Here is a 230686-nt window from a genome sequence, read left to right on the forward strand (position 1 = left end):
TCACATCATCTACAGTAACTAGGTTTCTAAAAACGATTTGTATCTAAAACTAAAGCAAAGACCCATATCCTCTTATTAAATTAATCCAAATAAATGCATGATCGGAAAGACGAACAACAGACTATCGAATCGGTCTAAGATTCCCCCATGCCCTGGTAAAATATTGCCAGAATCTTTTACATCATAGTGTCGTTTGATCGATGATTCGACTAGATCACCAAACTGACCAACAATCGATAACAGGATCGTTAACAACAACATGACAAATAGTCCATGGCCAAACAATTCAGTCGACGGATAGAGTAAAAAGTACAGAATAGCAACTACTAAAGCACTCCCAATACCGCCTAATGCGCCTTCAATGGTTTTGTTCGGTGAGACATCTGGACTTAATTTATGCTTTCCATATTTTCGTCCGACCATATAGGCACCGATGTCGGTTGCCCAAACAATGAACAGACCAAACAGCAAAACAGGTAGTCCTTCTGTCCGCGCATTGACAAAATTCTGGAAGCCCATCCCAACATATAAACTCACGATTACTGGAAAGCCAGCTTCATCTATCGTATACGTATTTTTGGAAATGACTGCGGTGCCTAATAAGATCATCACAATCAGATAAAACAACATAAATGTATCCGTGCCTTCTGATAAAAAGAAAAACCAACGTTCTTTAGGTAATACCAAAACAACTGCGCCAATCGCTGCTAATATTCCTTCAAAACTTAATAATGTCAATCCTTTCATCCTAAACAACTCATATACTCCGATAACAGCTAATAGAGCTGCTACTAATTCAACAGCCAGGCCCCCTAGCCAAAGAATCGGAATAAATAACGCCAATGCTACGACAGCAGTGATCACTCGTTGTCTCATGACTGATCTCCTTCTTTCTCCTTGTTTTTCACACCACCAAAACGACGATCTCTATTTTGAAATGAAGCAATCGCCTCTTCTAGATGTGCTCCATCAAAATCAGGCCATAATGCTTTGGTAAAGTACAATTCACTATAGGCAAGTTGCCAAAGTAAAAAGTTGCTGATTCTTTCTTCTCCGCTTGTCCGAATGACAAGTTCAGGATCTCGAAGTTCAGTTGGTAAAAAACCCGTCATGAGATGTTCAGCAATCAGTGTATCATCGATCTCTTCAATTGATTTTTCTCCATTTTTGACTTCAGTAGCAATTGCTTTGACAGCCGTCACGATTTCCGCTCTACTTCCGTAGTTCAAAGCAAAGTTGAGTACCATCCCTGTATTGTCTTTTGTTTGTTCGATCGCACGTTTCACTGCATCCTGTGTATGTTCAGGTAATAGATCTTCATACCCCATCACATGGACCTTCACATTTTCCTTGATCAGCTCCGGTACAAATGTGTCAAAGAAGTCAACGGGAAGTTGCATCAAAAAGCTTACTTCATCCTTGGGTCTTTTCCAATTTTCTGTGGAGAACGCATAAAGAGTCAATACTTTGACGCCTAATCTGGAAGCTTGTTTCGTTACCTTTTTTACTGTTTCCATACCTTCTTTATGTCCAGCCACACGAGGCAATCGTCGGTTTTGTGCCCATCGCCCATTGCCATCCATAATAATTGCTATGTGTTGCGGAATTGGGCCATCACTATTGAAACGAAGCTCACTTTTTTCTTGAATATATTTGTTTTTTTGCGGAAAAAAACGTAACATTCTTTTTCCTCCTATACTAAAAAATTACCACTATCTCTGCTATTATAGCAATATATATAGTCATTTCCTACGGTCTAGCGTTTTTTTTTCTTTTTTTCACTAAGATTTTTCATTTTTTTAACTTTTGATTGCTATTAGTAAAATAAAGAAGCCACTTCTTTTATCAAAGCTTCTCTTTTTTACACTTCCTATTAAGTAGTGCCAGAACTTCAAAAAGAAAGCTGGTTCCTCTCGTTAACAGCTTTCACTATTGGCGAGATGAACCAGCTTTTTCTACTCTCTGATCGATACACTGATCAAGAGATTCTTAGTTAAAAAAACATCGATTGATTTTTAAATAACGCTTAAACTTCTAATAGTTCTTTTTCTTTTTCAGCAGCGATTTTATCTACTTCTTTGATACTATTGTCAGTCAAGGTCTGTACTTCTTTTTCTAGACCACGTAGATCATCTTCTGTGATGTCTCCATTTTTTTGTTGTTTTTTATATTCATCAATTGCGTCACGGCGAATATTACGTACAGCGATTTTCGCATTTTCTGCTTCTTTTTTTACGTCTTTCGCTAATTCTTTACGACGTTCTTCTGTTAATTGTGGAATCACTAAACGGATCACATTCCCATCATTTGTTGGGCTGATACCGATATCACTTGTCATGATTGCTTTTTCTACATCTTGAAGAATACTTTTATCAAATGGTGTGATCATCAAAATACGTGCTTCTGGAATTTGGATAGAAGCCATTTGGTTTAGTGGTGTAGGTACTCCGTAATAATTTACAGTGATACGGTCCAATAAGCTTGCATTGGCACGTCCTGCACGGATCTGTCCTAATTCACGTTGTAGATTTTGTGCTGCTTTATGCATTTTTTCTTTTGCTTCTGTCATAATTGCATCTGCCATTTTTATTTCCCCCTAACTGTAGTTCCGATATTTTCACCTAAGATAGCGCGTCGGATATTTCCATGTTCATTCAAATTAAAGACAAGTAGCGGAATATCATTGTCCATGCTCAATGAGCTGGCAGTTGAATCCATCACTTGCAATCCTTTTGAGATAACTTCTAAATGAGTCAATTCTTCAAATTTAACTGCGTTGGCATCCACTTTTGGATCAGCTGAATAAACACCGTCAACATTGTTTTTAGCCATTAAAATAACGTCAGCTCCAATTTCAGCTGCTCGTAGTGCTGCTGTAGTATCTGTTGAAAAGTAAGGATTCCCTGTGCCACCTGCAAAAATGACGATCCGTCCCTTTTCTAAATGACGTTCTGCTTTTCTGCGGATATAAGGTTCCGCGATCTGGCGCATTTCGATTGAAGTTTGTACACGCGTTGGTACACCAACATTTTCTAACGTGTCTTGTAATGCTAAGGCATTCATCACCGTTGCCAGCATACCCATGTAATCTGCTTGAGCACGTTCCATCCCCATTTGGGCACCGATTTGTCCGCGCCAAATATTACCGCCCCCAACAACGATTGCCATTTCAACGCCTAGTTCGTGCACCTCTTTGATTTCTTGGATAATTTCTTTGATGACTGGTGGTTTAATACCAAACCCTTCATCTCCAGCCAAAGCTTCTCCACTTAATTTTAAGACTACACGCTGATATTTCGGTGTGACCATGTTCATTCCTCCAATATTTTCTATTGCTATTTTACCATATCCAGATAATTTAGCCACTAAAGTCGAGCATTTTCTTTCTATGCCTAAAAAAAAGAGCTGTGACATACGTCGCTGCTCCTTGTTAAATTTCAGCTAAGCGTTGTTTCTAAACATCAGCTTCCAAAAACGATTCTTGAAAAGCTTTGATGTTTAGAGAACAGACGCTAAATAACTCTTGCGAATTATTTTTTCACTTGACTCATTACTTCTTCTACAAAGTTGTCTTCGCGTTTTTCGATACCTTCGCCGACTTCGAAACGTACGAATGTTTTCACAGTAGCACCTTTAGATGCAACATATTTTTCAACAGTCATATCAGGATCTTTAACGAAAGATTGGTCAACCAATGCGATTTCAGCTTTGAATTTCTTCAAGCGGCCTTCAACCATTTTTTCAACGATTTTTGCAGGTTTGCCTTCGTTAAGTGCTTGTTCAGTAAGAACAGTTTTTTCATGTTCTAATTCTTCTTCTGGGATTTGAGTTTCGTTTACGTAACGAGGGTTGATAGCTGCTACGTGCATTGCTACATCTCTGGCAACAGTTTCGTCAGTTGTACCTTCCAAAACAGTTAATACAGCGATACGTCCGCCCATGTGTAAGTAGCCACCGAATGCTGCATTGTCATCTTTTTCAACAACTTCGAAACGACGGAAGCTGATTTTTTCACCGATAACTTGCGTTGCTTCGATCAAATCAGATTCGATTGTTCCTTTTTCTGTTTTGATTTTCATAGCTGCATCCATGTCTGCAGGTTTGTTTTCTGCAACAAGTTCAGCGATTTCTTTTACTAAATCTTGGAACATTTCATTTTTAGAAACAAAGTCAGTTTCTGAGTTTACTTCAACGATTGCAGCAGTGTTACCTTTTACTGCTACTGAAGCTAAACCTTCTGCTGCGATACGGTCATTTTTCTTCGCTGCTTTAGCCATTCCTTTTTCACGTAAAAGATCAACTGCTTTTTCCATGTCGCCTTCTACTTCAACTAATGCTCTTTTCGCATCCATCATACCTACGCCTGTCATTTCGCGTAGTTCTTTTACCATTTTAGCTGTTACGTCTGCCATTTTTTGTATCCTCCTGTATTTTCTTTTTAAAAAAGCTGTTTCAAAGGAGAGTGAGGCTTGTCGCCTAGCCTTTGAAACAGCTCCATCATTTAAGAATTATTCTGCTGAAGAATTGTCGCCTTCAACAACGTCAACGATTTCTTCGATTGATGTTGCAGTGTTTTCTGCTACAAAATCTTCTTCAACTACTTGATCTTCACCTTGGTTTCCTTCGATGAATGCATCAGCCATTTTTGAAGTGATCAATTTAACGGCACGGATTGCATCGTCATTTGAAGGGATAACTACGTCGATTTCATCTGGATCGCAGTTTGTATCAACCATAGCTACGATAGGGATATTCAATTTATGCGCTTCTTGAACAGCGATACGTTCTTTACGAGGGTCAACGATGTACATTACATCTGGGATTCTTGGCATATCAGCGATACCGCCTAAGAATTTTTCAAGACGTTCACGTTGTTTGTTCAAACCAGCCACTTCTTTTTTAGGTAGAACTTCAAAAGTTCCGTCTTCTTCCATTGCATTGATTTGTTTCAAACGGCTGATACGTTTTTGGATTGTATCCCAGTTAGTCAATGTTCCACCTAACCAACGATGGTTAACGTAGTATTGTCCAGCACGTGTTGCTTCATCTTTGATTGCTTCTTGTGCTTGTTTTTTAGTACCTACAAATAAAGCTACGCCGCCTTCTTCTGCAACGTTTTTCATGTAGTCGTAAGCTGCATCTACTAACTTAACTGTTTTTTGTAAGTCGATGATGTAAATTCCGTTTCTTTCTGTGAAGATATATTTCTTCATTTTTGGGTTCCAGCGACGAGTTTGGTGACCAAAGTGTACGCCAGCTTCTAGTAATTGTTTCATTGAAATTACTGCCATTTTTTGTTTCCTCCGATTTGGTTTTATTTTCCCTCTTCTTGTCTTCTACCTCGCTGACAAACTTTTGCAAGCACCTATCAACGATCCAACGAGAATGTGGATTTATTGATGCAGTTCAGCATCCTCAAGTATTATACAAACAACTGACTTGCTCCGCAATACTTAATAAGGATTTTCTGCTCAACATTCAGTATTTTACCTGATATACTGTTAAATATCAAGAAAAATCTCATTCTTTATTTATAACTTTTAATCTTCCTGTTTTAAAATGATAGCGCAACCATAAAAGAAGCCTTATTTACTAGAGTTATCTCATAAAACAAATTATTATTGGGAAATTCTTTTGTTTTTTGATATGATACATGTGAAATCTTTCGTAAAGGAGAAAGAATATGCGTAAAGCTGAGCGACATTTATTGATTAAACAGGTGATCGATGAATTTACGATCCGTACACAAGAAGAATTGTTAACAAAATTGAGTGACTACGGTGTTAATGCTACTCAAGCAACGATTTCTCGCGATATCCGTGATTTAAAAATCGTCAAAGCCCCTGACGAGAATGGCATTTCACGCTTTGTGTTCTTTCAGGGAAAAGAAGGATCAGAAGCAAAAAACGAGGATGAAAAACGGCTGATCCAAATGATCGAAGATATTGTTTTAAAAGTGGAACGCGTCCACTTTTTGACAATCGTTCATACTTTACCGGACAACGCACCCCTTTTCGCTGCTGTGTTGGATGAAATCAAACCACCTCACATCGTTAGTACAATTGCCGGGTTCGATACTACGATCATCATTTCTCAAAACGAAGCGGATGCACAATTAGTTGAAGACTTTTTACATCATCCAAAAGATGCATCTATTTTTTAGTTCGGTAAGGGCTTATTGTATTTAGACTCTATACTTTTTGAGGCTGGGACAGAAGTGTTTCTTACTTTTGTCCCACGCTCTTTTCTCTCCAATTTCTCAAACCTAACCGACTTTTGTCTAAATCTCTGTCCAAATTATTCTAAGATCTCATATTACCAACATCGTTTGACAATGATCCTGTATTTAGGGTGTCCGTTCTCCCCTTGTTTACCTCATTCAAAAAGAGCCGTCTATCACAAACTCGAGGGTTGCGATGGACGGCTTTTTTGGGCTATTCCAAACAAAAACATTCGATTCACTCATCTGTTCTTCTGATGAGTTTTGCTACTTTCTAATGGAATCGTGCCTTTTTACATTTTATCTGGCGCATGTAGACCAAGTAAGCGTAAATCTTCTTTCAACAGCACTGATACGGCATATACAAGAGCTAAACGAGATTCTTTTTGATCATCCTCCGCCAAGATTTTTGTATGTGCGTAATATTTATTGAAGGCTTGTGCTAATTTGATTGCATGTTTTGCAATGATTGAAGGTTCATATTTTTCACCAGCTGATAGTACTGTTTCTGGATATTTTTGGATCAGCTTCACTACTTCCCAGCTGTTTTCATCATCTAATGCATATGTGTGTTCTTCTGATGGTTTAAATCCTGCTTTTTCCATCAAGCTGATGGCACGAGCATGTGTATATTGTACATATGGGCCAGTTTCACCTTCAAAACGAACAACTTCTTCAAGATTGAAGTCAAAGGTATTTAAACGATCATTTTTTAAATCATGGAAAATAACCGCGCCTACCCCAACTTGTTTAGCTACAACATCTTTATTTGCCAGATCAGGATTTTTCTCACTGATTTGTTCTTTTGCTGATTGAATTGCTTCATTAAGCACTTCTTCCAATAAAACGATCTTTCCTTTACGCGTTGATAATTTCTTACCACCTTGAGTGATCAATCCAAATGGAATATGATGCATATCATCTGACCAGTCAAATCCTAATTCTTTCAAGACAGCTTTTAATTGTTTGAAATGGTAACTTTGTTCATTCCCAACAACGTATAGAGATTGCTTGAAATCATACGTACGTTTACGATAAAGAGCAGCTGCCAAATCACGAGTGATGTATAGCGTTGCACCATCTGATTTTTTGATCAGTGCTGGATTCAAATCGTATTCTGAAAGGTCAACAATTTCCGCACCTTTATCTTCGTTCAATAAATGTTTTTCTTCTAAAAGTTCAACGATTTCATCCATCTTATCATTGTAGAACGCTTCTCCATTCAATGAATCAAAGCGAACTTCTAACAAGTCATAGATTTTGTTGAACTCTTTCATTGACTCATCGCGGAACCATTGCCATAGTTCGATTGCTTCTTTGTCACCTTCTTCTAAACGTTTGAACCAAGAACGCGCTTCGTCATTCAATTCTGGTTCTGTTTCTGCTACTTCATGGAATTGGACATACAAACGTAATAATTCATTGATTGGTTCAGATTTTACTGCTTCTTCTGATCCCCATTTTTTATAGGCAACGATCAATTTACCAAACTGTGTGCCCCAGTCACCTAGGTGATTGATACGGATTGGTTGATACCCTAATTTTTCCATAATAAATCCAATGGAATTCCCGATAACAGTAGAACGCAAATGTCCCATAGAAATTGGTTTTGCGATATTTGGTGAAGACATGTCGATCGGCACACTTCCATTATTGCCGATCGTACTATCTCCGTAATGTTCTTTTTCTTTTACGACAGAAGCTAAAACATCTTTACTGATCACGGCTTTGTTCATAAAAAAATTCAAGTATGGGCCCACAACTTCGATTTTTTCAAAATTAGTTGAATCTATTTTTTCGGCTAAATCTGCTGCAATTTGCTGTGGTGCCTTTCGATAGATTTTTGCTAATGAGAAAGCAGGAAATGCCACATCTCCATGATCCGCAGATTTTGGATTTTCCAATAGTTTCTCTACTTCTTCGAGTGTTAAATCTTCTTTAACGACATCATAAACGGCTTTTGCAACCACATCTTTATTATTCATTTGACTTCCTCCTATTGATACTTGGTTTACTAAAAACAAAAAAATCTCTAGTAATTATACATGTATAATTACTAGAGACGAGTTATCCCGCGGTACCACTCCAATTGTCCTATTCTTTAGGACCAACTTTATCTGTTAACGGCAGATGACCGTCTGTCTCAGACAGAGTTCTCCAAGTGCGCTTCATTGTATTTTCTTCGTTTGGCTTCCACCAGTTCCAAACTCGCTTTGATCAGATCTATACAATTACTCTCTTGTTCAGCAAACTGTAACTTATTAAACTTAACATGAATTATAACAGATAAAAAAATTAATGGCTAGGATTTCTTATAAAAAAATGTCCAGAAGGCCTAAAGGAGAATAAATTCCGACTGGACATTTTTTAGCAAGGTAAATGTTCTAAGGAGTCTCAATTGCTCTTACGCAGTTTATTTGTCTGCTACAATGATCGTTCCTTCTTCAGATGCTAGAAGATTTTCAATGTTCTCTAGTGAAGTAATGATAGCCTTTCCATCTGGTTTTGCTTCAACAAATGCAATGGCTGCTTCAACTTTAGGCAACATACTTCCTGGTGCAAATTGATTTTCATCAATATATTGTTTTATTTCTGATACTGTAACAGTTTCCAATTTCTTTTGATCTGGTTTTTGATAATTTACATAGACATTATCGACACCTGTCAAAACAATCAATAGATCTGCATCAATGATCTCCGCTAACTTTTCAGAGGCAAAATCTTTATCGATGACTGCTTCTCTTCCTTCAAGACCAGTGGCTGTTTCTACCACTGGGATACCTCCGCCACCAACAGAAACAGTGATGACACCTTGTTCAACCAGTGCTTTGATAACTCGAGCTTCTTTGATTGAGATTGGTTTAGGGGAAGCAACCACTTTTCTCCATCCACGGCCTGCATCTTCTTTAAAGGTAGCAGCTGAGTCTGATTCCATTTGTCCTTTTGCTTCTTCTTCTGTAAAGAATGGTCCAACAGGCTTCGATGGATTTTTGAAGGATGGGTCATTTTCATCAACGATTACTTGAGTGACTAAAGAAACAACATCCTTATCTATATTTTTTTCTTTGAGAACTTCCCCCATAGCATTTTGCAACCAATAGCCGATAGAACCTTCCGTCATTGCGACACAGGTATCTAAAGGCATTGCTGGAGTTTTTTCTGAATCTGCAGCTTGCTGTTGGATCAATAAATTCCCAACTTGAGGTCCGTTCCCATGTGAGATGATCAGTTCATCTCCTTGTTCAATGAATTTCACTAAATATTTTGCTGTTTCCTTCAGCGCATCTTGTTGTGCTTTTGCGCTAGCATCAGTAGATAAAATTGCGTTGCCTCCTAATGCGACAACTACTTTACGATTGGCCATATTTCGTCTTCCTTTCTTCAGATAATTCTGAATTTTTCCGATGACAAAACAAGCCAGCAATTTGCTACAATGAGGAAAGCTGACTCGTTTTATCGATGAGATGAATGTGGTTAAACGTTAGACACGGGGGATGAACAAGTTTCCAAGCGTTGCTGCCATGATTGCTTTGATCGAATGCATACGATTTTCTGCTTGATCAAATTGGCGAGCATATTTACTGCGGAATACTTCGTCCGTTACTTCCATTTCAGTAATACCAAAACGTTCTTTCATTTGTTCACCGTAAACTGTGTTTGTATCGTGGAATGCTGGTAAGCAGTGTAAGAAAATCAAACGGTCTGTGTTATGTGTTTTTTCAATCATTTCCATGTTGATTTGATAAGGTTTCAATAATTTGATTCTTTCTTCAAATTTATCTTCTTCACCCATTGATACCCAAACATCTGAGTAAAGGACATCTGCTCCGTCCACACCTTTGTCGACGTCATCAGTGATCATTAATTTTGCACCAGATTTAGCAGCAAATCCTTCGGCCATCTTCACGATTTCTTCTTCTGGTTGTAAGTCTTTAGGTGCGACAATACGCATATTTGTTCCTAAAATAGCACCAGTTACAAGCAATGAATTAGCCATGTTGTTACGGCCGTCTCCACAGTAAGCCACTGTAATACCTTCAACAGTTCCAAAGTTTTCTTGGATAGTCAAGAAGTCAGCGATCATTTGCGTTGGGTGCCATTCATCTGTTAAACCATTCCATACAGGTACGCCTGAGAATTCAGCAAGTTCTTCAACCATTTTTTGGCTAAAGCCACGGAATTCAATACCGTCAAACATTCGGCCTAATACTTTGGCAGTATCTTCAGTTGATTCTTTTTTACCTAATTGGATGTCGTTTGCTCCAAGATATTCAGGATGTGCACCTAGATCGATTGCTGCAGTAGTAAATGCTGAACGTGTACGAGTAGAAGTTTTTTCGAATAGAAGAGCAATATTTTTCCCTTCTAAGTAGTGATGAGGAATCCCGCGTTTTTTCAAATCTTTTAAGTGTTCAGAAAAATCGATCAAATACTGTAATTCTTCTTTTGTAAAATCTTTTTCTGCTAATAAACTTCTTCCTTGAAATACTGATTCTTTCATAACTAACATTCTCCTTTAGGTTGTTTTATTTAGTTTTTAAAGAGGAAACCCAGCGACAGCTGACAGTTAGACTGCCACCGGGAAACAAACTATTTCAAATCTTCACGTACTAATGGTTGGCTCATGCAGCGAGGACCGCCACGGCCACGTGACAATTCACTTGAATTGATTTCCAACACTTTGATACCATAGCTGCGTAACAATTCGTTAGAAACATAGTTACGGTTGTAAGTCACCACAACTCCAGGAGCGATTGCTAACGTATTTGAGCCGTCGTTCCATTGTTCGCGAGGAGCAACGATGGCATCGCCATTTCCGGTTGGGATCAAGACTAGATCGTCTAAACCTAACGCTTCTTTCATTGTCGCATGAAGATCATCTGAGTGACTGATTTTAATGTCATCACCTGCAGACTCAATCGTAAAGACATCGATTTTTCCTTCTTTGCTTTGGATCGCTGGATGAATCGTGAATTTATCGTGATCAACCATTGTAAATACCGTATCCAAATGCATCATTGCGCGGTTATTTGGAATCTTGATAGCCAATACTTTTTCAAATCCTGAATTTTTTTCGAATAAGTGACGTGCTAATTTTTCTAGCGCTTTGGCACTGGTACGTTGAGAAATCCCGACTGCGACTACTTTATCGCTTAGGATCAATTCATCGCCACCTTCGATATGATCTGGGTTTTCACGATCTAACCAAACTTCTACCCCTTTGTTAGCGAAACGAGGATGATGTTTCAAAATATATTCTGTAAACATCGATTCGCGTCGGCGAGCTTCAAATGTCATTTTGTTGACAGTCATCCCACTCCCCATTGATGCGGAAGGGTCGCGAGTGAAGTAAAGGTTTGGCATTGGATCCATATAAAACGGATAATCGTCATCTGCTGATAAGTCGTATAAACTATTTGAACGGACTTCGATATCTTTAGTACGTACCCCAGCCATGATTTTATCTACCATTTCTTGTGTTTCCATTGATAGAAGGAACTCATGAAGACCGTCTCTTACAGCAGCCGATGCAATGTGTGATTCATCTAGCATTTTGTTCAAGAATTGCTCTTTCACATTACCTGCATCGATTGCTTCTGCTGCTAATTTTTCCAGATACAAAGTTTCGACGCCTTCATTCTGCAATGTTTTTGCAAAATTATCATGTTCTTCTTGTGCGATTGGTAGATAGGGAATATCATCGAACAACAAACGGTCCATGATGTCTGGTGTTAAATTTTCCACTTCTTGTCCAGGTCGTTTCAATAAAACTGTCTTTAACTTTCCTATCTCAGAGAAAACGTGAATAGGTTTTTCCATGTTGTGTTGCCTCCTTCGTTTTGATTACATACTTAGAATACAGCCCTTTTGTAATCTCTTTCATAATTTCATCTCATCTTAAACGAGAGTTTTTTCACATTATTAAAGGATAATTAAATAATTAAACGTTTTTACATTTTTTATCAACTTTTCTCTCTTTATTTATACTGAAATCACTATCAAAAAAATATTTATTCATAAAAAAATATTTTTTGAATAAGCTAAAAAATACTTCTTTTCCAATCATGTTAGCGATTACTTTATTAGTGATTATTGTTTTTTATACAGAATAAACAGGTGAAAAATGACATTATTCAAATCGAATGTATAATTTTTACATAATAACAAAAAAATTTTTTTATAAAGAAAAAAACAGAAATTTTTATCCAAAGTAATAACTTTACTTTTTTCGAAAAAAAAGCCACAATATTAATAGTTAAAAGTAAGGAGCGGAAATTTTATGCGGGTAAATAGAATTGATTTTCACTTTTCAAAACTACGGTATCAACCTGATTTTGAAAACTTTACTGATGATGAATTTGAGCAGATAAAAGAACATGCAATCCTTCGTTCTTATAAAAAGGGACAAATCCTCTTTGATGAAGGAGACGAACGCCAACGCCTCTATATTCTTACAGAAGGTCTGGTTCGTTTAGAACGCTATGATGAAAGCGCCACGTATTATTATTATGACTATGTTGCTGCAAACAACCTCTTTCCTATGTCTGGAATTTTTGAAGAAAGCACTTATACCTATACAGCACAAGCAATGACTGACATCAAGACATTCTCCTTTCCAGTTTCTTTTTACGAAAAAATTGCTAAAAAAAATTCAAAATATCTGATTTATATGATCCATAAATTATCTAAAGTTGTTGAGATGCATGAACTTCGGATTCAAATCGGGTTAACTTCTAGCGCATTCGACAGAGTGAAACAAAACTTATTTGTTTTAAAAGAAGAGCTAGGTGTTCCTACAGAAGATGGACATATCCATATTCCTTACCCTATTACTTTAAAAGAACTAGCTGTAAATAGTGGTACGACAAGAGAAACGGCAGGACAAGTAATCAAGCAATTAAAGGATTCAGGATTACTGGATTATGAAAAGAAACGATTTACTTTTTGCAAAGCGGCGGTCACGCCTGCATTAAGAGAATAAATATAAAAATGAGGTCGAGACAAAAGTCGTTTCGGTTTGAGAAATTGGAGAAAAAAACGAGCATGGGACAAAAGTAAGAAACACTTTTGTCCCATGCTTTAAAAACGAATAAACGGCGGGAACAGAAGCAACTCCTTCTTAAATAAGCCTAATAAATTAGAAATTTTTTTATTAGGTATGCTATTATTCTAGATAAGGATATATTCCTTATTGGTCGTTAGAGGCCGTGTATGAGTATTCATACGGACTTGAATGTCGTACCATCGAATAGAGACAGTTCAAGAGCTTGTTGATGCAGGCGACGAGCGCAACCTTATGCTTTTTGGGCGAAGGTTGCGTTTTTAGTTTATAGTAATAGTCCACCAGATGATTGGACCCCGCCGCTTGTTGTCGAATCATGTTCATCATAATAAAATACAAATTTTTTCGGGCCTTCGGATTTCCATGTTTATTCATGTGTTCTTTGGCTGTATATTTCCCAGATTGATATCTTCTGGTATCAACACCGACGAAAGCGTTCAATTACTTATGAGAAGGAAAACGCCGAATATCCCCTAATTCACCAATAATGAGCCCTGCAGAAAGTTCACCAATTCCAGGGATACTTTGATAAAAATCAAATTCTATTGTTTGTTTCGCAATTTCAACTAGCTGTTTGGCGAGTTGTTCTTTTGTTACAAGCAATTGTTGGGCATAATACACGACTTTTTGAACAGAAATACTTTGTCCAGATTCTGCTGGATAAGAATTTTGCGCAAGTGAAAGTAAGTTTTGTACTTTAACCAAGGCTTTTTGATCGGAGATTTTTTTATCCGTATTTTTCTTTAGCACATTTTTTACCTTGGTTTGGCTTAAGTGTGCCAAGTAATCAGGGTGGGGGAAAGTTCGACAAGGTTTAAGGCGAGTTTTGATAACCTGTTTGTGAAAAGTGTTTCCAATTCTGGAAAAGTCAATTGTAAAGCGGTATGCAGGTTCATTCTCGTGCGTTTCATGTCCCTTTCAATTTGTTGATAAAAGCGTGCAAAATCGCGTGTTTGTTTATAGACTTCTATTTGAGATTGTGTTTGTTTCCGCAAAAATTGACCGTGTGTTTGTGCCAGTCGATGGGCATCTCGTTTATCCGTTTTGACTGAACGTAAGTCAATATTCAGTTGTCTTTTCGCTTCTAAAGGATTTAATAAACAATAGGCGAAATGATTCTTTTGGCAAAAAGTTTCAATGACTCTTGAATAAACCCCCGTTGCTTCAAAAACGATTTGTGGTCGTTCTGGAAAGAGCATAAATTTCTTGAAAAAGTGCATTGAAATATGTGTTATCGTGAAGAATTTCTTGTTCAAAAAGACAAGTATTTTCATGATAAATAACGACATAACTTTTTCTCATTGAGATATCTAAAGCAAGTACATACATAATTTTCATTTCCTAAGAAGTATTGAAAGGTTCTTCACTGCTTCATTTCGTTCCTAATTTCCTTTACACGGGCTCGAAGCCCCAACATACTTAAACCAGGTTTTAAAATGACAGTGAAGGAGACCGTTTTTTGTTTAGGACTCGTAGTCCAAGAGACTGTGGTCGGTCTTTCTTTCACAACCAACTATACGCTTAAAAGAGTATTAGAGGGAAATTTCATCCGTCGATGAATTTACCCTCTAATCTTAGTATGTTTTTTTTGAAATTTCCGAAAAACCTGACTTTTGGACGCCATTTATTCGAGGGGCTGTAGCAAAACTGAATTTTAGATTTGTCCCATATCCATTTTTTACCTCAACCATTCAATGTATCGACTACTTCATTTTTTGAAGAAATAATCGATTACTTGGTTCACCTTACTTACTGCAGTCAAACTGAAATAGATCAAAAATCCCATACTGACTTGGAAAAGGTTTGTAAGTAATGTAGGTGGCATGTAGGTAGATACTATTCTTGTTCCCACCATCATGATCACAGCAGAAGAAAAAAATAAACCAACCTTCCTTAGGTTTGAAGCAACCATCTGTACCAAATGATGTGCAATTAATTTTTCACTTAACTATTGTACTTTTTTTACCATAGATTCCTACTAAGCTAAAGGCCTTAATTGTGCTAAACATCCCATATTCAGATAAGGAAGTAGGTAATTTGGATTTTCTTGGATTGATCGATTCCACTCAGAGTTTACAATAATGAGAATGATGCCTATCGTTCGAAGACCATACAGAAGCTAATCTATGTATTAGAGAATCCTCATATCTAATTCACTATCATTTCACGATTAAAACCGCGGGCTTTCTCGTTCAGAAGTTCTGTAAATCGACCATTTTATCCTCCGTTCATCAATAATAATAGTAATAATCGTATTCACTGCTTTTTTTCACACCGTTATAAACGATACCTAATATATTGGCTTTTGCGATGGCTAAAAGTTTTTTTGCTTTCAGTAGATCTTTTTTGATCGTTTTTCGCTCACGAACGACTAGCACTACCCCATCTGTTTTGGCTGATAATATTTGGGCATCAGTTACCGAGGCTACAGGTGGCGTATCAAAAATAATCAAGTCATATTGCTTTTTTAGCTCCGCAATGATATCCATCATGCGGTTAGAATCCAACATTTCTGAAGGATTTGGTGGTTTAGGTCCACTTGTCATCACCCATAAATTGTCGATCATCGTTTCAACAACACATTCCTGAATATTCTTTTCTTTGGAGCCTAATAAATTAGTTAATCCATTAATATTTGGCAAATGAAATGTTAAAGCAACACTAGGTCTTCTTAAATCCGCATCCACTAGTAAGACTTTCTTTCCACTATTCGCAAAAACTACCGCTAGATTTGCTGAGGTTGTCGACTTCCCTTCACCTGGACCTGATGAAGTAACTATCAATGTTTTCAACTCTTGATCAATTGAAGTAAATTGGATATTTGAGCGTATCGCTCGGTATTGCTCAGGAATCGTAGCCGTTTGATCTGCTACACTGATTAGTGAAACAGGCATAATCATGTTTTTCTTTTTCATCCAAACGCTCCTTAGACTTGATTTTATTGTATTCGACTCTCTTTTTTTCTTTATTTTCTGTTGTTCTATTTGTTACCTTAACAGCTCGTCCTTTATCAAGTTCTTTACTATTCATTTCGTTGACTGTACCCAAAATAGGAAGTGCAAGTGTTTCTGTAATAAAACGTTCATCTTTGACTGTTTTATCAAGAATTTCCAGTAAAAATACAATTCCTATCCCTAATGCTAGACCAAACAAACCTCCAATAACCGTGTTTAATTTTTTATTAGGCGAAACTGGCATCGCATTACTTTGCGCCTGTGAGGTGACTGTTACTCTACTTACATCCAAAACTTCTGTCGCTTTTTCTTTGAAGATCGTTGCAAGAATATTGGAAATAGCAGCTGATTTTTCCGGGTCATCAGTCGTTACCTTTATTTGAAACATCTGAGAATCTGCTGACTGGATGACATTTATCATCTCTGACAGTTCACCTTTTGTCACCTGATAAGTTCTCCCAGATAATAATTTTTCATTTACTGCATTCAGGACGATATCTCCCAAAATCATATCTTTATATGTATTGATCAACAGTACATTCGCATGTACATCTGATTGAAGATTCACAACTGTACTATTATTTTTTGATTGAACGATCAATTCAGTTGAGGCGCTGAATTTAGGTGTAATAAAAAAGTGAGTGACTGACAATGCCACTGCCAATCCTACTACTGTAGTCAGGATGATTAACAATAATCGCTTCTTCAATAAGATGAACATTTCTCCCAAGCTGACCATTTCTTCCATTCTTTCGCCACCTTTTCTACTTAATTTTTGCTGGTTATTGTTTTTCGTCTGGTATATTCACTCCCCCAAAAGCAAATGATACTAATGAATAATATAACTCCTCCCCATTTGATGAACATCAAAATAAAATGATTCACATATGTCGTAAGAAAAAGATAAAGCGTTTTCGAAGAAATCCCTATTCTTTCAACGATTTGGTTTACATATAAAATAAGAGGAAGTGTCACTAACATTAAACTTGAACTACAAAGAATGTATGCTAAATAACGTAATACTCGATGCCAAAAACGTCTATTCAGAGAAAGGATGGACGCAAACAAACTGAAAGATACCGTCAAAGAAAACACAATGAGTAAATCGATCATTTTTTTATAAGCAAGCAATTTCTTCCCATATATATTGAGCGAACGTATTTCAATAGCTTGTTGTACAGCAGTCACAGCTGATGTTTGTAGTGTCTCTATCGTTAATTGGACTGGTCCATCAAGTGGATAATTCTTATTTTTTGCATAATCCACAATTTTTTCTTTCACTGTTTGTTGGACTACGCTTGATCCTTTTATTTGAAAAACTGAATCTGAATACAAACTATGAATATAGCTCATGATGTTCTCTTCGACCTGTTTTTCTGTTACTACACTACTCAATACATTTTCTGGGATATTGCTTCCTCTTCCAAGGTCACTTATCGTATGATTAATCTCAGCCGTTACTATTTCAACATAATTTGACGATGCAACAGTATTTTCCATAAATAGTTGATTACATAATGTCATTCTAATAATTGTCAAAGTACACGTAAAATACACACTAAGAGAGCAGACAAACGCTACGATCATTCTTGCTACTTTTCGCCATTTTTTTTTGCTCATTTTCTATTTTTCCAAAAATAAATTATCCACTTTTATTCTAAATATTCTGAATAACGAAATACAATTTCCAAAACGTTTAGATCATCTATGTAATAATTAACTTCGGCGACTCCTCCTTACGCTCTAATCTAACTTGAGAAAAAGCATACCTAAAATTGGGATATTTTTACCCAGATAATCATTGATATTCTTGAATCAATGGACCTTGGACCAGATCAGCAAAAACGAATAGTCGTTGATCTGTTAGCCCAATACTATCGATGGGATAGCAAGTATAAAGGATCAATTTAGGTTGCTCTTTTTGTGTCAATAATAATTTGATTTCTTCAGCATTTTTATCAAGCACGGCTATTTTATAAATCTGATAACTATAATCGCCATAACTTGCTATTATTTGGATTACATCCCTTTTTTTTATTGCGATCAATTTACCAAATTCATCTGCATTATGCCCAGCAATTAGAGTAGTCCCCAATTCACCTGGATAGACCGAACCCATATATTGTCCAGCACCTTGACGTAGTATTTCTGCTGAATCTCCGTAATACAAAGGCACATCTAGACTTACCGAGTCTGCTACTACTCTTCCATATCGATAACCAGCTCGAGGATAAACAATTTGACTGGAAAAAATTGTTTGTTCATTTGTTTCGATCGTTTGCCTGTCTAATTCAGGCAATGTCTGCTCATTTTTTTCAAATTTTGGAAGCTCAGACAGAAGAAATAGTTGTAACGAAGACGAAGTAAAATGGATGACAGGTCGCCCTACGATATATACGAGAGAATAGCCACACAATAAGAAAAGGATTGGGATCACTATCATCCCCCCGATCCTTTTCAATTTTTTTTGGTTTCTATGCAAGCTTCACTTTCTTACCGATTATGAACGCTCCTGTTGCGGTCAATAGCAATAAGCCAATTGCAAGAAAACTAGATATATGTACTTCACCCGTTTGTTTGATTGGCTGTTCCGAACTAAAAACAGCTGAAGTCGTACCGTCTGGATTTTGAGTGCCTAATTCGACATGCCCCTCATTCCAACTTAGAACAACCAAACCCAACACGTCTGCTGATTCTGTGATAAGTCGCTGAAGTTCTACGACAGAATCTCTCGGAATGCGCTTAATTAATTCATCCAAAGAATGAACATTAGACAAGTCGGTATCTAAATTTTTGATCAACGATTTTGCTTGCCGAATATTATTGATCACAACCAGTGCTTGCGATTCCGCTAAATCATTTTGCTTTAAATAATTTTCTATTTGTGTGATGTATGTTTCAGGAACTTGAAATTCATTTCCTTGGACTTCAAGTTTCTGAGTTAATTCATCCAAAATCAATTGCTCTTTTACCGAAATAGCCCCAGCAGCAGCTACAGAACTCGTAAAAAAGAAACTTAGTAACACTACTAATACATACTTTCCAACATTTTTCATTTTAATTGGACCTCCTTTTTTTTAATTTGAAAGGCTTATACCCTCGAAATAAAAATAACATATATAAGCATCTCTACAATTTTATATTAGCATATACCTTACTTTAAGACAATTGGATAAATAACGAATTAAAAAATAACAAATGCAATAAAATAGCTATACATACAAAAAATAAAAATATAAAATGAATTCCAACTATTTTTAATAAATCACAACATAAATATTATCAAGTATTATAAAAATAACAACGCTTACCTAAAAAACGAAAAAAATAATCGAATTATTTACATAAAAAAAGCGAAAGAATCTCATAAAAGACTAAAACTTATCTTCCCTTTAGTTTATCTGTTATTTATATTTTATGTACGTAAATATCAGAAATTTTTATTCCGATTTTTTGATTTTATTACTTCTTCATTTTTTCTAAAAAACTAATTATTCATATGAATGCTAAGCTCACCTTATTCCATCGTGATAAAAAATATTTTGACTAACTATTTCCTTGACCCTCTCAAAGAGAACTAGATTATGAGCACGTTAATTGTAAATAGCCTGAAAAACGTGGCGGATCAACCATCACTAAACCCCTTATAGAAATCAAGTTCGTTGAATGAGGTAGAACATAAAAAAAGTATGTGGGACAAATCTAAAAATCAGTTTCGCTACAGACTCTCGAATAAACAGCGTTCCAAAGTCAGTTTTTTTCGGAAATTTCAAAAAAAAAAAAAAAAAACGTAGGACAAAAGTAAAAAACACTTTTGTCTCGTTCTTTAAAAATGAATAAACGGTGGGAGCAGAAGCAACTCCTTCGGAAATAAACACTTCTCTCCCAGCCTCTTTTCTCTCCAATTTCTCAAACCGAAACGACTTTTGTCTCGACCTCTTTTTAGTTAACATCCATTTTTTGAACAGTAAAGCCTTAATAGATACATTCTAATTCAATATCAAACTAGGGTCTGCATTCAATCGATAGTCTGCAAAATGTTTCTTTTGTAATTCGACATGTGCAGCTGCTCCGATCATTGCTGCATTATCCCCACAAAGTCTTAATGGCGGGATACATAATTCTATCTCTGGTAAGGTTTCAGTTAGCGTTTGTTCAAGTGTTTCTCGTAATCCCTGATTAGCAGCTACTCCTCCAGCGACGATTAGTTGCTTCACAGAGTACTCTTGACAGGCTCGAATCGTTTTGTTTACCAAAACGTCGATCACACTTGCCTGAAAACTGGCAGCTAAATCATTTTTATCAAGTTTTTCACCACGTTGTTCTGCATTGTGCACAAGATTGATAAATGCGGTTTTTAGCCCACTAAAACTGAAATCATAGTTATTTTCATGGATCATTGCTCGTGGAAAGTGATACGCATCTTGACCTTGGTGGGCTAGTTGATCGATTTCCTTGCCGCTTGGATAACTCAAGCCTAAGACACGACCTACTTTATCATACGCTTCACCAGCTGCATCGTCTCTCGTTTCTCCAATAATTTCATAGTCGCCATCTTCTTGCATGTAAACTAGTTCTGTATGCCCACCACTGACAAGTAACGCAAGTAATGGAAATTTAAACCGTTTTTCGAACCGAGCAGCATAGATATGACCTGCCATATGGTTGACAGGGATCAACGGCAAATGATTTGCCCAAGCAAATGCCTTAGCAGCAGAAATCCCAATCAATAATGAACCGACTAGACCTGGCCCATATGTAACTGCTACAGCACTTAACTCTTCAACTGTGACTTGCGCTTCTGTCATTGCTTCTTCAATACATAAAGTGATCTGCTCTACATGATGACGGCTTGCAACTTCAGGTACGACACCGCCAAACCGCTTATGGCTGTTTATTTGTGAGGCAACAATATTCGATAAGATCTCGTTTCCGTTCCTTACGATTGCTACGCTCGTTTCATCACAACTTGATTCAACTGCGAGAATCAATTCTTCATTCATTTTATCGTCTCCGTTTTTAACTTTGTACTCATAATAATCGCATCTTCTACTGGATTGTGGTAATAAGATTTTCGTTTACCTAACATCCGAAACTTCTCTGATTCATAAAGTTTACGGGCGGGTGTATTGGATAGTCGTACTTCTAAAAAGACTGTATACGTGCCCGCTTTTTTCTCTTCAGCCAATAAAAATCTTAACAGAGTTCGCGCACAACCTCTATGTTGCATCGCTTTTGCCACTGCGATATTTGTGATTTCCGTCTCATCCATTACGCTAGAATAACTTAGAAACCCTTGAATTGTCGAATGTTCGACTAATATACAATAATCAGTATGTGGCTGAAGGATATCTGCTAAAAATTGACTCTTCGTCCAAGGCGACCCATATTCATAAGCTTCTTCGCAAAGGGTCCACAAACATTCCGCCAACTCTTCTGGTTTAAACTTATTTTTTTTATAAATCACTAGTTTCACTCATTTTCTAAAAATTTTACCATGTCTAAAGCGTCTTCGTTCGTTTGAGTATAGTAGCCTTTTCTTACTTTACGTGATTGGAACCCTAATTTTCGATAGAGTCTTTGCGCATCCTGATTACTGATCCTGACTTCTAAAGAAAGAGTCTCACAGCGATTCATTATAGCAAAATCTTCTATTTCGTCAATCAGTTTCGTTCCAAGATTTTTTCGTTGATAAGTTGGGGTAACAGCAATATTCGTGATATGGCAATCAAACCCAAAGATTCTTGCACCAATAAAGCCTATAAGTTCGTTTCCCTGAAACACTCCCAGATATAGATTTAAAAAAGGCGATTTCATTTCTGATAAAAAAGCACTTTTTGTCCAAGGCAGCTCTCCGTCATATACAGCACGTTCAACCGCTAATAAATCTTTCACATCGTTCGGATTCAATTCTTTGAACTGATAGGCTTGTCCTTTTATTTCTACAGTTTTCGTTGAGAAACTCTTTTTTTCGTAGAACAAACTTCTGGCATATGCTTTAAATTTTTTCAACATAACTTTCTTCTCCAGGACTATGAGTCTCTAACCATTTTTCTTCTGCTTCCACTTTCTTTAAGTAGCGCGGTAAAAAGTTTTGGACATCTTCAACTGGATCATCAGCGGCACCCATTTTAGCTATAGTTGCTCCATTAGGTATGTTCCATTCCGCAAGTCGATTGATTGTTGCTTCTGGTAAGTTTTCTGCAATCTCTGCAGAGAACTTTTGGCAGTCTTCCCCGACAAACAAAATAGATTCACTCGATCCTTTTAAATGGTCAAGCAGCTCTGCTAACGAGATATGTGTATCTGCTAACACTGTTTCAAGATCCCCATTCTTTTGACGATAGATTGCGCTATAGACATTTTTTCTTCTTGCGTCGAAAATAGGCACGATAAGCCCTTCAATTCCAATACAATTTGTTGCAATAGCCTTCAAACTTGATACGCCGACTAATTCTTTCTTTAATGTATATGCTAATGTCTTAGCTGTAGTCACACCAATCCGCAAGCCTGTGTAGGAGCCAGGTCCTGCCGAAACAACGATCCGATCAACTGTATCAGGTGTCAATTGGATTGCTGAAAACAATTGATCAATAGTTGGCATCAAGCTGATACTGTGATTCTTTTTTACATTGATTTGTACCTGACCCAAAATGTGATTATCATCGATCACTCCAACTGCTAAAGTTTGATTGGCTGTATCTATTCCTAATGTAATCATTTATTTATTCCTTTCTACTCACTACTGTCGTTTTATATTGTAGCATACTTCTAGCAAAGAAAAGAAAAAAGAATTTCAGCAAAAAAAGAAAAAAAGTTGTAACAAACACACAACTTTTTTCTTTTTTATACTTATTCTATTACTTACTGATTGGGTTCGTCGAGCTTCGCAAGATGAGATCCGTTCCGACAATTATCTTTCTTGAAACAGGAGATTTTTCATTCATCCCTTGAACCAGTGTTTCAACTGCAAGCTCTCCCATCCATTCTGTATAGACCTTCACCGTTGAAAGTGGCGGAGAAACATATTTCGCTACACTGATATCATTAAAACCGATCAGCGAAATATCTTGTGGAACTCTATAATTTTTTTCCGTAATAGCTTTTAATGCACCGATTGCTAATGCATCATTTGCCGCAAACAGCGCAGTTGGAACTTTCTGATGATTTTCTAGATGTTCCTTCATCACTTGGTACCCGGACTCTACGGAAAAATCTGCTTCGATAATTGTCCCCTGTAATCCCTCTGCAGCGATAAGCTGTTTGAATGCACTGCTCCTCGGATCACTGACTCTTTGGTGGCTCTTTTTTGTATACTCTTTGCCAGCAAGCATCGTGATCTCCCTTGCCCCTTGATTTTTGAAATAATCAATGATCTTTTTGATACTTGAAGAGAAATCAACGATCAAAGAATTGATACCATAATTGGTCCCATCTGAATCCACTAAGAGAAGGTTCGCTTGTGATTTTTTCAATTCCACTAATTGATGCGTATCGAACTTACCTAAAGCAATTGTTCCATCTGCTGGCTTCTCACTTACCGAATCCCACGTTTCTTTTAGTAACGCAATATTCAACTCTTCCGCTTTCTTCTCAATCCCCAGACGGATCGCAAGATAATACAGATCTTCTAATTCTTCCTGATCATTGTACCATTGGATAAGACGCACAGTTTGTTTGATTGCAGAACCATTTCTGAGATGCTTCGTATAATTCAAACTTTCTGCAACCTCAAAAATTTTTTTCTTTGTCTCTAAAGCAACTGACAGCTCGCTATCATAGTTAAGAACTCTCGAAACGGTAGCAGGAGAAACACCTGCCAACCGAGCAATATCTTTAATTGTTGCCACTGTCTCTCCCTCCTATCCGTTTTCCATCCATTTTCTTATAACCCTGCAGTAAAGCGTTCAAAAGCAGCTTGTCCTTCTTCATCACGTTTGAAAACACCCGCATCTTCTAACACACGTGCAAAAACTTTCCCTACTGCTTCAAAGACAATATTGTCCACTGATTTTTCAGTCAATTCTGGGTGTTCAGCTTTAAGCTGATCTGCCCATTCCACATGATAATCCGCAATATGATGGTCTTTTCCTAATAGATAATTTTTAACCTCTGCTAATTCTTTTTTTAAGCGTGGCGGTAAAACTGCTAGCCCCATGACTTCGATTAAGCCAATGTTTTCTTTCTTGATATGTTGGATATCCCGATGTGGATGGAAGATCCCTTCTGGATGTTCTGCTGACGTATTATTATCACGTAACACTAAATCAAGTTCATAATAGTCATCCCGTTTTCTAGCTATCGGTGTAATCGTATGGTGTGGTGTTCCATCTGGAGAAAATGCATTGACTTCTACTGCTGGATCAGAATAGTTCTTCCATTTTCCCAACACGCTTGTAGCCGCTTCGACTAATACATGTCGATCTGTCGCTTGTAAACGGATCACAGACATCGGCCACTTGACGATTCCAGCAATTACTTGCGGATAGTCAGATAATTTGATCAATTTTTCTATTGGCGCTTTTGCCATTGGAAATTCATGACGTCCTGCTTGATAGTGATCATGAGATAAGATTGATCCCCCTACGATCGGTAAATCAGCGTTTGAACCAACAAAATAGTGTGGCAAGACTTCCGTAATCTTCAGTAAACGAGCGAAAGCCTCCTTCGTGATTCTCATTGGCCGATGTTCTTCTGAAAGAATGATCGAATGCTCATTGTAGTAAGCATAAGGTGAGTATTGAAATCCCCAGCTTTCGCCATCCAAATTCATACGAATGATCCGATGATTCGTCCGCGCTGGATAATTCAAGCGCCCCTTGTATCCTTCATTTTCCATACACAGCATACATTTAGGGTAATCAACTTTCGCAGCTTGTCTTTCAGCTGCAATTTGTTTGGGATCTTTCTCAGGTTTCGATAAATTGATCGTGATTTCCAGCTCCCCATAATCGGATGGGTAGGTATATTGGATATTTTTTGCGATAGCTCGGGTCTTGATGTAGTCATTTCGCTTGCTCAAATCAAAGAAATAGTTCGTTGCCTCTTCAGGGTCGTTGGCATAATGTTGCGCAAAAAATGCATTGACTACAGAAGGTGGAGGAGTCAAAAAGTCCATCAGTTGTGCTTCGAAAATTTCTTTTTCCGCTGTTAAGTCAGAAACTATCCCATTTTTTTGTGCTTGCTCGACTAAACGATCCAATAAATCCACTGAATCCTCATTGACGGAACGCACTTGGTACACATCCATTGCCTCTTCACCGATCATACCGTTGATCCTGTTTTGCAGATAGATCCGGTCCATCTCCATCCATCCACCCGCTTCGATCGCTAACGTAGTAAAATCGCAAATCGTTTGACTGATTGTCATCTTTTCTCTACTCCTCATAACCATTAGGGTGGCTGACATGCCATTCCCAAGCAGTTTTAATAATTTCTTTCACGTCTGTAAATTTCGGCTGCCAACCTAAAATCGCTTGTGCTTTTGCACTTGAAGCGACTAATCGACTTGGGTCGCCTGCTCGTCGAGGAGCAATCTTCGCTGGAATTTCTTTTCCTGTCACTTCTCGAGCTGCTTCAAGCATCTCTTGCACTGAATAGCCTTGATTACTTCCTAGATTGAAGAAGTTGCTTTCATTACCGGCTTTTAGATATTCTAAAGCTAAGATGTGTGCGGCAATCAGGTCTTCTACTTGTACATAATCTCTGACGCATGTCCCATCTGGTGTATCATAGTCATCCCCATAAATAGCTAATGCTTCACGTTGCCCTAACGCTACTTGCAAGATGATTGGAACTAAATGGGTTTCTGGTGTATGATCTTCTCCTATAGAGGCATCCGATTTAGCACCAGCCACATTGAAGTAGCGTAAAGCGACATACCGCATTCCATAGGCATTATCACACCACTTCATCATTTTTTCCATCATCAGTTTGCTTTCACCATAAGGATTTTTCGGATTCGTTGGGGTAATTTCTGTAATCGGGAATTCTTTTGGCTCGCCATAGGTTGCAGCAGTCGAAGAGAATACGATATTTTTGACATCAAATTCATGCATGACTTCCAATAACACTTGCATACCATAGACATTATTGTTGAAATATTTTAACGGTTTTTCGACTGACTCACCTACTAATGAACTAGCAGCAAAATGAAGAACTCCTTCGATCGTTTCTTTTTCAAAAACAGATTTCAAAAAAGTTTTGTCTCGAATATCGCCTTCATAAAAACGTGCATCTGGATGGACCGCTGCTTTGTGACCAGTCAATAAATTATCCACCACGATTACTTCATAGCCTTTATTGATTAATTGATCCACAGCATGGGAACCAATATAACCTGCACCACCTAAAACTAAAATTGACATATGCCCACTCCTTTTTTCTCTTTTTAATCAAACATTTACTTCTTGAAGAGCGTGGGACAAAAGTAAGAAACACTTTTGTCTCATTTTTTAAAAACGAATAAACGGTGGGAGCAGAAACAACTCCTTCTTAAATCAGCCGAAATTCACAAAAATTTGAAAAACAATTTTCGTGAATTTCTTCTTATTTCTCGGAGTTAAACACTTCTGTCCCAGCCTCTTGTAAAATGCTTTCTTTTTTATTTAGTAAATTTATAATAAAACATTTAGTAAATTTTTTCAACCGTTAATTGCAAAGGTTTTCAGTTTTTAGACCTCAGACTGGTCTTTTTTTCCATTTTGTTCCATAATAGAGGTAACAACTAATAAACGAGGTGTTTGAGATGAAAAAATTTGTATCAGGTATTTTAGTAGGTAGTCTGGCAACAGCTGCTGCAGTTGCTGGCTTAGTCGCTTCAGTCAAAAAAACAGTCATTGATCCAATCGATGAGAAGGAAGCAATGATCGAAGAAAATCGAAAAAAAGCAATGCGTAAACGTGTTTCTCGCTAATTTTGCTTCAAAAAAAGACCTAAGAGACGCCCTTTCTTAAAAGAGTCGTACTTTTAGGTCTTTTTTCTATATCCTTTTACTCTGCAACATATGTTGTGCGATTCGGTCGATTTGTCTTAAATTCCAAGGATCAGTGTAAGGTCTTGAAACGGCAGCCGTCAACCAATCTACGCCTTCAACTGGGATACCGATACAATAAACCGTCTCCTCTATCTTTCCTTTTTGGTTCACAACTTGGTTTGTTCCTCGAATGACATCAACTGCATTTGTATGGTACTGTTTTTTCTGGTCTTGATAAGTATATGAACGAATAAGCTGATTATTTCTTAGACTCTTTAAAGCTGGGTTTTCTGTGTAAAGGAGGTCATTTTTAGGTACACGTGCTTCAATCAAAAATCTACTTTTGACCGTTACTCCTTTATAATCTACAGAAAAACAACCTTCTGACATACGGATATCAATAGGGGGCTCGACCAAATGAAAAATCCCGGCATCAATCAGAGCAGCTAGTTCTCTTGTTCGAATTGCTGGTGGGCCAATCGTAAGAAACGCATTCAGATGAGTGAACCAACCCCATAACAATTCTTCATATTCTTTTACTGTAAAAATTTCCCATTCGATCGCTTGCCGTATCGGATCACGCCAATCTTTCAATGCATCGAATGTCGACGCAATCGCACCTGTACAGTTTCCCTTTAAAGCTTCATTGATCTGATATGCAATAAACTGTCTGCTTGCTGGTATAAAATCTTGACTAGGACTCAATGGGTCAGCAAAGAAATCCCATGACCAGTGATAAGACATTAGCTCAGGGTACTTTTGTTGCCACAGCTCTTCTTTATCAGAAAGAAAGTCTTGCTCAAATAAGGCACTTGAAATCTCTAGCTGATATTCTTCAATGATTTTTTTGTAATAAAACAATTCTGTATCCATTTTCAATAATTCAAAAAATAAGGTTCCTGTCAATTTCTTCGAATGATACAGCTTTGACAGATTTTCTCTTGTGAGCAATCTTGGTAAAGCTATAGCACCTCCCTGTTTTTGATTCTTTCCCCTAGGAAAATAAGAAAGTCCTTTTCTCGAACCGCAATAGACAACTGGTTCCAACCCAGAAGGATGATAAATCAATTTTTCCCCTTTATCTTCAAAATAACCGCCACGGCCAATTGTAAACAGCCCTACGTAGTCGAAACAACTTAATCCTAATCCTTTCAAAATGACATTTTCTTTTGGTGGGATCGATTGAACAGGGACGTCTGCCGGATTTGCAGGGGGCTGATAGAATAAGTTCTCTTTCTTTGCGTGATCATAAAGTGTCTTCGCTTCCCCAGTCAGTTCATTTTCCCAATGTCCTGTAGCCAAAACTAATTGATCTACCATAAATACTTGTTTGTCCGTCTCCAGTTGATACTGCTGCTCTTTTTTTTGGATTTCAGTAACTAGCCCTTTGACCAAAGTCAGATTTTTTGGGTATGCTTCATTTAATTGTGTATAAAACCAGTGTTGATAAAGTCCGTAAAAGCAACGGGAGCATTGTTCATCCTTTTTTAACTCCCTTGATTCCTTGATAAAATCAGCTTTCATTGGTATATTTTGCTGTTCAATGAATTCAACTGCGTTTGTCTTACTCCATTGATAAAGATTGGGACCAGGCGAAATAACCCCTCCGCTTGATAACGTTTCATCAGTAAAAAGTGTCACTTGTTGAGATACAGAATTCATTAGTAACTCAGAAGGTTGATCAAGTCGCCAGACTCTGCCACCCGGTCCTACTGGATCAAATAGAATAAGTTCAAGCGCTTGCTCATTTACCCCATTGCGCAACAATCGTTCAGCCATGCTCAATCCTCTTGGCCCACCGCCTACAATGCCAATTTTCATCCACCGATACTCCTTTCGAGATATTCTTTCAATACGACCGCTTGATTTTGTTTTTCATCCTTTGCACCATAGACTAGCGTCACTACCGGATAAGTTTCAAGAAGCAACTTTAACCGGGTAATTGCTATCCGTTTTTCTTCCTCTTTTGTCAATTCCTCACTATATCGTTTAGAAAATTCTGCAAAACGCTTTGGATCATGTCCAAAAAACTTTCTTAATTCTGTACTCGGTGCAACTTCTTTGAGCCACAAATCAAGGTGTGCTTTTTCTTTCGATATTCCTCGAGGCCATATGCGATCAACTAAAACCCGAACCCCATCATTTTCTTCTCTTTCTTGATAAATTCTCTTTAATTTAATCATTGACTCCACATTCCTCTTCTATTTCGATCATAGCATAAATGATTCAAATAATAGTCGATTTTGTCCAATCCTACAAAAACTGATCATAAAGAAAAAGTCTAAGAATCTTGAAAATATAAAAAATATTTTCAGATACTCAGACTTTTTTTAGGATATTTACTGATTCCTTCAAGTATTGAAGAAATGTTACACTCTTTTACTTTTTACTTTACCTGACCAACCATCATATCCACCTTTTAAGATATAGATATCTTTGTAGCCAGCTTTTCTTAGTTTATTTGCTGTACGTATGCTTAAACTTTTCTTTTGATCATAAATGTACACTGGTTGGTCTTTACGAATCGATCCTAGTGAATCTTTCAAAACTGTATAAGGAATGTTTCTTGCGCCTAGGATGTGTCCCGCATCAAAAACATCTTTTTCACGAACATCAATGACTTGTGCTTTTCGCATGTTTTCTCGGAATTCTTCTTCTTCCAGTGTTTTCGCAGAACGTTTTGCCATTACTCGCAAATAGACTTCCCAAAATACGATTGCAAGAATAATTAGTAGCAATACGATGTTAATAACCCATAAAACCATGTAATTCCTCCACTTTGTTAAGCATACTTCAAGGCCAATGAAGCAGCACCGATCACACCGGCTTCATTTCCTAATTCCGCTAATTTGATTTTTGTTGATTCTCTTACTTGTGGGAATGTGAATTGATTGAAATATTTTTCGACACGGCTGCGTAAAAATTCACCTGCAGCTGAAACACCCCCACCTAGAACGATGCTTGAAGGGTTCATCGTATTCCCTAGATTGCCGCAAGCCAAACCTAAATAGAAGCATACGCGTTCTACAACTATCAAACCAAAAGGATCATTGCCTTCTGCCAATTCAAAGATGTCTTTACTTGTCACTTCTTCACCATCATCAAGCATCTTTTTAAGTGTTGAGTCACCAGCGTATTCTTCGGCTAAGAAGCGTGCTAAACGAACCACACCAGTTGCGCTTGAGACCGTTTCAAGACAGCCACGTTTACCGCAAGTACACTCAAAACCTTCTGGATCAACTGTAATATGGCCAATTTCGCCCCCAGCACCAGCAACACCATGGATCAAGTTGCCAGCAGCTATGATACCTCCGCCCACACCGGTTCCTAGCGTAACGAAGATAACGTCTGGGTCATTTTCCCCAGCGCCTTTCCATCGTTCACCTAAAGCTGCTACATTGGCATCATTGTCGATTGCAAATTTGATTCCTGTACCTTCTTCAATTTGCTTTCTTACGTATTGAAGTTCAGTCCAGTTTAAATTGTAGGCACCAATGACTGTCCCAGCATCGCTGTCGACACTACCAGGTGTCCCCATACCGATCCCAATAAAATTTTCAGCTTTCATGTTGTATAAATTCAAACGATGATTGATTGATTCAACAATCTCAGGAATGATGTGCGTGCCATCATCCAAAATATTGGTATCGATACTCCACTTTTGTTGAATTTCTCCTTCCGGTGTTAAAATTGCAAATTTTGCTGTTGTACCACCTAAATCAATCCCAATAATTTTTTTGTCCATTACAAGTTTCCTTTCTTTCGGCTTTCTTCTACTCGGTGCTCTCTTTTCAGTATATGCCACGCTGTCATGTATGTATCATGATCGATCAACCGATTATCATAAAGATTCCTCAATTCGATCGTCATCAACTCAATATCATAGATACGTGACCCCACATAGACAAAGATGCCAAACCTTTTGAACAGTTGCTGCACATCATACAAGCTCTCCATCTCTAAGCACTTCCTTCATATTATACAAGTAATCCATATTTTTTTAAACCCAATAAAACACATATTATTAAAAGAAATCCAAAAACGAGAAGTGAAAGTATTCGCTGATGGATCGAGTAATCAGTCATTTTTTTTGGTAAACCTAAGCAATTCCCTAAAAGCAAACCACCAATGATTCCTCCCACATGTCCCCAGATATCCACCGATGTATCCATGAGACCAAAAACAAAGCTCATCGCAATAAACAGCATATAATGACGAATCATTTGTCTTACCTGATAATCATTTTTGAAATGAAAACCTAATATGAATAATGCGCCAAACAATCCAAATAATGAGGTACTTGCCCCACCAGAAAGAACGCCGGCTTGATTAAACGCAAAGCTAGCTGCATTCCCCATAATTCCGCTGAATAGGTAGATTATAAAAAAGCGCCAATGCCCATAGAGCGTTTCAATTTGTTCACCCATAAAATAGAGAATCAATGAATTCATGGCAAAATGCATCAGACCAAAATGGATAAAGATAGGTGTGATGAATCGCCACCATTCATTCATATAAACGACGAATGGTCCATACATTCCCATAGATGCAGCAATATTATTTGATGGGATGAATTCCATCGCTAAGAATACGATTGTCTGGATTGCCAAGAAAAAGTAAGTGATGATCGGCCTTCTTAACCAAGCCTTTAATTTTATCTGTTGTTGATAATTCATGAAATCCTCCTTTTAAACATCCGTAAATAGTTGTTGGATTCTTTTGTCAAAACTTTCAGGGAGCCATTCGTTATTGATAAGCTCATGGAAAACAAGGCTGCACGTAGCATTGGGGTAATTTTGCAAATATCGATCATAATATCCTCCGCCAAAACCGATGCGATACCCACATTCATGAAAAATGATCCCCGGGACAATCAGCAAGTCAATTTCATCGGGCGAATAATACCGATCAGAAATTGGTTCAAACACACCAAAACTTGATTTTTCAAATGTTGTCTCTTGATCAACCTGATAAAAGGCCATTTGACGTTTAGGTAGTGTTTTCGGAACAACGATGCTTTTCCCTGCACTTTGAGCTGATTCAATAAGCGGTTGGGTTGCAATTTCAAAGCCATTCGCTATTGTTAGCCCAATAGTTCTTGCCCTTTGCCACTTGCTGCTTTCATACAATTTTTGATAGAGCTTTCGTTCTTTTGCTTCTTTCTCGCCACTCTCGGCTATCCTTTGCAGTTGTTGTATACCAAATTTCCGTAGGTCTTCTTTTGTACGTTCCAAAAAGGTCACCCTTCCTCTTGTTAAAATGGTAGCGGAAAATGCTCAAAATAGCAATTTAACTTTTCGAATAAATTCAGTTTCTTTAAAAAGAAGAGCATGTGGGACAAATATAAAAATCAGGTTTGCTACAGACTCTAGAATAAACGGCGTCCAAAAGTCATTTTTTCCGGAAATTTCAAAAAAGATGCTGGGACAGAAGTGTTTAACTCCGAGAAATAAGAAGAAATTCACAAAATTTGAAAAGTCTTTTCTTAGTCCTTAGAATTAAACATTTTTGTACTAGACTCTTCTTAAAGCTAGGTCAACTTAGAATCTGTTTTTGTTTGGAAAAGAGTAAATACAAGAAATAAGGTGCGCCAATGATGGCAATCAAGATTCCAGTAGGGATTTCTCCGCTTGGTAGAATGATTCGAGCAATACTATCAGCGCTATTGACAAAAAGTGCGCCAAATAATCCACTTAAAAGAAATGACCATTGATTTTCTCGTCGCACGATTAGTTTTGCTGCATGGGGTGCAAGTAAACCGACAAAAGAAAGACTGCCAGCGACAGCAACACTTCCACAAGCTAAAGCGACAGCTAGTAATAAAAGGATCTGCTGACTTCTTGTTACATTCAAGCCTAGACTACGTGCTCTTTCTTGCCCTATGGATAATAGTCCGATCCGGCCACTGAAAAATACCGTAAGAATGAGTATAACAGTCACCCAAGGGATCAATACCCATACATATGGCCAACTTGCTCCCCAAATCGAACCTGCTAGCCAAGAATTAACAAATCCATAGCTTTCTTTTGACAACTTGATCGTACACAATAACATCAAAACAGATAACCCTGCATTCACAGCGATACCTGCCAGTAAAATGCGGTTCATGCCAAGCAGTCCATTCCGCTTATGGGCAACGGCATATACTAAGAACACCGCAAAAGCGCCTCCCGAAAAAGCAACCAATAACAATAAAAACGGGGAAGAGTCATTTGCATAGAATCCTAGATACAGCATCACAAAAAATCCCGCACCCGCGTTTATTCCTAATAAACTAGAGTCCGCTAACTCATTTCTAGTCACTCCTTGTAGTAAATAACCGGACACCCCAAGGCTCAAACCCGCAACAAGACTAATCAATAAGCGAGGCAGCCGAAATTCAGACACCACCAAAGAATGGAGAGCTTGCCCTTTTCCTACCATCAAGTCAAAAATCTGATCTAGAGAAATAAATGGTGTGCCAATCATCAGACTAGCCAGTGAAGTAATGACAAGTAAAAAAAACAATAAAAAGATAGCATATTGGATCTTTTTCATGCATGTTCCCTCCTAACTTGAAACAATAAGAACGGAACACCAATCAATGCAACCACTAAACCAAAAGGAGTTTCAAAGGGTGGATTGATCATTCGCGCCACATAATCCGCAAACATCACGAATCCCCCACCTAATAAGAAGGATGCAGGTAAGACATACCGATAATCCGAACCAACTAAGCCTCGAACCACTGGAGGCACCATCAAGCCGATAAATGATACTGGACCTACCAGTGAGACTGCAATGGCTGCTAAAACAGCTACTAATAAAAATACGACGGTCCTAGTCCGCTTAGGATGTCCTCCAAGAGCCAAAGCGTGTGTCTCGCTTAGATTTACTAAAGAAACAGATTTACCTAGTACAAATGAACAACCAACCGCCACTATATAAACAGGCGCAATCACTTTTAGTTGCTGCCAAGTTATGTTTGCAGCTCCTCCAACAAACCAAAAAGCCAAATCTTGTTGAAGATCAAACAATTGGGTCAATGCTTGACTAATAGCAGTAAAAAAGGAACTAATTGCCACGCCAATTAAAATAAGCTGAATGGGATTCATCCCCACCCTAGAAAGACTCAAACAAAAAAATACAAGTAACGTAACTAGGAACGACCCTAATAACGAAATCAAGAACACACCAAATGCTGATGTTTTTGGCAAAAAAATAAAACTGACTGCCATTGCTAGCGATGCCCCCGAATTGATACCAAGTAATCCTGAGTCCGCTAAATTATTCCTAGTCACCCCTTGCATCAACGCACCACTAAGTGCAAAGCAGCTTCCCACCAAAAAAGAACCTAAGACTCTAGGGAGCCGAATCGTTCGTATGATCTGTTGTGTTTGAACACTAGCATCAAACTGAAAAATTGCCCGCCACAAATTGGAGAAGCCGATAGACACTGCACCATTTGATAAAGAAATCACAAAAATAATGAAGATGGCTACTATAAACAATACAAGCGTAAAAACTTTTCTTTTCTGTTTCACTTTTCTCCCTCCTTACGACTAGTCATCAAATCGTAAGATAGAAAGACAGGTTTATTCGTCTCTGGAAGTTGGACGATCTGTGCATCAATTTCAAAGATTTCACGCATCCATTCTTTTGTGACTACTTCTGTTGGCGTTCCTTGCACCACCAATTTTCCATCCTTCATCCCAATCAAACAGTCTGAAAAACGTGAAGCATGATTGATGTCATGGATGGACATCAAAATGGTCGTATGCTTTGCACGATTGATTTCTACTAACAATTCTAAGATTTCTAATTGATGGGCTGGATCTAAATACGTGGTTGGTTCATCCAAGATCAAAATATCTGTCTCTTGCGCCAACGCCATGGCAATCCAAACTCTTTGCGCTTGTCCACCAGATAAACTAGCTAAATCTCTTTCACGAAACTCCAATAAATGAGTGACCTCTAATGCCCAATCGATCGCAGAGAGATCCTTTTCATTCATTCCACTAAAAAGTTTTTGATAAGGATAACGTCCATATGAAACAACTTCTTCTACCGACATGCCTAAAGGATGCTCACTACTTTGCGCCAGTAATGAAATCTTTCGCGCTAATTCTTTTGGTGCATATGTCGCAATATCAGAACCCGCTACCATGATCTTTCCTTTTTGAAAGGGAAGAATTCGTGTAAAACTTTTTAATAAAGTGGATTTACCACTACCATTTGGTCCAATTAGACTGGTAATTTTTCCTTCAGGGATCTTAACAGATAATTTTTCACTGATCTGCTTATTCAGGTAACCTGTCGAAATATCAACGGCTTCCAGTATTGTCATTTTTTTCACCCTTCCATTGAAAATCATTCTCAATTATGAAGGCACTTCACAAATTCGTCAAGCATTACTTTGCCCCTTAGAACTTCTCAAAAAACGGTTGACACCACTTCTATTATCATGAATAATAACAAATGAGAAAGATTCTCAATTAAAGGCGGAGGAAAAAAATGAATCTAAAAACTAAATTATGTACAATCACTAGTACTTTATTGTTGATTGGTCTTTTAGGAGCCTGTTCGTCAACAAACAAAACAAAAACAGCCGAGACTTCTACAACAGAATCTACTAACGCAACGCATACTGTAACAGATACTTTAGGTCATAAAGTAGCAATACCCAACCAACCGAAACGAATCATCGGTAGTTATCTGGAAGACTATCTGATTGCATTAGGAGAAAAACCAGTAGCACAGTGGACAGTTGGCAGTGGCTCAATCCAAGATTATCTACAAAGCGAACTTAAAGGTGTTCCTACCATTTCCTATGACCTCCCTTACGAGAAAGTTTTGAGTTTTGAACCTGATCTATTACTAATCTCCTCTTCTGCTACAGTTGAAGGTGGCAAATACGATCAATATAGTAAGATTGCTCCAACCTACGTCGTAGAAAATGGCACAGAGGTCACTTGGGAAACACAACTGAAAGATATCGCAAAAGTCCTTGATAAAAAGGAACAAGCAGATAAGATCATCTCTGATTATCAGAAAAAAGTCACAGAGACACGCAATGAATTATCAGATAAGATCAATGGCAAAACAGCTGCAGTCTTATGGGTAACCAACAATTCTGCTTTCATGGTAAGCGAAAATCGTTCAAGCGGACGAATCGTCTACGGTGATCTGCTGTTTGGAGTCCCTCCTCTAGTTACAGAAGTTTCTAAAGAAGCCACTTCTGATTGGTCTGCTGTTTCTTCTGAAAAACTAGCAGAATTAGATGCAGACTATATTATTTTAGTCAACAGTGATAAAAAAGCAGCCATGTTCAACGAAGCCACTTGGAAAAATCTTAAAGCAGTCAAAGCAAACAATGTATTAGAGTTTGGTCCTGAATCAAGTTGGCTATACAATGGTCCTATTGCGAGTGAACAAATGGTCGACGATATCAAAGAGCGATTAAGCTAAGAATCACCATCATGAAAAAAGCCTTGTCTCCAATGAAATATTTCTCCGTATCATTCGATGATTCAATCGAACTTTTAAGGAAAAATCCCATTGGTCCAAGGCGCTTTTTTTATTTTTTTAAATGATCGTTCGTTTATAGGATCAAAAGCAAGCAATTTCAGATGATCGCTCAAAGAAAGATACAAAATTTGGTTTCTCTGTTACGCATCAAAATCAATTTTTTTCATTTTTGATAAAAATACTTCAATACTGCACATGTTCTGTTAGGCATTTTAAATATGATGAGCGTGGGACAAAAGTAAGAAACACTTTTGTCTCATTCTTTAAAAACAAATAAACGGTGGGAGCAGAAGCAACTCCTTCTTAAATAAGCCGAAATTCACAAAAATTTGAAAAGCAATTTTCGTGAATTTCTTCTTATTTCTCGGAGTTAAACACTTCTGTCCCAACCTCATTCAGCCTCCGCCACTCGTCTTTGCCATTTCTGAAAACGATGAGGATACTGATTTTCTTCATCAACGATACCCTCATGTTCTCCCACCAGATCAAAATCGGAAAAATCGATCTCACCGATAAATGTATCTCCTTCAAAGGTAGCATCAATCAATGTACGCCAAATAATCCCAGTTTCTGGTAATAATTCCTGAAAAATCCGACTACCACCTGATACATAAATATCCTCTGAACAATTCTTCGCATACGCAAGTAGTTCTTCAATTGAATGCATCACTTCTGCGTTCTCTTCTACTTTAAAATCAGTTTGGCTTGTTAAGACGATAATCTTTCGGTAGGGTAAGGACAATTTCCCCATGCCTTCGTAGGTTTTTCTCCCCATCACCAATATTCTATTCATTGTATGTTCTCTAAAAAAACGCATATCATTAGGCAATTTCCATGGAAGTAATCCATCTTTGCCGATCAACCCATTTCTATCTTGTGCCCACATTGAAATAAACATCTGTCTCATCCTCTCCGGTATGCTATAAAAAGCATACATATTTATCGAAAAAATAACCAGTTACTAAGCAAAAAAGACTGAACCATCCACAGATGTCCAGTCCTTTTTTGTTAAGTCTTATCCATCAAATCCATATGAACAAGAACTTTATTTATGCTTATTTAGTTTCACGGTGTAAAGTAACTTTACGTTCGCGTGGGCAATATTTTTGTTTTTCCAAACGATCAGGGTTGTTACGTTTGTTTTTGCTTGTCAAATAGTTACGTTCTTTACAAGAAGTACATTCTAAAGTAATGTTTACGCGCATGTTTTTCCCTCCCATTTTTACTAGAATCCTCTAAGATGACTCTCAGACTTGACTATCTTACCATGATTTCCACCAGATTACTAGCCTTTTCCTGAAATTTGTTAAGTAGATTTACTTGACGAAGAAAGAATAAGTCATATTGCTGTAAACAAATTCTTTTTCTTTTTTATAGCTTACGTTTACACTATGGTTTATAGAAGGAAATGCAAGAATAAGAATACGATCATTTAAAGGAGGAAACATTCATGCCATGGAATATGACAGACTACCCACCTTCAATGAAAAACCTAGAAGAACTTGTTCGAAAAAAAGCCATTACTATCGGCAATGCGTTATTAGCTGATGGATATCCAGATGACCGAGCGATCCCTATTGCGATCAAGCAGGCAAAGGAATGGTATGAAAATGCTGACAAATCAGAGAAAAAAGCATTTTCAGAAGAAAAAAATCCCTCTAAAACAGACAAACACGAAAAGAATCCACGAGCATCAGAGTTAATCAATGCCAATGTGAACGTCAGATTTGAAGAGGATCAATGGATCGTCATCTCAGATGGCGCAAAAAAAGCAAGCCAACGCTTTGCAACAAAAAAAGAAGCCATTGAAAAAGGCAAAGAGATCGCTCAAAATAAGGAAACAACTTTGACTATCTACAAAAAAAATGCCAGCAAAGAAAAAGAAATCAGCTATTCTTCTGAAAAGAATTAACACCAACCGACACACCTTGATTTTTTACTATACGTGGATGGGGAGAATTTAACCCCATCAGTTGGATATCATTGAGCAAAAAGGGAGAGATAAAAGTAAGATTACTTCTATCTCTCCCTTTCACTTCGAATAATTGTCAGAAAAAAACTTAGCTTCAGACAGTTACATAATCAATTGCTTCTGCTTGAGGAACTGTTTCTTCAACAAAGAACACCTTGTACCAAGTCAAAAAGCTAAAAATCGTCCAAATTTTCCGTTGTTCTTCTTTACGTCCTTCATAATGATCATTCAATAACTTCATGATTTTTTCTTGATCAAAGAATTCTTTCGCAAAATCTGCTTCAAATAATTCTTTTACTTGTCGATAGCCATGGTCTTCTTTTAACCAAGCTTTGATTGGTACAGGGAAGCCTAATTTCACTCGGTTCGACCATTCTTCTGGTAAATGCTTATTCGCTGCTTGGCGGAAAATATCTTTCGTATTGTTTTGATTCAATAAATATTTACTTGGAATCTGTTGCGCCAATTTCATGACTTCGATATCCAATAAAGGCACTCGGACTTCCAGAGAACTTGCCATTGAAAGTTTATCAGCTTTCAGCAAAATATCCTTCGGCATCCATTGGTGAAGATCGACATATTGCATTTTATTGACCTCATCAGCAATTTTATCTGTGTTCGCATAATGGGCGGCCATAATATCCTTGACTGTTGGTGCTTGTTGGAAATCATCAGTTAAAATATCTGCAGCTTCCGCTTCTTCAAATACCCGTGCATGCCCGATAAAATATTCTTTAGCAGGTGCTAGAGATTCATACAAATGGATTCTCCCATGGAAATTTTTCATTTTTCCAATTTTACGGCCAAGATTATATCTTGTTCCTTTAGGCAATTTTTTCAATCCTTGCGCAATTACACGAATAAATTTTGAATTAGTATGGAAGCCATACGTTTGGTAGCCAGCAAATAGTTCATCTGCGCCTTCACCAGACTGGACAACTCTCACACTTTGTGAGGCTAGATTTGCCAAAAAATAGAGTGGCACACATGAAGGATTTGAATCAGGTTCATCTAAATGATACTGGATCAAAGGAAAAGCCTTGAAGGACATATCTCCATCGATCACAGCCGCGGTATTGTCTAGATCCAAACGCTCGGTCAACTTTCTCGCTTCGATTGCTTCGTTATAAGTCTTGTCATCAAATCCAATAGAAAACGAATGATCTGGTTTAAGCACTGAAGTCACATAACTAGAATCAACACCACTAGATAAGAATGAACCGACTTCTACATCGCTTATTTTATGCGCTGCAATAGAAGACTGCACTGTTTCATCAATCTTGTCGATCCATTCTTGTCTTGAATGTTCTCCTTTTGTTTCAAAGTCGGCATCCCAATATTGTTGGATATCCAGTTGTCCATCTTTATACGTAAAATAATGGCCTTCTGGTAAGCGGTGGACACCCTTGAAAAATGTTTCGCCATTCAATGGTGAATACTGAAAAGTCATATATGGTTTCAACGCTGATTTATTTAATTCTTTTTTGAAATCTGGATGTGGCAAAAAACTCTTTATTTCTGATCCAAACATGAATGTTCCATTCATTTCAGCATAATAATAAGGTTTGATACCAAAATGGTCACGTGCCCCAAATAATTCATTTTTTTCATTATCCCAAATAGCAAATGCGAACATCCCACGTACTTTTTGTAAAAGATCAGTACCCCATTCTTCATATCCATGCAACAATACTTCTGTATCTGCATGGGTTTGGAAAATATGACCTGCCTTAATCAATTCTTCTCTCAAAGGTTGGTAATTGTAAATTTCGCCATTGAAAATAATGATTTTCGTACGATCTTCATTATAAATAGGCTGTGAACCGCCTTCCAAGTCAATGATACTTAAACGTCTAAAACCCAAAGCAACAGATTGATCAATATATTCTCCAGCACTATTTGGTCCTCGATGAACGATTCGATCCATCATTGCATTCACTATCGCTTTTTTATTGTCCTTATTGTTAACAAATCCTACAATTCCGCACATCTATTTTTCACATCCTAAATAAATAGTTACACTCATTAATATCCGTTCATGTGCATCTTATCATAGTAAACACGCATAGAACGAGTAATTACACCCTTACACTTTCGTCACATGAAAATAAATTGAAACCTTACATTTATCTTATAAAAAAAGAAGGCTCGTCAACTAATTTACCACTTTTTTTGCTACGGCGCTATCTTTTATTCACCATTTTAAAAATAATGGTTGTTACTTAATCATAAATACAATTTATCTCTATGACAATTCAATATCTCGTATGATTTATGTATCAGCTTTCAACTTGATCTACTCCGATCTTGGACACTGAAAAAGTAATTTTTTACACCTTCTCTATTAGCTGAGTTAGACGAACTTTTACTCAATAGCTCGTTGGTTCGAATCCTGAAAATTTGGTACAGAATTTTTGCTCTGAGTAGTTGGCCAATGTACAATAGAATAAAATACCTACGCTTAGCCTTTTTAAGGCATATCAAACGAAGATTATTTATTGCAATATAAATAAGCCACAAGAATGGAGGTTAACTAAATGAAAAATTTATTAGCAGCTGGCTTCATGTTTGTTGGTGGTGCGATACTTATGTTAGCAGGTGAATATGCCAAATGGGTTCCAATTGTAGGAAGTATCATTGCGCTGATCGGTTTGGGAATGTTAGTCTATTATTTGTTCAGCAAAGATGGAAATTACAACGGAAATTGATTATTTATTAACATCAGATGGATAAATCTACTAGGAAAATCCAGTTGTCAATTAGACTTCTGGATTTTTTTAATTCTTACTTTACAGGAGCGATTAGCAGAACCAGTAGTCATCAAGCAAAATAATCTTAAATGTATTACTATTCATGGTCTTAGACGTACACACGCCTCTCTCCTTTTTGAATCAGGAGCCTCCTTAAAAGATGTTCAGAAACGTTTAGGGCATGCAGATATTCAAACTACTTCAACTATTTACACTCATGTAACTGAAACTCAAAACAAAAAAGTTATCAATAATTTTGTAGCATTTATGAAGAATAATACTCAGGGGAGTCAAAAAATATTTTGGGCTAAAAATACAACAAAAAAGACACGATCGAAATCGTGTCTAATCGTTGACATATAAGGAAGGTACAGGAGTTATATATGACTGGTAATAGAAGAAATTTACTAGCATATTTTAGCGATTTACCCTAATTTTTGCTTCTAGTTATAAAATATTAGTACTAACTAAATTTCAAAACGTAGTCAAAAACGTATTTAAAATTCTAATCGGGTAAGTGTTCGACAAACGGTTAATGAACTGAATTTATCTTATGTACCCTGTAGGACTCGAACCTACGACCGGACGGTTATGAGCCGTCTGCTCTGACCAACTGACCTAAGGGTACGGAAAGCCATCACAACTACTGCAAACAAAAAGAATGGACATAGACTAGATAATAATGGGTTTCATTATTTGTTGTGATGGCATATTTATTATTACACATTTATTAGAAAAAACTACATTGTACTTATTCTTTGTAAAATATATTATTTTATGCTACTATTTCCAAGTTATAAAAAGAAAAAGCTTCGGATACTTATCTTTTTGGGAAAGACTCTAGGGTTAAGAGGTATCTGAAGCATTTTCTTTATTTATTATCTCACATGGTTATTTTTTAGTCTATTATTACTTTAACTTTTCAGAAAAATGAAAAAAAGACCTTGAATAAGTTTAATTAGCTGATCCCTCTTATGTATCTTTCATGAATTAAATCCATCGTTTCAAATTTAAGTATTTCTTATTCTCGTATAAATCAACTAAACAAACTTAATAAGAATATTTAAACTAGCTTTTCTATTTATGCAAATAGACATATTTAAAGGTTTTATTTTGTATTAATTGTATCGACATTCTATACTTATATTATCAAATAAAAAGGACGTGAAGATAAATGTCAAATTTAGAAAACAAAGAAGAAAAAGTTGTAAACAAAATTGTTTCTGTTGTCAATAAACTGGATAAAGAGTTAGACGAACTTGATACGTTATCTGAAAATCCAGAAAAAAAACATAACCTAAAAAAATGGTTAGTTGAACGAAAGGCTATTCATGAAATTAAAAAAGTTCTTCATGAAGCTGATAAATATGAAAAATATGATGAAAAAGAACTTGATAAAGAATTTAAAGAAATTAATGACTTATTACTCTGATCTATTAAACGACTCATTATGAGTCGTTTTTTTATACAAAGAAACTATCTAGAGGTGATACAAATATAAATATTGATTGTAGTACAAAAAAGAAGTATAGAAGCTAAGAAAAAATATACTCCTAAAAAATATCGCGATTAATAGGAGTGCGATGTTTATGTATTTACCTCAGATTGATAACAAAATTAATAAGCTGGTAAAACTATATCAAACACGCAATCCTTTTAGAATTGCAAAAGAATTAAAGATACTAGTTTTAGAAGAAGATTTGGGAAAAATTTATGGTTACTATAATAAATTTAAACAAATAAAAATGATTCATATAAATTCTAATTTAGATGAAATGGGAAAATGGATAACTTGTAGTCATGAATTAGGCCACTGTGTCTTACATTCGAATGAAAATACACCTATGTTATCTAAAAAAAGCACTAGTATCTGAATTAAAAATTGAAAAAGAAGCAAACTATTTCGCAACTCATCTGAGTATTGATCCAACTTTAGACGGCTTTGATCATATGACAAAATATGAAAAACTCGTCTACTTTGGATTACCAGATGAATTTGATCGTTACTTGTGAATTATAATACAACGTAAGGAGGAAATAGATGAAAATAGGAATAAGAAAACCAAGTATCAAAAAATCCATTAGCGCTAGAACTACTGGAAAGGCAAAAAGGAAAATAAGAAAAGCAGTGATCCCTGGTTATGGCAAGAAAGGCTCCGAATGGATTAAAGACCCAAAAAAAGCTTCATACAATAAAGTTTATAAAAAGACTACGTATAGCTTTTGGGACTTATTTAAATAAAAAAACACATTTGCCGCCCGACCAAGAACGCAAATGTGCAAAGAACTACGGTAAAGTAGGTCTATTTGTTGTACGCTATTTTACCATCTCGAAATCCACTGTACAACCGAACAAACGTACGAAAGGAAAGATTGAAGATGGCGAAACGAGAAATTGATCATCGTATTAAAAGCTATATAACAAAAAAAGGTGAAACAAAATACATGTTCTACATTTATGCTGGTGTAGATCCAATGACTGGCAAAAAAAGAAAAGTGAAAAAAATGGGATTCAAAACTGCTCTTGAAGCAGATCGAGCTTTAAGAAGAATTGAAACTCAAGTAAAAAATGAAGGTGCTGACTCAGTAAAAGTAAAACAAAGTAAAAAATTCTTAGAAATATATAATTTATGGTTCGAAAATTATAAAAAAACTGTAAAAGAAAGTACTTGGGCGTCTACCGAAGAAATTTTTAAGCTCCATATTCTACCCATCTTTGGAGAAAACTTTATAAACAAAATAGACGTATTTTTTTGCCAAAAAGCTGTGAATGAATGGTCTGAACAATATCCAAAAACATTCAAAAAATATAAGAACTATACTTCCAATGTTTTTGACTATGCTGTTTCAATCCAGGAAACAGAAAGCAATCCTATGAAAATTGTCACAGTGCCAAAAGGTGAAATCCTAAGCATAGAAAAAAAGGATATTGAATTCTACACTAAATATGAGTTACTAGAATTCTTGAGAGCAGCTAAGCAAGAAAAAGACACTATTTACATTTTTTTCTATTTATTAGCTTATACTGGCTTACGTAAAGGCGAGGCATTCACTTTGACATGGTCAGATATTAATTTGAATACAAATACCCTAACCGTCAATAAAACTATCACAAGGGGCAAAAATGGGCGTTTAATTGTAAATGAGCCAAAAACGAAAAATGGAGTTAGAACTATATATTTAGATCATGAGTTGTCAAATGCTCTAAAAAAATATAAAAAAAGCAGTAATAAACTTACTCATATTTTCGACAGTGCAAATTTAGTGTTTTCCAATAATGGAGAATTGTATAATCCAACAATTACACGGTTTTGGTTGAAACAAATTTATAAGAAAAACGAAAACCTGAAACGAATTTCCGCTCATGGATTTCGACATACACACGCAAGTTTACTTTTTGAATCTGGTGCTTCTCTAAAAGATGCTCAAGCAATATTAGGACATGCAGACATACAAACAACAGCGAATATCTACACGCACGTTACAGAAAATAAAAATAAGACCACTATTTCTAACTTTTCAAATTATATGAAAGGAAGAATGGGATAAAGTCAAAAGGGGTACTAAAAGGTGTACTCTTTTTTAAAAAGAGAGCTATCTAGCAAACGCTAGATAGCCCAGAAACGTTGATATAAGGAAGGTACAGGATTTGAACCTGCGCGCCGGTATTAGCCGGTTCGCCGGATTTCGAGTCCGGTGCATTACCACTCTGCCAACCTTCCGTACGTATTATTTTTAAACTTTTCGGAACAAATGTCAAGTCCGTTTTTTTATTTCTATGAATTTTTTCATGTAGGTATAGACAAAAACACAAGAATCATTTTTCCCACTCCCAATGAAGACCATTTTCGGTCAAACAACTGACAAAAGAATGTTTGAATGAGTCTTGTGTAAGATAACGTAAAGTAGTTACTCGTTTTATCTGATTTGTTCAGGATCTTCTAAAGCTAAAATTGAATCGATTGTTCGTTTGATGAATAAGATGATTTGCTCTTCTGTTGGGTGCATGATGTTAGAAGACATCAATGATGCGATACCAGTTACGGCAATCCATGTTCCTGTATGGAGTGCATCAATATATTCATCAGATAATTGATTGTATCGTTTGTCTTCTTTCACAATTTCTCGGAAATAATTATAAGAGAAATCATGCATTTTTTGACCATCCCCATGCTCATCGATGTACAAAGCCATGTAAAGACTATGTTGCTTCTTTGCAAAGTAAATGTAATTCAAACCAAGGTCAATGATTTTGTCCCCTGTTCGCTCTACTGGGAAAACTGTTTCTTTAAGATGTTCAAAAATAGAGTCTAACAAAGTGTTCTTGAGATCCTCCATGTTTTTGAACTCCAAATAAATCGGCTGAGTAGAGATACCCATTTTTTTAGCAATGTTTCTAGCAGTAAACCCTTTGAAACCTTCCTTAGCAACGACATCATAAGCAGCTTTTAGAATTTGATCTTTTGTATAGACTTTTCTTCTCATTAAAACTCCCCCACTTCTTACTGCAGTATATGTTGTTTTATTGTAACCGATTTTCGATGTTTTTTGCAAATATTTTACTCAAAACGTTATATTTTAAATTTTTTTCTTATTTTTTATACGTATTTACTTAAAAAACAACGAATTTACTGGTTGCCCTTACAAAATTTGATATAAATGTAAATCAGAGTTGACCAAAACTTTTATTTCAAGTTATAGTTAAGGAAAAAGAAAAAGAAGGTGTGTAATGGACAACGAAACTAACGTTATTTATATTCATCCTCAGAAAAGAATCATTTCACAAAAGAAGAAGTATTTTTATCTAACGTTTACCGGACTTTTTTTTCTGAGTATCGGTTTGATTTCTGCTGATCCTATCAAAAATATCAAGGGTTTATATACGATCATCACTTCTCCGAGTAATCTTCTGACCGATTATTTAGCTTTAGGCGATTTTGGAAGCGCATTTATAAATGTTGGCACATTGACTTTGCTTTCAGTTTTACTTGCGCATCGGCATCATGTCAATTTGAACGGTCCAATGTTTGCTTCGATTTTGACCGTTACAGGTTTTTCCTTTTTTGGAAAAAATCTCTATAATTCAATCTCGATTATTTTAGGTGTCTATCTCTATGCTCGTTTTGTCCACAAACCTTTCTCACAATATATTATGGTTGGACTTTTTGCTAGTGCGCTGTCACCTGTTGTTAGTTACATTACATTTGGTATGTCTTTACCGTTACTGATAGGAATGTCGTTAGGTAACCTTGTAGGGATCGCCATTGGTTTTTTACTGCCGCCATTAGCAGCACAAACCTTGATTTTCCACAGAGGTTTTACTCTCTACAATATTGGGTTTACTTCGGGATTGATTGCAATGATTATTACTAGTATTTTAAGATTATTCAATTTTTCAATTGAATCACACTCGGTCCTTTCTACAGACTACCATCGTAGCTTGACCATAATCATGCTTATTTTCTTTTCTTTGACTGCTGTCTGTGGTTTTTTCTTCAACTCATTTAAACTGACGGGTATGCGTGCTATTTTTCGAACCTCGGGAAAAGTAACCACTGATTTTATTTCAATTTCCGGAATCGGTGTAACGTTGATCAACATGGGGCTTGTAGGTGCGATGCTTTGCGTGTATGTTTTACTGATTGGTGGCAAAGTAAATGGTCCGATCGTTGGAGCAATCTTGTCCGTAGCTGGTTTCAGTGCTTTCGGTAGTCATTTAAAAAACTGTTTTCCTATTTTAGTTGGTATCTACTTGGCCTCTTTATTTGGTACAGTATACAAATTGAATCAAACAACGATGATTGTAGCGGCAATTTTTGGTACCGGACTTGCACCTATCAGTGGATTTTACGGCAGTCTTTACGGCGTACTCGCTGGATTTTTACATATTGCTTTAGTCCACAATGTCAACACTTTGCATGGTGGATTAAGTTTATATAATAGCGGATTCTCAACGGGATTCGTGGCAGGTATTCTTGTACCTATTTTAGACAGTTTGACTGTCGTTAGAAAGGAAAAGAATTTATTTGGAAAAAGAATTATCAAAAAGGATCATTGATGAGTTTCTTACGTATCTATACTCACATGATATAACAGAAATACGCATCGGTCTTGACTATACTACAGAAGGACTTTTTGTTGAAATACAAGGGAAAATTGATAACCAACCAGATGATTTATCCGAGCTGGCCATACTTTTAGATACCCCTCGAGATCCTAGCATGGATATTTATTACCAAGAACTTTTAGGTAGTCCTTCTCACGACCGCGAGGACTATCATTTATTAGGAAGTTTGATCTATGATGTCGAAATCATGTATGATCAACCCATCATAAATATCAAGATCTTCCGGAAGATTTCTTAAATATTCATAAAAATTGGTGAACAGAACACGTAAAATAGACAGCTAAATCTTGCAAGAGTGTCATTTGCAAGATTTAGCTGTCTTTGAGTCGTTCAGGTTTTCTATCAACATTTATTGAAAAAATCTTACCAAGGTTGAGTAGTCGGTCCCACAGTAAATTCACTGACATTTACATCACTTGGTTGATTGATTGCAAAAGCAACTACATTTGCTATACGATCTGGTGAGATCCCATGTTGTTCATACAGTGCGTTCATGCCGCTTGCCGCTGATTCATCTGTAATCGTGTCTAATAGTTCTGTGTTGATTGCAGCTGGATAGATCGTTGCTGTTCGAATATTTGTCGCTTCTTGAGCGGATTCCATTCTTAATACCTCCATCAGGTTACGGACAGCCCACTTCGTAGCACCATAGACCCCACTACCAGGATATGCTTTGATACCGGCGACTGATGACGTAGTGATCACATGCCCAGATTTTTGCTCTATGAACTCTGGCAACACTGCTGCTAATCCATTAAGCACACCTTTTAAGTTGATATCTACCATTTGATTCCACTCTTCCACTTTTAAAGCAGAAAGTGGTGAACTTGGCATGATCCCTGCATTCAAGAAAATCACATCGACTCTTCCATATACTTCCTTTGCACGTGCAACTAGACGTTCATTCTCTTTTGAGCTCGTCACATCTGTTACTTGGTAGATTGCTTCTCCGCCTTCCGATATGATCGCATCAACGATTGCTTTCAATTTTTCTTCTCTTCTAGCTGATAAAACTAATTTTGCACCCTCCTTTGCCAATAAGCGAGTAGTCGCTTCTCCAATACCACTGGACGCTCCAGTGATAATCACAACTTTGTCTTTGATGTTATCCATCTATATTCCCCCATTTAATAAAAATCATAAGTTATTGTATTCTTCATCTGTCACAGGTTCCATAAACTTGGATGCCCCTGATGTGATGGCAAGATGTTCGAACCAACTGTCTTTCGTTGCACCATGCCAATGTTTGATCTCTTTGTGGGTTACTATAACATCGCCTGGAAGTAGTTTTCTCGCTGCTTCCCCTTCTTCTTGGTACCACCCTTCACCACCAGTCACTAACAAAATTTGATAGCCATCTTTGTGGACATGCCAGTTGTTTCGACAACCTGGTTCAAAGGTCACATTTCCTACAGCAACTGAAACTTCAGGATCATTAACTAACATCTTCAAAAAGCTTTGACCAGTAAATACATTGGCGTATGCTTCATTTTTGTCTCCCACGGGGAAGATTATTCCATTCTTTACTTCTTCGTTTTTTGCCATTATACATTCACTCTTCTTTCTGGATATGATTTTCATCAACTGGATAGATTTCTTTTGCTATATTGAATGCTGACCATGCTTTTGGTCAACCAACGTAAAATGAAAGATGTGTGATTACTTCAGAGATTTCTTCTTTTGTAATACCATTTTGTTTACCTATTCTTAAATGAGCAGGTAATTGTTCAAAGTTCCCCGCTGAAATCAATGCAGAAATAGTGATCAAACTTCTTTGATGAGGGGCTAATTCTTCTTCTCTAGACCAGACTTCTCCAAATAAAATATCATCATTTAATTCAGCGAACTTTGGCGCGAAATCGCCTAATTGATCATGACCTGCTGTTTGTTTTTGTGCCATTGTAACCTACCCCTTTTATGTTTTATTTCGTTTCTTTACACTTTCATCCTATCGCCAAAACATTCTTCCGTCTAATACCTCGCTCAAACTATTGATATGCTTGTTAAGCATAGTTTTATTAAAAAATACAAATAATAAATTTCTTTAAATACATCTTTGGTTGGATGTATTTTCTTTGTATCTCTTTTATACTAAAGTCAAACTTACAAAATTGTTTGACTTTTGTCATTTAAAATAGTAGCGCAAAGGCTTACTTTTAAAGTAAAGTAGTAGTATAAAGAAAAGTATCGGAGGAGTTGATAGACGATGAATGTTGCAGTATCACGAAAATTGATTAATTTTATCTCGATCGTTGGATTGGGAATTTCGATTGCTTTAACCATTTACTTCATCAATTTAGGTGTATTCAAAGATTTGGATTCTTTAAGAGGTTTAGTCGGAGATTCAATCATTTTAGGCCCGATCATTTTCATCTTGATCCAGATTTTGCAAGTTGTCATTCCTATCATTCCTGGTGGGATCAGCACTGCTGCTGGTGTGTTGATCTTTGGCCCATATGCCGGTTTTATTTATAACTACGTAGGGATCTGTATTGGCTCCATTATCATTTTCCTCTTAGGAAGACGCTATGGAAAACCATTCATTCTTTCAATGATCAGTGATAAAACATACAATAAATATATTGGCTGGCTGGATAACCAAAACCGGTTTGAAAAATTGTTTGCTTTAGCTATCTTCTTACCGGTCGCTCCAGACGATGCGCTATGCTTGATGGCAGGGTTAACCAATATCTCAGTTAAAAAGTTTACATGGATCATCCTTTTAGCAAAACCACTATCAATTTTCTTATATAGTATGGCTTTGATTTATGGTGGTCATTTCTTGACTGGTTTATTTGGATAAATCGATAGTGAATGTGCGAGTATCACGTAAACAACATTACGTGGTACTCTCATTTTTTTTGAATATACGCTATAATACTGTCGAGTAGGTGATTGAATGTTAATGTATTTGAAAAGAAGTTTAGAAAATGCTTGGGACTTTCTTAAAGGGACTCAGGCCTATTTTCGTGATGTTCTGATTATGCACGGATTTATTTTATTTATTTGTTTGCCCTTATTAGGGAGCACCACACGTTTCATTTTACGTCGTGGGGCGATTGATTATCTGTCTAGTGACAACATTACCATCATTATTTCGCAGCATCCAGGAGTGTTACTTTCTTTGATTGCTGTATTATTGACGATACTATTGCTAGTATATTTTGAATTTACTTTTTTATTGATGAGCGTTTATTTCATCAAAAAACAGGTTCCTATTTCATTGAAGCAATTATTGGAACTAACTTTTTTTCAATTGAAAAAGGTCCGTCCACTGACTTTTCTATTTTTTCTCGCTTATTTTTTACTGATTTTACCCATCAGCGGGTTGAGTTTTAATTCCGATCTACTTTCTAAAGTAAAGATACCTGCTTTTATTATGGACTTTATTTTTGCTAATCGTTGGATCGTAGTTAGTACCTTTATTATTTTCTATTTGCTTTTGGCATATATCGGCATCCGCTTGATTTTTGCCCTTCCCGAAATGATTTTACGAGATCGCCCGTTCAAACAAGCGGTAAAAGAAAGTTGGTTACTCACAAAAGCAAGATTTTTTGCGATATTGGGGCAGTTCATTGTTATTGGTGGCAGTATTTTACTTTTATCGACTGCGGGTTATCTACTGATTATCACTTTGCAAATAATCGTAGAAGAATTTCTACCTAATTATTCCTTGATAAGTGCTGTTTTTGCAATGTCTATTCTTCAAGGCATATTGTTGTTCAATATCGTGATGTCAACTGTTGGGATCTTCTACATCATCGTTGATTTCATGGATGATGAAGGATTCCTACCTGATATTCCTAAATGGTTTACACCTCAACCAGCAACTGAGAACTATTCGTTAGTAAAAAACACTGGGATTATTCTATTTGCTGTATTTTTCGGTATCGGTGTTTGCCTATATAATATGGATTATCTTACCTCTGCCGCGCAAACTCGACCAATAACGGTTTCTCACCGTGGGGTTAGTGGGAATAATAGTGCGCAAAATACACTGGCAGCTTTGGAAAAGACGAACGCCGCATATCATCCTGACTATGTCGAAATGGACGTTCAAGAAACAAAAGATGGACAATTCGTGGTGATGCACGATTTCAACCTACGGCAATTGACTGGCGTGGATAAAGCACCGCAAGATTTGACGTTGAAAGAGCTCGAAAAATTAACGGTCAAGGAAAATGGTGTAGAAGAACCGGTTGTCTCCTTTGATGATTATCTAAAAAAGGCCGATGAACTGAACCAGAAACTTCTCATCGAGATCAAAAATTCAAAAAGAGATTCGAAAGATGTCATTACTCGTTTTGTTACAAAATACGAAAAACATATTTTAGAAAAAAAACATATTTTACAAAGTTTAACTTATCGAACTGTTTCTGATTTGAAAAAAGCTAATCCAAATTTTTATGTAGGATATATTTTACCTTTCAATATTGTTGGTCCTCCAGTCACACCGGCTGATTTCCTTACGATGGAATACAGTACAATCAATCGAAATTTTATTGATTCTGCCCACCAAGATGGAAAAAAAGTATATGTATGGACAATCAATGATTCAGATGCGATTAGCCGAATGATGTTTTATGGCGTTGATGGTATCATTACAGATAGAATGGATCTGTTGAATGAAAATGTTAAGATAACCGATGAAGAAATCACTTACTCTGACAAATTATTGAACTTTGTCTTGGGTGTAGGATAAAAAAAAGAATGTGGAACAAATCTAAAAATCAGGTTTGCTACAGACTTCAAATAAACGGCATCCAAAAATCAGTTTTTTCGGAAATTTCAAAAAAAAACGAGCAATACAAAAATCGTATTGTTCGTTTTTTTCTACAATTTCTCAAATCTAAACGACTTTTGTCTCGACCTCTTTTTTAAATAAACGATAAAAGAAGCTTCTTCTAAAAATCATCCCTAATTTAAGAACTGATTTTGGGATTCTTCTTTTATTTCTTAAAGCAAACTATTTCCCACATAATCACTTTTTAAACTTCTTTTGATCCTTTTACTGCTCTGACAATCGCTAATATTGCAGGTATAGCAGAAATAACCGCTAAAATAATCCCTAATTTATTTGAACTTTTTCTTTTTTGCATGGTTTTTCGCTCCCTTCTCTCTTACTTTCATTATAGTGAAGTTTACAAAATTACTCAAAAAAATTGTTTATGATACTAATTCCGTTTCACCTACTGAATACATATCACAAAACTTAACTAGTAACCTATACTTTCTGTCATAAATGACTGAACGATCTCTTTGATCATAACGCTCAACGTAAATAACGGCTGTATTTGTATATGTACATTCAACGTAACCGATAACTTCGTAATTTGTACCAATTGGTTTGCATATGTATGACTTACCTACTTCTATTTTACTCATCATATTATCACCTTCCAGTTATTCTTTTCTTAGATTTATAATAACAAAAAACAAACGATCTGAAAACGTTTTATTTTGTTTTTTATTAAGAACATCTGATTTTATATAGAGAGACGTAATACGAAACATAACTCACTCAACTAGTGATTTTTTACAAAGTGACATTATTGTTTGATGCTGTAAGCTTCTTGTTCGTGTTATTTACTTGCTAGTCTCATAGAATAAAAATAAGGAGGGATTTTCTATGATTTATATCCAGGCCGCTATTTTTATCATTTTAATCATCTGTTTACTAATTGGGTTAACTGAAAGATGATACTCATAGTCTTAAATAGCAATTAATTGCTAAAAAAAATAAGAGGTGCTAAACTTGTAATAGATAGGAAAGTTTAACAGAAAATTACACTATCTATTTACATTAAAAATAAAAGGAGGAAAGTATATGACCTTTACAAAAACGAACATGAAGTATCGTGTTGCATTTGATACAACAACGAACCAGTTTATGGCTATCGATGCTTCTAATGAAAAAAATGTTGCATTTGGCGTAACAATTGAACAAGCTGTCCGAGCATTGAACGAATCTAAATAAGGAGTGACTCATTTCTAATGGTAGAAGCCAACTCGGAATCTAATAAACAATAAAAGACGTTTGCATGATATTCAGGCAAACGTCTTTTATTGTTTATTTTTTTACATTCTTTGCTTTTTTCCACTGCACTCTACTCATCCCTAGCAATATCAAAACGATCGCAGTCTGCATGATAGGCACTCCAGCACCTGTATAGACACTTAAAAAGTACTCTTTTTGTTCTGGCGAATAAGAGCAGAACCATGAAACTCCAAATAAAAACAGGAATTGTGTCAGAACTAATCCTAAAAAAATCACCAAAATTGAACAATAAAGTTTTTTATCCTTGTTCGCATGGAAAACTCCAATCGCTAAAAACAGGCTGCTTACTAGAGAAAAGATAAGAATCACACCACTGGTCTTCTGATAAAGTGTAATGAAGCTTGTAGCTATTTTTGCTGGTCTCGATAGAACCAAGACTGGTGTATGCTGGTCTTCACTATTGATCCAATTATTTAATAGAGGGACTCGCAATAATTTTTGTGCTTGCTCTACTTCATCATGTGTACCAAAGCTATAATTTCCGCCTTGATGGAAGTCTTTGTAAAAAAGATTGTAGGCATATGCTGTTTTAAAAAAGTCGAGCAGTACGGGAACATCACTTGCTATCTTTCCATCTCCAGTTCCCATTAAATAGAACTCTTTCTTTTTCTTCAATTCTCCCGTCTCATATGCTTTTGCTAATTCCTTGTTCACTTTTTTCCAAAAATCATTTGTTTGTTTCGCATTATTATGATAATACCCAGATTCACTGATCACGTCTCTTAATGCCCAAAAAATGATATCTCCTTTTAATTCCTTCACTTTTCCTGCTTCCGTCCAAGCATGCGTAGTATACAATTCATTGATTCGGTCAGCTTCTTTTAAAAAAGTTGGCGAAGCCGCCACTGCTTTATTTAGTGCTTCATGTGATACCCAAATCCGACTATTTTTTTCATTTATATCTGTTCCATCATCTAAGCGGATCAGATTTTTCATTACTTGCGCAAATTCGCCACTGGAACGGTCATTTAGTGTATTTAACCCATATACTTCCTCATTCTTATGTCCTAAGAATTGAGACGTTAACATGAAAGTCACTGCAGGAAGTACAAATAAACACAGCTTTCCTACTTTTTGTTTATTGATTTTCAACTGGGCTGCCATCAGTTTTTTTTCTTTTTTTATTTTAAAATCTGGTCCTATAATTATTTGGATAAAACTAATCAATAATGCCATTACAACAAATGGAACCAACCAAATGGAGTCCTCACGTATAAACCAGTAAAAAGGAAAAATAATGGCTAGTATAGTGATCCACGGTAAAATACTTTTGATGGAGCAATATTTTCTAAAATAGATAGCTAATAAGCAAGCAACTATCACTGTCACTGACGGGATAACAATTGCATTTCGATAGATTCGAGTAGAATATTCAGTTGTAAAACTAATCGGTGAAAACAAGAAATAGAGATAGATAATAAGTAAGTACCCTCGATTTTTGGCAATGGGTCGTAAACTTAATGCCATCAAGAAACTCGCAAGAATATTGAAACTTCCAAATAGTATCGAGTATGGAAGATGCAACTTATTTGCTAAAGCTAGAAACAAACTGTAAGAAATCCCTTTTGAAAGAGTTTTCGAATCATAATCTCCTAACCAATTCCCTTTTAACAAATTTTGTGCATGATGAATAAACAGCTGATCGTCATACGCTGCTGTCATATCGATACTGTATGTTGCTTTATAGTATAAGTAAAGACGAAACAATGTAAGTATAATGGCAGTTCCTAGAATAAAGTAAATTGCTTTGCCTTTGCAATAAGTAAGTGCCGCTTGTATTTTCTTCATTGATCAAATCCTTTCCTTCGGTTTACCTCACCATTTATTCTCCTATTAAGAAAATCATTTTTTACCTGATTCAACATCATCACCCCTTGATTTGTTCTCAAAATAATTATATCAAAAATAAACTGACAACAATGCAACTTTATGGAAATTTATGTACTTGTTCGCTAAATGAATCTCTGTGATAAAGTCCATTAAACCAATCATTTCGTCTGTGATAGGCTATTATTTTTTTGAATTTCTTTAAAAGGACAAGTCATTACCTCCCCTCTTTCGGTTAGTCTATTTTCAATAATCAGTTACCTACTATCTACAAATAAAATATTGATCAATTAATATTCTGAATTCAAAGTACTGCATCCATAATACTTATTAAATCAATATGCCGGAAAATAAATAACAAATGTACCTTATCGATGATCTATTATACTTTTACTATAAAAATTCTCTATACTAAATAAAAATTACTTATTAATTCTAATTAATTAAAGAAAAAAATCATTACTTTCCTACAAAAAACGTTCTCAATTTTTAAAATGAAAAAATAAGCATAAAATTATTTGCTTTTTTTTTTACAAAATTAATGATAAAATTACAAATATAATAATTAAATTATTGAAGATAAAATTACAATTTCGAACAGGAATTTCATGACATTTTCACAGTATATTTACATTTTTCTATTCTTAAATAGTTATATCATTCGATAATAATTTAAGTGTGTGGCTTAGTGGGGAAAGTCAAATACACTTATTATTTAGGTCTATTGCATTCTACCTTAAAATGAAAGCGAAATAATTTTTTTAAGGAGGAACTAATGGGTAATTTTTTCGTGTTAATTGGGTTTATTGGTTTTTGTTGGGGAATAGGTGGATTGATTAAATCTTTTCATAAAAAGAAAACGAGAAAAAGACCACTACTAATTCTTGGAGCTGCATTCATAGTAATGGCGATTGGCTTTGCTAATGTTCAACCTTCAAACAACGCATCTAGCTCTGAAGTAAAAATACAGTCCGAAAAAAAGGTTGAAACAAAAAAAGAAAAGCAAGAAAATAAACGCAAAACTCAAGAAGAAAAACAAAAGCAAAAAGATGAACGCAAAGCTCAAGAGGAAAAGCAAAAACAAAAAGATGAGCGCAAAGCTCAAGAGGAAAAGCAAAAACAAGAAGATGAGCGCAAAGCTCAAGAGGAAAAGCAAAAACAAGAAGATGAGCGCAAAGCTCAAGAGGAAAAGCAAAAACAAGAAGATGAGCGCAAAGCTCAAGAGGAAAAGCAAAAACAAGAAGATGAGCGCAAAGCTCAAGAGGAAAGGCAAAAACAAGAAGAAATCAATCAAAGAACAGTAGATGCTATGAATAAATTAGCTCAAGCTGAGGCTAGCCCAACTAATGAAAATTATCAAGCTGCTTTGACTGCCATTCAGGCTATTCCGAATGTAAATCAAGACTTGTCTAATCGTTTAGTAGTTGTTGATTCAACTATCAAAGCAAACGAGGCAGCTGAACAGCAGAGACAACAGCAAGCGGCGGCTCAAGCACAGCAACAAGCTGCAGAAGCACAACAGCAAGCAGCCCAACAAGCACAGCAACAAAATAACGAACAAGTTGTTTATATCGCTCCTGATCATGGAACTAAATATCATCTTAATCCTAATTGCTCGGGCTTGAACAATGCTAATTCTGTAGTTTCTATGCCTCTAAGTGAGGCACTTGCCAAAGGCTATACTTTATGCAAAAGGGGCTAGTTAAAAATTTTCAAGGTAATAGCCAATTATTCTTTATAAAAACTGCAAATAGGTTAGCTAACTGCTAGCCTATTTTTTATATTTCAATGTCTTCTTGTATTTAAATTGTCTTCTTTAATCATGAATTTGGCTCTGATCTTCTGATAATCTGAGTATTTTTCTACTCACGTACCCACGTTGCTAAGCATATAGTTCTACTACACCATGTTATAGACTTTTAGAAGAACTAAAAGTCTTGTTGGAACATACGTACCAACACTGATACCCATGCCTCTTCTCTTGTAAACGAAAAAGTAATTAAACAAGCCATCTCCTTGAAGAATCAAGTGAAAGCAGTAGCAAAGCACTCATTGATTTCCATACAAAAAAGACAGTCATCAAAGGACTGTCTTTTTGCTTGTAGTACCATTTGTAATACTAAATATAAAATGATACAAACATGTTTCTATCACTGATTTTTTTAAATCTAGCGACAAAGTCTTATTTTACAGGCGTTCGTTCAATTCTTTAGCAAGGTCTTCAAAGCCTGGTTTGCCTAGAAGTGCGAACATGTTTTTCTTATACGCTTCAACACCTGGTTGGTCAAATGGATTGATGCCATTTAGGTAACCTGAGATACCTACAGCAATTTCAAAGAAGTACATTGTGTATCCTAATGTGTAAGCATCCATTTCTGGAATTTTAACTAATAAGTTTGGCACGTCACCATCAGTGTGCGCTAATAATGTTCCTTCGAAAGCTTTTGTATTTACAAAATCAACTTCTTTTCCTTGTAAGTAGCCTAATCCATCTAGATCTTCTGCTTGTTCAGGAATTGTGATTGATTTACGAGGTTTTTCCACTTTAACGATCGTTTCAAAGATATTACGACGACCTTCTTGGATATATTGACCTAATGAGTGTAAGTCAGTAGAGAAGTTGGCACTTGAAGGATAAATACCTTTTTGGTCTTTTCCTTCTGATTCGCCGTATAATTGTTTCCACCATTCTGAGAAGTATTGCATTCCTGGTTCGTAGTTGATCAGTAATTCTGTTACTTTGCCTTTGCGGTAAAGGATATTACGCATTACAGCGTATTGATAAGCTTCGTTTTCTTCAAGTTTGTCACTTGAGTATGCTTTACTTGCATCGGCAGCACCTTGCATCAATGCATCGATATCTGCTCCGCTAACTGCGATTGGTAATAAACCTACAGCAGTCAATACAGAGAAACGTCCGCCAATATCATCAGGAATAACAAATGTTTGCCATCCTTCTGCATCTGCTTCTACTTTAACAGCACCTTTTGCTTTATCAGTTGTAGCGTAGATACGTTTGTTTGCTTCTTCTTGTCCGTATTTTTTAACAAGTAATTCTTTAAAGACACGGAAGGCAATCGCTGGTTCAGTAGTTGTTCCAGATTTTGAAATAACGTTAACTGAGAAATCACGATCTCCGATTACTTCGATCAAGTCAGAAATATATGTCGAACTGATTGAATTTCCGGCAAAGAAGATTTGAGGTGCTTGACGTTTGTCTCCATCTAATAGATTGTAGAATGTGTGATTCAAGAAATCGATCGCAGCACGGGCACCTAGATATGAACCACCAATACCGATAACTACTAATACTTCAGAATCAGATTGAATTTTTTTAGCTGCTTCTTTGATTCGCGCAAATTCTTCTTTGTCATAATTCGTAGGTAGGTCGATCCAACCACGGAAGTCGCTTCCTGCACCTGTACCCTCACGTAATACTTTGTCAGCCATTGATACTTGGCTTTGCATGTAACCTAACTCATGTTCATTGACAAATGGTGCAACTTTTGAATAATCAAAATGAATATGTGCCATTTTTTTATTCCTCCTTAAAAGATCAATATACAGGTTATACTTTACGTTTTTTTTTACAATTTTTCAAGCAAATAAGTAATTTGAGGTTAATATTTCCAAGAAATTTTCAATTATTATACCAAACCTTGGGCATACATTACTTTTGCGACTTTTTCAAAACCTGCGACATTTGCACCTAATAAAAGATTTTTTTCATTGCCATATTCCGCAGCAGTCTTACGACAAGTTTGATAAATCGTCTGCATGATCTCATCTAATTGCTGATCGACTTTTTCACTTTCCCACGATAATCGTTGTGAATTTTGGCTCATTTCTAGTGCTGAAACAGCAACTCCACCGGCATTTGCTGCTTTTCCTGGACAGTACCAGACATCTGCTTGTTCAAAGACAGAAACAGCATCAAATGTACATGGCATGTTTGCTCCTTCTGCTACGATCGTTACCCCATTTTCTACTAAATTGTGGGCGAGATCTTCAGTGATTTCATTTTGTGTTGCACAAGGAAGAGCGATTTCTCCTTTTTCCTTTAATGTCCAAACAGAAGCATCCGCATGATAGACAGCGGATTGGCGCACTTTAGCATATTCCGTCAATCTCTGACGTTTTTCTTCCTTGATTTCTTTCAATAAAGAGAGATCTATCCCTTCTGGATCGTAAATATAGCCACTTGAATCAGAGCATGTAACTACTTTACCACCTAGTTCATGTACTTTTTCTATCGCATAAATAGCGACATTCCCACTACCAGAAACAAAAACTGTTTTATTTTCGAATGAATCGTTTTCTGCATGTAAGAGATGTTTGACATAATAAACTAGCCCGTAGCCAGTTGCTTCTGTACGAATCTTACTTCCCCAGAAATCAAGCGGTTTACCTGTCAAAACACCAGCATCATATTGTTTTAATCGTTTATATTCTCCAAACAAGTAGCCGATTTCTCTTGCACCTACTCCGATATCTCCAGCAGGAACATCGATAGAAGGTCCGATATGTTTCGACAATTCTAGCATGAAACTTTGACAAAATCGCATGATTTCATCATCCGATTTTCCTTTAGGATCAAAATCACTTCCGCCTTTTCCGCCACCGATTGGCAAACTAGTCAAACTATTTTTGAAAATCTGTTCAAATGCAAGAAACTTTAAAATACTTAAATTGACACTTGGATGAAATCTCAACCCGCCCTTATAAGGTCCGATAGCTGAATTGTATTGGATTCGATACCCACGATTCACTTGCCAGTTTCCTTCGTCATCTTGCCATGGTACTCGAAATTGAATGATTCTTTCTGGTTCGGTCAGTATACCCAAGATGTTACGATTGATGTATTCAGGATGTTTCTCTAAAAACTTGGTAGCTGATGGCATAAACTCATCAATTGCCTGCAGAAATTCTTCTTGTCCATTGTCTTGATGATGAAGTTTTTCTTGAATCAATCGTACATACTCTGTTGCATTTGTCATCGTTTCACGCTCCTTTTATGATCTTCTTACATTTTAGCTTATTTACCCTCGTTCCTCAAAACATTTTCTGCTTTCTTTCCTCGAAATATGCTACACTTTCTTTGAGGTGAGAAAATGGAAATGACGTACGATGTAATTGTTGTTGGTGCAGGCACGAGCGGCATGATGGCTGCTATCAGTGCTGCAGAACATGGTGCAAAAGTACTTTTGATTGAGAAAAACAAAAAGGCTGGAAAAAAATTATTAATGACCGGCGGTGGCAGATGTAATGTCACGAATAACCGTCCTGTTGAGGATTTGATTGCACATATCCCTGGAAACGGTAAATTTTTATATAGTACCTTTTCTCAATGGAATAACTTTGACATCATGGAATTCTTTGAATCCCAAGGTGTGCATTTAAAAGAAGAAGACCACGGGAGAATGTTTCCTGTGACAAATAAATCAAAAACAATCATTGAAGCATTGCTTCATCGCTTAAAGGAACTGGGCGTCACGATGTTATTTGGGGCACGTGTAGAAAAGTTAGTCCATCAAGATGGGAAAATTTATGGTGTACGGACTGAATTTGAAGAATTCAATTCACCGTGTGTTATTTTGACCACTGGCGGACGGACATATCCTTCCACCGGTTCTACAGGAGATGGCTATAAAATCCTGAAAAAAGTAGGGCACACCATTACGCCGCTTTACGCAACGGAATCCCCACTGATTTCAGAAGAACCATTTATCACAGATAAGTCATTACAAGGACTTTCTCTACAAGATATTTCTCTAAGTGTTCTGAATAGTAAAGGAAAAGTAGCGACCGAACATGTGATGGATCTGCTCTTCACTCATTTTGGTATTTCTGGGCCTGCTGCTCTTCGATGCTCCAGTTTTATCAATCAAGAACTGAAAAAAACAGAGAAACCTGTTACTGTAGTATTAGATTGTTTTCCTACACGTTCAGTGCAAGAATTAACGAGTGAACTGACACAAAAAAGCAAGCAATCGAAAAAAACTTTAGCAAATGCTTGGCATGGATTTTTACCAGAAAGACTACTTCTCTTTTTCTTAGAAAAAAGTCAGCTAACAGATCAACTAGGTTTACACACGACTGAAAAAGAGGTTCAGGCTTTCATACAGCTTTGTAAGTCTTTCACTTTCAAAATCAGTAAGACTTTCCCGATTGAAAAATCGTTTGTCACTGGTGGCGGAGTCTCCCTTAAGGAAGTTAATCCAAAAACTTTAGAAAGTAAATTGCTCCAAGGTTTATTTTTTGCAGGAGAACTACTAGACGTCAATGGATATACAGGAGGGTTCAACATTACCGCAGCTTTTGCAACTGGACATGTTGCTGGAATGAATGCCGCATTTTTGCGCTAAATGAAAAAGACGATCAAAAAGAATGTGGGACAAACCCAAAAATCAGGTTTGCTACAGACTCTCGAATAAACGGCGAGAGCAGAAGCAACTCCTTCTTAAATAAGCCGAAATTCACAAAAATTTGAAAAGCAATTTTCGTTCATTTCTTCTTATTTCTCGGAGTTAAACACTTCTGTCCCAGCCTCTCTCAAATAAACGGCGTCCAAAAATCAGGCTTTTCGGAAATTTCAAAAAAAAACGAGCAATACAAAAGCGTATTGTTCGTTTTTTTCTCCAATTTCTCAAACCTAAACGACTTTTGTCTCGACCTCTCTTTATGGTTGTTATTGCTTTTCTTTTAGAGAATAAGATCTGCAAACTTCCCATTCGTCAACGTACAGATTGCATCTGGTGCTAGTTCCATTTGAAATCCGCGCTTGCCAGCTGAAATAATGATCGTTTCATGAGTCTGAGCTGTTTTTTCTAAATACGTGGGAAATAATTTTTTCATTCCAATAGGCGAACAGCCGCCACGGATATAACCTGTTGTTGCTTCTAGATCTCTTAAGTGAAGCATCTCAACCTTTTTGTTTCCCGATTCCTTAGCTAGTTTTTTCAGATCAAGTTCGTTGTTTCCCGGTATGACCGCTACTAATGGCCCTGTCTTATTACCAACAGCCACAAGCGTTTTATAGATTCGATCCTCACCATCAGAAAGTTTTTCAGCCACAGCAGCAGCACTTAAATGATTTTCATCCCACTCATATTCATACTCTGTGTAAGGGATTTTCTTTTGTTCTACCAAGCGAATCGCGTTGGTTTTTTGTTTCTTTTTTGCCACATTCTCACCTTCAAATTCTATTCTCGCCATTTAAAGTCGTTAGGATCTGCTTTAGCCCCTTGATTGGAATTTGTCCTGGAGCAGAAGCTTTTTCGGTTGTTAAAGCGCCAAATGTCATGACTGATCCAGTTAAATGCCCCGATAAACGAGTGACCATCCCAAGTTCGCCCATGGACATCGTGATCAATGGCATAGAAACAAACGCACCCGCTCGTCTTGTCAATTCCATCAACCGTAATACATCTCGCTCATTATTGGGCATAACTGCAAGCTTTCCAAAATCTGCACCAAAGTGTTCCATCATATTCAAACGATACAATAAAACTGGGTTAGCCGGAGTTTCTTTAAAGTCATGACTGCTGATGATCATCGGTATTCCTAGACTCTTGATTTCTTCCAACAAACCTTTTTCGAGACTTTCAATTTTGAATAATTCTAGATCGACCATGTCGATCAGACCTGTATGAATAATTGCTTGGTATAGATCATGGTATTCTCGGATCGATATGTCTTGCTTTCCTCCCTCTTCCACAGTTCGAAAGGTAAAAAGCAATGGCAAGCCATCCAGCATTTCTTGTAGGAGTACTAATGTCTCAATCACTTGCTCCTGTTGAAATACGTCTTTGTAACAATCTACACGCCATTCAACTAGATCTGCCCCTGCTTCTTTAGCAAGTATCGCTTCACGTAAAAGTTCTTCACGTGTTTCGCCAGTCATAGGGGCACAAATTTTAGGTCGTCCTGTGCCTATAGTAAGTTTTTTAATTTGGACCATATTCTCCCCCTCCTTCTTATTTCCTGATCTGATAGATAAATACCTTTAGATAATCTCCTTCTGGAAAGGCTTCGATGGTTTGAAAATCCTGAGGCAAGTGATAGTGCCCTATTTGTTCAAATTTGACATTTGCTGAGATGAATTCTGCTTCGATCATCTCTCTGAATTGCTCAGTACTCACGTTTGCTGCATTTGTTGAAGCTATCAGCTGTCCATTATTTGTCAAAATGTCGAGACTGTCTTTTACTAACTCGCCATAATTTTTTGCCACTCGAAAAACTTTTTTCTTATTTCTAGCAAAACTTGGTGGGTCTAGTACGATTAAATCATAAGTCATCTTTTTTCGTTTTGCGTATTTAAAATATTCAAACACGTCCATAACAATGATCTTTTGTGCCGCAACATCTAGTCCATTCACTTCGAATTGTTCCTGTGTTTTTTTCAAACTACGCTTCGCTAGATCCACACTCGTTGTTTCTAGAGCACCGCCCATCGCTGCAGCAACTGAAAACGCACCTGTATAACTAAACATATTTAAAACCGTTTTTCCTAAAGCTAATCCATCGATCAAAGTACCTCTAACCTCTTTTTGGTCCAAAAAGATGCCTGTCATAAGTCCTTCATTTAGATAAGTTGCGTAACGCACGCCATTTTCTTTGATCACTAAAGGCTCTGGCGCTTTTTTTCCAAAAATAAAGCTACTTTCCGGTAACTCATTGTTTTCGAAGCGGATTTTTTCATAAGCGCCTTGGATTTCTGGATACACTTGTTGAAACGCAACAACTATTGATTGACGGTAAGTATAAAGAGTCTCATTGTACCAAGAAAAAACAGCAAAGCGATCATAATAATCAATGATCAGTCCGCCAATCCCATCTCCTTCACCGTTGAACAAACGAAAAGCGTTCGTTTGTTCATCCGATAAAAAAGAAGCACGTTTTTCTTTTGATTCTAAAAATTTTCTTTCAAAAAAGGATTGATCGAATGGTTCGTTTTTTCGACTTAAGACCCAACCAATTCCTTTGTTCTGTTTTCCTAAATACCCTTTAGCTAAAAAGTTTCCCTGCTGATCGACTAACTCGATCCATTCCGTTGTTTCTCCACAATTTTGGGCTAGATCTTCTTTTTGGATCAGCGGGTATCCTTTTTTTATACGATTTCCAGCTTTTTTCTTTATTTGTACTTTCATGGACTCACCTACTTTAACTTTTTCATTCCTCAGTATACCAAAAATCAGGTCTTCTGTCTTAGTGCTAGCGTTCACAAAACATAAAGAAATCCTTAATCAGGCATGAAAGCGTTCGGTTTCGATTGACACTTATTTTTCATACTAGTAGAATAAAGAGGAATATTAGCTTCACAACACTCAGAAAATTTTTGAGTGCGGAAAGGAAGATAGATGTTGAAACGAATAAAAACACCCAACTTTTTGAATAAAAGGCTTGGATTTTTTTCTTTATTAGCTGTTTTATTATGGCTAAAAACAATTTTCGCCTACTTATTTGATTTTCACTTGGGCATAGAAAGCGGGATACAATATTTTATATTGTTCATCAACCCGATTGCTACAACTTTACTGTTATTAGGGATCGCACTATACGTGAGACGGACAAAGGCGTCTTATATCACTATGATGGTCATTTATTTTCTTTTGACCCTCCTCCTTTTCTCTAATGTGACTTATTATCGTGAATTTACTGATTTTATCACGATCAATACGATTTTAGGCGCAGGAAAAGTAGCAAGTGGTTTAGGAGAAAGTGCCATCCGTTTGTTCAGACCTTACGATATCCTTTATTGGATCGATTTTGTGGTCATCGCTGTTTTATTGATCACTAAAAAAATTAAGATGGACCCACAACCTATTCGTGCAAGAATGGCATTCGCCATTTCGACTTTAGCTGTCATGATTTTTTCTGGTAACCTCTTCTTAGCAGAAGCAGATCGCCCAGAATTACTCACACGAACATTTTCACGCGACTATCTTGTTAAATATCTAGGACTTAATGCTTTCATGGTTTATGACGGTGTTCAAACTTATCAAACAAACCAAGTCCGTGCAGAAGCTAGTCCGAATGACATGAAACAGGTAGAAAGCTATGTCAAAGAGCACTACGCTCAACCAAATGACGATATGTTCGGTATCGCCAAAGGCAGAAATGTCATCTATATCCATTTGGAAAGCTTCCAACAATTTTTACTGGATTATAAGTTAAAAGATGAAAATGGTGTCGAACATGAAGTTACACCATTCCTTAATAGCTTATATCACAGTAATAGCACATTTAGTTTCGATAATTTTTTCCATCAAGTCAAAGCAGGTAAAACAAGTGATGCTGAAACACTGATGGAAAATTCATTATTTGGATTAAATCAAGGTTCCTTGTTTACCCAACTAGGTGGCAAAAATACCTTCCAAGCAGCTCCTGATATTTTGAGTCAAACACAAGATTATACAAGTGCAGCCTTCCATGGTAACGCTGGAACATTCTGGAATCGCAATGAAACATATAAAAACTTGGGATATGATTATTTCTTTGATGCTTCTTACTATGATGTCAATGATGATAACTCATTCCAATATGGCTTGCATGACAAACCATTTTTCCAACAATCTGTACAATATCTAGAACATCTGCAACAACCGTTCTATTCAAAATTTATTGCCGTATCGAACCACTATCCTTATTCAAAATTCACGAATGATGAAGGTGGGTTCCCGTTAGCTTCGACAAATGATGAAACGATCAATGGTTACTTTGCAACTGCAAATTATCTAGATACAGCTGTTGAAGAATTCTTTAATTATTTGAAAGCAAGCGGTCTTTACGACAATTCAGTGATCGTGTTATACGGTGACCACTATGGTATTTCTAATTCAAGAAATAAATCATTAGCTGAGCTTGTTGGCAAAACAAGTGATACTTGGAGCAATTACGACAATGCCCAAATGCAGCGGGTGCCTTACATGATCCATGTACCAGGACAAACCAATGGTGGCATCAATCATACTTACGGTGGTCAAGTCGATGCACTTCCTACTCTGCTCCACCTTCTAGGGGTAGATACAAAGAATTATATCCAATTGGGACAAGACCTGTTCTCTAAAAATCATGAGCAACTTGTTGCTTTCCGAGATGGCGATTTTGTTACACCTAAATATACGTTCTATGGTGGTACGATATATGATAACAACACAGGTGAAGCAATCACTGAGCCAAGCCAAGAAGTACAAAATGAGATTGATGCACTTAAAGAAAAAGTAAACAAACAATTGGCTGTTTCTGACCAAATCAATAACGGCGATTTACTCCGCTTCTCTACGGACACCGGTTTAAAACCAATCGAAGCTACTGATTTTGATTATAAGAAACAACTTGAACAATTGACCGAAAAAGAAAAAGCACTGGGCGATAAATCAACAAGTGTCTTCAGTAAAAACAATCAACAATCAACAAAAGATCTCTACGAAACAAAGACATACCAACAATTACACGGTACAACTTCCACTGAATCATCAGAACCAGCAGAAACAGATAAATAGCACTAAAAGCAAGCTCGATCTATTGGGCTTGCTTTTTTTATCAAAAAATGGAATTCGTTATTTCACTATACGAATTTCATAATTTATTCATATTCATTTTTTATAATTGATTAGAGGTGAAAAAAGATGAGAATGATTCGGTATTCAACAGCTCGTTTAGTCTACTATAAAAAACAGACGATATTTTATTGTCTTTTTTCAAGTATTGCTGCCTTTTTATTGATGCTTGCCTGTAACCTTTACCATGTACAAACGACTATCTATAGTCAAGTACAGGAACGTCTCAATTTTTTAGATATTACCGCAGTAAAAGCAAACTTGCCCTCAATCGTTACGATAAGACAATTCTATTTGAAAGTTATTGTCATACTATTGACTATATTTTCTGTGATGTTCATTTTTTTCTTTCAACGATCCCTTCGTCAGGATAGTCAAGAATTGATCAACTGGCGTTTAGCTGGACTATCTAAAGGAAAAATTTTTCTTTTTATTGCCTGGCAATTGATGTTGCCTCTATTGATTTGTTGTACTGTCTTGTTACTATGGATCGTGCTCTTCCAACGTTCTTACCAAGAAATGATTCAACAAATCAACTTTCTCTGTTTGAAATTCTTTGATATGCCAGATATCCATTCTTTAGCAACTACATCAAAATTAGCTATTCCAATGGATCAACAAACATTCTTCAAGGTTGATTTTGTGAATGATCTTTTCCTTATTGACACATTAAAAGGATTTTACCAAACAGTTCTTATGCTGGCAGGTACCAGTATGACCTTGAGTATTCTCCAATTTTCTATATTTTATCATCGGTTAAAAAAAGGAAGGATGATTTTTTTTGACACCATTTGATCGTACCCTTTCCAACGGTAAACTCACTGCGATACTCTATCAAAAGAGTGACCACAACAATCTTGAGCTTTTGAAGGAACTAAAAAAGCAAGTTTTTCTTACAAGTAAAAATGAACCTCTACTTGTTCAGAAAGATTGGCCATTGTTCCCTTATTTAAAAGTTAAAGATCAAGTACTCTTGAACATTCCCGAAAATAAGCAGTCCCGTTTGATGTTCCAAGAAGAACTAAATATAGACTCGTTTTTACTAGATCAAGAGCCAGATGGTCTTACTCTTTTTGAAAAGATCAAATTACAATTATTACATGCTTTATTAGCAAAAAAACAGCAAATCATTCTAGAAGATTTTTTTGATCTATTAACTATTGCCGAAACTCAAGAACTGCTCGATTTGCTTGAACGTCTAGTCAAAAAACAAAACGTAGCACTATTACTTCTTACACATGATGAGACGATTGCCCGCAGTCAATACGTAGATTCCTTACAAGATAAATAAAAAGAATGTGGACAAATCTAAAAATCAGGTTTGCTACAGACTCTCGAATAAACGGCGGGAGCAGAAGCAACTCCTTCGGAAATAAGCCGAAATTCACAAAAATTTGAAAAGCAATTTTCGTTCATTTCTTCTTATTTCTCGGAGTTAAACACTTCTGTCCCAGCCTCTCTCAAATAAACGGTGTCCAAAAGTCAGGTTTTTCGGAAATTTAAAAAAAAACGAACAATACAAAAAACGTATTGTTCGTTTTTTTTCTCCTATTTCTCAAACCTAAACAACCTAAACGACTTTTGTCTCGATCTCTTTTTCCATATACTCTAGAGTTCAACATCTGGCAGTTTAACTGTAAAGGTCGTTCCTTTCCCTAGTTCGCTCTCAACTTCCAATTTACCTTTGTGGAGTCGAACCAATTGCTGAACGATCGGCAAGCCTAATCCAGATTCACCATATTTGGTATTTTTTCTTGACGGGTCTACTTTATAGTAACGATCCCAAATGCTCTTCATCTGCTGTTCTGACATCCCGATACCGGTATCTTGTATTTTGATGATCGTTTCCAGATATCCCTTTTCCAAAGAAATCGTAATCGTTCCATTTTCTGTAAATTGAATCGCATTTTGAATGATATTGACCATGATCTGAACAAAACGATCATAATCTGCATATATTTCTATATCTGGTTCTGCATTCAGTACCAAAGCATCGCCAGCCGCCTCTGCTTTCGCTTCTAATTGTGCAACAATATTTTCCAGCGTTTCTGTTCCATTGAATTTCTTGATGACCATACTGATCTGATTCGTTCGTATTTTTTCATAGTCTAAATTCTCGTTGACCAAGCGAATCAATCGCTCTGTTTCATTTTTCATCAACTTGATGGCATTGTCCCGTTGATTCTCTGGAATTGCATTATATTCTAACCCTTCAAGTAATCCATTAATCGTCGTTAAAGGTGTACGCATTTCATGCGACGCATCTGCCATAAACTGCCTTCTACGATTTTCTTGCTCTTCGATCTCTGCTTGTGACTCTTTTAGAGAATTTGTCATTTTATTGAAATCATCAGCTAGTTCGTCAAATTCGTCTTTATCATGTACAGGTAATTGCACATCAAAATTACCATTCGTCACTTCTTTTGTCGCATTTCTTAAACGATTGATCCGTTTCACCTGGAAAGCTGCAAATCCGTAACTTCCGATAATGGCAATAATACTCGAAAAAATGAATCCTTTGAAAAGATTCAGAGTAACGGAACGTACACTATTATCAATGTTTCTAGCTGGCTGACTAACCACCAATCCGCCATAAAATTCATGGTCTAAGTTAAAAGGAACAAGTGCATAAGAGGTTGCTTGGTTTTGTCCTAAAATATTCTTGTTCGAGGTATATTTTACTTGTCGACCACTTCGTAGATTTTCCCACTGATTCGAATTTATCGAAAAAGCCAATATTGTATTATTTGTTGGATAGATGACTCGCTCATTTTTGTCAATAAAAATAAAATTGACATTTTGTTCAGACAAGACTTGTTCAGTGAAAAAGAGTGCATTTTGAAATGCTTGATCTTGTGTCATCTGCGGAAATGTATCCGAATAAGTTTGCGTCGATTTTTCAACTGACTCTGCATAACCAAATAATTGTTGATAGTTGTTTTCTTCGATCGTTTGTTTCGTCAATTGTGTAAACGAAACCCCTACGATCAAAATAATCAGGACGATCATTCCACAAAAAGCTAATAATTGTTGATAAAGATACCGCATTAGGCAACACCAGAATCATCAAATTTGTAGCCCACACCCCAAACTGTTTGGATGACTTGCGGCCCCACTTTTTCAATTTTTTGGCGTAATTTTTTGATATGTGCATCAACCGTGCGTTCATCTCCAAAATATTGATAATCCCACACCAATTCCAAAAGTTGTTCCCGTGAAAACACCTGGCGAGGTTTTTTTGCTAACGTAAACAATAAATCAAATTCTTTTGGTGTCAATCCTTCGATTGGTTTTTCATTTAAATAAGCTTCTCGTGTTTTCGTGTTCATTTTAAAATGGTCCGTTTGGATATCAAAATGCTGATCGAAGCTCCCAGCTTCATCCTTTGTTTCGACTAATTCACTGCGACGATGCAATGCCTTCATACGTGCAATCAAAGTCAACGGGCTAAAGGGTTTTGTAACATAATCATCTGCCCCCATCTCTAAGCCGATCACTTGATCACTCTCTGAATCTCGTGCCGTCAGCATAATGATAGGTACCGTGCTGGACACTTTTCTGATCTCACGTCCGACAATCATCCCATCCATCGTTGGTAAATTCAAATCTAACGTCACCATATCCCAGTAGCTCGGTTTTTCTAGAAATGCATCCAGCCCTTCTTTACCATCATATTTGAATGTTGCTTCCCATCCTTCATTCAAAAAAAACATCTGCATCATTTCTGATACGGATTGATTATCTTCAATCATCAAAATATTCATCTTTATTCCTCCCAAGTTCATCATCCATTTTTTGAAGTCTTTTTTCCGTTAATATAAAAATAGGCATGATTGGAAAAACCAACACCAGCATTTCAATTATAAAAAAATTCGTATGTCCTGTAATTTTTAGCCAATAGCCAATAAGTGCCATCAATAAGCCAAAAAGCAAAAAGTATTTACCACTCGTTTTTTGCGCTAAGCGAAAATGTTCTTCTGACTGGACTGCACGTGGTGAATGGTAGCCATAAAACGGGATATTCCCTTTAGAAGGTACAAGTAAAAATAGCATCCCAATGAATGACAATCCGATTCCGACAGTAAAAAAAATCATCCCATCCCCTCCTAAGTCTCTCCTTCTAGTATACTCTAAAAGTTGGTTTGAACCAATATATTCAGGAATTCTTCACGAAACGTTTGTCTTTTATTCAAACTTTGTTAAGATAGAGTTAATCCAATAATAAAGGGGTTTTTTGTGTGTCAAATTATCGTGCGATTACTTTTTTCGATCTTGATGGAACCTTATTAGATTCTCGTTCAAAGATCACACCAGAAGTGGCAAACTCTATGGAAGCATTGAAAAAAAATAATGTTTTGCCAGTCATTGCGACGGGTCGAACAGAAGCAGAGATCAAGCATATCATGTCTGATGCCGGTATTACTTCTGCGGTAACAATGAATGGTTCCTACATCAGCGTAGATGGAAAAGAAATCCATTCAGAAAAATTCTCTACCGATGAGTGTCAGAGAATGCTCGATCATGTCACTAGCCAAGGTCACCAGTTATCTTTTTATAATCATCAAAATATTTGGTGTACTGGCCACGATCAAACAATGATCGAAGCGTACGATTTCATTCATTCAACTGTTCCAGAAATCAATCCGTATGCTTTCTTGGATCATCCAATCAACATGCTATTGATCTTGTCAAAGTCAGGTGATGAATACTACCATGAACATTTTCCAGAATTGACATTTTATCGAAATGGTCCTTACTCTATCGATACCGTTAAAAAAGGGATTTCTAAAGGCGTTGGTGTCAAACGTCTAAAACAAGAAATGGATTTGGCAGATGTAGCGACATTTGGATTTGGCGATGGTCCAAACGACTTTGCTCTACTAGAAGCTTGTGACAATAAAATCGCTATGGGAAATGCGTATGATGGCTTGAAAGAACTTTCGACCTTTATTACAAAGAAAAATACTGAAGGTGGGATCGTCCACGCATTGAAACATTTCGACTTGATTTAGATCAAACAGGAAATGATGCGGCAACTCCTTATACTAAAAATTGTTGGTGCTTACCGTATCATCCAATGTTTCTGTATATAGATGAATTAACTCTTTATCCTTGAAAAAAAGAACGATTATGGTATACTATGCTTTGTATGAAAATATACGTAACCCTTGTATCTTTACGGGGACGTTACGGATTCGACAGGCACAGTTCGAGCTTGAATTGCGTTTCGTAGGTTACGTCTACGTTAAAACGTTACAGTTAAATATAACTGCTAAAAACGAAAACAACTCTTACGCTTTAGCCGCCTAAAAACAGTTAGCGTAGATCCTCTCGGCATCGCCCATGTGCTCGAGTAAGGGTCTCAAATTTAGTGGGATACGTTAAACTTTTCCGTCTGTAAAGTTTAAAAGAGATCATCAGACTAGCAATACAGAATGCCTGTCACTCGGCAAGCTGTAAAGCGAAACCTCAAATGAGTTGACTATGAACGTAGATTTTTAAGTGTCGATGTGTTTGGACGCGGGTTCGACTCCCGCCGCCTCCATACTTTAAAAAAAGGTGTCTTAAAAGCTTGATGCGACAGCATTTATAAGTTTTTAAGCATCTTTTTTTGTAAAATGACACAATAATGACACAAAATTTTTTATTTTTTTAAAACATAATCTGCAAATTTGTTTGCTGTTTCTGCTTTAATTTGTTTAGAAACATGAGCATAAATATCAAGTGTTGTATGCACATCAGAGTGACCTAACCTCTCCTGCACCTCTTTTATGCTTGCACCAGCTTCAAACAATAAACTGCAGTGTGTGTGTCTGAATCCATGAGTTGTGATATATTTTAACTCTTTATTTTTATTTAATACTTGTAAAATAAATTTTCTTGTAACTTGCGGATTCATCAATGTATTGTTACTATTACTAAATATTAATTGATTATTTTTTACAATAAATCCATCAGATTCAAGTTCTATTTTTTGATTTATTTTCCACTCTTTAAGAACTTTAATTGTTGTGTTATCTAAACTAATCGTTCTAAAACTTTGTTTATTTTTAGGGGTATCGATATATAATTTAGAGTCTAAACCTCTTGTCAGTGCCTTTTTTATAGTTAAATTTTTATTTTTAAAATCTATATCTTGCCAGTTCAAAGCCAATGCTTCGCCTTTTCTCATCCCCGAAAATGCTAGTAAATAAAATAAAGTATAAGCTTTTTGATTCTCTAAACTCCTCAATGTTTCTAAAAATATCAGTAATTCTTCTTTTGAGTAAAATTTTTTCTTTTCTTCATTTTCAATTTGTTCCCTCTTTCTTGGTATAATCAGTTTTTTTAAAACATTTGTATTTGTATCAACTAATTCTAAATGTATTGCATAATCAATTATTTTTACAGCATAATTAAAATACTCTTTATATTTAGATTGACTATGATTGTACCATTCATTTAAAACTGATTGTGCATAGTCTATTTTTATATCATTAATATCTAAATGTCCAAAATCTTTTAAAACATGATTTTTAAAAATTTGTTGTGTTTTAGCTAATGTTGATTGTTTAACTGTATTTTTGTACTGCTCAAACCATTTTAGATAAATATCTTTAAAATTAGCTTTTCTTTTTTTTCTTTCAATTTTTTCTTTTTCTAATTTTTCTAAAAAATCAATTTGTAATTGTAGTTCTGCTTTTTTAGCATCTGTTATTGTATTAAATCCTCTTTTTGTTGTTTGTACTGTTTTACCATTTAAATCTTTGCCCAGATAAGTTTTAAAAAGCCACTTTTTTTCACCATTTTTAAGTTTATAATCTTTAAAGGTTGCCATTTTAAAATCACCTCAAATCATACTAATTAAGCTATTTAGCTGTGCTTTTTGAGATATTTTATAAAACACTCTATCTTTTCTGATATTTGATACAATCAATGATTGTTTAAATAATCCTTTTTTTAGCTTAATGTCAGTGATGTTGTTTAAGCTAATCATACTAATTTTAGCTGATTTAAAAAATTGATTAGTTGCAATTATCATTTTAGATTTAGTAACAACTACTAAACATAAATTATTATCATTATCACAACAATCAAATGCACTAATTATAATATCTGATGATTTGACTTTAGTTGCGATTGCTTTTAAAAGCTTATTATCATAGATTTCTGCATTACATTCTCTTCTAATTTTAGTTTTTAGGTCTTTAAAATCCATATTTATCAACTCTTTCTATATGTTTTGTATTTTTGATAACTGGACCATAACATAAATATTATATCTAATCAAGTACAATATTTAATGTTTTGCTTTTCTAAAAATTTATGACAAAACACACTTAAAAAATGACCCTTTAAAAGCCTTGATTTTATAGGGGTTTTTATCATGTTGACAAAAAAGAAAGATTATTGTTATATCAAGGTTTTAAGCATCTATTTTTGAAAAAACACCTCACAGATTCAATTAAAAATTTTTTATGGGTAATTCTACACTAACTATTCGATTTAAGGTGTTTTTTATCTCAAATAATGTAAATATCTAATGATAAACAATTAATAAGTATTGATATATCAGTCTTTTTTAAAGTTTTAAATAGAGAGCAAATTTTACACATTTGACTAAATTTAAACATCTATATAAGTAAGCAAGCTCTGCTTGCTAATACTCAATCATTAAATTTAGAAAAATAAGTGCTTTAAAGCTTGATATTTCAAGGCAAACCTTTTATAGCCCCCCTAAAGTAATATTTATATTATATATAGGGGGGCTATGAAGCAATTAAAGTAAAGATAAGGTTGATATATCAGTATTTAGCTTACATTGATAATGATTAATTTATGTAGTATATTGCTTATTCTTAAATATTGAATAAAGAGATAGATAATAGCAAATAAAAAAGAATACTGTTAAATCAGTACTCTCCTTTCATTTATTATTTTAAATAAAATACATTACCTTTTATTACTTCTGATTTATCAATATCTAACTGCTCTTTTAATTCTTTAGATATTTTATCAAAAGCTAAATCTTGTGAATAATAATTGCTATATTCTAGCACCACTTTATTTCTAAACTTTGTTAGATTTTTCTGTATTTTCGGAAATTTATTTTTCTTCAATAATTCAACTAATGTTGAATTTTTAATATAATTTGTATCATTTTCTATTAGATAAGTATGTATCACACTCATTATCATTTCAATTTTTTTGGTCGAATCATTACTTATCACTAAATTATCAGTAATATTTTTAACTTCAGAATCAAATTTTTGGGGAAATACTTTTAATGCTATTTCCTTGGAATAATTAGTATATAACCATTCAAAATTAAGACTCCCTTTGACTGTAAATTTTTTAGAATCTAACTCTTTTAGAATACTTTCGACAGTTTCTAAATCTGCATTATCAGTAATGCTTAAAAAGTTTGGGTATCTTTTATATCTTTTTAAATCTGTTTCATTATTACTCTTAACTCTTGATTTATCAATGTTTTCCAATAATTGCTTATCCACATTTTCTATTTTTTCTTTGATTAAAATATCTGTCAAAGTCAACAAATACATACATTTAACTACTGTTTCTTTAGTAACATTTTTGTGTTTAATTTTATGATTAATTTGTTTTGTTAGATTATCAACAGTTAGATAGCTCATTATCTTAACATTTCCTTGCGAATCAATATATTTGTATTCAGAAACAATTTTTAGCATTGCTGTGATTTCTTCTAAATTTCTGTTTAAAAATTTATAACTAGTTGGATAAAGAGTTGATAAATCAGGGTTTTCTAAATTACTAATTAGATAATCAACTGTTCTGATTTGTCTTTGTATCAATGTGTCTGTAATTAAACTACTATCTGTTAGATACATTAATAACTCGATAGCCTCAAAAGCTGTTATATCAGCCAATTTTGCAACTAATCTTACTAAATCCGCTCTAAAATTGTTAGCAAAATTATGATAAATTTGTGTTTCTGTTTCAGAAATGTAAACTCCTGCAGATGGCTTATTATCTTCAAAAACAATGCAATTAAATGATTTTTTTGTCGGTAAATCAAGGAACTCTAACATATCTACTTCAGTTTTAAAGAAATGATTTACACTTGTTTCATTTTTGAATTGATTATTTAAAACATTAGTATTGCTATATTTAATAGCAATAATTTCTTTTGCTTGCTTAAATTTTTTGTCTTTGATTAAGTCAGAAACATTAGTATTATCAATGATTTCAAATTTTTTAGGTATATTTACTTTATATTTCTTTACTTTTTCTTTTACTTCTAAAACTTCTTTTACCACTTCAGATTTTTTAAGTCTATTATTAAAATCAATCTCTATAAAACCACTATTACTCCCAAAAAACAGGCGGTTAGGGTTAATTGTGTGTCTATCTGCTTGAGGATATTTAGATAATAAAGTTCTATATGCTCTTGTCACTTCGTCTGCTGTGTTTAATTCAGATTCTAAAGCAAATACAACTCTAAACTTATCAACTGCTTTAGAATCGCTAAATGTTCTATACATAAAGCAAGCATTGTCTTTAATAAATTTATCATTAAGTGCTTGCTCTAAAGTAAATTGATTATTTAAATCTGTGTTATCAAAATCAAGCATTAGTAGTGATTGTTGCTCTAATTCTGATTGTTTTAAGTTAGCTATATAAGTTGCTAACATTACTGTTCTGCCTTTTTCAGCTATTTCTTCAGCCAAATCTCTTAAATCTAAATCTGCTTTTTGTTTATATATTTTGTTTGTGATTATTCCAATTTCTGAATTTTTTGGTTTGTTTTTAAATTGTTGATTATCTAAATATACTTGCATGTTTACACTCCCTTCTGTCATTTTTTTAGTTTTTAAATTTTAAAAACTTTATCAGTAGTTAGATAACTTAATATCTAACTACTTAAAAACCTTTAAAATCAACCTTCTTCAACTTCTCCAAAAATTTCTTCAAAATCCTCAGCACCTAAGTTTTCCATTGCAAATTCTTTAGCTTCTTCTTCAGAAACTAGATATATTTCACAACTACCTGATGTTGTATTATTTCCGATTTCTTTCGCATATTTTGATAATGGACCACCTTCACCATACATAAAAAATGCCCCCTTTTTAGTTTGATAAAGCTCTTCTAAACAATAATTAAAATCTCTTTGATTAGAGTACTCATAAGTTGCTATTAATGTTGCTGTTTCTGTGTCATATTTTTTTCCTTCAATAATTTTTTGCATAGTATTTTTACCGTCCTTTTTATTTTTTAGTATTCAAATGAATACAATAATTATTTTTAAATTTTTTAAAACACTTTAAAGTGTTACTGATTGTGATTCTAAACTGTATGTTAAGTATTGATTTAATAGTGATTTAAGTGTTTTAAGATTCATATTTCTAATTTCAATATCATTATCTTTAATATAGATATTCATGCTGTAATAAGTATGTCTGCATGATTGGCTTAGATTCTGTTTAACTACTAACAATCCACCATTTTCTAAATTAAACTCTTCATACCTACTATATCTTTGCTCTGTTGCTCTTCTACCATTTGCACTCAAGCTTGAACTCCAGAAGTAGCTGTTTTTGCATGTTTCATGGTTGCTGATTAAATCTCTCAATGTTTCTATTGCCCATTTTTCTTCATTACTGAATATTAATTGATTAAATAATTGTTCTTCTTGTCTTTTTGTCGACATTCCAATCACTCCATTTTTATATTATTTTAGATACAATATTTATTTTGAAAATTTTTATTAAAAATCCTTGTCAAAAATAGAATTAGTTATAGCATTAGCTCTTAAAACAATATATAATGCTAATGCTTCAGACTGTTCAGATGTATGTCTTCGACTTAAATCACTTACTAAAGCATAATATATTTCAATTTGTTCTTCTTCTAATCCTAATTCTTCTAACTGCTTAATTTCCTTATTTTTCATGATATTTACCTTCCTTTTATTTTTTGTATTTAATTAGATATAATAATTTTTAAGAAATTTTTTTAACTCTGATTGCTTATTATTACTAATGTTGTAACCTTTTTTTAAATAGTTGCTTAAATGTTGTTTAGATATATTGCAATTACTAACTATAAATGATTGCTTTACTCCTTTTTTATTTACTAAATCTAACAACTCTTGTCTTAAAACACCTTCTTTGTCTTTATTTTTCAAGTTAATTACCCCCTTTTTTATTTTTGTATTTATAAAGATATAATACTTATGTCTGTTACATCTACAGTTATAGCATATTTAAAAATAAAGTCAAATTTAAATGTTGACTTTATTTTTAATTTATGTATCAATCAAATATACCATAAAAATTAAACTGTCAATCATTGATACATCAACATTGTTGATATGTAAGCATTTCTAATTTTTGCGATATGATTGAGTATAAAAGTTATATACTATAAAATATTTTTTGTCATTTTTATCAATCTTAAGAATTTCTTAATAATTTATATATAAAGATATATAAAAAAGTAGTCTAAAAGCGATTAGACTACTTTTTTGTATATTTATGTGTTTTTTGATAAAAAACTTAAAAGATTTAGTTGCGATAAAATACTGATTTATACACATATTTATTTACTAAAATGACACACTTTTGACCCAAAATTTTTAAACTAGAGCTATTTTTAGCTTAATTTTAAGTGTTTCTGTCTAAAATAAAATTCGAGAAACATTGATATAACAGTAATCTGTTGTTTCTTATTTTTAAGTAGCAAAACACTTCGACTCCCACCGTCTCCATATATGTATTGTTGAGGCAAACAAACAGGTGTAAAAAACGTTGTTAAATCAACGTTTTTTTATTTTGACTAAGAAGAAGAATGAAAAAATTTTGTATTTTTTTTGCATCACAATATCCTTCTGAGAAAAGGGAATTTCAAATATTTAATTTGTCGAATGGTCCCCAGATGAAATCTTTTGTAGTCTGGATTTTTAAACCTTCTTTTAGTTCGCATCAAAAAGCTTAATAATAGTTTGAAGTGAATGCTACTTTAAGAATTCTTGTTCATATACTTGAATGATTTCTTCCGCTCTTAATTGCTCAGATCCACTCAACTGTTGCTTCACATCTTGATACTCTTCCCTCATATTTTCTAAAACTAACGGAGCCTGATACGCAAACCACTCTGACATGGATTTTTCTGGATACTTTTTTTATATTCTGGATAATCCATAATCGTGATCATTACTCATCAACCTTCCAATAATTAAATCCATAAATCTAAATGTTTTTCTTGTTTGGCTTATCTGCTATTTTAGTTGTCGACTTTCTCGCCACATTACCACTATTCATTTGATAATATTATTATAAATATCATCATAATTGTATTCCTTAATAAATCCAATTTGCTCGAAATTTTATGTAACAAGTATTAGTCAGCAGTTTCAGTAACAACTAAAGTAATACGGATTTCTGCATTTATTTCGTTTTCTCCTAACGAATTCCTAAACTATTTTTCCACGGTTCTATTTGTAAACTACAATTCGACTAACTCATTGACACACATCAGTTTTTAAGTCATCATAAATATATAGTTAATCGTAGCTATTGATTTACCATTCCTATGCTTTTGTGAATACATGTTCATGAAGATCAAGTATATTCTTTAGTAAAAAACTAAAAAGGACTTTTAGGAAGATATCTTATCAAAACTTATGAATGCCAACTGAATTATTCGGAGAAAAATGAATCGGTTCTGTTAGAAAGTCTTGTCGCTTTCTTTTATAAAATTAAAACCCGTGTTGCCACACGGACCATCTTTTAAAAATGACAAATCTATTATATCAGAAATGAGGAATCAAGAAATGGGATTATTCGATGGACTAATGGGAAATGCTGCACAACATGATAATAAATCTGTAGAAAAAGAACTACAAGGGGTTTTAGTCCCTAATGAAAACGTTGATTTAGCTTTTAAATTAGTAAGAGACTTAATTGTTTTTACAGACAAACGATTGATTATTGTTGACAAACAAGGCGTCACTGGTAAAAAAGTAGAATATAAGTCGATTCCTTATAAATCGATCTCACGTTTTTCTGTAGAAACAAGTGGTCATTTTGATTTAGATGCAGAGTTGAAAATTTGGATTTCTAGCGCTGAACTTCCAGCCGAGAGTCTACAATTCCGCAAGGACAAAAATATTGTAGCTATTCAACAAGCATTAGCTTCTGCTGTTTTATTCTAACTATTGAAAATCATTGAACCAATCTAACAGTGATCCGTCCTTGTTTTTGACAGAAAATCCACCGAAAAATCAATTTTTTTGATAATGAGTAAGTCAATGAGGCTTTCACTAACAAACAAAAACTGGAAGACTGAAAATCGTAAAAAAGATTTTCAGTCTTCCAATTTTTTGTCTTGAGACATATATCCAAAACTCTAGCCAAACGGATTATAAAAGCGTCCGCCATCGATGAACAATAAAGAGATCCCTGCGGCACACAATAAGATTACCAGTAATAATGCCAAATAATCGTTGCGCTTCAAGGGTTTAGCTAACAACCAAGTGCGGCTTTTTTTCTTACCGAAACGACGAAGCTCCATCGCCGAAGAAATCGTTTCGATTCGTTCTAAACTGGAGAAAATCAAAGGAATCGCAATCGTTAAATTGCCACTTACTCGTTTCATCAACGAGGCTTTCTTGGATAGCTCATTTCCTCGAGCTTGCTGTGCTTTTGAAATCGTTCGAAAATCTTCTTGGATATCTGGGATATAACGCAATGCTAAAGAAAAAGCATAAGCGATCTTATATGATCCACCTACTCGATGGATACTTGATGCCAATTCACTAGGGTTCGTCGTCAAAATAAAGATCAAACCTGGTGGAATCGTGACGAAATATTTGATCAGCAGATTGAACTCATAAAAAAGTTGTTCTTGTGTGAGTGTATACCGGCCGATTCCTTCAAAAATCACATGTCTTGTTCCATAGATCGTCACACCATATTCTGGTGCAAATAGATAAACCGTCAGCAAATTCAAAATCGAAAAGAATGCGATGAATTTCAATACAAAGGAAATCTCACGATACGTAATTTTTGCTGTTCGAAAAAGAATAATAGAGAAAAGCGCAAGCACTAGCAAAAAACGTGTGTCATAAGAAATCATCCCAACTATTGAAATCATTAAAAAACACAACAATTTAGTGAAGCCGCTAAGTTGATGGATCACCGTTTTTTTCGGCAAATAACCGATCAAATTATTATCTGCCATCAGTAGGTACCTCCTCATGCTGCATGAATGCCGACACAAAATCGGTGGCATCTGCTAAATGATTGTTTTGTGCCAAACGATAGAGACTCGTTTCACGCAGACTTGCTGAGGCAACTAATTCTGCCGAAGATAAGACATTGGCAGGGGTCTCATCCGCGATGATCTGTCCTTGTTTCAATACCAACGTCCGTCGGGTGTGTTCCAACATCAGGTGCATATCATGGGTGATCATCAAGATGGTAATTCCTTGCTGGTTCAACGTGCGTAAAAAGGTCATCATTTCATTATAATGGTAATAATCTTGCCCCGCTGTAGGTTCATCGAGGATCAGTAATTCAGGCTCGAGTACTAAAATAGTTGCAATTGCTACTCGGCGTTTTTGCCCGTGGCTCAATGCAGAGATTGGCCAATTACGAAATTCGTAGAGTCCGCAGACCTTCAATGTGTCAAAAACTTTTTCTTGGATCTCCTCAGGATCGACACCCTGGTTCTCCAACCCTAATGCGACCTCTTCAAAAATCATATTCTTCGATAGCATTTGATTGCTATTTTGCAACACGTAACCTATTTTATCGGCTCGTTCCTTGATACTTTCATTTGCAATGGATTGCCCTTTCCACAATAGTTCACCTGTTTGAAGAGGATAAAAACCTGTGATCAGGTTCGACAGCGTAGACTTGCCTGCCCCATTATGCCCAACAAGACTGACCATTTCTCCTTGATAAAGTGTCAAGTCAATTTTTTTGATGACTTGTTCATCCCCAAAGCCAAAGGAAATATTTTTCAGTGTCAGTAATGGCGTTTCTTTTAACGGAATTGCTTTGAATTCTCCCTGATCCTTGGATAACGCCGTTGCTATTTCTGGGGAAACTAGTTGATCGACCTGTGTTAGATCAGAAAACTCTTCCAAAGAAATACCCGCACGTTTCAAAGCAGAGATATACAAAGGTTCGCGTATACCATACATTGTCAAAAGGTCACCTTTTAGTAATTCTGTTGGCGTGCTATCTGCGATGATCGTTCCTTCGTTCATTAGAATAACACGATCGATTGGTGCTGCTAAAACTTCTTCCAAACGGTGTTCGATAATGATTGTTGTAAATTTTTGCGACTGATACAACTGGTCAATCATTTGAATCGCTTCATACCCCGTTTGTGGGTCGAGATTGGCTAAAGGTTCATCAAACAAAAGGATCGGCGTTTCATCAATCAAGACGCCAGCCATCGTTACACGTTGCTTCTGACCACCAGAGAGATCTTGTGGGCGTTTTTCTAATTGTTCCGATAGATTGGTTTTTTCAGACCAATAATTTACCGCCTTGCGCATCTCCGTTTGCTCAATCATCTCGTTTTCCAATGAAAATGCAATATCTTCAGCCACGGTCAAACCAACAAATTGGCTATCCGTATCTTGCAATACTGTCCCCACATCTAACGAAAGGTCATAGATGGTAGATTCGCCAAACAACTTCCCGTTGATGTTCAAACTCCCAGTAAAACTACCTTTTTCATTTTGCGGGATGATACCATTCAAACATTTCCCTAAGGTAGATTTTCCTGAGCCACTAGGTCCCATGATCAAAATCTTTTCTCCTTGTTTGATGGACAAATTGATATTTTTCAGCGTGGGTTCGGCTTGGCTATCATATTGAAATGTAAAATCATGAAACTCGATCATTTTATATCCTCACGTTCTAATCTTCTTTATTTAAGCTACCTTTTTTCGTTTTCGTCTGTGCATAGGCTTTTAGCAAAATAACACCGATAACACCTGTTACAATCGCATTTGTGATCCCTGCAATGATACCTTGTGTAAAGACCTTGCTTGGTGCCTCCGCATAGATCAAGATATCTCCGATTGGTGCAATCACTACCCATGTAATCAAATTGGCGATCGTTTCACCAACAAGAAATGTCCCAATTTCTTTTTTCCCAAAAGTTCCTTGTTCGATTGGGATACGTTTAGCTAACAAGCCAAAGAAGACACCTAAAATACCTGAAGCAATGATCCATGACCACCATGCCCCATAGGTCGTCAAGTCACCAAGTGCATGGCCGATAAAGCCTGCTAACCCTGCAACGATAGGGCCATAAACAACGCCTAACAATGCCAAGAAAGGATACGCCGTTGCGATATCCGTATTAGGAATCCCTGTTGGAATAGTTACGAAACGTTTCAAAATGAAGAAGACCGCTGCGCCGATACCAATTGCTACAATGTGTTTTACCGTGAATTTCTTACTCATATTTTTTACCCCTTTTTAATTAATACGTAATAAGTGCTTCTTTTCTTAGTTCTTTGTCAGTTCGATTTTCCAGTCATTACCTGTTCCGATCTTATATACAACTGAAAATGAATCCAGATTGATCCCTAAACCAACGTTCAATAATGAATTGATGTATAATACCGCTTTTTTTGACGCTACTTGAGCAAACGAACGTCCAAAGACAACCTCATCTTGGTAACGGACTACACCTTGATAGTATATTTTTACTAGTAAACTTTGTCCATATTCAATTTGCCAATTTTTGAAAAAATCCACCGGAATGTTCGTCCAAAGTGAGCCGAAACGAATATCAGTGATATCGATCGTACCTGTCGTTTTATGTTCATTTTGAGCAGGAGCAATCAATGGGAATGTTACTAACTCGCTTGTTGGAATGACTGAACCTAGTTCGTCAAATCGTACATTTCCACTAGCTAGTCGAGCCCCATTGTACACATAGACATCGCGTCCATGGAATGTATGACTTTCTGATGAACCTGGCAAGCGCTGTGTTTCTTCATCAATTTGACGGACTTCTTTGATTCCTACGTATTGTGCCAAATATGTCAATGTCCCATTGTCTGGCGTGATGACATATTGCCCATCTTTTAATTCCACCACGACACTTCGACGCGTTGAACCAACCCCAGGATCAACAACCGAAACAAATACCGTGCCCGCTGGCCAATAACTTGCTGCTTGCAATAGACGGTAACTTGCATCATGAATATTGTATGGTTCAATCTCGTGAGTGAGATTATTGATGATCAAGTTAGGCTCAACTTGATAAGCCACTCCATACATTGCATTTACCGCGCCATCTTGCAACCCAAAATCGGTTTGTACTACTAAAAAACCTGCCATAATTCGTCCACCTTCCAATTCTTTATGTCCGATGAGTCTCTTTATAAGATAGTCATCCTTGCTTAAAAACAAATACAAAAAATGCCCCTAGCAAAAATTTGCTAAGGGCATTGGACATGCGTTACCACCTTTAATCATAAAATCCTCACAGATTTCATCTCGATCAGTACCCAAAAAGTTTGCATCTTGGAGACTGTGTCTTGTTAACGGGGACAACCGTATTTCCTTCATAAATTCGGGAAATCCGCTCAAAAGCCATTTTCAAGTAATTGATGCGCATCCCCTCTCACCAAGCAGGAATTCTCTTTAGCGTACATGGTTACTCTACTTTCTTTTTCATCGCATTTTAATGATTGGTAATAAAATAGCAGAGTTCATTTGATTTGTCAATCAAGAATAAAATTTTATTTCTATTAATGGTGAAAATAAACCTAGTCAAGATTGGTTACTTACTATTAGGAGGTCGAGACAAAAGTCAATTAGGTTTGAGAAATTTCAAAAAACCTGACTTTTGGACGCCGTTTATTTGAGAGAGGCTGGGACAGAAGTGTTTAACTCCGAGAAATAAGAAGAAATGAACGAAAATTGCTTTTCAAATTTTTGTGAATTTCGGCTTATTTAAGAAGGAGTTGCTTCTGCTCCCGCCGTTTATTCGAGAGTCTGTAGCAAAACTGACTTTTGATTTGTCCCACTCCCATATAAATTTTTGTATTGTCTACCTTTTTTCTCTTTCGTTCACCCTATAAAATTACAGCAATAACTAAAGGGACTAAGAAAAAATTTTTTCTTTTAGCTATCCTAATGCTGACTTTCTGATTTTTGTGCTATCGATTTTACTAAGTAAACTTTTTTCAAAAACAAAAATTAATTACATAGGGAAAAACTGTTGTCCATTGTTGGAATTTTTACTTCATACTGTATAAAAAGTTATTCGAAAAGAGGGAACTATATGAAACCAGAAGAAAAGAATAGTTTAAAACAGGAATTACTCCATTCTATATTTTCCTATCGCCAACAACAAATAAATAACTATCAACAAAAGTATACAAAACAAGATATAATAGTGTGTCTCTCCCACTTAAAAAGCAAAAAGCCTGAGGATCAATCTTTTTTTGATCAAACCATTTCCGCTGCTAAACAATTGACTTTGCCAAGTATAGAAAAATATTTTGTCCGTCAACTTCAAAGTAGAATGATTACAGTTGATAATTTCAGCGTACAGTATGAATTGATTGCAAAAGAACTTGCGCAAAAACTTTGTCCTTTAGATGATCTTATATACATAGAAAAAATGCTCACTATAGAGTTGTTAAAAGAAAAGATCGAAAAAAAGTTAAAGTTCTATTCGGCAGATACGAAAAAGTTTTCCACTTATGATTGGCAGCACCAAGACACTGATTTTGATTCTTTCTACCAAGCAGCTCAAATTGCTTATCCGCAATTCAATTGGAGCGATCTCTTGTCATCAACTACGCTTGAAGTCAAAACGAAATTGTATAAAACAATGAATCCTCCAGATTATCACTACAAAAATGAATTGTTTAATTTCATGCTCTACCAGGTTACTACTGAACATCTTCAATTTTCAATGCGAAACGGGGGTATAACTACAAGTGTCGTTTCTAAATTTAAGGCCCCTCCTTTACCATCTATTTCCCAACTAACTAAAAAAAACAAAGCTGCATCTGCACTTGATAATGAGAAAAAAGAACCGCTAAGTAAGAAGACATCGTTACTTACCAGAGACTGAGTACTAGGCAGCAGGACCTGATAGTTGGAACAAAAAAACGTGAGAAACCGACAGCTAAGTCTAATTCTCACGTTTTTCATTGGTTTAATAAATGTATAGAAAGCTATTGTTTTCTAGTCAATTGTTTTTGAAACGACAATCTCTGATTTTTTACTGCTGTATTCTGGCATGCTATGGAATAATTTTTGCAATAATGGACTTTGGTTATGTCCCTCTACAGCTTGTTGATCCCGCCAGTTTTCGATCATGACAAATTCATTTTCTGTATCAATTGATTCAAACAATTTATAACTTAGACAACCGTCTTCTTTTTTTGTTGCTTCGGTTAAATTTTTAACTTCTGCTAAAAATTCATTTCTTTTTTCAGGTTTAATAGAAAATTTTGCATTGATTACGATCATATTAGTTCCCTCGCTTTACTTAAAAGATGTGATTTTTTCTGAAGCTAAACGAACAGATTCATACCCTTGGTCTACTGCTTTACCTACTGATAGAATCATAACAGGTATATAACGTTCTTTATCTAAATCAAAAGCTTCCGCCAATTGATCGGCCTCAAATCCACCGATTGGATTAGTATCATACCCATGACTACGAGCAATTAACATGAACTGCATTGCAGCTAAGCTAGCATCGATTTTTATAACATCATTCATTTCTTGACGAGTAAGGTTTTTGTAGTAAGGAATAATAGCTGCTAATTGTTGGTCACGGACTTCAGCTGGCATTTTTCCTTCTTCTACTGCCTGGTTGTAGATTTCTTCGCCGTATTCATAGCATTCCATGTCTCCAAAAATCAAGACCATTGCAGAAGAAGTATCATTTTGACGTGTGTTGAAACGGATCAGTGGTTTTAATTTAGCTTTTGCTTCTTCACTTTCGACTACAACAAAGCGCCAAGGTTGTAGATTTACTGATGAAGGAGCTGTTGTTGTTTCTTGGATCATTTCTAACATTTCTTCATGAGAGATTTTCACTCTTTCATCATAGACACGTACTGATTTTCTACCAAATACGATTTCTGAAAAATCATTGTTTGCTAATTCTTTGCTCATTCTTTTCGCTTCTTTCTTTATTCATCGGTATTTTGATATAACTTATCTAATAATCGAGTTAGTTCAATTAGTTCTTTCTCAGATAAAGAGAGACACAAAGAGTTATTGGATTTTTGATGATCTTTCTCACAATGAGCCAATTCTTTGATTGCTTTTTCTGAAAGTAAAACGAATACTTCACGATTATTTTCCGGATTTCTTTTTCGTATAACGTATCCTTTCTCTTCCAATATTTTTAAATGCCGTGAGATAGCTGCATTGTCAATTTTCATCTCTAGTTGGATCTGACTCTGCAAGCATTCCCCATGTTCACTTAAAAACATCAGCAGCTCATATCTAGTCAAGCTGAAACCAGTCTTTTTTTCAAATAAAGCTGTACCCTCTTGACTAATAATTTTGATTTGATAGAGCAACTGGCTTAGTTTTCTTAAATCCATCATTTTCCTCCTTCATTGACTAATCAATTATTGACTTGTCAATAATATAGACGATATCTTCAAATTTGTAAAGTAGCAAGACAAAAAAGTTGAAGCAACCACACGCCTCAACTTTCTAGCTTTATTTTGTAGGAGCAAGTCTAAAAATATTGGCTTATTACTGAATTTCCGATGTAAAATGAACCGTTTCAAGCATTCTCCTTAATTGCTCAGAGTGCTATCAATATGATACTAGTGATGAATCAAGAAACAACTGCATGTTCATAAATTCTAGCTGGTGTGGTATCTCATGCAATTCACAAACTTCCGAATACTTTGCGACAACTTTACCGCATTTTTCTAATATTTCTTCATGGTCGCACTCTTGGTATTCCTCTATACATAAAACGACACAATTTTCCATTTTACTGATCACTTCGCCAATTACTTTGTTTTTTAAGCCAATTGGTTGGCAAGCATATTTTTGTCCTAAAATGATTTCTTCGTTACTCATATCTCATCCACCTTTAATCGTTTTAACATTTTACAAAATGATAATAACATTAAAATTATATTATGAAAACTAAAAACCATTATAATATTTCAAAAAAATGAGGCAAAAGTAACAATACTTTCACCTCATCCGCTAAATTTTGAGAAATCATAGAGACAGAAGGACTTTCATCGAAAAAATAAACCAACATTTTCAAAAATTGAACTGCGACTCTCTCAGTTTCTTCTTAATTTTTTCGGCTCGACACTACTATTTCATCCTCATTTTTCATTTAGAAATAACACTAATTGGCATATTTTCAACTAAAAGCGCTACATATTTCTCCAAGTTTTCTTGATCGATGTGGTCGTAGCCATTGGTGACGCCACAGTCAATGTCTAATACTCCGATCAATTGGTCGTTTTTGACCATTGGTACGACGATTTCAGACTGCGCTGCTGAATCACATGAAATATAGTTTTCATGGGTTTTAACATCGGCAACGATCAATGAGATCCGTTTTTGTGCAGACTCCCCACAAACACCTTTGCCCATTTTGATTCGCGTACAAGACACGCGTCCTTGGAAGGGTCCTAAAATCAATTCTTCGCCATCGAAAAGATAATAGCCGGCAAAAACTGTTTCTGGTAGGGTCTCATTTAAAAGTGCGGAAGAATTGGCTAAGTTAGCTAACCAATTGTCTTCAGCTTCCAATAGTCCTTCTTGCTGTAATAATAATATCTGGTATGCATCCTTTTTTTGTTTCTCTGTCCACATGACCCCATCCACTCCTTCTATGCAAGAAATTATAGCCTAGAAATCGTGGTCTGACTAGTCTATAAATTTAAAAGAGTTGAAAAATTTGTTTTCTCCGCATTCCACCGCTTTCTATTCACCCTCAAACAATAAAAGCGTGTGAGAAAAAGCAAGTCACACTTTTTTCCCCACGCTCTCTCATTTTTATTGGTAACACAACCATGATTGCTTGATTGCCGTATCTATTCTGCTTGTTGGATTTCTTTTTCCAAATCTGCATAGTCGATTTCGCTTTGAACAAAAGTCGGATCATTTACTGGAAAGTGTTGGACTAAGCTTTCGATTTGGCTACTTTCAACAGTACCATTCGCTAATTCAAATTCCATGACATGCCCACCAAATTTTCTGGTATCATCAATAAAATGCAGATGGAACCCAGCTGCCGCCACACCTTGGAATAGTTCTGGGGTAAAAAATCCTACGAGCGTACCTTGGACATTCTCTTGATAGAACTCCGGTTGCGATTCAGAAATCTTGGCTAATCTTCGATAAGGTTTTTCTTGTTTTGGCATGATTCGGATATGCATTTTTTTGAAGGTACCTGTGATTTTTATCGCTAAAAACAAGTTTTTCCCATCTTCTTTGTCAAGGATGTCTTTTTTTAATGTTTCGCCTTCTGTTGCTGTTGTTACATCAAATGAACGATCGGCTGTGAAGTCTGTAATGGCAGAATAAGGCGTCAGTTCCTCTCCTGTCAATCGTATGACTGCGCCATCAGAACGACCTTGATAGGCTTCCCCATCCAAGAAAATGACTTCTCCATCTAATCCATGTAATGTGCCTAGTCCCAACGTTCCATGTTTGAGTACTTGACCGATCGTTTCAGTTCCGTCCATCAAGCCGGCCATCAATGCGCCTAAGGTTCCGTGTTGATACAATACCTTTTCACTCATGCTCGCATCTCCTTAATAAAATTGATCTGGTAAGATCGTTTCGCCTAATTTTTCATTGTCACGGTAATCAATCGGAATATCAATGATCACAGGACCTTCTGTTTCAAATCCTTCTGCTAATGCTTTATCCAATTCTTCCACATTTGTCACACGTAACCCTTTCGCACCAAATGCCTCTGCATATTTTACAAAATCAACTGGGCCAAAGTTGACACCAGATGAACGTTGATATTTCATGATCTCTTGAAATTCTACCATGTTGTAGCGACCGTCATTCCAAATCAAATGAACAATATTCAATTTTTTGCGTACTGCTGTTTCAAGATCTTGTGCAGAGAACAAGAAACCGCCATCCCCTGATACTGAAATGATTTGTGTGTTTGGTCGAACTAACGCCGCAGAAATAGCCCAAGGTAAGGCAACTCCTAATGTTTGCATGCCGTTACTGAACAATAGATGACGTGCTTCATAACTTCTAAAATGACGGGCCATCCAGATATAATGACTACCGACGTCAACAGTCACAGTCATGTCATCTGTTACTTTTGCTTGAAGCGTATTGATCACTTCTAATGGGTGCAAGATTCCTTCTTCACTTTTTGATTCAACGATATCTCTTGCCGCAAGTTTTTCTTGTAAAGAAGCAAGGTATTCCTTCGCGTCAACAGATACTTGTTGAGGTTCTAAGGAAACAGTCAATAGATTTAATGTTTCTGAGATATTTCCGATCAATTCTCTTTCAGGCTGCATATATGGATCAATTTCTGCTGGCGTTTCATCAATCACAATAATGCGCGCATCTTTTTCGGCATTCCAGTTTCTTGCTTCATATTCGATAGGGTCATAGCCAATTGCAATGACCAAATCACTACGTTTCAACAACATATCTCCAGGTTGATTTCTAAATAGTCCGACTCTACCAAAGAAATGTTCTTCTAACTGACGGGAGATCACTCCTGCTGCTTGGAAGGTTTCTACTACAGGCAAGCCTGTTTTTTCAACTAAATTCCTGATTGCTGTGGTTTCTTTTTCACTTGACCCACGCATTCCTACAAGCAGGACGGGTAATTTAGCTTCACGGATACGTTCAGCCAAATAGTCGATATCTAAAGCTGATGCTGATCCCAATTGAGGGTCTCTCAAAGGTTGGATTACTGCATTTTTAACAGGTGCATCAACTACATCTTGTGGGATACTGATGAAGCTTGCCCCCTTTTTAGAGCTTTTCGCCATACGATAGGCATTTGCGATTACTTCAGAAATCGTTTCTGGATCTTGGATTTCAGCACTATATTTTGTGATAGGCTGGAACAATGCTGCGTTATTCATGCTTTGATGCGTCAATTTTAGCAGATCACTACGTTTTACTTGACCAGCAATTGCAAGAACAGGATCACCTTCAGCAGTAGCAGTAACTAACCCAGTTGCTAGGTTGCTTGCTCCTGGTCCACTTGTAGCAATCACTACGCCCGGTTCACCTGTGATCCGCCCGATTGCTTGAGCCATAAAAGCCGCATTTTGTTCATGTCTAGTAACGATCAACTCAGGGCCACCATCTTCTAGTTCATTGAACACACCATCGATTTTTGCACCTGGAATCCCAAATACATAATCCACATGATGATTGATCAGACTTTCTACTACAGTTTTAGATCCTTGTTTCACTTTATCAGCCATTGTTTTTCTCCTTTTTCATTCCATTTAATTAAAAATAGAGATATTGATTAGTACAGTTTTAAAACCTGTTTCAAAATGTAGTTTAGCACTAATCAAGCAATTTGTGTAGTAATATGTAAAAAAATATAGCGATAGAAGTGATACACTTCAAAAATAAGCAGGAATTCAAAAAAACACTTTTCACATTTTTGAGGATTTCGATTTTCCCTTTGACAGTTTACTTCTGTACTTTTCTTCAAATTTAAAGGATGAGCTAAAAGTAATTTTTACTTTAGTCTCATCCTCTTGGCCTATTCTCATGAACGATACGTCTTACCTAAAATATTTAATCCGATCACACGATCTCCCATGTGTGCGATTTTTGGCAGATATCCCCAAGTACCATAGCCATTCTTTTCAAATAGATGTTGACTTGCTTGATTGATATCAAAAATAAAGGCTAATACTGTTTCGATCTTCAGGCGTGACAACTGGCTTTCGACAAAATGCAACGCTTTTTGTCCAAGCCCAAGTTTCTGACAGGATTGATCAATGTAAATACTGATTTCTACCGTTTGATCATAAGCTGGCCGTCCATAAAAGTCACTAAGACTGATCCAACCAACAACTTCACCTTTTTCTTCGATAAGCCATAAAGGCCGATGAGCAGGGTCATGCGCTTCAAACCAGTCGATTCTTGACTCTACTGTGATTGGTTTCAAATCTGCTGTAGTCATCTTGCCAGGAATTGCTTGATTATAGATTTCAACGATTCGTGGTAGTTGCTCTATGGTTGCGTTCAAAAAATTCGTCACTGCTTCTATCATCCCATTCATATTAAGGTAAAATTTTTTAAGGACAATTATAGCATTAAGCACGTTAGATAGCCATCCTTGATCGTCAAAATAAAAAAAGGCGAGATCAACCCATTTTTTTGATTCCATCAGTTCAAACATACTATAAGAAAAAAGCTAGCAATGCGAACAGAGATACTGCATTTAAGAGTGAAAAACACCATTTGCCACCGACTCTCTTCGATTTTTCTAATGAAAGCGACAAGCATACATGATATGATAGAGGTAATAAAAAATTATCAGGTGATAAAATGGATAAAAATAATTTGAATTTTTATAGTTCATTAGTCAAATTTCTTGGTCAAGCTTTAGGTGAAAATTATGAAATCGTTCTACATAACCTTGAAGAGGACCACTTTCATATTGCCGCCATCGAAAACAATCATATCAGCGGTCGGGATATCGATTCACCGGTAACTGGATTTGCTTTGGACTTGATTCGTTCAAAAAAACATCTGACACAAGACTATTTAGTGAACTACAAATCCCAGACGATCAACGGAAAAAATTTGAAGGGTGCTACTTTTTTTATCCGAAATGATCAAAATGAATTGGTTGGATTGTTGTGTATCAATCAGGATATAAGTAAATATCAGCAGTTGTCACAAGAAATACTGGGATTAGCTGGCTTAGCAAAAGAATCACACTCCCATGTCGCCTTAGACACTGCTTTATTCTCTGACTCTGTTGAGATTTTGGAAGAAACGATTGAAGGAATCATTTATTCGATTGTTTCGCCAGACTTATTGGATCAACAAATCACGCTAAATAAAGATTTAAAAGTTGAGATCATTCGTCAGTTAAATGAAAAAGGGATATTCCAAATCAAAGGGGCAGTCTCACAAGTGGCTAAGATCCTAAATATTTCTGATCCAAGTGTCTATCGCTACCTTAAAATAGCCGAAAAAACAAAATGAAAAAGAAAGGTCGAGCGTAGGACAAAAGTAAGAAACACTTCTGTCCCAATCTCATCCTTTCTCCACTTTTTTTCTTTTATTTATTCTTCACTTGACTTTTTCGTTACTGGTGCCAAGAAAGCTTCCTTGTCAAATGTCCCTTCCCACTTATCTACCATGATGGCAGAAACCATCGCACCAGCTACATTCAACATGGTACGTCCCATATCAACGATCGGATCGATCCCAAAAATTGCACCGATACTTGTCAATGTGTGACCAAAACCTAACCCATTCAATGTAACGGTTGCAGCGACTGTCGCTGTACCTGGTACGCCGGCTATACCAATTGAGCCAACGGTAACTACGACCACCACTAAAATATAAAAGGAAAGGTTCATTTCTGCACCAACAGCCGAGCCCATCAACACACCTAACATCGCAGGGAATACCCCAGCACACCCATTCATTCCAATCGATGTTCCTAATGTAGCGACAAAATTTGACGTCTCCAATGAAACACCCAGATCTCCATTCAATGTTTTTAGTGTATAAGGCAAAGTACCTACACTAGAATGGGATGAAAAAGCGAATAATAGCGTCGTGAAGGCTTTCTTATAAAAGATCCATGGGTTGACACCCAGTACCATAAGAAGGAACACGTACACGATAAGCATGAGTATGACACCTGTATATAATGCTGCGATAAAGCCGATCATCCCCATGATTGCTTGGATACCTCTGGAAATGATCGTATTACTCACTAATGCTACCACACCGTAAGGCATCAATTTGATGACATTTGTCAGCACCGAATTCACAGTCACTTTCAAAGAATCAAGCAGAGTCACAAATGGCGCAACTTGTTCTGGTTTTTTTACTTCTAAAAAACGGATCGCGCCGGCAAACATTGCCGCAATGATCACGACTGAGACAATACTACCATTGTTCCCCATGACACTGATGATGTTATTAGGCACAAGATTAAGGAAAAATTCTGGGAAACTTTGCGAAGCGATATTAGTCATGTTTTCGACTCGTTCTGCTGCCAGATCACCAGCAAATTCTGCACCATTCAGTTGAAACAGTTTCACAACAAGTATACCTAACAATGCAGAGATCGCAGTTGTTCCAAGTAATGTGGCAAAAGTTTTCCCTGTTAGATGCTTCAAGCGCTCGCCTTTCACTTCCACCACAACTTTGATGATCGATAAAAACACGACCGGAATAGCTAATAATTGGATCATTTTTAAAAAGCCCGATCCAACTAATGCATACCATGTATTGATTTCTGTTCGAGCAAATTCCGTATAGACTTCATTAGTGGAACCAACTAGATCCACAACAATTCCTAAGATCAGACCTAGTATCAAAGCATAGATCATTCGTTTTGAAAAATTGACTCGTTTATTTTTCATGTATTTCATGATAGCTAATGAACCTAACAATAAGACCAGTCCAAAGACTGTATAAAAATTACTTAGTTTTAAAAATTGAGTAAAAAAAGGGGCACCGATCACTTTATCCATCTCCTTTATTTTGCAGTATTTGCAACGACATTGATTGCTTCCCACGTGGAAGCAAATGGAGGAGCGTACGCAAAATCAATAAATCCTAGTTCTTTAGTCGTCATTTGTCCATGTATTGCCACAGCTAACCCCGTAGAACGGAGTACCGTTTCATTTTTGCCGAATAATTGGGCACCATACACTACTTTTGTCTGTTTGTCATACACAAGCTTGATTTTTATTTTTTCCTGCACACTATAATAGTTCGAATGGTTTGCTACCTCTACGCAAGTAGTACTGTAGTCCAATTTTGCTTGTTGCGCTGTCTTTTCTGTAAGCCCGACACTAGCGGCTTCATAGTCTCCGATTTTGATCGCACTACTACCTAATGCACCTACGTATTCTTCTGTTACCTTCTCGCTACTGATATTGATTCCCACGATTCGTCCCATTTTATTCGCTGTCGTAGCTAATGGTAGATAAACATCTCCCAACAAACGGTGAGGTATCGAGGCACAGTCACCTGCGGCAAAAACGTCTTTTTGCGAGGTTCGTCCGTAAGTATCAATTCTGATAGCACCATTTTCCAAACAATCGAGTTATCCATCCAAGAAACCAGTATTCGGGATGAATCCTATTGCAAACAACACTGCATCAGTTTCATATCGCTGTTTACTTGTCTGTATAGCATGGACACGCCCACCTTGTTGTTCTATAGCTACTACTGACTCTCCTAAATGGAGGTTCACACCTTTTTCTTGGATCGCTTCTGCTATTTTCTCTGAGAATTCCTGATCGAATGTTCGGTTCATCAATTCTGTTTTTGTTTCGATTATATGTACTTCATTTCTCGTTTTCACCAATTGGTCCGCTAATTCCAACCCGATAAAACCACCACCAACGATGGTGATTTTTCTATAGCTCGGTAGCGCTTGTTTAAATCTATTGATCTCTGATAATTTAGTTGCCGTATAAACATCCTTAGAGTCACTGCCCGCAATAGCTGGAAGCAATGGACTGGCACCTACTGCCAACATCAGGCGATCATATTTCTCGTAGAATCGTTCATTTGTTGCTAGATCCTCCACTAGCACTCGTTTCTTCTCGCTATCTAACGCTTGAGCTTTGTGCTTTAATAACAAACGAATGCCCAAGCGCTCTATTTGTTCTGGGGTCCTTGCAAACATTTCGTTTTCATCACTGAATTCCTCCCCTAAATAATAGGGAAGTCCACATGCCCCGAATGAAACATACTCTTCTTGTTCAATCACGATTATTTCAGTGGATGGGTCCAGACGCTTAGCCTTTGCTGCTGCACTCATGCCGGCCGCTATCCCACCGATGATCACAATCTTCATTTTTCCCCTCCTAACTTTCTTCCATTAGAATCAATTCGATCTCGATCAAAGCACCTTTTGGCAGAGCCCCTACTTGAAAAGCAGAGCGAGCAGGAAAATGCTCACCAAAATATTCTTGATATACTTGATTGAATGTTGCAAAATGTTCAATATCTGCCAAAAAACAAGTAGCTTTTACAATATGATCAAAAGTTAGTTCTAAATCCTTGAGTATATCAGTTATATTTGCCATTACCTGTTTCGTTTGCTCTTCAATCGTTGAGCCACTCAGTTGATCTGTTTTTGGATCTACTGGCAATTGTCCTGAAATAAAAATAAAATCATTTGCTCGACGGTACTTCTCATAAGGCATTTTTATTTCTTCTTTCGTCATTGTTCCCTCCTCGAGTGATAAATTTTTATCAAAAAAACATATTTCAATAAAAAATTATCACAATTAACTATATCAGTCAAACGTTTTTTAGTTTTTTTATATGTAGAAAAATTAGTATAATTGTATACTCTTTATAATAATCTATGTTATTAAATTAAAAACCCCTTTGATAATTTTTTATCAATAAAACGTTGACATAAAGAGAACGAGTATGCTACTTTTAATGCGCAAATGAAAACAAACTTTGGAGGAACGATTCATGAAAATCAATACGAAGTTACTGCATGACTATCCGATGATCGACCCTGTTACTGGTGCTTCATCCATCCCCAAATATCAAGCATCGACTTTTCATCAGCAAGATGTCTTTACCCATATGGGATTTAGCTATACGCGTTTTGGGAACCCTACGGTCGAAGCTGCTGAAAAATATATCGCCTCTTTAGAAAATGCTACTTTTGGATTGGCCTTTTCTTCTGGGATGGCTGCCATCAATGCGGTCTTGTTTTTACTGTCAAAAGGTGACCATCTGGTATTAGGAAAAAACATTTATGGTGGCACCTTCCATAGCATCCATTTGTTTCTTTCACGATTTGGGATTGACTGTACATTCGTAGATGAAACAGATAATGATTCTTGGGAAAAAGCAATTAAAAAAGAAACAAAAATGTTTTATATCGAAACACCTTCAAATCCATTATTGACGATCACTGACATTAGAAAAGTAGCGGAAACTGCCAGAAAACATGGAATTCTTACCGTTTCCGACAATACTTTTATGTCCCCACTCTCGCAACACCCTTTATCCTTAGGCGTAGATATCGTCATACATAGTGCAACTAAATTTATCAATGGACATAGCGACGTAGTAGCTGGCTTAGTTGCTACAAATCAAGAAGCGATTTATAAAAAATTAAAGGAGCATCAGATCGCATTAGGTGGGATCTTAGGACCAGAAGATGCTTGGCTATTATTGCGTGGAGTAAAAACGATGGGATTACGCATGGAGAAGTCCATCAAGAATGCTTCTAAAATCGCCACCTTTTTATCTGAACACGCTAAAGTAAAAAAAGTCTATTATCCTGGATTAGCACAACATCCAGGGTATCAAGTGCATCACCAACAATGTGAGAACTCTGGAGCAATTCTCTCTTTTGAATTGGAAACGGTCGAGCAGATCCAGTCTTTATTTACTAACTGTCGATTGCCAATCGTTGCGGTCAGTCTTGGTGGCGTGGAATCGATTCTTTCCTATCCTTGGGCAATGTCACATGCGAGTATGCCAGAAGAAGAACGGCTAAAAATGGGGGTGACGGAAACACTCGTCCGTCTATCTTGTGGGATAGAAGATGAAGAAGACTTAATAGAAGACTTGACACAAGCACTTGAATGATAGTGTGCTGGTGCAGTGTTTGAGACAACAGTTACAGTAAGAAAAGAATGTAGGAGAAATCTCAGTTTTAGTACAGACACTCGAATAAACGGCGTCCAAAAGTCAGTTTTTTCGTAAATTTCAGAAAAACTCTCCATAACTTTAGTCTTTGTTTGATTATTTTGTCTATGCTTTTTTCTTTAATTTTGATATTCTCATTAGTGGACATTTGGTTTTCCTCCTATGATTTGGTTTGGCGATTTAATTATAGGGCAACCAGATGTCTTTTTGTTATAAAAAAATAATTGGTGTTCCTACTCCTAAGAGTAACAACACCAATTATTATAGAATCCAATTTCTCAAATCGAAACGATTTTTGTCTCGACCTCTTTTTATACGTTCTTTACTAGGAGTCGATCGTAATTCTTTATTTTTCCCTCTAATCGATCAAAACATTCCTGCATCTCTTCGATTTTTTTCGCTAATTGCTGACTCTCTTCAATCAGCAAATCTTTTCGTGCTTCGATTGTTTCATTTCCTTGTTCACATAATTTATTGTAGGTAATCAAAGAGTCGATCGAAAGACCCGCATTGCGCATACAAATGGTAAAATCTACCCAATTCAAGTCTTCTTCCGTATAATCTCTGACGCCTCCTTTTGTCCGATGAACAGGAGGGATCAACCCAATCTTTTCATAATAGCGCAAGGTATCTGGAGATATTCCTTTTTTTTCACTTACTTCTCTGATATTCACTAGTTGTTCACCTCATTTTAACTGATATGTGTGGTCCTTTGATCAAGATCAAACATCCAACCAATGGTGCAATTGAGATCTGCTTTTGTTTGATTGGAGGAAACCATTTTCTATTTTGTTACTAATCAATCGTGTCCACAAAAAATAGCTTGCTTCTCTAAGTTCATACTTCTCACGATATACTAAAAGAATCATACGTTTCTCCAAGTCAAATTGCAAATGAAAATTTTTAAGATCAAATGTCAGTTATTTCCGTGATGAACAATAGATATGAACAGACTCTCCTCAATCAGCTATGATAATCAGTGTTCTTTATAGGTCTCATAAAACAATTATCCTAGTCATATGGTAAACTTTACAGTATAAAATCTACTCAAAGGAGGCCATGATGATGTTCCTTTTTCGTGCAACACTTAAATTGTTCCAGACATTTTTTTCTATTTTGAGAAAAGAAGAAATGCGAGCACTACTTTCTGTAATGTTGATTACTTTAACAATTGGTACGTTCTGCTTTTCTTTTCTCGAAAAAGTATCCTTATTTGACTCTTTTTACTGGAGTTTCATTACACTGACCACTATCGGTTTTGGTGATATCCATCCTGTTACAGTATTAGGAAAATTATTCACCATCCTATACGCTACATTCGGATTAGGAATTATGAGTATCTTTATTTCGATCCTAGTGAAAAATTACGTCCATACCTATGATTCAAGACACCACAATCATTGAAACTGTTGATTCCAGTAACTAGAATAACGAGTAATCAATTGATCGAGCGCCTGCATATCGAACGGGCGCTCGGGGTCGTCTGCCCAAATGCCAAACATGCTTCCAATAATCGGTAATTTTTCAACAGCCGCTGGCACCTGACTTATCTCGGTCCTCTTGATGCCCTCAAGCACTTGCTCAAAATGGTAATACCCATCTTTTTCTGTATTACGCCCGATCACCCAGTACCAGCTGTCATTCGTATTCAACAAACGATGCCCTTTAGCTACTAAAAATTCTGGTTGGCATACTTCATACCCCTTCCAACCAGCTGTCCAATATGCAACGATGATCGCGGGGTCAAACTGCCCATAGCGTTCATCTGCATTATAGTAGATACCGTCATTGAAGACGATTGGTTCCATTTTATTGTTTTTGACCATTGCGGCAAGTTCATTCGTATAGTCTATAAACTTCGCATAATCCCCTTTATCTAGGAGTCCTAGCCACCCTCCTTCTGTTTTTACATCGTTCCCATACTCATCACAGCCAAGGTTGAAGTAACCTACTTTTCCCGAAAAATAGTCTATATATTTTTTAACTAATTGACGCGTAAAGTCAACCGCTTCTTGATTCGCTAAATCGATGGTACTTCGTGATGTGCGAAAAGCGGGAGCTTGAATACCTAAATGTTTCATTCCTTCAACTATAGCATCCATGTGTCCGGGACTATTGATTACCGGTATCAGTTCGATGCTTCGTTTTTTTGCGGATTGCAACAAATAGTCCATGTCTTTTTGCGATAAATAACAGCCATTTGGATCATCATAATATTTTTTCGTTCCTTTGATTAATGCCTCTTTTACTTTTTCACTTTCATAGTATTGGACTTGTCCATTGATCGCCATATCGTCCAAGATAAAACGTAGTCCGTTGTTTGCTAAAATCACTTCGATTCCTGTAAAACCAGCTTGAGAAGCTTTTTCAATGATGGTTTCCAATTGTTCTTTTGAAAAATATTTTCTGCCTGCATCAATCGAAAGTATTTTTTTCACAGTGCCCTCCTAATTTAAAACGTTTTCACAAAAAACTATAAGCTACTTTAGTAAAAAAATCTACTCCTAATTAAAGTAACTTGTAGAAAAGTGAGATAAAAGCAAAGAATACTTTCACCCCACACTCTAAATACGAATAAACGCCTAAGGCAGAACCAATCTACTCAAAATAGGCTGTAATTCTCAAATAGTCGGATCATAATTTTTGTGACATTTTTTATCTATGCTTCCATTTGATTCTTTCCACAGATACTTTTATGTCACCCGTAAAGCTTTTGTTTTTGCCAAATAAAAAGGTCTAAGGTAAGCAACCGTATTCGAAAGAGGCAAAATATCCTTATTCAAGCAGACATTCAGTTCTTTCTCAAGATAGTTTCGGCGGATACAGATCCTTTCCCATAACTCAGGATAATTTTCTTTGATCGAGGTACGAAGTTCTTCATCTGCAATTGCTACACATTCTTCTGCACTGACCCCAGCATAACCGGGAACAGATGGGATAATATCCAGTTGGAAAATCATGCCACTAGCAAGACATTCTGTGGAATCCTCATAGATAGGAGAGGCCATCCATTCCTCATCGGCTGTTAAATGTCCAGGATTCAAATGCCAATGGAACAGCTGCTTCGGTAATACAGATTCAATCAATTGATACATTTCTTTTCCGATTAAACCAACTCTGAGATTCTCAAGCCAAGTGACAATCGCCTTGAAATAAGGTTTTGCTACCCGCTCTAAATAATCAGCTTGCTCCATAGGTAACTCCTCTGCTTTTTCAACAACGAATCCTGTTCGACTAGAAAGCCCCCCTTTAAACCCAGTCGTTAAAGACAAGGCATCACCTTGTTTGATTTTTTTATGTGTGGGGTAGAGATTAGCATAGTCAAAGCGCGTTCCTGTAGCTGCGATCGTGACCACTGTATTGGTTTGCCCCTCGCCATTCAGTTGTTCTGCCACTTCAACTTCTTTGATACCAACTTCAATTTTATTAAGTGCGTTGAGCATACATCTTGATGCTAAATTTGCTCCATACTCATAATGCGCAAGTTCATTTGCATTATTTTCTCTACGAACACCGTTTTCTCCAATCATCAGATAAGTGGCACTTATAAGTTCAGTTTTGGCATCAATAGCTTGTCTGATGGCTTCAACAATGAAATATGGAAGGTCAAATAATTTAGAAGCGGCAACTTTCTGAGTCGTAAACATCTTCCAACCGATCAATCCGATCTTATTTTTTTCCTTAAACCCTAGAGTAGCAAAAATTTCCGCTAAAGATTCTTCATTTGTCATCGGTTGATTTGGTAGTGAAAAAGGCGGATAATGGATCAATTTCGTTGAAATCCTTGAATGAGCATGCATCTTTAGATTTTCATTCCCTACGATCAAAGTATCGTTGCCACTTGCTTCAATCACCAATAATCCCTCTTCAAATCTTGGAATAAATCCTGTCAAATATTCAAAATTCGCTCCATGTTCTTTGTCTGCATAAATAACTAGTGTATCGATTCCTTCTTCTTTCATACGTGTGATCAACTTATTTTTTCTTTCTTCCATTGTTTCTTCAGTCAAGAAAACAGGTGGGACATCTAAAAATGTCATTGGCTCCTTCACTGTGGTTAGAATGATTTTTTTGCTCATCTTTTCGTGCTCCTTTTCTCTAAACATACACAAATTACATGATTTTGAATTAATGCTTCCTCTAGCGTTTTTGATAAAGGACTATCCGTAACTAGCACATCGATTTCCGCCAACTCACATACTTTAAAGAACCCAGTTTTGTCCAACTTCGTATGATCCGCAATAGCAATGACAGTAGCGGCTTGTTTGACCATCTGTCTTTTGACCAATCCTTCCTCTTTCGTATGGATGAACACTCCCTCACTTGATAAAGCATAGATTCCAAGAAGAGTATAATCTACTTTATATTGCTTCAATTGTTCAATCGTTTCTGTACCATGAAGAAACAATTGCGTCTTGTGTAATTTTCCAGGCAAAAGAGAAATAGTCGTGCCATTTAATTTTGCTAGTAACATTGCATGCACCAAGGAATTTGTAACAGCATTTATTTTTTTATCAGATAAATGATGGATCACATTCTCAACTGTAGTGGAAGAATCGAAGATGACCGAACAGTTCTCTTCAATGAATGAACTTGCTTTTTCACCCAATGCGATTTTCACTTGATTGGCTTTGCTTGCTCGTTGTTCATAGTCAAAAATAGGTGCTTTTTCTTCCGGCAGAATTGCCCCGCCGTGTGTCCTCCGTAAAAATTTTTGTTTTTCTAGTTTAATCAAATCGCGACGGACCGTATCTTTTGATACACCTAGCTCTTCTGCCAAATCCTCTATAGTGACACTCTGATGTTCTTTTAAACTATTTTTTATCTTCGTCAAACGATCTTCCATCAGCATGAAATCGCCCCCTAAGTGATAGTTTAATCCACTGTGCATTTTTTTGCGATATTTTGCTGTATTTTGCAATATATTATCCGTTCTTTCATGGTATACTTTGCTTGAACTTGTACCTCTATATCAACAAGTATAATGAAAGTTGGGTAATCAATGAAGATCATACCGCCTAAAATCACGGCACAATTAGAAAGTAAGCGTTTCTCAGATATTTTTTATGAAGAAGATCCCATTCTCGAAATGTGTACTGTTTCTGGTTCTGAATTCATGGATTCGTCCCTTGAACGGCCACGTTTTTATCATATGGAATTTGACCACTGTCTTTTTACGAATACTGATTTCAGTATGCTTGAAGTTGTTGACGTTCGCTTCAAGAATTGCGATTTTTCGAATGCTGATCTTTCCAAAGCATCAATTCATCGCGCGGAATTCATCAATTGCAAACTCTTAGGGACGTCTTTTCCTGAATCCTCGATCCACCATGTTACTTTTCAAGATTGCATCTTAAACCTTGCAACTTTTGGTTTTTCAAAACTCGAAAACATTCGCTTTGTCCATTCACAATTGAAAGGAACTGATTTCTATCGATGTAAATTCAAACATCCGGCTTTTGATACATGCGATTTAAATGAAGCTAATTTTGTGCAAACTCCTTTAAAGGGTGTTGATTTGAGTACTTCTCACTTTGAGACCTTAACTGTTTCAATGGATGATCTAAAAGGATGCAAAGTCTCGACTTATCAGGCTTTACGCTTCTCCACTTTGATGGGCTTGATCATCAAAGAATAACGTCATGAGAAAATTGCTATGCTGTTCTTTCGAATGACAAATGTAGTAGGGTATATATTCTGAAAAAAATGGTCAGGACACATGGAGAAACAATGATATCTTCCACACAAAACAACAAAAAGATGTCGAGATAAAAGTCGTTTAGGTTTGAGAAATTGGAGAGAAAAGAGGTTGGGACAGAAGTGTTTAACTCCGAGAAATAAGAAGAAATTAACGAAAATTGCTGTTCAAATTTTTGTGAATTTCGGCTTATTTAAGAAGGAGTTGCTTCTGCTCCCACCGTTTATTCGTTTTTAAAGAATGAGACAAAAGTGTTTCTCACTTTTGTCCCACGCTCGTTTTTTTGAAATTTCCGAAAGACCTGACTTTTGGACGCCGTTTATTCAAGAATCTGTAGCAAAACTGAGATTTGTCCCACATTCCTTTTTTCTATAAAGCTTCATCGATTTTTTTGAACAGTTCTGTCGATCTTTATTGAAAATAAACATACTTTAGCCAATTGTCAATTGCTTGGTCTGCCTTGCTGACACGAGAACCGCGAATGGCTAAACCTGTTTTGATCATTGCTTCAGGACATGCTTGACGTAGTTGATCTAGACTATGGCAGAAATGAAGAACCTTCATGTGTACAAAAAGGATAGATTATCTTCTTCTTGGTTGACGTAGTAGCTAAGAAACTCGCGACTGCTTACGGATAACAGCCCAACCAATTCGGATAGCCTAAAAATATGATGAATTCTGTGAGAATACTAGATGGGATTGCTTGGATGCGAGGCAATATGCTTTTTCTAGTTTTGCCTTTGCTACTGCCTCTGGATATCTACTTGGGTAAGGATCAATCGTTTATACTCCATAGATTTGCCCATTCACTTTTAGTGCGATATTCTCAGCTACTATCTGGGTGTTCCCTTTAGTAAGCAACTGATGGGGCCCATTGATCAAGTTCTCTTCTGCTCTTGAAAAATAAACGATAGCGACCATTCTTCCACCTTCTCTCGTTTTTCATTCTACTGGCGGAAACTAAAAATGTATAATACCTAACTACCGAAATATCTATGCTTACTAAGTATAGATGTGAGAACTTTTCAATTTGAAAACGCAGTGCTGAAACGATGAATCAATTCCTTTACAACTGGTGAAAGGGAGCGTTTCTTTTTCCATACAAGTACGCAATTTGTTTCAATCGTTGGTGACAAAGGCAGAAATTTTAACGTATCTACTTCTCGGCCAGTAATGACTCCTTCGATCACAAATGCTGAACCAACATTATTTTCAACTAATGAGAAGATGTTGAAAATCAAATTAAACGTACCGATGATCGTTAAATCTGTTACATCTTTTCCCATAAAGCGACTTAACAAGTCTTGGACTTCCGGTCTCTTGGAAATAAGTAATGGTACACCTTGTAGTTCATCTTTTGTGAGCTCTTCTTTTTGCGCTAAAAAAGAATCTGTTGAAACTAAAAGACCCCATTTTTCTTTTCTTGGCAAAACAATCGTTTCGTATTTTTCTGTTGAAACCGGCTCCAGCAAGATCGCTAAATCCACTAATCCCTTATCTAAACGATCAGTTATCTCATCCCCAGTTCCACTATACAGATCGAAATGGACTTCGGGATAATCGCTGAGAAGTTCTTCTAGCATCATAGCTAAAGTATCCGAATTATCTGCTTCAACGCACCCAATTGAGAAATGACCACTGAATAATTGATGTTTCCGATTTTTAAATTCGCACTGCGTCTGTTCTGTCAAATCCAATATTTCTTCTGCACGATCTTTTAAAAAGCGCCCCGCCTCAGTTAAGACCATCTTGCGTTTTTCACGAATAAATAATTCTGTTCCTAATTCTTCTTCTAGTTCTCGTAATTGCCGACTCAATGTTGGCTGCGTGAGATGTAGAACTTCCGCTGCTTGCGAAATCGTTTTCTCCTGCGCAATTGTATAAAAATATTTCAATAAACGAATTTCCATTTGCCCCCTCCATGACTCATTTCTTCTCTTATTGTCCTCGTTTAAGACTACTAATTAGAGTATACTCTAAGTCAATATTTTTTGCGTGATCCTATAGTCACTTACACTGAATTTCCCACTATTTTTTTCATTATTATCCCTAAAAAAAGACAAATTATGGTTGACTTACCCTATCTTACAAGAATATAGTAATAACAATTATTTATTTGAAAGGAGAAAAACAATTTGAATGGTAACCTTAATCAACGTACAGCCATTACTGATACTCTACCTACAGTTTTCGGTTACATTGGAATCGGTATTGCTTTTGGTATCGTCGGAAAGGCAGCGGGTTTTTCACCTTTTGTCGTAACCCTCATGTCTTTGCTGATCTATGCAGGGTCTGCACAGTTCATTACTGTCACCATGCTAGTTTCTCACAGCCCGATCCTGTCGATTATTTTTTCAACTTTTTTAGTAAATGCGCGCATGATCTTGATGAGTATGACTTTAGCACCTTTCTTTAAAAAAGAATCACTTGCTAAAAATCTGTTTCTTGGTACTTTGTTAACAGATGAAAGTTTTGCTTTAGGAATGAATAAATTGAATCATACAGGTGGAAAATTGAATTTTTCATGGATGAATACTGCAAACTGGATAGCTTATCTTACTTGGGTAATCTCCACATTCATCGGTTCAGTCATTGGTAATCTGATTACTGATCCAAATAAATATGGACTAGACTTTGCAATCGTTGCGATGTTTATTGGCCTACTCTATCTACAAGTCATCAGTGACCGTTCCCTTCATCGCTTACTGCAATTATTAGTTATTTTGTTTACATTGATTCTCGTTTATCTTGGTTTGATCGTTATTCCAAGTAATTTATTGATAGTAATTGTGACCTTACTTGGTTGCGGATTTGGAGTGATAATTAAACATGCCTTCTTTTGATTTTACATTACTGACGATTGTCGGCTGTGGAATTGCTACTTGGTTATCAAGAGTTGTTCCTTTTGCCTTGTTAAAAAAATTTGACCTACCTGCTCCATTGTTGGAATATTTGGGTTTTGTTCCTATTGTGATCATGTCTGCTTTATGGTTCAATAGTCTCTTTATCCAAGATTTAGGTCATTTACCTCAAATAAATATGGAAAATCTACTTGCTTCTGTCCCTACGATCCTCGCTGCGGTACTTTCTAAAAGCCTGCTCGTGATCGTGATCATTGGGATCATTTCGCTTGCAATCATTCGACTGTATGTTTGAGTCACCGATTATATGGACTTCTAGATAGCCAAACTCGAGGCAGGATAAGTTGATTTGCTTAAAAAAGTTGAACAAAAACAAATAGTGTTGCAAAGCTAGTTTTCAAAAAATAGACCGGATCATCTTATACGAAGGATAAACTCATTTAGATGATCCGGCTTTTCATTGAATTGGTTTGATCAACTTTTTTAATCTATTTGAATCGACTGTACAAATGTCGGCCAAAACTAAAAATCAGTTTTGGTACAGACTCTCGAATAAACAGCGTCCAAAAGTCAGGTTTTTCGGAAATTTCGAAAAAAGAGGCTGTGACAGAAGTGTTTAACTCCGAGAAATAAGAAGAAATTAACGAAAATTACTGTTCAAATTTTTGTGAATTTTGGCTTATTTACGAAGAATTTGCTTCCGCGCGCACCCTTTATTCGTTTTTAAAGAATGAGACAAAAGTGTTTCTTACTTTTGTCCCACGCTCTTTTCTCTCCAATTTCTCAAACCTAAACGACTTTTGTCTCGACCTCTATTTTTACAAATGTGCCTCTCATTTAGAAACTACAACATCCGTACTCAACGCTTTAAGTTCACCAACAATCGAAGAATGCCCCAGTTCAATAAGTAAATCTAAGATTATTTTACAATTCTCAATGGCTTGACCATCCCTGCTGTTCCTTTTTATGGATAAGATATTGTCAAAATATTTTGTTAATAATCGATGGAAAAATTCTTTATAGTCTGAACTAAGTAGTTGTAATTGATAGATCAAGACTTCTGCATAATCAAAATAGCCATGGCGGATAGCTTGAGTAATTACGTTTACCAACATCGCACAAAATATCTCTCGTCCCTTGTCATATTCAACATATAAAGGAAAATGTTGCTCAAAATCCAAAAACTCAATCGTGTTTCCAAAAAATTGGATCTCTCTTAATGTCCAGGTTTCAATTTCCACTAGATAGTTTTGAATCGTTTCACGATCTTCTTCGATTGTTGCTGAATCATCAAACCTTCCTGTTCGATTAAAATTCTCGATTGCCTGTATACGACATCTTATTTCTGCAAATCGTAACTGATCAATCACTCTAGTTTTATCTGCATATTTTTTTAAAAGTTCATACAAAGATTTTAGATCATGTGTATTAGAATACTTGGATAGTTTATAGATGTAAGCAGAATAATCATTTAAAAGATATCCCTTGTCTATAAACAGAAATTCATCTATATCCATTGACAAACGATCTAATATCTCAATCAAAAGGGTCGTCGCTATACTATGTTTTCCTTTTTCAAATTCTATAGCATACGATTTAGAGATGATATCTTGATAAATTGCTTTTTGGGAGTATCCTTTACTTATTCGAATTTCTCTGATCTTTGGACCAAAATTCATAGAATCCCTCCGTTCCGATAAGTGGGCACATCTGACTAAATCAAAGGTTTCACCCAATTGAAGCACACAGTAGTCAAAGTCTTTGATGGTTTGGCCTTTCTGTCACTATACTTTCTTAAATAAATCGGCTTTCTTGCTAGAAATTCTCAATTAATCTGTGGCTAAAAAAATCCTTTCATTGAAAGTAGAATAACAATGAAAGCTGTCCAATCATACGCAACATGGACAAAATAACCAGCCCATATCGAATCACTTTTCAAACTAGCTACAGTAAAAGGAATCCTTCCTACTCCAATGATCAGAAGGCATTGCAATAGATTCCATTGATAAGTCGGTAGATGGATTAACCCGAATAATACAGAAGAAACAAGAACCCCAGCCACTATTGCTTTTCTCGTACCACCTAATAAGTTAGCCACAATGACTAAGATAACGATTGTCAAAAGTTCTTCCCCTAATAGCATAGGTAACGTTTCGATAAGGAGCAACGGGGATAAGTGTTCAGTAACTTCATTCGCTGCAGTCGATGCGTGTAAGATATTTTTTACAACAGATGCCATTACCAAACTTAAAACAACCGCACAAACATAGAAATATAGAAAAGTTCGTATTCCTTTTTTAGGTTTCTTGAAACCGACTTTTAAGCCTTCTATTCCAAAAAGACTATATAATCCTACAAATCCTCCAGCTGCCAGTGAAATGCTTTCGATGATAGGTACTCCTACTGTTAAGATAGCATACCCGATCATTAAGCTAAGGATAGCTATAGGAATACCTATATTGTTCATTTTTTTTGTCGTTAATTCTTTCATTATACATTTCCTTTCTTACTTTTCTAATTAAGTCATATTTTTCACCTTTTACTTACTGGTCGTTATAGGAATTTTTATTTAAACAAATGGTACCTATTCCTACTAGTAATAGAAATAGGCCGCTCCATTTCATCACTGCAGATGGTTTCCTATTTTCTCCTGTTTTGGGCAATTCCTTTCGAAGCATCTGCACTGTTGAATTACTCGAAGAGATTTTTATAGTTGAATCAATTGTTCCTTTTTCTATAGAGAAATCATTTTCCGTATTTTCTCCTTCAGTCATCGTGGACAAATTGTCCTCTTTTTGTGAAACTTTTGGTACAGATTCATTACTCTTATGATTCTGAGGTTCCTCTTTTACTTCTGTTACAGAAGTATCTGCTTTAGCTGGTTCCTCTTTTACTTCTGTTACAGAAGTGTCTGCTTTAGCTGAGCTAGATTCTACTAATTTGCTGCTTATTCCACCTTTTCTTTTTTCATTACTTATTTGAGTAGGTACACTTGTTTTTTCGGAAAACAAAGTACTTGTACTTGAAGATGTATCCTCTACCATATCTGCTTTCTTATCTGTGGAAGAAGGATCAGATTCAATTGTAGATGTACTTGTTGATTCAATAGTCTCCGATTCTTTCACCAATTTATGATGAATGAGATCTGCTATTGTTTTTGTTTCATTTTGGGCATACCACTGTCTATCAAAGCGCCATTCTTCGCCATCTTCAGTATAAGCAACCCGTCCATCATTACTAATTACTTTAACTCCATTTAATGTGTCGTATCCCTCAATTGTCATTGCCTGTGTTCGCGGGACAAATACTATTGAACCAAAAACCCCAAACAATGATAAATAAACAAATGATAATATTTTTTTACTATTCTTCATCGACTACTCCTTTAATCATTCAATTATTTGTCTATTATAGATTGGAACCTTATCCGATTCTTTTTTAGTCCTATATGTCAGACCTCTAAATGCAAAAGTAAACAATTATTAACAAAAAAATTTCTTAATTGATATTCCATTTTATGTATAGTACTGAATCATCAAACAGTTTCTTAGTTTAATGATCCACTAAATTTAGTAATAGTCTTTTATAATAACTTAAAAAAACAGATTTCTCTATTTTTGTACATACTAAAAAAGCGATGAACATCTTTCTTGCAAGATGTCCTGTCGCTTTTTTAATCGACTCCTTGTCTTTCACTAAGATCAATAAGGATTTTTATGGATAAAAAGATTACTTTGTTGTATTAATGGTGGCTTTGATGATGTTTGATTTTGGATTGTCTATCTGGTAAAGATAGTATGTTCACCAATCATGTCATTCAATGCGGTCTTCATATGTGCAAGATGTTTAAATCGCAGTTTTTCATAATCAATCTTAGTTTTATCTAAAATTACGTGCTTTTTAAAAATCATATGAGGTATTTCTAAGATAAACGGATGCGTGAATGAGTTTGGTAAAAGATTGCTATAAGTCAATAACAATGACGCAATCGTATGTAAATCAAAAATTCGATCGTCAAATCTAGCTCTATAAACAGCAAATTCATCCCCGCTGGCATATTTAGAAAAACAATTTACTTGTTTGTTCGTGTACACCAAATGTTCCTTTTTGAAAAAAACGACTCCCTCCTGTTGAAGTAATGAGATGATAAGATGGATAAATGGTTTGACCTCTCTGCCTTCAATATGTCCACGAAGCCTTTCAATATCAATAAATAGCTGACTACAACTATCAGCAGTTAGTCGTTCTTGCTCAAGCCCCTCAATAAGTGAACGAAATGATTTTATTCTATTTTTGACATGTTCATTCAAAGATACTCTCTCCTTTCTCCGACAGCCTTACTCCTGAGAATAGCAGTTAGAAGCCATGTGATACAACAATAGCTCCACTGGATAAAAAACTCACGAATTAGGTTCTTTTCCATGTAAGATACAGATCATCTAGCGAAATGCATATCCATACACTTTATTATACCTAAAAACTTTTCTTTATTTTTTCTTTTTTCTCAAAATGTAGGATTTTATTCCTAAACGAAGGATAGCTGAGCATAAATGTTTCCATTTGCTAACACCTTATTTATTAATTTTTTCTTTGAAAGTATGGTTAATATTGTATATACATGTTAAAATATTTGATGAAAGCGTTATAATCACATGTCAATTACCTACTTAAAAAAATGGAGTGTATAAAATGAATATGAATCCCCACAATATCAAGTTAGTTGCTGTAGATATGGATGGAACATTTGCTAGAAGTGATTATACTTATGACATCCACAGATTTAATGCCATTTTTTCTAGAATGAAAGAGGTCGGCTGTGCATTTGTTGTGGCAAGTGGCAATCAGTATTACCAATTGCGTTCTCTTTTTCCTAATCACCATAACGAGATGAGTTTTGTCGCCGAGAATGGTGCTTTAGTCAAAGATAAAGACACATTTATCTTTTCCGCCGATATCCCTAAAGAATCCATTCAATCTGTGCTCGAACTGTGTAAAAACAACCCAGAAATACAAAATGTGATGTGTGGCCGTAACAGCGCTTATTGCGAGCGAGGGACTGTAAGTAAAGAGTTTTTTGAATTAACCAACATTTATTATCATAAATTGACATGGGTAGATGATTTTTCTCAAGTCGAAGATCAGATTCTAAAATTTGCCCCCACTGTTCCCGTAGAAAAAACAGAGTACTATTGCGACTTATTCCGGGAAAAATTAGCTGGATCACTCGTTCCTACTAGTAGTGGTCATGGATCTGTAGACTTGATTGTCCCAAGTTGCCATAAAGCTGCTGGATTAGAAAAATTAGTCCAACGTTGGGGTATCACATCAGAACAATGTGTCGCTTTTGGTGATGGTGGAAATGATTTAGAGATGCTCGCTTATTGTGGGCGCGGTTATGCCATGGATAATGCTCCAGATGCTGTAAAAGCAGTAGCAGACGAAATTTGTCCCTCAAACGACCAAGATGGCGTTCTTGTGACCTTAGATCGACTGTTTCCTCTGGTGTAAATCACTGGATAGTTAGAAGACTTATAAGAAAAAACCACTCTGTTCCATACAAATTTTCAAGTGTTACTATCCGAAAATAATCGTATAAATTAGGGGCTTCTAACTCAAGTCCGATATTTATACGATTATTCGGTGGTTGTTCGCTATCGCTTTTTTTTTCATTTATAAACATAATGATACATCCATTCAATTTAGTATCCTCTTCGAACAGCTCCTCACATCTAAAACTTCTGTTATTCAATACAGTAACAGCCATTATCTTTCTTTATATTCCTCTTTCTTGCTCTAAAAAATCTAGACCACTGATTCTTACATCGATATTTTTTTGATGTTAATCTGCCCTCTTTCTTCTCTTCAAAGTTTAAAGATCCCCCATAAATTTTTTGCTTAAATCGCAGGTTTTCAACAATGATAACTCTAGTTTCTGCTATTCATAGATAGCTAAGAAAAAATTGAGGAATTTACTTTTATCATTAAGGAACTTTATGCCTTTCTAAAGGTACAGGTCGCCAAATCAATCAAAAAACTTTTCTTATTTAAAGAGCAATCCTTCAAGTTTTGCTATTATAAATAAAGGAAGTATTTTTCAGTAAAAAAGATATAAACCTATATTTAAAACACTCTCTGCAAGTGTTTCTTCAATTATTGACCGGTGAATTCCAGAGAATGATTGGTTATCTATTGACTCTCCCTTAAGAGGAGACAGTATTCTGTTAATGAAAGGAGCGGATCAGCATGAATAAAGTGATTGAGGCAAAAGATTTAACAATGACTCTTGGCGGCAGAAAGATCATTGACCATTTATCTTTAGCAGTCAATAAAGGAAAAGTATTCGGTTTATTAGATCTAAATGGTGCTGAGAAAACAACCACTATTGAAACCATCCTAGATATCAAGCAATCTGACCACGGTTCTACCCACATACTTGGCCAATATTCTCGAAAGTCTCGTCGAAAATTATTTGAAAAGGTGGGGGCCAACTTCAATCCTCCAGTTATCAAACAAATATCAAAGTAGGCGAATTATATGATGAAATCTCAAGCTTGTACAAACAACCGCTGGATTACTCCGAATTGTTGTAGCTCTTCAAATTAGAAAAATTAAAAAAACAGTTTGTGTGTTTATTGTTTGGCGGACAACATTCATTGAATTTGGTGTTACTACAACTATTATTTCCAAACTCCTTTTCTAACTGCTTTTATTTTCCGAATACCGTCCGTGTGACAAAAGTATTTTAAGAGTTTCCTAGCGCAACCGCAAAACTACCTCCATTGTCCGATGTGATTTTATTATTTTTACGGATACTTTATAAGAAATAGTCCAAGAATTTTTTTCTTATTGACAGTATAAGTCTTATCTTCTTATTTCTTTGATATAAAAAATAGCCCTTGATAATCAAGGGTTTTTCCACTATCTGATAGCGATAGATTAACGACGGATTTCTTTGATACGAGCTGCTTTTCCGTGTAATGCACGTAGGGATTCAAAGACTATTTAAATATACATCAAAAGCTCCAAAACACTTTCATATCAACATTTTAGATGTCTTAGACTATTCAAAAATTGTCATAAAAAACCAATCATCAGTCAATTTTTGCCCCTTTTCTTCCCCTTTCTAAAAAAAATACCTCAAGGCACTCCGCTATTTAGAGTTATTAAAAGACTGAAAACTAATATATCAACTATTACTTTTATCTACAATCTGAATTTTTTCCATTTTAGTAAAAAAAAAATAATAATAGGTTCATTAGAGAATTTCACCTAACTTACAGTATAGAATGTAACGAAAAGAATATAAATAATATTTGTAACTAAATAGATAATCTTATACAAACTATTGCACTCTAAAACATCGCTAATTTATAAATAAATATAAGATAAATCTATTCCTCTTATATTTATTTAAAGTGTTTGAAACATAAATATCATTTTTTTTATTATTATAAGCTAATTAGAAAGGATTTTTATTTTGAATTCAGAAGAAACTTACCAAACTTTAAAATTACTTGCACAAACAAAACGAAAAGATTTCTTAAACTCCAATGATTATGCCTCAATAATGACTGATATCATGCTACAAATACTAAATTTAAAAGACAATTCTTGGAAGTATCAAGATTTGGCACCTTATAAATTCAATGTTGAATTAATATCTCTTTATAATGATTATTTAACACTACATGAATCTGACTTTAAACATAGAGATATTTTGAATTTAAAAAAATCATTAGAAAATAGCATATATAGTACCCTAGAACCTAGATTATTACAAGATGAAATGCAGAATTTAATTACAAATGAAGAAGATAGTTTTTTAGTAATACCATTAAGTATATTTCAATATGACTCATCAAAAAATGAATGGATTAGTCATGAAGTAGGCTCTATTATAAGAAAAAAATCAGATCTGATTGAAGTAGAGATTATCGATAAATCTGGTTTATTTATACCTTCTCGTGCAAAACAAACAGATTATGTCTGGTCTCAAAATCATAAAAATACTCCTCCAAAAATAATTATTGATTATCATTATTATATTTCAATTGAAAGAATTTCAGAACTTTCTGATTTATTATCATTAGGAATTAATAATTTAGAAACACAAAAAAAAAGTGTTTTTTTATTGCCTTTCACACATGAATTTCCTAATTTTTCTAATTCAAATATTAGAGATTACTTCTTTACTAAATTAAGTACTATCTCAAACAAAGAACATTATGGGAATAAAATTAGTAGTTACCAGGCACTAGGAAATTGTTTTTCAAAGGAATTAGATACCACACTAAAAGTAGCATTAGGTAAAATACAGCCTAGTAATTATTTAGAACCTCTATCTATGGATAGGCTTAATTCTTATACTTCACTTTCAGAATATAAATTACCTAATATTAAGTCTACTAGTACCATTTATGCTTCTTTAATTGCTATTCTGATGGACCGTTTTGAATCTTTAAAATTTATGAAAGAAGACTATCAAACAAATCTCATAGAACTATATAATACTTATAAATATTTAAAGAATTGTCGTCAAGATAGTCCGTTTAAAAAAACATTGCAAACTAAATTAACAAATCAACTATACAGTAATTCTAATCTAGTTATTTCAAAAACCAAAAGAACAAATCTTTCTATAGATAGTTCTAATATGAATTTGGACTATATAAAAAATATAAGAAAAGCATTAATACACGGATATTTTAATCCTAAAAGTCTAGATAATTTAAACGCAGAAATAAAAAAACAACCTTTTTATAAAAGAAAAAAATGGAAAGAAAGTATTACTGTCAATTATAAGAACCGGTAAAAAATATATAAATTCATTTGAAATAACGAAAATTATATTTCTATAATAAGACGAGGGATAAATATGAATCAAGAAGAATACTATACCCATCTAGTACAATGCGCAAAATCTAAAAGAACAGCATTCATGAATGACGAAGAATATTCTTTCTTTTCTATGCAAATAATTTTACAATTACTCAATCTAATGGATAACAGAATTTCTTTATCAAAAATGGAATCCTATAAGCCTAACATAGAATTAATTTCTTTATATAAAGATTATTTGGATCTAAACGTAAATGATTTTAAATCTCAAAATATAGAATTACTAAAAGTTTCGTTAGAAAATAGTATAAATGCTTCGATTGTACCAGAGCTGTTACCTTTTGAAATTAAAAATTTAATTCCTAATACAAAAGAGAGCTTTTTAATACTACCAATAACAGTAGCTTATTATGATTTTTCTATTGAAGATTGGCGATTCCATGAAATTAGTTGTAGAATACAAAATAAAAATAATTTTATTCAGTTAGAATTTTTTGATAAGGCTAACCAATTCTATTCATTAAGAAATAATTTTAAACCAATAACTATGGATCCTCATCCTATCCAACGTAATAAAAGAGATATTATTAATTACTACTATATTATCCCTAACGAATCGGTAAAAAAACTATCTACAGTTCTGTGCTTGGGTACTGTAGATATTAGAAAACAAAGAAATGAATTATCAAATAAAATAAAAATGCAGAAATCTGATTCAAATAATATGGAATCAGATTTCTCAGAAATTTTTTTTTCAAAAATCAAAAAATTAGCAATAAAGGAATATTACGGAGAAATTGTCAGCACATATCAAAATCTCGTTGGAAATTGTCTAATTAAAGAATTAGATATTGCTTTAAAAATTGCACTAGGAGAAGAGAAAAAATGTGAAATAGCTAAAGTAAAATATTCTCTTTCTTTTAAAAGTATTCAAGCTAGATATTTGTCTACTTATAAATTACCACATATAAATTCAACTAAAGAAATATATTGGGCATTAATTGCTATATTGTTAGATAGATTGGAAACTTTAAAATTTGATATTTCTATAACCAAAGAAATTATGGAAAATATCTTCAATACTTATTCTTATCTTAAAGATTGCAGAATCAATCATCCACTATCAAAAAAATTACAAATGTATCTAACAAATAATTTCTATAAAAAACAAGATTTGTATATTCCAAAATTAGATTATACTAATATTCATGCTGATGTTATTAGTATGAATATTAGTAATATTCACTTTATTAAGCGATCATTAAATAGAATACCTATAGTACCTAAGAATATTGATTTATTAGAAAAAGAAATAAATAAAGTAAAAAAAAATAAACAAAAAAAGTTTAAGCGTAGTTTAAAATATATAGATCGTTAATATAACTAATGTTACCTCTTTGTGCCTACCTAAAAAATATAACTGACAATTAGTACTTAGCTATAATAACTATGTACCTTTTTACGGTGGTTAAATTCACTATCATAATTTTATGTAAATCGAAAACATGAAAAAATCCTTAACCAGGTAACACTTCTAATTCTTTCTTGTATCACCTAAACTATTTTGTCACTAGAATTACTAAAACAGAAAAAGATAAATATCTTTTTCTGTTCAAATAATTCTTTTTACTAATTATTAACTTTTAAATAGTTATAAATATCCATTCTTATTTTTATTATTTAATTTTCCTTTAGCCTCTTTATTTTTTTAAGTCTCCTCCTTTAATTTCTGTATATACTCCTTAGTTAATTTAGGTTTTGGAGCTGTTTTAGGAGAACTAATCATAGCTATAAGTAATTCTATTTAATTGCTAAATAAAGCTTTTCTAATCAAAGCCACCAAACAACTCGAACAATAAAAAAATTATTTGGCACATAAAAAAATCCCTACTTCCTATAATGAGAAGTAAGGAGTTCGCATGTACCCTATAGGACTCGAACCTACGGCCGGACGGTTATGAGCCGTCTGCTCTGACCAACTGAGCTAAGGGTACAGAAAGCTATCACAACTACTGCAAACAAAAAGAATGGACATAGACTAGATAATAATGGGTTTCATTCTTTGTTGTGATGGCACATTAATTATTACACATTTAATAGCAAAAAACTAGATTGTCTTATTCTTTGTAAAATATATTATTTTATGCTATTATTTCCAAGTTATAAAAAGAAAAAGCTTCAGATACTTATCTTTTTGGGGTTAGTATTTGCAAACGCGCTATAATTTGACCATACATCACTAGATAGTTTAGTTTGCGATTTTTTAAACTCTAGTTGGAAATTTTCTCTTGGTGTCGTAAAGATTTCATCTTTTAATTCAATAAACTTAATTTTTTACACCCCTAATCTTAATTCGAAAGCATTCAAAAGTATTTCAAAAGTATTTTTCTTAAAAAAAAGTTGCTATTTCAACCTTTACATAATAATTATACTCAATTATCCAGAAAAATCAAAAGCATTTCAAAAGAATTGACAATATACAAATCTGAGGTATAATTTTAATTTTATATACTGTATATAGATATAATATGCCCCTCATTAAATTAGAGAATAAATTTAATGAGGGGCTATTTTTATTTACAACGTTAAATAGATATCAGAAATCCGTACATCATTCACTGCACCTTCACCATTAGATTGATTACAACGACGGAAAATGACATCAATTTTCGTGCCTTTTTTCACCCAGCTTAAATCCAAGGTGACGTCCATTCCTAGGGCATCGCCACCTTTGTAGCCATAGTTTTTCTTCACGTCAGGTCGTTTGATCCCTTAAGAGGCAACACGAGTGATTTCTTCATTTGTGCCATGCTTCATGATCAATATATAAGCAAATTTACCAATTGCACCTTCTGGTTTATCTGGTACCAGCCATCCAGCAATTCGTATTTTCCCTTTACTTACTTCATTGAACTTATCTAATTTCGCCCATGCGTTCCCTTGATGAACAGCTTTACTTGCTGCTACTGCTTTGTCATGGTCGGATGGTGTTTGTGGTTTTGATACTGTATTTGTAGAAGAAGTAGCTCCACTCAGTGATTCGCCTGTAATCGCTTCAACTATCCCTTTCGCAATCGCATCAAGATTTTTTGTTAGCTCATCAATATCTCGCTTATTCGTAATAAATCCCAATTCGACCAATCGATATGAAATACCTCGATTCGCAAAAACATTACAGTTTAATAAGTCTGATCTTCCTACCACACCAGTAGGTTTCGATGATCCCCACAATCCAACATATTTCTCAATCACTTTTGCAATCGCAAGATCATTACTGTCCGCTTTAAATCGAGCATTGATAATCACATGACCATTTTCAGCGCTAGGATTGCTTGATCCATCTAAATGAAACTCTGTCACCGAAGCATAACCATTTACGTCATACGCGCCACCTCCAGCTTTTGTTTGTTGATACATATCTAGAGACTCATTGTAAAAATCAATCTGATTATTTTTTAGTTTTGCAGCCCATGCTTTTAGTTTTGGTCCTAAAATATTACGGGTAAACGTTGCTTCCTGATAGCCATTTCCCAGTGCTCCGGGATCACCTTGGCCATGTCCAAACACTACTAAATGTTTACTCATTTTCATCGTCTCCTTGTAAATGATTTGTTGGGAAATATTTTTCTTTTTTTACTTCAATTTCATCTTCTAGCCACTTAATTAGCCACATTGGAAATTTATCTTCCCAACCTAAAACAGCGATATTGGCCATCAAACTATAGAAATTATGGTAAATAAAAGCGAAGATAAACAAACAAAAAATAATGGAACCAGTACCTAACAAATAATCAAAGCCATAGGCAATCATGCAAATCACCAAGATTACAAAATCTCGAATAGCTGAATCGATCAGAGTCGTACTATTTTTCTTTTTACTTGTCGATAATTTGGCTAAACTAGAACCCACAGCCCATTCCATAAGAAAAACTGCTAATAATATTCCAATAACAACTGCATGCTCAATGCCTAATTTCTTTGACGTAATCCAATCAGGAAACACAAAAGAAATTCCTCCACCAATTGCACCGAATACCCAACTACCGTCATGACTCATTTTTAAAAGTTGATTTTTCAACAGTTCTATCATTGTATTCACTTATTTTCTTCCTTTCATAAAAATAAAAAGCGCACTCATTTGAGCACGCTACTAAATGATTTTATTTTCTTCAATCTAACCAATATGAAAATGTATCTAAATAACAATATTTAACATCTTTGCCACTGTCATTTCCTACGTATAGATTTCCTGCGCTAGTGACAGCTATTCTGCATGAAGTACTCAATGAATTAGTTGCCCCTAAGCCCATTTTAGTATCAGAAGGGGTGAGTTCATCTGGCAATGTAGAAATAATATGTTGTTGTGTTTGACTAGGCAATGTATTACTTGTTGTGGTTACCGCACCTCTAAATGATAGTTTTTTATGACCATCTATTGTGTCAACTCGATACTTAGGACTAGTTCCGTCTCCTCCTTGATAACCTTCTGTTAGTGATAAATCTTGCCATTCCCCTAGAACATAAGTATTATTTTTCATCCAAACAACATTCGCCGTCACTACTCTTAAGTCATCAATTAGCATTGCAATATTATTAGTATTTGTTTCCACCTCTGTTTCCTTAGCAAAATTTGCTTCTATATATTCAGAAGTCAAATCCCAGACAAAGTCATTTGGATTGTCACTATCCTTAATTCCTGTACCAAAATATTTGTACATTCTTTCTCCCGTTACTTGTTTTGATAGATAAAAAGGGGCAACTAATAGATTGGGCTGGTATGGTGTAGCTGATTCACCTTCTTCAATTTTAAGTTCATTTTTAATTTTGATAGTTCCTGTAAAGCCATTTAATAGTAATTGTAACCAGGCACTCGTTATCTCAGAAGGATCGAACGATACTTCATGTTGATTTGCCATTGTTTCTACTTCTATCCACTCATTTAATGGTAAATCACTTAACTTTATATGCAAATAAGAAAGAGAATCACTTTGTTTATTTAAGCGGTAAAGCAAATAGTTATTTGATGAAGCTGGATTATCTAAAAACACTTTGGTACTCATCGTGTATTTTTTATTCGGCGACAAAATTGGTACTTCTGTTTGTACATAAGCATTAGGATTTGTAGTGCTATCGGAAAGCGTGAATGTCGTCGCATTTTCTTCACTACCTTTTGTTACTCCCGTCCCAACAATCCAGTTACTTGAGTCCATATTTCTAAATAAATTGGGATTTCCACTATAATCATAGTCTCCAAAATTAATACTATCACTATACACGACGGATAAATTCTCTAAGTTTTCAACTATATGTTTCAGTTCAGCTACCTTATCTTGTAACGTCTTGTTTGTTGCATTCTTCGATTAATTCATCAATAAGGTTTTCAATTTTTTTATTCATGTGATATAATTCTCCCGATATAATTTTTGGTTTGTGACTCATTGCTTTTGACGGCTGAGTCACTTTTTTATTTCTTCTGGCGTTCACGCCATTGTTCCCCTAACAATCTAGGTTTCATTTCTTCGTGGTATTCCTGATTTAGTTTTCGCATCAAGTGTTGATGCTCTTGTAAGGTCATTTAATCCCTCCTTCGTTTATTAAATTTCTCCATTTCTATTTGATAAAATATTTTTATAGAAATGGAGGTGAATATTATGGGGAAAAACCAACATGTCGTACCTAATTCCAATGGCGGTTGGAATGTCAAAGGTGCTGGAAATTCCAAAGCGACTGCCCATACTAATACAAAATCTGAAGCAGTAAAAATCGCTAGAGAGATTTCTAAAAATCAAGGTTCCGAGCTATTTATTCATGGCCGAGATGGAAAAATTCAAAGCCGTGATAGTCACGGAAACGATCCGCATCCACCAAAAGGTTAATCATATTTAGGAGTTAACCGAATACGATAACCATCAGCAGGAGTTGTATCGGTCAATGTAACTTCTGCTACTTTTTTACCTTCTTCTGTTTCAACGATTAATCTTGTGTAATTTTCTTCATTTAAAATTCCCATTTTCTCTTCTTTCTTCATGTCAACCCTCCTTTTGTTTATTGAATTTCTCCATTTCTATTTGATAAAATGTTTTTCTTAAATAGTTTGATATTCAAATTTCTTCGCAGATTCTGCTTCTAAGAATCGATCATATAGTTCCGTTTTTATATACACCTCATTTTTAGTTGGTGCTATATAACCTGTACGAAATTTTGAATCTTTAAATAGCTTCATTCTTCGATAATAAGTTGATTCGGAGTAACCATATTTTTCTTTGAATTCCGCTTTAGTTAATGCTCCTTCCATTTTCTCACCTCCTACGCTGGTTGTTTGCTATCTCCAAGTCGCGTAAATGCGACTATTTTACCAAAAAAAATTTCAACTGCCTCAGAGTCTGTTAATGGAACTTCTTCTTTAATTTTTTTAGCTTCAGCTATAGTAAAATCTCCACCATTTTTCTATAAAATGTACTTCTGTTAATTCCGATTGAATCAGCAACCGCTTGTTGAGTAGTTCCGCGCTCAACTATTAATCCTTTTAATTTAGCTACATCAATCATAAGTAACACCTCTCTTTTTGTCGCATTTACGCGACTTGATGATTTAAATATACATCAATATCTCAAAACAGTCAATACAAATGTTGCAAAAATGCGATTATTTTGTTGCGAATTTGCAACAACCTTTATATAATAGTAACAGGAGGTGATAGAATGACTGTAGGAGAAAAAATGAAGTTTAGAAGAAAAGAACTGAAAATAAGTGCTGATGAAATAGCAAAAGCCTTAGGTGTTTCCAGATCAACCATATTTAGATATGAAAAAGGAGAAATAGAAAAACTGCCAACCGAAAATTTACGAAAAATAGCTGAAGTTTTGAAAACAACTCCTGAAGATCTAATGGGATGGACTGAGACCGAAAATAATTTTTCTATAGTATCTATTTATAACCAACTTGTTTTACCTCGACAACAAAAAGTTTACGATTTTGCAAAAAATGAATTAGAAGAACAAAATAGATCGAACATTATTCAAGGCAATTTTGGAAAAGATATTGATGAAGATAAAAAACAAGAAGTTTCATATATAGGTTTATTATCAGCAGGTTATGGTTACCCTAATTATGATAAAGAACGTCCATTGGGTACAGTTACAATGAGAGAATCACAAATTCCGTCTCATTATGATCTTGCTTTCATGGTAGACGGTGATAGTATGTATCCTACTTTTGAAAATGGAGAAATAGTTTTTATTAAAAAAACTCCAGATGTTATGAATGGTCAAATAGGAGCTATTGAAATAAATGGTAGAGCATTTTTAAAGAAAATGTATGTAGAAAATCACAGACTACGATTCGTATCTTTAAATTGTGAATGTGATAAAAACGGAAATCGCTTGTATCCAGATTTCTATGCAGATGAATATGATGATCTTTATGTTATTGGCAGAGTGATTGTGTGATAACAAAACCACCTGACCAATTCGGCTAGGTGGTTTTTGCATATAAAAAAGCCCATGCTTTCGCATCCTAGTCTGGCGACGCTGGTTCGATTCCGGCACTAGGAATAAACATGCTTGAAATCAAAGGAGAAAATAAATGAATATATTGAATCATTTGACAGATATACAAGTTAAAAATTTAATAAACTCTCTTAAATATATGAAAGAAAAACTTCCTTCTGAAATGCCAGTTATAGGAAAAATTAAAGATGATACACTAGTTTTAGGGATGAGTGATGGAATTGAATACAAATTGCATAGGTATCGACATCCTTTGGAAAAGGAAAGATTTAGCATACATTTACGTTTTAAAGAAACCAATGATCATTTAATACGTATTGATATAAATAATGGATCTCACAGAAATCCTGATGGCGAAATTATATCAAACAATCATATTCATATATATAAAGATTCGGAGTATGCTAAAGATGCGTTTGCCTATCCATTACCAACAGAGTTTACCGATCTAGAATCGATATTTTCTGTATTAGAACAATTTTTACTGTATACTAATATTCAAGAAGATCCAAATTAGGAGGTGAATATAATGATTGAAAGTTCTAATTTAAAAAAAATCTATAATGATTGGGTTTCGGAAAAATTTAGTTATAAAAACTTGGAAACTGGATTTATTAGAATTGATACACCTTTTTTTGATAGGCACAATGATAGCTTAATTCTTTATGCTCAAGTGAAAGATAAAGAAAATATTATCTTAACTGATGGAGGATATGTTATAGATGATTTAGAGGCAAGTGGAATCTATGTTTTGAGATCACCACAAAGAAAAAATCTACTAACAAGACAGTTACTATCATATGGTGTTTCTATAAATTTAGAGGATAACTCATTATCATTAAATACTAATTTGTCAAATTTCCCAAATGATAAGCATCGTTTGTTACAAGCAATGCTTTTCACTAACGATATGTTTATGCTAGGGAAAAAACAAACTTCAAATGTATTTTTTGAAGACATAGCAAATTTCTTAGAAAATAATAATATAAGGGCAAGTCAAAACGTTTCCTACGTAGGACTTTCTGGAATGAGTCATAAATTTGAATTTTCAATTCCAGGAATTAGAGATATACCTGATAAGCTAATAAAAACATTAAATGTTCCAAATAATGAAATGTATGCAAAGGCTTTGACTGCTGATGTACACAATACTAGCGAAATAGTCAGTCGACCAACGACATTTTATACTTTCATTAATGATGCTGAAAAAGAAGTTAGACCTGATATCGTTTCTTTGCTTAAACATGAGCGAATTAAAGTAATTCCTTTTTCAAAAAGACAAGAATTCATAGATGAATTAGCTCAATAGAATAAATCGATAAAGTAAAAAGCCTTCGGGCTTTTCTTTTACAACCAATAAGAACATATATTCGAAAGAAAGAGAGGATAAATGTAATGTGGATTGAAGAACTTTCTAGTGGAAAGTATAAATATGTAGAACGATATACTGATCCTTTAACTGGTAAACTAAGAAGAGTATCAATCGTTAAAAGTAATAAAACTAGACAAACACAAAAAGAAGCATCTTATATTCTTAATAATAAAATTGCTAAAAAACTTAAAGAAATTGATTCCGCTACTAAAGAAATCACATTCCTTGAATTATATAGCGAATGGTTTAATCACTATAAAAAACAAGTAGCTGAAAGTACCTATTTATCCACAAACAATTTAATGACTGCAGTCAAACAAGACATTGGAAAAAATACACTGGTTTCACGAATTGATGCTAGATTATTAAATGATATTCTTGATAAATACTTATACGATAAAAATTTATCAAATAAGTACGTTGCAATTATAAAAGCTAAAATCAATCTTGTATTAAAATATGCTGTAAGAAAAGAATATATCCATGTGAATCCCATGGATAAAGTAGAAATTAATTATAAAAAAGAATTTAGAACAGCTAAAATAAAGGACAAGTACCTTGAAGATACAGAATATAAAAAAATAATTGATTTCTCAATGGCTCACAATGAACGATATGGCTTACTATTCCAATGGCTTTATCTCACAGGAATGCGTCCAGGCGAGGCTACGGCTCTTCTTAAATCAGATATAGATATTCAGAAGAAAACAGTAACAATAAACGGAACTTTACTTTATCGTGAACGTAGAGTAAAAGAAATGAAAAAGTCTAATCGGACAAAAACTGCTGCTGGAATGCGTACCATTGATTTATCCAAAAAAACTTTAACCATCTACCAACGTCTTCTCGAATTAAATCCACAAGGAGAATTCCTTTTTCAAACCAAACATGGTACTCCAATTTTGATAAATGCAATAAACACTTATTTACGAACTCATAGGAAACAAATGGGAATCGATGAATCTAAAAATTTAAGCTCTCATATTTTTCGGCATACTCATATTTCTAAACTTGCTGAAATAGGAACACCGATGTATGTCATTCAAGACAGAGTTGGACATGAGGACAGTAAATTAACTCAACAAATTTATCTTCATGTTACTGAAGGAATGCGTGAAAAATTACAGAGTGATCTTGAGCTTTTATAAAAGTTTGCCCCTTTTTTGCCCCTCATCACTATTTAAATTAAAATTTCAATCAGCTAAAGGAATATCAATATAACATAAAAAAGAACTCTTGAATTAACAAGAGTTCTTTTACCATTCGATAACAATAAATTAACGACGGATTTCTTTGATACGAGCTGCTTTTCCGTGTAATGCACGTAAGTAGTACAATTTTGCACGACGTACTTTACCGTAACGAACAACTTCGATTTTTGCAACACGTGGTGTGTGCAATGGGAATGTACGTTCAACGCCCACTCCGTTAGAAACTTTACGTACTGTATAAGTTTCGCTGATTCCAGCACCACGGCGTTTGATTACAACACCTTCAAATAACTGGATACGTTCACGTGTACCTTCGACAACTTTCGCATGAACACGTACAGTGTCACCAGGGCGGAAAGCTGGAATGTCAGAACGTAATTGTTCTTTTGTTAATTCTTCGATTAATGGATTCATTGATCTTTTCTCCTTATTCCAAACATTCGTATGAGCTTTTTCTCACAGCGGAACATCGTAATAGTTAAGTGCTTTGCACTCACCATAAGATACTAACATATTACGATTTTCATGTAAAGGATAATTTTATTTTTTCCCAGCTATATCTACTATTCGTTTTCTGCTTGTTTGATTTCTTCTAAAAATTTGAGCATTTGTGGCGTCATTTCTAGCTGTTCCAATAAATCTGGACGGCGCAGATAGGTTCTTCGTAGTGATTCTTTTAATTGCCATTCTTCAATCAACTTATGGTTGCCGTTTGTCAAAACTTCGGGTACTTTCATTCCCTTGTATTCTGCTGGGCGAGTATATTGCGGATGTTCCAGTAGGCCGGTTGAATAAGAATCCGTTTGAGCAGAAGTCTGGTTTCCTAAGACATCTGGTAATAGCCGTACCGTAGCATCGATCATTACCATCGCGCCTAGCTCGCCTCCGGTCAATACATAATCGCCTAATGACACTTCATCTGTGACTAGACTTCTGATCCGTTCATCATAGCCTTCATAGTGACCACAGATAAATACTAAATGTTCTTCTTGTGAAAATTCTTCGGCCATCTTTTGATCGAATTGTTTTCCTGCCGGATCTAATAAGATCACTCTTTTTTTAGTTTCCGGTGCAGCTTCCTCAATTGCTTTGATATTGTCATAGATCGGTTGGACTTTTAGTAGCATTCCTGCCCCACCACCATAGGGATAATCATCGACGGTCTGGTGTTTATTGTCTGAATAATCTCTAAAGTTTGAGATATCGATATCCAATAATCCTTTATTGACAGCTTTTCCAATGATCGATTCACCCATTGGTCCTTCAAACATTCGCGGAAATAATGTTAATACATCAATTTTCATCGTCAATCAGTCCTTCAGGGATTTCTACGCGTACAATACCATTTTTCGTATCTACTTCTTTAACAACCGAATCGATATAAGGCAACAATATATCTTTTTTCTTTTGACGTTGGACGACCCAGACATCATTTGCTCCTGGTGAAAGGATTTCTTTGATTTTACCTAACTCTGTTCCGTCTTCATCGATGACAGTTGCTCCAATGATTTCATGATAGTAAAATTCATTTTCTTGCAACTCTATTGTATTTTCTTTTGACACTCTAAGTATTCCATCACGATATTTTTCTACGTCATTGATCGATGGATGACCTTCAAAACTTACGATATCAAAATTTTTGTGTTTTCGGTGGCTTTTGACAGTTAATTCGATTGGTGCTTTTTTTTCTTGAAACAAGGTCAGTACTGCACCTTTTTTATATCTTTCTTCAGGAAAATCCGTTGTTGAGATGACACGGACTTCGCCTTTTATCCCTTGAGTATTGACAATTTTTCCTACATTTAAATATTCAGTCAACTTGTATCCCCTTTTCCTTTTCTTATGCAACGTTTATCCGTTTTTTCATTCTGTATAAAAAACAACGTATTACGTATCTGTTTTATTTTAGCATGTGGTTATAGGCAATTCTACCCTTCTTTTTACTTTCGTCATGTCCAAGATCATGAATTGGCATTTAATTCATTGAAACAGCCATTTCTAGGGCGGCTAATGCGTCTTGATGTGTGACCGTAAAGACGTTATTCGGTTCTTGCCAAATGACCTGTGTAGCTTGATTGGATGAATCATTCATATCGACGATGATTTTCCCATATTTTTCAGGTACCGGTAGAGTGGCCTTTTCTAAATAATTGACGATTTTTTTCGCTAAAGTTAGTGGATCTTGTCCTTCGATGTTGCTTGATCGTACTCTGATACGCCAGTTTCCTTCTTGCCATTCAAGATAATTTGAACCAGCTGCCCCTTGTTGATAGGCAATGATTTGATGACCGAGATCGACTTTTTGTCCATTCTTATCAATCGTAAAAGGTTGTAACACATTGATCGTTTCTTGGCTTGAAGCAAATCCGTATTGATAAAGATAAGTGGCGATCGGTGTTTCTTGATTCAACGCTTGTGCATTTAGCGCAAGTTTTTCTGGCAAAGCATAGTAGAGGACCGTGTATCCTTGCTTTGATTGTGCTGCAGCAAGATTTAGATTCCCTGAAGAAATCGGGATGACCTGTGGCATTGGTAGCGTTGGCTGTTCGGCTTTCAATTGCTCAAAGGCGGTCTTCGGTGTCTGATTCGTTTCTGTCGTTGCGTTTGAATTTTGCTTATTCTTTTGTGTGGTACTTTCTCCCCCTTTAGATGTTTCTGTAGTCATCTGTGTAACTTGAGAATGGCTTTGGCCCTTCTCTTGATTTTCTTGTTTTTGTGCTGTTCGATCGGCCGAGGTTTGACAAGCGCCTAAAAACAGGATAGCTGGTATAGCGATCCACCATTTTTTCATATGTATTTCCTCCTCTTTACTTTAAGAATACGCTCTCTGTAGTCTTTTGCCAATCAAAACCATGTATAATAAAAAAGCCGTTTCGCATGAACGAAACAGCTTTTGATTATTCCTTATTATCGACGATATTCAAACGCACTTTTTTAGGTGCATTTAGCCGCACACCATAGACGATCGTCCGGATTGCTTTTGCAACTCGGCCTTGTTTGCCAATGATACGACCAATATCTGCGGGAGCCACAGTTAGATTGTATTCGTAAAAATCGTTTGATTCAACGACTTCCAACTGGACCTGTTCAGGATGAGTGACTAACGGACGAACGATTGTTAAGACTAATTCGCTTAAATCTTTCATATCCGATCACCTTATTTCTTTGAGAATTTAGCTTCGTGGTGTTTTTGCATAACGCCTTCTTTTGAAAGGATGTTACGTACTGTATCAGAAGGTTGCGCACCTTTAGACAACCAGTTAAGAACTAAATCTTCTTTTAAAACTACTTCTGCAGGATCTTTCAAAGGATTGTAAGTACCTACAGTTTCGATGAAACGTCCATCACGAGGAGAACGTGAATCAGCTACTACGATACGGTAAAAAGGACTCTTTTTAGAACCCATACGTTTTAAACGGATTTTAACTGCCATTATATATTTCCACCTCCATTGTTTTATTCACAAGATGTAGTGTAACAGTTTTTTTTTACCCTGTAAAGCTTTTTTTCTTTACAGGTGCATTTTTTTAAAATTCTTTCTTCTTGAACACAGAAATTCCTACCATCGTGAATAAACAAATAGGTATGATCCTAACAATAAACGACAGATAATAAACACTGAAAAACAAGTACTTCCTATTTTTTTACTTCTGCGCTCAAATAATAAGGTGTCTATCATTCAAGAGCTGAAAATGATACAAGTATAAACTAGCCACACTACGCACTCTAGCCCCTAAGACAATCTAACTTAGAAACACTAAATGAAGAGAGTCAGGAGAAGTGTAGATCCAAATCTCCATAAATAACAATGACTACTGGCCTAATGACGAGATGACTTGCATTGTTTCAGTAATAAAGAATCAACTCTGGAATCATATCACAAACTCGATTTGCTTTTTTGTTGATAAAAATACTGGTGCGTACCCCCAATGATCATCACCCTAACTACCAGTAACAAACCGAATAACGAAACTTAGCTATTTAACTCACCTGTCTCGGGATACATTTTGATTGCGGTCTTCCCCCCAATGTTTCCCCCTTGATTTGCCGGATTCTTATCTGGAGTGATACCTGCAAAAGCAATGGAGTCCACCTTGTAGCCAGCTGAATTTGTTGCGGACATTACCGATGAAAGCTGAGAATTTTTATTATAGAAAACCAAAACGTTAATGTCATATATCTGCTCTTGTGCTTGGATCAAGTTCTCTTCAACTGGTGCCAAAGTATAGTGGTAGTTGCCTGGTTTGAAAAATGCAAAGTATAGCGTCAAGCTTTGATCATCGCTGTTGGAAAATAATCCGTTTTCCGATTCTGCCGGATAATTTGCATTTTCATCCTGCGTAGAAAGTCGATAGTTGATTGTTTTCCCTTTAATATTTTGCTGAATCAAAACTGGGAGAGTTACTTCTTCGCTTGCGAATACATCTGGCGTTAAAAGAAACACACTTAAAAGTCCTAAAATCTCTATCAGTAAAGCATTAATTCGTTTTATTTTCATATTTCCCTCCTTTCTCCCGCTTTTTTCTTTGAGTAATGAGCTTCACATACCAAAAGAGCAAGACTAGAAACAATAGAATAAACAAGAGTAGGCTCTTTTGACTTTTCAAACGAAACGAGTATTTTTATTTTGAATCTATTCCAAAACTTACTCTTAACATAATTCGGAGGACTACTATGGGGCATTTCACGCTTATTCATCATCAAATTCCTCCATTTCAGATCGTTGATTGTGTATCATTTTTGATTCTTTTACATAAATAGTTACTCTTTTCATTCATAAAACAACCTTTAATCATTATCCGCCCCTTTATCATCGAATAGTTTAACTCCCAACCTCCTTTGTTTGATTTTAGAAGGAGAGTTTACCATGCATTTCTTTCACAAACTATCAAATGAGTGAGCAGGTGTGCCATATTGATAGTTTTTATTTCAAAAAAAATGAGAAAATAGCGGTTACTTTAAATAAAGATAGAAACAAAAGAATTGACCTATGTCTGACTGTCAGGGAGCAAAAAATCCACTTAAATGTTTCACAAAGAAGAAGAGAACGTGAAGCTCTCTTTTTTTCGTATGTGGTTTCAATTCCTCAACCGCAACTGATAAAACGATTTCTCCATCATTCAAAAATACAACCTCATTATTGCTTTGTTCCACATTAGCTAAAACAGGTGTGGAAAAAAGTCTTTTGTTCTTTTTCTTACAACAAACTGGCGAAAATTTCTCTACAGCCAATTAGATCAAATGCTAAAGTAGATTCATCATAAAACAATAATTTAAGTTCATTCAACGGTGTTTGTGTGACGCCTAGCCGTTGCTTCATTTCTATTGAGAAAGTTTCTCTTATCAACTTGATAGTGTACATCGATTACTGTTGATAGTTTCAACATTTTTTGAATGTGGGAAAAATCTAAAAAATCAGGTTTGCTACAGACTCTCGAATAAACGGCATCCAAAAGTCAGGTTTTTCTCTCCAATTTCTCAAATCGAAACGACTTTTGTCCCGACCTCGTGGTTTTGTCCACATAAAGGAGCATTTCAGCTAAGGAATCGAAACCAAGAGTACTATTCAATACTTTTTAACCAATCGTTGACTTTTTATAGCCAAGGGTTATTATTTGCTCCATTTACTTATTTTTTGTAAGATGAATATAGAAAGATAAAGGGAGGAATTATTGATGACTAAAAAAATCGGTTTCTTTGTAGGAAGCTTAAGAAAAGATTCATACAATAAAAAAGTTGCAGAGGCTTTTGCAAAATTATTACCTGAAGGTTATGAAAGTGTCTTTGTAAAAATCGATGATCTGCCTTTTTATAATGAAGATCTTGAAACACCTGAAAATGCCCCAGCGGAATGGACGCGTTTCCGTGAGGAAGTAAAAGATTTAGCTGGCGTTGTTTTTGTGACACCTGAATACAATCGATCTGTTCCTGCTGTTCTAAAAAATGCTTTAGACGTTGGTTCTCGTCCTTATGGCCATAGTGTTTGGGATAACAAACCTGGACTAGTTGTTACTGCTTCACCTGGTGGTATCGGCGGTTTTGGTGCGAACCATCATCTACGCCAATCATTGGTATTCTTAAATGTGCCAACATTACAACAACCAGAAGCGTATATCGGCAATATCGCTAACCTAGTTGACGAAAATGGTAACGTAGTTGAAGGTACTTTGAACTTCTTCCAAACAATTTTAAATGCGTATTTAGCTTTTGCGAATAAATTAGCTGATTAATATTATTTAATAGTAGTTTGACTAGACCCATGCCAACATTCATGCTTATCACAAAGGCTAGATGCGATAAAAGCCACATAATCACAGAATAGTTGAGGAACCACGTTCGATCGTTTTCACGATGCTCCTCCTATTCCTATGATTATGTGGTCTTTTTGTTCTATAAATACTCGTGAAATGGCGTTTGAGACAAAAGTCGTTTCGATTTGAGAAATTGGAGAGAAAAACCTGACTTTTGGACGCCGTTTATTTGAGAGAGGCTGGGACAGAAGTGCTTAACTCCGAGAAATAAGAAGAAATGAACGAAAATTACTTTTCAATTTTTTGTGAATTTCGGCTTATTTCCGAAGGAGTTGCTTCTGCTCCCGCCGTTTATTCGAGAGTCTGTAGCAAACCTAATTTTTAGATTTGTGCCACATTCGCTACTGTCTTTTGATATAGTGTAGTTCGATGAATTCACCAAACCGTTGGCTATCAGTCAGTTTTAGTCTTTCTTCATACTTTCCTTCTTGAAACAGGCGAATGCCGTTTCCTAAAAGCACTGGAGCAATTTGAATATACCATTCATCAATCAGCTGATGTTCAATCAACGGTCTTAATAATGTACCACCACCAACCACCCAGACAGTTATGTCAGGATTCTTTTTTAATTGTTCAACAACTCCTACTGGGTCGTCGTGCACAACCGTTGCATCTTCTAATTTCAGTTCCTTGTTTGAGGAAAAAACGATGTTGCGTTTATCTGGATAAAGCGCATCTGTTTCCAAGTATTTTTTGGCTTCCTCATATGTCCTTCTTCCCATGACCGTCACATCTATCTGCTTATAGAAAGCTTCATACGTCGTACCGATACCTGTTGGAGTATCGAAGAGCCATTGCAGGCTGTCCTCTTTGGTCGCGAGATAGCCATCTAGACTGACCGCACCATAAAATAGTATTCTCCCCATCTTCTTCCTCCTCTACCCCTTGCGTGCTACTTCCTGTTTTCTAAAACAACCATCCACATGGTCATTGATGATGCCGACTGCTTCTAAGAACGCATAGAGCGTTGTGCTACCGATAAATTTAAACCCTCTTTTTTTCAACCTTTTTGCCAGTTTGTCAGATAACGGGCTAGTCGTTGGAATATCTGCTTGTTCATGATAAGAAAGATTGATCACTTTCTGATCCGTGAATCCCCATAGATAGTCTGAAAAGCTACCAAATTCCGCTTGGATTTGTTGAACAGCTTTTGCATTAGCGATGGCTGCTTCGATCTTACGACGATTGCGAATGATTCCTTTGTTTTCCATCAATTCATTGATTTTATCTTCTTGGTATCGTGCTACTTTTTCAATGGCAAATGAATCATACGCCTCATCAAATGCTTCGTTTTTATTAAGGATTGTCTGCCAGCTCAGCCCCGCCTGATTGATATCTAACATCAATTTGCGAAAAAGCCTCTGGTCGTCATATTCGGGAACACCCCAAACGGTATCATGATATATCCGCATACTTTCTGTCTGCTCACTCCATGCACATCTTTTTTTCACTAGGTTCACCTCTAATTCTCTTTTTTATAAAAAAGAGAGGACCACGTGGTGATCCGATCACTCTGAAGTCCTTCTTCTCTACTATATAATTACTTTTATTTACGTTTTTTCTTTTTCTTTTTGTTTTTCTTGATCATACGGTTCATCACCATTTTACCAAGTTTTCCTTTGACGCCCGTGCCAAACATTTGGTCCATGCCAGGGATATTCATATCTCCTTTAGACATTTGCTGCATCATTTTACGTGATTCTTTGAACTGTTTGATCATACGATTGACTTCGACCACACTATTCCCAGAACCTGCGGCGATCCGTCTACGGCGGCTTGGATTCAATAGATCAGGGTTTTCTCTTTCAGCTGGGGTCATTGAATAAACCATTGCTTTTTTGCGTTCTACATCTTTAGGATCGACTTTGACATTTTCAATACCAGGTACTTGATTCATTCCTGGGATCATTTTGATGATATCTTCCAGAGGGCCCATGCCCATCACTTGATCCAATTGTTCGATAAAATCATTGAAATCAAATGAGTTTTCCCTCATTTTCTTTGCAAGTTCTTCCGCTTTTTTCTCATCATAGTCCTGTTGCGCTTTTTCGATCAGCGTCAACATGTCACCCATTCCAAGGATACGGCTTGCCATACGGTCTGGATGGAAGACTTCTAAATCAGTTAATTTTTCTCCAGAACCAACAAATTTGATTGGCGCTCCAGTCACTGAACGGATCGAAAGCGCCGCACCACCACGAGTATCACCATCTAATTTGGTGATGACTACCCCAGTAATCCCTAATTGTTGATTGAAACTATCTGCTACATTGACAGCATCTTGACCAGTCATCGCATCGACAACCAGTAAAATTTCATTTGGCTGAGTTAGTTCTTTGATTTGCTTCAATTCACCCATCAACGTTTCATCAATATGCAAACGTCCGGCCGTATCGATCAAGACATAATCATTTTTCTTTTCTTTGGCTACTTCCATCCCTTGACGGACGATCTCGACTGGACTGACATCTGTGCCCATATCAAATACCGGCACATCTAATTGTTGGCCTAACACTTTTAATTGATCGATCGCTGCTGGACGATACACGTCTCCTGCAATCAGTAATGGACGTGCATTTTCATTTTTCTTTAAATAATTGGCTAATTTACCGGTAAAAGTCGTTTTCCCAGCCCCTTGAAGACCAGCCATCATGATAACTGTAGGGATCTTAGGCGACTTGTTCAATTCCACTGTTTCTGAACCCAGAGTGATCGTTAATTCCTCATCAACGATCTTAACGATTTGTTGTGCGGGTGACAGACTTTCCAACACTTCTGCGCCAACTGCGCGTTCTCTTACTCGTTTAGTAAAATCTTTTACTACTTGTAAGTTGACATCGGCTTCCAGCAAAGCAAGGCGGATTTCCCGCATCATTTCTTTGACGTCAGCTTCTGATACTTTTCCTTTTTTTCTTAATTTACTCATCGCCTGTTGCAGGCGCTCTGTTAAATTCTCAAATGCCATATTTTCTTCATTCCTTTATTCTTCGATTTCTTGGATCTGTTTGATCAAATCAAGAAGGGTCTCATCTTTTGGATAAGTTTCCTTCACATAAGTAGTCATTTTTTCTAAAAATTGTTCACGAACGATATAATCAGAAAAAAGATGCAACTTTTTTTCATAATCTTCTAAAATTTTACTTGTCCGTTTGATATTATCATAAACGGCTTGGCGACTCACTTCATACTCTTCCGCTATTTCTCCTAATGAAAAATCGTCTGCATAATACAATTCCATATAGTTCATTTGCTTTTCGGTTAGAAGGGTGGAATAAAATTCAAAAAGTGCATTCATTCGGTTCGTTTTCTCGATCTCCATTCGATTCACCTCGCATTTCCAACCATTCTTCATCTGAGAGTACGGTCATTTGTTGTTGGATAAAATAGGCAGTCGCTACCCCCATGCCTTCTTCAAGAGTTCCAGTAAAACAACCATCATAAATTAGATGGACCCCGCATGAAGGACTTTTCGCTTTCATTATGACGGTGTCTATTTTATGTTCACGTAATTTTTGATAGGCTTTAACTGCCCCTTCTTGATAGGCCTTTGTCACATCTTCACCTGTCACCGTCACAACCTTAGCGTGACCATGCCAAACAGCCATACCATCGCCACCGACAATTTCTGCTGGAGGTCTCGGTGTAGGCAATCCACCCATCACTTCTGGACAAACCATGATCGCTTTTCCTTCATCTACCAGTTTTTTTAATGCAGGAACAGCTTTTTGCTGACCATCATAGCGGCAGATTAGACCGCCTAAACAAGCACTGATACCGATCATCGTTACTTTCCTCCTTATCCAACAAGTGCCTTCCCATTATACCATTTATTCAGTGAGTAAAATAGTACTTACTATTGATTATATGCTAAAATAAGAACAGCCGAATAGCTGAAGCTTTTCTTGGATCGTTGTTCCGACCGTTCAAAAAAGTAAGCAACTTGAAGCGGCAAACATTCAACAAACTTTGCTTGTTTAGATAAACCAAACAGACTGTTCGCAAAAGGAGAATTTATGAAAAAAGTATTAGTCGTAGATGATGAGCCTTCGATCGTCACATTACTAACCTTCAACTTGGAAAAAGAAGGCTACAAAGTTATTAGTGCAGATGACGGACAAATTGGTCTTGATCTTGCTCTTGAGCAATCATTTGATTTTATTATTCTGGACGTTATGCTCCCTTCCATTGACGGGATAGCAATTACTCAAAAACTAAGACAAGAAAAAATCGACACACCTATTTTGATACTCACAGCGAAAGATGACCAAGTGGATCGAATCATTGGACTAGAAATCGGCGCCGATGATTACTTGACGAAACCATTCAGTCCTAGAGAAGTACTTGCGCGGATGAAAGCTATTTTCCGACGGGTCGAACCTCGGAACAACCAAACAGTAGAAGCAGAACCTGAATACTTGTCGAGTGGACAGATCACAGCTGATTTAACGAATTATCAGGTGACGGTTGATGATCGTCCAATTGAATTGACGCCAAAAGAATTTGAATTACTTGTTTATTTTATGAAGCGAAAAGATCGTGTGATCGACCGTGATACATTACTTGATCGTATTTGGAATTTCGATTTTGCTGGTCAAAGCCGGATCGTAGATGTTCATGTCAGCCATTTACGAGAAAAAATTGAAAGAGATCCAAAACATCCCAAATATTTGATCACTGTTCGTGGTTTTGGCTATAAGTTTCAGGAACCAAAGATATGAACTGGAAAAAATTATCCGAACGCGCATTCTTTCTTATCCTTTTGATTGGGCTCTTTTTTGGTGGTTGGCAGATGATCTCACATTACTTTCAACAACAGATCATCGAACAGCAAGAAAGTTATCTGATAAAAAAAACACAGCTGTTGATCCAGCAACTGGATGTAGAAGATTTGACTTCTCAACAGAATAAAAATGTTTTAACAGAATTTGTCCATCAATCGAACGAACGGATCACGTTGCTGGATTCTAATGGAAAAGTCTTATTTGATACAACGGATCAATCGTTGGATCAATCGAGGGATGACCGTCCTGAGATCAAAGCAGTATTGAACGGTGGGACACTTGGCACCTCATTGAGAATGAGTACGACATTGAAGGAAGAACTGCTCTATGTAGCATTACCAATCAAAGTAAACGGGCAACTTGAAGCAATTATTCGAATCGCAGAACCAACGAGTGGTTTCTTACCTCGAACAGAAAATTTTCGTCGGTGGGTCTTCTTCTTTTTCTTGATTTTTTTCATTGTTTTGACCAGTATGATCTATTACTTGGCTTATCAGCGAAATCAACCACTCAAGACAGTTTTACCAGTCTTGAAAAAGATGGTCAATAATCCGGACAAGACGGAAATCATTATGCAAACGTCCGATCAGTGGGAAGAATTGTATCAAACGATCAACGAGTTAAGTGAACAAATGAGTAAAATGTATCGTGCCTATACCACCACTGAAGAACAATTATATTCACTTCTGAACGAATTGATGATCGGTGTCTTCCTCATTGATTCAGAATCACGATTACGTTTGCTTAATCCAAAAATGCAAAGCCATTTAGGTGTAAGTCACTTTCGTCCCAATGAACGTTACACAGAGATCATCCAAGAACCAAAATTGATCCAGCTGATCCATCAAGTTACCCCAACTGAACCGCTTGTACACAAAGAAATCACGATTTCTGAAGGACAACAAACGTTGGACATCAGCCTTCGCTATTTTAATAGTTCAGAAGAAACTGGACAAATATTGGGGGTCGCGTATGATCTAACTAAAATCAGACGTTTGGAAAAACTTCAAAAAGACTTTGTTGGAAATGTCTCTCATGAATTAAAGACTCCAGTCACTTCTTTGATTGGTTTTACTGAAACTTTGCTGGACGGAGCAAAAGACGACCCGAAAACGTTGACGGACTTTCTTTTGATCATGCAAAAAGATGCCATCCGATTAGATAAGTTGATTCGAGAAATCATCCAACTGTCAAAAGATGAAGAAACACCTTACGAGACACAGACGATTTATCTGGATCCTTATTTCCACCAGATCATTCAAAGTTATCAGCCAACGATCGAGAAAAAACAGTTGACCATCCAACTGTTTGGGGAAGATGTATCATTCACTACGCAGACAGATCTATTGTATCCGATCATTAAAAATCTAGTCGAAAATGCCATCCAGTATTCAAAAGAATCAAGCACGATCATCATTCGCTATCAAGTCACGAACAAATTAACCTTTTCAGTCCAAGATTTTGGCATTGGTATTGACAAGGAAGACCAAGAACGGATTTTTGAACGTTTTTATCGAGTGGATAAAGCCAGAAGCCGACACTCAGGTGGGACTGGGCTAGGCTTAGCGATCGTAAAAGATTATGTCAATCTATTGGGTGGGGAAATCCTAGTAGACAGTCATCCAGGAACTGGCTCTACTTTTACGGTCACGATCCCCGCTTTACAATCAAAATTTCCAAGTTGAATTGAGACCGGAACAGAAGTATCTCTCTCCGAGAAATAAGAAGAGGTTCACAGAAATTACTTTTTAGATTTTTGTAAGTGTCGGCTTGTTTTCGAAGGAGTTGCTTCTGCACACATCGTTTATTCGTTTTTAAAGAACGTGGGACAAAAGTCAGAAACACTTTTGTCCCACGTTCTTTTTTGAAATTTCCGAAAAACCTGACTTTTGGACGTCGTTTATTCGAGAATCTATAGCAAAACTGATTTTTAGATTTTTCCCACATTCTCTTCTTCCCTTTATCTCACTCGCGTTTATTCTTTCGGTTCGTCAAATTTGAACCGAAAGAAGTTCTTCAACCACTCTATAAACGTTCGTTTTCTTTGGTCATTTTTCAACCGACTATATTTTTCGATCAGTTGCGACAGTTGTCTAAAAATAGATTCCGCTGCAAAAAACAAAATGATCAGTAACAAAATAGAGACTGCGGATATTGCCGATATAGAAAATAGTTTATGGAGAAAAATAACTGAAAAGACGATTCCTCCTGCACAAAATAAAATAATTCTCCCTCTAAACCGATTCAGTGGCTGACAGATTTTATATAGAACTAAAAACCCAACGGCCGTCAGCAACATCGTAGACGCTGTGGAGACGTCTGTTTTATTGAGTTGCAAACTCACACCGCTCACGACTAAGGCACCCACGACCATCATATCAGTCAAGCCACCAGGGATTGCTTTTTCCATCACATTGAACATGAATTTCCCTTCAATCCGGTTCTTGTTTTCTTCAAGTGCAAGTAAAAAGGATGGCACACCAATCGTGAATAAACTAATCAATGTAATTTGAGAAGGTTCAAGTGGATACGTCAGTGCAAATAAAATAGAAAATACGGAAAGCAAAAAAGAAAAAATATTTTTGACTAAAAATAAACTAGCAGAACGCTCAATGTTATTTACCACACGACGTCCTTCTGCTACGATCTCAGGCATTTTTGAGAAATCAGAATCGAGTAAAGCAACTTATGCTGCTTGGATCGTTGCCTCGTTTCCTGAAGCCATGGCAATACTACAATCTGCTTCTTTCATCGCCAAAATGTCATTTACGCCATCACCTGTCATTGCTACAGTATTTTTTTCCTTTAACAGTTGCACAAATCTCATTTTTTGTTCTGGTTTCACACGCCCAAAAACGGTATATTCCTCAACTGCTTTACCATACTCTTCCTCCGCTAACTGAGAAACATCGATATATTTTTCAGCATTTGCGATTCCTGCTTGTTTGGCTACGCTAGAAACAGTTTGCGGATTATCCCCTGAGATCACTTTGATCGCTACACCTTGTTCTTTAAAATAAGTGAATGTTGCTGGTGCTTCTTTTCGTATAGGGTTAGTGATCAGAATATAGCCTAATGGTGTTACCTCTGCTTCTAAGACCATTTCTGTGAGTTCTTGTGGATAGACTCCAAAAACCAACACGCGATAGCCCTGTTCAGTATAGTGACTGAATTCCTCTTGATATTTTAAAAACTGATCCCGTAAAACCATTTCTGGAGCCCCTAATACATAGGTTCCCTCAGAAAAAGATACACTACTGAATTTCTGCACGGAAGAGAATGGTTGAACTGTTCGTACCTCTTGATCTGTGTAGTCCGTAAAATAATCTTGGATGGCTTCCATCGTTACATTGTCGCTGGCCATCGCTTTTGCGTAATCAGAAATCAGCCCTTTGATTCTCTCGCTGTTTTTTTGAGCAGTCTCATTTTTTGCAACAAGCAATTTTTGAACAGTCATCCGATTTTCTGTGATCGTACCTGTTTTATCGACACATAGGACGTTTACTCTAGCTAATGTTTCGATACTTTTCATATTATGCAAAAGGACTCGTTCCTTCGCTAATCTGCTGGCACTCATTGCTAAAGCGATCGTTGTCAACAAATACAAGCCTTCAGGGATCATACCGATCAACGCTGCTTCCATTGCTACGATACTTTCTTTGATCGTATCCTCGTTTACGAAATAGCTTTGTCCAAAGAGGGTAAGACCTAAGGGAATGATGATGATCCCGATCCATTTGATGAGTTTATTCAAGGAAGCGATCATTTCAGATTGTTCCCCTTCACCCATTTTCTTTGCTTTTACTGTCAGTTGTGAGATGTAAGAATCATATCCAACTCTTTCCAATTGAGCATAGGCCTTGCCAGAAATAATAAAACTTCCTGACATCAAAGAATCGCCAATCTCTTTAGTGATCTCATCTGCTTCACCTGTTAATAAACCTTCATTGACTTGCAGTTTTCCTTCTAACACGGTGGCATCTGCTGGTATTTGTTGCCCCGTTTCAAGAAGTACTACATCATCTAATACTAACGATTCAATATCGATCTTCTTTTCTTTTCCCTCTCTAATGACCGTTACTTTGGCAGCAGACAATACGGTCAAATTGTCCAAGATTTTTTTTGAACGGATTTCTTGGTAGATGGCGATTCCCGTATTCGCTAAGATCACTGGTAAAAAAGTGAGATTTTTATAAGAACCGACTAAACATAATAAAATGGCTAAAACCATAAAAATCAAATTGAAATATGTGAATGTATTTTGAAAAACAATTTCCTTGTTACTTTTGAATGAGGTATCTATCGTCTGATTTGTAGCATGATCTTGTATTCTCTCTGCGACTATTTTTTCTGAAAGCCCCTCATGATAATCGGGGGCGTAACGGGTAACAGGATGTTTCTCTTTTTGATCGAATTCATTCTTGCTTCTTTTTCTGAATTTTTCCATGATTTTTTACCTCGATTGTTATTCTTATGAATACAATAATACAATTATCGAAAAAAAGCCTATGAAATGGCTGATAAATGTCTTTCATTCCTGTTATATGCTAGTTGCTCAAGCAAAAAAAGCATACCTATCAAGGCACACTGTCGCTTATATTCTACGTAGTAAAAAAGCTGGAACAGAAGCCACTCTTTATGAGTGAAATACTTCTGTTCCAGCCTTGGGTAACTTATTTTAAATTTCCTTTCGCATCACGTTCGACTTTCATTGAAGTGATCGGCAGATAACCTAGTTCTTTGACTGCGCCTTGTTGGACATCCTCTTTCATCATGTAGTCTAAAAATTTCTTCACTTCTGGGGAAGGTTTACCATTTGTATACATATGTTCATACGACCAGATTTTCCAACTGTTATCTGCAACGTTTTCTTCCTTAGGTTCTACACCATCAATGCTTAACGCTTGTGTCGTGTCATCCAAGTAAGAAAATGCTAAATAGCTGATCGAGCCTGGCGTTTGAGCCACGATCTGGCGAACTATGCCAGAAGAATCTTGCTCCTGTGATTGGATAGGAGTAGCACCATCTAAGCCCCATTTTTCAAATGTTGCTCTGGTACCACTACCATTTGCTCGGTTGATTACACTGATTTTTTCATCTTTTCCGCCTAGATCTTTCCAATTGGTGATTTTACCTGTAAAGATGTCGATCAATTCTTGTTTGGTGATATTTTTTATACCAGTATCTTTGTTAACGATCGGTGCCATTCCGACAACAGCAACTTTGTGGTCCACTAGCTTGCTGGCATCGACACCGTCTTTTTCTTCAGCGAAAACATCGGAGTTACCGATCGTGACCGCTCCGGCTTCAACTTGGCTCAAGCCTGTTCCGCTCCCACCACCTTGGACAGAAATCTGATAATTGGGATTTTCTTGCACGAAACTTTCTTGTGCCGCATCAACTAATGGTTGTAAAGCGGTTGAGCCCACCGCAACGATTTTTACTTGTTCATTTGAATTACCCGAACTATTCTGTGCTGCGGAACCATCTGTATTTCCAGAACCTGAACCACACCCAGCTAAAAGAAAACCTAGGACACCTAAAGAGAATAATACTTTTTTCATTGATATACCCCTTTCTTATTTACAAGTAAAGTGTACCAATGTACTGTAAATCCTACGTGTGGATGGTGTAAATATCCAGTTAATTTATGTAAATTTCCGGTAAAACGAAAAAAACAAACAGAGTCCTCATCGACAATGTTTGTTCCTGTACTTATTTATAAGGGCGTACCAATCAGTGTCATCCGCGCTCTGAAATCATCTTTGTTGTTCGAACTTCCGTGTAAAAATAAAAAAATGCCGCTAAAAAGAATGAGAGAATTGCTAGATAGAAACTTGGCTTTATTGTTAAAAAATACATTGCTGAATAAGCAGAATCTTTTAACCCGCTTTCACTTAGCCCATTAGGACCAACGATGATCCGCGGCAACATTGAGAAAAACGAGGCAAAAACCAACATGCAAGAAAAATGGAGCATATGCCAGTTATAAGCTTTAATGAATTTATTTGAAAGTAGCAAACTCACACTGATAAAAAAATAAAACATCGTTAAAAGTGGAAAATTCTTTGATACAACAAATCCGCTACCTTGGATCAATCCTAAAATCTCTGCCCCTTGTACTACCGCATTTACCCATGTAAATGGTGCCAAGAAAATCGGGAAAAACCAAAAAAACAAATACAAACGTTCAACTTTTATTATCTTTCTCATTCGTTTCCTCCCATGCACGATTTTCTTTCATCATACTATAAGCGTTTTCTCTAAAAAAATTAGGGGGAAAATCTTTTTTTTTAGAGATAACGCAATGAGAGTTTGTTCATTTAACCATCAAAATATGAAAAAGGAATTGCTTAATTTTATTTTGATCTTAAAATAAAGTTGTGGGGGAGAATCGAATACACAGGTTTGGAGGACAAACATCATGGTAAAATATCTAAAAAAATGTATTTTACTCCTGTTTTTAGTTCCGTATATTTATTTTGCATTGTTGCTAGATTACCGCTATCATTCTATATTTGGATTAATTTTTCTGGCATTTTATACTGGTTTTATCATGCAGAAAAAAGACCAGCTCTTTCTTTTGATTCCAGGGAACATCGCTACGACTGTGACTTCCTATTTAGCATGTCTCTATTATACAGATTGGCACTTTTTTTATCAGCCATTTAGCCCGACCAAACTTATCCTGCTACTAGCTGTCATTTATTTGATCCCACAAGTGATGGGTATTTTTTGGGCACGGATTTTTACTCAAAAAAAGCAGAATATAAACATATTTAAATAAAATATAAAACAAGGAGGAGACTTTCGTCATCGATTGTCTGCTCCCTCTTTTTTAGTGTGATTTATTTGTATACCGAGGCTTCTTCTGAAACTTTTAAAGTATGTCCTATGATAGACTGAATCCTACCTATATCTCATGCAGATACACTTTCTTGATCACGATCTTGTCGAATAATTGTGACTGACTATCTTGTTCACCAATGATCTCAGCAATCACTGTGCGGTTATTTGATTTCTTCCGTAACTGGTAATTTATTTTCCCAGTCGCATTCAACTCATTTAACATGTCTACTACGCCGCCAAAACCTGTTTTCTTTGTAATGAATCCTAATGCCACCATTCGTTCATCTAAATTTTTAGCAGATACCGTTACTCCAGTGATCAAAGAATGTTTTAACTTTTGAACTAATTCTTCTAACCCTTCTGTTGTTGAAACAACTGACGTGGACTGATCGGTAAAGTTATCCAGTACTTGTTTACTTTCTTCATTGATCCGCACTTCCTCTTTCACCGATTCTCGCAAGTCTGCTAGTTCCTGTAACAAGGTTTCGTACTGTTCCTGAGTCAGCATGACACCTGCAACTTTTTCTCGGTTGAATATATATACCCCAGTTTCGGCTTTTCTCGCTTGGTCAAACACATCCATCGGTGATCTTTTTACCTCTGTGATCGAAGATGTGGGCACCTCTAATTTCTTTAAATCCAATGGACATCCTCCTTTACTACTCTGTTTCATTATAGCATATCCAAAACATCCGAAGAAAATATCCTTCAATTTTTTGTATCGATCCAGTAATCGATATCTGAAAGTAGCCGGTCGATGCCAAAGGAAGATTGGTAGAAATAGGTTTTTTGGTCCTTATTATTGACCAACGGGAAAAAATGATCCGTAATGATCAATTGTGCATAATTGGGCGGTGTTGCTCGCGTACATACGTGAATCGCTGTTCGTTTTCGGTGTCTAAGTGTTTTGTCTAAAACAGCTGCCAGTCTTCTCGCTTCCTCATGGTCGTAACGAAAAAAAAAGACGATCTTCACTTCTGGCGGATAAAGTTCCAAATAGCCACGCTCTTGTAATACTTTTAGTAAACACAAGTCCCACTCACTTGCTGGATAATCGAGTGCTTGTTGTAAAGCTGTTCGAAATTGGCTTAGTTTCTCTTGGCAATTAGGTATCTTTTTCAGAAATTCATGATATGTTTGCAATTCTTCCTTGACTATATGTTCATGAATACCGATCGTATAGCGCAACCATTCTTGATAAATCACCCGTGTGATGCTTTTTTTATTCGTACTTTCATATTCGCTGGTCAGCCAAAATAAAGAATCTAGCTTTTCAGTAACGATCATTAATTTACGGTAATCCTGTGTTTCTTCGATTTTTTCCCAACGTTTCTCGATGATGATATTGCAGCTCAAGCGCAAAATACATCGATATATTTTTTCTTTTTCTGATAAGTGTAGTTCTCTTAAAAATAGCAATTCAGGAAACATCTCAAAGAACACCGTCTGATTTTCATTTAACAGTTCTACCTCTGAGACTTCTTTTCTTTGCTCCAATAGCTGAATAAACACTTCTGAAAAAGATCGTTCTGTATCTTCAACATAAAAATGTGGAAAATCTCTTAAGAAACAAAAGATCAGATAACGGATCTTTCGTTCAGCACCATAGATTTGTCCCTTTTTATATGAAAAGGAAAGATGATATTCCCCTAACCACTTCCGTAAGCGTTCCTGTGAAGAACGATCATAGACTTGCTGATATTTTTTTTGGAGGATCAAATCTTTTAATAAACAAAAGGAAGAAGACTGGATCAAAAAATCAAATAATAAATAAGGTTCGCTGTATCCTTTGTTATAGATCAAACAAACACTTTTTTTCTGCTGGATCAATTGGATCGGGATATCCTTTTCCTCTAATCTTTTTAAATAGCGGTCGATCGTTTTCACGTCTACCATTAACTTTTCCGCTAGATCTGCTTTTTTCCAAGTTAGATCCTTCATCTGATGGATCAATAAAAATAAATTTTGTACATTTTTTGTTAATAGTTTTTGCCATTTCATTGAAGCTACCTCACTTAATCCATTTACTCTGATTCATAAAAAAGAAAAATTGCAAATAGCTAGTTTCTATATATAAAGTACGAAAAAAAAACAAAAAAATATTTTTATAAACCATTAATTTATTTTTAATTTTATTATACTTCATTCGTTCGAGTTGTAAGAGACATTGCTTGTCTGAACGATACCCTTCAATTAAAATATAGAAGTAGAGCAGAAAATTTCATGAGAAGGAGATGAGAGGATGAATAACCAAATCCAGTCATCCAAAGAAAAAGTGGATCGACTGATTCTTGAATTAGAAAAAGCAATTGTTGGTAAACGTTCGACGATTCAGTTAATGGTTGTCGCTTTATTAGCCAATGGGCACGTCCTATTCGAAGATATACCAGGTGTCGGTAAAACTTTACTTGTCAAAGCTTTATCTCAAGCAATCAAAGGTAACTTTAGTCGCATCCAGTTTACACCGGATCTCCTTCCCAGTGATATTTTGGGGTTTTCAGTCTATAATTCTCAAAACCACTCCTTTGAATTTCGACCCGGACCAGTTTTTACGACAATTCTCTTAGCTGATGAGATCAATCGAACCACCCCAAGAACTCAAGCCGCACTTTTAGAAGTGATGGCGGAAAGACACGCAACGATCGACAATCATACGTATCCTTTAGATCCGCATTTCTTTGTTTTGGCTACCCAGAACCCCATCGAATATGAAGGAACATATCCTTTACCTGAAGCCCAATTAGATCGCTTTTTATTTCGATTGGAAATCGGGTATCCTTCATTTGAAGAAGAACTCTATCTATTGATGAATGAATATGAACAGAATCGGCAATCCTTATCTGTTGTTTTAAGTAGTGAAGAATTGACCTCCTTAAAAGAAGAGGTGAATCAAGTCTTCGTAGACCCTGCTGTTGCTTCTTTTGCCTTACAACTCGTGACAGCAACCAGAGAACATCCTGAAATCAAATTAGGCATTAGTCCAAGAGGAAGTCTAGCATTTATTCATGCAGCGAAAGCCTATGCTCTTGTTCAGGGTCGCATGTATGTTACGCCAAAAGACTTCCAAGTATTGGCTCCTTTTGTATTTGCTCACCGTCTGATGTTTCATGATGCTTCATTGAGCAAAACACAGATCACAGAGTTTCTAAAAGACTTAGTTTCTCATGTTCCCATACCAGTGAGGTGAGCAGATGACAAAACTATTCAATTACCTGACTAACTCCTTGTTGTTCGGTATCTACTTTTTATTTGTGGGGTTTGCTATTCTTTTCAATAATTCATTGGGTTGGTTCCTTGCAACTTTTACCACACTTTATTTGTTATGGAGTTTTCTTTCATTAGGTTCACTTTTACGAAAAATAGCAGTCTCTAGTTCTGTTCCAGCCTTCATCAACCGTGAAAAAGCAACTGTCACAACTGTTTATTTTTCGAAAGCACGAGTCTTTTCTATTCCCTTACCTCGTTTAACTATTCGCTTTTCTGAGAACTTCTCTCCCCAACAGCAAACGATTTTTGTCCTATCAAAAAAGAAACAAGGCGTGCAAACGACCCTCAGCTGGCCAAACCGAGGCAATTTACAAACTGTCATGCTCGAACTGATTGCTTATGATCCTTTAGGGTTGTTTCGTAAAAGTATCAAGCTGGAGATTCCTTTCAATACCACCGTTCTTCCCCGGTTTTGTGAAGAAGAAGCCAACAAACTGTTTGAACAGTTGATCCATGAGCAAAGGCAATTCCCCCAAAAAGGTGGAGAGGAATTGAAAGAGTATCGACCTTACCGCTATGGTGATCTAGTGAATCGGATCAATTGGAAATTATCGGCACATAGTCAAGAATGGCTTTATCGTGAAACAGAAGAAAAACAGCCAGTAAGCGAGATCAGCCTATGTTTTTGGGGAGTAGATGGCCCATTTTTCGAAGAAACATTGGATATCTATTATTCTTTTTACCAATTAGTTAAAGATAAAAATCCGGAAATGATCGTTTTAGGAAAGGATCATTTTAGCCAGAATGAACCAATCAATCAATTATTTGCCAAATTACAGCCATTTCCTGTGACTGATGAAAAAAAGGCAACCGCCTATTTAAAAGATGCTCATAGCCCACACATTGTCATTTTTACGCCCAGACTTTCCGACGCACTCCAAGCATTTAGTGAGGCAAACCCTAAAAATACCACTGTCGTTTTTATTTATTTCGAAAGCAATCACTTAGTCATTCAAAATAAACAAGCTCGTCTAGCTGTCAAGGGAGGTACGAAAGATGACTGATAAAAGAATACTATGGCTTCGTGCGATATATTGTTTTTTTATACTTAGTGTCCCAGTACCTGTTTTTCTATCTGCGAATCAGTTGCCAGAGTATCTGTCCCTTGTTTTGGTCATTGGCTTGATTGCTGCCGTTACTGCTGGTTTACGTTCAAAACTACTTCGACTACCTTTTTATATTATTCTAGCTATTGGTGCACTTGTTCGTTATTTTCCTGAAACACCATTTTCTTTCCGTTGGTTCTCACAGTTTTATACACAGATTTCATTAGAGCTCGGGCAATTGTTTCAGGGAGAATTGAACTATTTTCCTGCAAAAACTGCTTTTTGTCTGATATTATGCTTGATCTATCTCACCTGTCTGCTAGTGATTGATTATGACCTATGGCCGATTCCTTTTATACTTATAACTGTATACTTTATGCTGTTGACTATTTTTAGGGATTTCGATCTATTTGAAGAAATGATTTTTGTCGTGGCCGTCCTATGTATCTATTTGATTTTCAGACAACTGTTAGTTACCCTTCCTAGCAATAAAAAAAGCCAATTTCTATTACTTACAAATTTAACTTTACTTGTCCTTTTAGTTATCAGTGCGACACTTCCTTCCTATTTGCCGACATTCAATCAAGCATTAGAAGAAAAAAGTGAACCAATCAGAGATTACCTCAACCAAGAAGGACTCTATGACAAAATCAACAACTATCAAGCTACTGGTACCGCTAAAACTGGATTCAGTGAAAATGATGAACAACTTGGTGGCCCTCTATATGATAACAACGATGCCGTTTTTACAGTTGTACAACCTGAAAGCAACTACTGGAAAGTGGAAAACAAGACTGATTATACTGGTAAAGGATGGAATGAAGATCCAAATGCTCCTCTTACTCCAGTGGAAAATATACCTTACGGACTTCAAGAATATCAAAAAGCTGACGCAACACCACAAACTGCCCAGCTATCTTTAAAAAGTCAAGCCTACATTCCTTATCCTTATGGGAATATCCAATTGACTACTCTGCCTGATCAAAACGAGATGCCTGTCTATTTTTTGCAGCAATCGAACCGTTTCATTTTAACTGGAGCCAAAAAAGATACTACGGTTACCATGGCTATCAATAAAATTTCCACTTCGCCTGATAACCTACAAACTATTCAGATCTCAGCCAATGATAAAAAGCGACTTGAAAATTTTCTACAGTTGCCCTCTTCACTCCCTGAAAGAGTCAAAAATCTAGCAAATGAACTCACAGATCGACTTGCTTCTCCTATTGAAAAAGTAAAAGCAATTGAAGATCACCTAAAATCGTTAGGGAACTATCGGTATTCAAAGATCGATGCACAACATACCCCAGAAAATCGTGACTATGTAGACTTTTTTTTATTTGATACGAAAGTAGGCTATTGTGACAACTTTTCTACCTCTATGGTGATCCTCCTTAGAGCAGCTGGGCTTCCTGCTCGTTGGGCCAAAGGATTTACAGGGGGCTATCAAACGGGTACAAAAGATGATAACAAAATATATACGATTTTAAACAGCAATGCTCATTCTTGGCCGGAAGTTTATTTCCCTGGCTTTGGTTGGCTCCCTTTTGAACCTACTCCTGCTTTTTCAAATCCCGCAACTGCTGAACAGGAAGTTCCAGAAACGACCAGTGCGCCGCGTGCTTCAGATGTAGCAGAACAAAGCAGTGAACCTGCAGATACACAACGTTCCTCTTCAGAAACAACAACCACTACTGAGAATGGTACAACTGACACATTGAAAAAAAATAATAAAATTCTGTTCTTTGCGCTATTTTCTGTTTTAGTGCTTGTCGTTCTCGGGCTTTATCGCAAAAAATTATATTGGTTTACTTATGTTCTCTGTCTTCGGTCATTTATTGTCAATGAACGACAAGCCTATCGTTTTCTACTATGGGGATGCGAGCGTCTGCTACCTAGAGCACCAGAAGAAGATCTCGTAACATACAGCATGCGCTTTGAAGCGAACTATCCACTAAATGATCGTTTCATCAAATTAACGACACATTATGAAGCGCTCCTCTATGGCAGTCATGCTACCCCATTTGATAAAACAATGTATCAAGCTGTTGCGGATGCGATCAGAAAATAGATATAACTAAATCGTGTTAAAAAAAGACAATTCCTCTTATAGCTAAAAGAAATCATCTCTGCGTAAAGTCCATTTGATTTCTGCTATTTTAAGAATTGTCTTTTTTGATTTTCTTTTAGTTTTTTACTATTTCAGCGTTAGTGCATTCAAAGCAACAACTACTGTACTTAGTGACATCAATACTGCACCCACTGCGGGACTTAAAATAATTCCGATTGGGGCTAAGATTCCCGCCGCTAAAGGAATAGCAACAATGTTGTAACCGGCACCCCACCAAAGATTCTGGATCATTTTTCTTCTTGTTTGTTTTGCCAATTCCAAGAAATGCAAAATATCTTTAGGGTCACTGTTTGTCAACACAACATCTGCCGAATCAATCGCGATATCCGTCCCAGCACCAATCGCCATTCCGATCGTGGCACGTGCCAAGCTAGGAGCATCATTGATCCCATCACCAACCATGATCACTTTTTTACCTTTATCAAGATATTGTTGCACGATTGCTTCTTTGTCATCAGGTAACAATCCACTATAATAATTCTCGATACCCAAATATTCTGCTACTGCCTGTGCGGCTTTTTGATTGTCGCCAGTCAACATGACAGGCGTGATGTTCTTTTCTTTAAGGGCTTGGATAAATTGTTTTGCTTCTGGTTTTATTACATCACCTAGAGCAATGATTGCCGCAAGTTGTTCTCCAATAATCAAATAACTTATTGTATTTCCTTGTTCTTCGTAAGGCTTTACTCGGCTTGCATCAACTGATAACCCCAAGCGCTTCACTTCTTTTTCATTGACGATCTTCACTTTTTGGTCTTCAACATCTGCTTCTAGACCAACACCGCTTAGATTTTTTTGGTTCAACGCTTCATATGGGGCAATATCCTTTTCTTTTAGATAGTTCATGATACCAATCGCTAACGGATGATTGGCTGCGGATTCTAAAGCACCAATGTATTTCAGCAATTCTTCTTTTGTATAGTTGTCAGTTAACACTTCGAGACCTGTCACTGTAAATTTGCCTTGAGTCAATGTCCCTGTTTTATCCAACATGATGACATCTAAGTCATTTGCTTGTTCCAAAGCATTGCGATTTTTTAAAAGCAAGCCATTTTTGGCTGCAATCGAGGTAGAACGAGCAACTACTAAAGGTATCGCTAATCCTAACGCATGTGGACAAGCAATAATGAACACCGTAACCATTCGTTCTAGCGCATCTGGTAAATTCTCTAAGAATAACCAAGCAATAAAAGCCAAGATGCCGGCGACTAATGCAACATAAAAGAGCCATTTGGCTACTTTATCTGATAATGATTCTAGCTTTGATTTTTCACCTTGGGCTTTTCGTACCATGTCCATGACTTTCGCTAAATAACCATTTTCGCCAGTTCCTGTTACAGTGATTTCAATCGTACCATCACCATTGATCGATCCACCAATAACTTGGTCGTCTACATTTTTCTTCACGCCTCTAGATTCACCAGTAACCGCAGATTCGTCCACGATCGTTTCACCTTTTACGATCGTACCATCTGTTGGCATCTTATCTCCGGCACGAACAATCAGATGATCGCCCTCTTTTACTTCTTTGAGAGAAACAGTTTCTTCTGTACCGTCTTTTTTCAGACGTTTAACAGATTCGGGAAGTAATTCAGCTAATTTCTGCAATGCATTACTAGCATTTGAAACAGCGTTCATTTCGATCCAATGCCCCAACAACATGATGACGATCAATGTGGCTAATTCCCAGAAGAAGTCCATTACATGTGCTTGCGGATTGATCAAATTTGCAACAAATGAATAGACACTATATACATATGCAACAGTGATCCCCATAGCAATCAAGGTCATCATTGCAGGGCTTTTTTGTTGGAGTTCCATTTTCGCACCACTTAAAAATGGTTGTCCGCCGTATACAAAAAGGATTGTCGCAAGAACTAGAACTACCCATTCTGATCCAGGAAATGTAATTTGGAAGGGAAATTCCATTCCCATCATTGGTGAAAAGAGAATGATCGGAATAGCTAAAATAAGCGATAACCAAAATTTTTGTTTGAAATTCCCCATGTGCATGGAATGGTCCATTCCGCCCATACTTCCATGATCCATGTGATCGTGGTCCATCATTACGTGGTTCATATTTCCATGGTCCATACCTTCATGGCCCATATTTTTATGGTTCATGTGGTCATGGTCCATCTGTTCGTGATCCATACCTGCATGATCCATATTTTTATGAGCCATTTGTTCATGATCCATTTCTCTATGCTCATGTTGTTCATTAGAAACCTGTTTTTCCGGATGTGTTGTTTTTTCTTTCATCTTTACCCTATCCTTTCTTCGAATGTGTCATCCTCCGATTCAAACTTAGGGAGTTTAGCAAAACACTTACAGAACTAAAGGCCATGGCGCCACCCGCAATGATAGGATTCAAAAAGCCGAGTGCGGCGAATGGAATGCCAATCGTATTATAAATAAATGCCCAAAATAAATTTTGCTTGATCTTCTTCAAAGTGGCTGTCGAAAGAGCAATCATTTGGCTGATCGAAGTCAAATGACTATTCATCAAAGTGACATCTGCAGCTTCCATTGCGATATCCGTCCCACTTCCCATAGCGATCCCCACATCTGCAAGAGCTAACGCTGGCGCATCGTTGATCCCATCACCGACCATTCCAACTTTTTCTCCTTTTTTCTGAAGGCTCTCAACGTAGTTCGCTTTGTCTTCCGGTAACACTTCTGCGAAAATATGTGCTGGATCGATTCCAACTTGTTTACCGATTGCTTGAGCTGCAAGTTGATTGTCTCCTGTCACCATGTAAACTTCGACACCATTGTTCTGTAACTGTGCGATCGCCTGTTTGGCGTCATCTTTGATTTGATCCGATACAGCGATCAAACCAAGGACTTTTTTGTCATTTGCCAAAAACATGACTGTTTTCCCCTGTCCTTCTAATTCTAACGCTTGTTCTTGAAATTCATCAAATGAAAGGGTCATTTCTTCCAACCGCTTTCTGGTACCGGCAAAATAAAACTGTCCATTGATTTTCCCACTGATGCCAGCTCCTGGATGGGCAGTGAAATCTGTGATCGGCTCAGCGATCATCCCTTGGGTTTCTCCGTAAGCGACGATTGCTTTACCTAAAGGATGTTCAGAAGCATATTCTAATGAATAAAAGAGCGAAGCTACTTCTTCGTTTCCCAAAACATCTGTCACTTCTGGCGTACCGCGAGTGATCGTGCCTGTTTTATCTAGGATGATACTGCTCAAATGTGCCGCTGCTTCTAATGCTCCGCCACCTTTGATCAAAATCCCATTGCGAGCGCCGACTCCTGTACCTACCATGATCGCTGTAGGTGTGGCTAGACCAAGCGCACATGGACAGGCGATCACTAAAACTGAAACACTATGGATCACGGCAAGTTGCCAGTCATTGGTCATAAATCCAGTAATCAGTAACGTTAACACTGCAAGCACTAAAACAATCGGTACGAATATCCCTGAGATCCTATCAGCGATCTTTTGGATGGGTGCTTTGCTTCCTTGAGCATCTTCGACCATTTGAATGATCTGTGCCAAAACTGTTTGTTTCCCAATTTGAGAAACTTCCATTTGGATCAAACCAATTGTATTGATCGTTCCTCCAAAGATAGAGTCATTTTCCTTTTTCTCCACTGGAACACTTTCCCCTGTCAGCATACTTTCATCAATGGCACTAGTCCCTGAAATGATCTTTCCATCTGTCGGTATCTGTTCCCCCGGACGGATCACTAGGATATCTGATAGATTGACTTCACCAATCGAGATCGTTTGTTCCTGTCCATCTCTTAACACTTGAGCCGTCTTTGTCTGTAACGACATCAACTGTTTGATCGCGTCACCTGTTTTGCTTTTCGCTGTATGTTCCAAATATTTACCTAACAATATCAACGTAATGATCATACTGCTGCTTTCAAAATATAAATCGGTAGAATGACTTGGAAAAAAGCCATTGTAGACACTTAAAGCAAAAGCCGCAGTCGTTCCGATTGCGACTAAGACATCCATATTTGGTGCCTTTGTTTTCAATGCATGATAGGCACCTTTATAAAAACGCCATCCCACATAAAATTGGACTGGAATAGCTAAGATAAGTTGAACGATCGGCCGATGAAAAAAGTGGACGATCTCACTATTGTTCCCTAACATCATCGCGATCATTGCCAACATTAGCGGCAACGTCAATACTGCACTGAAAATCAGGTCAAATTTCATTTTCTTGCGATAAGCCGTTTTTTCTTCTGCAATCTTTTGTTTGTGTGCTTCGTCGTACAAGATTGCTCCATACCCGATATTTTCGACACTACGAATCAGTTTTTCTGTTGACGTTTCTTTATAAGTCACACTAGCTTTTTCAGTAGCTAAATTAACAGTTGCAGATACAACACCCGGTTGCTCTTTCAATTCTTTCTCGATTCGAGCAGAACAATTCGCACAGGTCATCCCTGTGATAACAAATGTATCCATTTTTGTTTGGGCATCCATCAAATCACCTCAGATTGATAGCCTAATGCATTGATCGTCTGGCAGATTTTTTCCGGTTGGATTTTTTCTTCATCATATTTCACGATCCCATTTTCTTTTTTTAAATTGACTTTTATCTTTTTTACGCCATCAAGTGAATGAACGGCTTCTTCCACACGTTCGACACAATGGTTACAACTCATTCCTTTAATTGAAAATTCTTGTTTCATCATTTATTCCTCCTTATTGATGTTCCTTACAATGGCATTGGCCAGGGATACAGTTGCATGCAACGGATGCGACTGGCTGTTTTTTATTTAATTGGTCTAAGATCATCTCGATATCTTCTTGCGTCAATGTTGCTTCTTCCACTAAGTCAGCAATCGTTGCCCCGATCCTTTTTGCGCAGATATGGGAAAAAAGATTCTCGGTTGCACTGCGAACCGTTTCCGTCTCCGAAACGGCAGGATGATAAATAAATTTTTTCCCTTCTTGTTCTGTCCAGACCGCTTCTTTTTTCACCAGACGTCCCAACAAAGTTTTTACTGTGGCTGCTTTCCATTCCATGGATTCTGCGAGTATCTGCGTGATTTCTTGTGCTGTCGATTGACCAAGGGTCCAGATGACTCGCATGATCTCCCACTCAGAGTCACTGATCTTGATTGGGGAAGTTACTTCTTTCATCTCATCACTCTTCCTTTCTGTTTACAGATGTAAACTTAAGCACGGATATAGATTACAACTGTAAACGAAAAATGTCAAATGGTTTCTCCTATTATTTGCTCAATTTCTTTAAAAATGCTGTTTGCTCCCGTTTATTGTGCAAAATAATCAATTTTTCGCTTGCACCTAGTTGGTCAATACGATTCAATAACCGCGGTTCATTTTTTTCTTATAATGTAAAACAAATGAGAGAAATTCTATATATTCGCTATCTAGTTTTTCACTAAAGGTGTGAGGCATATCTGGTCTTGTTGCTTTGTTTCTTTTTCTTTTGATACTTCTTAAAATCACTCGATAGATTGCGAGGAGTGTGGGGACTTTTAGCAAGATGATCTGATCTGCTTCTTCGATTCTCTCTGTCGCTGTACCGGTATAGTTGCCTTCGATGATCCATGATTCATTTTCAGCCATGAATTTAATTTGTTCTGCTTTGAACCATTCTGCAGCCTCGTCACTGTAATCTGTGGTATGCCATAACAAGTCTAGTGGTAACAGAGGACTACGTGTGATCGTTTGCATCTTCCTTGCTAGTGTAGATTTCCCAGCACCGCTTTGACCGATAATCATTCGCTTCATCTACTCTCCCCATTTCATTCATCTTTTTTTCTATCTTACCATAGGAAAAAAGAGAGGCAAGGCATCCTTATGCCTCGTCTCTCTTTATCCGTATAAACGGTCTGTTCTTATTTTCAGCTTATTTCCTGTTTTTTCAAACTATTGGATATTTTTCTCTATCCATGAATAGACTCACGTTCTGTTCATCATACTTGAGTAACAGGTTCTTCTATTTTATTTTTATCTCTACGTGCAATTGCAGGTAAGATCATTCCTAATAAAATCAAAATGATCGGTGTCACGACGTTTGAGACCAACTGGAACCACCATGCTTTCGGATCAGCTGCATATTCGACTTTTGGTACCATTCCCAAAATACAAGCAAATGCAGTGAATGCAAAACACCAAGCGCCAAAAATAAAGCCGATTTTTGGATTTTTAACAAACTTATATTCAGAAGTGAATTTCTTATACGCTTTATTCAACATCATATAAGCTAAGAATACCCATAAATAACGCATTGGCATAACTACTGAATTCAGGTTTGTCAACCATTTGACTAGTTCATTCATATCCTTGATCCCAACGATCGGTAGTAAGATGATGATACCGACTAAAATCCCAGTTAATAAATAGCCGTTGACTAGTGTTCCTTTGCGGTTACGTTTGCGCAACCAATTAGGTACAAAGTTTGGATCAGCATCAGCTAATAAAATTTTTAGTGGCGCATCGATCGAAAAGGCTAATGCAGAAATCTGGCCGACCATATTTGTCAATGCGTAAATGATCATCAATACATTTCCTATACCATAATAATTCCCAAGGATTTGGAATGCACTATATGCACCATTTGCCATCAGATCTTTAGGAATATTGTCACTAGCGAAGAGCATCCCCATCGCTACTGAACCTAAGACCGCACATACACCGACCATTGCCGCTAAAAAGATCATTCCTTTTGGAAATTCTTTTGCAGGGTTACGTGTTGAATTGACATATGGAGAAATTTTTTCTGCTCCGCCAACCGCAAATACTAACATCGAAACTGTCGTGAAATAGCTAAAGTCAAATGTAGGGATGTATGTTTTGACTTCATTCATATGAGGAGTCGCAAACTCCATTGTTGGATTGATGAATGGTGCTGTAACAGCGAGCAAGATGAATAATAAAGACATCACGAACATAGCTGTACCAGCCAAACCACCAATCACTTTTAGTGTCGATAGTCCTTTTGTTGAAAGATAAAGGAAGGCTAAGAAAATGATCAATGAGATGACCGCCACCATTTGGACTGACATCGTATTGACGATATTGCCATTTCCTTCAACTGCCCAACCAGCTGCAATTAAGATTGCTTGTGGTTTTTGTGCCAAATAAGGAATATGGACGACCCAATAAGTCCAAGCAGCATAATACGCCAATCGTTTATTTGAGGTCGTATTCTCTACCCAAGAGCTGACGCCACCTTTGCTATCTTTGAAGGCGGAGCCAAGTTGTCCAACAATTAAGGCATAGGGGATAAAATAAATAGCAAGAATCAATAACCAAGAGGTAACAACGGAAATCCCTTGTTGCGCATAATTGTTGACTACATTCCCCATACCCCACACCATGTTGAATGCAATTAAAGCCACGGTAAACCAACGTAATTGTTTATCGTTCATTTGTTCTCTCCTTTTTTATTTTAATAGGTAAAACTAACATCCACATGTAATCATAATAAAACTCTTACATTTTTACAATATAATGTTATTTTAATTGTGGATTATTTTAGCAATTACACATTTTACTTACATCTTATTATCATTTTTCGGGGTAAAACCCTTTTAAAAAGGCACATTTTATGAAAAAACCTTTCCTTTTTTATAGAATATTCTGAAAAAATAAAATTAAAAAAGTTATTTTAATCGTTTTTTTTCAAAATAGTTGCTATGTGTTTTTCTGACATGAGCGCAAAAAAACCTCTATTTAATCGAAAAGACTCGAAAAAATAAAGGCTTTTTTATCCCTAAGTAGATGAGTATTATTTAACGCGTAAACATCTCATTGCATTTAAAACGGCTAAGACAGTCACTCCAACATCCGCAAAAACAGCATCTCCCATTGAAGCGATGCCGAATGCACCTAATAATAGAACAAGCGCTTTGACACCAATTGCAAAGAGAATATTTTGTTTGACGATTTTCAACGTTTTTCTAGATAAGCGAATTGCATCAACGATTTTCGAGGGTTCGTCATTCATGATGACCACATCTGCCGCTTCGATCGCTGCATCGCTTCCCAAACCACCCATAGCAATTCCAACATCTGCTCTCGCCAAAACAGGTGCATCATTGATTCCATCACCGACAAATGCGGTTTGTTGTATTGCATTCTCCATGATATTTTCTAATTTTTCGACCTTGTCTTGTGGCAGTAATTCACTGTATACCTTATCTATCCCAAGTTTGTGTCCGATATGATCGGCAATATTTTGGGCATCCCCAGTGAGCATCACCGTTTGTTTGATTCCCACTTGTTTTAGTTTGCGCAATGCTTCTTGCGCATCAGTTTTCACTGTATCTGCAATCACCAAATAACCGACAAATTCACCATCCAGCGCTACATATAAAAGGGTACCAACTTCTTCACTCTTCGTGATCTTGATCTGGTATCTTTCCATTAACTTGTGATTACCGACCAAAACAAGTTTTCCATCTATCTGTGCCTTGATTCCTTCTCCTGCCACTTCTTCTATTTCTTCTACTACCAATAATGAACCTTCATAAGCAGATAAAACAGCTTGTGCAATGGGATGGGTAGATAATTGTTCAGCACTTGCTACGTATTGCATAAATTGTGTTTTCTCAAGAGTTGTTTCTAATTTTTGAACAGAAAAATCACCTTTTGTCAAAGTCCCGGTTTTATCAAAAACAATTGTATCCGTATGGGCCAATAATTCTAAGTAATTCCCACCTTTTACCAATACCCCGATTTTACTTGCGCCACCGATTCCACCAAAGAAGCTTAATGGGACAGAAATCACTAACGCACAAGGGCAAGAAATCACTAGGAAAGTCAACGCACGATAGATCCAATCAGAAAATTCTGCCCCAGAGATCACAAGGGGTGGAACGACAGCAAGTACTAAAGCTAACCCTACGACGATCGGTGTATAGTAGCGAGCAAATCTCGTGATGAAATTTTCTGCTGGTGCTTTTTTACTGCTTGCATTTTCAACTAATTCCAATAGTTTACTAATCGTAGAATTCTCATACGTCTTTTCAACCTTGATCACTAATGGCTGATTTTTATTGATAAATCCACTTAAAACTGTTTCACCAACAAACACTTCTTTAGGTACAGACTCTCCAGTCAGTGCCGAGGTATCTACTAATGATTGGCCTGTAAGGATCGTTCCGTCTAATGGCACACGTTCGCCAGGTTTGACTAATACTTGCTCTCCAATCACTATATCTTCGGGTTGCTTTGTTATCAACCCGTTTTCTGTTTGGACATGGGCAACTTCTGGACGGATCGCCATCAATTCACGAATCGATTTTCTCGATTGGTTCACTGCAAATCCTTGGAAGTATTCACCAACTTGATAAAACAGCATAACTGCAACTGCTTCTGGATATTCTCCGATCAGCATTGCTCCAATAGTCGCAATCGCCATCAAAAAATTTTCATCAAAAATTTGTCCTTTGATTATGTTCCCGACTGCCCGTTTGATGATATCAAATCCAATGACTAAGTATATCAACAAAAATCCGATAAATTTGATTGGTTCAGCTGGTGACCACAGGAACAAAATCAGCAAGCCGATAGCAGAAAGGATGATACGTAGCAATGCACGTTTTTCTTGGTCGTCTTTTTCTCCCTGAACTTCTTGCTTTTTCTTGGTGATCTCTTTCATCGAAACATCTGGTTCTACTTCTTTTATGACTCTTTTCGTTTCGTTTTCAATTGTTGCTAAATCTTTATCACTCGCTTCGATCGTCAGTTTACATGTCGTAAAATTGACAGTCGCTTGCTTTACTCCTTTGATTTCATTCACTTTTTTCTCGATTTTCATCGCGCAATTGGCACAATCTAATCCATCTAAATAATAACTCTTCATTTTCCTCACTCCTCGCTCTTACACATGAGTAACTCTTCATAAGTAATTATATATGAATGAATACTCATGTGTCAAATAGAAAATGTCCTTTTAGAGAAGTGAACAAAAATATTTTTCAGATTTTATCTTTTGAATAGACTCTGGGACAAAACTAAAATCAGGTTTGCTACAGACTCTCGAGTAAACAGCGGGAGCAGAAGCAACTCCTTCGGAAATAAGCCGAAACTCACAAAAATTTGAAAAGCAATTTTCGTTCATTTCTTCTTATTTCTCGGAGTTAAACACTTCTGTCCCAGCCTCTCTCAAATAAACGGCATCCAAAAGTCAGGTTTTTCGGAAATTTCGAAAAAACGAGCATGGGACAAAAGTAAGAAACACTTTTGTCTCGACCTCGAATACCAACCTATCTATTCAAAATAGAGTCATGTTTAAAGGTTAGATACAAGGGTGAGTGGCGATACTTTTATAAGATCGATTCAGATTTGTCGTTTTATAATACAGGCTTTCTAAAGATATCTGAGGCAGAAATCTGAACAAAAAAATAAGCTGATATCCACAAAGAGCATTTTTAAAATTTTTGAGGATAACGGCTTATTTTCGAAAGGAGTTGCTTTGTCTTTATCGTTTGCTATCACCTAGTGCCTGTGATACTTGTTTTTCACGTTTCTTTCTAACATGAGCAAATAAATGAACATCAAAGTAAATCAATAAAAAAATCAGCGATCTTTCTTTTCATTGCTGCAAGTAGCCAGTATTTGATAAATTCAGTTTGGACCTTTTCTTCTTCTTCGATTGCGATAAACATTTTTTCAACTAGTTTTCCAGAACGCACCCCCACTGTTTTGTCTATTTGAAAGGCCTGACCGAAGGCAATCAGCTTCGGTGTCCCATTTGACTGTCTCACTTCAGCCACTACAGAGATCCGAGTAGGATTTTGGAGATCATATTCCTTTATTTTTACAGTAGGTACTCCTTTGGCAGTTTGAAAAAGCAAGTTGATTTGTTGAAGATCCTCCGCTTTTGCTTCTCGTATTTCCATTTATTCACCCTTTATCAAAGATTCACTAACATTTCAGGTACGACAAACTCTAACCAACTTTGTGCAATGATCTCATGTCCGGCAAGTGTAGGATGTACACCATCTTCTCCTGTATATTTACTAAATCCTCGAATAATTCCCAACGCATTCAGTTTTCCATCTAAGGGAACAAACACCAGATGGTATTCTTCCGCTAACTTACGAATGATCTGTATTTTCGGATCAAGGTCCTTGCGCCAGGCCTGGCGATCAAGTGGCTCTGGTAATACAAAAGGCTCCATTAATACAACCTGCTTTATTCCTTTCTCCAACAATTTTTCGATCAAGTAACGGTAATCTTCTTCAAACATCGTCATTGATTGTTCCGTTGCAAACGTGGTTGGATCATTCACATTATGCCACGTATCATTGATACCGATAAGAATCGAAACGATATCTGGTTCAAGATCCAAACAGTCTGTGTCAAAACGTGCTCGTAGATCAGCAATCTTATTTCCATTGATTCCTTTATTAAGAATATCAAATTCGATAGTTGGAAACTGTGTACTCAATCGTTTTGCTACCAACAATGGATAACCATTACCTAAATCTTTTGAGTCATTATATTCTCTGTCACAATCAGTAATACTATCACCAATAAATAAAATACGTTTTTTCAAATTACTTTCCTCCTATTGCGTCTATTTACGCTTTCTTTTTTCTCTTGTCTATGATCAATCAGCGTACTTTTGGGAATTGGCTTCCTTTCCCCCTAACGTATTCGCTTACATTAGTATAAAGAGAAAACACAGCATCTCCAGCTTAGATTTCACCTGGGAACAATAAGCAATATTGAGAATGTGTCTTTTCATTCCTATTCCAACACGCTGTTTGCAATTGCTCTTCTTTGCTGTCTGCACTAAAATAACTCTACAGATTTTTCTTCCAAATTTTCATGCTTCGGTTAGATTTTTGCATTATCGTTACGTTTAACTTGTTAATCAGGCGTAGCCATTCATTTTGCAATGAACTCGAGATAAAAGTCGTTTAGGGTTGAGAAATTGAAGAGAAAAAACTGACTTTCGGATACCGTTTATTTGAGAGAGGCTGGGACAGAAGTGTTTAACTCCGAGAAATAAGAAGAAATGAACGAAAATTGCTTTTCAAATTTTTGTGAGTTTCGGCTTATTTCCGAAGGAGTTGCTTCTGCTCCCGCTGTTTACTCGAGAGTCTGTAGCAAACCTGATTTTTAGATTTGTCCCAGACTTGTCTCTTTTAAAGCAACGCTTTCCATTTGTCTGGTACATTCTAATACCTCGAGTCAGCTTTAATTTTGACTATCTTGCACTAACACAATCGTATTATACCATCATTTTCCAGAGACAAATATGCTATTCTTTTTTTCAACTATTTTACTTCTTCGTACCTGGCCATTTTATTGAGAGACAGTTTGATTTTTGCTATCTGTGAAGAATATGTCAATACTAAAAAGGACCCCACAAACATTCATCATTAATGTTCGTGGAATCCTTCTTTAGGTTTAGCGATTGCTTTTCCTATAGCTTCTAGTACTTTACTGTATCAAAACCGAAGCATGTATCTCTAGAACAGCTAGCTGTTTTTCTATGGATAAATACGGTTCAATAAACGTGGGAATGGGATTGCTTCACGTACATGATCAATACCAGCAATCCAAGTCACCGTACGTTCCAGACCTAGTCCAAATCCAGAATGGGGAACAGAACCATATTTACGTAGATCAAGATACCAAGAATATTCATTTTCATCTAATCCATGGTTTCTGATTTGTTCTAATAAAAATTCGTAATCCGTTGCCCGTTCACTACCACCGATGATTTCGCCATAACCTTCTGGAGCGATCATGTCGGCACAAATAACAACATCATCTCTTGTTGGATGTGGCTTCATGTAGAAAGGTTTGATTGCTTTCGGATAGTTCAAAATAAAGACAGGTTGTTCAAACGAATTTGCGATGAATGTTTCGTGTGGTGAACCAAAGTCATCTCCCCACTCGATGTCATCGAAGCCGTTTTTCTTCAATAATTCGATTGCATCATCGTATGAGATACGTGGGAATGGTAATTTTGTATAAGTTTTCAGTACTTCTTTGTCTCTTTCCAAGACATCTAACGCATAGTCACAATGATCAAGAACATTTTGCACTAAGAAAGCGACATATTGTTCTTGGACTTCTAGACTTTCTTCCTGATGCATAAATGCCATTTCAGGTTCGATCATCCAGAATTCAATCAAGTGACGACGAGTTTTTGATTTTTCCGCACGAAAAGTTGGTCCGAATGAGAATACTTTCCCAAAAGCCATTGCAGCAGCTTCCATATAAAGCTGTCCGCTTTGAGATAAGTAAGCTTTTTGATCAAAATAGTTTGTTTCAAATAGATCCGTTGTTCCTTCTGGTGCAGAACCAGTCAAAATCGGTGGATCGATCTTAACAAAATGATGATCATTGAAAAATTCATACGTTGCACGAATGATTTCATTTCTGATTTGCATGATCGCATGCTGTCTTGAAGAACGTAACCATAAATGGCGATGATCCATCAAGAAATCTGTGCCGTGTTCTTTTGGTGTGATAGGGTAATCATGACTTTCACTGACCACTTCAATGTCAGATATCCCAATTTCGTAACCGAATTTTGAACGACTATCTTCACGGATTTCACCTGTTATGATGATCGATGTTTCTTGGTGCAAGTTTTTCGCAAGTTGGAAAACTTCTTCTGACACTTCACTTTTTACGACTACTCCTTGGAAATAAGCAGTACCGTCTCTTAATTGTAAAAAGGCGATTTTTCCGCTTGAACGCTTATTGGCTACCCAAGCGCCGATTTTTACTGTTTCTCCCACATGGTTTTTCGAATCGATGATTTGAATTTGTTCCACGTTGACTCTCCTTTATCATTTCCTATTTTTAGGATTAATTTTGACTTTTACTCTCAATGAATCGGGCAATCCGTCTCACTGCTTCTTCTAAGGTTCCTAGATCTGCCGCATAACTCATACGCACATTTTCTGGCGCACCGAACCCTTCACCAGTTATCAAAGCAACGCCAGTTTCTTCTAATAGATCTTCTACCCAGCGAGTGACGTTCTCATATCCGCAAATCGCCATCGTTTGTTTGACATTCGGGAATAAATAAAATGCACCTTGGGGCTTATTGATCGTTACTCCAGGTAAATTAGAAACAAGCGGATATATGATATTCAAACGCTCTTCAAATGCACTTCTCATTTCCTCTACCGTATTTTGAGTCCCTGTCAAAGCCTCAACTGCCGCGTATTGACTAACTGCAGTTGGATTACTGGTCGACTGTGAAGCAATAGCGATCATTCCATTGATAATCTCTTGATTACCTACAGCATAACCGATCCTCCACCCTGTCATCGCATATGTTTTTGACACGCCATTGATGATGATGGTTTGTTGACGAATTGCTTCTGATATCGTTGCAATTGGAGTAAACTCATTGCCATTATAAACTAATCGTCCATAAATATCATCTGCAACTATCAAAATATCGTTTTTGACAGCCCATTCCCCAATTGCTTGAAGTTCATTTTTCTCATAGATCATTCCTGTCGGATTTGACGGGGAATTGATGATGATTGCTTTCGTTTTTGCTGTGCGTACTTGTTCGAGTTGAGAAACAGTTACTTTAAAGCCGTTTCTCTCTTCACCTTTGACAAATACTGGCTTTCCTTCTGCTAACTTCACTTGTTCTCCATAACTGACCCAATACGGTACCGGAATGATCACTTCATCTGCCGGATCCAAAATGGTTTGGAATAACGCATAAAGTGCAAATTTAGCCCCATCAGTCACAATTGTTTGTGAGGGTGCATAATCGACACCATAATTCTGTTTGAGATAGGCGACGACTGCTTGACGCAATTCAGGGATACCAGCGCTTGGTGTGTAATAACTAGCTTTACCATTTTTGATTGCCTTGATGGCTGCCTCTTGAATGTTTTCTGGCGTAGCAAAATCAGGTTCCCCAACAGTTAAGCTCAAAATATCCCTACCTTGTGCCTTCAACGCTTTCGCTTTTGCTGCTGCTGCCAGCGTAACAGACGGTTCTAGCCGTTGAATTTTTTCTGATAGATTCATCTAACTCATCCTTTACAATTTAGATATCGGTAATTGTTTTTACTTCTTTTCCTGTGTCAAAAGCAATTAGATAATAATTCAATTCATTATGTGAATTTTCTCCTGTGATTTCCCAGACTACTTGATCATCGTACATCCCAAGAGTTGCTTTTTCGACTTGGATATCTGGATGAGCATCCGCAATCTTTTGTCTCGCTTCTTTTTCTGTCAGCCCGTCTTTTTGAGCTAAAACTTTTACTTTTTCACCCGATTTTGGAATGACGACCACGATTTCCTGGCCTTTATCATTTTTACCTGTCAAAGAGAAATACGTTTTTTTACGTGTGAACCAATAAAAACGATCAACTTCCTTTAGATCGGCATATTTTTCGGCAATCTCAGTCGCTTCTTTTTTCGCCTGCATCATTGGACGACTTGAGCGTAAATAGAAAATCGAACTAAATACGATCACTGCTAATAAAAAAATGATCAAGCCAAGTAAAACGCGGTTGATTATCTTTTCTTTTGTCGTTTTTTTCTTTTTGTTTTTCTTTGGTGATTTTTTCAAGGATCGTCGCTCCTTTTTTTTGTTCGCTATCATTCATTATAGCAGATTTTTGATATGAAAAAAGAATGTCACAGGAAGTTTATTCTTCGTTTTTGTTTAAGAAGTGATGGATGTCATGGCAAATCTCTTCCATTGAGTCTTCCTTGATCGTGATTTTTTTAGGCAAAGCTTGAATGATCCGCGCCCCATATTTAGCAGAAAGCAAGCGTCGATCCAAAATCAGCAGAACCCCGCGGTCTTTTTCTGAACGAATCAAACGACCTAATGCCTGTCTCAGCTTCAAGGCTGCTTTGGGGACCAGCTCCTGATAGAAGGGATTGAGTCCTTCTGATTCGAGATACGCATTTCTAGCTCTTACCATCGGACGCAAAGGATTATCGAAAGGAAGTCGAGTCACTACTACGATTTGTAACGCATCTCCAGGTAGATCGACGCCCTCCCAAAAGCTGTCTGCACCAAACAGTACGCTCATTTCCGATAACGTGAACCGTTTCAAAAGTTTTTGGCGACTGCCACCAAAACCTTGTGCCAGAATCTCTCGTCCTTGCTCCAACATAGTCAAATGAATCCGTTGGTACACTTTTTGTAAAATATCATGGGAGGTAAACAGGACTAAGATCGGACGCTTCTCTTGTGTAATCAACTCCATGAGAGAATTTGCCAAATAATCAACATACTGCTGACTGCTCACTTGATTGATTGCCGGAGCATCTTTAGGCACATAGACTCTAGCTTGTTGCTCATAATCATAAGGAGAAGCAATCACTTTGAGTGGTGTTTCTTCTATCCCCAAGCGCTTCGCTAGATAGTGACGATTTGGCCCGACTTTTAATGTGCCACCGATATATAATATTCTTTCATAGCGAGGATACCAAGCGGTTGTTTCTAATAAAGCAGCCTGGAAATCATGCAAATGAAAAATCGTTTGCTGCGGATTCTTACCGGGTACGAACCAATGAATCAGATTCTCATGCCAATCTTCTAGCCATTTTCCCATAAAAAATCCTTGTTTTTCCATTTGATCAAACAGCTGATAGAAAGTCGCCAAATCGATCCGCATCTGGTTCGTCCAACTTTCTTGGATGATTTCTAGACTAAGGCGCATCTGTATCTGCAATTGTTGGATTTCGCGGTAAAACAAATGAAGATGATCAATTGCCATACTTGCTTCTAATGGAAGCTGATCAAGCATATCTTTGGTGACCATTATTTCTTCTGGATATTCGCCATGGGTCTCCTTAGGTGCAAACTCATTCAACCCTTCTGCCAGAAAAATCTGTGCCTCACATAATGCACTTAATTCATCTCGGTAAATCTCAAGCCAGCGACGCATGTCATGATTCTCCGGCAAATAACTTTGAATGCGGTCAAACAATCGTTCTGGATCTTCAAATTGCTGGATTTGTTTATAAAATTGAGCAATACTTAGCCGCTGTTCGCTCACCTTTTCTGCAATGTCTGGTAAATGATGCGCTTCATCGATCAATAAATAAGGACTTTTCGGAAGTAAAGGTGTTTTCCTTTGTGTCTCTTGGACTAAAAAAGCATGGTTCACAATCAAAAAATTGCTCTGCTGGACTTTTCTTTCTAGGAAACGGACAAAATCTTGTTCATAGAAAGATTGATTACGTGCTAAAAAGTTTGTTCCTCGATGCGCGATCTCTGAGAAAAAAGCATGATTCAGATTCGTCAGATGCAATTCATCTAAATCACCTGTTGTTGTTTGGGTCAACCAGACCAAGACCGACATTTGATAGAGAGCATATTGTTTTTGCTCCTTTGGTGTTGCCAGTGTTGCCTTGAATCGTTGGAGATCGATATAATGCCGGTAACTTTTGATGATAGTTGCTTGGATCGGTTGCTCCAATAACTGATTCAACAAAGGGATATCTTTTTCCATGATCTGCTGTTGTAAAACAAGCGATACTGTACTGATGATTGCTGGTTTTTCTGGTGTTGCCAGATAACTAAGGGGTAAGAGATAGCCGATTGTTTTGCCCATTCCTGTAGCAGCTTCAATCATCAGATTTTTAGACTCATCTTTTGTAAAATGGTCATACACCGCATTCATCAAACGATTCTGTTCTTTTCGATACATCAATGTTTTGCCAAACAACTTCTCTTTGGCCTGTTTCTTCCTTGGATAGACCTTTTTGCCATAATGCACGTCTGTGTAGAGCTCTACTTCTTTTTTTCGCAAAGCAATGCCATCGATGATTTCCCAGTCTTCCTTCAATCTAGGAGGATTCTCTCGCATTTTATCGGTCACGTGTTGGATAAATCCAGCGGTATCCATTCCTGTCTGTCCGCTTAATTCAATGATTTTTTCTAAAGTGATGATCGGAAGCTGCTGCATACGCTCTTCGATCAGTAAAAGAAGTTGTGCAGTCACTTCTGCATCACTGTCTGCCTGATGGGGATTTTCGTGGACAAAACCTAGACTCTCCGATAAATCAGAAAGACGAAAACTTGGTTCACAGGGCAAGAAAATTTGTGCTAACTCAACGGTATCAATTCCTGGAATCGTCAAAGCTGGTGTATTGCAACGGGTCAATTCTTGGTTAAGAAAATTATAGTCAAAATATATATTATGTGCGACAAAAATTGTGTCAGCTAATAAATGATAGATTGTTTGTGCAACATCTTCGAAATAAGGCGCTTGCTGCACACGCTGATTTGTAATCCCAGTTAAATGTTGGATTTGTTTAGAAATCTTTCGGCCTGGATTAATATCTATCGAAAAACGAGAAGTGATTCGACCACCTTCAATCATGACACACCCAAATTGGATTATTCGATCTTCTTTTGGATTTGTCCCAGTTGTTTCGATATCAACAACTGCATAAGTTTTTGGTTTCAAAATAAATACCCCTTCTCTTTCCTTTAAATATTCTCTTGCGATTATACTACAAACCTAAGAAAATTACTTTGACCCTCTCCTTTCTTTTAGTAAATCATCATAAAGATGGGGAGTTCACAATAGATAAAACAGTTGCTCAAGACAAAAAAGCTCGGAAAACTAATTGAATAGTTTCTCCGAGCTTTATAAATTATATAGGTTGATTAAGCTTTAACAACGTTAGTTGCTTGAGGGCCACGTTGACCTTCTTCAACATCGAAGTTTACTGTTTGGCCTTCTTCTAAAGTTTTGAAGCCGTCGCCTTGGATAGCTGAGAAATGAACGAATACGTCGTTACCGTTTTCTGCTGTGATAAATCCAAAACCTTTTTCTGAGTTAAACCATTTTACTGTACCTGTTTCCATAATAAAAATCCTCCTTGTGTATCAACACATATTTTGCAATTACTTGAATGGTGTATATCTGGAAGATGTTTATTTGAAACAAGCTACCACAGATTACCGAACAAAAACTACATTCTTACTATATCATACCGTTTACAAAATTACCAGAGTTTTTCCTTATTTTTTTGTATTTACTCTCTTATTTAGAAGATATATTCGCAAATAAACGAACGTTTTCTCGAAATCCCCCTATAAGATTCAGAAAATTTCTATTTCCCATTTTCACTTTTGCGAAAAATTTCAATTTATTATCTGAAAAAAGGATGAACGAACTTTGGAATTCTCTAATGATCCACATCATTTTTTAACTGATAAAAATTAGTATGCGCATCTATCCCCTCTCAACTGTAAGGTTCGTTTTTCTGAGAAAAGTACATTCCCCTCGCAAAGCCAATGCGACTAAAGCACAAAAATAATGAGCGAGAGGCAAAAATTAGGAACACTTTTGTCTCTCGCTAAAGATGAATCCAACGGCTGAAACAGAGGAAACTCCTTTTCTTGGAGTTAAACACTTCTGTCATAGTTTCACTAGTTTTTCACTCAATAACGTAAAATCGCAACTAAACTCTTTTCGTCTGGTGCATCTTTTTGTTCAAGGATAAAGACCTGACCACCGTTCGTGATCACATTATCTGCTAGTTCATTCAGCACTTGACGGCGGTCATATTCTGTTTCTGGATCTTCGCCAAAACCATCTGCTAAATTAGATGTAGCAATGAATAAATGGGATATTTTCCCTTCTTTTGCTGCCGGTATAATATCAACGAGTTGATCAATGAACTTTTTATCAAGCAACTTATTGTAGTCACTTGCTTCTTTGACAGCTAATTCTTGCGATAGTTTTTTTGCGCCTGCTTCAATTTCTTTTAATGAATGTTGTGCAGGTGAAGCTGAGATCGCAATATCGGAACGATAATAAGGGTTCTTCGCCACTTTTTTGAACATCGTCTGATTTTCTGGTAGTGCAAATAAGAAGATAGGCCATTTCTCTGGATTTTCAAATGTATCTTTCAAATAGTCATCGACTGCTTGATAATAATTGACCCAATCAATTTCGATTTCTTCATCTTTAGGGTTGACTCCATGGAACGTCGTACCTTCACTACCATTTGATGCGTAGTTCAACCCGCCTCCTGTTAGTTCAGATCCTAAAGCAGTGACGACATCTTTTGGTGCATCTTCAGGCAAAGCCACTTCTTTGACTTGTTTATTCGTTACTTCGTACAATTTCATCGAATCACGATTCAATCCTAATAAATAGTATGAATAGTTGAAATGTCCATTTTTGATGATCGCTAATAAATAAGGTAGATCACTCACATAATACTGGTCATCTACAGGAATCCCCAAACGGTGGATAAACACTCGTTCTGGTGATACTATGACAGCTACACTCGTTGTGGCACTACGCCAGAAAGACGGATCGTCCAACAAACTAGTAATTTTTTCTTGGAATGGGGACCAATCATGCTCAGAGTATTTCTTTTCAAAGCGCTTTTTCGCTTCCTTTGCAAAATTCTTGAATTTGATTTGATCTTTTTCTACGTCTTGATGCGCAACATGGGTGTTTAACATAATCGTGACAAACGGTCCTTTGGTACCTTCTGAAGTCAATTGTGATAATAATTCTTTTTCTTTTTTTGCCATAAACGTACCCCTCCTAAAAAAATCATTTCTTTGTATCTGTAAATAAAGTCTACCACATCCCATTTTATCAATACAATAAAACGAATTCCTACCAGAGAAATACCTGATCGAATTTTAGTTGTGTTGTCCTACTTCATATTTTTTTCATACTTTTATCAATTATATGCTCATTTCCTTAACAGTAGCTTCAAACTCTCTTGCTATACTATAAAAAAACAAAAAAGAACGAGGTGATCTTATGCAATTATTCATGATTTTTAGTTTGGTCGCACTCTCAGCAGGCGCTCTTTTTGCAGCATCACGCCTAAACGAACCCGAAGTACAGCCAGTCAAAGTTCGTGTCAATGAACCCAAAAGATAACTTTCTCTGATTCTTCATTAATAAGACTTGTTCTTTATAAGGTTTTTTTCAGAACCATTGAAACCTTTTGTTCTCTCTGATAATATTCTAAGTTGTAAGAATCAATTTAAAAATGAGGAGAACAAAGATGTTCAAAAAAAATACCCGTTTTATTGTACTATTAGCAAGTCTTATCTTATGTATCACTTCTTTCTTGCCTAGCGCAACTGTTCAAGCAGACGACGCATTTAAAATAAATGCCAAAGCTGCCTTTGCCGTAGATGCAGAAAGTGGAAAAATCCTTTATGATCAGGATGGCGAAAAAACGATGGGAATTGCTTCCATCACAAAGATCATTGGTCTATATATCGTACTTGAACAAATCAAAGAAGGTAAATTATCTTGGGAAGATAAGGTAGCCATTTCGGATTATGCAGAAAAATTAAGCGTCGTGCCGGATCTATCGAATGTTCCTTTGCATAAAGAAAATGATTATACAGTGAAAGAACTTGTTGACTCAGCTTTCATCCAATCAGCTAATGCTTCCATGGTTGCTTTAGCTGAAAAAGTTGCAGGCAGTGAAAGTAAATTTCTTGAGTTAATGAAGAAACAACTAAAAGATTGGGGCATCAAAGATGCAACGATCGTCAATGCATCAGGTTTAAACAATTCTTACCTAGGTGAGAATCGACCTGAGAATACTGGTGAAACAGATGAAAATCAACTGTCTGCGAAAGATGTCGCTATTGTTGCTCGTCACCTCATCTTAGATTACCCTGAAGTCTTAAAAATCACGAGTACCACAAATCAAACATTCGGCGAAAACACACAGTCACCGGTTGAAATGGTCAATTGGAACTGGATGCTACCTGGTTTTGTAAACTATCATGAAGGTGTCGATGGATTAAAAACTGGCACAACTGATTTTGCGGGTGCATGCTTTGTCGGAACAATCAACAAAGATGGCCGACGAATCATCACAGTGGTTTTAAATGCAGATAACCATGAAGAAAATCCAAGTGCCCGTTTCAATGAAACGTCACGATTGATGGATTATTGTTATGACAACTGGTCAGAAAAAGAACTTGGAAAAGCAAATGCAAGCATTCCAAGCCTAAAAGACATCAAAGTGAAAGATGGTAAAGAAACCTCCGTCAATGTTGCGCTAAAAAGTCCTGTAAAAGTCTGGGTCGAAAATGGAATGGATAATGGAAAATTAACGATTACTCCAACACTTGATAAAAAGAAAGTAACGGATGACCAAGTGACCGCTCCTATCAACAAAGGCACTACAATTGGCTCAGCAACGATCCAATTAGCTGATGACAAATTAGGCTATTTGGAAGCAAATCAAGAGCCTTCGACAGACATCATCACCACTTCTACTGTTGAAAAAGCAAATATTTTTGTCATTGGTTGGCGCCATATTACAGAATTTTTCAGTAATTTATTTTAACATCATGAAATAGTCACCAAAAAGAGGTCGAGACAAAAGTCGTTTAGGTGTGAGAAATTGAAGAGAAAAACGAACAATACGCTTTTTGTATTGTTCGTTTTTTTTTTGAAATTTCCGGAAAACCTGACTTTTGGACGCCGTTTATTTGAGAGAGGCTGGGACAGAAGTGTTTAACTCCGAGAAATAAGAAGAAATGAACGAAAATTGCTTTTCAAATTTTTGTGAATTTCGGCTTATTTAAGAAGGAGTTGCTTCTGCTCTCGCCGTTTATTCGAGAATCTGTAGCAAAACTGATTTTTAGATTTATCCCACATTCTTTTTTTGTGTCCAAAGCGAATGGTTAACAAAACTCCGAGCAACAAAACTGTAACTCCTCGATAAGATCAACTAAATCTTGGTACACTGCATGAGTACATGATGCGAAGTATGTGGGTTTTCTTTTGGCCCTTCTGATTACTTTGGTATAATCAGGTAAATGGAAGTTTCAGAGGAAATAAGGATGGGTGAAAAGCAACAATTATTGCAAGATGCAACAGTCAAGCCAACTGAGGAATTGATCTCTGCTGGACTAGGAGAAGCAACTATACTATACGAAGAGTTCATTAGGAATATAAAAAGCCAAGGAATCACTCTTATGGATTGGCGGTTTTATAATGATGGAAAAGCTTGGCTATCAAAAGGTGAATACAAATGGACCACATCACGTGGTTCACAGAAAGTAAAACCGATCTTCTGGCTTTCTATTTGGGACGGATTTTTCAAAGTATCCTTTCATTTTCCAGAAAAAATGAGGGAGGAATTAGTCACGCTCTCATTAAGTGAAGGAACCAAAGAGAAGATAAAACTCTTCAAGAAAACGGGAACAAAAGGAAACATCTTTCGGTTATCTTTGATGTTGATCATCTAGAACAATTGGCTGATATCTATCAACTAGTGGAATTTAAGAAACAGAATGTATAGTCTTCCTTAGATTTCCAGCTATCAGATACCGACGAACTAAACGCAAATCTTTTCTGGCCATCGCATCTTTGACTGTTGATGACTCGTTTAAGATCTATGAAACAGCCTTGCAAGAAAATTGCTCGAGATAAAAAGGGCGGTTGATCTTTATCGCTGTCTTTTCAAAAAAGCTTGCTCTCAGTTTTACCAGTAGTTACTGAAGATAAAAAGAAAGTACTTTATTGAAGAGCCTCCGCTAAGCTTTGGCATTGGGACCTCACTTCCTTGTTAAGTACTTTCTTTTTCTTAGTTATCACAATAATTTATTCGATTTGTCCATACCTACAGTGATCGAAATGACTTCTGGATGCTCCATGATCGTTCGAACCAATTCTTTTTCAAGCATACTCGTTTTTACTTTTACTATATAGTGTAAGGAGCAAGTTTCTTTATTGATTTTTACTTTTTTTAAATTGCAGTTTTCTGTATATTCTGCAATTTTTTCTTCAATAATATTCGAAAGAAACAAGGATTTAGAAACTTTTAGCTTGATCGTTTTTTCAGTATTAAAAACTGTATGTTTATTTTTGATTGGAAGCGTGAAGATGATGACTTGGATAGCAGCAACTATACTAGATACTAATAGTGCATAGACAATATACCCCGTCCCTGTGGCTAAACCAATCGACGTTGCCCAAAAAATACTGAAAATATCTCTTGAATTCCCTTGAGCAGACCGGAATCGCACTAAGTTAAATGCGCCCAGAACAGCGATCCCCGTACCTAAGTTACCGTTGATCAACAAAATGACGGTATGTACTAAAGTAGGTAACCCAATCAAGGCAAACATGAAGTTTTTTGTACAGTTGTTTTGATACATATGGGTGTAAGCAATCAGAATGCCTAGCAAAATCGACACCACCATACATAAAAAGAAATCATCTAGTGTGAGTTGAGAAGGCTCATTTTTTAAGACACTATTGAACATAGAGCGGGTCCTCTTGGATATATCTTTTATAGACTTGTTTATATTTAGAAAATTTTATCTCTTTTTTGCTCATCCTATCCAATCCTACTTGTAACCATTCAGGTATTTCTCCTGTCGTTTTTACTTCCATCAGCACATCGATTTCTGGCGCTACCAGATTGTCTTCTGCACAATGTTCCCAAGTCGTTAAGTTCATTAGACGGTAATAGATATTTTGATCAAAAGTGATGCGCATATCTTCTGAATCCCTATTTACAAATGCTTCTCTTAAATAATAGATATATACTTTGGGCTCCAATGCCAACCTTCTGAACAACCACTGTATTTCATTAAAAATATACTCTTCTTCTAAATTACTGAATGTGGTCTCTGCCAACTCGATATTTTCCAGCATATCATCAAGCTCATGATGCGCTAATTTTATTCTACGTTTATCTGTCATTCCTTGAAACTTTCTTTTTATCTCTAAGTAGATAGGCGATATGTCCTGAGGATCTCCATATTTTCTGATTCTAAATTTTTCTCGATAGGACTTTTCTGTAGTGATTTCTTTTAAAAAGTGATGATCGTTTGTATCAAAATACAAGGAAGAAATAAAATGATTACTATATTTATCCCGAACTACCTGTTTTGGAAATAGTGTTTTCAAATACTTAGCTTGGTCATAAGTTAATGCAAATTTTCTTTCAATACGTTTAAATCTTTTTTTGTTCATATACTATCTCCTATAAAATACTTTATCTCAAAATAGAATTACTTTCGATTATATTTGTGACAGTGAATGTATAAAAAAGCGAGTGGATAAATACTGTTTTTTTCATTCTGGCCTACTTGTTCCACGTTTTACTGTGTATACTTCTTGTCCATCTTGTTTTTCCCATCAAATCATCCGGTTCATTCCTTCCATAGATTTTGTTGCCGTTAACATTTTATTATGCAACTGGTTTGTTGCTTGACCGATATTTTCCAATAAAAAAAAATATCGTTTTCGCATTCATTTTCAATGCTACAGTTATTTGTATCTACAAAAATCTTCCTCAAGATCGAGGTCTAAAAAATCTGTTAATTTGAAGATTTATGTTTTCGATAAAAGCTTTTTTCAACATAATTCGTTATAATAGAAACGTCGTGAAAAAACTGATTGACTATTTAGTAACTAACTTATCTATATCCGCTGTATTTACTACTAAATGATGCTATCTTTTTTAAGAAAAAAATTACAAATCGAAAGGAGTTCATTCAATGAATCTTACTAGAGACCTGATATTTTTAGTTATCTATATTTTAGGAATGTCAGGCATCCTCTATTGGCGCAAGCGCCAAAGCGATCCCGCTCTATTCTTTTATTGTGGGACGTGGACTTTTATGATGATGGTCACTTACTTCGTCGTTTTAGAAGTTTTTTATCATACATTTTATTTTTTGATTCCATTGCTATTTTTCAGTATTTTTGCATTTTTCTATTTTAAGGAGAAACGTAGGTTAATCAATGGCCTACTTTTTAATACGTTTTTGATTGTCTTTGGTGGTTATCTAGGGTGGCTACTAATAGAGACGCAAAATATCTTTATCGGTGGGTTATTGGCTTTGATCGGGATACCAATATTAATTCTTTTGGCAATCGGTATCTACATTTTGATCATTTTTTTATTTTGGAATGGTGTTGTAGTCATGAAAAAAGAATCCCGTTCTTTGGCCAATCTTTTGACTCTCTTGTTAGGAGTTGCTTTGACTATCTTTTTGATATTGGACTATACATTAGTCCGTTGGCTCCCACAATGGGCAAATGCTCTATTTGCTGTCATTCCGTTTATTTTTGCTTATCTACTCATCGTTTTCTTTAATTTTATGACTGTTTCAATTTTGTATCAGTTCAACCGTCCAAGGTATAACCAAGATTATATCGTTGTTCTCGGCGCTGGTTTGATTGATGGTGAACGCGTATCTCCCCTACTTGCTAAAAGGATCAATAAGGCGATCGCATTTTATTGGGCACAAAGTAAAGCAACTTTGAATCCACCAGTCTTGCTCATGTCAGGAGGAAAAGGAACCGATGAAAAAGTAGCTGAAGCCATTGCAATGAAGCAATATGCTTTAGAAAAAGGGATTCCCGAGCGTGATATTTTAGTAGAAACAAATTCCACAACGACGCTAGAAAATATGCTGTTTTCAAAAGAAATAATGGATCAGCAAATGAATGGGCCTTATCGCGCGATTTTTACTTCAAATAATTACCATATCTTTAGAGCTGGACTATATGCGCGGCAAGCGAAACTTAGTGCAAACGGAATCGGTGCAAAAACTGCACTATACTACTTACCGAATGCTATCTTAAGAGAATTTATTGCCATTCTTGTCTTACACAAAAAACGCCATCTTATCATCTGTGGCTTGATGGTTGGCTTTGCAGTATTTTCTGCTCTTATTCTCAAATTCGCTCAATAAAAAATGGAGGCCTTGCGGCACTCCATTTTTTATTTCTCTTTTTGTCGTGAGATTCTTCCAAGGATCGGTAAGAACAAGATCCCTTTTTTCACTTCAACTTTTTGCGCAGAATAGATTCCACTATTTCCTGAACACATAAAGCTAATCAAACAGATCATAAAGAAATAGCTGGCTGCTTGACCTCCAAAAAGTTCGATCCCCATAACAAAGCAAGCAATCGGTGTATTCGTTGCTCCAGAGAACACCCCAATAAACCCTAATCCTGCTAAAAAAGGTACTGATACATGAAGAATAGGGGCTAATGTCGCACCTAAAGTTGCCCCAATCTCAAACAAAGGAGTCACTTCGCCTCCTTGGTACCCCGCACCAAGTGATAGAACGGTAAAGCCAAGTTTTCCAAGAAAATCATAAAAATGTGCACTTCCATTAAATGCATCTTGCAATAAAGGCAAGCTTAGTCCGAGATATCTTTGCGTCTGTAAAATCACTGCTATGAGTACCACGACTGCTCCTCCAATAAAATTGCGTAAAACTGGATGGGGGATCCGCTTTGCATACCAAGCTTTTAACCAGACGATCGAACGGCTAAAGAGCCAGCCAATGATGCCAAATGCAATGCCCGCAAGCAACAGTTTGAAAAAAAGTGAAGGGTCCCATGCAGGAATCGTCCCCATTTGATAATGAGTATGCTTGACATTGAAACTTTCCGTTACAAAGTTCGCAAAAAGTGCTGCAAAAAAGCTTGGAAACAGTGCTTCGGTTCTCACTTTTCCGATTGCCAATACTTCTAATCCAAACAATGTCCCAGCCAAGGGTGTCCCAAACACTGAGCTAAAACCTGCACTGATCCCACTGATGACAAGAGTCTCACGCTCGATGTTGTTCAATTTGAGCCAACGAGCAAAGTTCTCAGCAAGTGCCCCGCCCATTTGGACCGCTGTGCCCTCCCGACCAACAGAACCACCAAAAAGATGTGTGGTAATCGTGCCGAATAAGGTTAGAGGGATCAGCCGTAATGGAATCTTTCCATTTCCTCCATTCCCTTGATCGATCACTAAATTGTTTCCTCGTGAAGAATTGCCCCCATAAGTCGTATATAGATAAGCAAAAAATCCTCCACTTATCGGCAAAAGAAAAAGTAGCCAAGGGTGATCTAGCCGAATAGCTGTCACATCAGTCAAACTAGTTAGGAAGAATGCGGATAAACTTCCCATAAAAATACCTAAAATTGCTGCAATCAATAACCATTTGATCATATAGATGATCACCTTCAATGGATCAGGTAATCGATTTTCCATCTCATTTCCTCCTCAAAAAAACGCCTACTAAAAAAAGGGGTAGTCCCGTTTCTTTAGTAGGCGTCATTAGTTATCTTACGATCAACGTTTAAAGGCGAACACCATCACCTATTCACTTCACCAAATAAGATAGCATATTTTTCAGAAAAATACAATGAGATCACCGCTCACATTTCACTCGTTCTGTGAATTCGTAAAAAGGAGCCAACTGTACCAACTGCTGATTACATTGGTCACTATCATGACAAATATAATTTCCTTTTTTCGTGTATGTTCCATCTGAACCAGTTTTTGTGGTTGAAAGAAAGAGTGAAACATTTGAAGTTCTTTGACAAATCGAACAAATCCCTTTGTTGATTGTAGGAGATAATGTTCCACTGATCCCTTTTAGTTTTTCTTCTTCATAATAGATCATAAATTTTTTCTGGCTACCTGGATCGTTCCAACCAATATAAGTATGTTCCTTTAAATCCAGTTGGTTCCAATCTGGTTGTTTTAACTTTTTCACTTTTCGGAATAATTTATCAATCTGCGGTTTTGTCGGTTGTATGAATGGAAGAACGATCACTTTCAATTCCTCTAATAGTCGTTCTGCTTTTTCTTTTTTTAGAGTGATGTCTAGTACCTTCTCCATAAATTCATTTACAGCTGTATTAGGATGACCAAGTACCTCGTGGATCTTTTCAGCCGCTAATGCTTGGACTGTTTGGACTGTCTTTGGATCATTCACTGAACTATAGGCGTTTAACAGCTGCTCGACTTCTCGCTTGATAAAATAATATTGATATGGTTTGATTGTTTTTTCCATGACTTTGAGTCCTTTCTTCTTTCAAAATCGGCTACTTTGAAGAAAAAAGTGATCTTTCTATCAAAGTGCCTCTAGATAAAGCCCTCAAACTCTTTTAAATAAGATACACATCGCATCTTATCATCACCCCCTTTATTTTTATGTTGGTTATGTACTTTTTCATCTCAACAAAGTAAACAGTAAAAAGACCAATTAGTCAATGTCTAAACAAAAAAATGTGGGATAAATCTAAAAATCAGTTTTACTACAGACGCTCGAATAAATGACTTTTGTCTCGACCTGAATGTCTAAACAAAAAACCCGAGGATTTTTTCCAAAATCCTCGGGTCAAATACCTAGTTAAATACCTTAAATCGATTGTTCTTTACCGAAATATCGTTGCCATTTTTGTTTCATTGAAGCTGTCATGGGTTGGGCTGCTTCTTTGACTGCACAATATTTATCCACAAAAGTAACGATATAACCTTCTTTATATTTAGGAGGGGCGATCGTTGCTCCCCACATATGTTTCAAAATAATATCACGCTCTAAATCTGAAAGCTCCGTGATTTTTTCAGCATTTTTCACAGCGATCCTTGGATGAACATACGCATGTGTCCCTTCATCGAACTTCGTCGTACGCCAATCGTAGTAAAATAAATCATGTAAAAGGCCTGCTCGAGCAGTCGCTCTTGCATCACCGCCCCATTTTTTCGCTAATTTGTAGCTATAGTAAGACACACTGATTGAATGCTCTAATCGTGTCGAGTGGACATGTTGTGTATAATTTGCTAATTTCTTTACTGCATCAGTTTCTAATAGATCTTTTATATAAGACATATATTCTTCGTCTTCACGCCATTTTTCTGTCATAATTATCGATCTGCCACCTTTTTGAATTCCATTTATCTTTGAAATTGAACTTAGTATACCACTAGTGTTCGTAATATTCTAGTGAGGTTTTCGCAAAATGCAGAAAGCTTAATAGTTCCTTAACTATACGGAGAAGTGATAAAGCATGATGCCCGCTGCAACTCCTACATTTAAAGACTCCGCATTTCCTTGAATCGGTATATAAACATTTTTATCCGTTAGCGCCAGTACTTCTGGACGTACGCCTTGACCTTCATTCCCCATCACGATCGCATAATTTTTCGTTGTCTGGATGTCATTCAGGGACACTGCTTCTTCATTCAGTTCTGTTCCATAGGTTATAAATCCTTGCTCTTTAAGGATAGGCAATAGTTTTGTTAGATCTTCTTGGATGATCGGTAAATGATAGTTGCTCCCCTGCATGCTTCTTAATACTTTAGTACTGTAGACATCAGCCGTTCCCTTACCTAGTACGACACAAGCTAGACCAAAAGCATCGGCTGTGCGGATCATTGTCCCTACATTGCCGGGATCTTGTACGTTGTCAAGCAGCAACCAACCACCTTCAAAATTCGGTATCTCTCTTTTTTCAGCTTCCACCACTGCCATGATCCCTTGAGGAGTTGGTAGATCTGAAACAGCTGCCATCACTTCTTCTGATACTAGTGTAACAGAAAGCGCCTGATTTTCTTCAAGCCAACTAGCCCACTCAGTCAGACCGCGTTGCGTAATAAAAAGTTCGTTGACCTTCGCATTTGAGGCAACAGCCTCCTCGATCAGGTGAAACCCTTCAAGCAGATATTCCCCTTTTTCTCCACGATATTTTTTCTTATGTAATTTTTTTAATTCTTTGATTCTTGGATTTTTTGCTGATTGGATCTCTTTCACATTTTTCACCTCAACTGATTATACCATGAATTAGATCCTTGCACTTGTTCAGTAGCAAAAAAGTCGGTATCATTAATTTAAAAATAAAAGAAAGAACGGTGAATAAAATGAACAAAATCAAGATGAACGTGCAAGGACGTGTACAAGGCGTTGGTTTTCGCTATATGACAAAAATCGTAGCGGATCAATTAGGGATCACCGGAACAGTGAAAAATGAAGATGACGGCTCTGTCACGATCGAAGCCGCGGGCGACGATGAGGCAATCAAAAAATTCGTGGAAGAAGTCAAACGATCACCAAGTCCCAGCGGACGTGTCCAATATGTGGACCTTCAGGAAAATCCGATGATGGAGGACAGAAAAAAGTTTGTTGTAACAGGCTGACCTTCTAGAAATGAATAGAAAATGCCAGAAAAATTGGACTGTCTGTATGTAAATCGAAAAAGTTTGTCCCTCTCTCCATCCTAGATCGACAAAAAACATTCTTATTAGCGAGCATAGTAACCAGTGATAGGTATACGTAAAAGTGGGACGACTTCAAAAATTTTGGTTCAATAAAATAGAGTCTATAATATTTTGTGGTAGTGGAAAATCGACTTTGATTTTCCACTACCACTTTTTTGTTGTCAAATCCTGACGCTGCCCAATCAACAAGCCAACTTTAGAAAGGATCATTTTCCCTCTTTGTTCTAATGGATACGCATAGCTGTTTCAAATATCCAGTTTTACCTAAAAATTTAGTTTTGCCAAACGATCAAAGGCTTCACCTAAAATTTCCAATGGCTGAGTCGCAGCTAGTCGAATATAGTTGTCCCCGATTGTTTCCCCAAACGCTTTTCCAGGGACAAAAAGTACGCCGCTTTTTTCTAAAACTTCCTCCACAAACGTTACTGAATCGAGCCCACTCTTACTGATATTAATAAAAGCATACATGCTTCCAGAAACAGAAGATAAAGATAAGTAAGGGATTTCTGCCACTCTTTTTTCAACATAGGCTAACCGTTCTTTGAATACTTCAACAACTGGCGGTACAAGCTGTTCATAGTGCTTTAATGCATAGATTGCACCTCTTTGAGAAGCAGTCGGTGCGGAATAAGTGATGTTTTCATTGATCAACCCAGCAATTTGATTGATGTATGCTGGTGCGATCATGTACCCTAAGCGCCAGCCAGTCATCGCAAACCCCTTCGATACACCACTGACAGTGATCGTATTATCGGGCGCAAATCGCGCCATGGGTACGAACTTCTCTTTAAAGGCAAAGTCTTCATAAATCTCATCGGAAATGATATAGAGTTCATTTTCGATTGCGACTTCAGCGATTTTTTTCAACGTGCTTTCAGAAAAAACAGCTCCCGTAGGATTATTCGGCGAATTGATGACGATCACCTTTGTACGATCCGTAATCGCTGCTTTTAAATCTTCCACATCCAACTGGAAGCCCTTTTCTTCATAGGTAGGAACAAAAACAGGCGTGCCTCCAGATAAAATGACTTGTTCCCGATATGGTGAAAAATAAGGTTCATGGATGATGACCTCATCCTCTGGATCTAGTAATGCCTGTAAAACTAAATACATCCCGTGCATTGCTCCGACTGTAGCTCGAACTTGGTTGCATTCAACGCTCAATCCATATTTCTTTTGATAAAAATCTACGACAGTTGACAAGAATTCTTTGCTGCCATCAGGCGCAGTATAATTAGTAGCACCATTTTTTACATCTGTATAAGCTGCTTCAATAATCGTCGGATCAGTGATCAAATCAGGATCACCAATCGATAAATCGATAATATTCTTTTTTTCCTTTGCCAAAATAGCAATATTCATCAACAGATTTTCTGCTGGTTGCTGAAACCGGCGTGCAATCTTACTTTTGTCCATCTTACTTCCTCCATCTTTGTTACAACACTTTGTTCAAGAAATCCTGTGTTCGACTATTTTGCGGATTTTCAAAAATCTCTTTCGGTGTTCCCTCTTCTTGAATGATGCCGTCAGCCATAAAAATCACACGATCAGCGACTTCTTTAGCAAAACCCATTTCATGAGTGACCACGACCATCGTCATCCCTTTTTTAGCTAAATCCTGCATGACGGCCAACACTTCACCGACCATTTCAGGGTCAAGTGCAGATGTAGGTTCATCGAAAAGCATCACATCAGGATTCATTGCCAATGCTCGAGCAATTGCTACCCGTTGTTGCTGTCCCCCAGATAAACTGGTAGGATAACTGTCCACTTTTTCCTTTAGACCAACTTGGTTCAATAATGATAGAGCATGTTCTTTTGCTTTTTTGGGGTCTTCTTTTTTGATTTTTACAGGTGTGATGGTCAAATTTTCGAGTACATTCATACGGGGAAACAAATTAAAACTTTGAAATACCATTCCCATTTTTTGACGAATTTGATTGATATCGCTGTCAGGGGCTGTAATGTTTTGTCCCTTAAAAAAGATTTCACCAGAAGTTGGTTCTTCCAGCAGATTCATACAACGTAGAATTGTACTTTTCCCACTTCCTGAAGGGCCAATGATCACCACTACTTCTCCTTCTTTCACAGAAAGATCAATTGATTTTAAGACTTCATTCTCGCCAAAACTTTTTGACAGTTTTTTTACATTAAGCATTCAGACCCATTCTCCTTTCAACTAAAGCTAATATACGGGAAATACTGAAGGTCAACACGAAATAAATCAAAGAGACCAACACATATGGTAAGAATGGTTTGAAGCTAGCACCTTGTACCACGCCCGTTTGAAAGATCAATTCCGATACCCCAATGACCGAAACAACTGAGGACTCTTTGATGATCGTGACAAACTCATTTCCTAGAGCTGGAAGAATATTTTTGATTGCTTGTGGGAAGATGATGAAACGCATGGCTTCTTTCTGGTCCATCCCTAAAGAACGTGCAGCTTCCATCTGTCCTTTGTTGACCGCATTGATCCCAGCCCGAACAATTTCAGCTACATAAGCAGCACTATTCAATGAGACAGCAATACAACCTGCTATTAGTTTCGATAGATCCAGTCCCAGTACTCCTGTTCCGAAGTAAACGATAAAGATTTGAACTAAGAGAGGTGTTCCCCGTACGTATTCGATATAAATAATGGCTAATGCCTTTAAAAATCTATTCTTACCCAATTTCATCAGTGTGAGCAAACTACCAAAGACCATTCCAAACAATACACCCACAAACGCTAATAAAATAGTGTATTTTGTTCCAATCAAATAATACGGACCGTATTTTTGAAGAAAGGACTGATCATCTTGGAACATCAATTGATTCGCTTGTTTTTGATAGTCTTTCAACAAGCCGTCGTCATTGATCGTTTTGATTGACGCATTGACATGATTTTTCAGTTCTGGTGTATTTTTTGACATCGCAATAGCTGTGGTTTTTTCACCTTGCGCAAATTTTACTGGAGTCAAAGCTACTTTCTTATTCTGTTGGGCATATGCTTCTGCAACTGGTTGTTCTAGCACAACACCTTCAACTTTTTCATTCAGCAAATTATTGATCAGATCAGGAACTTTTTGCAGGGAGGTCAACTCTGCACCAGTCAGTTCATTTTTCACTAACTCCTCTTGTGTGGTTTGCTTTTGCGCCCCAACGGCTAAGCCAGAAAAGTCGGCTGTCGTCTTAAATTTATTTTTGTCCTCTTTACGAACGAGTACTTTTTGCTGTACCACGAAATATGGGTCAGAAAAGTCAACTTCTTGTAAACGTTCTTCAGTCACCGCCATACCAGATATAACTAAATCGATCTTGCCAGTTTTCAAAGCACCTAATAATGCATCAAAACCAAGCTCTTCTACTTTTAGTTTCACACCCATATTCTTTGCGATCTTTTCGGCAATGGATACATCAAAACCAACGATTTTATCCTTACCATCCACATTCGCATGGAATTCATAGGGCGCATAGTCCGCAGATAGGCCAACGACTAATTCTCCACTTTGTTTTATCCGCTCGTAAATTTCATCTTTTTCTGCACCTTGTACATTTACTGGTAAAAAAACTAGTAGAAACATCAGCGCCACTAATAATATGTTCATTCCTTTTTTCATCCATTTGGCCACCTTTGAATAATAATGTAATCAATAAAGCTATAAAAGAATAAATATTCATAAATAACTTGCTAATATACTAGCATAACTATTATAATAAAAAAAGATTAATTTAAAAAAATAATGGAAGAAGTTTTTTATATGACAAAAAATTTAATTGTTCGCGGAGCCCCTCAAGAGTATGAAATAAAAGAAAACGCATGGGATTCACTCCCTGAACACCTTTACAAAAGGCATATCGACAACGTTTTGATCCTCCATGGAAAAACATCTTGGAAAGCAGTAAAAGATGTTTTTCCAGAGTTATCAATAACAAAAATTTTTGAATATTATGGTGGAGAATGTACCGATCCACTTGCTGACAGTTTTGTTTCTTTATGCAAAAAGAAAGATTTCAATGGTATTATTGCAGTCGGCGGCGGGAAAGTCGCGGATCTAGGAAAATTGATTGCCTATAAGACAAACTTACCAATCATCATCTTACCTACCTTAGCTGCGACGTGCGCAGCTTATACTCCACTTAGTGTGGTCTATAATGATGAAGGAGTGATGCTTCGCTATGATATGTTCCCTAAAGCGAATGATTTAGTGTTGATCGATCCAAAGATCATTTTGCACTCCCCTCGCGAGATGATGATTGCCGGTATTGGTGACACCTTAGCAAAATGGTATGAATCTCACGCAATCATCTCTCAGTTAACAATCAAGCCTATCGAAGTCCAAGTAGCGGAATTTGCAGCGTTAAGATGCCGTGAAATCCTTTTAGAGAAAAGTGCAGAGGCAATGGAAGCGATGGACCAGCAAAAAATCAATCAAGCTTTTATCGATGTCGTGGAAACAAACATTTTATTGGCTGGTATGGTTGGTGGATTTGGCGATGACTACGGCCGAACAGCTGGAGCTCATTCCATTCACGATGCGATGACCGTACTCCCTGATAGCCATCAGCAACTTCATGGAAACAAAGTGGCATACGGTATCCTTGTCCAGCTGATGATCGAAAATAAATTAGCAGAAATCGAACACTTACTGCCTTTTTATCATCACTTGAACTTACCAACGAGTTTAGCTGATATGGGTTTACATTTAACAGAAAGTGACTATCAAGCCGTAGCCGAACGCGCATGTTTGCCTGATGAAATGATCCACTTCATGAAAGAAACGATCACCCCAGCACTGGTTGTCCAGAAAATGAAAGAGTTAGAACAAGTGACACAGGGATAGGAAAGTACCCGACAATATGTAGCCAGTTTTTTATGGATCAGCTCGATAGCCAAAAAATAAGAAGTGGAAAAAATTGACATTCCACTTCTTATTTTTGCGCTAATATTATGATTTCAAGGAAATATCCGTTGCTCATCTTATTTTAGAAAAAGGAGATAAGCTTGGGATAGACCTAAACGACTTTTGTCTCGACCTCATTTCTAGTTTGATTCTTCTTTTTGATATTGGGTGTCTTTTTTAATCCTCCAATCGGTTATTTCTATGAAATTTCTATGAAGTTGATTGAATTATGAGCGCTTTTTTAGTATAGTTAAGCTTGTGTAAAAATTATAAAAGAGGAAGTATTTTATGAATAAATGGAAAAATTGGTTATTGGGCTCTGGGCTTGTCACGATCATGCTTTTCTTGTCCGGTTGTGTCCGCATGGATTCAAATGGTAACCCTGACACTTCAGGAATCATTTACCGTATATTGGTTCACCCAATGGGACAAGCGATTACATATTTAGTGGAAAACTTTAATTGGTCCTACGGCTGGGCTGTTATCTTGATGACAGTCATCGTTCGTATCATTATTTTGCCATTAGGTATTAGTCAATCGAAAAAAACAATGATCCAATCTGAAAAGATGCAAGCATTAAAACCACAAGTTGAAGCTGCGCAACAAAAATTGAAAGCTGCGACAACTCGAGAAGAACAAATGGCTGCACAAGCTGAAATGCAACAAGTTTATCGTGAAAATGGCTTAAGTATGACTGGTGGTATCGGTTGTTTGCCGCTTCTGATCCAAATGCCGATCTTTTCTGCGCTATATTTCACTGCTCGCTATACAGAAGGCATCCGTGAATCAACCTTTTACGGGATCGACCTAGGTAACCCTAGCTTAGTTTTAGTAGCGATTGCCGGTATTGCTTATTTACTTCAAGGATATATCTCAACTATCGGTATCCCTGAAGAACAAAAGAAAACGATGCGTACGATGTTGATCGTATCACCCGCTATGATCGTCTTCATGTCAATTAGTGCCCCAGCTGGTGTCACTCTTTACTGGGTTGTCGGTGGGATCTTTAGTTGTCTACAAACATTCATTACGAATGTCATCATGAAACCAAGACTAAAAGCGCAAGTTGCGGAAGAATTAAAACAAAATCCGCCAAAACAAGTGGTGACGCCTCGTAAAGATGTCACACCTGCCGAACCTGCGAAGCAAACAAAAAAACAAGTACAAGCACCAAAAAACAATGCGAAGAATGGTCGGAATGCTGGTAAACAGCAAAAGCGTAAATAGTAAATAGTTATTTGTAACTGAATAGCTTCTTCGATCGATCAAGATCACTTCTGATTTTATGACGACGAAAGCCAATGTACCGCGAAATATAGAAAACTATATTTCGCGGTACGTTGGCTTTTTTATACATGGTCTCTTATACATCCTTATTTATATCCAGTTGTATTAACAGTCAAGAAGTTGCGCTTGATTATTCTTCTTCATCGTCTCCCATGCCAGCAATCACTTGGTTCACTGAAACGATACTCTCACGACCTGAACCAATAAAATCTGGTTCTGCTCCAATCAGTTGCGAATTGATGAATTCGATGATCATCGGCAAATTCATGCCAGCATATAGTTCGATCGTTTCACCTTCCATAATTAGCCTGGAAACGGTATTTGCAGGTGTCCCACCCAATAGATCGCAAAGCACTACGTAATCTTTCAATGGTGCTGTAACGGAGAGGAATCTTTCTTTATACGTGTCCGCGCCATCTTCAGGCAATAAGGGGATCGTATAGATATTTTCTTGTGGTCCCATGATCATTTCTGTACTGTTTTTTAGTTCTTCACAAAATTTACCGTGACTAATCAAGACTAGTTGTCTACTCATCTTTCCAATTCTCCCTTATTTCGAAATCACACCTAATGCAGATAATGCTACACATACGATCAATACGATGAAGATTGCTCGAGTAGGTGTCATATTTTTCTTACCTAACATCCAATAAACGCCACCAACGATGCCAGCTGGTAAAAGTTTAGGTAAGATCATATCGATATAGTTTTGCATATTCAACGTTACATCCCCAATCGTTGGTGTCCATGAGAATTTAACATTGATCATGGTTGCTACTAACGCTCCAACCATGAAAACTCCTAGTAAAGTATCCGCATCTGTCAATGCAGTCAAGCGTGATTGCATCGTGGTAACTAGAGAAATCCCTTCTTTGTATGCAAATTCTAGTTGTTTCCAACGAAAGACCATGACAGCTACCTGAGCAAGGATCCAGATAAGGATGCCTACTGGATTACCATCTGTTGCCATATTTGCGGCTAAAGCTCCAAATATGGTCGGGATCAATGCCGCAAATACAGAATCACCAATTGCAGCGAAGGAACCCATCAACCCTGCTTTCATCCCAGAAACAGTTTCCTTTGAAGAGACTCCTTCTTTTTCTTCGATAGCAAGATCAATCCCAGTAATGATCGTGTTAAAGAAATTAGACGTATTAAAAAATTGCGTATGTGTTTTCATCATTTCTTTTAATTCAGGTGTATCATCACCATAGATTTTTCTAAGTTGCGGCAAGATAGTATACAGATAACCTGAGCCTTGCATTCTTTCATAGTTCCAACCTAATTGGAAAGTAAACAAACTTCTACGATTGATCTGCTTAAAATCTTCTTTGGTCAATTTATAATTAGATTTCGTCATCTTCGATTTCCCCCTCATCAGATTGTGATTGCTGACTTACTACTGGATGTTGGTCATTCTTTTGATCATTCTTATAACTGATCGTTGCCAGTGCTAGACCAATCAATGCCACAGCAAGCATCGGTAATGAATTGAATGTTCCTGGGAAATCTTTGACCACGCTAGCCACACTTGTTCCTAACAATTGGACATTCGATAACACTGTTGCTAATAACGCTGTGATCGTAAATCCTAAAATCAGATAAGAAATGTGTTTCTTTACTGGTAGGTAGCGTAGTAAAATTGCAAACCCGACTGCTGGTAAGACTGCCCCTGCAACAGATAAGCCATCACCTAGCCATTTTAGGTCGCCGTTTAAAACAGCCACAACATTTTGGACTAAGCCACCACCGAATGCTAGGGCCAAGAATACAGGAACCATTCTGGAAAGTGCCCAAGGTAGTGCCCCCATCAAGAAGTTCCGTTCAATTGCTTTGTAATTCATTGTTTCCACATGTTGATCGATCCGATGCGCAAAATACGTATTCGCAAAGCGTGCCAAAATATCTAATTGGATCATCAAACTTGCTACAGGAACCACGATGGCTGCAATCGCTTGTTCTGGGTTCATCCCTAGAGAAATAGAGAAAGCTGTTGCTAAGATCGTTCCAGAGTTGGCATCGATTTTTGATGCACCACCAAATGTTCCTACCCCTAAAACAGTCAACTGCATACTTCCACCAATGATTAAACCTGCTTTTAAATCACCCATTACTAACCCAGCATATAATCCTGCAAAAACTGGGGCGCTCATTGAAGAATAAATCTGTAATTCATCTAAAATTTGATACCCTGCATATAATGTTAATAATAATATCTGCCACCATTGAATATCCATGAATCATTCCTCCTATTTGATTAAAAGACTCATAAAGTCTTCTGCTTTGTCATTTGGCACCATTTGAGCGATCAAATGAACGCCAAGCTGATCTAATTTCTTGAAGACCTCTACATCCGCATCTACGACATTGATTGATTTTGTAATGGAACGTGTTTCATCTGTTTGTGACATATTACCGACATTTAATTCTTTGATCGGTACACCTTTTTCTACTAGCGCTAAGATACGATCGGGTTTTTTCGCTACGATCAGCACTCGTTGAGAATCATATTTACCTGCTAAAATATTTGCGGCTGCTTTTTCAATAGGTAAAATACTTAATTTGACTCCAGCTGGCGTTGCCAACTTTAACCCACTTTTTTCGATCGCATTTGTTGCTACCTCATCGTCTACGACCATGATCCGACCAATATTCAACTTTGTTGTCCAGAGATTTGCCACTTGTCCATGTATCAAACGTCCATCAATTCTTACTCCAATAATTGCCATCATCCATTCTCCTTTTCTAACTTTTTTCTATTGGTTCTTTGACAAAATCTATAACTTCACTGAATCTACCTTCTGTCTCAAAGATAACGATTTCATTGTGTCCTTTTCTAAGTAAACCCTCGGGAACAAACAGTGAAAGAATTGGTCCTACTTCCCAAAAACGACCAATATTCGTGCCATTCACCCAAACGATCCCTTTCCCAAATTCACTAAGGTCCAAATAAGTATCACCGATTTTTGACAGTTCCGCTTCAAAACGGTAAAATGCTGGTTGCCCTGCTTCCCATTTTTTTGAAAAATCGATGTGTTCTGCTGTCTCTAAAGGTAAACAATACTGTGTCCATTCTGTGATAAAATGTAGATCGCTCATCACCCCCGTACGTATTCCTTTTTTTTGCGTATCAGCTAGCAGCTTGTGTCCATAGTTGACCCGTCCCATATTTTCAAATAATAGATCAATTTGATAGTCTTCTTTTTCAAGTGTCAATGGAATGGTCTCACCGATCTCTGTTTGGTATTGAATCGCTTGCTTTTCTTCATCGAGAAAAACATGGACCCGGTCACGTCCGTCGATGATCCGCAATTTTTCATTGACCGCATCTTTTTTGATCGTTGTTCGATACAATAGGTATCCAGTATTCTGCCCCAATTCTTCCATTGTTTGAGGATAGGTCGAGTGGATCGGCTCGCTGATGGTATCAAGTGTTGCGAAAAAGCTAACTTTTTCTTTTAAGTTGATTCCTTTTTTGACGATTGTTTCTTTTATCCATGGTTCCATTTGCTACATTTCTGGAAAATTTTCTGCCATCATTCGTTTCAGAGCAAAATATTTTTCCGTTGGATTTCCCTGCTCATCCAATGGTGCATCATAATCATAGGAAGTGACTTGCGGCAAATCAATCGTGCCTCTGGCTGAACAGCCATTCATAAACCCAAAATTGGTTCCGCCATGGAACATATAGAGATTGATACTACCGATCTGTAATGCTTCTTTGACTGCATCTGCTAATTCTTCCGGATCTCTTTTAATGATTGGCTCTTTCCAACGATTAAACCAACCATCCCAAAATTCCATACACATCAACGGCCATTTTTTACCATGTGCTTCAAAAAAAAGGGCCATATCTGCAAAATTTTCTTTTGCTTTTGAACCAAAATTTCCTGTCGTAAAAACATCATCGTCGATCAAACTACCCGCTCTTAATGTGGCTTGCCACGGCCCATCAGAAGTGAATAGCGGTACATCAATCCCACCTTCTTCCAAGTATTTTTTTACTTGTCGCAAGTATGCTTTCTCTTCACCATATGAACCATACTCATTTTCTACCTGCACCATTAAGACGTTGCCGCCATGAGTGAGTAGATGAGGAACGATTTTAGGTAGTAGCACTTGGTAATACCGTTTGACATACTTCATGAAGCGAGGATCCGCTGAACGAATACGGCACTCTTTTGTCAATAGCCAAGCAGGCAAGCCACCAAATTCCCATTCTGCACAAATATAAGGGGCAGGACGTACGATTGCGTATAATCCAAGGGATTGCGCTAACTCTAGAAAATGGGAAAGATCCAATATTTCCGAAAAATCATAGGTTCCTTCTTCTTTTTCATGGAGATTCCAAGGCACATAGGTTTCCACAGTATTAAATCCAAGCGCTTTCAAATTGTGCAATGACCGCTCCCAATTCGTCGGATGTACTCGGAAATAATGAATCGCACCAGATAAAATTTTGAAAGGTTGACCGTCTAGCAAAAACTCTTCTTTTATTTCAAATCTAGTCAAGCAAATTTCCTCCTCGTTTTTAGAAACCGCTTTCTAATTTTGTAATCAACGAATCTTTCTGACGTTGATTTTCCCCCTAAAATAATCGACTTTCACAGGATCGATCCATCCTGTTTTTTCTTGTTGCGCATTCGCCATCCCACAGGCCATCGCAAACGCAAGTGTTTCTTCAATCGGATAGCTCTTTGATAGAGCATGTGCTAAGCCTGCAATAGTCGAATCTCCTGACCCCACAGGATTCACCACCGCAATTTTCGGAATCGTAACCTGATAGAAGTGTCCCCCTACTTTAGCGATTGCTCCTTTTGCGCCTAGCGAAAGAACGATCCAATTGATTCCTTCAAAAAGCGGATGATCCAATAATGATTGGATTTCATCTAACGAAGTAGCCGAAGAAATTGTTTGGTGGACCAACTCTCCTAATTCTTCCATATTAGGTTTGATCAAAAATGGTTTTTCCTTGCCTTCCAAAACTTCAAGCAATGTTTGGCCAGAAGTGTCTAATAATACTCGTTTTCCTTTTTTATTCGTTAAGGCAAGTAACTCTGCATAATAACTTTTAGAAAATCCTTGTGGCAGACTACCCGAAATCGTAAAGATATCAGTTGTTTCCATTAGTCGTGCAAAATGCTCGGTAAATTTATGTTGCTCTTCTTCTGTCACAACAGGACCGCTTTCCAATAGTTCTGTTTGATTCGCTCCATGTAAAATAGCAATCGAATCTCTCGTTTCCCCTTTGATAGGTAAAAATTGATGCTTTATCCCTGATTGATCGAGTTGTTCTTTGATATATGCGCCATGCTGCCCGCCGACTAATCCAGTAGCTAAAACACCATCTGCTAATAAATGAAGGACACGGGCAACATTCAAGCCTTTTCCCCCAGCTGTTTTGTTGACCGTTTTGACCCGATTGACTTGGTCGATCCGTAATCCATCCAAAGCGTAAACGATGTCAATTGAAGGATTCATGGTAACTGTCGTGATCATTTTGCTGTCACCGAATCTTCTTTTACTTTATCAAACCAAGGGGTGGCGTTTTCATTTATCACTTTATTCAATGATTCGATATTTTGTCGCCCTTGTGTTCTCAACCACTCAATCGCACCTTCTCTACCATTTTCAACATATGCTTTGACTCCATCTTTCCAAGTCGCACGTCCACATAACACACCGTTGAATGTTGAACCAGATTCATGAGCAAAGACCAATGTTTGTTGGAACAATCCAGTCGAAACGCCTGCACTCAAGAAGATAAATGGTAACGATGTTGCGTCACTTTGTTCCTTGAAGAATGTCGCTGCTTCTTTTTTACTATACGCAATTTCACCATCAGAATAGCCTTCTACATAGTTCATATTGACTGGCACTTCTACTTTCAATACATCGACTTTGTATTTAGGATCAGAAAATTCTTTCATCATCTCGATCACTTTATGCGGTTTGATCTTCGCATATTCTAATGAAGTGCTGTCATTGATTTTGGCATCATACGAAACCAATTCTAGATAAAACGGACGCTTTTCACCTGCACATTCACTGCCTAAACGTTCGATAAATACATGTTTCAAATGATTGATCTCTGGGTCTTCATCTACATCATAATAAAGCAAGAACTTGATCGCATCGGCTGTTTGTTCCTTTAATCTAAGCGTAGACCAATCCGCTAATAAATCAGGCAAGCGCCCTGGAGTTGTCGCATCATAACCCGTTTTTTCATAGGCTAAAAGCAGTCCCGCTTCCTTATGTCTGGCTTTTGCAGCTGGCAATCCATACTCTGGATCTAGTAAAATAGCAGAAGCATAAGGCGTTAATTCTGCTGATACTAATTCTTTGAATTCAGTGATCTGTTGTGCCGTTGGTTCTTTTCCTAACGCTTTGATCATCTTTTTCAAAGCACCTCTCTGGTCAATTGCCAACGCACTGATGATTCCTTCTTTTGTTGATAAACTCTTCATAGCTGCAACTTTTTCTTCATTCATCCTTCGTTTCCCCTTTGTTCACATATTCATGGATAATGACACCTTTGACCACTCGATTGACTGTACCTGTAGGCGATGGTGTATCTGGTTTATTCGCTACTTTTATCGACGTATCGAGCGCAATGATTTGGGCTGTCATGATCATAGGTAACGCAAGATACGCATCAGGTAGACTGATCGAAGCTTCTAATAGAAAACTTGTACCTGTGAAGTCAATTTTTCCTGGTTGTGCGATTGCGATGACATTCATGGCAATTTGGTCCTCTTTTATTTCTTCTAAAATGTCTAAGTCATAGTTTCTTGTATAAGGCTGGTTATTAACAAAACCAATAACAAGTGTTTCACTATTTAAAAACGATTTGGGTCCATGGCGGAAGCCCATAGAAGAATCAAAGATCGTTGCCACTTTACCGGCTGTTAATTCCAATATTTTCAATTGTGCTTCTCTCGTTGCACCAGCCAAACTTCCTGAACCAAGATAGGCGATACGTTCAAATGACTTAGGCAATAATTTTTGGATTTCTTGATCTCGTGAAATTAGATCTTCTCCAGTTCTGATCAATTGTTGAAGATAACTTTCTTTTTTTTCAACGGCAGTTTGATCGAATACCCATAACGCACTCAACAACATGCACGTAAAACTTCCTGTCATGGCAAATCCTGCATCATTTGATTTTTCTGGCATCAGTAAAAGAAAATTTCGTTCATCTGTCGCTGCGTTCTTTGCCAACTGACCTTCTTTAGCACAAGTAATCGTCAAATGAAACAATGTCTTGATTTGTTCATTGGCAATCTTGACTGTTGCCACGCTTTCTGGACTATTTCCACTACGTGCAAATGACACCAGTAATGTCGGTTCATCTGGAAATAGAAATTCTTTTGGCGAAGATACGATATCTGTCGTACCAAAGCTATGAAAAATAAAGTGATTGTTGTCACCATATTCATTTAAATAAGGCACCGCTGTATCCCCGACGTATTGCGATGTTCCTGCACCAGTAAAAATTACTCGAACTCTTTTGCCATTTGCTGCTTTTTTTATCTGGTCAAAAAACAATGCTAATTTTTCTTGATTCTGTGTTAATATCTCAGCTGTTTCTTTCCATAATTGCGGTTGCTGTTTGATTTCTCGTGTAGTTATTTCCGCACCCAACTCTTTTAATTTATCCTTCGATAGTTCAAACATGTTGTTTTCCCTCTCAATCATTTTCGGACGTGGCGGATCTTATAGTGAAACTGGTCTGCTCTCGCTACACTATCCGTATATTCAATAATTTCATTTTTCACATTATAGGTCGTTCGGCTTAGGTGTAATACAGGAGCGCCGTCAGCAATACGAAGCGGATCAGCATCTTTCTTTTGAACGATACTTGCATAAAACTCTTCATCTGCCAATTGAACTTGCTGTTCATAATCTTGAGAAAACACATCATACAATGGCTTACTTTCAAGTAATGACAGATTAAGACCAATAAATAATTTTGCAGGTAAATAAGAACGTTCCACCATCAATGGTTCGTCATCCGCTAAACGAAGTCTTTTCAATTTGAAAACTGTTTCACCTAAATTGATGTTTAGATTCTTAGCAACCTTTTTATTTGCTTCCATTTGCTTGAATTCCAAGATGACCGTATTAGGCACCCGTCCCAATTCTCTCATCTCTTCTGTAAAACTATACGCTCCCGCCAGATCAGACGACTTATCTGATAAATCAGACACATATGTTCCTTTTCCGTGTCGGCGATAAATATACCCTTGCGTCTCTAATTCTTGTAAAGCAAGGCGAACAGTTGTCCGACTCACTCCATAATGCTGACAAAGTTCTCTTTCAGATAACAATTTGTCATGAGGTGTCATCTGTGTTTCGATACGTTCTTTCAATACGTCAACTAGTTGATAATATAATGATTTTCCTTTACTTGAGCTCTCCATAAAAATACCTCTTCTTTACTGGTTATAACCACAACACAAGAATACTCATATATCCGTCATTTGTCAAAGGATTTTCGGCGTAAAAAAGCTATTATAACAAGGTTTAAGACTTATTTAGAACTGGTATCAAAAGATACCTCAAAAATACCAGTTGACAATAAAAGAACAAAAAAAAGACGAATTTTATAAATGATTCGTCTACATAGATTAACTTGTTGAACAATGTAATTCACATTGATTACTATGATATTCTTGCAACTAGCGTTTTTTTCTCCCACTGCATTTACACCCAACCACAAAAAATAGTAAAAATCATATGTTAGTAATAATTAAAAAATAACTTTTGCGTTTTTACACTTTATTTCTATAAAATTTGACCAATATTTTTTTAAATAACTAATTATTTTATCAGGCCGCCACCTCAAACAATTCTTTTCTTATTTCTTAATATAAATAGAAGTTGCTGTTTCTTCTAATAATGTACCTAATTCTTTACTCTTTCGTTTTCCTTCTTCTAACAGCCAAATACTTGCTCCCTTTTCGCCTTCTGTAACAAAAGGTGCTACTCCCTTCGCCCATGTTGCACGCCCGCATAAGACACCGTTGAATGTTGATCCTGATTGTTTTGCAAAACGCAATGTCTCTTTAAATAGTGTAGCACTGACTCCCGCACTTAAGGTAGTTCTGTCACTTTCGATTGTTCATAGAAATACGTGGATGCTTCTGCTTGACTATAACAAGCCACTTGCCCATACCCTTCCACAAATTTCATGTTCACTGGAACTTCGACTTTCAATACATCCACTTGATAACGTTCTTTTGAAAATTCTCGCATGCCTTCAATAACTTTATGTGGTTTTACTTTTGCATAATCAAGAGAAGATGTATCAACAATAGTTGCATCATAAGAAAGAATCTCTAAAAAGAAAGGTATGCCTTCTGCTTCGCATTCTGAACCTATCCGTTCTATAAATATTTGTTTTTGCACATTAATCTCAATTGTTTCATCAACGTCATAGTACAATAAAAATTTACAAGCATCCGCACCAGCTTCTTTTAATCTTTTCACTGACCAACTATTCAATAAATCTGGTAATCTTCCCGATATTTTTGTATCATAGCCGGTTTTTTCATAAGCTAGCAGCAAACCACATTCTTTCTCTCGAAGCTCTGCTGCAGGTAGTCCATATTCTGGATCGAGTAAGATAGCAGAAGCATGCGGAGTCAGGCACTGAGAAACCAGCCGTTTAAATTTGATTATGTCTTCTGGTGTCACTTCTTTATATTGGTCGATCATTTTCTTCAAAGCACCACGCTGGTCGATTGCTAACGCGTTAATAATACCAGTTCTATCCGTCAATCGCTTCAAACGTTCCTGTTTTTCTATACTCATTTTCTTCATATATTTCCACCTATTTCTTTAATTAATATTGTGGCTATTTCTGTTTTTGACTTTGCTACTCTCAACTGTTCTGTAATCTCTTTTCGCATCAATGATCGTGCAACGAGTGACAATAATTTCAAATGAGTTGTTCCTGCTTCTGAATCTGGAATAAATAAGGCAAAAACAAAATCAACTGACTTTTTATCTAAACTGTTCCATTCGATTCCTTTGTCTAGTGTGATGATGATCAAACTAGGTTCGTTGATTGCTTGAGACTTCGCATGAGGAATAGCAAAACCTGACATTATCCCTGTAGTACCTTCTTTTTCTCTTTCTAGAAGTTTTTGATATACTTCTTTTTCGTCATGAGCAATTCCTAAACAGAATGTTTGCTTTGCTAAAAACATAAATACTTCTTCTTGACTATCCAATGGCTGTTGTAAAAAAATATTCTCTTTATGAATGATTGTCATGATAAGTTTCCTGCATTCCCTTCTTCGATAACTGTATGATTTGCTACTTCGTTATCCATCTTCTTTTCTTTATAATTTACTCTTTTCTTTTGGATCAACCCTAGTATCACTCCACCAACGACCGAACCAATAAGAATCGCTGTAACCCATTGGATTTTCCCCGTCACTACAGGTAATACTAAAAAACCGCCATGTGGGGCTGGTACTTGGACACCAAACAAATAAGTCAAGACAGCAGCAATTGATGAACCTAACATCATCGTGGGTAACACTCGAATAGGGTCTTTCGCAGCAAACGGAATAGCTCCTTCTGTAATATGAGTTGATCCTAAAATAAAATTAACCAAACCTGCATTACGATCATTGGTATCAAAATAGTTGCCAAACAATAAAGTCGCAAAACCAGTAATCAACGGTGGTGCAATGCAAGCTGCTGACACACCAGCCATAAAGGTCGTGTTTCCTTGTGCCAAAAGAGCGGTTCCTGTTACATATGCTGCCTTATTAACCAGTCCCCCCATATCAAACGCGCACATACAGCCAACAATCACGCCAAGAACAAGTGGATTCGAATGTTCAAATCCAGCTAAAAAACTCATCATTCCTTCATTTATAGCCTTCATTGGACCCGCCAGCAAAGACATCACGATGCCAATAAACGCTACACCAATAACTGGATATAAGAAGATTGCCTTCAAGCCATCTAGTTGTTTAGGTAAAATTGTCAGTAACTTTTGCAAAAATAAGACAAAATAACCTGCTAAGAATCCAGCTAAAATTCCTCCTAAAAATCCAGTACCACCATTCATAGCCACGATTCCGCCAACAAACCCAACGACTAACCCTGGGCGTTTCGCGATCCCTTCTGCAATATAAGCTGCTAAAACTGGAACCATCATTCCCATTGCTGCATCGCCAACTGCTTTTACCATCGCCGCTGTAGCATTGTATTGTGCATGATCTGGATCAAAAGAATAGATTCCCCAAACGGCAAATGAAATAGCAATCAATACTCCGCCAGCGACTACAAAAGGCAACATATGAGAGACACCATTCATTAAATTTTTATAGATACTACGACCAAAATTAGCACCACTCATCACTTCTGGTTCTAAAATATCAACAGCTTCATTATCTGCTAAGACAGCACCTTTACCTGCTAATGCCTCGTCAATCAACCGTTGCGCATCCTTGATACCCGTACTGACAGATACATCAATGACTCGTTTTCCCGCAAATCTTTCTGAATGGACATCTTTGTCTGCAGCAATAATGACAGCATCTGCCTCTTTGATTTCTTCAGCCGTTAATTCATTCTCGATCCCAATTTGTCCATGAGTCTCCACTTTGATCGTAATGCCTTTTTTTCTAGCTGCTTGCTCTAATGCCTCTTGCGCCATGTAAGTATGCGCAATTCCTGTCGGACAACCGGTTGCTGCAATTAGTTGATATTTTCCCATCTTTCAAACCTCTCTTCCTTGATTTTGATTTGTTTACTTAATTCTTCCACATCCAAAAAATCAGTCAGTCCTCTACGAAAAGCGGTAGAGCTGCCCGCTGCTATGCTTTTACGTAACATTTCATCAAGCGGTCGCCGATTCATGTGTCCTGCTAAAAAAGTGCCCAACATGGTATCACCTGCGCATGCTGTATTGACAACTTTTCCTTTTGGCGAATTCCCCCGAATCACCCTGTCTTTCGTAAAAAGAATTGCTCCTTTCTCACCAAGGGATAACAAAATATTTTCTGCACCTGACTCTACTAGTCGTTGTCCATAAGTAAAATAATCTTCATCTGTAATCATTTCTCGTCCAAACCAAGAAGAAAGTTCTTCCTCATTTGGTTTCAGCAAAAACGGTCGATAGGGTAAACAATCCATGACTTCTTGATCACTACTGTCAATAATCAAATGAATCCCCTTTTCCTAACAAATCCGACTGATTTCTATTAAAACCTTTGGAGACAGCCCTCTTGGTAAACTCCCAGAAACACAAAGATAATCTTCTACTTGTAATGCTCTTATTTGATTTAAAAAATTATGGACAGCTGTCTGCGGTATTTCAGGTCCTTGATTCACTAATTTGTATTCTTCTCCCGTTTGATTGACTTGTGTAAATACATTGATACGAGTCATACCAGGCACTTCAATAAAATTTGTTTGGATTTGTTTCTGCTGTAAATAGTCTTCTATATACTTTCCTGTGAAACCAGCAGAAAAACCTAATGCCGTACTTGGGAAATCTAGCATCTTTAATACTAGTGACACATTCACCCCTTTTCCGTTTGCCTGAATATCATCCTCTTTTGTGCGGTTTACCATAAAAGGATGCATCTCATCTGTTTCAATAAATAGATCAATTGCCAAATTCATCGTGCATGTGTAGATAGACATAACCAATGACCTCCTTGACTCTATTATGAAATACGCGAAAGAGAAAATGTTTTCTTAATCGTTCCAACGAAAAGAAAACCTTTACATTTGTAAACTCGTCGTGCTATTTTTTAACTAACTTTTGGTGAAAGAAGGAAAGAATATGGATCACAAATTAAGTGAAACAGAACAGTACCTCTGGAACTTTATCGAACACCACATCCTAGAGATCCCTAACTACTCCATCGTGAAACTAAGTGAACAAGCAAATGTCTCAACAGCCACCATTGTGCGGACAATGAAAAAGAAAGGCTATGAAGGGTTTACTTCGTTTAAGCATCATCTAAAAGAAAGAGAAAACAAGAACATCAATTTTTCATTTTTAGATAAAGTAGACAAAGGTATCCGCCAAGCCATTCTAAAAAATGAACAAGAAGTGATACGTACGATCAATATGTTGGAAATCGGAAACATTGAGGATGCGATACAAAGAATCAAATTTGCTGACCGGGTTTTTGTCTTTGCACGAGGATTTTCAGAAATGATTGGCCAAGAAATGCTGGTAAAACTTCAACTAACAGGAAAAAATTGTCAAATGCATACTGATCCTGAAATCATCAAAAGCATCAGTCGGAAACTAACTAAGAAAGACAGCGTCATTTTTGTTTCTTTGAATGGTGAGACAAAAGAACTTGTCACCGCCGCAAAGAATTGCTACGATGCAGAGATTGGTTCGATTCTAGTTACAGCCAATCATTCCTCTACACTCAAAGATTATTGCGAGATAAATCTCGTAGGTTTCAAATCAGAAGGTTCTTATTTCCCTGATTATGAAGTACGGTCACGCTTGCCTCTCCAGATCATCGCGAGAATTCTGCTTGACGCCTATGCATTGCGTATGGGGGGAAATCGAGAAGCAGTTCATCGTGATTGGTTATAGTATAAAACATCATATTTTTTATATTGTATGGGCTCACGGAAACTTTTTTATGCATAAGGTTATTCGCAATCCACAAAGTTACTTTAAATAACAATTAAAACTACTAAAAACTAAAAATATCTTTTTAATCAATAAAAAATTGACACATTTATTAATAATAGGCTATTCTATTATAGAAGATACGATTTATTGTTATTATTAATAACAAAAAGGAGTGTATTATGAAAAAGTTATCTCAAAAAAATTTAGCCCAAATTGTTATTAAATCTAGAAAATCCCTAAAAATGACACAACAACAACTTGCTGTAGCTACTGGTATCAATCGTGCCTTAATTAGTCGATTAGAATCTCTAGACTTTATTCCTTCAATACCACAATTAGAATCATTAGCAGAAGTTTTAAATTTTGAACCAACAGATTTATTTATAAATGAATCAAATGAATCAAACAGACCAAAATATCAGTCGAGGAATATTGCTGTAGCCGGTACTGGCTATGTAGGTCTTTCCATTGCTATTCTTCTTGCTCAGCGCAATCAGGTAACAGCAGTAGACATTATTCCTGAAAAAGTAAAACAAATCAACAATAAGAAATCTCCAATCCAAGACGATTACATTGAAAAATATCTAGCTGAAAAAAAACTTAATTTAATTGCAACTACTGATGGTGCAGCTGCTTATAGTGAAGCCGATTTTGTTGTCATTGCTGCTCCAACAAATTATGATAGTAAACAAAATTATTTTGACACTTCTGCTGTAGAGTCAGTAATTAAATTGGTGTTAGAAGTCAATCCAAAGGCAATAATGGTCATCAAATCGACGGTACCCGTAGGCTATACTGAAAGTATTCATGAAAAATACAACACTAAAAATATTCTATTCAGTCCAGAATTTCTCAGAGAATCTAAGGCATTGTATGACAATCTATATCCTTCTCGAATTATTGTCGGCACGGACCAAACTGACAAAACTTTACTAGAAGCCTCTCAAACTTTTGCAGATTTACTCCAAGAAGGAGCAATCAAAAAAGATATCGAAACCCTTTTCATGGGATTTACAGAAGCAGAGGCAGTTAAATTATTCGCTAATACTTACCTTGCACTTCGAGTATCTTACTTCAATGAACTTGATACTTATGCAGAAATGAAAGGACTAAATACACGGGAAATCATTCATGGGGTTTGCTTAGATCCAAGAATTGGCACACATTATAATAATCCATCTTTTGGATATGGAGGCTATTGTTTACCAAAAGATACAAAACAACTTCTCACTAATTATAACGATGTTCCTCAGAATATGATAAGTGCAATTGTCGATAGTAATCGCACAAGAAAAGACTTTATAGCAGATCAAGTGTTAGAACTTGCTGGCACGTATGACGCGAACAGTTCGTGGAATGCAGAAAAAGAAAAAGAAGTAGTCATAGGTGTATACCGTCTTACAATGAAGAGTAATTCAGACAACTTCCGTCAGTCATCTATTCAAGGAGTTATGAAGCGAATTAAAGCAAAGGGAGCAACCATTGTAATTTATGAACCAACACTTGAAAATAACACTACATTTTTTGGATCAAAAGTAATAAATAATTTAGATGATTTTAAAAATATCAGTCACAGTATCATTGCTAATCGTTACGATAGTAATCTTGATGATGTAAAAGAAAAAGTATATACCAGAGATTTATTCCAACGAGATTAAAAAATAACACCTCGGATTTGTAGTCTCTCTGAGGTGTTTCTATAAACTCTTATAAGTAAAAATGGCTCTATACTTTTTGATGTTGGTGAAGTTCGCCAACATCTTTTTTGTATAAAAAATATAGAAAAGACACCCTGAAATCCTTTAGAATTAATTTGGCTACCAATTCATAGGAGGATTCAAGATGTCTCATACTTAGCTTATCAAAGATACCCTAAATATTCTAGACCTAAATATCCATTTCGAGGAAAATTGTTTAACTAAAGAAAAATATAAAGGGCGAATTTGCTTGATTTACAAAGGAACTCTTCTGTATACGCCAGAAGAGTGTCCCCATTGTCTTTGTGTCCTCCCCTCTAGGATCATTCGTTGGGGGACGACACCCGTTCGGTTGTTACTGAATGATGTGTCTGAGTATCGCACTTATCTGGAGTTTAAGAAACAACGATTTAAATGTAAGTCTTGCCAAAGAAGATTTGTAGCGAATACCTCTGTTGCTGAAAAACACTGTTTCATTCGTCAAAAAGTTCGTTGGTCTGTCATTGCTCGCTTAAAAGAGAATACTTCCATGACGGAAATCGCCCGTCAGAAAAATATTTCTACTTCTTCGGTCTATCGTGTTATGAAGCGATTCTACCGCCCATTGAATCCTTTCAAACAGACTTTGTCAAAGGTCTTATGCTTTGATAAATTCAAATCGGTTCGAAGTGTTGCCAGTGCAATGAGTTTTATCATGATGGACGGACAAAGCCATGCATTATTGGATATTGTCGAAAATCGACGCTTGCCTTATTTAGAACGCTATTTTTCTCGGTTTTCCTTAGCGACTCGTGAAGCCGTTAAATTGATTGTTATTGATATGTATGCGCCTTATGTTTCGTTGGTGAAAAAGCTTTTCCCGAATGCTCAGTTGATCATCGACCGTTTTCACATCGTCCAACATATTGGCAGAACTTTCTTGAATCATCGATTGAAAGAAACCACTGCACGACTTAAAGGAACTTCCCACTCTCAACGAGGGTTAGGGAAAAAATTGAAACGCTATTGGAAACTCCTACAAAAAGAAGAAGAAAAGTTAAACTACGAAAAACGGGTTTGGCGTGCCAGTTTTAAAGATTATTTGATTGAAAGTGAGATTGTCGATCGACTGTTATCTATTTGTCCCAACTTACGCCAAGGCTATCAGTTATACCAAGACATTCTTTATGCGGTAAAGAAAAGAGATCAGTCACTATTTGAGGACTGCTTAAACAGAGAAGTCAGCGGTCTTCCTGAAACCTATAAAACCACTTTATGAACGTTTAAAAAGTTTCTGCCACAGATCCAAAATGCGCTTCACTACAGCTATTCAAACGGAGCATTGGAATGTTTAAACAACCACATCAAAGTATTAAAACGCAATGCGTATGTCTTTCGCAACTTTTACAATTTCAAACTAAGGATCATGATTCGTCATGGCAAAACGTTTTTAACTAAATAAACAGAACAGAAAGAGGATTTCTTCTTTCTGTTCTGTCCAAATTATTCTAAGATTTCTCTTTACCAACATCATTTGACAAAGAGCCTGAACTGCGAGGGAGATCACAAAGAGCGAATAAAATTCCCCTTAAATAACAATGGAAATAATGCAACTACTTGCGACTACTTGTAACTAAAAAAGCAATATTACCACTGCTAATTATGTAAAAAATATTTTTCTATCCATAAATATCTTGTTACTCTTTCCTGTTTTATTTCGAAACAATTTAATTGACCGAGCTTAAAAGCATTAAAAGTCTGTTAAATGTGAAGAACATTGCGATAGAAGCTTGATTTGTTTTCTCTCTCCGTTCATATAAGAAAAGGAAAGAGAGGAAAAGTCTTTGATGTCTTGCCTAACCGAAGAAAAAAGACTAACTTATTATTCATGTTTTCTCAAAAAAGGCCTGTATAGGGGACACTATATTGTCACGAATACGAATACTACTTATTTTCAATAGTTAAAAAATTTTACAAATGCAACTGTCATAATTGATTGCTTCCACATTGTGCAACACCTAAACAAGTTTTTCGACCTTGTTCAAAAGTATATGATGAAATAGTTGAATCAAAAAGCCACCTCACAAGCTAAGTATTATCAAAAATTAAAATTTCTTCTCTCCTCTCTTCAAAACTTAAAATGATTTATCATTATTACCGGAAGCTACTTAGTACTTATCACACGAAACATTCAGTACTTAATAGAATATCCAAAAAGTTCCTTCAGAACTTCATCACATTAAAACCTAAAAAGAATTGCGTATAGATTTTACCGTTTCACAAATATGCACTTATAAATTATTCTATTCAATAGATCAATAGCTACGTTTAACAAACACCAAAATTAATACTAGTTACTAGCTTTGATGTTCATAGATATCTCTATTAATCGCATTCGTTAATGAGCCATATAATAATCTCGTGTCCGTTTTATTTTCTTTGTAATTTATGAATATTAATTACACCTTATAAAAAGTTTTTCTTAAACAATCTTTCCATCATGTTCTTTTAATTTATACACTTATTAAAACTATTGTAATTGAAATTTTCTTTTTTTTAAAAATAATAGAAAAAGACCAGTTAACGCACAATATATTATACTTCCAACAATTATTTTAATTACCATTGTAGTAAAAAAGTCCAAAATTAAAATATCCCAACGAATTAAAATTGCATACATTATTAAGCTAAAAAAGATAAATGGCATCCCGTATATTGCATATTTGAATACATTGATCTCTTTTCTAATGGCAAAACACTGAATAAAGAATACTGTACCTTCTGCTACAAATGTTCCTATTGCTGCTCCAATTGATTGGTATTCTGGAATAAGAAGTACATTTATAATTATATTCATAATAGCACCTAAAATTACAGAAATAATATACACCTTATCTCGTTTGTATGGAATTAGATACTGTGTTCGAACAACATTTGCAAATGCAAGAAAAAGACAGCTTGGCATCAATATCTGAAAAATATCAATACATTTTTCAAAACCATTGCCGTAAAACCAAGGAACAAATTCTCTAGCTACTGCCATAATTCCAAAACTTAAGGGGGAAGCAACAAGTAAAGTTAATACGAGTGATTTCTTCATATATTGAAGACCTTCTTTTTCCTTCTTATCAGCAATCATATTAGAAATTCTTGGTAACATAACCGTTCCAAGCGCTGTAATAAGAGCTACTGGAATTTGAAGAATCTTTTCACAACTTTCATAATATCCGACCTCATTGCTAGTTGACATTCCTCCCAACATTATTCTAGCCATAAACTTATAGAGACTGATTGCTATGATAGGTATAAATAATACTAAATTTGGCTTTACGTGGTGTAATATATCCGAAATATTGATCTTTACAAAAGAAACGTACTTTCTTAACATAGTCCATAAAATGATTTGAGCTATCAAAAAACCAATAACATTGGCAAAAGCATAAATATATATATCCCTTTGATTCTTTACAAACAAAAAAATACAGATAATAGATATCAATTTAACTGCACTATTTCTTGCAACAGTAATTTTAAATTCTTCCATTCCAAAAAAAAACCAGTTAATATCAAAAGCTGCAGAAAGTACATATGCCAACATAATCCATCCCAACAATTTATCATTACATAAAAAAATAATATATAAGATATATGCAACAATAGAAATAACTGCGAAAAATAATTGAAATAAATAGATACTCCAAAAAGTTTTTGATTGTTTTTCTTTATCACCACTTACAGTGGCAATAGTTCTGTTTCCATAATTATTTACGCCAAGCATTGCAAAAATAGAAAAATAGTATGCTATTGCAAATGCATATGAATATCTCCCTACTCCATCTGAGCCAAGAACTCTTGATACATAGGGCGTAGTAATTAGTGGAATAATAATAATTAAAATTTGGTACAGTATATTCAATATCAAATTTTTTCTTACTGTATGCATACTTATAATCTCCCCTTGTATTCTATAATTATCTTCATTTTTGTGTTATACTGTACCACTATCTCTCTCCAGTTAGAGCCCAATTTAATAGCAAATTTTTTTTAATAATAAAATGTTCGATAATAAGAGAGCCAATTAGTCCAAATATAAACATGAAAGAAACACAAACTATATAATTCAATTCTAGTTTATTCCAAAAAATATATCTTACTAAAACCTGTATTGGACCATGAAGTATATAAATATACATACTATCTACTCCTAACTGGCATAAATATCCTTTTATTGTACTTGAAAAATTCGAATTTTCTATGCGCTTGGAAATAATTAGTACAACAATTACACCAATTATAGCTAAAATGGCGGAAAGAAATGTCCAACTAAAAGAGTAATATGCCAAAAATAATACTCCAAATAAAATAATAAATAAATATTCCTTTTGATTATCTAACTTTTCTTCGAAATTTGCGATTTTTGTGCTACAAAGGAATCCTATAACAAAAAAGAAATAATTATAACAAAAGTACCTTAATACACTATATGATATAAAAATTAAATTACCTCTGGTTACAAAAGTAGCAATAAATGATAATAACAGTATAAAGTAAATGTTATTTTTATTAATAAATATAATACTAATTATGTTAACGAGTAATAATACATATAAAAACCATGCCCCGCCATTTGGACTTATTCCAATTAATATTTTCCATAAATCTTTAATTGGGTACGTTGAGGTAGCCATTTTCGATAAAAAAATTCTTAAAGGTATATATGCTACACTCATAAAGATATAAGGAATGAACAAACGTTGAAATTTTTTAAATACTTGACAAAAATTAAACTGTAAAATAATTTTTTTTGCTAAATATCCAGATATAAAGAAGAATAGTGGCATATGAAATGTATAAATAATTTGTTTAATGATATCAAAAGTCAATATACTTATTCCTCCAGGTGAGCTCTCATCTGGAAATGAGTGTCCTACTACAACTAATATTATTCCTATCCCTTTAGCAATATCTAAATACTTTTTTCTATTTTGATTCATAGACACTAGGAAACTCAACCTCTCTTATTTGTTTTTGTAATATTATAAAAAAGAATATTGCAATAATAGATTCTGGTATAAATAGAGTTGATTCAAAAAAACCATAAACTAAGATAGTTATAATAAATCTCCACTCAGAAAATTCACTGTTAATAAGAACCTTACGCAACATGAGTAACCACAATAAAAAGCCTACTAACCCAAAAGTGGAAAAAAGCATTATATATGAATTATCTAGCAATTGTTCATTCATACCTATTATGTAATTCTTAATAGTAAACGAACTCATTCCTTGTGCTATAATAGACATTCTATTAGTCAGTAGTTGGTTAATAAAAGGAAAGACTTGGATAACTTTTCCAGCAAACAAAAAAAATCCTGTTATTACTATTACAAAAAATATAAAAAGCTGACTTATAAATTTTCTTATGTTATCAAATCTCTTAAAAAGCCATGTAATAAGAATAAAACATATAAACGCATAAAATGCTGACCTGGTATCAGTTAAATAGAAAAAAAAGATAGATAGTAAACATATCCCCAATTTGATTATAATTTTATCTTTGTATTTATCGTAAGTTAATAATAAAAAGGGAAAATAGAAAAGTGAAGATTGGTTAATATTTTTGAATCCTAAATAGTATCTAGTTCTTCCAAAGTCAGTTGAAATATTATTGGGTAAAATCTGAGCGATTAGCAGTATAAGCCATAATATATTTACAGTAATCAAAATTTTAAAAAATGTTGTTTTTATATGATTCAATCTATCATTCTTTAAATAAAATGAAATCAAATATAGCACTAATATATTTAGTGCTACTGATTGTGAAAAAACATAATAGTAAGTAATACAAATTGGAACTATAATTATATCAAAAATCGATACTTTTATTAAATCTACTGTAAAAAAAGCCAAAACGAGTATTACAATAACAACAAATCGTACTGTATCTGTATTAAACAGCTGAATTCCAGTCGTTGAAAAAAAAAGATTTAGCGTCAAAATAAAAACACAAAAATATACTATTGATATCTGTAGTTTCTTGTTTCTATTTATATTTTCTTCCATATAAGCTGCCCCTACTTCCTTCAATTTTGCTATATAATTTAATCCTTTGAATGCTCATTTATTATCCTTTTGAACATATCTTTATGAGCTTCAATAGCGTCATTCTCAGCAACTTTCTTTTTATAATAATCTATAGAATTATTTGAGAGCTTCTGAAATTCATTCGAATTTAATTGCGCAATTTTTTCAATAGATTTAATAAACTCTAATTCATTCTCTAAACAACAAGCGTATCCTGCCTTATCATCTAAATCATTCCAAAGTGTTGTGTTTTTACTAAGAATTACCGGGCATCCATTAGCTAGTGATTCTGCTATTACATGTCCGTAATTTTCATTAAATGTTGGAAATAAAAAACAATCATATTTTTTAAATGTTTTTCCTACTTCATCAGGTGACAATATACCACAATAATTCAATTTAACATTAGCTGGTGCATCTTGCCCTATTCTTTCACATTCATTCCAATATTCTGGTGATTCCTTTGGTCCATATACATCAAAAATAACTTCATAGTTTTTTATTTTTGAAGCTACAGTCACTGCATATTTTAAATTTTTTACTTCATGAATCCGTGAGATAAACACCATTCGAATTTTCCCTGCCACTTTATTATAACCTATTCTGTAATTCTCTGGCATAAGTGGAATATTTCTAACATAAGAAATCCGTTTAGTAGGCGCTCCGATATAATGCTTGAGTCCTTCAAATTCATCGTCACTCGTTGCATGGAACCAAGCTCCCTTATAAAAACCAAATTTTCTTACCATATATAGGTATGGGATCTTCTTATACGCCTTTAAATTTGTAACTCTATCACGACTCACTTCTCCTCGGGGAGAGAATAGCACAGGAAAATTTAGCTTTCTACTTAATTTCATTGTACAGAGTTTTATCTCAGGGTGTAGTATACCTGAAAACCAAACTATATCTGGTTTTATCTCGATAAATAACTTTTCAAGGCGATTCAAATTAAAGTCAAAGTATTTATCTGGTACATAAAGTACTTTTGCCCTTCCAACTTTGTTCCATCCTTCTTTTATATTAGGAAAAACCTTTTTATCTCCAAAATCATGATTCGAGGCTACAATATAAAACTCGTATTCTTCGCTACAAGTATCCACAGTATTTTTAATACTAGTTACTGGACCACCACATCGTTCAGATGGTAAATACCAACCATTAAAAATCAATATTTTTTTCATTGTTTTTCTCCTTGTCATTCAATAACTCACTAATCACTGTATCAAAATTATTTATAAATGCACTTTTACTAAAATATTTATCAAATACATGTCTCGAATTTTGTTTTAGTATTCTTACTTCTTCTATACTAATCATAGAAATTTTTTCAACTATAAAATCTATATTCTGTATATTAATATTAAAACCACAATTATTTTCTTCTATAATTGTTTTTGTATCCCCTGAAATATTATTTATCAAAGGTAATCCCGCTTCAAAATAATCTATACTTTTCATTGTCAAACCAACACAGACGGTTTCTTTCATGATATTAAAAGCAAAACTGCATCTACTGTATATTTTAGATTTTTCAACCTCATTATAAACTACTCCATGATAATTGACTTCAATATTTTTTCCACATAACTTAGAAATTAAATCTTGACGTTGTTCGCCATCGCCAATAATGTGTACTATTATCTTTTTCTTTACCGCTATTTTTTTAGAAATTTCTACTATCAGATCAACATCAATTATATTATTGATAGATCCAACATAAACTACTTCTATACATTCATTCGAAATTTGTTCTTTAGGCAATTCAATTGTTGCACTATCTTTACATAAATATATGGTACCGCCTTTAATATCCTTTGTATTAGTGTTTACTAACCCTTTAAATAAATTGCATTCAAATATTGTAAAATCAGCCTTTGCAATGTATTTATCTCTTAATGAAGCCCATATCTTCATTGGAAACTTAAATAAAGTTTTCTTTTTTCTACTTATTGGCATTGTTTCTGGCCACATATCACCGAGTTCAAATATGAGCTTTGTTCCTTTAAAACTACTTTTGTTAGTGGCAAAATATTTAAAAAGGAAATTCGGAGGCCCACTAACATACAACAAATCCGGTTGCAATTGCAGGGCTCTCTTTACGCTTTTTCTTGCAAATACCCTGTGGGATTGAATTCTTGAAAGTGATAAATTCCTCCTATATTTTGGCACCTTCAGCAATTCTAATCCTTTTCGATCGTTTTGATACTTTTCCTTATTTCTATGATCAAAATCAGAAGAAAGAATTTTTACATTATATCCAATTTTCTGAAGATACTCCTCTACAAATTTAATTCTAACGTTGTAACTATAATTATCAAACGGAGTAACTATCACTGCTTTTTTCATATTCTTATTCCATCTCTACTTTTATTTTACTCATTGCACTGTTGCACATTCGAGCTGCCTCTTCCGCACTATCCCCCTGTGCAATCACAAATCCCATTCTCGCTGTACTACTGTCAATCTGCGTTATCGTTTCACCAATATCATGAGTAATGCTAACTTGTTGAATACTTGCCATACGATTAGCATCCTCAACACCATATATGTTCTTTATAACTCCGGCTGTTTGATTGAAATATCTTATCGCGCTACCCTTAGCAAACTTAGGAGTTATATCTGGTTTTTCTCCTAACGCTATTCTAATACAACACTCCACCATATTGACTCCTGTTGATAGCGTCACTAAATGTGTTGTAATACAATCACCGCCTAGTCTTGCACCAAGTTCTACAATCTTAGGGCCACTTTTGGTTACAATAATTTCTGTATGCGACGGACCATTTGTAATTCCTAATGCTTTATTAGCGGATTTAGCTACTATCTTTATTTGTTCAGAAATCGAATCAGAAAGTCTTGTTGGCTGTGTATGACCCATCTCCACAAAATGTGGGGAGCCAGTTGTAATCTTATCTGTGATCTGAATCACATGACATGTACCGTCGATTGTAATTGTTTCTACGCTAACTTCTGGACCTTCCATCCATTCCTCGACCACTACATCTCCATTTCTAGAAAACTCCTTGCTGTACTTGTAAGCCGCTTGAATCAGCTCACTATCTTCTCGACTTTCCAATTTAAAAATTCCTCTACTACCAGAATTATCAGTAGGCTTTACTATAATTGGAAATTGTAATGATAAAATAGCTTTCTCATATTCCACTTCATTCGAAACTTTATAAAACTTCGGAATCGATACATTATGTTCTTTAAGTACTTTTCGCATTTCAGCTTTGTTAGTCACTCTCAGAGCTGTATCACTGGTAATCCCAATTAGATCCAATTCCTTGGCCACAGCAGCTACGGTTCTCATTGGCATATCGCTTGCCAATGTCATAACACCATCTATTTTATGTCTTTTTGCGGCTGCCACAACGGCTGGGATATCTATTGTACTTATTATTTCAGGAATAACTCCTTCAACCTGCAATCCTATTGCTTCTGGATTCATATCAACTCCAACAACCTGTAAACCCATTTCTAATGCCTTCTCAATGGCAGGAAGCTGAAGGATACTCGCACCCAAAATCATTATCCTTTTATCCATTATTTAACCTCCGAAATATTTTCTGTTTTACTTCCATCTTCATTGAGAACATAGGTATTATCTGTTGTAGTATCTATTCTATTAACATTTTTGTGGCCCAAAACTGTAACAATAGTCATGAATACTATCTTTATATCAAACCAAAGCGATATATGCTTAACATAGTAAATATCATTTTTCAGTTTTTCTTTTGTTAAGACTGAATTTCTATTTACAGCCTGATTATATCCAGTAACACCAGGGCGTACTCTAAGAATAATCTTCTCCTCATCTGTATAAGTAGCTGATCCTATAGGGGTATCTGGACGTGGACCTATAAATGTCATATCTCCCTTAAAAATATTAATAATCTGCGGTAATTCATCTATACTCGTTTTCCTTGCAAATTTTCCAAACTTAGTTACGCGAGGATCATCATCTCCATTATATGTAGAGCCATCAGCAAGACGTATATCTGGAGCATTTACTTTCATAGAACGCAACTTAAACATCTTAAATGTTTTTCCATATCTACCTGTTCTATTAGCCATATAAAATATCGGCCCGTGATCTTCCTTTTTGATGAAAATTGAAGAAAAACCAATTACAATTCCTACCGGAATTAACAATAATGTAGAGCAAACAATATCGAAACTTCTTTTTATAAATCTATATCCTATACTCCCAGCTGGAGTCATTTTACTATTTAACATAATGGAAGAGCTCCTGATATTTATTAGAATCTAAATCTTTTTTATAATCTATCATCATAACTTTAAAGTCTGCATATTGGGGAACAAATCCAAAATCACGCTTTGCTTTATCCATAGAGAATATATATGAAGGGGTGTTATTAACCACTTCAGGTCTATAAGTGATCTTAGATTTTTTCTCCTTACTTGGAGCCCACAACTCTGCAATAATCTCTGCCTGTTCTTGCAGTGTAACACCACGACCGGATGTCATGTTATACAGACCATATGTATGCTCACTTTTCATAGCTAAATAATATGCATGAGCTACATCTTTAACATATACAACATCACGGCTAAGATTTGGGTCACCAAAGATACAAATATCATCACCCACTGATGCATTATCAATAAACTTTTTCAATCCTGATTTTTTCAGTGTTCCATTAATGTAAAAACAATCATGAGGTCCTACTCCGTATACAGGTGGAAATCTAAACCATGCATTTTTCATACCGTGCTGTTGATTATAGTACTCCATAGCATCATTAGCGGCGTTCTTTGAAAATACATACACAGCGTGATCACCTGTATATATAAAATCGCGTGGTTCGTCTTCGGTAATTATTTTCTTCCCCCATGCGCCTCTAACATCTGCATATGAACAGTTTGAAATAATTCTGTTTATTCTGTTTCTTCTACAATACTCAAGTACATTAATTGTTCCAATAGTGTTGACAGCAAAATATTCATCTGCATTTTCATCTTCATCTAAATTCACCTGTGCATTTGCCGGGAGCAGACCGCTCAGGAGAATCACTCCATCTATGCCTTCTTTCGGAAGCTGCTCAAAATCTTCCTTATGGGTTAAATTTAAATTAATATATTGAACTCCAAGTTTATCATAGTGTTCTTTAAACTTGTTATTTCTACCAGTAACAATTACCTGTTCTCCTTGTTTTAAAAATTCAGCAACAGTATAAACACCAATAAAACTGGATGCCCCAATAACGATATACATATGATGCTCTCCTTTATTTTTGTTTAAATATATTCCTTCACAGTATCACCATAGTTATCGATTACATATGCAATCTCTTCATCCGTCAGTTTTGTATGAAGTGGTAGTGTGATTTCATTAGCAAAATGCGCATACGCATTCATATAATTCTTAATGTCAAATCCAAGTTTCTTATATGCAGTATGCATTGGCAGTGGCTTATAATGTACATTACAAGCAATTCCTCTCTCTGCCATCCTAATGATAATTTCATTTCTCTGCTCCGGTGTAATTTCTGGAATGCGTGTGATGTATAGATGACCGGAACTCTGGTATTTGTCTGTATAATGATTCAGTACCTCAATACCAATAGGCTTAAACGAAGCATCGTATTTTGCAATGATGTCTTTACGTCTTGCAAGCAGTCTAGGATAACGCTCGAACTGAGCCAAGCCAATTGCAGCAGTTACGTCTGTCATATTACATTTATACCATGGACCCACAATATCATACTCCCATGCACCCAACTTTGTTTTAGTAAGTGCATCTTTTGACTGTCCATGCAAAGAAAGCAACTGGCATTGATGATACATTGCTTCATTATCTAGTTTTTCGTGCTCTTTCCATACCAAAGCTCCACCTTCTGCAGTTGTAAAATTCTTAACAGCATGAAATGAAAATGTTGTCAAGTCAGCAACATTACCAACCATCTGATCATGCCAATTAGCTCCTAATGCATGAGCAGCATCTGCCATAACAATTATACGACCATAAGCTTTCTGAATCTCATTACTAGGATGAAACAAATTTCTTTTTTTCTCCACAATCTCAAAAATACGATCGTAGTCACAAGGTATACCACCAAGATCAACGGGAATAATCACTTTTGTCTTCTCCGTAATTGCTGCTTCTAATGCATCGTAATCCATCTCCAAAGAATTTTGTTGACAGTCTACTAAAACTAGATTCGCACCTACGTGACATACGACCGATGCACTGGCAGAATAAGTATAGGCTGGGACAATGACCTCATCATTCTCTCCTATTCCTAGCAAACGTAACCCTGTTTCTGCAGCAGCAGTTTGTGAATTTAAACAAACTACTTCAGATGCTCCTAACCATTTTGTAATTTTTTTTTCTAATTCTTTTGTCTTTGGTCCCGTAGTTATCCATCCAGATTTTAATACTTCTACAACGTTTTTTATTTCTAAATCAGTAATATCTGGCGGTGAAAATGGAATCTGACGTTTTTCTAATTTATTCATTTATATTTTCCCCCTACTTATTCGAAGCATTCGCAAAAGTGACGATGTCTTTAGCCAATTGTTCATCGTCTTGCGGCAGGCTCTTGACGAAGTCCATCACTGTTTGTATCGAGTAGCCTTTGATGTTTCCTACAAAGATTTTCTCATAAACTGCTTCATCATTTCTTTCCTTATCCAACAATAGTTCTTCATATAGTTTTTCCCCTGGACGGATACCTGTTTCAATGATTTCGATTTCGTCTTCGCTATACCCGCTCAATCGGATCATGTTTTTGGCTAGATCCACGATTTTCACTGGTTCGCTCATATCTAGAATAAAAATTTCGCCGCCTTTTGCTAATGCGCCAGATTGAATAACTAAACGACTAGCTTCAGGAATCGTCATGAAGTATCGGGTCATACGAAAGTCTGTTATAGTTACTGGTCCACCTTGAGCAATTTGTTCTCTAAATACTGGGATCACACTGCCGCGAGAACCAAGAACATTCCCAAATCTAACAGCTGAAAATTTCGTACAGCCTTCCTCATTCAGTCCAGTCACGATCATTTCAGCGATTCGTTTCGTTGATCCCATGACGTTTGGCGGATTGTTCGCTTTATCTGTCGAAACCATGACAAATTTTTTCACCTTAGCCGCTTTGGCTGCTTCTGCTACATTTTTTGTACCGAAAATATTATTTTTGACTGCTTCTTTTGGATTACATTCCATCAGTGGTACATGTTTGTGGGCAGCTGCATGGTAGACGATATCAGGATGGTATTGTTCCATGATTTCATTGATTTTCGTTCGATCTTGGATATCCGCGATGATTGGTACGATTTCTGTAGAGCACATTTGATTGTGCGTACGCAATTCACGATCGATCAAGTAAATCGAGTTCTCCCCATGTCCTAAAAGCAATAGCTTAGCAGGATTGAATTGGATGATTTGCCGACAGATTTCTGAACCGATTGATCCTCCTGCGCCGGTGACAAGAATGGCTTGGTCTGCGATCTGATCTCTGATAGATTCAATATCCAACTCTACCTCATCTCTTCCAAGTAAATCTACTACATCAATTGTTTTTAATTTTGATACGCTTACTTTTCCTGATGCAAGTTCTTCCATAGAAGGCATCGTATTGACTTTCACATGAGAGGATTCGACAAACTTGAAGATTCTTCGTAATTTTTTTCTTGATAAAGAAGGAATAGCGATCGTTACCATTTGTATGTCATATTTTTCGATCAATTCTGGAATATCTTTTAATGCACCTAGTACTTTTTTTCCTGAAAGATACGTATTTCTTTTATTCGGATCATCATCCACAAACCCGACCACGTGGATATCTTGAGCCGTTTTGGATCCAACAAAGCTGTTGTATAAAATACGCCCGCCTTCGCCAGCACCAACGATCAATGTATTTTTAGCAGAATCTGCTGATATATATCTCGTATTTTTTGTTTCGACATAGATACGCCAGATCAATCTGCTACCTATGATTAATAATAGTGAAAGTAGGTAAGTAAAGATGACTAAACGCAAACTATACTGTTCGTTTATAAAAAGCAAGACGATAATACTTGAGATGGCACTTGCAGATAGTGAACCAAAAATAGCAATAATCTCTTTTAAATTTGTATAGCGATTGATCCGAGTGAAAACTTTGAATAAACTACCATAAAATAAATAAAAACCAATTGATAAACCGATAGAGATTAAAATAAGGTCCATTGGTATAGCTACAAACGGCTTCATAAAATTAACAGCTGCGCTATTTGCTACAATCAACAACAAGCTGTCCACGAAAATCAAGATGGCGATTTTTCTTCTTCTCGTTAACACAAACATTTTTTAACTCCCCCTAAAATAAACCAAACTTCTTCTTTTTTACCTCTTCATAGTCTGGATAACTGATCATATCCCCGTTGATCAGGTCCTTTGCGACTTGTTTCATCTGTTCTACTTTTTCCTCACCAAAGTCCTTAGCAATCTGCTCATAGCACTCTTTTAAGTAAAAGGTGCGCTTAGAGACCCCGTGGGCATCAGAAGCAGCCATCTGCACGAGATTATGTTTGACCATCGTTTTGGCTGTTTTCTGTATATCTTTGCCAAACACACCAACATAACTCGGCGCAGTAAGTTGGGCCAAACATCCCATATCTAGGAATGGCAACAAATGATTTGGGTCTTTACGAAAATACGCGTTTCGTTCTGGATGGACGATTACTGGAATCTTTCCTAGTTGCAACAGCTCAAAAAAGATTTGTTCTGCATATAAAGGTACTTCAAGTGTCGGAAATTCGATCAAAAGATATGTATCATCTAAATCTGTAAATAAAATTTCATCTCGGTGGATGTCTTCGATGAGCGTTCCGGTAATACGTATTTCTTGTCCTTCCAATAACGTCAAAGGCAACTGTCTTTTCTCTAATTCTGCTTGTAGTGAAGCGACTAGAGAAATGACTTGTGATTTTTCATTGTTATATTTGCCATTATTATGGTGTGGTGTGCATAAAATATGCGTGATGCCTTGTTGAATCGCTTTTTCAGCCATAGCGATACTTGCATCTAGATTTTCTGCTCCGTCATCGATTCCTGGTAAAATATGGCAATGAAGGTCAATCATTTCTCCTGTCTCCTCCCTTATTATTGCTTAATTTCCGTAGTAATAGTCAGCATCTTTGCTGTGTTCTGCTCCGTTGTATACAACACCTAGGACGCGTGCTTGTACCATCTCCAGCAGTTCTTTTGCTTTAGTCAAGGATTCTTTACGTGACGTATTTTCACGTACAACCAATAAGGTACCATCCGTTTTTGAAGACATGATCTGTGCATCAGTCACGGCTACTACTGGTGGCATATCGAATATCACCACGTCAAATAACTGTCTTGCTTCTGCTAAGATCTGATCCATTCTTGGCGAAGTTAACATTTCTGATGGATTGGGTGGCTTAGGCCCACTAGGCAAAATCGACAAGTTCTCGACTGGCGGCCGTTGGATCAATTCTACTAAACTTTCTGATGAACTAAGCACTGTACTTAGTCCGCTTGCATTATCCAGTTGAAATGTTTTATGGATAACAGGCTTACGTAAATCTGCATCTACTAGCAGTACTCGTTGACCAGATTTAGCAAAAACGACTGCAATATTTGCTGCAGTAGTTGATTTTCCTTCTCCAGGACCTGATGAAGTCACGACAATCGTCTTAATTTGCTGACCAGCTGCGGAGGCAAACTGGATATTGGTCCGAATCGTCCGATATTGTTCAGCGATTGGTGAAGATGGGTTTGTCAATGTAATCAAACTGACTGCATGATTTTGAGTTGTTTTTTGTTTCTGTGTTCGTGCCATTTTTCTTCCTCCTAGACTCTTGATCGGCTTCTGCGTGATGGAACGTTTTTATCGTTTGTGTCTTTTGGTCGTGTAGGATTTGGTTTCTTTTTACGAATACTAGCGTTCAATTCTTTTGCTGACATTTCAGGAACTGTCCCTAAGATTGGGAAGCCTAATGTATCCATCACGTATTTTTCGTCTTTTACTGTCCGGTCGAGTAATTCGAATAAGAATGCAAGACCTACACCTACCATCATTCCCAATACTAAACCAATCACTAGATTCAATTTATTATTTGGCGAAACAGGTGTCGTATTAGCAACTGCACCTGAAATGATTGATATTTTATCGACATTCATCACATCTTTTGCATTCTCTTGGAAAACTTGTGAAGTTGTATTAGCGATCTGTTGGGCAGTTACAGCATTCGTACTTGTTGCTTGGATCGAGAACATTTGTGAATTTTGTGATTGATTGACCGAAATTGCATCTTTGATTTGTCCAGCAGTCATTTTTACCTTGTCTTCTGTTTGTAAGCGATCTTTGACTTCGTTTAGTACTAGATCACTGACAATCATATCTTTATACGTATTGATCATTTGTAGATTCGTATTGACATCATTGACGTTTGCAGTGTCTGATTGCGGCAATGTCACGATCAATTGTGCTTGCGAGCTGTATTTTGGCGTCAAGATGAAAAACGTCACGATTCCTGAGATAGCCAAGCCAGCAAACATTGAGATGATGATTGTTATCAAGTGTTTCCGTAATGTTTCATAAATTTCTTTCAAGCTGATTGTTTCTTCCATTTTTTCTCCACTTTCCTATTTATTCTCTAGATTCATTTGGTCTTTCAACTCTTTTTTTACACGATCAAGTTCTTGATCACTGACTTTTTGGTAAGAGATGTCATTTTGCATAAAGCTTTCTCCTTGTAGCTGATCTTGTTTGATCGTACTAAATGCATCCCGATAATCTAAAGCAATTTTTTTCATTTCATCAAAACTCATGTCTGTTTTCATATTAGACTCCAGAGTATTCAAAACGGGTTGATAGTTGCTTACACCGTTCAGACTCAACACTTTTTTCGCTACACCTTCTACGATCTTTCTTTGGCGCCCTTGTCTGCCGTAATCACCATTTGGATCTTCATAGCGCATACGCGAATAAGAGAGTGCCTGATCCCCGTCCAATGTGATTTTGCCAATTGTAAAATCATAGCCATCTTGTGAGAAAGTGAAATCATTATTTACTTCGACACCACCAACAGCATCAACGAGTTCTTTTAAACCTTTCATATTGATAGAGACATAATGATCAATTGGAATGCCCACATATTTTTGTACCGTATCCATTGCCATGGCAGCTCCCCCGAATGCGTAAGCGTGGTTGATTTTGTCTTTTGTGTCATGTCCTACGATATCGACATACGTGTCTCGAGGGATACTGACGATTGTTGTCTTCCTGTCTTCAGGACTGACTGTGACAACCATCATCGTGTCTGATCGTCCTTGATCGACCCTACCTAGATCTCCAGTGTCGATTCCCATCAATAAGACAGAAAAAGATTCTTGTTTATCCAGATCAACTGGTTTTGTTCTTTCATCTTGCGTTCGTTCCACTGATTCGTAAGTTTTCTCAATAGAGTGTGAGAGATCCAGGTATAATTTTGCTCCTACTCCCACGATTGCTAATACTAACACGATAAGAATTGCTAAAATAATTAGAAATATTTTTTTTCCTCTTGATTTTTTTCTTCGTTTTGCCATAGTTTCCTCCGTTTGATAGCATTACTATAATTATTAATAATTTATATTGCTATAGTTCACTTTCTGAGCAATAGTTTGTGCTTTTGTTGCGTATGTTGCTCTTAATTTTTCATTCCGGATTTCCTCTATTTGGCTGAGAGCTGTCAAATATTGATTATAAGTCGAGGTATCGATTACTTGACCATCCGTCATCATCGTATTGAATAACTGATCTAATTGTGTAACTTGCGCGATCTGACTATCAGCAAAGCTTAGATATTGTATAACTACTGTTTTCCAAGGCGTATCTTCAAAAAAGCTCATATTTTCACGTACATGAGCAACAGCTTCACTTGGCAACTGCTCTTTTATAATGACATCATCCTCAGCTTGTTGCCAGTTTGTTACATTTTTAGTAAATAATCCATTGATAGCTGTTTGGATTTTCAATTTTGATTCTGCATCAACTAGCTGTGCCTTGGCTGCTTCCTTCTTCTCTACTACCTTAGCAGCTTCCTTAGGTAGCTCTGATTCTTTGATGTCATAATCATCAGCTGATATTTTTATAGAGGACAGTTTACTTGACAAACTCGATAATGTTTCTTCTGTTATTTCTGGACTTAGAAAAATTCTTTTTTGTGTATCATATAGCTTATCTATTTCTTTTGACAAAGATTCTACGTTATCTTTTTGAATCGGGATAGAAATTTCTGCGTAATCAATCCGTTGCTGATGTTGGCGCTGAATATTGATATAGTATCCAATCAAGCAGATACCAATAGTACCTAGGCCTATCACTACAGTAACCAGTGACTTCATGAATGGCGCTTTCATAGATTCACTCCTAAATATTATTATAGATAAATAAAGATGTGACTTATTCACATCAACATGAGAGCTTTTTTATTTACAATCACAAATAAACTAATATATTAATAGAACTATTTGTAAAAAGTTGCCCTTATATAATCATACCACAACTTGTTTTTTTGAGTAGGGAAATTCGAAATTCTAAATTAAATAACACAAAAATAATAGTACTCTAAACTGATTTCATTTCTATTTTTTCATTTTAATAAGTATTTAAAAAAATTAAGTAAAAAATAAAATAACTAGAATTATCAATGATAAAAATATTACATCTATTAACAATCAGAAAAGAAATGCTCTATACCTTTTGATGTTGCTACCATTAAGGAACGTCTTTTTATGATTCAAAATTATAGAAAAGACACCTTAAAATCCTTTAGCATTAATTTGACGAACCAATTCAAAAGGGGATTCAAGATGTCTCATACCCAGCTAACTCAAGATACCCTATTCCCTATTTCAAAGAGAATTGTTTGACCAAAGAAATATATAAGAAACAAATTTGCTTGATTTATAAAAAGATTTTTAGCTATCGGAAGCCCTTTCAACAAGATAGACAGAACAGAAAGATATTTTCCTTCTTTCTGTTCTGTCCAAATTATTCTAAGATTTCTCATCACCAACATCATTTGACAATGAGACAAAATAAATTCCATGGCTTTAGTTTGATTCTTATGACTGGATTCCTCCAACTCATTGTCTAAAAATCTATTTCGTGATGATTTGATCTAAACTTGCTAATGACAATGCCATCTCAGCAATTTGTTGCAATTGTGCTAAGCGATTGTTACGTACAGCTGGATCTTCGACCATTACCATCGTTTGATCGAAATATGCCTCGATCAATGGTCGTAATGCCACAAGCTGATTGTAATTTTCATCAAGGCTTTGATCTGGTAATTGCGCTTTTACTTGATTGACTGCTTCATATAACTCTTTTTCTGCTTCGTTTTCAAAGAGAGTTGGATCAATTTCTTTTGCAGTGTCGTCTTCGAGTTTCTTCGCTAGATTGACCACACGAGTCAAAGCTTCCATTGATGGTTTAAAGTCTTCATCTTCCAATCGTTCTTTGAATAATTGAGCTGCAGCAAAAGCTTTTGTCAAATCTTTCTGTTCTGCATTCAAAACAGCATCGATGATATCATGACGTACTTTTTTCGTTGTCAACAATTGACGCAAGCGTCCTTTTACGAAATCAATGACTTCTTTTTGACCCTCAGATAATTCAATGCCAAAACGAGTAGTGTCTTGATTGATTTCTTGATTGATCGCATGTTGTAAGTTGACCAATGGGAATGCCCAATTTTTCGCCTCAATAATCCGAACGACTCCGTAAGCTTGACGACGCAATGCATAGGGATCATTTGAACCACTTGGGATCATACCAACAGTGAAGAAAGAGAAGATACTGTCTAGCTTATCAGCGATTGCTAATACTGCACCGATAGCTGATTCTGGAAGCTCTCCTTCACTTGAAGTCGGCATATAGTGTTCTTTGATAGCACGAGCAACTGCTGTTTTTTCACCATTTAGTCGGGCATACTTTTCACCCATGATTCCTTGAAGTTCTGGAAATTCGCCCACCATATTGGTTACCAAGTCAAACTTGTAGATCTCAGCAGCACGTTGTAAATCAGCTAATTCTTCTGTAGAAAGACCAACTGACTCACCTAAAATACGTGCAATTACTTGGACACGTTGCATTTTTTCATAGATACTGCCGATTTTTTCATGGAACGTTACAGATTTCAATTTTTCGACATACTGATCAATGGACATTTTTTTGTCTTCATTATAGAAGAATTCTGCGTCTTCTAATCGAGCGGTCAGCACTTTTTGATTTCCTCGGATCACGTTGTCTAATTTTACATGATCACCATTACGTGCTGAGATGAAGTGGGGCAATAGTAGACCTTCTTCATTTCTTACTTCAAAGTAGCGTTGGTGTTCTTTCATTGACGTCACTAACACTTCTTCTGGCACAGACAAGTATTTTTCTTCGAAATCACCTGCAAAGACAGTTGGATATTCGACTAGATTATTGACTTCTTCCAAAAGAGTGGCATCTAGATCAATGGCCCAGTTATTTTTTTGTGCAAGTTCTTCTGCTTGTTCAACGATCATTTGTTGTCTTTTTTGCGGTGCAGCAATCACGAACTGCTCTTGTAATTTTTCTTCATATTCCTTCGCATGGACGAAAGTCACATCTTCTCCTAGGAAACGGTGTCCACGTGAGCGACGGTCAGTTTGTACATCCAAAACCTCAAAGGGGATCACTTCATCGTCTAATAAAGCAACGATCCAATGAATCGGACGGATATATTCAAAATCAAAATCAGCCCAGTGCATCGTTACTGGGAATGTCAAACTTTTGACTACTTCAGCAAGACCTGTCAATACTTCTTTTGCTGGTTTCCCATGCGTATATTTTGTCACATAGACATATTCGACACCTTTTAGTTCTCTAAAAGTGATATCGTCAGTTGTCAGTCCTTGTCCACGAACAAACCCTTGTGCTGCTTTTGACCAATTTCCTTCAGCATCTAGAGCGATTTTTTTCGCAGGACCTTTGACTTCCTCTTCGCTATCTTCTTGGCGTTCTGGAATATTCGTTACTTTGATTGCCAATCGTCTTGGCGTTGAGAATGTTTCAATCGAATCATACGTTAATTGGTGTTCATCCAAAAATATTGCTGTTTTTTGTTCCAACTGTTTCATACTTGGTGTCACTACATGGGCAGGCATTTCTTCCAAACCAATTTCCAATAATAGATCTTTTGCCATCTTATTCAGCCTCCTTGTTGTTTTTCGGATCTGCTGTATTTTTATTCAATAATGGGAATCCAAGTTTTTCTCGTTCTGCCACGAAAATCTTTGCTACTGCTTTTGCCATGTTGCGAATTCGAGAAAGATAGCCAGCACGTTCAGTCACAGATACTGCGCCGCGTGCATCCAACAAGTTGAAGGTATGGCTGCATTTCAAGATATAATCATAGGCAGGATGAACAAGATTTTCATCGATACACCGTTTTGCTTCTTTTTCAAAACGATCGAAATTACTTAGTAACAATTCTTGGTCGCTCACTTCAAATGAATATTTAGAATGTTCATATTCTGGTTGTTTGAAGATCTCACCGTATTTTACTCCATCAGACCACTCTAGATCGTAGACACTTTCTACTTCTTGGATGTAAGATGCTAAGCGTTCCAAACCATAAGTGATTTCTGACGTAACTGGTTTACATGGTAACCCGCCGACTTGCTGGAAATACGTGAATTGAGTGATTTCCATGCCGTCTAACCAAACTTCCCAACCAACACCGGCACAGCCCATCGAAGGGTTTTCCCAGTTGTCTTCAACAAAACGGATGTCGTGTTCTAAAGGATCGACTCCTAATAAACGCAAACTTTCAAGATATAGTTCCTGAATATTTTCTGGTGATGGTTTCATGACTACTTGGAATTGATGATGTTGGTAAAGACGATTCGGATTTTCACCATAACGGCCATCTGCTGGTCGACGTGATGGTTCAACATATGCTGCGTTCCAAGGTTCTGGTCCGATAGCACGTAAGAAGGTGTAGGGACTCATTGTTCCCGCCCCTTTTTCTGTATCGTACGCTTGCATCAACATACAGCCATTTGATGACCAAAATTTTTGCAACGTTAAGATCATGTCTTGCACTGATAATTTTTTACTCATATCTTTTGCTCCTTCCAATTAAAAAACGTTTTATGAGAAAATCAGAATAACAAAAAAAGCCCCTATGCTTGTCTAAACAAACATAGGGACGAATAGTTTCGCGGTTCCACCCTACTTCCGAAAAAATCGGCAGCTTCATTGATCCTACTCCCAAGTGCCCCTTCAAAAACCGCCAGCGTTCGGCTTACACCCTCCCGAACTCGCTTGTGCTACGTATTTCTTACTGTGCTTGATCATCGTACTTATCTATTAAGAGTTCACATAATAAAAAGCTTTAAATCACATTCTCATTCATCTAGCTTCAATAATAGACGGTATACCGTCCTTTTGTCAAATAGTTTTGAGCCATCTTTGAAAATTCTAGTCATTTTTTTCATTTTCGGCAGTTGGTTTATCCTCTTTTTCAGGGACTTTCAATACATGTTCCCAAGATTTCATTTGATCAATAAATTTTTTGCTTTTCAAATGGATTCCTACGTATTCTTCATACAACTGATCAATCAGCTGGCGAATCGCTTGTTTTGTTTCTTCCTTCAAGCTGATCCCATTGATCTTGTCATAGGAGATTGCCGAAAACATTCGTACAAAATAAACAGATCTCGGATCTGCATGGTAGCGATGGTGATCCATATCCCAGTGTTTTACACAGATCACGCCCCCATATTTTGACGAGTAATCAAATTTTCCTTGGGTTTCTCCACAAACCACACAATGTGTCCAAATCGGAGCAATCCCAAAACGTTGTAACAACTGAACCTCAAAAATATTCGTGATGATTTCCGCATCATCGCCTTGATCCATCCGATCCAATGCTAATTGGGTAAAATGGAATAGGTGAGGATCATATTGATGATCTTCAATTGCAGCATCAACTAAATTCAGCAAATACGTGCCATAGCCACTTAAAAAGATATCTTCTTGGATATGTCGAAAAGCATGAACATCTTTGACACTTGTAATGAAAGAAAGTCCTTCATTTTTAAAGGTACCGATATAGGTTGCTTCAGTAAAGGGCAGAAGTGCTGGAGCTAACGGCTGATTTTGCCGGTTGATCCCTTTTACGTAAAACATCATTTTCCCAGCAGATTCCGTAAAGATCTTCACTAATTTATCTTTTTCTTTATAGTTTCTACTGGATAAGATGATGCCTTTTGACTCTGCAAGTTGACTCATGGTAGCACCCCTTTCACATCTGAGTTTCTTGTATATTGAACGGACAGCTATTACTAGCGACCATCATTAAGTAAATCATGTTTAGAGGAGTGTGGGGCAAAACTAAAAATCAGGTTTTCCACAGACTCTCGAATAAACGGCGGCCAAAAGTCTGGTTTTTCGGAAATTTCAAAAAGAGGCTGGGACAGAAGTGTTTAACTCCGAGAAATAAGAAGAAATTAACGGAAATTGCTTTTCAAATTTTTGTGAATTTCGGCTTATTTCCGAAGGAGTTGCTTCTGCTCCCGCCGTTTATTCGTTTTTAAAGCATGAGACAAAAGTGTTTCTTACTTTTGTCCCACTCTCTTTTCTCTCCAATTTCTCAAACCTAAACGACTTTTGTCTCGACCTCCTCTTTATCCATTGATGAACGAACCGATTTAATACTCGTCCTTACGGTACCCAAAATCTTGCAAGTAGACTTGTTTGTCACGCCAATCTTTTTGGACTTTTACCCACAATTCAAGGTATACTTTATCGCCTAAAAGATTTTCAATATCTTTTCTGGCTTTCGTGCCGATCTGTTTCAGCATCTTACCGCCTTTACCGATAATGATCCCTTTTTGACTGTCACGTTCCACAATGATCGTTGCTTGGATCTGTACCTTGTCATTCTCATTTCGTTTCATCAAGTCGATCACAACAGCGACTGAATGTGGGACTTCATCTCTAGTTAAGACTAATACTTTTTCTCGGATCAATTCTGAAACAATAAAGTATTCTGGATGATCTGTTACTTGGTCATCAGGGAAGTATTGAGGACCTTCAGGCATTTCGTCAACCAGAACCTCCATCAAACGTTCTACGTTGTTTCCTTCAGTAGCGGAAATTGGTATCACTTGTGCAAATTCCATCTGTGTCGAATAATCTTCGATGATGCCTAACAACTCATCTGGATGAACTTTGTCGATTTTATTGATGACTAGGTACACTGGTGAATGAACATTTTTTAAACGTTCGATAATGAAGTCATCTCCGCGTCCGCGCTTCTGATCCGCACTGATCATAAATAACACAGCATCTACTTCTCTTAACGCACTGTAAGCTGCTTCAACCATGAAATCGCCTAAGCGGTATTTTGGTTTGTGGATACCAGGTGTGTCGATAAATATCAGCTGCGCCTCTGGTGTCGTATAGACTCCCTGGATTTTATTTCTGGTCGTTTGTGCTTTGTCACTCATGATCGCAATTTTTTGACCAACGATCCGATTTAATAGCGTTGATTTCCCAACATTTGGGCGCCCAACGATTGCTACAAATCCTGATTTATGTTCTGTCATAATTTTCTCCTTTAATTAAAAAAACAATTGATAGATTTTAGGGACAAATAAGATAAGTCCAACGATCACGGCAAAGCAAGCTGTTACAAGAACCGCACCAGCTGCCATATCCTTGATCTTTTTCCCAATGGGATGGAAATGAAAGTCAGTGAACATATCGACAACATTTTCAAAAACTGTGTTGATGATCTCAACGATCCACACTAAAAACACGGCTAGAAGTAACCATAACCATTCACTGATACTTAGCTGAAAAACGATCCCCATAAGTAACGCGAACAAACCGAATACCACATGTTTTTTCATGTTGCGCTCTTCATCAAATACAGTTTTGACGCCTTGAAGCGCAAACTCTACTGACATCAAAAAGTGTTTATTCTTTTCAACATTTTTTTCTATATTCTTATCTTTTAAGTCCATACGCATCCAATATCTCTTTCTGTAAGCCAAACATCTCTTTCTCATCTTCTGGCGTAATATGGTCATAGCCGTTGATATGCAAGAAACCATGTACCGCCAAAAATCCTAGTTCCCGATCGTACGAATGCCCGTATTCTTCTGCTTGTTCAGCTGCTCGCTCGATTGAGATCATGATATCTCCCAGTACTCGTGGCATCGGATTATCCCCATCTTCAAAGATCACAGGAATTTCATCTTCCCCTTCTTCTTCCAACGCAAAACTGATGACATCTGTGGGTGCATCTTTCCCACGATATACGCGATTGATTTCTTGGATTGCGGCATTATCCATAAAAGTAACAGACATTTCTGTTTCCTCTGGCAAATTCAAGTGTGAGGCAGCAAATTGAAGCAGATCCTCAATTTCTTTGATTTTTTCTTCTGAAACTTTTTCTGTTTCATCCATAAATGTAATGTCCATTATTATCGCTTCTTTCCCTTACTAATCTTCTGTTTTTTCGACTTCTTCTTTCATTTTTTCCGCTTCTGATTTCATTTTAGGATACTTGATTCTTGAATGGAAGGTACTACTCAAACCACTGATCAATGATTTTTCAACTTTGCGAATTTCTTTCAGTGTTAATCCACTATCATCAAGCTGTCCATCAGAAATACGTTCTTCGATCAAATTATGAACAAACTGTTCGATTTTTTCTCCTGTAGGATGATCCATCGCACGAACAGCTGCTTCACAGCTATCGGCAATGTTGACGATCCCTGCTTCTCTTGTTTGTGGTTTTGGACCTGGGTAACGGAATTGCTCTTCCGACACTTCTGGATTCCGTTCTTTTGCTTTGATATAAAAATATTTCATTAACGTAGTCCCGTGATGCTGACGACAAATATCGATCACCATCTGTGGCATCTCATACTCTTCTAAAATTTTAGCGCCATCAGTTACATGACCAAAAATGATTTGTTTGCTATCCTCTGGTAATAGAAAATTATGAGGATTTTCTGCACCTGATGGTAAATTTTCCACAAAGAAACTGGCATGTTTGATTTTGCCGATATCATGATAATAGCAGGCTACTCGCGTCAATAAAGAACGACCGCCGATATCAGCGACTGCATTTGCACTTAGGTTAGCGACCATCATACTATGATGATATGTACCTGGTGCTTCTTCTAACAACTGCTTCAGTAACGGATGATTTGGATTACTCAATTCATTTAGTACGATGACGCTATCGTCATTGACCATCAATTCAATATATGGATGTAAGCCCATCGTCAACAGATAGGACAGCAACGTACCCATAAATCCGCATACCAGCATCAACCATGTGGTACCATCGTTAAAACTCATACCTTGATAAATGATCAATACAATATCCATCAGTAGTGGAAAGATAATCACCCAGATCATGGCTGAAACCCATTGTTCAGAAACCCGTTGCCGTTTTAAGACAGTTGCTAACAGCCCGCTAAACAAATAGGACATCAATATCGCTGTCAAAAAGTTCGTCCCGATCGAATCATAATAGATGAACAAAGCAGTAACTGTTTGGAACAAAGCCGCAATGATCCCTGAACGCCGATTCAAGAAAACATTCAACACTAAAGGTGCAAACGCCGCAGGATAAAATAGCGGGATATAAGCTGCTTGCTCGGTTTGGAACAATTGGAAAAATTTCATTAATAGAACACTGAGGGACATCACCGTCACATAAAAAAGAACATATTCCGTTCTTTTGGCTGCTTCATGATACTGCATCGAGTTATAGAATAATACAGCAATTTGCAAAAGAACAGCTAAAATCATCGCAACTAATGGAAAAATCGATGTCGTTTGATTTGTCAGACCTAAAAGTTCAAGTTTTTTCATTGCTGCCGAATCGATTTGGTTTCCTTCACGGACAATGATTTCTCCTTGGTAGATCATGACTGGCTGAACTGCTTCTCTAGCTGCTTGTTTCAACTCTTCAGTTTTCTTTTCATTCAGCACGTCATTTACAACGATTCCTTGATCCACTAGATAATGGATCATTTGTTGCTGATCGGTAGAAACATTCAAGTACTGGATCTGATCCTCTGCCTCTTGTTTGAAGGCTTCTAAGTCACTTTCTCGTACTTGTTTACTCATTTGTTCATCGATCAGTTTTAAACTTTCATCGCGAACTTCATTGATCTGACTTTCTGTCATCCCAAATATTTTTGTGTAGAAATTAGTCGGTAGCTTCTGGAAGAATGCCACATTTTCTGCATTCACACTTTCAAAATTTTTCTTTAGGGCAGCGATCCGTTCATCGATCGTAGGCTTTGGTACGTTTTCGTTATCTTTTGATTTTTCTACGTTGTCTTTATATGTTTTGTCAATGGAATCATTCGTTTTTTCGATCAAATCAAACAGTTGGTTGATCCGGTTATTCTGATCATCGACTAGATCCTGTTGATACGTATACTCTGGCGTAACAGCTTCTGCTGCTAATTTTCGCTTTTGTTCCGTTTCTTCCGTATTTTCGATGGTTTTATTCGCCCGGATACTCTCCTCAGCTACTTGACCTTCTTTAAAATCATTTGCCTTTTGCTTTACACTACTGAAAGTGACCCCACAGATGATGATGAAAAACAAAAACAACAAGAAAGGCATTGCAGCCTTTCCCAGTTTTGCTTGTAATTGTTGTAGTATCTTGTTCAACATATGCTTATCCTCCTAAGCCCTACTCTTGATGAAGATCTGCTTTTTCATAAGCTTTGATGATTTCTGCTACAACAGGGTGACGAACAACATCACTTGCTTCAAAATTGACAAATGCAATTTTCTTGATTTGCTTCAATGTTCGTTCAGCATGAACAAGCCCACTTTGTGTACCTCTCGGCAAATCGATTTGGCTTGTGTCACCGTTGATGATCATTTTAGACTGATAGCCTAAACGGGTCAAAAACATCTTCATTTGTGCCACTGTCGTATTCTGCGCTTCATCTAAAATTACAAATGCGTCATCTAATGTTCGCCCACGCATATAGGCTAACGGAGCTATTTCGATAACTCCACGCTCCATCAACCGATTCGTATGATCCAATCCAAAGATCTGATAAAGCGCATCGTATACTGGACGCAGATAGGGATCTACTTTTTCCTTTAAATCTCCAGGTAGAAAGCCTAGATTCTCACCTGCTTCGACTGCTGGACGAGTCAAAATGATTTTTTGGACCTCGCCTTTTTTCAACGCTGCTATCGCTAGCACGACCGCAAGAAATGTTTTCCCTGTTCCGGCTGGTCCTACGCCAAACACGATATCATGTTTAGCGACCGCTTCAACGTATTTCTTTTGGCCACTATTTTTCACTCTAATCGGTTTTCCATTGCGGTCCTTGACGATTTCTTCTTCATACA

The 230686-nt window shown here is 36.4% G+C and carries 213 protein-coding genes, 3 tRNA genes, 1 other RNA gene, 18 pseudogenes, 1 riboswitch and 2 other annotated features (1 of these 238 cut by a window edge); of the genes and pseudogenes, 61 read left to right on the forward strand and 174 right to left on the reverse strand.

The window, feature by feature from the left end:
* Positions 1-75 precede the first annotated feature (75 nt).
* The 6 genes from IGI47_RS09305 to rpsB form a co-directional block, all read right to left on the reverse strand.
* Positions 76-876 (reverse strand): phosphatidate cytidylyltransferase, encoded by an 801-nt coding sequence (locus IGI47_RS09305; RefSeq protein WP_005875931.1) that lies wholly within the window; start codon positions 874-876, stop codon positions 76-78.
* The gene (locus tag IGI47_RS09310) at positions 873-1682 is read right to left on the reverse strand and encodes an isoprenyl transferase (protein ID WP_311930916.1); all 810 of its coding nucleotides are present in this window, start codon (positions 1680-1682) and stop codon (positions 873-875) included. Before IGI47_RS09310 ends, IGI47_RS09305 begins: the two co-directional genes overlap by 4 nt.
* A gap of 344 nt (positions 1683-2026) precedes the next feature.
* A complete protein-coding gene (gene frr / locus IGI47_RS09315; protein ID WP_005875935.1) occupies positions 2027-2584 on the reverse strand; it encodes a ribosome recycling factor in 558 nt (185 codons plus the stop codon).
* Positions 2585-2586: 2 nt separating this feature from the next.
* Complete coding sequence (pyrH, locus tag IGI47_RS09320) at positions 2587-3309, reverse strand: UMP kinase (RefSeq protein ID WP_005875937.1); 723 nt, start codon at positions 3307-3309, stop codon at positions 2587-2589.
* 221 nt (positions 3310-3530) lie between these two features.
* Complete coding sequence (gene tsf / locus IGI47_RS09325) at positions 3531-4412, reverse strand: translation elongation factor Ts (protein WP_438784031.1); 882 nt, start codon at positions 4410-4412, stop codon at positions 3531-3533.
* A 96-nt stretch (positions 4413-4508) separates the two neighbouring features.
* A complete protein-coding gene (rpsB, locus tag IGI47_RS09330; RefSeq protein ID WP_005875940.1) occupies positions 4509-5291 on the reverse strand; it encodes a 30S ribosomal protein S2 in 783 nt (260 codons plus the stop codon).
* A gap of 392 nt (positions 5292-5683) precedes the next feature.
* Here rpsB and IGI47_RS09335 point away from each other — a divergent pair, with 392 nt between their 5' ends.
* Positions 5684-6163 carry an arginine repressor gene (locus IGI47_RS09335; protein ID WP_311930915.1) on the forward strand — a complete coding sequence of 160 codons (480 nt, stop codon included), beginning with the start codon at positions 5684-5686 and terminating at the stop codon, positions 6161-6163.
* 350 nt (positions 6164-6513) lie between these two features.
* Here IGI47_RS09335 and argS read toward each other — a convergent pair whose 3' ends face one another.
* The 4 genes from argS to arcA all read right to left on the reverse strand — a co-directional run bounded on the left by argS (position 6514) and on the right by arcA (position 12040).
* A complete protein-coding gene (gene argS, locus IGI47_RS09340; protein ID WP_005875943.1) occupies positions 6514-8205 on the reverse strand; it encodes an arginine--tRNA ligase in 1692 nt (563 codons plus the stop codon).
* Positions 8206-8275: 70 nt separating this feature from the next.
* Positions 8276-8476, reverse strand: a binding site (T-box leader).
* 157 nt (positions 8477-8633) lie between these two features.
* On the reverse strand, positions 8634-9584 hold the full coding sequence (gene arcC / locus IGI47_RS09345; protein WP_311930914.1) for a carbamate kinase: 951 nt from the start codon (positions 9582-9584) through the stop codon (positions 8634-8636).
* A 117-nt stretch (positions 9585-9701) separates the two neighbouring features.
* Positions 9702-10721 (reverse strand): ornithine carbamoyltransferase, encoded by a 1020-nt coding sequence (gene argF / locus IGI47_RS09350; RefSeq protein ID WP_438784032.1) that lies wholly within the window; start codon positions 10719-10721, stop codon positions 9702-9704.
* Positions 10722-10810: 89 nt separating this feature from the next.
* Positions 10811-12040 carry an arginine deiminase gene (gene arcA, locus IGI47_RS09355; RefSeq protein WP_438784034.1) on the reverse strand — a complete coding sequence of 410 codons (1230 nt, stop codon included), beginning with the start codon at positions 12038-12040 and terminating at the stop codon, positions 10811-10813.
* Between the two features lie 460 nt (positions 12041-12500).
* Here arcA and IGI47_RS09360 point away from each other — a divergent pair, with 460 nt between their 5' ends.
* A complete protein-coding gene (locus IGI47_RS09360) occupies positions 12501-13202 on the forward strand; it encodes a Crp/Fnr family transcriptional regulator (protein WP_311930912.1) in 702 nt (233 codons plus the stop codon).
* A gap of 207 nt (positions 13203-13409) precedes the next feature.
* Here the strand turns inward: IGI47_RS09360 and IGI47_RS09365 are convergent.
* The 14 genes and pseudogenes from IGI47_RS09365 to IGI47_RS09430 form a co-directional block, all read right to left on the reverse strand.
* Positions 13410-14621 (reverse strand): annotated as a pseudogene (locus IGI47_RS09365) (IS110 family transposase).
* Positions 14622-15514: 893 nt separating this feature from the next.
* Positions 15515-16198 (reverse strand): CpsD/CapB family tyrosine-protein kinase, encoded by a 684-nt coding sequence (locus tag IGI47_RS09370; RefSeq protein WP_311931522.1) that lies wholly within the window; start codon positions 16196-16198, stop codon positions 15515-15517.
* Complete coding sequence (locus tag IGI47_RS09375) at positions 16128-16985, reverse strand: YveK family protein (RefSeq protein WP_311931523.1); 858 nt, start codon at positions 16983-16985, stop codon at positions 16128-16130. The genes IGI47_RS09370 and IGI47_RS09375 overlap by 71 nt, the downstream gene beginning before the upstream one ends.
* Positions 16986-17005: 20 nt before the next feature.
* Positions 17006-17857, reverse strand: coding sequence for a hypothetical protein (locus tag IGI47_RS09380; protein WP_438784036.1), 852 nt, complete (start codon positions 17855-17857; stop codon positions 17006-17008).
* A 178-nt stretch (positions 17858-18035) separates the two neighbouring features.
* Positions 18036-18680: a class D sortase gene (locus tag IGI47_RS09385; protein WP_311931525.1), complete on the reverse strand. Its 645-nt coding sequence runs from the start codon at positions 18678-18680 to the stop codon at positions 18036-18038.
* Between the two features lie 31 nt (positions 18681-18711).
* A complete protein-coding gene (locus IGI47_RS09390) occupies positions 18712-19293 on the reverse strand; it encodes an LPXTG cell wall anchor domain-containing protein (RefSeq protein WP_438784037.1) in 582 nt (193 codons plus the stop codon).
* Between the two features lie 933 nt (positions 19294-20226).
* On the reverse strand, positions 20227-21240 hold the full coding sequence (gene tsaD, locus IGI47_RS09395; protein ID WP_438784038.1) for a tRNA (adenosine(37)-N6)-threonylcarbamoyltransferase complex transferase subunit TsaD: 1014 nt from the start codon (positions 21238-21240) through the stop codon (positions 20227-20229).
* Positions 21237-21704: a ribosomal protein S18-alanine N-acetyltransferase gene (gene rimI / locus IGI47_RS09400; protein WP_174784259.1), complete on the reverse strand. Its 468-nt coding sequence runs from the start codon at positions 21702-21704 to the stop codon at positions 21237-21239. Before rimI (IGI47_RS09400) ends, tsaD begins: the two co-directional genes overlap by 4 nt.
* A gap of 5 nt (positions 21705-21709) precedes the next feature.
* On the reverse strand, positions 21710-22252 hold the full coding sequence (gene rimI, locus IGI47_RS09405) for a ribosomal protein S18-alanine N-acetyltransferase (RefSeq protein WP_311931528.1): 543 nt from the start codon (positions 22250-22252) through the stop codon (positions 21710-21712).
* A complete protein-coding gene (gene tsaB, locus IGI47_RS09410; RefSeq protein ID WP_311931529.1) occupies positions 22236-22958 on the reverse strand; it encodes a tRNA (adenosine(37)-N6)-threonylcarbamoyltransferase complex dimerization subunit type 1 TsaB in 723 nt (240 codons plus the stop codon). Before tsaB ends, rimI (IGI47_RS09405) begins: the two co-directional genes overlap by 17 nt.
* A gap of 139 nt (positions 22959-23097) precedes the next feature.
* Positions 23098-24087 carry a LacI family DNA-binding transcriptional regulator gene (locus IGI47_RS09415; RefSeq protein WP_311931530.1) on the reverse strand — a complete coding sequence of 330 codons (990 nt, stop codon included), beginning with the start codon at positions 24085-24087 and terminating at the stop codon, positions 23098-23100.
* A gap of 35 nt (positions 24088-24122) precedes the next feature.
* On the reverse strand, positions 24123-25607 hold the full coding sequence (gene galT, locus IGI47_RS09420; protein WP_311931531.1) for a UDP-glucose--hexose-1-phosphate uridylyltransferase: 1485 nt from the start codon (positions 25605-25607) through the stop codon (positions 24123-24125).
* 7 nt (positions 25608-25614) lie between these two features.
* On the reverse strand, positions 25615-26604 hold the full coding sequence (gene galE / locus IGI47_RS09425; RefSeq protein ID WP_311931532.1) for a UDP-glucose 4-epimerase GalE: 990 nt from the start codon (positions 26602-26604) through the stop codon (positions 25615-25617).
* 135 nt (positions 26605-26739) lie between these two features.
* Positions 26740-26844: pseudogene (locus IGI47_RS09430) on the reverse strand (DUF3788 family protein); the annotation flags it as partial.
* A 140-nt stretch (positions 26845-26984) separates the two neighbouring features.
* Between IGI47_RS09430 and IGI47_RS09435 the strand changes: the two are divergent.
* Positions 26985-27152, forward strand: coding sequence for a DUF3042 family protein (locus IGI47_RS09435; protein WP_002288457.1), 168 nt, complete (start codon positions 26985-26987; stop codon positions 27150-27152).
* Positions 27153-27218: 66 nt separating this feature from the next.
* Here IGI47_RS09435 and IGI47_RS09440 read toward each other — a convergent pair whose 3' ends face one another.
* From IGI47_RS09440 to IGI47_RS09485, 10 genes are all read right to left on the reverse strand, one after another.
* Complete coding sequence (locus tag IGI47_RS09440) at positions 27219-29033, reverse strand: FAD/NAD(P)-binding protein (protein ID WP_438784040.1); 1815 nt, start codon at positions 29031-29033, stop codon at positions 27219-27221.
* Complete coding sequence (locus IGI47_RS09445) at positions 29030-29395, reverse strand: DUF488 domain-containing protein (protein ID WP_311931534.1); 366 nt, start codon at positions 29393-29395, stop codon at positions 29030-29032. The genes IGI47_RS09440 and IGI47_RS09445 overlap by 4 nt, the downstream gene beginning before the upstream one ends.
* Positions 29396-29581: 186 nt before the next feature.
* The gene (locus IGI47_RS09450) at positions 29582-29977 is read right to left on the reverse strand and encodes a rhodanese-like domain-containing protein (protein WP_005879493.1); all 396 of its coding nucleotides are present in this window, start codon (positions 29975-29977) and stop codon (positions 29582-29584) included.
* 17 nt (positions 29978-29994) lie between these two features.
* Positions 29995-30957 (reverse strand): ROK family glucokinase, encoded by a 963-nt coding sequence (locus IGI47_RS09455; protein ID WP_438784041.1) that lies wholly within the window; start codon positions 30955-30957, stop codon positions 29995-29997.
* Positions 30957-31169 carry a YqgQ family protein gene (locus IGI47_RS09460; protein WP_005879489.1) on the reverse strand — a complete coding sequence of 71 codons (213 nt, stop codon included), beginning with the start codon at positions 31167-31169 and terminating at the stop codon, positions 30957-30959. Before IGI47_RS09460 ends, IGI47_RS09455 begins: the two co-directional genes overlap by 1 nt.
* A 20-nt stretch (positions 31170-31189) precedes the next feature.
* Positions 31190-31888 carry a rhomboid family intramembrane serine protease gene (locus tag IGI47_RS09465; protein WP_005879488.1) on the reverse strand — a complete coding sequence of 233 codons (699 nt, stop codon included), beginning with the start codon at positions 31886-31888 and terminating at the stop codon, positions 31190-31192.
* A 12-nt stretch (positions 31889-31900) separates the two neighbouring features.
* On the reverse strand, positions 31901-32446 hold the full coding sequence (locus IGI47_RS09470; RefSeq protein ID WP_311931536.1) for a 5-formyltetrahydrofolate cyclo-ligase: 546 nt from the start codon (positions 32444-32446) through the stop codon (positions 31901-31903).
* A gap of 301 nt (positions 32447-32747) precedes the next feature.
* Complete coding sequence (locus IGI47_RS09475) at positions 32748-33749, reverse strand: FecCD family ABC transporter permease (protein ID WP_438784042.1); 1002 nt, start codon at positions 33747-33749, stop codon at positions 32748-32750.
* Positions 33746-34735 carry a FecCD family ABC transporter permease gene (locus IGI47_RS09480; protein ID WP_311931538.1) on the reverse strand — a complete coding sequence of 330 codons (990 nt, stop codon included), beginning with the start codon at positions 34733-34735 and terminating at the stop codon, positions 33746-33748. The genes IGI47_RS09475 and IGI47_RS09480 overlap by 4 nt, the downstream gene beginning before the upstream one ends.
* Positions 34732-35538, reverse strand: a complete 807-nt coding sequence (locus IGI47_RS09485; RefSeq protein ID WP_438784044.1) for an ABC transporter ATP-binding protein — start codon at positions 35536-35538, stop codon at positions 34732-34734. Before IGI47_RS09485 ends, IGI47_RS09480 begins: the two co-directional genes overlap by 4 nt.
* A gap of 167 nt (positions 35539-35705) precedes the next feature.
* On the opposite strand from IGI47_RS09485, the gene IGI47_RS09490 reads away from it, so the two are divergent.
* Positions 35706-36659 carry an ABC transporter substrate-binding protein gene (locus tag IGI47_RS09490; protein WP_438784046.1) on the forward strand — a complete coding sequence of 318 codons (954 nt, stop codon included), beginning with the start codon at positions 35706-35708 and terminating at the stop codon, positions 36657-36659.
* A gap of 451 nt (positions 36660-37110) precedes the next feature.
* Here the strand turns inward: IGI47_RS09490 and IGI47_RS09495 are convergent, their stop codons facing one another.
* Together IGI47_RS09495 and rpmG are read right to left on the reverse strand one after the other, a co-directional pair.
* Entirely contained in the window at positions 37111-37617 is a 507-nt protein-coding gene (locus tag IGI47_RS09495) for a dihydrofolate reductase (protein ID WP_311931541.1), read from the reverse strand.
* 157 nt (positions 37618-37774) lie between these two features.
* Positions 37775-37939 carry a 50S ribosomal protein L33 gene (gene rpmG, locus IGI47_RS09500; protein WP_002320810.1) on the reverse strand — a complete coding sequence of 55 codons (165 nt, stop codon included), beginning with the start codon at positions 37937-37939 and terminating at the stop codon, positions 37775-37777.
* Between the two features lie 230 nt (positions 37940-38169).
* Between rpmG and IGI47_RS09505 the strand changes: the two genes are divergently transcribed.
* The gene (locus IGI47_RS09505) at positions 38170-38631 is read left to right on the forward strand and encodes a DUF2188 domain-containing protein (protein ID WP_438784047.1); all 462 of its coding nucleotides are present in this window, start codon (positions 38170-38172) and stop codon (positions 38629-38631) included.
* A 154-nt stretch (positions 38632-38785) separates the two neighbouring features.
* Here IGI47_RS09505 and asnB read toward each other — a convergent pair whose 3' ends face one another.
* Positions 38786-40681 (reverse strand): asparagine synthase (glutamine-hydrolyzing), encoded by a 1896-nt coding sequence (gene asnB, locus IGI47_RS09510; protein WP_311931543.1) that lies wholly within the window; start codon positions 40679-40681, stop codon positions 38786-38788.
* 547 nt (positions 40682-41228) lie between these two features.
* Between asnB and IGI47_RS09515 the strand changes: the two genes are divergently transcribed.
* The gene (locus IGI47_RS09515) at positions 41229-41399 is read left to right on the forward strand and encodes a hypothetical protein (protein ID WP_311931544.1); all 171 of its coding nucleotides are present in this window, start codon (positions 41229-41231) and stop codon (positions 41397-41399) included.
* Positions 41400-41528: 129 nt separating this feature from the next.
* A pseudogene (locus tag IGI47_RS09520) lies at positions 41529-41804 on the forward strand (tyrosine-type recombinase/integrase); the annotation flags it as partial.
* A gap of 191 nt (positions 41805-41995) precedes the next feature.
* On the opposite strand, the gene IGI47_RS09525 reads toward IGI47_RS09520, so the two are convergent.
* Positions 41996-42069: transfer RNA gene (locus IGI47_RS09525), tRNA-Ile, on the reverse strand.
* 546 nt (positions 42070-42615) lie between these two features.
* Between IGI47_RS09525 and IGI47_RS09530 the strand changes: the two genes are divergently transcribed.
* The 4 genes and pseudogenes from IGI47_RS09530 to IGI47_RS09545 all read left to right on the forward strand — a co-directional run bounded on the left by IGI47_RS09530 (position 42616) and on the right by IGI47_RS09545 (position 44990).
* On the forward strand, positions 42616-42873 hold the full coding sequence (locus IGI47_RS09530; RefSeq protein ID WP_002295273.1) for a hypothetical protein: 258 nt from the start codon (positions 42616-42618) through the stop codon (positions 42871-42873).
* A 157-nt stretch (positions 42874-43030) separates the two neighbouring features.
* Positions 43031-43454: pseudogene (locus IGI47_RS09535) on the forward strand (ImmA/IrrE family metallo-endopeptidase).
* Between the two features lie 28 nt (positions 43455-43482).
* Entirely contained in the window at positions 43483-43683 is a 201-nt protein-coding gene (locus IGI47_RS09540) for a hypothetical protein (protein ID WP_311931554.1), read from the forward strand.
* A gap of 137 nt (positions 43684-43820) precedes the next feature.
* Entirely contained in the window at positions 43821-44990 is a 1170-nt protein-coding gene (locus tag IGI47_RS09545; protein ID WP_438784048.1) for a tyrosine-type recombinase/integrase, read from the forward strand.
* An 85-nt stretch (positions 44991-45075) separates the two neighbouring features.
* Here IGI47_RS09545 and IGI47_RS09550 read toward each other — a convergent pair.
* Positions 45076-45163, reverse strand: a tRNA-Ser gene (locus IGI47_RS09550).
* 196 nt (positions 45164-45359) lie between these two features.
* The gene (locus IGI47_RS09555; protein WP_311931551.1) at positions 45360-45926 is read right to left on the reverse strand and encodes a TetR/AcrR family transcriptional regulator; all 567 of its coding nucleotides are present in this window, start codon (positions 45924-45926) and stop codon (positions 45360-45362) included.
* A gap of 244 nt (positions 45927-46170) precedes the next feature.
* On the opposite strand from IGI47_RS09555, the gene IGI47_RS09560 reads away from it, so the two are divergent.
* Together IGI47_RS09560 and IGI47_RS09565 are read left to right on the forward strand one after the other, a co-directional pair.
* Complete coding sequence (locus IGI47_RS09560) at positions 46171-47499, forward strand: DUF1576 domain-containing protein (RefSeq protein WP_438784049.1); 1329 nt, start codon at positions 46171-46173, stop codon at positions 47497-47499.
* Positions 47468-47806, forward strand: a complete 339-nt coding sequence (locus IGI47_RS09565) for a hypothetical protein (protein WP_438784050.1) — start codon at positions 47468-47470, stop codon at positions 47804-47806. The genes IGI47_RS09560 and IGI47_RS09565 overlap by 32 nt, the downstream gene beginning before the upstream one ends.
* 125 nt (positions 47807-47931) lie before the next feature.
* On the opposite strand, the gene IGI47_RS09570 is transcribed toward IGI47_RS09565, so the two are convergent.
* The 3 genes from IGI47_RS09570 to IGI47_RS09580 all read right to left on the reverse strand — a co-directional run bounded on the left by IGI47_RS09570 (position 47932) and on the right by IGI47_RS09580 (position 49468).
* Positions 47932-48681 carry an SDR family oxidoreductase gene (locus tag IGI47_RS09570; RefSeq protein ID WP_438784051.1) on the reverse strand — a complete coding sequence of 250 codons (750 nt, stop codon included), beginning with the start codon at positions 48679-48681 and terminating at the stop codon, positions 47932-47934.
* A gap of 24 nt (positions 48682-48705) precedes the next feature.
* A complete protein-coding gene (locus tag IGI47_RS09575) occupies positions 48706-49116 on the reverse strand; it encodes a cupin domain-containing protein (RefSeq protein WP_438784460.1) in 411 nt (136 codons plus the stop codon).
* 82 nt (positions 49117-49198) lie between these two features.
* Positions 49199-49468: a carboxymuconolactone decarboxylase family protein gene (locus tag IGI47_RS09580; protein WP_438784052.1), complete on the reverse strand. Its 270-nt coding sequence runs from the start codon at positions 49466-49468 to the stop codon at positions 49199-49201.
* A 306-nt stretch (positions 49469-49774) separates the two neighbouring features.
* On the opposite strand from IGI47_RS09580, the gene IGI47_RS09585 reads away from it, so the two are divergent.
* Positions 49775-50371, forward strand: a complete 597-nt coding sequence (locus tag IGI47_RS09585; RefSeq protein ID WP_005879455.1) for a TVP38/TMEM64 family protein — start codon at positions 49775-49777, stop codon at positions 50369-50371.
* A gap of 96 nt (positions 50372-50467) precedes the next feature.
* Positions 50468-52270, forward strand: a complete 1803-nt coding sequence (locus IGI47_RS09590; RefSeq protein ID WP_438784054.1) for a glycerophosphoryl diester phosphodiesterase membrane domain-containing protein — start codon at positions 50468-50470, stop codon at positions 52268-52270.
* A 464-nt stretch (positions 52271-52734) separates the two neighbouring features.
* Here IGI47_RS09590 and IGI47_RS09595 read toward each other — a convergent pair whose 3' ends face one another.
* On the reverse strand, positions 52735-52953 hold the full coding sequence (locus tag IGI47_RS09595) for a hypothetical protein (RefSeq protein ID WP_334203854.1): 219 nt from the start codon (positions 52951-52953) through the stop codon (positions 52735-52737).
* Between the two features lie 442 nt (positions 52954-53395).
* Between IGI47_RS09595 and IGI47_RS09600 the strand changes: the two genes are divergently transcribed.
* Positions 53396-53545, forward strand: a complete 150-nt coding sequence (locus IGI47_RS09600; protein WP_005879449.1) for a hypothetical protein — start codon at positions 53396-53398, stop codon at positions 53543-53545.
* Positions 53546-53638: 93 nt separating this feature from the next.
* Here the strand turns inward: IGI47_RS09600 and IGI47_RS09605 are convergent, their stop codons facing one another.
* A complete protein-coding gene (locus IGI47_RS09605) occupies positions 53639-55414 on the reverse strand; it encodes a glucosyltransferase (RefSeq protein WP_438784056.1) in 1776 nt (591 codons plus the stop codon).
* An 814-nt stretch (positions 55415-56228) separates the two neighbouring features.
* On the opposite strand from IGI47_RS09605, the gene IGI47_RS09610 reads away from it, so the two are divergent.
* Positions 56229-57155 (forward strand): hypothetical protein, encoded by a 927-nt coding sequence (locus IGI47_RS09610; RefSeq protein ID WP_438784057.1) that lies wholly within the window; start codon positions 56229-56231, stop codon positions 57153-57155.
* Between the two features lie 485 nt (positions 57156-57640).
* Here IGI47_RS09610 and IGI47_RS09615 read toward each other — a convergent pair whose 3' ends face one another.
* Together IGI47_RS09615 and gdhA are read right to left on the reverse strand one after the other, a co-directional pair.
* On the reverse strand, positions 57641-58987 hold the full coding sequence (locus tag IGI47_RS09615; RefSeq protein WP_438784058.1) for a glucose-6-phosphate isomerase: 1347 nt from the start codon (positions 58985-58987) through the stop codon (positions 57641-57643).
* 113 nt (positions 58988-59100) lie between these two features.
* Complete coding sequence (gene gdhA / locus IGI47_RS09620; RefSeq protein ID WP_311931379.1) at positions 59101-60450, reverse strand: NADP-specific glutamate dehydrogenase; 1350 nt, start codon at positions 60448-60450, stop codon at positions 59101-59103.
* A gap of 114 nt (positions 60451-60564) precedes the next feature.
* Here gdhA and IGI47_RS09625 point away from each other — a divergent pair, with 114 nt between their 5' ends.
* Complete coding sequence (locus IGI47_RS09625) at positions 60565-61818, forward strand: NAD(P)/FAD-dependent oxidoreductase (protein ID WP_438784059.1); 1254 nt, start codon at positions 60565-60567, stop codon at positions 61816-61818.
* A 337-nt stretch (positions 61819-62155) separates the two neighbouring features.
* On the opposite strand, the gene ybaK is transcribed toward IGI47_RS09625, so the two are convergent.
* From ybaK to IGI47_RS09640, 3 genes are read right to left on the reverse strand one after another with little or no spacing between them, the layout of a single operon-like run.
* Positions 62156-62638, reverse strand: coding sequence for a Cys-tRNA(Pro) deacylase (gene ybaK / locus IGI47_RS09630; protein ID WP_438784060.1), 483 nt, complete (start codon positions 62636-62638; stop codon positions 62156-62158).
* A gap of 10 nt (positions 62639-62648) precedes the next feature.
* The gene (gene aroD, locus IGI47_RS09635; RefSeq protein WP_438784061.1) at positions 62649-63413 is read right to left on the reverse strand and encodes a type I 3-dehydroquinate dehydratase; all 765 of its coding nucleotides are present in this window, start codon (positions 63411-63413) and stop codon (positions 62649-62651) included.
* A 16-nt stretch (positions 63414-63429) separates the two neighbouring features.
* The gene (locus IGI47_RS09640; RefSeq protein ID WP_438784062.1) at positions 63430-64602 is read right to left on the reverse strand and encodes a class I SAM-dependent rRNA methyltransferase; all 1173 of its coding nucleotides are present in this window, start codon (positions 64600-64602) and stop codon (positions 63430-63432) included.
* 213 nt (positions 64603-64815) lie between these two features.
* Here IGI47_RS09640 and IGI47_RS09645 point away from each other — a divergent pair, with 213 nt between their 5' ends.
* The 3 genes from IGI47_RS09645 to IGI47_RS09655 all read left to right on the forward strand — a co-directional run bounded on the left by IGI47_RS09645 (position 64816) and on the right by IGI47_RS09655 (position 68305).
* Positions 64816-66957: an LTA synthase family protein gene (locus IGI47_RS09645; protein WP_438784063.1), complete on the forward strand. Its 2142-nt coding sequence runs from the start codon at positions 64816-64818 to the stop codon at positions 66955-66957.
* A 126-nt stretch (positions 66958-67083) separates the two neighbouring features.
* Entirely contained in the window at positions 67084-67809 is a 726-nt protein-coding gene (locus tag IGI47_RS09650) for a hypothetical protein (RefSeq protein ID WP_311931373.1), read from the forward strand.
* Positions 67796-68305, forward strand: a complete 510-nt coding sequence (locus IGI47_RS09655; RefSeq protein ID WP_311931372.1) for a hypothetical protein — start codon at positions 67796-67798, stop codon at positions 68303-68305. The genes IGI47_RS09650 and IGI47_RS09655 overlap by 14 nt, the downstream gene beginning before the upstream one ends.
* 43 nt (positions 68306-68348) lie before the next feature.
* On the opposite strand, the pseudogene IGI47_RS09660 reads toward IGI47_RS09655, so the two are convergent.
* The 4 genes and pseudogenes from IGI47_RS09660 to IGI47_RS09675 all read right to left on the reverse strand — a co-directional run.
* Positions 68349-68468, reverse strand: a pseudogene (locus IGI47_RS09660) (DUF3788 family protein); the annotation flags it as partial.
* 154 nt (positions 68469-68622) lie between these two features.
* Positions 68623-70062 (reverse strand): sensor histidine kinase, encoded by a 1440-nt coding sequence (locus IGI47_RS09665; RefSeq protein WP_005876860.1) that lies wholly within the window; start codon positions 70060-70062, stop codon positions 68623-68625.
* On the reverse strand, positions 70062-70778 hold the full coding sequence (locus tag IGI47_RS09670; RefSeq protein WP_104660706.1) for a response regulator transcription factor: 717 nt from the start codon (positions 70776-70778) through the stop codon (positions 70062-70064). Before IGI47_RS09670 ends, IGI47_RS09665 begins: the two co-directional genes overlap by 1 nt.
* Positions 70759-71109, reverse strand: a complete 351-nt coding sequence (locus IGI47_RS09675; protein WP_311931371.1) for an SdpI family protein — start codon at positions 71107-71109, stop codon at positions 70759-70761. The genes IGI47_RS09670 and IGI47_RS09675 overlap by 20 nt, the downstream gene beginning before the upstream one ends.
* A gap of 143 nt (positions 71110-71252) precedes the next feature.
* On the opposite strand from IGI47_RS09675, the gene IGI47_RS09680 reads away from it, so the two are divergent.
* Entirely contained in the window at positions 71253-72026 is a 774-nt protein-coding gene (locus tag IGI47_RS09680) for a Cof-type HAD-IIB family hydrolase (protein WP_438784065.1), read from the forward strand.
* A gap of 168 nt (positions 72027-72194) precedes the next feature.
* Positions 72195-72562, forward strand: a transfer-messenger RNA (tmRNA) gene (ssrA, locus tag IGI47_RS09685).
* A 96-nt stretch (positions 72563-72658) separates the two neighbouring features.
* Here the strand turns inward: ssrA and IGI47_RS09690 are convergent.
* The 8 genes from IGI47_RS09690 to IGI47_RS09725 all read right to left on the reverse strand — a co-directional run bounded on the left by IGI47_RS09690 (position 72659) and on the right by IGI47_RS09725 (position 79135).
* Positions 72659-73831 carry a tyrosine-type recombinase/integrase gene (locus IGI47_RS09690; RefSeq protein WP_438784066.1) on the reverse strand — a complete coding sequence of 391 codons (1173 nt, stop codon included), beginning with the start codon at positions 73829-73831 and terminating at the stop codon, positions 72659-72661.
* A 12-nt stretch (positions 73832-73843) separates the two neighbouring features.
* Entirely contained in the window at positions 73844-74212 is a 369-nt protein-coding gene (locus IGI47_RS09695) for a PH domain-containing protein (protein WP_010785560.1), read from the reverse strand.
* A 715-nt stretch (positions 74213-74927) separates the two neighbouring features.
* A complete protein-coding gene (locus IGI47_RS09700) occupies positions 74928-76814 on the reverse strand; it encodes a hypothetical protein (RefSeq protein WP_438784067.1) in 1887 nt (628 codons plus the stop codon).
* A gap of 98 nt (positions 76815-76912) precedes the next feature.
* Positions 76913-77221, reverse strand: a complete 309-nt coding sequence (locus tag IGI47_RS09705; protein ID WP_438784068.1) for a hypothetical protein — start codon at positions 77219-77221, stop codon at positions 76913-76915.
* Between the two features lie 75 nt (positions 77222-77296).
* Positions 77297-77683, reverse strand: a complete 387-nt coding sequence (locus tag IGI47_RS09710) for a hypothetical protein (protein WP_060470793.1) — start codon at positions 77681-77683, stop codon at positions 77297-77299.
* A gap of 57 nt (positions 77684-77740) precedes the next feature.
* Positions 77741-77926: a hypothetical protein gene (locus tag IGI47_RS09715; protein ID WP_010778191.1), complete on the reverse strand. Its 186-nt coding sequence runs from the start codon at positions 77924-77926 to the stop codon at positions 77741-77743.
* Positions 77927-77959: 33 nt separating this feature from the next.
* Positions 77960-78160, reverse strand: coding sequence for a hypothetical protein (locus IGI47_RS09720; RefSeq protein WP_060470792.1), 201 nt, complete (start codon positions 78158-78160; stop codon positions 77960-77962).
* 828 nt (positions 78161-78988) lie between these two features.
* Positions 78989-79135, reverse strand: a complete 147-nt coding sequence (locus tag IGI47_RS09725; RefSeq protein WP_311931369.1) for a hypothetical protein — start codon at positions 79133-79135, stop codon at positions 78989-78991.
* Positions 79136-79807: 672 nt separating this feature from the next.
* Here IGI47_RS09725 and IGI47_RS09730 point away from each other — a divergent pair.
* Positions 79808-80188 (forward strand): PH domain-containing protein, encoded by a 381-nt coding sequence (locus IGI47_RS09730; protein WP_005876746.1) that lies wholly within the window; start codon positions 79808-79810, stop codon positions 80186-80188.
* 194 nt (positions 80189-80382) lie between these two features.
* Here the strand turns inward: IGI47_RS09730 and IGI47_RS09735 are convergent, their stop codons facing one another.
* Genes IGI47_RS09735 through IGI47_RS09750 form a run of 4 tightly spaced genes read right to left on the reverse strand, consistent with a single transcriptional unit; the run spans position 80383 to position 84347 of the window.
* Positions 80383-81216 carry an energy-coupling factor transporter transmembrane component T family protein gene (locus IGI47_RS09735; RefSeq protein WP_438784070.1) on the reverse strand — a complete coding sequence of 278 codons (834 nt, stop codon included), beginning with the start codon at positions 81214-81216 and terminating at the stop codon, positions 80383-80385.
* Positions 81206-82894, reverse strand: coding sequence for an ABC transporter ATP-binding protein (locus IGI47_RS09740; protein WP_438784072.1), 1689 nt, complete (start codon positions 82892-82894; stop codon positions 81206-81208). The genes IGI47_RS09735 and IGI47_RS09740 overlap by 11 nt, the downstream gene beginning before the upstream one ends.
* A gap of 16 nt (positions 82895-82910) precedes the next feature.
* Complete coding sequence (locus IGI47_RS09745; RefSeq protein ID WP_438784073.1) at positions 82911-83462, reverse strand: ECF-type riboflavin transporter substrate-binding protein; 552 nt, start codon at positions 83460-83462, stop codon at positions 82911-82913.
* A 45-nt stretch (positions 83463-83507) separates the two neighbouring features.
* Positions 83508-84347, reverse strand: coding sequence for an SAM hydrolase/SAM-dependent halogenase family protein (locus IGI47_RS09750; RefSeq protein ID WP_438784074.1), 840 nt, complete (start codon positions 84345-84347; stop codon positions 83508-83510).
* Between the two features lie 100 nt (positions 84348-84447).
* Positions 84448-84696, reverse strand: a binding site (T-box leader).
* 187 nt (positions 84697-84883) lie between these two features.
* Here IGI47_RS09750 and IGI47_RS09755 point away from each other — a divergent pair.
* Positions 84884-85003, forward strand: a pseudogene (locus tag IGI47_RS09755) (DUF3788 family protein); the annotation flags it as partial.
* A 293-nt stretch (positions 85004-85296) separates the two neighbouring features.
* A complete protein-coding gene (locus IGI47_RS09760) occupies positions 85297-86097 on the forward strand; it encodes a hypothetical protein (protein ID WP_438784075.1) in 801 nt (266 codons plus the stop codon).
* Positions 86098-86210: 113 nt separating this feature from the next.
* On the opposite strand, the gene IGI47_RS09765 is transcribed toward IGI47_RS09760, so the two are convergent.
* The 8 genes from IGI47_RS09765 to IGI47_RS09800 all read right to left on the reverse strand — a co-directional run bounded on the left by IGI47_RS09765 (position 86211) and on the right by IGI47_RS09800 (position 92304).
* On the reverse strand, positions 86211-86498 hold the full coding sequence (locus IGI47_RS09765; RefSeq protein WP_311931363.1) for a putative quinol monooxygenase: 288 nt from the start codon (positions 86496-86498) through the stop codon (positions 86211-86213).
* Positions 86499-86513: 15 nt separating this feature from the next.
* A complete protein-coding gene (locus IGI47_RS09770; protein ID WP_438784077.1) occupies positions 86514-87152 on the reverse strand; it encodes a nitroreductase family protein in 639 nt (212 codons plus the stop codon).
* Between the two features lie 17 nt (positions 87153-87169).
* Positions 87170-87589, reverse strand: coding sequence for a MarR family winged helix-turn-helix transcriptional regulator (locus IGI47_RS09775; protein WP_311931361.1), 420 nt, complete (start codon positions 87587-87589; stop codon positions 87170-87172).
* A gap of 220 nt (positions 87590-87809) precedes the next feature.
* Positions 87810-88082, reverse strand: coding sequence for a hypothetical protein (locus IGI47_RS09780; protein ID WP_438784078.1), 273 nt, complete (start codon positions 88080-88082; stop codon positions 87810-87812).
* 267 nt (positions 88083-88349) lie between these two features.
* On the reverse strand, positions 88350-88838 hold the full coding sequence (locus IGI47_RS09785) for a GAF domain-containing protein (RefSeq protein ID WP_438784079.1): 489 nt from the start codon (positions 88836-88838) through the stop codon (positions 88350-88352).
* Positions 88839-89059: 221 nt separating this feature from the next.
* Positions 89060-89770 carry an acetolactate decarboxylase gene (gene budA / locus IGI47_RS09790; RefSeq protein WP_311931358.1) on the reverse strand — a complete coding sequence of 237 codons (711 nt, stop codon included), beginning with the start codon at positions 89768-89770 and terminating at the stop codon, positions 89060-89062.
* Between the two features lie 12 nt (positions 89771-89782).
* Positions 89783-91447 carry an acetolactate synthase AlsS gene (gene alsS, locus IGI47_RS09795; protein ID WP_311931357.1) on the reverse strand — a complete coding sequence of 555 codons (1665 nt, stop codon included), beginning with the start codon at positions 91445-91447 and terminating at the stop codon, positions 89783-89785.
* 296 nt (positions 91448-91743) lie between these two features.
* Positions 91744-92304, reverse strand: coding sequence for a GNAT family N-acetyltransferase (locus IGI47_RS09800; protein ID WP_438784081.1), 561 nt, complete (start codon positions 92302-92304; stop codon positions 91744-91746).
* Positions 92305-92531: 227 nt separating this feature from the next.
* Between IGI47_RS09800 and IGI47_RS09805 the strand changes: the two genes are divergently transcribed.
* The gene (locus IGI47_RS09805; protein WP_311931356.1) at positions 92532-93197 is read left to right on the forward strand and encodes a helix-turn-helix transcriptional regulator; all 666 of its coding nucleotides are present in this window, start codon (positions 92532-92534) and stop codon (positions 93195-93197) included.
* 80 nt (positions 93198-93277) lie between these two features.
* Here the strand turns inward: IGI47_RS09805 and IGI47_RS09810 are convergent, their stop codons facing one another.
* The 4 genes and pseudogenes from IGI47_RS09810 to IGI47_RS09825 all read right to left on the reverse strand — a co-directional run bounded on the left by IGI47_RS09810 (position 93278) and on the right by IGI47_RS09825 (position 96415).
* On the reverse strand, positions 93278-94696 hold the full coding sequence (locus tag IGI47_RS09810; protein WP_311931355.1) for a cation:dicarboxylate symporter family transporter: 1419 nt from the start codon (positions 94694-94696) through the stop codon (positions 93278-93280).
* Positions 94697-94710: 14 nt separating this feature from the next.
* On the reverse strand, positions 94711-95136 hold the full coding sequence (locus IGI47_RS09815) for a hypothetical protein (RefSeq protein WP_438784461.1): 426 nt from the start codon (positions 95134-95136) through the stop codon (positions 94711-94713).
* A 6-nt stretch (positions 95137-95142) separates the two neighbouring features.
* Positions 95143-96042, reverse strand: a pseudogene (locus IGI47_RS09820) (FAD-dependent oxidoreductase); the annotation flags it as partial.
* A gap of 10 nt (positions 96043-96052) precedes the next feature.
* Positions 96053-96415 (reverse strand): Rid family detoxifying hydrolase, encoded by a 363-nt coding sequence (locus IGI47_RS09825; protein WP_438784083.1) that lies wholly within the window; start codon positions 96413-96415, stop codon positions 96053-96055.
* A 259-nt stretch (positions 96416-96674) separates the two neighbouring features.
* On the opposite strand from IGI47_RS09825, the gene IGI47_RS09830 reads away from it, so the two are divergent.
* Entirely contained in the window at positions 96675-97808 is a 1134-nt protein-coding gene (locus IGI47_RS09830; protein ID WP_438784084.1) for a trans-sulfuration enzyme family protein, read from the forward strand.
* 371 nt (positions 97809-98179) lie between these two features.
* Here the strand turns inward: IGI47_RS09830 and IGI47_RS09835 are convergent, their stop codons facing one another.
* Positions 98180-98542, reverse strand: a complete 363-nt coding sequence (locus IGI47_RS09835; RefSeq protein ID WP_438784086.1) for a MerR family transcriptional regulator — start codon at positions 98540-98542, stop codon at positions 98180-98182.
* A gap of 391 nt (positions 98543-98933) precedes the next feature.
* Here IGI47_RS09835 and IGI47_RS09840 point away from each other — a divergent pair, with 391 nt between their 5' ends.
* Entirely contained in the window at positions 98934-99272 is a 339-nt protein-coding gene (locus IGI47_RS09840; protein WP_224784466.1) for a potassium channel family protein, read from the forward strand.
* Here the strand turns inward: IGI47_RS09840 and IGI47_RS09845 are convergent.
* The 3 genes from IGI47_RS09845 to IGI47_RS09855 form a co-directional block, all read right to left on the reverse strand.
* A complete protein-coding gene (locus IGI47_RS09845; RefSeq protein WP_438784087.1) occupies positions 99266-100306 on the reverse strand; it encodes a family 20 glycosylhydrolase in 1041 nt (346 codons plus the stop codon). The genes IGI47_RS09840 and IGI47_RS09845 overlap by 7 nt on opposite strands.
* Positions 100307-100561: 255 nt before the next feature.
* A complete protein-coding gene (locus IGI47_RS09850; RefSeq protein ID WP_311931348.1) occupies positions 100562-101947 on the reverse strand; it encodes a M24 family metallopeptidase in 1386 nt (461 codons plus the stop codon).
* Positions 101944-102720 (reverse strand): DeoR/GlpR family DNA-binding transcription regulator, encoded by a 777-nt coding sequence (locus IGI47_RS09855; protein ID WP_438784088.1) that lies wholly within the window; start codon positions 102718-102720, stop codon positions 101944-101946. The genes IGI47_RS09850 and IGI47_RS09855 overlap by 4 nt, the downstream gene beginning before the upstream one ends.
* Positions 102721-102870: 150 nt before the next feature.
* On the opposite strand from IGI47_RS09855, the gene IGI47_RS09860 reads away from it, so the two are divergent.
* On the forward strand, positions 102871-103506 hold the full coding sequence (locus IGI47_RS09860; RefSeq protein WP_311931346.1) for a pentapeptide repeat-containing protein: 636 nt from the start codon (positions 102871-102873) through the stop codon (positions 103504-103506).
* Between the two features lie 843 nt (positions 103507-104349).
* On the opposite strand, the gene IGI47_RS09865 is transcribed toward IGI47_RS09860, so the two are convergent.
* Both IGI47_RS09865 and IGI47_RS09870 read right to left on the reverse strand, forming a co-directional pair.
* On the reverse strand, positions 104350-104487 hold the full coding sequence (locus IGI47_RS09865; protein WP_311931345.1) for a hypothetical protein: 138 nt from the start codon (positions 104485-104487) through the stop codon (positions 104350-104352).
* 104 nt (positions 104488-104591) lie between these two features.
* Complete coding sequence (locus IGI47_RS09870; RefSeq protein WP_438784089.1) at positions 104592-105476, reverse strand: LysR family transcriptional regulator; 885 nt, start codon at positions 105474-105476, stop codon at positions 104592-104594.
* Positions 105477-105701: 225 nt separating this feature from the next.
* On the opposite strand from IGI47_RS09870, the gene IGI47_RS09875 reads away from it, so the two are divergent.
* Together IGI47_RS09875 and IGI47_RS09880 are read left to right on the forward strand one after the other, a co-directional pair.
* Positions 105702-106409 carry an AzlC family ABC transporter permease gene (locus IGI47_RS09875; RefSeq protein WP_438784090.1) on the forward strand — a complete coding sequence of 236 codons (708 nt, stop codon included), beginning with the start codon at positions 105702-105704 and terminating at the stop codon, positions 106407-106409.
* Positions 106396-106722, forward strand: a complete 327-nt coding sequence (locus tag IGI47_RS09880) for an AzlD domain-containing protein (RefSeq protein WP_311931343.1) — start codon at positions 106396-106398, stop codon at positions 106720-106722. The genes IGI47_RS09875 and IGI47_RS09880 overlap by 14 nt, the downstream gene beginning before the upstream one ends.
* Positions 106723-107260: 538 nt before the next feature.
* Here IGI47_RS09880 and IGI47_RS09885 read toward each other — a convergent pair.
* The 4 genes from IGI47_RS09885 to IGI47_RS09900 form a co-directional block, all read right to left on the reverse strand.
* On the reverse strand, positions 107261-108106 hold the full coding sequence (locus IGI47_RS09885) for a helix-turn-helix domain-containing protein (RefSeq protein ID WP_438784092.1): 846 nt from the start codon (positions 108104-108106) through the stop codon (positions 107261-107263).
* Positions 108107-108267: 161 nt separating this feature from the next.
* Positions 108268-108918: a CPBP family glutamic-type intramembrane protease gene (locus tag IGI47_RS09890; protein ID WP_438784093.1), complete on the reverse strand. Its 651-nt coding sequence runs from the start codon at positions 108916-108918 to the stop codon at positions 108268-108270.
* 52 nt (positions 108919-108970) lie between these two features.
* On the reverse strand, positions 108971-109801 hold the full coding sequence (locus IGI47_RS09895) for a hypothetical protein (protein WP_438784094.1): 831 nt from the start codon (positions 109799-109801) through the stop codon (positions 108971-108973).
* A 405-nt stretch (positions 109802-110206) separates the two neighbouring features.
* Positions 110207-110737, reverse strand: coding sequence for a hypothetical protein (locus IGI47_RS09900; protein ID WP_438784095.1), 531 nt, complete (start codon positions 110735-110737; stop codon positions 110207-110209).
* 379 nt (positions 110738-111116) lie between these two features.
* Here IGI47_RS09900 and IGI47_RS09905 point away from each other — a divergent pair, with 379 nt between their 5' ends.
* The 4 genes from IGI47_RS09905 (at position 111117) to IGI47_RS09920 (ending at position 116643) form a co-directional block, all read left to right on the forward strand.
* Positions 111117-111935 (forward strand): Cof-type HAD-IIB family hydrolase, encoded by an 819-nt coding sequence (locus IGI47_RS09905; protein WP_438784096.1) that lies wholly within the window; start codon positions 111117-111119, stop codon positions 111933-111935.
* Positions 111936-112670: 735 nt separating this feature from the next.
* Positions 112671-112952, forward strand: coding sequence for a hypothetical protein (locus tag IGI47_RS09910; protein WP_438784097.1), 282 nt, complete (start codon positions 112671-112673; stop codon positions 112950-112952).
* Between the two features lie 952 nt (positions 112953-113904).
* Positions 113905-115239, forward strand: a complete 1335-nt coding sequence (locus tag IGI47_RS09915) for a hypothetical protein (protein ID WP_438761781.1) — start codon at positions 113905-113907, stop codon at positions 115237-115239.
* Between the two features lie 63 nt (positions 115240-115302).
* Positions 115303-116643 (forward strand): hypothetical protein, encoded by a 1341-nt coding sequence (locus IGI47_RS09920; RefSeq protein ID WP_438784098.1) that lies wholly within the window; start codon positions 115303-115305, stop codon positions 116641-116643.
* A 542-nt stretch (positions 116644-117185) separates the two neighbouring features.
* Here IGI47_RS09920 and IGI47_RS09925 read toward each other — a convergent pair.
* From IGI47_RS09925 to IGI47_RS09940, 4 genes and pseudogenes are all read right to left on the reverse strand, one after another.
* Positions 117186-117259 (reverse strand) — tRNA-Ile (locus tag IGI47_RS09925).
* Positions 117260-117842: 583 nt separating this feature from the next.
* A pseudogene (locus IGI47_RS09930) lies at positions 117843-118850 on the reverse strand (N-acetylmuramoyl-L-alanine amidase).
* Positions 118843-119355, reverse strand: a complete 513-nt coding sequence (locus tag IGI47_RS09935; RefSeq protein ID WP_438762185.1) for a phage holin family protein — start codon at positions 119353-119355, stop codon at positions 118843-118845. Before IGI47_RS09935 ends, IGI47_RS09930 begins: the two are co-directional and overlap by 8 nt.
* 79 nt (positions 119356-119434) lie before the next feature.
* A complete protein-coding gene (locus IGI47_RS09940; protein WP_438784099.1) occupies positions 119435-120541 on the reverse strand; it encodes a hypothetical protein in 1107 nt (368 codons plus the stop codon).
* 375 nt (positions 120542-120916) lie between these two features.
* Here IGI47_RS09940 and IGI47_RS09945 point away from each other — a divergent pair, with 375 nt between their 5' ends.
* Positions 120917-121141: a DUF2188 domain-containing protein gene (locus IGI47_RS09945; protein ID WP_002299325.1), complete on the forward strand. Its 225-nt coding sequence runs from the start codon at positions 120917-120919 to the stop codon at positions 121139-121141.
* Here IGI47_RS09945 and IGI47_RS09950 read toward each other — a convergent pair.
* From IGI47_RS09950 to IGI47_RS09960, 3 genes are all read right to left on the reverse strand, one after another.
* Positions 121138-121293: a hypothetical protein gene (locus IGI47_RS09950; RefSeq protein WP_438782966.1), complete on the reverse strand. Its 156-nt coding sequence runs from the start codon at positions 121291-121293 to the stop codon at positions 121138-121140. The two genes, IGI47_RS09945 and IGI47_RS09950, sit on opposite strands and share 4 nt — an antisense overlap.
* A 57-nt stretch (positions 121294-121350) precedes the next feature.
* Positions 121351-121560, reverse strand: a complete 210-nt coding sequence (locus tag IGI47_RS09955; protein WP_146896570.1) for a hypothetical protein — start codon at positions 121558-121560, stop codon at positions 121351-121353.
* A 127-nt stretch (positions 121561-121687) separates the two neighbouring features.
* Positions 121688-121813: a hypothetical protein gene (locus IGI47_RS09960; protein ID WP_438784100.1), complete on the reverse strand. Its 126-nt coding sequence runs from the start codon at positions 121811-121813 to the stop codon at positions 121688-121690.
* A gap of 153 nt (positions 121814-121966) precedes the next feature.
* Between IGI47_RS09960 and IGI47_RS09965 the strand changes: the two genes are divergently transcribed.
* The 4 genes from IGI47_RS09965 (at position 121967) to IGI47_RS09980 (ending at position 125293) form a co-directional block, all read left to right on the forward strand.
* Positions 121967-122713 (forward strand): XRE family transcriptional regulator, encoded by a 747-nt coding sequence (locus tag IGI47_RS09965; protein WP_438784101.1) that lies wholly within the window; start codon positions 121967-121969, stop codon positions 122711-122713.
* A gap of 136 nt (positions 122714-122849) precedes the next feature.
* A complete protein-coding gene (locus IGI47_RS09970; RefSeq protein ID WP_167591991.1) occupies positions 122850-123290 on the forward strand; it encodes a DUF6978 family protein in 441 nt (146 codons plus the stop codon).
* Between the two features lie 12 nt (positions 123291-123302).
* Complete coding sequence (locus IGI47_RS09975) at positions 123303-124082, forward strand: DUF1828 domain-containing protein (RefSeq protein WP_438761791.1); 780 nt, start codon at positions 123303-123305, stop codon at positions 124080-124082.
* 86 nt (positions 124083-124168) lie between these two features.
* Positions 124169-125293, forward strand: coding sequence for a tyrosine-type recombinase/integrase (locus tag IGI47_RS09980; protein WP_146896580.1), 1125 nt, complete (start codon positions 124169-124171; stop codon positions 125291-125293).
* Between the two features lie 129 nt (positions 125294-125422).
* Here IGI47_RS09980 and rplS read toward each other — a convergent pair whose 3' ends face one another.
* The 8 genes from rplS to IGI47_RS10020 all read right to left on the reverse strand — a co-directional run bounded on the left by rplS (position 125423) and on the right by IGI47_RS10020 (position 130054).
* On the reverse strand, positions 125423-125770 hold the full coding sequence (gene rplS / locus IGI47_RS09985) for a 50S ribosomal protein L19 (protein WP_002286913.1): 348 nt from the start codon (positions 125768-125770) through the stop codon (positions 125423-125425).
* 149 nt (positions 125771-125919) lie between these two features.
* Positions 125920-126660, reverse strand: coding sequence for a tRNA (guanosine(37)-N1)-methyltransferase TrmD (trmD, locus tag IGI47_RS09990; RefSeq protein ID WP_311929283.1), 741 nt, complete (start codon positions 126658-126660; stop codon positions 125920-125922).
* Entirely contained in the window at positions 126650-127174 is a 525-nt protein-coding gene (gene rimM / locus IGI47_RS09995) for a ribosome maturation factor RimM (RefSeq protein ID WP_311929284.1), read from the reverse strand. Before rimM ends, trmD begins: the two co-directional genes overlap by 11 nt.
* Positions 127175-127331: 157 nt before the next feature.
* Positions 127332-128147: a hypothetical protein gene (locus IGI47_RS10000; RefSeq protein WP_311929285.1), complete on the reverse strand. Its 816-nt coding sequence runs from the start codon at positions 128145-128147 to the stop codon at positions 127332-127334.
* A gap of 106 nt (positions 128148-128253) precedes the next feature.
* On the reverse strand, positions 128254-128502 hold the full coding sequence (locus IGI47_RS10005) for a KH domain-containing protein (protein WP_438784103.1): 249 nt from the start codon (positions 128500-128502) through the stop codon (positions 128254-128256).
* An 11-nt stretch (positions 128503-128513) separates the two neighbouring features.
* Positions 128514-128789, reverse strand: a complete 276-nt coding sequence (gene rpsP, locus IGI47_RS10010; RefSeq protein ID WP_005875628.1) for a 30S ribosomal protein S16 — start codon at positions 128787-128789, stop codon at positions 128514-128516.
* 540 nt (positions 128790-129329) lie between these two features.
* Positions 129330-129854 (reverse strand): hypothetical protein, encoded by a 525-nt coding sequence (locus IGI47_RS10015; protein ID WP_438784105.1) that lies wholly within the window; start codon positions 129852-129854, stop codon positions 129330-129332.
* Positions 129851-130054, reverse strand: coding sequence for a hypothetical protein (locus tag IGI47_RS10020; RefSeq protein WP_438784106.1), 204 nt, complete (start codon positions 130052-130054; stop codon positions 129851-129853). Before IGI47_RS10020 ends, IGI47_RS10015 begins: the two co-directional genes overlap by 4 nt.
* Positions 130055-131031: 977 nt before the next feature.
* Between IGI47_RS10020 and IGI47_RS10025 the strand changes: the two genes are divergently transcribed.
* Complete coding sequence (locus tag IGI47_RS10025; protein WP_438784107.1) at positions 131032-131586, forward strand: NADPH-dependent FMN reductase; 555 nt, start codon at positions 131032-131034, stop codon at positions 131584-131586.
* A 260-nt stretch (positions 131587-131846) separates the two neighbouring features.
* A pseudogene (locus tag IGI47_RS10030) lies at positions 131847-131966 on the forward strand (DUF3788 family protein); the annotation flags it as partial.
* Between the two features lie 42 nt (positions 131967-132008).
* Here the strand turns inward: IGI47_RS10030 and IGI47_RS10035 are convergent.
* The 5 genes from IGI47_RS10035 to IGI47_RS10055 form a co-directional block, all read right to left on the reverse strand.
* Entirely contained in the window at positions 132009-132533 is a 525-nt protein-coding gene (locus tag IGI47_RS10035) for a dihydrofolate reductase family protein (RefSeq protein ID WP_438784108.1), read from the reverse strand.
* Between the two features lie 12 nt (positions 132534-132545).
* Positions 132546-133118: a DNA-3-methyladenine glycosylase I gene (locus IGI47_RS10040; protein WP_438784109.1), complete on the reverse strand. Its 573-nt coding sequence runs from the start codon at positions 133116-133118 to the stop codon at positions 132546-132548.
* A 95-nt stretch (positions 133119-133213) separates the two neighbouring features.
* Positions 133214-134632: a signal recognition particle protein gene (ffh, locus tag IGI47_RS10045; protein ID WP_438784110.1), complete on the reverse strand. Its 1419-nt coding sequence runs from the start codon at positions 134630-134632 to the stop codon at positions 133214-133216.
* Positions 134633-134647: 15 nt separating this feature from the next.
* Complete coding sequence (locus tag IGI47_RS10050) at positions 134648-134986, reverse strand: putative DNA-binding protein (protein WP_005875610.1); 339 nt, start codon at positions 134984-134986, stop codon at positions 134648-134650.
* Positions 134946-135449, reverse strand: coding sequence for a DUF523 domain-containing protein (locus IGI47_RS10055; protein WP_311929295.1), 504 nt, complete (start codon positions 135447-135449; stop codon positions 134946-134948). The genes IGI47_RS10050 and IGI47_RS10055 overlap by 41 nt, the downstream gene beginning before the upstream one ends.
* A 231-nt stretch (positions 135450-135680) precedes the next feature.
* On the opposite strand from IGI47_RS10055, the gene IGI47_RS10060 reads away from it, so the two are divergent.
* Complete coding sequence (locus IGI47_RS10060; protein WP_005875606.1) at positions 135681-136385, forward strand: response regulator transcription factor; 705 nt, start codon at positions 135681-135683, stop codon at positions 136383-136385.
* Complete coding sequence (locus tag IGI47_RS10065) at positions 136382-138133, forward strand: sensor histidine kinase (RefSeq protein ID WP_311929297.1); 1752 nt, start codon at positions 136382-136384, stop codon at positions 138131-138133. The genes IGI47_RS10060 and IGI47_RS10065 overlap by 4 nt, the downstream gene beginning before the upstream one ends.
* A 290-nt stretch (positions 138134-138423) precedes the next feature.
* Here the strand turns inward: IGI47_RS10065 and IGI47_RS10070 are convergent.
* From IGI47_RS10070 to IGI47_RS10080, 3 genes and pseudogenes are all read right to left on the reverse strand, one after another.
* A pseudogene (locus IGI47_RS10070) lies at positions 138424-140895 on the reverse strand (cation-translocating P-type ATPase).
* A gap of 226 nt (positions 140896-141121) precedes the next feature.
* Positions 141122-142012 (reverse strand): phosphate ABC transporter substrate-binding protein PstS family protein, encoded by an 891-nt coding sequence (locus tag IGI47_RS10075; RefSeq protein ID WP_438784112.1) that lies wholly within the window; start codon positions 142010-142012, stop codon positions 141122-141124.
* Between the two features lie 178 nt (positions 142013-142190).
* A complete protein-coding gene (locus IGI47_RS10080; RefSeq protein ID WP_311929298.1) occupies positions 142191-142661 on the reverse strand; it encodes a hypothetical protein in 471 nt (156 codons plus the stop codon).
* Between the two features lie 211 nt (positions 142662-142872).
* Here IGI47_RS10080 and IGI47_RS10085 point away from each other — a divergent pair, with 211 nt between their 5' ends.
* A complete protein-coding gene (locus IGI47_RS10085; RefSeq protein WP_438784113.1) occupies positions 142873-143235 on the forward strand; it encodes a hypothetical protein in 363 nt (120 codons plus the stop codon).
* 126 nt (positions 143236-143361) lie between these two features.
* On the opposite strand, the gene IGI47_RS10090 is transcribed toward IGI47_RS10085, so the two are convergent.
* Positions 143362-143940, reverse strand: a complete 579-nt coding sequence (locus tag IGI47_RS10090) for a hypothetical protein (protein WP_005875594.1) — start codon at positions 143938-143940, stop codon at positions 143362-143364.
* A gap of 65 nt (positions 143941-144005) precedes the next feature.
* Positions 144006-145298 carry a helix-turn-helix domain-containing protein gene (locus IGI47_RS10095; RefSeq protein ID WP_438784114.1) on the reverse strand — a complete coding sequence of 431 codons (1293 nt, stop codon included), beginning with the start codon at positions 145296-145298 and terminating at the stop codon, positions 144006-144008.
* A gap of 241 nt (positions 145299-145539) precedes the next feature.
* On the opposite strand from IGI47_RS10095, the gene IGI47_RS10100 reads away from it, so the two are divergent.
* From IGI47_RS10100 to IGI47_RS10110, 3 genes are read left to right on the forward strand one after another with little or no spacing between them, the layout of a single operon-like run.
* Positions 145540-146484, forward strand: a complete 945-nt coding sequence (locus tag IGI47_RS10100; RefSeq protein WP_438784115.1) for an AAA family ATPase — start codon at positions 145540-145542, stop codon at positions 146482-146484.
* Positions 146485-146488: 4 nt separating this feature from the next.
* On the forward strand, positions 146489-147568 hold the full coding sequence (locus IGI47_RS10105; RefSeq protein WP_438784116.1) for a DUF58 domain-containing protein: 1080 nt from the start codon (positions 146489-146491) through the stop codon (positions 147566-147568).
* Positions 147561-149681, forward strand: coding sequence for a transglutaminase-like domain-containing protein (locus IGI47_RS10110; protein ID WP_438784117.1), 2121 nt, complete (start codon positions 147561-147563; stop codon positions 149679-149681). The genes IGI47_RS10105 and IGI47_RS10110 overlap by 8 nt, the downstream gene beginning before the upstream one ends.
* Before the next feature lie 126 nt (positions 149682-149807).
* On the opposite strand, the gene copB is transcribed toward IGI47_RS10110, so the two are convergent.
* From copB to IGI47_RS10160, 10 genes and pseudogenes are all read right to left on the reverse strand, one after another.
* The gene (copB, locus tag IGI47_RS10115) at positions 149808-151940 is read right to left on the reverse strand and encodes a copper/silver-translocating P-type ATPase CopB (protein ID WP_438784462.1); all 2133 of its coding nucleotides are present in this window, start codon (positions 151938-151940) and stop codon (positions 149808-149810) included.
* A gap of 70 nt (positions 151941-152010) precedes the next feature.
* The gene (locus IGI47_RS10120; protein ID WP_438784118.1) at positions 152011-154206 is read right to left on the reverse strand and encodes a heavy metal translocating P-type ATPase; all 2196 of its coding nucleotides are present in this window, start codon (positions 154204-154206) and stop codon (positions 152011-152013) included.
* On the reverse strand, positions 154206-154415 hold the full coding sequence (gene copZ, locus IGI47_RS10125) for a copper chaperone CopZ (RefSeq protein WP_005875579.1): 210 nt from the start codon (positions 154413-154415) through the stop codon (positions 154206-154208). The genes IGI47_RS10120 and copZ overlap by 1 nt, the downstream gene beginning before the upstream one ends.
* Before the next feature lie 13 nt (positions 154416-154428).
* Positions 154429-154869 carry a CopY/TcrY family copper transport repressor gene (locus IGI47_RS10130; protein ID WP_005875576.1) on the reverse strand — a complete coding sequence of 147 codons (441 nt, stop codon included), beginning with the start codon at positions 154867-154869 and terminating at the stop codon, positions 154429-154431.
* A gap of 91 nt (positions 154870-154960) precedes the next feature.
* A pseudogene (locus tag IGI47_RS10135) lies at positions 154961-155484 on the reverse strand (topology modulation protein).
* Between the two features lie 185 nt (positions 155485-155669).
* Positions 155670-157127, reverse strand: a complete 1458-nt coding sequence (locus IGI47_RS10140) for an APC family permease (protein ID WP_438784119.1) — start codon at positions 157125-157127, stop codon at positions 155670-155672.
* Between the two features lie 359 nt (positions 157128-157486).
* A complete protein-coding gene (locus IGI47_RS10145) occupies positions 157487-159565 on the reverse strand; it encodes a heavy metal translocating P-type ATPase (protein WP_438784120.1) in 2079 nt (692 codons plus the stop codon).
* A gap of 176 nt (positions 159566-159741) precedes the next feature.
* A pseudogene (locus IGI47_RS10150) lies at positions 159742-159861 on the reverse strand (DUF3788 family protein); the annotation flags it as partial.
* A 398-nt stretch (positions 159862-160259) separates the two neighbouring features.
* Positions 160260-160604: a hypothetical protein gene (locus tag IGI47_RS10155; RefSeq protein WP_311929316.1), complete on the reverse strand. Its 345-nt coding sequence runs from the start codon at positions 160602-160604 to the stop codon at positions 160260-160262.
* Between the two features lie 14 nt (positions 160605-160618).
* A complete protein-coding gene (locus IGI47_RS10160; protein WP_438784121.1) occupies positions 160619-161263 on the reverse strand; it encodes an SGNH/GDSL hydrolase family protein in 645 nt (214 codons plus the stop codon).
* 427 nt (positions 161264-161690) lie between these two features.
* On the opposite strand from IGI47_RS10160, the pseudogene IGI47_RS10165 reads away from it, so the two are divergent.
* Positions 161691-161810 (forward strand): annotated as a pseudogene (locus IGI47_RS10165) (DUF3788 family protein); the annotation flags it as partial.
* Between the two features lie 396 nt (positions 161811-162206).
* Here the strand turns inward: IGI47_RS10165 and asnS are convergent.
* The 6 genes from asnS to IGI47_RS10195 all read right to left on the reverse strand — a co-directional run bounded on the left by asnS (position 162207) and on the right by IGI47_RS10195 (position 170227).
* On the reverse strand, positions 162207-163505 hold the full coding sequence (asnS, locus tag IGI47_RS10170) for an asparagine--tRNA ligase (RefSeq protein ID WP_005875563.1): 1299 nt from the start codon (positions 163503-163505) through the stop codon (positions 162207-162209).
* 34 nt (positions 163506-163539) lie between these two features.
* A complete protein-coding gene (locus tag IGI47_RS10175; protein ID WP_438784122.1) occupies positions 163540-164730 on the reverse strand; it encodes a pyridoxal phosphate-dependent aminotransferase in 1191 nt (396 codons plus the stop codon).
* 19 nt (positions 164731-164749) lie between these two features.
* A complete protein-coding gene (locus tag IGI47_RS10180; protein WP_438784123.1) occupies positions 164750-165310 on the reverse strand; it encodes a cell wall elongation regulator TseB-like domain-containing protein in 561 nt (186 codons plus the stop codon).
* A gap of 46 nt (positions 165311-165356) precedes the next feature.
* Entirely contained in the window at positions 165357-168137 is a 2781-nt protein-coding gene (locus IGI47_RS10185; RefSeq protein WP_438784124.1) for a helicase C-terminal domain-containing protein, read from the reverse strand.
* Positions 168138-168340: 203 nt separating this feature from the next.
* Complete coding sequence (locus tag IGI47_RS10190) at positions 168341-168541, reverse strand: cold-shock protein (protein ID WP_005875554.1); 201 nt, start codon at positions 168539-168541, stop codon at positions 168341-168343.
* Between the two features lie 579 nt (positions 168542-169120).
* Positions 169121-170227, reverse strand: a complete 1107-nt coding sequence (locus tag IGI47_RS10195) for a baeRF6 domain-containing protein (protein WP_438784125.1) — start codon at positions 170225-170227, stop codon at positions 169121-169123.
* Positions 170228-170465: 238 nt separating this feature from the next.
* Between IGI47_RS10195 and IGI47_RS10200 the strand changes: the two genes are divergently transcribed.
* The 4 genes and pseudogenes from IGI47_RS10200 to IGI47_RS10215 all read left to right on the forward strand — a co-directional run bounded on the left by IGI47_RS10200 (position 170466) and on the right by IGI47_RS10215 (position 172930).
* Positions 170466-170588, forward strand: a complete 123-nt coding sequence (locus IGI47_RS10200) for a hypothetical protein (RefSeq protein WP_438784126.1) — start codon at positions 170466-170468, stop codon at positions 170586-170588.
* Between the two features lie 127 nt (positions 170589-170715).
* A complete protein-coding gene (locus IGI47_RS10205) occupies positions 170716-172023 on the forward strand; it encodes a serine hydrolase (protein WP_438784128.1) in 1308 nt (435 codons plus the stop codon).
* A gap of 155 nt (positions 172024-172178) precedes the next feature.
* Positions 172179-172298: pseudogene (locus IGI47_RS10210) on the forward strand (DUF3788 family protein); the annotation flags it as partial.
* 224 nt (positions 172299-172522) lie between these two features.
* Entirely contained in the window at positions 172523-172930 is a 408-nt protein-coding gene (locus IGI47_RS10215; RefSeq protein WP_438784130.1) for a DUF3788 family protein, read from the forward strand.
* A gap of 345 nt (positions 172931-173275) precedes the next feature.
* Here the strand turns inward: IGI47_RS10215 and IGI47_RS10220 are convergent, their stop codons facing one another.
* Both IGI47_RS10220 and IGI47_RS10225 read right to left on the reverse strand, forming a co-directional pair.
* Complete coding sequence (locus IGI47_RS10220; protein ID WP_311929326.1) at positions 173276-173950, reverse strand: DUF4956 domain-containing protein; 675 nt, start codon at positions 173948-173950, stop codon at positions 173276-173278.
* Entirely contained in the window at positions 173940-174665 is a 726-nt protein-coding gene (locus IGI47_RS10225) for a polyphosphate polymerase domain-containing protein (protein ID WP_311929327.1), read from the reverse strand. Before IGI47_RS10225 ends, IGI47_RS10220 begins: the two co-directional genes overlap by 11 nt.
* 527 nt (positions 174666-175192) lie before the next feature.
* On the opposite strand from IGI47_RS10225, the gene IGI47_RS10230 reads away from it, so the two are divergent.
* Positions 175193-176395, forward strand: coding sequence for a YdcF family protein (locus IGI47_RS10230; protein ID WP_438784131.1), 1203 nt, complete (start codon positions 175193-175195; stop codon positions 176393-176395).
* Between the two features lie 29 nt (positions 176396-176424).
* On the opposite strand, the gene IGI47_RS10235 is transcribed toward IGI47_RS10230, so the two are convergent.
* The 4 genes from IGI47_RS10235 to IGI47_RS10250 form a co-directional block, all read right to left on the reverse strand.
* Positions 176425-177693 (reverse strand): voltage-gated chloride channel family protein, encoded by a 1269-nt coding sequence (locus tag IGI47_RS10235; RefSeq protein ID WP_438784133.1) that lies wholly within the window; start codon positions 177691-177693, stop codon positions 176425-176427.
* 50 nt (positions 177694-177743) lie between these two features.
* Positions 177744-177811: riboswitch (Fluoride riboswitch) on the reverse strand.
* Positions 177812-177853: 42 nt separating this feature from the next.
* Entirely contained in the window at positions 177854-178501 is a 648-nt protein-coding gene (locus IGI47_RS10240; RefSeq protein WP_311929332.1) for a FusB/FusC family EF-G-binding protein, read from the reverse strand.
* 348 nt (positions 178502-178849) lie between these two features.
* Positions 178850-179353, reverse strand: coding sequence for an HD domain-containing protein (locus IGI47_RS10245; protein WP_016177482.1), 504 nt, complete (start codon positions 179351-179353; stop codon positions 178850-178852).
* A gap of 123 nt (positions 179354-179476) precedes the next feature.
* Positions 179477-180241: a TrmH family RNA methyltransferase gene (locus IGI47_RS10250; protein ID WP_311929334.1), complete on the reverse strand. Its 765-nt coding sequence runs from the start codon at positions 180239-180241 to the stop codon at positions 179477-179479.
* A 107-nt stretch (positions 180242-180348) separates the two neighbouring features.
* On the opposite strand from IGI47_RS10250, the gene IGI47_RS10255 reads away from it, so the two are divergent.
* Positions 180349-180624 carry an acylphosphatase gene (locus tag IGI47_RS10255; RefSeq protein WP_311929335.1) on the forward strand — a complete coding sequence of 92 codons (276 nt, stop codon included), beginning with the start codon at positions 180349-180351 and terminating at the stop codon, positions 180622-180624.
* Positions 180625-180969: 345 nt separating this feature from the next.
* Here the strand turns inward: IGI47_RS10255 and IGI47_RS10260 are convergent, their stop codons facing one another.
* The 3 genes from IGI47_RS10260 to IGI47_RS10270 are packed head-to-tail and all read right to left on the reverse strand — an operon-like array spanning position 180970 to position 184307.
* Positions 180970-182121: a pyridoxal phosphate-dependent aminotransferase gene (locus tag IGI47_RS10260; protein ID WP_438784136.1), complete on the reverse strand. Its 1152-nt coding sequence runs from the start codon at positions 182119-182121 to the stop codon at positions 180970-180972.
* A gap of 19 nt (positions 182122-182140) precedes the next feature.
* Complete coding sequence (locus IGI47_RS10265; protein ID WP_438784138.1) at positions 182141-182863, reverse strand: amino acid ABC transporter ATP-binding protein; 723 nt, start codon at positions 182861-182863, stop codon at positions 182141-182143.
* Complete coding sequence (locus IGI47_RS10270; protein ID WP_438784140.1) at positions 182856-184307, reverse strand: ABC transporter substrate-binding protein/permease; 1452 nt, start codon at positions 184305-184307, stop codon at positions 182856-182858. Before IGI47_RS10270 ends, IGI47_RS10265 begins: the two co-directional genes overlap by 8 nt.
* A 141-nt stretch (positions 184308-184448) precedes the next feature.
* Here IGI47_RS10270 and IGI47_RS10275 point away from each other — a divergent pair, with 141 nt between their 5' ends.
* Positions 184449-185531, forward strand: coding sequence for an iron-containing alcohol dehydrogenase family protein (locus IGI47_RS10275; RefSeq protein ID WP_438784142.1), 1083 nt, complete (start codon positions 184449-184451; stop codon positions 185529-185531).
* A gap of 348 nt (positions 185532-185879) precedes the next feature.
* Entirely contained in the window at positions 185880-186818 is a 939-nt protein-coding gene (yidC, locus tag IGI47_RS10280) for a membrane protein insertase YidC (RefSeq protein ID WP_005875520.1), read from the forward strand.
* 190 nt (positions 186819-187008) lie between these two features.
* Here yidC and IGI47_RS10285 read toward each other — a convergent pair whose 3' ends face one another.
* The 13 genes and pseudogenes from IGI47_RS10285 to pfkB form a co-directional block, all read right to left on the reverse strand.
* A complete protein-coding gene (locus IGI47_RS10285; RefSeq protein ID WP_311929341.1) occupies positions 187009-187413 on the reverse strand; it encodes a PTS sugar transporter subunit IIA in 405 nt (134 codons plus the stop codon).
* 15 nt (positions 187414-187428) lie between these two features.
* Positions 187429-188238, reverse strand: a complete 810-nt coding sequence (locus IGI47_RS10290; RefSeq protein ID WP_438784143.1) for a PTS system mannose/fructose/sorbose family transporter subunit IID — start codon at positions 188236-188238, stop codon at positions 187429-187431.
* A complete protein-coding gene (locus IGI47_RS10295; RefSeq protein WP_438784145.1) occupies positions 188225-189115 on the reverse strand; it encodes a PTS mannose/fructose/sorbose/N-acetylgalactosamine transporter subunit IIC in 891 nt (296 codons plus the stop codon). The genes IGI47_RS10290 and IGI47_RS10295 overlap by 14 nt, the downstream gene beginning before the upstream one ends.
* A 12-nt stretch (positions 189116-189127) precedes the next feature.
* The gene (locus IGI47_RS10300; RefSeq protein ID WP_005875511.1) at positions 189128-189607 is read right to left on the reverse strand and encodes a PTS system mannose/fructose/N-acetylgalactosamine-transporter subunit IIB; all 480 of its coding nucleotides are present in this window, start codon (positions 189605-189607) and stop codon (positions 189128-189130) included.
* Between the two features lie 16 nt (positions 189608-189623).
* Positions 189624-191390 (reverse strand): annotated as a pseudogene (locus tag IGI47_RS10305) (glycoside hydrolase family 35 protein).
* Between the two features lie 45 nt (positions 191391-191435).
* Entirely contained in the window at positions 191436-192377 is a 942-nt protein-coding gene (locus tag IGI47_RS10310) for a hexose kinase (protein WP_438784146.1), read from the reverse strand.
* A complete protein-coding gene (lacD, locus tag IGI47_RS10315) occupies positions 192374-193369 on the reverse strand; it encodes a tagatose-bisphosphate aldolase (RefSeq protein WP_311929348.1) in 996 nt (331 codons plus the stop codon). The genes IGI47_RS10310 and lacD overlap by 4 nt, the downstream gene beginning before the upstream one ends.
* On the reverse strand, positions 193362-194555 hold the full coding sequence (locus IGI47_RS10320) for an SIS domain-containing protein (RefSeq protein ID WP_311929350.1): 1194 nt from the start codon (positions 194553-194555) through the stop codon (positions 193362-193364). The genes lacD and IGI47_RS10320 overlap by 8 nt, the downstream gene beginning before the upstream one ends.
* Before the next feature lie 17 nt (positions 194556-194572).
* Positions 194573-195301, reverse strand: coding sequence for a GntR family transcriptional regulator (locus IGI47_RS10325; protein ID WP_311929352.1), 729 nt, complete (start codon positions 195299-195301; stop codon positions 194573-194575).
* A gap of 437 nt (positions 195302-195738) precedes the next feature.
* A pseudogene (locus IGI47_RS10330) lies at positions 195739-196703 on the reverse strand (tagatose 1,6-diphosphate aldolase).
* Positions 196700-197158, reverse strand: coding sequence for a fructose PTS transporter subunit IIA (locus tag IGI47_RS10335; RefSeq protein WP_438784148.1), 459 nt, complete (start codon positions 197156-197158; stop codon positions 196700-196702). Before IGI47_RS10335 ends, IGI47_RS10330 begins: the two are co-directional and overlap by 4 nt.
* Entirely contained in the window at positions 197155-198618 is a 1464-nt protein-coding gene (locus IGI47_RS10340; protein WP_438784150.1) for a PTS fructose transporter subunit IIC, read from the reverse strand. The genes IGI47_RS10335 and IGI47_RS10340 overlap by 4 nt, the downstream gene beginning before the upstream one ends.
* Positions 198600-199550 (reverse strand): annotated as a pseudogene (gene pfkB, locus IGI47_RS10345) (1-phosphofructokinase). The gene IGI47_RS10340 and the pseudogene pfkB overlap by 19 nt, the downstream one beginning before the upstream one ends.
* A 142-nt stretch (positions 199551-199692) precedes the next feature.
* Between pfkB and IGI47_RS10350 the strand changes: the two are divergent.
* The 3 genes and pseudogenes from IGI47_RS10350 (at position 199693) to IGI47_RS10360 (ending at position 203649) form a co-directional block, all read left to right on the forward strand.
* A complete protein-coding gene (locus IGI47_RS10350) occupies positions 199693-200469 on the forward strand; it encodes a MurR/RpiR family transcriptional regulator (protein WP_311929359.1) in 777 nt (258 codons plus the stop codon).
* Positions 200470-200690: 221 nt separating this feature from the next.
* Positions 200691-202169, forward strand: a complete 1479-nt coding sequence (locus tag IGI47_RS10355; protein WP_311929361.1) for a nucleotide sugar dehydrogenase — start codon at positions 200691-200693, stop codon at positions 202167-202169.
* A gap of 202 nt (positions 202170-202371) precedes the next feature.
* A pseudogene (locus tag IGI47_RS10360) lies at positions 202372-203649 on the forward strand (ISL3 family transposase).
* A gap of 1068 nt (positions 203650-204717) precedes the next feature.
* Here the strand turns inward: IGI47_RS10360 and IGI47_RS10365 are convergent.
* The 23 genes from IGI47_RS10365 to IGI47_RS10475 all read right to left on the reverse strand — a co-directional run.
* Entirely contained in the window at positions 204718-206130 is a 1413-nt protein-coding gene (locus tag IGI47_RS10365; protein WP_438784152.1) for a flippase, read from the reverse strand.
* Between the two features lie 58 nt (positions 206131-206188).
* A complete protein-coding gene (locus IGI47_RS10370; protein WP_438784463.1) occupies positions 206189-207181 on the reverse strand; it encodes an acyltransferase family protein in 993 nt (330 codons plus the stop codon).
* Positions 207168-208250 carry a hypothetical protein gene (locus tag IGI47_RS10375; protein WP_311929365.1) on the reverse strand — a complete coding sequence of 361 codons (1083 nt, stop codon included), beginning with the start codon at positions 208248-208250 and terminating at the stop codon, positions 207168-207170. The genes IGI47_RS10370 and IGI47_RS10375 overlap by 14 nt, the downstream gene beginning before the upstream one ends.
* 38 nt (positions 208251-208288) lie before the next feature.
* On the reverse strand, positions 208289-209455 hold the full coding sequence (locus tag IGI47_RS10380; protein WP_438784154.1) for a glycosyltransferase family 4 protein: 1167 nt from the start codon (positions 209453-209455) through the stop codon (positions 208289-208291).
* Positions 209433-210620: a glycosyltransferase gene (locus tag IGI47_RS10385; RefSeq protein WP_311929368.1), complete on the reverse strand. Its 1188-nt coding sequence runs from the start codon at positions 210618-210620 to the stop codon at positions 209433-209435. The genes IGI47_RS10380 and IGI47_RS10385 overlap by 23 nt, the downstream gene beginning before the upstream one ends.
* Positions 210621-210624: 4 nt before the next feature.
* Positions 210625-211821 carry an ATP-grasp domain-containing protein gene (locus tag IGI47_RS10390; protein ID WP_311929369.1) on the reverse strand — a complete coding sequence of 399 codons (1197 nt, stop codon included), beginning with the start codon at positions 211819-211821 and terminating at the stop codon, positions 210625-210627.
* Positions 211821-212513, reverse strand: a complete 693-nt coding sequence (locus tag IGI47_RS10395; RefSeq protein ID WP_311929370.1) for a sugar transferase — start codon at positions 212511-212513, stop codon at positions 211821-211823. Before IGI47_RS10395 ends, IGI47_RS10390 begins: the two co-directional genes overlap by 1 nt.
* Positions 212503-213513 carry an NAD-dependent epimerase/dehydratase family protein gene (locus IGI47_RS10400; protein WP_002323842.1) on the reverse strand — a complete coding sequence of 337 codons (1011 nt, stop codon included), beginning with the start codon at positions 213511-213513 and terminating at the stop codon, positions 212503-212505. Before IGI47_RS10400 ends, IGI47_RS10395 begins: the two co-directional genes overlap by 11 nt.
* A 23-nt stretch (positions 213514-213536) precedes the next feature.
* Complete coding sequence (locus IGI47_RS10405; protein ID WP_311929371.1) at positions 213537-214757, reverse strand: DegT/DnrJ/EryC1/StrS family aminotransferase; 1221 nt, start codon at positions 214755-214757, stop codon at positions 213537-213539.
* A gap of 13 nt (positions 214758-214770) precedes the next feature.
* Positions 214771-216588, reverse strand: a complete 1818-nt coding sequence (locus IGI47_RS10410) for a polysaccharide biosynthesis protein (protein ID WP_438784157.1) — start codon at positions 216586-216588, stop codon at positions 214771-214773.
* 13 nt (positions 216589-216601) lie between these two features.
* Positions 216602-217366 carry a tyrosine-protein phosphatase gene (locus IGI47_RS10415; RefSeq protein ID WP_438784159.1) on the reverse strand — a complete coding sequence of 255 codons (765 nt, stop codon included), beginning with the start codon at positions 217364-217366 and terminating at the stop codon, positions 216602-216604.
* 27 nt (positions 217367-217393) lie between these two features.
* On the reverse strand, positions 217394-218092 hold the full coding sequence (locus tag IGI47_RS10420; RefSeq protein ID WP_311929375.1) for a CpsD/CapB family tyrosine-protein kinase: 699 nt from the start codon (positions 218090-218092) through the stop codon (positions 217394-217396).
* A gap of 11 nt (positions 218093-218103) precedes the next feature.
* Positions 218104-218883: a YveK family protein gene (locus IGI47_RS10425; protein WP_311929377.1), complete on the reverse strand. Its 780-nt coding sequence runs from the start codon at positions 218881-218883 to the stop codon at positions 218104-218106.
* A 15-nt stretch (positions 218884-218898) separates the two neighbouring features.
* Positions 218899-219843: an LCP family glycopolymer transferase gene (locus IGI47_RS10430; RefSeq protein WP_438784160.1), complete on the reverse strand. Its 945-nt coding sequence runs from the start codon at positions 219841-219843 to the stop codon at positions 218899-218901.
* Positions 219844-219876: 33 nt separating this feature from the next.
* On the reverse strand, positions 219877-220656 hold the full coding sequence (locus IGI47_RS10435) for a hypothetical protein (protein WP_438784161.1): 780 nt from the start codon (positions 220654-220656) through the stop codon (positions 219877-219879).
* Positions 220657-221400: 744 nt separating this feature from the next.
* The gene (gene glyS / locus IGI47_RS10440) at positions 221401-223476 is read right to left on the reverse strand and encodes a glycine--tRNA ligase subunit beta (protein WP_438784163.1); all 2076 of its coding nucleotides are present in this window, start codon (positions 223474-223476) and stop codon (positions 221401-221403) included.
* 1 nt (position 223477) lies between these two features.
* Positions 223478-224395: a glycine--tRNA ligase subunit alpha gene (gene glyQ / locus IGI47_RS10445; RefSeq protein ID WP_005880314.1), complete on the reverse strand. Its 918-nt coding sequence runs from the start codon at positions 224393-224395 to the stop codon at positions 223478-223480.
* 360 nt (positions 224396-224755) lie between these two features.
* Entirely contained in the window at positions 224756-225568 is an 813-nt protein-coding gene (gene recO / locus IGI47_RS10450; protein WP_311929385.1) for a DNA repair protein RecO, read from the reverse strand.
* Positions 225569-225987: 419 nt separating this feature from the next.
* Complete coding sequence (era, locus tag IGI47_RS10455; protein WP_438784165.1) at positions 225988-226887, reverse strand: GTPase Era; 900 nt, start codon at positions 226885-226887, stop codon at positions 225988-225990.
* Between the two features lie 15 nt (positions 226888-226902).
* Positions 226903-227307 carry a diacylglycerol kinase family protein gene (locus IGI47_RS10460; protein WP_311929659.1) on the reverse strand — a complete coding sequence of 135 codons (405 nt, stop codon included), beginning with the start codon at positions 227305-227307 and terminating at the stop codon, positions 226903-226905.
* Complete coding sequence (ybeY, locus tag IGI47_RS10465; RefSeq protein WP_438784166.1) at positions 227291-227767, reverse strand: rRNA maturation RNase YbeY; 477 nt, start codon at positions 227765-227767, stop codon at positions 227291-227293. The genes IGI47_RS10460 and ybeY overlap by 17 nt, the downstream gene beginning before the upstream one ends.
* A gap of 21 nt (positions 227768-227788) precedes the next feature.
* Positions 227789-229990: an HD family phosphohydrolase gene (locus tag IGI47_RS10470; RefSeq protein WP_311929389.1), complete on the reverse strand. Its 2202-nt coding sequence runs from the start codon at positions 229988-229990 to the stop codon at positions 227789-227791.
* Between the two features lie 19 nt (positions 229991-230009).
* Positions 230010-230686 carry the 3' portion of a PhoH family protein gene (locus IGI47_RS10475; RefSeq protein WP_438784167.1) on the reverse strand. The gene runs 295 nt beyond the window's last position, so 677 of the gene's 972 nt are visible here — the last part of the coding sequence; its start codon lies off the right edge, out of view; the stop codon is at positions 230010-230012.

The organism is Enterococcus sp. AZ191 (genome assembly GCF_051713845.1).
In the GTDB taxonomy this organism is placed as follows: Bacteria; Bacillota; Bacilli; order Lactobacillales; family Enterococcaceae; genus Enterococcus_B; species Enterococcus_B durans.

Excerpts from the sequence above, each read along its gene's own strand:
- IGI47_RS09305 (WP_005875931.1), bottom strand. The coding sequence starts at position 876 with ATGAGACAACGAGTGATCACTGCTGTCGTAGCATTGGCGTTATTTATT.
- IGI47_RS09310 (WP_311930916.1), bottom strand. The coding sequence starts at position 1,682 with ATGTTACGTTTTTTTCCGCAAAAAAACAAATATATTCAAGAAAAAAGT.
- frr (WP_005875935.1), bottom strand. The coding sequence starts at position 2,584 with ATGGCAGATGCAATTATGACAGAAGCAAAAGAAAAAATGCATAAAGCA.
- pyrH (WP_005875937.1), bottom strand. The coding sequence starts at position 3,309 with ATGGTCACACCGAAATATCAGCGTGTAGTCTTAAAATTAAGTGGAGAA.
- tsf (WP_438784031.1), bottom strand. The coding sequence starts at position 4,412 with ATGGCAGACGTAACAGCTAAAATGGTAAAAGAACTACGCGAAATGACA.
- rpsB (WP_005875940.1), bottom strand. The coding sequence starts at position 5,291 with ATGGCAGTAATTTCAATGAAACAATTACTAGAAGCTGGCGTACACTTT.
- IGI47_RS09335 (WP_311930915.1), top strand. The coding sequence starts at position 5,684 with ATGCGTAAAGCTGAGCGACATTTATTGATTAAACAGGTGATCGATGAA.
- argS (WP_005875943.1), bottom strand. The coding sequence starts at position 8,205 with ATGAATAATAAAGATGTGGTTGCAAAAGCCGTTTATGATGTCGTTAAA.
- arcC (WP_311930914.1), bottom strand. The coding sequence starts at position 9,584 with ATGGCCAATCGTAAAGTAGTTGTCGCATTAGGAGGCAACGCAATTTTA.
- argF (WP_438784032.1), bottom strand. The coding sequence starts at position 10,721 with ATGAAAGAATCAGTATTTCAAGGAAGAAGTTTATTAGCAGAAAAAGAT.
- arcA (WP_438784034.1), bottom strand. The coding sequence starts at position 12,040 with ATGGAAAAACCTATTCACGTTTTCTCTGAGATAGGAAAGTTAAAGACA.
- IGI47_RS09360 (WP_311930912.1), top strand. The coding sequence starts at position 12,501 with ATGCGGGTAAATAGAATTGATTTTCACTTTTCAAAACTACGGTATCAA.
- IGI47_RS09370 (WP_311931522.1), bottom strand. The coding sequence starts at position 16,198 with ATGAAAAAGAAAAACATGATTATGCCTGTTTCACTAATCAGTGTAGCA.
- IGI47_RS09375 (WP_311931523.1), bottom strand. The coding sequence starts at position 16,985 with ATGGAAGAAATGGTCAGCTTGGGAGAAATGTTCATCTTATTGAAGAAG.
- IGI47_RS09380 (WP_438784036.1), bottom strand. The coding sequence starts at position 17,857 with ATGAGCAAAAAAAAATGGCGAAAAGTAGCAAGAATGATCGTAGCGTTT.
- IGI47_RS09385 (WP_311931525.1), bottom strand. The coding sequence starts at position 18,680 with ATGATAGTGATCCCAATCCTTTTCTTATTGTGTGGCTATTCTCTCGTA.
- IGI47_RS09390 (WP_438784037.1), bottom strand. The coding sequence starts at position 19,293 with ATGAAAAATGTTGGAAAGTATGTATTAGTAGTGTTACTAAGTTTCTTT.
- tsaD (WP_438784038.1), bottom strand. The coding sequence starts at position 21,240 with ATGAATGAAGAATTGATTCTCGCAGTTGAATCAAGTTGTGATGAAACG.
- rimI (WP_311931528.1), bottom strand. The coding sequence starts at position 22,252 with ATGTTGAAAAAATTTAAAGCATATGCCAGAAGTTTGTTCTACGAAAAA.
- tsaB (WP_311931529.1), bottom strand. The coding sequence starts at position 22,958 with ATGATTACATTAGGAATAGATACAGCCAATCAAACTTTAGCAGTTGGA.
- galT (WP_311931531.1), bottom strand. The coding sequence starts at position 25,607 with ATGACAATCAGTCAAACGATTTGCGATTTTACTACGTTAGCGATCGAA.
- galE (WP_311931532.1), bottom strand. The coding sequence starts at position 26,604 with ATGTCAATTTTAGTTTTAGGTGGTGCAGGTTATATTGGTTCCCATGCT.
- IGI47_RS09435 (WP_002288457.1), top strand. The coding sequence starts at position 26,985 with ATGAAAAAATTTGTATCAGGTATTTTAGTAGGTAGTCTGGCAACAGCT.
- IGI47_RS09440 (WP_438784040.1), bottom strand. The coding sequence starts at position 29,033 with ATGAAAATTGGCATTGTAGGCGGTGGGCCAAGAGGATTGAGCATGGCT.
- IGI47_RS09445 (WP_311931534.1), bottom strand. The coding sequence starts at position 29,395 with ATGATTAAATTAAAGAGAATTTATCAAGAAAGAGAAGAAAATGATGGG.
- IGI47_RS09450 (WP_005879493.1), bottom strand. The coding sequence starts at position 29,977 with ATGGTTTTATGGGTTATTAACATCGTATTGCTACTAATTATTCTTGCA.
- IGI47_RS09455 (WP_438784041.1), bottom strand. The coding sequence starts at position 30,957 with ATGGACAAAAAAATTATTGGGATTGATTTAGGTGGTACAACAGCAAAA.
- IGI47_RS09460 (WP_005879489.1), bottom strand. The coding sequence starts at position 31,169 with ATGGAGAGCTTGTATGATGTGCAGCAACTGTTCAAAAGGTTTGGCATC.
- IGI47_RS09465 (WP_005879488.1), bottom strand. The coding sequence starts at position 31,888 with ATGAATTATCAACAACAGATAAAATTAAAGGCTTGGTTAAGAAGGCCG.
- IGI47_RS09475 (WP_438784042.1), bottom strand. The coding sequence starts at position 33,749 with ATGAAAAAGATCCAATATGCTATCTTTTTATTGTTTTTTTTACTTGTC.
- IGI47_RS09485 (WP_438784044.1), bottom strand. The coding sequence starts at position 35,538 with ATGACAATACTGGAAGCCGTTGATATTTCGACAGGTTACCTGAATAAG.
- IGI47_RS09490 (WP_438784046.1), top strand. The coding sequence starts at position 35,706 with ATGAATCTAAAAACTAAATTATGTACAATCACTAGTACTTTATTGTTG.
- IGI47_RS09495 (WP_311931541.1), bottom strand. The coding sequence starts at position 37,617 with ATGTTTATTTCAATGTGGGCACAAGATAGAAATGGGTTGATCGGCAAA.
- rpmG (WP_002320810.1), bottom strand. The coding sequence starts at position 37,939 with ATGGGAGGGAAAAACATGCGCGTAAACATTACTTTAGAATGTACTTCT.
- IGI47_RS09505 (WP_438784047.1), top strand. The coding sequence starts at position 38,170 with ATGCCATGGAATATGACAGACTACCCACCTTCAATGAAAAACCTAGAA.
- asnB (WP_311931543.1), bottom strand. The coding sequence starts at position 40,681 with ATGTGCGGAATTGTAGGATTTGTTAACAATAAGGACAATAAAAAAGCG.
- IGI47_RS09515 (WP_311931544.1), top strand. The coding sequence starts at position 41,229 with ATGAAAAATTTATTAGCAGCTGGCTTCATGTTTGTTGGTGGTGCGATA.
- IGI47_RS09530 (WP_002295273.1), top strand. The coding sequence starts at position 42,616 with ATGTCAAATTTAGAAAACAAAGAAGAAAAAGTTGTAAACAAAATTGTT.
- IGI47_RS09540 (WP_311931554.1), top strand. The coding sequence starts at position 43,483 with ATGAAAATAGGAATAAGAAAACCAAGTATCAAAAAATCCATTAGCGCT.
- IGI47_RS09545 (WP_438784048.1), top strand. The coding sequence starts at position 43,821 with ATGGCGAAACGAGAAATTGATCATCGTATTAAAAGCTATATAACAAAA.
- IGI47_RS09555 (WP_311931551.1), bottom strand. The coding sequence starts at position 45,926 with ATGAGAAGAAAAGTCTATACAAAAGATCAAATTCTAAAAGCTGCTTAT.
- IGI47_RS09560 (WP_438784049.1), top strand. The coding sequence starts at position 46,171 with ATGGACAACGAAACTAACGTTATTTATATTCATCCTCAGAAAAGAATC.
- IGI47_RS09570 (WP_438784051.1), bottom strand. The coding sequence starts at position 48,681 with ATGGATAACATCAAAGACAAAGTTGTGATTATCACTGGAGCGTCCAGT.
- IGI47_RS09580 (WP_438784052.1), bottom strand. The coding sequence starts at position 49,468 with ATGGCACAAAAACAAACAGCAGGTCATGATCAATTAGGCGATTTCGCG.
- IGI47_RS09585 (WP_005879455.1), top strand. The coding sequence starts at position 49,775 with ATGAATGTTGCAGTATCACGAAAATTGATTAATTTTATCTCGATCGTT.
- IGI47_RS09590 (WP_438784054.1), top strand. The coding sequence starts at position 50,468 with ATGTTAATGTATTTGAAAAGAAGTTTAGAAAATGCTTGGGACTTTCTT.
- IGI47_RS09595 (WP_334203854.1), bottom strand. The coding sequence starts at position 52,953 with ATGAGTAAAATAGAAGTAGGTAAGTCATACATATGCAAACCAATTGGT.
- IGI47_RS09600 (WP_005879449.1), top strand. The coding sequence starts at position 53,396 with ATGACCTTTACAAAAACGAACATGAAGTATCGTGTTGCATTTGATACA.
- IGI47_RS09605 (WP_438784056.1), bottom strand. The coding sequence starts at position 55,414 with ATGAAGAAAATACAAGCGGCACTTACTTATTGCAAAGGCAAAGCAATT.
- IGI47_RS09610 (WP_438784057.1), top strand. The coding sequence starts at position 56,229 with ATGGGTAATTTTTTCGTGTTAATTGGGTTTATTGGTTTTTGTTGGGGA.
- IGI47_RS09615 (WP_438784058.1), bottom strand. The coding sequence starts at position 58,987 with ATGGCACATATTCATTTTGATTATTCAAAAGTTGCACCATTTGTCAAT.
- gdhA (WP_311931379.1), bottom strand. The coding sequence starts at position 60,450 with ATGACAAATGCAACAGAGTATGTACGATTGATTCAAGAAAAACTTCAT.
- IGI47_RS09625 (WP_438784059.1), top strand. The coding sequence starts at position 60,565 with ATGGAAATGACGTACGATGTAATTGTTGTTGGTGCAGGCACGAGCGGC.
- aroD (WP_438784061.1), bottom strand. The coding sequence starts at position 63,413 with ATGGTCCAAATTAAAAAACTTACTATAGGCACAGGACGACCTAAAATT.
- IGI47_RS09640 (WP_438784062.1), bottom strand. The coding sequence starts at position 64,602 with ATGAAAGTACAAATAAAGAAAAAAGCTGGAAATCGTATAAAAAAAGGA.
- IGI47_RS09650 (WP_311931373.1), top strand. The coding sequence starts at position 67,084 with ATGAGAATGATTCGGTATTCAACAGCTCGTTTAGTCTACTATAAAAAA.
- IGI47_RS09665 (WP_005876860.1), bottom strand. The coding sequence starts at position 70,062 with ATGCGGTATCTTTATCAACAATTATTAGCTTTTTGTGGAATGATCGTC.
- IGI47_RS09670 (WP_104660706.1), bottom strand. The coding sequence starts at position 70,778 with ATGAATATTTTGATGATTGAAGATAATCAATCCGTATCAGAAATGATG.
- IGI47_RS09675 (WP_311931371.1), bottom strand. The coding sequence starts at position 71,109 with ATGATTTTTTTTACTGTCGGAATCGGATTGTCATTCATTGGGATGCTA.
- IGI47_RS09690 (WP_438784066.1), bottom strand. The coding sequence starts at position 73,831 with ATGGCAACCTTTAAAGATTATAAACTTAAAAATGGTGAAAAAAAGTGG.
- IGI47_RS09695 (WP_010785560.1), bottom strand. The coding sequence starts at position 74,212 with ATGGATTTTAAAGACCTAAAAACTAAAATTAGAAGAGAATGTAATGCA.
- IGI47_RS09700 (WP_438784067.1), bottom strand. The coding sequence starts at position 76,814 with ATGCAAGTATATTTAGATAATCAACAATTTAAAAACAAACCAAAAAAT.
- IGI47_RS09705 (WP_438784068.1), bottom strand. The coding sequence starts at position 77,221 with ATGCAAAAAATTATTGAAGGAAAAAAATATGACACAGAAACAGCAACA.
- IGI47_RS09710 (WP_060470793.1), bottom strand. The coding sequence starts at position 77,683 with ATGTCGACAAAAAGACAAGAAGAACAATTATTTAATCAATTAATATTC.
- IGI47_RS09715 (WP_010778191.1), bottom strand. The coding sequence starts at position 77,926 with ATGAAAAATAAGGAAATTAAGCAGTTAGAAGAATTAGGATTAGAAGAA.
- IGI47_RS09725 (WP_311931369.1), bottom strand. The coding sequence starts at position 79,135 with ATGTCAGAGTGGTTTGCGTATCAGGCTCCGTTAGTTTTAGAAAATATG.
- IGI47_RS09730 (WP_005876746.1), top strand. The coding sequence starts at position 79,808 with ATGGGATTATTCGATGGACTAATGGGAAATGCTGCACAACATGATAAT.
- IGI47_RS09735 (WP_438784070.1), bottom strand. The coding sequence starts at position 81,216 with ATGGCAGATAATAATTTGATCGGTTATTTGCCGAAAAAAACGGTGATC.
- IGI47_RS09740 (WP_438784072.1), bottom strand. The coding sequence starts at position 82,894 with ATGATCGAGTTTCATGATTTTACATTTCAATATGATAGCCAAGCCGAA.
- IGI47_RS09745 (WP_438784073.1), bottom strand. The coding sequence starts at position 83,462 with ATGAGTAAGAAATTCACGGTAAAACACATTGTAGCAATTGGTATCGGC.
- IGI47_RS09750 (WP_438784074.1), bottom strand. The coding sequence starts at position 84,347 with ATGGCAGGTTTTTTAGTAGTACAAACCGATTTTGGGTTGCAAGATGGC.
- IGI47_RS09760 (WP_438784075.1), top strand. The coding sequence starts at position 85,297 with ATGAAACCAGAAGAAAAGAATAGTTTAAAACAGGAATTACTCCATTCT.
- IGI47_RS09765 (WP_311931363.1), bottom strand. The coding sequence starts at position 86,498 with ATGATCGTAATCAATGCAAAATTTTCTATTAAACCTGAAAAAAGAAAT.
- IGI47_RS09770 (WP_438784077.1), bottom strand. The coding sequence starts at position 87,152 with ATGAGCAAAGAATTAGCAAACAATGATTTTTCAGAAATCGTATTTGGT.
- IGI47_RS09775 (WP_311931361.1), bottom strand. The coding sequence starts at position 87,589 with ATGGATTTAAGAAAACTAAGCCAGTTGCTCTATCAAATCAAAATTATT.
- IGI47_RS09780 (WP_438784078.1), bottom strand. The coding sequence starts at position 88,082 with ATGAGTAACGAAGAAATCATTTTAGGACAAAAATATGCTTGCCAACCA.
- IGI47_RS09785 (WP_438784079.1), bottom strand. The coding sequence starts at position 88,838 with ATGTGGACAGAGAAACAAAAAAAGGATGCATACCAGATATTATTATTA.
- budA (WP_311931358.1), bottom strand. The coding sequence starts at position 89,770 with ATGAGTGAAAAGGTATTGTATCAACACGGAACCTTAGGCGCATTGATG.
- alsS (WP_311931357.1), bottom strand. The coding sequence starts at position 91,447 with ATGGCTGATAAAGTGAAACAAGGATCTAAAACTGTAGTAGAAAGTCTG.
- IGI47_RS09805 (WP_311931356.1), top strand. The coding sequence starts at position 92,532 with ATGGATAAAAATAATTTGAATTTTTATAGTTCATTAGTCAAATTTCTT.
- IGI47_RS09815 (WP_438784461.1), bottom strand. The coding sequence starts at position 95,136 with ATGGGACGAATCGTGGGAATCAATATCAGTAGCGAGAAGGTAACAGAA.
- IGI47_RS09825 (WP_438784083.1), bottom strand. The coding sequence starts at position 96,415 with ATGACGAAAGAAGAAATAAAAATGCCTTATGAGAAGTACCGTCGAGCA.
- IGI47_RS09830 (WP_438784084.1), top strand. The coding sequence starts at position 96,675 with ATGAAAATCAATACGAAGTTACTGCATGACTATCCGATGATCGACCCT.
- IGI47_RS09840 (WP_224784466.1), top strand. The coding sequence starts at position 98,934 with ATGTTCCTTTTTCGTGCAACACTTAAATTGTTCCAGACATTTTTTTCT.
- IGI47_RS09850 (WP_311931348.1), bottom strand. The coding sequence starts at position 101,947 with ATGAGCAAAAAAATCATTCTAACCACAGTGAAGGAGCCAATGACATTT.
- IGI47_RS09855 (WP_438784088.1), bottom strand. The coding sequence starts at position 102,720 with ATGCTGATGGAAGATCGTTTGACGAAGATAAAAAATAGTTTAAAAGAA.
- IGI47_RS09860 (WP_311931346.1), top strand. The coding sequence starts at position 102,871 with ATGAAGATCATACCGCCTAAAATCACGGCACAATTAGAAAGTAAGCGT.
- IGI47_RS09865 (WP_311931345.1), bottom strand. The coding sequence starts at position 104,487 with ATGGTCGCTATCGTTTATTTTTCAAGAGCAGAAGAGAACTTGATCAAT.
- IGI47_RS09870 (WP_438784089.1), bottom strand. The coding sequence starts at position 105,476 with ATGGAAATTCGTTTATTGAAATATTTTTATACAATTGCGCAGGAGAAA.
- IGI47_RS09880 (WP_311931343.1), top strand. The coding sequence starts at position 106,396 with ATGCCTTCTTTTGATTTTACATTACTGACGATTGTCGGCTGTGGAATT.
- IGI47_RS09885 (WP_438784092.1), bottom strand. The coding sequence starts at position 108,106 with ATGAATTTTGGTCCAAAGATCAGAGAAATTCGAATAAGTAAAGGATAC.
- IGI47_RS09890 (WP_438784093.1), bottom strand. The coding sequence starts at position 108,918 with ATGAAAGAATTAACGACAAAAAAAATGAACAATATAGGTATTCCTATA.
- IGI47_RS09895 (WP_438784094.1), bottom strand. The coding sequence starts at position 109,801 with ATGAAGAATAGTAAAAAAATATTATCATTTGTTTATTTATCATTGTTT.
- IGI47_RS09905 (WP_438784096.1), top strand. The coding sequence starts at position 111,117 with ATGAATATGAATCCCCACAATATCAAGTTAGTTGCTGTAGATATGGAT.
- IGI47_RS09910 (WP_438784097.1), top strand. The coding sequence starts at position 112,671 with ATGAATAAAGTGATTGAGGCAAAAGATTTAACAATGACTCTTGGCGGC.
- IGI47_RS09920 (WP_438784098.1), top strand. The coding sequence starts at position 115,303 with ATGAATCAAGAAGAATACTATACCCATCTAGTACAATGCGCAAAATCT.
- IGI47_RS09935 (WP_438762185.1), bottom strand. The coding sequence starts at position 119,355 with ATGATAGAACTGTTGAAAAATCAACTTTTAAAAATGAGTCATGACGGT.
- IGI47_RS09945 (WP_002299325.1), top strand. The coding sequence starts at position 120,917 with ATGGGGAAAAACCAACATGTCGTACCTAATTCCAATGGCGGTTGGAAT.
- IGI47_RS09950 (WP_438782966.1), bottom strand. The coding sequence starts at position 121,293 with ATGAAGAAAGAAGAGAAAATGGGAATTTTAAATGAAGAAAATTACACA.
- IGI47_RS09955 (WP_146896570.1), bottom strand. The coding sequence starts at position 121,560 with ATGGAAGGAGCATTAACTAAAGCGGAATTCAAAGAAAAATATGGTTAC.
- IGI47_RS09960 (WP_438784100.1), bottom strand. The coding sequence starts at position 121,813 with ATGATTGATGTAGCTAAATTAAAAGGATTAATAGTTGAGCGCGGAACT.
- IGI47_RS09965 (WP_438784101.1), top strand. The coding sequence starts at position 121,967 with ATGACTGTAGGAGAAAAAATGAAGTTTAGAAGAAAAGAACTGAAAATA.
- IGI47_RS09970 (WP_167591991.1), top strand. The coding sequence starts at position 122,850 with ATGAATATATTGAATCATTTGACAGATATACAAGTTAAAAATTTAATA.
- IGI47_RS09975 (WP_438761791.1), top strand. The coding sequence starts at position 123,303 with ATGATTGAAAGTTCTAATTTAAAAAAAATCTATAATGATTGGGTTTCG.
- IGI47_RS09980 (WP_146896580.1), top strand. The coding sequence starts at position 124,169 with ATGTGGATTGAAGAACTTTCTAGTGGAAAGTATAAATATGTAGAACGA.
- rplS (WP_002286913.1), bottom strand. The coding sequence starts at position 125,770 with ATGAATCCATTAATCGAAGAATTAACAAAAGAACAATTACGTTCTGAC.
- trmD (WP_311929283.1), bottom strand. The coding sequence starts at position 126,660 with ATGAAAATTGATGTATTAACATTATTTCCGCGAATGTTTGAAGGACCA.
- IGI47_RS10000 (WP_311929285.1), bottom strand. The coding sequence starts at position 128,147 with ATGAAAAAATGGTGGATCGCTATACCAGCTATCCTGTTTTTAGGCGCT.
- IGI47_RS10005 (WP_438784103.1), bottom strand. The coding sequence starts at position 128,502 with ATGAAAGATTTAAGCGAATTAGTCTTAACAATCGTTCGTCCGTTAGTC.
- rpsP (WP_005875628.1), bottom strand. The coding sequence starts at position 128,789 with ATGGCAGTTAAAATCCGTTTAAAACGTATGGGTTCTAAAAAGAGTCCT.
- IGI47_RS10015 (WP_438784105.1), bottom strand. The coding sequence starts at position 129,854 with ATGAAAATAAAACGAATTAATGCTTTACTGATAGAGATTTTAGGACTT.
- IGI47_RS10020 (WP_438784106.1), bottom strand. The coding sequence starts at position 130,054 with ATGAATAAGCGTGAAATGCCCCATAGTAGTCCTCCGAATTATGTTAAG.
- IGI47_RS10025 (WP_438784107.1), top strand. The coding sequence starts at position 131,032 with ATGACTAAAAAAATCGGTTTCTTTGTAGGAAGCTTAAGAAAAGATTCA.
- IGI47_RS10035 (WP_438784108.1), bottom strand. The coding sequence starts at position 132,533 with ATGGGGAGAATACTATTTTATGGTGCGGTCAGTCTAGATGGCTATCTC.
- ffh (WP_438784110.1), bottom strand. The coding sequence starts at position 134,632 with ATGGCATTTGAGAATTTAACAGAGCGCCTGCAACAGGCGATGAGTAAA.
- IGI47_RS10050 (WP_005875610.1), bottom strand. The coding sequence starts at position 134,986 with ATGGAGATCGAGAAAACGAACCGAATGAATGCACTTTTTGAATTTTAT.
- IGI47_RS10055 (WP_311929295.1), bottom strand. The coding sequence starts at position 135,449 with ATGATCGGTATCAGTGCTTGTTTAGGCGGTCTAATCTGCCGCTATGAT.
- IGI47_RS10060 (WP_005875606.1), top strand. The coding sequence starts at position 135,681 with ATGAAAAAAGTATTAGTCGTAGATGATGAGCCTTCGATCGTCACATTA.
- IGI47_RS10065 (WP_311929297.1), top strand. The coding sequence starts at position 136,382 with ATGAACTGGAAAAAATTATCCGAACGCGCATTCTTTCTTATCCTTTTG.
- IGI47_RS10075 (WP_438784112.1), bottom strand. The coding sequence starts at position 142,012 with ATGAAAAAAGTATTATTCTCTTTAGGTGTCCTAGGTTTTCTTTTAGCT.
- IGI47_RS10080 (WP_311929298.1), bottom strand. The coding sequence starts at position 142,661 with ATGAGAAAGATAATAAAAGTTGAACGTTTGTATTTGTTTTTTTGGTTT.
- IGI47_RS10085 (WP_438784113.1), top strand. The coding sequence starts at position 142,873 with ATGGTAAAATATCTAAAAAAATGTATTTTACTCCTGTTTTTAGTTCCG.
- IGI47_RS10095 (WP_438784114.1), bottom strand. The coding sequence starts at position 145,298 with ATGAAATGGCAAAAACTATTAACAAAAAATGTACAAAATTTATTTTTA.
- IGI47_RS10100 (WP_438784115.1), top strand. The coding sequence starts at position 145,540 with ATGAATAACCAAATCCAGTCATCCAAAGAAAAAGTGGATCGACTGATT.
- IGI47_RS10105 (WP_438784116.1), top strand. The coding sequence starts at position 146,489 with ATGACAAAACTATTCAATTACCTGACTAACTCCTTGTTGTTCGGTATC.
- IGI47_RS10110 (WP_438784117.1), top strand. The coding sequence starts at position 147,561 with ATGACTGATAAAAGAATACTATGGCTTCGTGCGATATATTGTTTTTTT.
- copB (WP_438784462.1), bottom strand. The coding sequence starts at position 151,940 with ATGGATCATGAACAAATGGCTCATAAAAATATGGATCATGCAGGTATG.
- IGI47_RS10120 (WP_438784118.1), bottom strand. The coding sequence starts at position 154,206 with ATGGATGCCCAAACAAAAATGGATACATTTGTTATCACAGGGATGACC.
- copZ (WP_005875579.1), bottom strand. The coding sequence starts at position 154,415 with ATGAAACAAGAATTTTCAATTAAAGGAATGAGTTGTAACCATTGTGTC.
- IGI47_RS10130 (WP_005875576.1), bottom strand. The coding sequence starts at position 154,869 with ATGAAAGAAGTAACTTCCCCAATCAAGATCAGTGACTCTGAGTGGGAG.
- IGI47_RS10140 (WP_438784119.1), bottom strand. The coding sequence starts at position 157,127 with ATGAACGATAAACAATTACGTTGGTTTACCGTGGCTTTAATTGCATTC.
- IGI47_RS10145 (WP_438784120.1), bottom strand. The coding sequence starts at position 159,565 with ATGAAGAGTTATTATTTAGATGGATTAGATTGTGCCAATTGCGCGATG.
- IGI47_RS10155 (WP_311929316.1), bottom strand. The coding sequence starts at position 160,604 with ATGGAAATACGAGAAGCAAAAGCGGAGGATCTTCAACAAATCAACTTG.
- IGI47_RS10175 (WP_438784122.1), bottom strand. The coding sequence starts at position 164,730 with ATGAATCTATCAGAAAAAATTCAACGGCTAGAACCGTCTGTTACGCTG.
- IGI47_RS10180 (WP_438784123.1), bottom strand. The coding sequence starts at position 165,310 with ATGATAGCGAACAAAAAAAAGGAGCGACGATCCTTGAAAAAATCACCA.
- IGI47_RS10190 (WP_005875554.1), bottom strand. The coding sequence starts at position 168,541 with ATGGAAACAGGTACAGTAAAATGGTTTAACTCAGAAAAAGGTTTTGGA.
- IGI47_RS10195 (WP_438784125.1), bottom strand. The coding sequence starts at position 170,227 with ATGGCAAAAAAAGAAAAAGAATTATTATCACAATTGACTTCAGAAGGT.
- IGI47_RS10200 (WP_438784126.1), top strand. The coding sequence starts at position 170,466 with ATGCAATTATTCATGATTTTTAGTTTGGTCGCACTCTCAGCAGGCGCT.
- IGI47_RS10205 (WP_438784128.1), top strand. The coding sequence starts at position 170,716 with ATGTTCAAAAAAAATACCCGTTTTATTGTACTATTAGCAAGTCTTATC.
- IGI47_RS10215 (WP_438784130.1), top strand. The coding sequence starts at position 172,523 with ATGGGTGAAAAGCAACAATTATTGCAAGATGCAACAGTCAAGCCAACT.
- IGI47_RS10220 (WP_311929326.1), bottom strand. The coding sequence starts at position 173,950 with ATGTTCAATAGTGTCTTAAAAAATGAGCCTTCTCAACTCACACTAGAT.
- IGI47_RS10225 (WP_311929327.1), bottom strand. The coding sequence starts at position 174,665 with ATGAACAAAAAAAGATTTAAACGTATTGAAAGAAAATTTGCATTAACT.
- IGI47_RS10230 (WP_438784131.1), top strand. The coding sequence starts at position 175,193 with ATGAATCTTACTAGAGACCTGATATTTTTAGTTATCTATATTTTAGGA.
- IGI47_RS10235 (WP_438784133.1), bottom strand. The coding sequence starts at position 177,693 with ATGGAAAATCGATTACCTGATCCATTGAAGGTGATCATCTATATGATC.
- IGI47_RS10240 (WP_311929332.1), bottom strand. The coding sequence starts at position 178,501 with ATGGAAAAAACAATCAAACCATATCAATATTATTTTATCAAGCGAGAA.
- IGI47_RS10245 (WP_016177482.1), bottom strand. The coding sequence starts at position 179,353 with ATGACAGAAAAATGGCGTGAAGACGAAGAATATATGTCTTATATAAAA.
- IGI47_RS10255 (WP_311929335.1), top strand. The coding sequence starts at position 180,349 with ATGAACAAAATCAAGATGAACGTGCAAGGACGTGTACAAGGCGTTGGT.
- IGI47_RS10260 (WP_438784136.1), bottom strand. The coding sequence starts at position 182,121 with ATGGACAAAAGTAAGATTGCACGCCGGTTTCAGCAACCAGCAGAAAAT.
- IGI47_RS10265 (WP_438784138.1), bottom strand. The coding sequence starts at position 182,863 with ATGCTTAATGTAAAAAAACTGTCAAAAAGTTTTGGCGAGAATGAAGTC.
- IGI47_RS10270 (WP_438784140.1), bottom strand. The coding sequence starts at position 184,307 with ATGAAAAAAGGAATGAACATATTATTAGTGGCGCTGATGTTTCTACTA.
- IGI47_RS10275 (WP_438784142.1), top strand. The coding sequence starts at position 184,449 with ATGACAAAAAATTTAATTGTTCGCGGAGCCCCTCAAGAGTATGAAATA.
- yidC (WP_005875520.1), top strand. The coding sequence starts at position 185,880 with ATGAATAAATGGAAAAATTGGTTATTGGGCTCTGGGCTTGTCACGATC.
- IGI47_RS10285 (WP_311929341.1), bottom strand. The coding sequence starts at position 187,413 with ATGAGTAGACAACTAGTCTTGATTAGTCACGGTAAATTTTGTGAAGAA.
- IGI47_RS10290 (WP_438784143.1), bottom strand. The coding sequence starts at position 188,238 with ATGACGAAATCTAATTATAAATTGACCAAAGAAGATTTTAAGCAGATC.
- IGI47_RS10295 (WP_438784145.1), bottom strand. The coding sequence starts at position 189,115 with ATGGATATTCAATGGTGGCAGATATTATTATTAACATTATATGCAGGG.
- IGI47_RS10300 (WP_005875511.1), bottom strand. The coding sequence starts at position 189,607 with ATGGCAATTATTGGAGTAAGAATTGATGGACGTTTGATACATGGACAA.
- IGI47_RS10310 (WP_438784146.1), bottom strand. The coding sequence starts at position 192,377 with ATGATCACGACAGTTACCATGAATCCTTCAATTGACATCGTTTACGCT.
- lacD (WP_311929348.1), bottom strand. The coding sequence starts at position 193,369 with ATGAATGAAGAAAAAGTTGCAGCTATGAAGAGTTTATCAACAAAAGAA.
- IGI47_RS10320 (WP_311929350.1), bottom strand. The coding sequence starts at position 194,555 with ATGTTTGAACTATCGAAGGATAAATTAAAAGAGTTGGGTGCGGAAATA.
- IGI47_RS10325 (WP_311929352.1), bottom strand. The coding sequence starts at position 195,301 with ATGGAGAGCTCAAGTAAAGGAAAATCATTATATTATCAACTAGTTGAC.
- IGI47_RS10335 (WP_438784148.1), bottom strand. The coding sequence starts at position 197,158 with ATGACAATCATTCATAAAGAGAATATTTTTTTACAACAGCCATTGGAT.
- IGI47_RS10340 (WP_438784150.1), bottom strand. The coding sequence starts at position 198,618 with ATGGGAAAATATCAACTAATTGCAGCAACCGGTTGTCCGACAGGAATT.
- IGI47_RS10350 (WP_311929359.1), top strand. The coding sequence starts at position 199,693 with ATGGATCACAAATTAAGTGAAACAGAACAGTACCTCTGGAACTTTATC.
- IGI47_RS10355 (WP_311929361.1), top strand. The coding sequence starts at position 200,691 with ATGAAAAAGTTATCTCAAAAAAATTTAGCCCAAATTGTTATTAAATCT.
- IGI47_RS10365 (WP_438784152.1), bottom strand. The coding sequence starts at position 206,130 with ATGCATACAGTAAGAAAAAATTTGATATTGAATATACTGTACCAAATT.
- IGI47_RS10370 (WP_438784463.1), bottom strand. The coding sequence starts at position 207,181 with ATGAATCAAAATAGAAAAAAGTATTTAGATATTGCTAAAGGGATAGGA.
- IGI47_RS10375 (WP_311929365.1), bottom strand. The coding sequence starts at position 208,250 with ATGGAAGAAAATATAAATAGAAACAAGAAACTACAGATATCAATAGTA.
- IGI47_RS10380 (WP_438784154.1), bottom strand. The coding sequence starts at position 209,455 with ATGAAAAAAATATTGATTTTTAATGGTTGGTATTTACCATCTGAACGA.
- IGI47_RS10385 (WP_311929368.1), bottom strand. The coding sequence starts at position 210,620 with ATGAAAAAAGCAGTGATAGTTACTCCGTTTGATAATTATAGTTACAAC.
- IGI47_RS10390 (WP_311929369.1), bottom strand. The coding sequence starts at position 211,821 with ATGGATAAAAGGATAATGATTTTGGGTGCGAGTATCCTTCAGCTTCCT.
- IGI47_RS10395 (WP_311929370.1), bottom strand. The coding sequence starts at position 212,513 with ATGTTAAATAGTAAAATGACTCCAGCTGGGAGTATAGGATATAGATTT.
- IGI47_RS10400 (WP_002323842.1), bottom strand. The coding sequence starts at position 213,513 with ATGTATATCGTTATTGGGGCATCCAGTTTTATTGGTGTTTATACTGTT.
- IGI47_RS10405 (WP_311929371.1), bottom strand. The coding sequence starts at position 214,757 with ATGAATAAATTAGAAAAACGTCAGATTCCATTTTCACCGCCAGATATT.
- IGI47_RS10410 (WP_438784157.1), bottom strand. The coding sequence starts at position 216,588 with ATGTTTGTGTTAACGAGAAGAAGAAAAATCGCCATCTTGATTTTCGTG.
- IGI47_RS10415 (WP_438784159.1), bottom strand. The coding sequence starts at position 217,366 with ATGATTGACCTTCATTGCCATATTTTACCAGGAATCGATGACGGAGCA.
- IGI47_RS10420 (WP_311929375.1), bottom strand. The coding sequence starts at position 218,092 with ATGGCACGAACACAGAAACAAAAAACAACTCAAAATCATGCAGTCAGT.
- IGI47_RS10425 (WP_311929377.1), bottom strand. The coding sequence starts at position 218,883 with ATGGAAGAAACAATCAGCTTGAAAGAAATTTATGAAACATTACGGAAA.
- IGI47_RS10430 (WP_438784160.1), bottom strand. The coding sequence starts at position 219,843 with ATGGCAAAACGAAGAAAAAAATCAAGAGGAAAAAAAATATTTCTAATT.
- IGI47_RS10435 (WP_438784161.1), bottom strand. The coding sequence starts at position 220,656 with ATGAAAGCGCCATTCATGAAGTCACTGGTTACTGTAGTGATAGGCCTA.
- glyS (WP_438784163.1), bottom strand. The coding sequence starts at position 223,476 with ATGGCAAAAGATCTATTATTGGAAATTGGTTTGGAAGAAATGCCTGCC.
- glyQ (WP_005880314.1), bottom strand. The coding sequence starts at position 224,395 with ATGAGTAAAAAATTATCAGTGCAAGACATGATCTTAACGTTGCAAAAA.
- recO (WP_311929385.1), bottom strand. The coding sequence starts at position 225,568 with ATGAGTCAACTTGCAGAGTCAAAAGGCATCATCTTATCCAGTAGAAAC.
- era (WP_438784165.1), bottom strand. The coding sequence starts at position 226,887 with ATGACAGAACATAAATCAGGATTTGTAGCAATCGTTGGGCGCCCAAAT.
- IGI47_RS10460 (WP_311929659.1), bottom strand. The coding sequence starts at position 227,307 with ATGGACTTAAAAGATAAGAATATAGAAAAAAATGTTGAAAAGAATAAA.
- ybeY (WP_438784166.1), bottom strand. The coding sequence starts at position 227,767 with ATGGACATTACATTTATGGATGAAACAGAAAAAGTTTCAGAAGAAAAA.
- IGI47_RS10470 (WP_311929389.1), bottom strand. The coding sequence starts at position 229,990 with ATGTTGAACAAGATACTACAACAATTACAAGCAAAACTGGGAAAGGCT.